The 169,466-nt window shown below is 68.0% G+C and carries 155 protein-coding genes, 2 rRNA genes and 1 pseudogene (2 of these 158 cut by a window edge); 61 read left to right on the plus strand and 97 right to left on the minus strand.

Annotated features, from left to right (window positions below):
* Positions 1-195, plus strand: the final stretch of a protein-coding gene (locus CJ177_RS19485) for an enoyl-CoA hydratase (protein ID WP_005248805.1). 615 nt of this gene lie to the left of the window's left edge; only the last 195 of its 810 coding nucleotides appear in the window; its start codon lies off the left edge, out of view; the stop codon is at positions 193-195.
* Positions 196-209: 14 nt separating this feature from the next.
* Here the strand turns inward: CJ177_RS19485 and CJ177_RS19490 are convergent, their stop codons facing one another.
* The 9 genes from CJ177_RS19490 to CJ177_RS19530 form a co-directional block, all read right to left on the minus strand.
* Positions 210-1,658 carry a rhamnulokinase family protein gene (locus CJ177_RS19490; RefSeq protein WP_095868395.1) on the minus strand — a complete coding sequence of 483 codons (1,449 nt, stop codon included), beginning with the start codon at positions 1,656-1,658 and terminating at the stop codon, positions 210-212.
* Positions 1,658-3,697: a bifunctional aldolase/short-chain dehydrogenase gene (locus tag CJ177_RS19495; protein ID WP_095868396.1), complete on the minus strand. Its 2,040-nt coding sequence runs from the start codon at positions 3,695-3,697 to the stop codon at positions 1,658-1,660. Before CJ177_RS19495 ends, CJ177_RS19490 begins: the two co-directional genes overlap by 1 nt.
* A gap of 29 nt (positions 3,698-3,726) precedes the next feature.
* On the minus strand, positions 3,727-5,172 hold the full coding sequence (locus tag CJ177_RS19500) for an L-fucose/L-arabinose isomerase family protein (protein ID WP_095868397.1): 1,446 nt from the start codon (positions 5,170-5,172) through the stop codon (positions 3,727-3,729).
* The gene (gene rhaI / locus CJ177_RS19505) at positions 5,172-6,353 is read right to left on the minus strand and encodes an L-rhamnose isomerase (RefSeq protein WP_095868398.1); all 1,182 of its coding nucleotides are present in this window, start codon (positions 6,351-6,353) and stop codon (positions 5,172-5,174) included. The genes CJ177_RS19500 and rhaI overlap by 1 nt, the downstream gene beginning before the upstream one ends.
* Positions 6,354-6,359: 6 nt before the next feature.
* Positions 6,360-6,722: an L-rhamnose mutarotase gene (locus CJ177_RS19510; protein ID WP_095868399.1), complete on the minus strand. Its 363-nt coding sequence runs from the start codon at positions 6,720-6,722 to the stop codon at positions 6,360-6,362.
* Positions 6,723-6,730: 8 nt separating this feature from the next.
* Positions 6,731-7,807: a rhamnose ABC transporter substrate-binding protein gene (rhaS, locus tag CJ177_RS19515; RefSeq protein WP_025431662.1), complete on the minus strand. Its 1,077-nt coding sequence runs from the start codon at positions 7,805-7,807 to the stop codon at positions 6,731-6,733.
* 70 nt (positions 7,808-7,877) lie between these two features.
* A complete protein-coding gene (locus CJ177_RS19520; RefSeq protein ID WP_095868400.1) occupies positions 7,878-8,927 on the minus strand; it encodes an ABC transporter permease in 1,050 nt (349 codons plus the stop codon).
* Complete coding sequence (locus tag CJ177_RS19525) at positions 8,917-9,972, minus strand: ABC transporter permease (RefSeq protein ID WP_061041686.1); 1,056 nt, start codon at positions 9,970-9,972, stop codon at positions 8,917-8,919. Before CJ177_RS19525 ends, CJ177_RS19520 begins: the two co-directional genes overlap by 11 nt.
* Positions 9,969-11,480, minus strand: a complete 1,512-nt coding sequence (locus CJ177_RS19530; RefSeq protein ID WP_061699993.1) for a sugar ABC transporter ATP-binding protein — start codon at positions 11,478-11,480, stop codon at positions 9,969-9,971. Before CJ177_RS19530 ends, CJ177_RS19525 begins: the two co-directional genes overlap by 4 nt.
* 292 nt (positions 11,481-11,772) lie before the next feature.
* Here CJ177_RS19530 and CJ177_RS19535 point away from each other — a divergent pair, with 292 nt between their 5' ends.
* Genes CJ177_RS19535 through CJ177_RS19545 form a run of 3 tightly spaced genes read left to right on the plus strand, consistent with a single transcriptional unit; the run spans position 11,773 to position 14,364 of the window.
* Positions 11,773-12,792 (plus strand): LacI family DNA-binding transcriptional regulator, encoded by a 1,020-nt coding sequence (locus tag CJ177_RS19535; protein ID WP_005248815.1) that lies wholly within the window; start codon positions 11,773-11,775, stop codon positions 12,790-12,792.
* 60 nt (positions 12,793-12,852) lie between these two features.
* Entirely contained in the window at positions 12,853-13,260 is a 408-nt protein-coding gene (locus CJ177_RS19540; protein ID WP_005248816.1) for a PPOX class F420-dependent oxidoreductase, read from the plus strand.
* 27 nt (positions 13,261-13,287) lie between these two features.
* Complete coding sequence (locus CJ177_RS19545) at positions 13,288-14,364, plus strand: S1C family serine protease (protein ID WP_061699995.1); 1,077 nt, start codon at positions 13,288-13,290, stop codon at positions 14,362-14,364.
* Here CJ177_RS19545 and CJ177_RS19550 read toward each other — a convergent pair whose 3' ends face one another.
* The 3 genes from CJ177_RS19550 to CJ177_RS19560 form a co-directional block, all read right to left on the minus strand.
* A complete protein-coding gene (locus CJ177_RS19550) occupies positions 14,365-15,402 on the minus strand; it encodes an alpha/beta hydrolase (protein WP_061041690.1) in 1,038 nt (345 codons plus the stop codon).
* 170 nt (positions 15,403-15,572) lie between these two features.
* On the minus strand, positions 15,573-16,484 hold the full coding sequence (locus CJ177_RS19555; RefSeq protein WP_005248819.1) for a PIN domain-containing protein: 912 nt from the start codon (positions 16,482-16,484) through the stop codon (positions 15,573-15,575).
* Positions 16,485-16,606: 122 nt separating this feature from the next.
* Positions 16,607-17,083 carry a GtrA family protein gene (locus tag CJ177_RS19560; protein ID WP_005248820.1) on the minus strand — a complete coding sequence of 159 codons (477 nt, stop codon included), beginning with the start codon at positions 17,081-17,083 and terminating at the stop codon, positions 16,607-16,609.
* A gap of 98 nt (positions 17,084-17,181) precedes the next feature.
* On the opposite strand from CJ177_RS19560, the gene CJ177_RS19565 reads away from it, so the two are divergent.
* The 4 genes from CJ177_RS19565 (at position 17,182) to CJ177_RS19580 (ending at position 21,668) form a co-directional block, all read left to right on the plus strand.
* Positions 17,182-18,615, plus strand: a complete 1,434-nt coding sequence (locus CJ177_RS19565) for an FAD-binding oxidoreductase (RefSeq protein ID WP_005248821.1) — start codon at positions 17,182-17,184, stop codon at positions 18,613-18,615.
* Entirely contained in the window at positions 18,615-19,376 is a 762-nt protein-coding gene (locus CJ177_RS19570) for a decaprenylphospho-beta-D-erythro-pentofuranosid-2-ulose 2-reductase (RefSeq protein WP_005248822.1), read from the plus strand. The genes CJ177_RS19565 and CJ177_RS19570 overlap by 1 nt, the downstream gene beginning before the upstream one ends.
* A gap of 11 nt (positions 19,377-19,387) precedes the next feature.
* Complete coding sequence (locus tag CJ177_RS19575) at positions 19,388-21,280, plus strand: galactan 5-O-arabinofuranosyltransferase (protein ID WP_005248823.1); 1,893 nt, start codon at positions 19,388-19,390, stop codon at positions 21,278-21,280.
* Between the two features lie 112 nt (positions 21,281-21,392).
* Entirely contained in the window at positions 21,393-21,668 is a 276-nt protein-coding gene (locus tag CJ177_RS19580; protein ID WP_061700001.1) for a hypothetical protein, read from the plus strand.
* Here CJ177_RS19580 and CJ177_RS19585 read toward each other — a convergent pair.
* A complete protein-coding gene (locus CJ177_RS19585; protein ID WP_061041694.1) occupies positions 21,665-22,372 on the minus strand; it encodes an MspA family porin in 708 nt (235 codons plus the stop codon). The two genes, CJ177_RS19580 and CJ177_RS19585, sit on opposite strands and share 4 nt — an antisense overlap.
* 214 nt (positions 22,373-22,586) lie before the next feature.
* Here CJ177_RS19585 and CJ177_RS19590 point away from each other — a divergent pair, with 214 nt between their 5' ends.
* Positions 22,587-24,377, plus strand: a complete 1,791-nt coding sequence (locus CJ177_RS19590; RefSeq protein ID WP_061041695.1) for a hypothetical protein — start codon at positions 22,587-22,589, stop codon at positions 24,375-24,377.
* A 7-nt stretch (positions 24,378-24,384) separates the two neighbouring features.
* Here CJ177_RS19590 and map read toward each other — a convergent pair whose 3' ends face one another.
* A complete protein-coding gene (gene map, locus CJ177_RS19595; protein WP_095868807.1) occupies positions 24,385-25,149 on the minus strand; it encodes a type I methionyl aminopeptidase in 765 nt (254 codons plus the stop codon).
* A gap of 52 nt (positions 25,150-25,201) precedes the next feature.
* Here map and CJ177_RS19600 point away from each other — a divergent pair, with 52 nt between their 5' ends.
* From CJ177_RS19600 to CJ177_RS19615, 4 genes are all read left to right on the plus strand, one after another.
* Positions 25,202-25,462, plus strand: a complete 261-nt coding sequence (locus CJ177_RS19600) for a helix-turn-helix domain-containing protein (protein WP_005248828.1) — start codon at positions 25,202-25,204, stop codon at positions 25,460-25,462.
* 59 nt (positions 25,463-25,521) lie between these two features.
* Positions 25,522-28,758: an arabinosyltransferase domain-containing protein gene (locus CJ177_RS19605; protein ID WP_095868401.1), complete on the plus strand. Its 3,237-nt coding sequence runs from the start codon at positions 25,522-25,524 to the stop codon at positions 28,756-28,758.
* Between the two features lie 66 nt (positions 28,759-28,824).
* The gene (locus tag CJ177_RS19610; RefSeq protein ID WP_095868402.1) at positions 28,825-32,148 is read left to right on the plus strand and encodes an arabinosyltransferase domain-containing protein; all 3,324 of its coding nucleotides are present in this window, start codon (positions 28,825-28,827) and stop codon (positions 32,146-32,148) included.
* A 257-nt stretch (positions 32,149-32,405) separates the two neighbouring features.
* A complete protein-coding gene (locus CJ177_RS19615; RefSeq protein WP_095868403.1) occupies positions 32,406-33,380 on the plus strand; it encodes a hypothetical protein in 975 nt (324 codons plus the stop codon).
* 20 nt (positions 33,381-33,400) lie between these two features.
* On the opposite strand, the gene CJ177_RS19620 is transcribed toward CJ177_RS19615, so the two are convergent.
* From CJ177_RS19620 to glf, 14 genes are all read right to left on the minus strand, one after another.
* Positions 33,401-34,945, minus strand: a complete 1,545-nt coding sequence (locus CJ177_RS19620) for an acyl-CoA carboxylase subunit beta (protein ID WP_005248832.1) — start codon at positions 34,943-34,945, stop codon at positions 33,401-33,403.
* Entirely contained in the window at positions 34,942-39,951 is a 5,010-nt protein-coding gene (pks13, locus tag CJ177_RS19625) for a polyketide synthase Pks13 (protein ID WP_095868404.1), read from the minus strand. The genes CJ177_RS19620 and pks13 overlap by 4 nt, the downstream gene beginning before the upstream one ends.
* 31 nt (positions 39,952-39,982) lie before the next feature.
* Positions 39,983-41,878 carry a long-chain-fatty-acid--AMP ligase FadD32 gene (gene fadD32, locus CJ177_RS19630; protein ID WP_025431657.1) on the minus strand — a complete coding sequence of 632 codons (1,896 nt, stop codon included), beginning with the start codon at positions 41,876-41,878 and terminating at the stop codon, positions 39,983-39,985.
* Positions 41,879-42,065: 187 nt separating this feature from the next.
* On the minus strand, positions 42,066-43,055 hold the full coding sequence (locus CJ177_RS19635; RefSeq protein ID WP_005248835.1) for an LLM class F420-dependent oxidoreductase: 990 nt from the start codon (positions 43,053-43,055) through the stop codon (positions 42,066-42,068).
* A gap of 194 nt (positions 43,056-43,249) precedes the next feature.
* On the minus strand, positions 43,250-44,230 hold the full coding sequence (locus tag CJ177_RS19640; RefSeq protein ID WP_005248836.1) for a cutinase family protein: 981 nt from the start codon (positions 44,228-44,230) through the stop codon (positions 43,250-43,252).
* A 6-nt stretch (positions 44,231-44,236) separates the two neighbouring features.
* Positions 44,237-44,812, minus strand: coding sequence for a DUF732 domain-containing protein (locus CJ177_RS19645; RefSeq protein ID WP_025431654.1), 576 nt, complete (start codon positions 44,810-44,812; stop codon positions 44,237-44,239).
* Positions 44,813-44,938: 126 nt separating this feature from the next.
* Positions 44,939-46,843, minus strand: coding sequence for an alpha/beta hydrolase-fold protein (locus tag CJ177_RS19650; RefSeq protein WP_005248838.1), 1,905 nt, complete (start codon positions 46,841-46,843; stop codon positions 44,939-44,941).
* Between the two features lie 130 nt (positions 46,844-46,973).
* A complete protein-coding gene (locus tag CJ177_RS19655) occupies positions 46,974-47,969 on the minus strand; it encodes an alpha/beta hydrolase family protein (RefSeq protein WP_005248839.1) in 996 nt (331 codons plus the stop codon).
* A 286-nt stretch (positions 47,970-48,255) separates the two neighbouring features.
* On the minus strand, positions 48,256-49,266 hold the full coding sequence (locus CJ177_RS19660) for an alpha/beta hydrolase family protein (protein ID WP_005248840.1): 1,011 nt from the start codon (positions 49,264-49,266) through the stop codon (positions 48,256-48,258).
* A gap of 336 nt (positions 49,267-49,602) precedes the next feature.
* Positions 49,603-51,522 carry a flagellar motor control protein ZomB gene (gene zomB / locus CJ177_RS19665; protein WP_095868405.1) on the minus strand — a complete coding sequence of 640 codons (1,920 nt, stop codon included), beginning with the start codon at positions 51,520-51,522 and terminating at the stop codon, positions 49,603-49,605.
* 1 nt (position 51,523) lies between these two features.
* Entirely contained in the window at positions 51,524-52,429 is a 906-nt protein-coding gene (locus CJ177_RS19670) for a decaprenyl-phosphate phosphoribosyltransferase (protein ID WP_005248842.1), read from the minus strand.
* Positions 52,426-52,944, minus strand: a complete 519-nt coding sequence (locus tag CJ177_RS19675; protein ID WP_005248843.1) for a phosphatase PAP2 family protein — start codon at positions 52,942-52,944, stop codon at positions 52,426-52,428. The genes CJ177_RS19670 and CJ177_RS19675 overlap by 4 nt, the downstream gene beginning before the upstream one ends.
* Positions 52,925-54,841: a glycosyltransferase gene (locus CJ177_RS19680; RefSeq protein WP_005248844.1), complete on the minus strand. Its 1,917-nt coding sequence runs from the start codon at positions 54,839-54,841 to the stop codon at positions 52,925-52,927. The genes CJ177_RS19675 and CJ177_RS19680 overlap by 20 nt, the downstream gene beginning before the upstream one ends.
* The gene (gene glf, locus CJ177_RS19685; RefSeq protein ID WP_005248845.1) at positions 54,838-56,055 is read right to left on the minus strand and encodes a UDP-galactopyranose mutase; all 1,218 of its coding nucleotides are present in this window, start codon (positions 56,053-56,055) and stop codon (positions 54,838-54,840) included. Before glf ends, CJ177_RS19680 begins: the two co-directional genes overlap by 4 nt.
* A gap of 147 nt (positions 56,056-56,202) precedes the next feature.
* Here glf and CJ177_RS19690 point away from each other — a divergent pair, with 147 nt between their 5' ends.
* Positions 56,203-57,327: a glycosyltransferase gene (locus CJ177_RS19690; protein ID WP_005248846.1), complete on the plus strand. Its 1,125-nt coding sequence runs from the start codon at positions 56,203-56,205 to the stop codon at positions 57,325-57,327.
* Here CJ177_RS19690 and CJ177_RS19695 read toward each other — a convergent pair.
* Complete coding sequence (locus CJ177_RS19695) at positions 57,324-58,898, minus strand: SpoIID/LytB domain-containing protein (protein ID WP_005248847.1); 1,575 nt, start codon at positions 58,896-58,898, stop codon at positions 57,324-57,326. The genes CJ177_RS19690 and CJ177_RS19695 overlap by 4 nt on opposite strands.
* A 236-nt stretch (positions 58,899-59,134) precedes the next feature.
* On the opposite strand from CJ177_RS19695, the gene CJ177_RS19700 reads away from it, so the two are divergent.
* The gene (locus CJ177_RS19700) at positions 59,135-61,273 is read left to right on the plus strand and encodes a peptidoglycan recognition protein (RefSeq protein ID WP_095868406.1); all 2,139 of its coding nucleotides are present in this window, start codon (positions 59,135-59,137) and stop codon (positions 61,271-61,273) included.
* 30 nt (positions 61,274-61,303) lie between these two features.
* Here the strand turns inward: CJ177_RS19700 and CJ177_RS19705 are convergent, their stop codons facing one another.
* Genes CJ177_RS19705 through CJ177_RS19715 form a run of 3 tightly spaced genes read right to left on the minus strand, consistent with a single transcriptional unit; the run spans position 61,304 to position 63,666 of the window.
* Positions 61,304-62,125: a Cof-type HAD-IIB family hydrolase gene (locus CJ177_RS19705; RefSeq protein ID WP_005248850.1), complete on the minus strand. Its 822-nt coding sequence runs from the start codon at positions 62,123-62,125 to the stop codon at positions 61,304-61,306.
* Positions 62,126-62,169: 44 nt separating this feature from the next.
* Positions 62,170-62,901 (minus strand): 1-acyl-sn-glycerol-3-phosphate acyltransferase, encoded by a 732-nt coding sequence (locus CJ177_RS19710; protein ID WP_095868407.1) that lies wholly within the window; start codon positions 62,899-62,901, stop codon positions 62,170-62,172.
* Between the two features lie 9 nt (positions 62,902-62,910).
* Positions 62,911-63,666 (minus strand): 1-acyl-sn-glycerol-3-phosphate acyltransferase, encoded by a 756-nt coding sequence (locus CJ177_RS19715; protein WP_005248852.1) that lies wholly within the window; start codon positions 63,664-63,666, stop codon positions 62,911-62,913.
* Positions 63,667-63,755: 89 nt separating this feature from the next.
* On the opposite strand from CJ177_RS19715, the gene CJ177_RS19720 reads away from it, so the two are divergent.
* Both CJ177_RS19720 and CJ177_RS19725 read left to right on the plus strand, forming a co-directional pair.
* Entirely contained in the window at positions 63,756-64,583 is an 828-nt protein-coding gene (locus CJ177_RS19720; RefSeq protein WP_095868408.1) for a hypothetical protein, read from the plus strand.
* 99 nt (positions 64,584-64,682) lie between these two features.
* Complete coding sequence (locus tag CJ177_RS19725; RefSeq protein WP_005248854.1) at positions 64,683-66,230, plus strand: MBL fold metallo-hydrolase; 1,548 nt, start codon at positions 64,683-64,685, stop codon at positions 66,228-66,230.
* Between the two features lie 52 nt (positions 66,231-66,282).
* Here the strand turns inward: CJ177_RS19725 and CJ177_RS19730 are convergent, their stop codons facing one another.
* From CJ177_RS19730 to CJ177_RS19750, 5 genes are all read right to left on the minus strand, one after another.
* Entirely contained in the window at positions 66,283-67,470 is a 1,188-nt protein-coding gene (locus CJ177_RS19730) for an MFS transporter (RefSeq protein WP_095868409.1), read from the minus strand.
* A 104-nt stretch (positions 67,471-67,574) separates the two neighbouring features.
* On the minus strand, positions 67,575-68,060 hold the full coding sequence (gene bfr, locus CJ177_RS19735) for a bacterioferritin (RefSeq protein ID WP_005248856.1): 486 nt from the start codon (positions 68,058-68,060) through the stop codon (positions 67,575-67,577).
* A gap of 91 nt (positions 68,061-68,151) precedes the next feature.
* On the minus strand, positions 68,152-68,331 hold the full coding sequence (locus tag CJ177_RS19740) for a bacterioferritin-associated ferredoxin (protein WP_005248857.1): 180 nt from the start codon (positions 68,329-68,331) through the stop codon (positions 68,152-68,154).
* 89 nt (positions 68,332-68,420) lie between these two features.
* Positions 68,421-69,677 (minus strand): serine--tRNA ligase, encoded by a 1,257-nt coding sequence (gene serS, locus CJ177_RS19745; protein WP_005248858.1) that lies wholly within the window; start codon positions 69,675-69,677, stop codon positions 68,421-68,423.
* Positions 69,678-69,710: 33 nt separating this feature from the next.
* The gene (locus tag CJ177_RS19750; protein ID WP_005248859.1) at positions 69,711-70,130 is read right to left on the minus strand and encodes an ankyrin repeat domain-containing protein; all 420 of its coding nucleotides are present in this window, start codon (positions 70,128-70,130) and stop codon (positions 69,711-69,713) included.
* 81 nt (positions 70,131-70,211) lie between these two features.
* Between CJ177_RS19750 and CJ177_RS19755 the strand changes: the two genes are divergently transcribed.
* The 5 genes from CJ177_RS19755 to CJ177_RS19775 all read left to right on the plus strand — a co-directional run bounded on the left by CJ177_RS19755 (position 70,212) and on the right by CJ177_RS19775 (position 74,153).
* Positions 70,212-71,318, plus strand: a complete 1,107-nt coding sequence (locus tag CJ177_RS19755; protein ID WP_095868410.1) for a septum formation family protein — start codon at positions 70,212-70,214, stop codon at positions 71,316-71,318.
* Position 71,319: 1 nt separating this feature from the next.
* The gene (locus tag CJ177_RS19760) at positions 71,320-71,670 is read left to right on the plus strand and encodes a metallopeptidase family protein (protein ID WP_087561196.1); all 351 of its coding nucleotides are present in this window, start codon (positions 71,320-71,322) and stop codon (positions 71,668-71,670) included.
* Positions 71,671-71,819: 149 nt separating this feature from the next.
* A complete protein-coding gene (locus tag CJ177_RS19765) occupies positions 71,820-72,125 on the plus strand; it encodes a PE family protein (protein WP_005260458.1) in 306 nt (101 codons plus the stop codon).
* 34 nt (positions 72,126-72,159) lie between these two features.
* Entirely contained in the window at positions 72,160-73,362 is a 1,203-nt protein-coding gene (locus tag CJ177_RS19770; protein WP_095868411.1) for a PPE family protein, read from the plus strand.
* Positions 73,359-74,153 (plus strand): ESX secretion-associated protein EspG, encoded by a 795-nt coding sequence (locus CJ177_RS19775; protein WP_061041707.1) that lies wholly within the window; start codon positions 73,359-73,361, stop codon positions 74,151-74,153. Before CJ177_RS19770 ends, CJ177_RS19775 begins: the two co-directional genes overlap by 4 nt.
* Position 74,154: 1 nt before the next feature.
* Here CJ177_RS19775 and CJ177_RS19780 read toward each other — a convergent pair whose 3' ends face one another.
* The 4 genes from CJ177_RS19780 to CJ177_RS19795 are packed head-to-tail and all read right to left on the minus strand — an operon-like array spanning position 74,155 to position 77,964.
* Positions 74,155-75,558 carry a lipase maturation factor family protein gene (locus tag CJ177_RS19780; protein ID WP_025431649.1) on the minus strand — a complete coding sequence of 468 codons (1,404 nt, stop codon included), beginning with the start codon at positions 75,556-75,558 and terminating at the stop codon, positions 74,155-74,157.
* A gap of 55 nt (positions 75,559-75,613) precedes the next feature.
* Positions 75,614-76,285, minus strand: coding sequence for a histidine phosphatase family protein (locus CJ177_RS19785; RefSeq protein ID WP_025431648.1), 672 nt, complete (start codon positions 76,283-76,285; stop codon positions 75,614-75,616).
* Positions 76,282-77,217 carry a prephenate dehydratase gene (gene pheA / locus CJ177_RS19790; RefSeq protein WP_231914264.1) on the minus strand — a complete coding sequence of 312 codons (936 nt, stop codon included), beginning with the start codon at positions 77,215-77,217 and terminating at the stop codon, positions 76,282-76,284. The genes CJ177_RS19785 and pheA overlap by 4 nt, the downstream gene beginning before the upstream one ends.
* A 36-nt stretch (positions 77,218-77,253) precedes the next feature.
* Entirely contained in the window at positions 77,254-77,964 is a 711-nt protein-coding gene (locus tag CJ177_RS19795; RefSeq protein ID WP_005248867.1) for a hypothetical protein, read from the minus strand.
* Positions 77,965-78,080: 116 nt separating this feature from the next.
* On the opposite strand from CJ177_RS19795, the gene CJ177_RS19800 reads away from it, so the two are divergent.
* From CJ177_RS19800 to CJ177_RS19820, 4 genes are all read left to right on the plus strand, one after another.
* A complete protein-coding gene (locus tag CJ177_RS19800) occupies positions 78,081-78,845 on the plus strand; it encodes a DUF2470 domain-containing protein (RefSeq protein WP_095868412.1) in 765 nt (254 codons plus the stop codon).
* A gap of 37 nt (positions 78,846-78,882) precedes the next feature.
* A complete protein-coding gene (locus CJ177_RS19805; RefSeq protein WP_061041738.1) occupies positions 78,883-79,701 on the plus strand; it encodes a CPBP family intramembrane glutamic endopeptidase in 819 nt (272 codons plus the stop codon).
* A gap of 264 nt (positions 79,702-79,965) precedes the next feature.
* Entirely contained in the window at positions 79,966-81,177 is a 1,212-nt protein-coding gene (locus CJ177_RS19815; RefSeq protein WP_257014596.1) for an LCP family protein, read from the plus strand.
* A gap of 23 nt (positions 81,178-81,200) precedes the next feature.
* The gene (locus tag CJ177_RS19820; protein ID WP_037181758.1) at positions 81,201-81,752 is read left to right on the plus strand and encodes a ferritin; all 552 of its coding nucleotides are present in this window, start codon (positions 81,201-81,203) and stop codon (positions 81,750-81,752) included.
* A gap of 11 nt (positions 81,753-81,763) precedes the next feature.
* Here CJ177_RS19820 and CJ177_RS19825 read toward each other — a convergent pair whose 3' ends face one another.
* Entirely contained in the window at positions 81,764-82,954 is a 1,191-nt protein-coding gene (locus CJ177_RS19825; RefSeq protein WP_061700020.1) for a lipase family protein, read from the minus strand.
* Positions 82,955-83,177: 223 nt separating this feature from the next.
* On the opposite strand from CJ177_RS19825, the gene CJ177_RS19830 reads away from it, so the two are divergent.
* Positions 83,178-83,723 carry a ferritin gene (locus CJ177_RS19830; RefSeq protein WP_025431647.1) on the plus strand — a complete coding sequence of 182 codons (546 nt, stop codon included), beginning with the start codon at positions 83,178-83,180 and terminating at the stop codon, positions 83,721-83,723.
* Positions 83,724-83,791: 68 nt separating this feature from the next.
* Here CJ177_RS19830 and CJ177_RS19835 read toward each other — a convergent pair whose 3' ends face one another.
* Genes CJ177_RS19835 through CJ177_RS19845 form a run of 3 tightly spaced genes read right to left on the minus strand, consistent with a single transcriptional unit; the run spans position 83,792 to position 86,484 of the window.
* Positions 83,792-84,706: a DUF5926 family protein gene (locus CJ177_RS19835; protein WP_005248874.1), complete on the minus strand. Its 915-nt coding sequence runs from the start codon at positions 84,704-84,706 to the stop codon at positions 83,792-83,794.
* Positions 84,707-84,739: 33 nt separating this feature from the next.
* Entirely contained in the window at positions 84,740-85,504 is a 765-nt protein-coding gene (locus CJ177_RS19840) for a glycerophosphodiester phosphodiesterase (protein WP_005248875.1), read from the minus strand.
* Complete coding sequence (locus tag CJ177_RS19845) at positions 85,501-86,484, minus strand: DUF4328 domain-containing protein (RefSeq protein WP_061700022.1); 984 nt, start codon at positions 86,482-86,484, stop codon at positions 85,501-85,503. Before CJ177_RS19845 ends, CJ177_RS19840 begins: the two co-directional genes overlap by 4 nt.
* 456 nt (positions 86,485-86,940) lie before the next feature.
* Between CJ177_RS19845 and CJ177_RS19855 the strand changes: the two genes are divergently transcribed.
* On the plus strand, positions 86,941-88,722 hold the full coding sequence (locus CJ177_RS19855; RefSeq protein ID WP_095868413.1) for a hypothetical protein: 1,782 nt from the start codon (positions 86,941-86,943) through the stop codon (positions 88,720-88,722).
* On the opposite strand, the gene CJ177_RS19860 is transcribed toward CJ177_RS19855, so the two are convergent.
* Positions 88,723-89,589, minus strand: a complete 867-nt coding sequence (locus CJ177_RS19860; RefSeq protein WP_005248879.1) for a S49 family peptidase — start codon at positions 89,587-89,589, stop codon at positions 88,723-88,725.
* Positions 89,590-89,630: 41 nt separating this feature from the next.
* Here CJ177_RS19860 and CJ177_RS19865 point away from each other — a divergent pair, with 41 nt between their 5' ends.
* Entirely contained in the window at positions 89,631-90,560 is a 930-nt protein-coding gene (locus CJ177_RS19865) for an LLM class F420-dependent oxidoreductase (RefSeq protein ID WP_095868414.1), read from the plus strand.
* Here the strand turns inward: CJ177_RS19865 and CJ177_RS19870 are convergent.
* Entirely contained in the window at positions 90,557-91,036 is a 480-nt protein-coding gene (locus CJ177_RS19870; protein WP_025431645.1) for a RidA family protein, read from the minus strand. The two genes, CJ177_RS19865 and CJ177_RS19870, sit on opposite strands and share 4 nt — an antisense overlap.
* A 306-nt stretch (positions 91,037-91,342) precedes the next feature.
* Here CJ177_RS19870 and CJ177_RS19880 point away from each other — a divergent pair, with 306 nt between their 5' ends.
* Positions 91,343-91,654 carry a DUF3303 domain-containing protein gene (locus CJ177_RS19880; protein WP_005248883.1) on the plus strand — a complete coding sequence of 104 codons (312 nt, stop codon included), beginning with the start codon at positions 91,343-91,345 and terminating at the stop codon, positions 91,652-91,654.
* A 6-nt stretch (positions 91,655-91,660) separates the two neighbouring features.
* On the opposite strand, the gene CJ177_RS19885 is transcribed toward CJ177_RS19880, so the two are convergent.
* Both CJ177_RS19885 and CJ177_RS19890 read right to left on the minus strand, forming a co-directional pair.
* Positions 91,661-92,254, minus strand: coding sequence for a hypothetical protein (locus CJ177_RS19885; RefSeq protein ID WP_095868416.1), 594 nt, complete (start codon positions 92,252-92,254; stop codon positions 91,661-91,663).
* Between the two features lie 108 nt (positions 92,255-92,362).
* Positions 92,363-93,304, minus strand: coding sequence for an AraC family transcriptional regulator (locus tag CJ177_RS19890; protein ID WP_095868417.1), 942 nt, complete (start codon positions 93,302-93,304; stop codon positions 92,363-92,365).
* An 81-nt stretch (positions 93,305-93,385) separates the two neighbouring features.
* Here CJ177_RS19890 and CJ177_RS19895 point away from each other — a divergent pair, with 81 nt between their 5' ends.
* Both CJ177_RS19895 and CJ177_RS19900 read left to right on the plus strand, forming a co-directional pair.
* Positions 93,386-94,216: an NmrA family transcriptional regulator gene (locus tag CJ177_RS19895; protein ID WP_095868418.1), complete on the plus strand. Its 831-nt coding sequence runs from the start codon at positions 93,386-93,388 to the stop codon at positions 94,214-94,216.
* A gap of 2 nt (positions 94,217-94,218) precedes the next feature.
* Positions 94,219-94,686: a DUF1772 domain-containing protein gene (locus tag CJ177_RS19900; protein ID WP_095868419.1), complete on the plus strand. Its 468-nt coding sequence runs from the start codon at positions 94,219-94,221 to the stop codon at positions 94,684-94,686.
* A gap of 9 nt (positions 94,687-94,695) precedes the next feature.
* Here the strand turns inward: CJ177_RS19900 and msrA are convergent, their stop codons facing one another.
* Positions 94,696-95,406 (minus strand): peptide-methionine (S)-S-oxide reductase MsrA, encoded by a 711-nt coding sequence (msrA, locus tag CJ177_RS19905; RefSeq protein ID WP_095868420.1) that lies wholly within the window; start codon positions 95,404-95,406, stop codon positions 94,696-94,698.
* On the minus strand, positions 95,366-96,559 hold the full coding sequence (locus tag CJ177_RS19910; RefSeq protein ID WP_005248889.1) for an acyltransferase: 1,194 nt from the start codon (positions 96,557-96,559) through the stop codon (positions 95,366-95,368). Before CJ177_RS19910 ends, msrA begins: the two co-directional genes overlap by 41 nt.
* A gap of 258 nt (positions 96,560-96,817) precedes the next feature.
* Here CJ177_RS19910 and CJ177_RS19920 point away from each other — a divergent pair, with 258 nt between their 5' ends.
* A complete protein-coding gene (locus tag CJ177_RS19920; protein WP_005248891.1) occupies positions 96,818-97,441 on the plus strand; it encodes a superoxide dismutase in 624 nt (207 codons plus the stop codon).
* Between the two features lie 115 nt (positions 97,442-97,556).
* Positions 97,557-98,996 carry an amidase gene (locus tag CJ177_RS19925; protein ID WP_061041716.1) on the plus strand — a complete coding sequence of 480 codons (1,440 nt, stop codon included), beginning with the start codon at positions 97,557-97,559 and terminating at the stop codon, positions 98,994-98,996.
* Between the two features lie 3 nt (positions 98,997-98,999).
* On the opposite strand, the gene CJ177_RS19930 is transcribed toward CJ177_RS19925, so the two are convergent.
* From CJ177_RS19930 to CJ177_RS19945, 4 genes are all read right to left on the minus strand, one after another.
* Positions 99,000-100,349, minus strand: a complete 1,350-nt coding sequence (locus CJ177_RS19930) for a hypothetical protein (protein ID WP_095868421.1) — start codon at positions 100,347-100,349, stop codon at positions 99,000-99,002.
* Positions 100,350-100,414: 65 nt separating this feature from the next.
* Positions 100,415-101,890 (minus strand): CotH kinase family protein, encoded by a 1,476-nt coding sequence (locus CJ177_RS19935; protein ID WP_095868422.1) that lies wholly within the window; start codon positions 101,888-101,890, stop codon positions 100,415-100,417.
* Positions 101,890-102,567 carry a DUF4956 domain-containing protein gene (locus tag CJ177_RS19940; protein ID WP_061041719.1) on the minus strand — a complete coding sequence of 226 codons (678 nt, stop codon included), beginning with the start codon at positions 102,565-102,567 and terminating at the stop codon, positions 101,890-101,892. The genes CJ177_RS19935 and CJ177_RS19940 overlap by 1 nt, the downstream gene beginning before the upstream one ends.
* Entirely contained in the window at positions 102,564-103,418 is an 855-nt protein-coding gene (locus CJ177_RS19945) for a polyphosphate polymerase domain-containing protein (RefSeq protein WP_005248896.1), read from the minus strand. The genes CJ177_RS19940 and CJ177_RS19945 overlap by 4 nt, the downstream gene beginning before the upstream one ends.
* Positions 103,419-103,673: 255 nt before the next feature.
* On the opposite strand from CJ177_RS19945, the gene CJ177_RS19950 reads away from it, so the two are divergent.
* From CJ177_RS19950 to CJ177_RS19970, 5 genes are all read left to right on the plus strand, one after another.
* The gene (locus tag CJ177_RS19950; protein WP_005248897.1) at positions 103,674-104,201 is read left to right on the plus strand and encodes a hypothetical protein; all 528 of its coding nucleotides are present in this window, start codon (positions 103,674-103,676) and stop codon (positions 104,199-104,201) included.
* A 276-nt stretch (positions 104,202-104,477) separates the two neighbouring features.
* Positions 104,478-105,188 (plus strand): TMEM165/GDT1 family protein, encoded by a 711-nt coding sequence (locus CJ177_RS19955; protein ID WP_095868423.1) that lies wholly within the window; start codon positions 104,478-104,480, stop codon positions 105,186-105,188.
* 82 nt (positions 105,189-105,270) lie between these two features.
* Positions 105,271-106,947 (plus strand): FAD-dependent oxidoreductase, encoded by a 1,677-nt coding sequence (locus tag CJ177_RS19960; RefSeq protein WP_095868808.1) that lies wholly within the window; start codon positions 105,271-105,273, stop codon positions 106,945-106,947.
* 13 nt (positions 106,948-106,960) lie between these two features.
* Positions 106,961-108,409 (plus strand): ATP-binding protein, encoded by a 1,449-nt coding sequence (locus CJ177_RS19965; protein WP_061700032.1) that lies wholly within the window; start codon positions 106,961-106,963, stop codon positions 108,407-108,409.
* Positions 108,402-108,749 carry a UBP-type zinc finger domain-containing protein gene (locus CJ177_RS19970; RefSeq protein WP_005248901.1) on the plus strand — a complete coding sequence of 116 codons (348 nt, stop codon included), beginning with the start codon at positions 108,402-108,404 and terminating at the stop codon, positions 108,747-108,749. The genes CJ177_RS19965 and CJ177_RS19970 overlap by 8 nt, the downstream gene beginning before the upstream one ends.
* A gap of 9 nt (positions 108,750-108,758) precedes the next feature.
* On the opposite strand, the gene CJ177_RS19975 is transcribed toward CJ177_RS19970, so the two are convergent.
* Positions 108,759-109,106, minus strand: coding sequence for a hypothetical protein (locus CJ177_RS19975; RefSeq protein WP_005248902.1), 348 nt, complete (start codon positions 109,104-109,106; stop codon positions 108,759-108,761).
* Positions 109,107-109,279: 173 nt separating this feature from the next.
* Between CJ177_RS19975 and CJ177_RS19980 the strand changes: the two genes are divergently transcribed.
* Together CJ177_RS19980 and CJ177_RS19985 are read left to right on the plus strand one after the other, a co-directional pair.
* A complete protein-coding gene (locus CJ177_RS19980) occupies positions 109,280-110,047 on the plus strand; it encodes an SDR family NAD(P)-dependent oxidoreductase (RefSeq protein WP_061700034.1) in 768 nt (255 codons plus the stop codon).
* 89 nt (positions 110,048-110,136) lie between these two features.
* Positions 110,137-110,766 carry a class I SAM-dependent methyltransferase gene (locus tag CJ177_RS19985; RefSeq protein ID WP_095868424.1) on the plus strand — a complete coding sequence of 210 codons (630 nt, stop codon included), beginning with the start codon at positions 110,137-110,139 and terminating at the stop codon, positions 110,764-110,766.
* 24 nt (positions 110,767-110,790) lie between these two features.
* Here CJ177_RS19985 and CJ177_RS19990 read toward each other — a convergent pair whose 3' ends face one another.
* Together CJ177_RS19990 and CJ177_RS19995 are read right to left on the minus strand one after the other, a co-directional pair.
* Complete coding sequence (locus CJ177_RS19990; protein ID WP_005248905.1) at positions 110,791-111,465, minus strand: YoaK family protein; 675 nt, start codon at positions 111,463-111,465, stop codon at positions 110,791-110,793.
* A 37-nt stretch (positions 111,466-111,502) separates the two neighbouring features.
* Positions 111,503-113,059, minus strand: a complete 1,557-nt coding sequence (locus CJ177_RS19995; protein ID WP_095868425.1) for a TM0106 family RecB-like putative nuclease — start codon at positions 113,057-113,059, stop codon at positions 111,503-111,505.
* Positions 113,060-113,221: 162 nt separating this feature from the next.
* On the opposite strand from CJ177_RS19995, the gene CJ177_RS20000 reads away from it, so the two are divergent.
* Genes CJ177_RS20000 through CJ177_RS20020 form a run of 5 tightly spaced genes read left to right on the plus strand, consistent with a single transcriptional unit; the run spans position 113,222 to position 116,595 of the window.
* Positions 113,222-113,875 (plus strand): DUF6474 family protein, encoded by a 654-nt coding sequence (locus CJ177_RS20000; protein WP_005248907.1) that lies wholly within the window; start codon positions 113,222-113,224, stop codon positions 113,873-113,875.
* Between the two features lie 17 nt (positions 113,876-113,892).
* Positions 113,893-114,411: a hypothetical protein gene (locus CJ177_RS20005; protein WP_095868426.1), complete on the plus strand. Its 519-nt coding sequence runs from the start codon at positions 113,893-113,895 to the stop codon at positions 114,409-114,411.
* 41 nt (positions 114,412-114,452) lie between these two features.
* The gene (locus tag CJ177_RS20010) at positions 114,453-115,121 is read left to right on the plus strand and encodes a YcnI family protein (protein WP_061041724.1); all 669 of its coding nucleotides are present in this window, start codon (positions 114,453-114,455) and stop codon (positions 115,119-115,121) included.
* Positions 115,118-115,651 carry a copper resistance CopC family protein gene (locus CJ177_RS20015; RefSeq protein ID WP_095868427.1) on the plus strand — a complete coding sequence of 178 codons (534 nt, stop codon included), beginning with the start codon at positions 115,118-115,120 and terminating at the stop codon, positions 115,649-115,651. The genes CJ177_RS20010 and CJ177_RS20015 overlap by 4 nt, the downstream gene beginning before the upstream one ends.
* Before the next feature lie 5 nt (positions 115,652-115,656).
* Positions 115,657-116,595, plus strand: coding sequence for a CopD family protein (locus CJ177_RS20020; RefSeq protein WP_095868428.1), 939 nt, complete (start codon positions 115,657-115,659; stop codon positions 116,593-116,595).
* A 50-nt stretch (positions 116,596-116,645) separates the two neighbouring features.
* On the opposite strand, the gene CJ177_RS20025 is transcribed toward CJ177_RS20020, so the two are convergent.
* Both CJ177_RS20025 and CJ177_RS20030 read right to left on the minus strand, forming a co-directional pair.
* Positions 116,646-117,575, minus strand: coding sequence for an NADP-dependent oxidoreductase (locus CJ177_RS20025; protein WP_037181775.1), 930 nt, complete (start codon positions 117,573-117,575; stop codon positions 116,646-116,648).
* A 52-nt stretch (positions 117,576-117,627) separates the two neighbouring features.
* Entirely contained in the window at positions 117,628-118,278 is a 651-nt protein-coding gene (locus tag CJ177_RS20030; protein WP_095868429.1) for a UdgX family uracil-DNA binding protein, read from the minus strand.
* A gap of 105 nt (positions 118,279-118,383) precedes the next feature.
* On the opposite strand from CJ177_RS20030, the gene CJ177_RS20035 reads away from it, so the two are divergent.
* Positions 118,384-118,749, plus strand: coding sequence for a RidA family protein (locus CJ177_RS20035; RefSeq protein ID WP_005248914.1), 366 nt, complete (start codon positions 118,384-118,386; stop codon positions 118,747-118,749).
* 107 nt (positions 118,750-118,856) lie between these two features.
* A complete protein-coding gene (locus CJ177_RS20040; RefSeq protein WP_005248915.1) occupies positions 118,857-119,417 on the plus strand; it encodes a MarR family winged helix-turn-helix transcriptional regulator in 561 nt (186 codons plus the stop codon).
* Between the two features lie 9 nt (positions 119,418-119,426).
* On the opposite strand, the gene CJ177_RS20045 is transcribed toward CJ177_RS20040, so the two are convergent.
* From CJ177_RS20045 to CJ177_RS20125, 17 genes are all read right to left on the minus strand, one after another.
* Positions 119,427-120,116 (minus strand): TetR/AcrR family transcriptional regulator, encoded by a 690-nt coding sequence (locus CJ177_RS20045; RefSeq protein ID WP_005248916.1) that lies wholly within the window; start codon positions 120,114-120,116, stop codon positions 119,427-119,429.
* Positions 120,117-120,136: 20 nt separating this feature from the next.
* Complete coding sequence (locus CJ177_RS20050) at positions 120,137-121,168, minus strand: aromatic ring-hydroxylating dioxygenase subunit alpha (protein ID WP_095868430.1); 1,032 nt, start codon at positions 121,166-121,168, stop codon at positions 120,137-120,139.
* A gap of 1 nt (position 121,169) precedes the next feature.
* Positions 121,170-121,382 (minus strand): recombinase-like helix-turn-helix domain-containing protein, encoded by a 213-nt coding sequence (locus CJ177_RS20055; RefSeq protein ID WP_005248918.1) that lies wholly within the window; start codon positions 121,380-121,382, stop codon positions 121,170-121,172.
* A gap of 12 nt (positions 121,383-121,394) precedes the next feature.
* Positions 121,395-122,354 (minus strand): PDR/VanB family oxidoreductase, encoded by a 960-nt coding sequence (locus tag CJ177_RS20060; protein WP_025431638.1) that lies wholly within the window; start codon positions 122,352-122,354, stop codon positions 121,395-121,397.
* A gap of 110 nt (positions 122,355-122,464) precedes the next feature.
* The gene (locus CJ177_RS20065; protein ID WP_005254757.1) at positions 122,465-123,199 is read right to left on the minus strand and encodes an MBL fold metallo-hydrolase; all 735 of its coding nucleotides are present in this window, start codon (positions 123,197-123,199) and stop codon (positions 122,465-122,467) included.
* A gap of 88 nt (positions 123,200-123,287) precedes the next feature.
* Positions 123,288-124,436 carry an MBL fold metallo-hydrolase gene (locus CJ177_RS20070; RefSeq protein ID WP_095868431.1) on the minus strand — a complete coding sequence of 383 codons (1,149 nt, stop codon included), beginning with the start codon at positions 124,434-124,436 and terminating at the stop codon, positions 123,288-123,290.
* The gene (locus CJ177_RS20075) at positions 124,437-125,567 is read right to left on the minus strand and encodes an FAD-dependent monooxygenase (protein WP_095868432.1); all 1,131 of its coding nucleotides are present in this window, start codon (positions 125,565-125,567) and stop codon (positions 124,437-124,439) included. It lies immediately after the preceding gene.
* Positions 125,564-127,213: a thiamine pyrophosphate-binding protein gene (locus CJ177_RS20080; protein WP_095868433.1), complete on the minus strand. Its 1,650-nt coding sequence runs from the start codon at positions 127,211-127,213 to the stop codon at positions 125,564-125,566. The genes CJ177_RS20075 and CJ177_RS20080 overlap by 4 nt, the downstream gene beginning before the upstream one ends.
* Positions 127,206-127,988 carry an SDR family oxidoreductase gene (locus CJ177_RS20085; protein ID WP_005248924.1) on the minus strand — a complete coding sequence of 261 codons (783 nt, stop codon included), beginning with the start codon at positions 127,986-127,988 and terminating at the stop codon, positions 127,206-127,208. Before CJ177_RS20085 ends, CJ177_RS20080 begins: the two co-directional genes overlap by 8 nt.
* 16 nt (positions 127,989-128,004) lie before the next feature.
* Complete coding sequence (locus CJ177_RS20090) at positions 128,005-128,754, minus strand: 3-oxoacyl-ACP reductase family protein (RefSeq protein WP_005248925.1); 750 nt, start codon at positions 128,752-128,754, stop codon at positions 128,005-128,007.
* A 2-nt stretch (positions 128,755-128,756) separates the two neighbouring features.
* On the minus strand, positions 128,757-129,263 hold the full coding sequence (locus CJ177_RS20095; RefSeq protein ID WP_005248926.1) for a cupin domain-containing protein: 507 nt from the start codon (positions 129,261-129,263) through the stop codon (positions 128,757-128,759).
* Positions 129,264-129,277: 14 nt separating this feature from the next.
* Positions 129,278-130,060 (minus strand): alpha/beta fold hydrolase, encoded by a 783-nt coding sequence (locus tag CJ177_RS20100; protein WP_095868434.1) that lies wholly within the window; start codon positions 130,058-130,060, stop codon positions 129,278-129,280.
* Positions 130,057-130,986 (minus strand): VOC family protein, encoded by a 930-nt coding sequence (locus tag CJ177_RS20105; protein ID WP_095868435.1) that lies wholly within the window; start codon positions 130,984-130,986, stop codon positions 130,057-130,059. The genes CJ177_RS20100 and CJ177_RS20105 overlap by 4 nt, the downstream gene beginning before the upstream one ends.
* 190 nt (positions 130,987-131,176) lie before the next feature.
* Positions 131,177-132,685 (minus strand): aldehyde dehydrogenase, encoded by a 1,509-nt coding sequence (locus tag CJ177_RS20110; RefSeq protein WP_095868436.1) that lies wholly within the window; start codon positions 132,683-132,685, stop codon positions 131,177-131,179.
* A complete protein-coding gene (locus CJ177_RS20115; RefSeq protein WP_005248931.1) occupies positions 132,682-134,064 on the minus strand; it encodes an MFS transporter in 1,383 nt (460 codons plus the stop codon). Before CJ177_RS20115 ends, CJ177_RS20110 begins: the two co-directional genes overlap by 4 nt.
* 129 nt (positions 134,065-134,193) lie before the next feature.
* Positions 134,194-134,904: an ABC transporter ATP-binding protein gene (locus tag CJ177_RS20120; RefSeq protein WP_061700042.1), complete on the minus strand. Its 711-nt coding sequence runs from the start codon at positions 134,902-134,904 to the stop codon at positions 134,194-134,196.
* Complete coding sequence (locus tag CJ177_RS20125) at positions 134,901-135,941, minus strand: ABC transporter permease (protein WP_095868809.1); 1,041 nt, start codon at positions 135,939-135,941, stop codon at positions 134,901-134,903. Before CJ177_RS20125 ends, CJ177_RS20120 begins: the two co-directional genes overlap by 4 nt.
* Positions 135,942-136,138: 197 nt before the next feature.
* Between CJ177_RS20125 and CJ177_RS20130 the strand changes: the two genes are divergently transcribed.
* The 3 genes from CJ177_RS20130 to CJ177_RS20140 are packed head-to-tail and all read left to right on the plus strand — an operon-like array spanning position 136,139 to position 139,450.
* The gene (locus CJ177_RS20130; RefSeq protein ID WP_179443255.1) at positions 136,139-137,290 is read left to right on the plus strand and encodes a sensor histidine kinase; all 1,152 of its coding nucleotides are present in this window, start codon (positions 136,139-136,141) and stop codon (positions 137,288-137,290) included.
* Positions 137,287-137,910 carry a response regulator transcription factor gene (locus tag CJ177_RS20135; RefSeq protein ID WP_095868438.1) on the plus strand — a complete coding sequence of 208 codons (624 nt, stop codon included), beginning with the start codon at positions 137,287-137,289 and terminating at the stop codon, positions 137,908-137,910. The genes CJ177_RS20130 and CJ177_RS20135 overlap by 4 nt, the downstream gene beginning before the upstream one ends.
* A 55-nt stretch (positions 137,911-137,965) precedes the next feature.
* Positions 137,966-139,450 (plus strand): adenylate/guanylate cyclase domain-containing protein, encoded by a 1,485-nt coding sequence (locus CJ177_RS20140; protein WP_095868439.1) that lies wholly within the window; start codon positions 137,966-137,968, stop codon positions 139,448-139,450.
* Positions 139,451-139,503: 53 nt separating this feature from the next.
* Here CJ177_RS20140 and CJ177_RS20145 read toward each other — a convergent pair whose 3' ends face one another.
* The 4 genes from CJ177_RS20145 to CJ177_RS20160 are packed head-to-tail and all read right to left on the minus strand — an operon-like array spanning position 139,504 to position 144,790.
* Entirely contained in the window at positions 139,504-140,856 is a 1,353-nt protein-coding gene (locus tag CJ177_RS20145) for an MFS transporter (protein WP_061041733.1), read from the minus strand.
* A gap of 13 nt (positions 140,857-140,869) precedes the next feature.
* The gene (locus CJ177_RS20150) at positions 140,870-142,444 is read right to left on the minus strand and encodes an acyl-CoA synthetase (protein WP_095868440.1); all 1,575 of its coding nucleotides are present in this window, start codon (positions 142,442-142,444) and stop codon (positions 140,870-140,872) included.
* A complete protein-coding gene (locus CJ177_RS20155) occupies positions 142,441-143,670 on the minus strand; it encodes an acyl-CoA dehydrogenase family protein (RefSeq protein ID WP_095868441.1) in 1,230 nt (409 codons plus the stop codon). Before CJ177_RS20155 ends, CJ177_RS20150 begins: the two co-directional genes overlap by 4 nt.
* Positions 143,671-143,704: 34 nt before the next feature.
* Entirely contained in the window at positions 143,705-144,790 is a 1,086-nt protein-coding gene (locus tag CJ177_RS20160) for a phosphotransferase family protein (RefSeq protein WP_095868442.1), read from the minus strand.
* A 228-nt stretch (positions 144,791-145,018) separates the two neighbouring features.
* On the opposite strand from CJ177_RS20160, the gene CJ177_RS20165 reads away from it, so the two are divergent.
* The gene (locus CJ177_RS20165) at positions 145,019-146,332 is read left to right on the plus strand and encodes an MFS transporter (protein WP_095868443.1); all 1,314 of its coding nucleotides are present in this window, start codon (positions 145,019-145,021) and stop codon (positions 146,330-146,332) included.
* Between the two features lie 48 nt (positions 146,333-146,380).
* Entirely contained in the window at positions 146,381-147,925 is a 1,545-nt protein-coding gene (locus tag CJ177_RS20170; RefSeq protein ID WP_095868444.1) for an acyl-CoA synthetase, read from the plus strand.
* Between the two features lie 4 nt (positions 147,926-147,929).
* On the opposite strand, the gene CJ177_RS20175 is transcribed toward CJ177_RS20170, so the two are convergent.
* From CJ177_RS20175 to CJ177_RS20190, 4 genes are all read right to left on the minus strand, one after another.
* Positions 147,930-149,180 (minus strand): MFS transporter, encoded by a 1,251-nt coding sequence (locus CJ177_RS20175; protein ID WP_082764473.1) that lies wholly within the window; start codon positions 149,178-149,180, stop codon positions 147,930-147,932.
* A gap of 222 nt (positions 149,181-149,402) precedes the next feature.
* The gene (locus CJ177_RS20180; RefSeq protein ID WP_005254778.1) at positions 149,403-149,765 is read right to left on the minus strand and encodes a PH domain-containing protein; all 363 of its coding nucleotides are present in this window, start codon (positions 149,763-149,765) and stop codon (positions 149,403-149,405) included.
* Positions 149,762-150,763 carry a YihY/virulence factor BrkB family protein gene (locus CJ177_RS20185; protein WP_061700051.1) on the minus strand — a complete coding sequence of 334 codons (1,002 nt, stop codon included), beginning with the start codon at positions 150,761-150,763 and terminating at the stop codon, positions 149,762-149,764. The genes CJ177_RS20180 and CJ177_RS20185 overlap by 4 nt, the downstream gene beginning before the upstream one ends.
* Before the next feature lie 61 nt (positions 150,764-150,824).
* Positions 150,825-151,430, minus strand: coding sequence for a TetR/AcrR family transcriptional regulator (locus CJ177_RS20190; RefSeq protein WP_005248945.1), 606 nt, complete (start codon positions 151,428-151,430; stop codon positions 150,825-150,827).
* A gap of 109 nt (positions 151,431-151,539) precedes the next feature.
* Between CJ177_RS20190 and CJ177_RS20195 the strand changes: the two genes are divergently transcribed.
* From CJ177_RS20195 to CJ177_RS20205, 3 genes are read left to right on the plus strand one after another with little or no spacing between them, the layout of a single operon-like run.
* Entirely contained in the window at positions 151,540-152,397 is an 858-nt protein-coding gene (locus CJ177_RS20195; RefSeq protein WP_061700052.1) for a crotonase/enoyl-CoA hydratase family protein, read from the plus strand.
* Positions 152,394-152,798 carry a nuclear transport factor 2 family protein gene (locus CJ177_RS20200; RefSeq protein ID WP_005248947.1) on the plus strand — a complete coding sequence of 135 codons (405 nt, stop codon included), beginning with the start codon at positions 152,394-152,396 and terminating at the stop codon, positions 152,796-152,798. The genes CJ177_RS20195 and CJ177_RS20200 overlap by 4 nt, the downstream gene beginning before the upstream one ends.
* Positions 152,799-152,839: 41 nt before the next feature.
* Positions 152,840-153,817 (plus strand): nitronate monooxygenase family protein, encoded by a 978-nt coding sequence (locus tag CJ177_RS20205; RefSeq protein ID WP_095868445.1) that lies wholly within the window; start codon positions 152,840-152,842, stop codon positions 153,815-153,817.
* A gap of 68 nt (positions 153,818-153,885) precedes the next feature.
* Here the strand turns inward: CJ177_RS20205 and CJ177_RS20210 are convergent, their stop codons facing one another.
* From CJ177_RS20210 to CJ177_RS20230, 5 genes are all read right to left on the minus strand, one after another.
* Positions 153,886-155,037, minus strand: a complete 1,152-nt coding sequence (locus tag CJ177_RS20210) for an acyl-CoA dehydrogenase family protein (protein WP_061042175.1) — start codon at positions 155,035-155,037, stop codon at positions 153,886-153,888.
* Between the two features lie 55 nt (positions 155,038-155,092).
* Positions 155,093-155,734 carry a TetR/AcrR family transcriptional regulator gene (locus CJ177_RS20215; protein ID WP_005248950.1) on the minus strand — a complete coding sequence of 214 codons (642 nt, stop codon included), beginning with the start codon at positions 155,732-155,734 and terminating at the stop codon, positions 155,093-155,095.
* A gap of 10 nt (positions 155,735-155,744) precedes the next feature.
* Complete coding sequence (locus CJ177_RS20220) at positions 155,745-156,506, minus strand: 3-hydroxyacyl-CoA dehydrogenase (RefSeq protein ID WP_005264856.1); 762 nt, start codon at positions 156,504-156,506, stop codon at positions 155,745-155,747.
* Between the two features lie 38 nt (positions 156,507-156,544).
* Positions 156,545-157,738 carry a thiolase family protein gene (locus CJ177_RS20225; RefSeq protein WP_061042174.1) on the minus strand — a complete coding sequence of 398 codons (1,194 nt, stop codon included), beginning with the start codon at positions 157,736-157,738 and terminating at the stop codon, positions 156,545-156,547.
* A 79-nt stretch (positions 157,739-157,817) separates the two neighbouring features.
* Positions 157,818-158,618, minus strand: coding sequence for a crotonase/enoyl-CoA hydratase family protein (locus CJ177_RS20230; RefSeq protein ID WP_061697799.1), 801 nt, complete (start codon positions 158,616-158,618; stop codon positions 157,818-157,820).
* Positions 158,619-158,766: 148 nt separating this feature from the next.
* On the opposite strand from CJ177_RS20230, the gene CJ177_RS20235 reads away from it, so the two are divergent.
* From CJ177_RS20235 to CJ177_RS20245, 3 genes are read left to right on the plus strand one after another with little or no spacing between them, the layout of a single operon-like run.
* Positions 158,767-159,738: an NADPH:quinone oxidoreductase family protein gene (locus tag CJ177_RS20235; RefSeq protein ID WP_061697800.1), complete on the plus strand. Its 972-nt coding sequence runs from the start codon at positions 158,767-158,769 to the stop codon at positions 159,736-159,738.
* Between the two features lie 11 nt (positions 159,739-159,749).
* Positions 159,750-160,532 (plus strand): enoyl-CoA hydratase, encoded by a 783-nt coding sequence (locus CJ177_RS20240; RefSeq protein WP_095868446.1) that lies wholly within the window; start codon positions 159,750-159,752, stop codon positions 160,530-160,532.
* A gap of 10 nt (positions 160,533-160,542) precedes the next feature.
* A complete protein-coding gene (locus CJ177_RS20245; RefSeq protein WP_095868447.1) occupies positions 160,543-162,102 on the plus strand; it encodes a long-chain-fatty-acid--CoA ligase in 1,560 nt (519 codons plus the stop codon).
* On the opposite strand, the gene CJ177_RS20250 is transcribed toward CJ177_RS20245, so the two are convergent.
* From CJ177_RS20250 to CJ177_RS20270, 5 genes are all read right to left on the minus strand, one after another.
* Positions 162,099-163,037 carry an alpha/beta hydrolase gene (locus tag CJ177_RS20250; RefSeq protein ID WP_095868448.1) on the minus strand — a complete coding sequence of 313 codons (939 nt, stop codon included), beginning with the start codon at positions 163,035-163,037 and terminating at the stop codon, positions 162,099-162,101. The two genes, CJ177_RS20245 and CJ177_RS20250, sit on opposite strands and share 4 nt — an antisense overlap.
* Positions 163,038-163,139: 102 nt before the next feature.
* Positions 163,140-163,583, minus strand: coding sequence for an SRPBCC family protein (locus CJ177_RS20255; RefSeq protein ID WP_095868449.1), 444 nt, complete (start codon positions 163,581-163,583; stop codon positions 163,140-163,142).
* A gap of 2 nt (positions 163,584-163,585) precedes the next feature.
* The gene (locus CJ177_RS20260; RefSeq protein ID WP_095868450.1) at positions 163,586-165,139 is read right to left on the minus strand and encodes a succinic semialdehyde dehydrogenase; all 1,554 of its coding nucleotides are present in this window, start codon (positions 165,137-165,139) and stop codon (positions 163,586-163,588) included.
* Between the two features lie 80 nt (positions 165,140-165,219).
* Positions 165,220-165,615: a low affinity iron permease family protein gene (locus CJ177_RS20265; RefSeq protein WP_061697805.1), complete on the minus strand. Its 396-nt coding sequence runs from the start codon at positions 165,613-165,615 to the stop codon at positions 165,220-165,222.
* Between the two features lie 60 nt (positions 165,616-165,675).
* Complete coding sequence (locus CJ177_RS20270) at positions 165,676-165,813, minus strand: hypothetical protein (protein ID WP_192817855.1); 138 nt, start codon at positions 165,811-165,813, stop codon at positions 165,676-165,678.
* 562 nt (positions 165,814-166,375) lie between these two features.
* Here CJ177_RS20270 and CJ177_RS49410 point away from each other — a divergent pair.
* Positions 166,376-166,696 (plus strand): annotated as a pseudogene (locus CJ177_RS49410) (AAA family ATPase); the annotation flags it as partial.
* Between the two features lie 118 nt (positions 166,697-166,814).
* Positions 166,815-167,207: a hypothetical protein gene (locus tag CJ177_RS48355; RefSeq protein ID WP_061697806.1), complete on the plus strand. Its 393-nt coding sequence runs from the start codon at positions 166,815-166,817 to the stop codon at positions 167,205-167,207.
* A 498-nt stretch (positions 167,208-167,705) separates the two neighbouring features.
* Here the strand turns inward: CJ177_RS48355 and rrf are convergent.
* Together rrf and CJ177_RS20290 are read right to left on the minus strand one after the other, a co-directional pair.
* Positions 167,706-167,822: ribosomal RNA gene (gene rrf, locus CJ177_RS20285) — 5S ribosomal RNA — on the minus strand.
* 131 nt (positions 167,823-167,953) lie between these two features.
* Positions 167,954-169,466: ribosomal RNA gene (locus tag CJ177_RS20290) — 23S ribosomal RNA — on the minus strand (it continues 1,621 nt past the right edge of the window).

Below are 169,466 nucleotides of genomic sequence, written 5' to 3' on the forward strand. Positions count from 1 at the left end.
TCGCGGTTCTCCCGGCCCGGCCTGGAACTGACGAAGCGCACGCTGTGGTCCGGGCTCGATGCCGCCTCACTCGAAGCCCACATCCACCAGGAGGGTCTCGGGCAGCTGCTCGTGCGGCTGCTGACCGACAACTTCGAAGAGGCCACCGCCGCACGCAAGGACAAGCGCGAACCCCGGTTCCGGGACCGGCGCTAGGGCAGAGCCAGGCGTCAGGCCCGGGACAGCGAAGCGGCCGACGGTGCGAACTCGCGCAGGGTGAACGAGTTCGACACGACCGCACGGAGTTCGGCGAGTCCCCCCGACAGCACACCGGCCGCCCGCGCCTGCACCAGGACGTTGCCGAGGGCGGAACCCTCGACGGGTCCGGCGACGACGGGCAGCCCGGTGGCATCCGCCGTCAGCTGGCACAGCAGGGCGTTCTGGGATCCGCCGCCGACGATGTGCACCACGTCGATCGGCGTGCCGGTGAGCTCGACGACCGACTGCACCGACCGCCGGTACGCGTCCGCGAGACTGTCCAGCACACATCGGATCACCTCGGCCGGGCCGTCCGGAACGCGCTGACCCGTCCGCGCGCATTCGGCGGCGATGCGGGCGGGCATGTCGCCCGGCGGCAGGAACATCGGCAGGTCCGGGTCCACGACGGAACCGAGGTCGGTCAGCGCTGCGGCGTCCTCCAGCAGTTCCTGCAGCGACACCTCGAGCCCGTCCGCCTGCCACTGCCGTATCGACTCCTGCACCAGCCACATGCCCATCACGTTCCGCAGCAACCGGGTGGTGCCGTCGACGCCGGCCTCGTTGGTGAACCCTGCCGCCCGCACGTCCTCGGTGCGCACGGGGCCGGGCAGTTCCGTTCCCACCAGCGACCACGTCCCCGACGCGATGTACGCGAACCGCGTGCTCGCCGCGGGCACCGCGACGACGGCGGACGCCGTGTCGTGACTGCCGACGGCCACCACCACCGGCGTGGCCCCGATCTCTTCGGCGACGTCGGGCCGGACCGGTCCGATCGCCGAACCGGGCTCCGCCAACGGTGGCAGCACGCGGTCGTCGAGACCGAGCCGGGCGACCAGCGCACGGTCCCAGTCGCGGCTCACCGGATCGAGCAGACCAGTGGTGGACGCGTTGGTCACCTCGCCGACGCGAATCCCGCTGAGCCAGTATGCCAGAAGGTCGGGGATCATCAGCAGCTGCTCCGCGACGTCGAGCCGCTGCGCGCCGCTCTCCCGTTCGGCCAGCAGCTGGTACACCGTGTTGAACGGCAGTTGCGCGATGCCGTTGCGCTCGAACAACTCCCGATCCGGTATCGACGATCGCACCCCGGCCGCGACGCCCCACGTCCGCTGGTCGCGGTAGTGGTACGGCATCCCGAGGAGGGAGCCGTCGCCGCCGAGCAACCCGTAATCCACCGCCCACGTGTCGATTCCGATCGACACGAGGACGTCACCGCGGGCCTCGGCCTCCGTTGCCGCGGCCCGCAGTCCGTCGACCACACCCCGGTAGAGGCCGGCGAGATCCCAGTGCAGCGACCCGTCCAGCCGCACCGGGCGGTTCGGGAAGCGCGCGACCTCGTCGAGGGTGATCACGCCGTCGGCGACGCGGCCCAGCATCACCCGCCCACTGGACGCGCCCAGGTCGATCGCGGCGAATGCGTCCATCAGCGCAGGAACGCCGCAGCGACACCGGCATCCACGGGGATGTGCAGTCCGGTCGTGTGCGTGAGGTCGCCGCCGGTGAGCGCGAACACCGCGTTCGCGACGTGCTCGGGCAGCACCTCCCGCTTGAGCAGGGTGCGCTGCGCGTAGTACTCGCCCAGCTTCTCCTCCTCGACGCCGTACACGGCGGCCCGCTTGGCGCCCCAGCCGCCCGCGAAGATGCCCGAGCCTCGCACCACACCGTCCGGGTTGATGCCATTGACGCGGATGCCGTACTCGCCCAGCTCCGCCGCGAGCAGCCGCACCTGGTGCGCCTGGTCGGCCTTCGTCGCCGAGTAGGCGATGTTGTTGGGCCCGGCGAACACCGAGTTCTTCGACGAGATGTAGACGATGTCGCCGCCCATCGCCTGGGCGGTCATCACCCGCGCCGCCTCCCTCGACACCAGGAACGAGCCCTTCGCCATCACGTCGTGCTGTAGGTCCCAATCCTTCTCGGTGGTCTCGAGCAGCGGCTTGGAGATCGACAGTCCGGCATTGTTGACGACGAGGTCGACTCCGCCGAACGCCAGGACCGCGGCCTCGAACGCCGCGGCGACCTGGTCGGCGCTGGTCACATCCGCTGCGACGCCCACGGCGACGTCGCTGCCGCCGATCTCGGCGGCGGCCTCTGCGGCCTTCGCCTGGTCGAGGTCGGCGATGACGACGCACGCGCCCTCCGCGGCGAGGCGCTGCGCGATCGCCTTGCCGATTCCCGACGCCGAACCGGTGACCAGGGCGATGCGGGTGGCGAGCGGCGCCGGTCTCGGCATCCGCGCCAGCTTCGCCTCCTCGAGGGCCCAGTACTCGATGCGGAACTTCTCCCGCTCGTCGATCGGCTGGTACGTGGAGATGGCCTCGGCGCCGCGCATCACGTTGATCGCGTTGACGTAGAACTCGCCCGCCACCCGCGCGGTCTGCTTGTTCGCGCCGAACGAGAACATCCCGACGCCGGGGACCAGGACGATGGCCGGGTCGGCGCCGCGCATCGCCGGGCTGTCCGGCTCCGCGTACTCGGCGTAGTACCGGGCGTAGTCCTCGCGGTAGGTCGCGTGCAGGGCACGCAGTCGCGCCGTGACGTCCTCGAGCGACGCGGTCGGCGGCAGGTCGAGGACCATCGGCCGGACCTTGGTGCGGAGGAAATGGTCGGGGCACGACGTGCCCAGCGCGGCGAGACGCGGATGCTCCTGCGCCGCCAGGAAGTTCAGCACCTCGTCACTGTCGGTGAAGTGCCCCACCTGCGGACGATCGGTGGAGGCCAGTCCACGCAGCAGCGGGAACAGTGCGGCGGCGCGGCGGCGGCGCTCCTCTGCGGGCAGTGCACCGTAGCCCGCGATCGCGGGACCGAACGGCTCCTCGCGGCCGTTGTCGGCGATGAACTGCTCGGCGGTGCGGATGATCTCGAGCGAACGCTGCTCGCATTCCTCACTCGTCGACCCCCATGCGGTGATGCCGTGACCTCCCAGGATGCAGCCGATCGCCTGCGGGTTCGCCTCAGCGACGGCCGAGATGTCGAGGCCCAGCTGGAAACCGGGGCGGCGCCACGGAACCCACACCACACGGTCGCCGAAGCACTTGCGGGTCAGCTCCTCACCGTCCGCGGCGGTCGCGAACGCGATGCCGGAATCGGGGTGCAGGTGGTCGACGTGCGGCGCGTTCACCAGACCGTGCATGGCGGTGTCGATGGACGGCGCGGCGCCGCCCTTGCCGTGCAGGCAGTAGTCGAACGCGGCGACCATGTCGTCCTCGGCGTCGAGTCCCGGGTAAACATCGGTCAGGGCGCGGACCCGGTCGAGGCGCAGCGCGGCGAGACCGGCGGGCTTCAGCGTGCCGAGGTCACCGCCGGAACCCTTCACCCAGACGAGTTCCACCTCGGCGCCGGTCACGGGGTCGACGTCGGTGCCCTTGGCGGAGGTGTTGCCGCCGGCGTAGTTGGTGTTCCGAGCGTCGGCGCCCAGTCTGTTGGACCGTGCGATCAGTTCGGCGATGGTGCTCGTGGCGTTCACTTCTTGTTTCTCCCTCGAGGTTCTTGAGTTCAGACCCGGATGAATTCGATGCCGAGCAGCTCTGCTGCGGCCTTGATCGCGCCGGCACGGTGCCCGACGCACAACGCCCAGTGGTGACCGGTCCCGGTGGCACTCCACTCGTCCGTCCACTCCCCCGGATCCCGGCCGAAGTCGACCCGGGACGTGGTGTTGCCGATCGCCAGGAGCGGTCCGGGGACCACTTCGCCCTCGGACGCGATGAACGAGTACGAACCGTCGCGGTTCTGCCCGACCGCGAAGGTCGTGACGGGCCCGTGGGTCACGTCGAACTCGACGCTGACGCCGTACCCCCGCTTGCCGTGATAGACACCGAGACCGCGGAGCAGCGGTTCGGCGGAAGAGATCTGCAGATGCGCCGGTCCGTCGTGACCCATCTCGACGACCCCGTCGCGGAAGTTCAGTGCCTGCAGTTCCGTGAACGATCCACCGGCGCCCATCCGGTCCGCGACCAGCATCGCGACCGCGGTGCGAATGTCGTACTCCCCGGCCAGCGGAATACCGCGGGCGGTGAGCAGGGACGCTCCGAGAATCATTCCGGCGCCGAGCTGTTCGTGCAGTTCACCGTCGAGCCCGCGATGGTAGTACGCCATGGCGTCGAGCGCGAAGTCCGCGACGAGGCGGTCGAGTCCGACGGAGACCCTGGCTCCCCATGCGAGATCGTCCGCGTTCACCGAACTGTCGAGCGCGAAAACCTCTTTCGCGAGTGCGACGCGGTCGGCCGTCTCACGATCGGAGACCGCATCGACCCGCACCCGGAGGTCGTCGAATTCGAGCACCTCCACGTGCGCGCCGAACTGCGACGACAACAGGGTCATGTCGGTCGAGATGTCGAGCATCCCCGGGTACAGGTGACCCATGAGCCCCAGACGGGCGTGCCGCAGGGCGGCTCGTGCCGAGGCGGCACTCACCCAGGCGTCGATGCGCCGCCAGGCGTTCTCGTCGTGCAGGTAACCGGACACCGACCGGAAGTCGATGCCGCTGCGCCGGAACACGTTCGCGACCTCCGGCAGCGGGCACTGCCCGCAGTAGGCCAGCCACGTTCCCGTGTCGGTGTTCGCGTGATCCATCGCCTCGGTCGGCTGCAGATCGATCAGCAGCACCGGTACGTTGGTCCGCTGCGCGATCGGCAGCACCATCGACGACGTCAGGTAGGTGGTCAGGAAGATCACCACCAGGTCGCAGTCGGCCTGCCTCAGCGTCTCGGCCGCGGCCGCGGACTCCTGCGGGTCCGAGACGAAGCCGGCGTCGACGACCTGACAGTCCTGCTCCTCGAATCGGCCCGTCACGTACCGGACGGACTCCTGCAGGACGCCCCGGAGCCCGGGGAACTGCGGCCAGTAGGCGCCGAGCCCACCTGACACCAGCCCCAGCCGGGTCTTCCGGGGACGCACGCGTTCGAGGCGGGCGGGCACGGTGTCTGCCGTCGTCGCGGTCATCACGCGCCCCAGCTCGCCTGGTTTCCGCCGACCCGCTCGCGCTCGATCCGCTCCAGGTATCCGGAGCGCGCGAATGCGCCGACCGGGTCGGCGTCCCTGCCCTGCGATTCGCGCAGTTCGGCCAGCAGCGGCCGGACGTCGGTGTTGTACCCGTCCATCAGCACGGCGTGGGCACCGAGCACGTCACCCGACTGCTGGGCCGCCTCGAGTGCGTCCCCGTCGACGAGCAGTGCCTTGGCGGTGGCTTCCTGGACGTTCATGATCGACCGGATCTGGCCGGGAATCTTCGGCTCGATGTTGTGGCACTGGTCGAGCATGAAGTTCACCCCGGAGTCCGGGAGATGCGCGCCCGCCCGGACGATCTCGTGCATGATCCGGAACAGCTGGAACGGGTCCGCGGATCCGACGATCAGGTCGTCGTCGGCGTAGAAGCGGGAGTTGAAATCGAAGGCCCCGAGCCGTCCCTGCCGGATCAGCTGGGCGACGATGAATTCGATGTTCGTGCCCGGCGCGTGATGACCGGTGTCCAGGACCACCTGTGCCTTCTCGCCCAGTGCCAGGCAGTGCAGCAGCGACGTTCCCCAGTCGGGGATGTCGGTGGTGTAGAAGTACGGCTCGAAGAACTTGTACTCGATCAGCAGGCGGTGATCGTCGTCGAGTTCGGCGTAGATCTTCTGCAGCGAATCGGCGAGCCGATCCTGCCGGGCGCGGATCGAATCCTGGCCGGCGTAGTTGGTGCCGTCGGGCAGCCACAGCTTCAGATCCTTCGAGCCCGTGGCCCGCATGACGTCGATGCACTCGACGTGGTGGGCGACCGCCTTCGCCCGGATCTTCGGGTCGGCGTTGGTGAGCGACCCCAGCTTGTAGTCGTCGTCTTGGAATACGTTGGAGTTGATCGCACCCAGCGACACCCCCTGATCGGCGGCGAATGCGGCGAGTTTGCCGAAGTCGTCGACGTGGTCCCACGGGATGTGCAGCGACACCCTCGGCGCCGCACCGGTCACCCGGTGCACCTGGGCGGCGTCCTCGATCTTCTCGTAGGGGTCGCGTGGGACGCCGGCCGTGGCGAACACCTTGAATCGGGTTCCGGAGTTCCCGTAAGCCCAACTGGGAACTTCGATCCCGAAGTCGGCGAGGGCCGAGATGTCTCGGTCGGTGCGCCGAGTGTCAGTTGCCGTCATGGTGAATCATCCTTCGGTGGAGATCGTGTGGTCGAGATGGGTGTGAAGCTGCGCGTCCAGGTCGAAGATCTCGGTGAGGAGCGTGAATCCCTCGTCGGGCGCCACTCCGTCGAGTTCGAAGAACGGCGCCATGTCGTGTTGCCACCGGCGGTTGACGTCGGTGCGGGCCATGGCCGCCTGCGCCTGTTCGAGATTCTCCGACTCGACGTAGCCGACGATCAGCCCGTCCGGCCGGATGTGCAGCGAATAGTTGTGCCAGCCGCTGGCTTTCAGGGCCTCGAGCATCTCCGGCCAGACGCGGGCGTGACGGCGAACGTACTCGTCGATCCGGTCCGGCCGGAGTTGCAGGGTGAAGCAGTACTTGTTCATCGGAGCGTTCAGAAGTTGTACTGGTCGATGGTGTTCGCGTCGAACACGGTCGGCGGGCCGAGCACGACCTCACCGCCGGCGCCGATCGTGTACTCGCCGAGCTTGCCTGCCGTGAACTTCTGCCCCTCGGCGCCGGTGATCTGACCGGACGCCAGTGCGGCACCGGCGTAGGCGGAGAGGTAGCCGATGTTGGTCGGGTCCCAGAGCGCGAATTCCTTGACGGTGCCGTTCTTCACATATTCCCGCATCTGGTTGGGGGTACCGAGGCCGGTGAGGACGACGTTGCCCTTGTAGCTCGACGACGAGATGTAGCGGGCCGCGGCGGCGATGCCGACCGTCGTGGGCGACACGATCGCCTTCAGGTCGGGGTAGGTCTGCAGGAGGCCCTGCGTTTCCTGGAACGACTTCTGGTCGTCGTCGTTGCCGTACACGGTGGCCACGAGTTCGATGTTCTGGTACTCCGGCTTGCTCGCGAGCTCGGACTTCAGCACCTCGATCCAGGCGTTCTGGTTGGTGGCGTTGGGGGTCGCGGACAGCACGGCGATCTTGCCGGTGCCGCCGATCTGCTCGCTCGTCATCTTCGCGAGCGTCTCACCGACGCCCTGGGTGGTGGCCTGGTTGATGAACAGGTCGCGGCAGTCCTCGGCCGCGTCGGAATCGAACGTCACGACCTTGATGCCGGCGTCGCGGGCCTGGTTCAGCGACGGGCACACGGCGTTCGGATCGTTGGCCGCGATGTTGATCACGTTCTGGCCCTGCTGGATCAGCGTGTTGATGTAGGACACCTGCGAGGACGCGCTCGCATCGTTGGGGCCGACGAGCTTGTACTCGCCGCCGAACTCCTCCACTGCGGTCTTGCCGCCCCCGACCTCGATGTCCGAGTAGGGATTGTTGAGCTGCTTGGGGAGGAACGCGACCTGCAGACCGTCCTGGATCGGCGCGTCGGGGTTCGCGGTACCGGTGGCACGGTCGCCACCGCCCGAGTTCGACGCCGAATCCTGGGTGGTGCCGCCGCAGGCCGTCAGTCCGATCGAGACTGCGACGATCCCCGCCAGGGGAACGAAGGTCCGGCGGAATCGGGTCATGGTGGATCCTTTCCTCGTGTTCGCGTCACTGCGAACGCTGAAGTGAGAAAGAGCTGTGGAGCAGGGGAATTCAGGAGGCGTTCTGCAGCTTTCGACGCTGCGCGGACGTCCGCACGGTCTTCAGCAGATTCGGAAGCAGAACGGCCACGATCAAGAGAACGCCGGTGACGATGGTGAGCGCCTCGTTCGAGATGTCCTCGAGCCGCAGCGCATTCTGCAGCGTGGCGAGCAGCACCACCGCGGCGAGCACGCCGGCCAACCGGCCCTTGCCGCCGAAGATCGACACACCGCCGAGGAGCACCGCGGCGACCACGGCCAGTTCGAGACCGGATCCGTTGTCGGCCCTGGCGCTCGAGTACCGCAGACTCCACAGCACTCCGGCGAGGGCGGCGACCGCCCCGCACACCACGTAGAGCCAGAACTTCAGCCGCGCCCCGTCGATACCGGCGAAGCGCGCGGCCGTGTCGCTCGCGCCGGTGGCGTAGATGTCGCGACCGAGCGGCGTGGCCTGAAGGATCACCGCGAACACGACAGCCACCACGACCAGCGGAATGGCGAGATTGGGAATGGACGTGCCCCCGACCGTTCCCGTCACCCACGACGTGTACGCCCGGGGGAAGTTGGACACCGCCTGGTCACCGAGGAGGACGAACGCGAGCCCGCGGAAGAGGGCAAGGGTGCCGATCGTGACGGCCAGGGACGGCAGGCCCAGCTTGGCGACCAGGTAACCGTTGAGGGCACCGAGGACGCAGCCGAGCAGGATACACATCGGGATGATCATCTCGATGGCGAAGCCGTTGTTCCACATCCAGCCCATCGCGGCGCCGCTCAGCCCCAGGACGCTCGCCACCGACAGGTCGATCTCCCCGGTGATGATGATGAACGTCATCGGCAGCGCGATCAGGAAGATCGGCGCCAGATCGAGGACGAGGAACGTGAAGTTCCGGCTGCTCCCGAAGTCGGGGTTGGTGACCGAGGCGACCACCAGCACGACGACCGTGATGGCGATGATCGCCGAATCCCAGCCGGCGAGCACCTCACGGACGCGGCCGACCGTCGACGTCCGACCTGCGGTGTCCGGCTGTGCGGTCGTCGCCGGCTCGATGGTGTCAGTCGACATGAGCGCTCCTCTTCCGAAGTTGCTGTGCGGCACGCACCGCGAGCAGCCGATCGGCCGCGATGGCGATGAGAATCAGCGCACCGACGATGGCCTGCTGCCAGAACTGGTTGATCTGGAGAACGGGCAGCGAACTGTTGATGGTGGTCAGGAGCAGCGCGCCGAGCGCGGCGCCCCAGACGGTGCCGACGCCACCGACCACGGCCACACCGCCCACGACGGCGGCCGCGATCACGTTGAGTTCGTAGCCGGATCCGGCGGCGGCGTCGACGGTGCCGAAACGCGCCGCGAACATGACCCCAGCGATTCCGGCCATGGCCCCGGAGAACACGAAGGCGAGCAGGATGCGCTTACCGACGGCGATGCCCGCGAGTTCGGCGGCGTGGCCGTTCGACCCGATGGCGTAGAGGTCGCGGCCGCTGCGGTACCGACGGAGATACACCCCGGCGAGGACCACCGCCACGACCGCGACGACGACGAGCACCGGGACACCGAGAAGCGTTGCGGTGCCCAGCTTCAGGAAGTTCGACGGCATCTCGTCGGCGGTGATCTGCTCGCCGCCCGCCCACAGGTAGGCGATGCCCCGGAAGATGTACATCGTGCCGAGCGTGACGACCAGGGCGGGAACTCCGCCGAACCGCACGAGCAGCGCGTTGGCGAGTCCGCAGATCGCGCCGACCACGATACCCGCGAGAATCCCCACCACGATCGGTGCGCCGTCGGCGCCCTTCATGACACTGCCCGCGGCGAACGCCGACAGGCCGAGAACCGAGCCGACCGACAGGTCGATGTTCTTGGTGATCATGACGACGGTCTGCCCGACCACCAGAACTCCGACGATCGATGCCGCCAGCAGGATGTCGCGAATACTCTGGGAGGACAGGAAATTGCTGTTCTGCATCGTGGTGACCACGACCAGCACGATCAGCGCGGCGAGGATGCCGAGCGAACGGACCTGCAACACCTTCTCGATCAGGGACGGCCCCTCGTCCGATTTCACCGACGGCTTCGCGGCGCCCGACGGCGCGACGCGGGTGGGTGCGCTCATGCGGCAGCCTCCGAACCCGTTGCAGCGAACATGATCTTCTCCTCGTCGGCCTCGGACCTGCTCAGTTCCGACACGATTCGTCCTTCCCTCATCACAAGGACGCGATCGGCCATCCCGAGCACCTCCGGCAGTTCGGAGGAGATCATCACGACGGCGACGCCCTCACTGGCGAGCGTCGAGATGATCCGGTGCACTTCGGCTTTGGTGCCGACGTCGATTCCGCGAGTGGGTTCGTCCACGATCAGGACGCTCGGTGCGGTGGCCATCCACTTGGCGAGCACGACCTTCTGCTGATTGCCACCCGACAGCACCCCGACGGGGTCGGTGATGCGCGCGTACTTGGTCTGCAGTTTCTTCGTCCACTCGTATGCCGACCGTCGCTCCCGTCCGCCGACGAGGAAGCCGAACCGCGCGAGGGCGGACGACCGCGTCAACGTGGCGTTGCGCTCGATCGACATGTCCAGGATCAGGCCCTGCTGGCGACGATCTTCCGGGACGAGCGCCATTCCGGCACGCATCGCGGCCTTCGGATTGCCCTTGCGCAGGCTCTTGCCGCGCACCCGGACGTCGCCGCTGTCGCGCGGGTCCACACCGAACGCCGATTGCATGACCTCGGACCGGCCGGCCCCGACGAGCCCGGACAGCGCCACGATCTCACCGGCCCGGACCTGGAAACTGATGTCGGAGAACACCCCTGCACGCGACAGGTTCTCGATCTCGAGGACGACGGCGCCCGGTTCCACGTCGATCTTCGGGAACAGCGCGCCGAGGTCGCGGCCGACCATGCTGCGGACGAGGTCGTCGACCGTCAGTCCCGCCAGCTCCGACGTGGAGATGTGCCGTCCGTCGCGCATCACGGTGACCCGCTGGCACAACGCGAAGATCTCCTCGAAGCGGTGCGAGATGAACATGACCGCCGCGCCGGACGCGCAGAGGGACCGGGCGACCTTGAACAGCCGCTCCACCTCGTTGCCGGACAGCGCCGCGGTCGGCTCGTCCATGACGATGACGTTGGCGTCGGTGGAGAGCGCCTTCGCGATCTCGACGAGCTGCTGGTCGGCGATCGACAGCCCGCTGGCCAGCCGGTCCGGGTCCATCGGGACACCGAGACGGTCGAACAGCGCGCGGGCGGCGGTGTTCATCGCGCCGCGGTCGATCATTCCGAACCGGGCCCGCGGCTGGGTGCCGATGAAGATGTTCTCCGCAATGGTGAGGTCGGGGAACAGCGTCGGCTCCTGGTAGATGACCGCGATACCCCGGGCCTTGGCATCCGAGGGCGACCCGAGCGACACTTCCTCGCCGCCGACGAGGAGCGATCCGGTGTCGGGGCCGTGCACGCCGGCGAGCATCTTCACGATGGTCGACTTGCCTGCACCGTTCTCTCCGACGAGGGCGTGTGCCTCGCCGCCGTAGAGCGGAAACGACACACCCTGAACAGCAGCGACGTTGCCGAAGGACTTGGTGACGTCCCGAACTTCCAGCAACGGCACCGCAGGGGGGACGCTCATTCAGCACCTCCGATTGAAACGGTTCATTTCTCGCTCATGAAGCTAGGAGTGATAGGCGCCACAAGTCAAGAGGTTCGGCATAGCCCGTCACCACCGTGACTCTATCGTTATAAAAGCACGCCAGGTCCTTTACTGACCGCCTCGCATCGTCACGCCTGGCAGTCGGTCTTGATTCCGCCCCCGCGGACGGCGATACTGGGTCTGAAGCGATTCAAAACCGCCGGATTGTTCTCGGGCACCGGCCGACGCGACAATGTGCGTTGTCGAACGAGCCGGCTGAAGGGGGAATCGAATGGCAGCGTCCATGCGCGAGGTCGCCGCACTCGCGGGCGTCTCGATGGGAACGATCAGCAACGTGCTCAACCACCCCGAACTGGTGTCCGAGGCGACCCGTCAGCGAGTGCATGCGGCCATCACCCAGCTCGGCTTCGTCCGCAACGACGCCGCCCGCCAACTCCGCGCCGGCCAATCGCGGATGCTCGCCGTCGTCGTCCTCGACGCGCGCAACCCCTTCTTCGTCGACGTCGCGTCGGGCGCCGAGGAAGTCGCCGAGGCGAACGAGCTGCTGATGGTCATGGTCAGCACCGGCGAATCGGAAGAACGCGAGAACCGGCAGCTCGGTCAGCTCATGGAACAACGCGTCCACGGAATCCTGCTCTGCCCCACCGGCGAGAGCACCCCGATGCTCGCCAACCTCGACCGTCAGGGCACACCGGTGGTCCTGCTCGACCGCGGGTCCCGCACACCCGGCCGATCCTCCGTCGCCGTCGACGACGTCCACGGCGGCCGGATCGCCGCCCGCCACCTCATGGAGCAGGGGCACCGGAACCTCGTGTTCGTCGGCGGGCCCGACACCATCCGGCAGGTCCGCGACCGCCGGGACGGGGCGCTCAGCGCCGTCGCGGAATCGGCGAGCACGCGCATGCGCACCGTCGCCACCCCGTCCCTCAGCATCGAGGCCGGCGCCCAGGCGGCCCGCGAGATCCTCGCGATGGCGGGGGACGAGCGGCCCACGGCGGCGTTCTGCGCCAACGACCTGCTCGCGCTCGGAGTGCTCCAGGAGTTCATCCAGCACGGCAAGCGGGTGCCCGAAGACCTCGCGATCGTCGGGTACGACGACATCGACTACGCGGCCGGTGCGGCCGTGCCGCTGACCTCCGTCGCCCAGCCGCGGAACGAACTGGGACGAGCGGCGGCCGAGCTCCTGCTCGATCAGGTGAACAACCCCGACACCCACCGGCACCAGCAGCTCTCGTTCACCCCGACGCTCGTCGTCCGCGAGTCCACGGCCGCCTGCCCCGTGCGGGGTTGACGAGGGCCTGGACTCGCCAACCACGCACAGGGCCGAAGGCCTCAGGAGTATCTTTCGGACATGTCGAAGCCACCTCTGACACCGAAAGCCGCCGAGATGTTCGCTCGGCCCAATTACGCCACCATCGCCTGCGTCCGACCCGACGGCCAGCCCGTGTCCGTGGCCACCTGGTACCTGTTCGAGGACGGCAAGGTGCTGGTCAACATGGATGCCGAGCGCCGACGCCTGGACTACCTGCGCGGCGACCCCCGCGTCAGCCTCACCGCGATGGACCCCGACGACTGGATCACCCACGTCAGCGTCCAGGGCCGGGTGAAAGAATTCGTCGACGACGGCGAACTGGCCGACATCGACCGCCTCGCCACGCATTACACCGGCAAGCCGTACCCCGTCCGCGACCGGAAACGGGTCAGCGCCTGGATCGAGATCGACACCTGGCACGGCTGGGGGTCGCTGAAACAGTCCTGAACCGACTCCGCGACGACGACAACCGGGATGACGACGCCCCGCGCCGCAACGGTCCTCGCCGTGGCCACGGCGGTGATCGGCAGCCTGCTGCTGAGCGCACCACCGGTCCGCGAACCGGGACCGCCGGCCGCGACGGTCGCCCAGCCCGCCGCGCCTCCTCCGCCGCCGCCCGTGGTCCTGACCCCGGCGGAGGTCGAGGCCACGGTGATCCCGGCGATCGTCACGCTCGTCGCGGATTCGGGTCTCGTCGAAACCGCGGGAACGGGGATCGTGCTCACCCCCGACGGCGTCGTCCTCACCAACCATCACGTGATCGACGGCGCCCTCGACATCAGCGCGGTGAGCCTGGGCAACGGTGTGGAGTACGTCGCGGACGTCCTCGGGTACGACAGTTCGCGCGACGTCGCGGTACTCCGGCTCCAGGGCGCGGGCGACCTCCCGGTGGCGACCCTCGCGAAGGACACCGCCGTCGGCATCGGTGACCCGGTGACCGCGGTGGGTAACGCGGAGGGAGGCGGAGTTCCGGTGGCGGCCCGCGGGTTCGTGACCGACGTCGAGCAGACGATCACCGCCCGCAGTTCCACCGACGGTTCCCGGAACCGGCTGAACGGGCTGATCCAGATCGATGCGGCGGTACGTCCCGGCGACTCCGGCGGGCCCCTCGTCGACGCCACCGCCGCCGTCATCGGCGTCAACACCGCGGGCAACGCCGACTCCGATCCCGCGAAACCCGCTCCCACCCAGCCGAGATCGTATGCGGTGCCCATCGACACCGCGATGACGATCGTCGATCAGGTCCGCGCCGGAACCACGTCCGCCACCGTGCACATCGGCGACACCCCTCTCCTCGGGATCAGCGTCACCGACGACGATCGGGGCGCCGAAGTGCTCTGGGTCAGCATCGGCACTCCCGCCGACGACGCAGGCATCGAGATCGGGGACGTCATCACCGAATTCGACGGAACACCCATCCGGTCCTCGGACGATCTCAGCGAACGCATGATCGCACGGCACCCCGGCGACGAGGTCGCGGTGCGCTGGTTCGACGACACCGGCCGACAGCGATCGACGACGATCGTGCTCGAGAAGGGCCCGCCGCGGTAGTCAGGCGGTCTTGTCCCGGGCGACACCGTCCTCCGGCCGCACACGCGACGCGACGAAACGCGCGATACGCCGAAGCACCGCACGGCTTTCCGGCAGACCGGGCCACAGCGCCGGGAACGCGTGCACCTGGCCGTCCCAGATCTGCAGCGTCGTCGGAACACCCGCAGCGCTCAGCCGATACGCCATCAGCTCCGAATCCGACCGCAGCACCTCGCCTTCCGCAGCGACCAGCAGCACAGGCGGCAGACCCTCGAGAGCGCCGTTCACGGGTGACAGCGCAGGGTCGAGCACGCCGTCCACCTCGCCGCCGAGCTTGCCGATGGTGACGAGCGCCTCCACTGGCGCGAACACGTCGCGGGCGGCATTGGCGTGCACCAGCTTGTCCGCGCAGTCCAGGTCCAGCAGCGGAGACAGTCCGACCAGGCCCGCGGGCAGATCGACGCCCTCCTCGCGGGCCTTCAGCGCGGTCGCGAAGACGAGGAACCCACCCGCCGAGTCACCGGCGAACACTGTCCCGCCCGCGCGGGCTCCGTTCTCCAGCAACCACTTGTACGCCGTCAGGCAGTCGTCGACCGAACCGCTGATGTTCGTGTCGGGCAGTTGCCGGTAGCCGACGTGCATCACCGGCAGCCGGGTCAGCTTCGCGATCGTCGCGACCACCGGCCGATGCGTGTTCAGCCCGCAGCACAGGAACCCGCCGCCGTGCAGATAGAGGACGACGCCGTCACCGAGATCCGGTGACACCCCCGGCGCGCGCACGATCTCCGCGTCGAATCCGGGCAGTCGCACCTTCTGGCGGCGGATACCGGAAGCCGGACGGATCCCCGCCGCCATGTCCAGCAGCGCGGCCCTGCGAATCGCCGACTCGTTGATCGGGGCCATCCGCACCACCGGCCGGAGAAACCACCTGCATGCCTGGTAGAGAACCTGGGATTCGATACTCGGCCCCGCGAGCCTCGCACCCGAACGGTATTGGACGATCGGTGTCCCGTTCCGCTGCTGCGCGGACGGCTTGCGGTCGTTCGGCACAGATTTCATGCCTTCTCCCCTGGTCGCCGATACCCGTCGCCATTGACGGATACGTAACTTCAACCTTGGAGTACCCGCCGCGATCGTGTGTCACTCATGGTGGCTTCGGCCCCAAGTCGTTATCCCCTTTGCCCGAATCGTTATCGCGGGCGTGCCAAGTGGGACATCGGGCGTCCGGCTCAGCCGAAATCGAGGTCGTCGAGCTCCTCCACGACGGTGACCTTTCGCTTGCGTCCGCCCATCACCCTGCCGATGCCGCGGCGTCCGGTGTCCGCGTTGCCCGAGGGCAGGATCCGCTGCGGCGCCACCCGGGGTCGCGCCACGTGCACGGGAGGCACGGCCGCGGCGGCAGCCGGAGGTTCCACGGGTTCGGGAGCCGCGACGGGCGCTCGGGGCGGGAGGGGAGGCCGGGGCGGGAGTGGCGCCTTGACGGCGGCCACGGACGGCGACGTGACGACCGGCTCGAAGACCCGTTCGCGGCGAGGCAGGCCGGTTTCCCGGAGGTCCACGTCGTCCAGGTCGACCACCCACCGCACCCGGTGATCGAGACCACGTTCCTGCAGCTCGGCCCAGATCTCGTCATGCCACGTCGACGGCTCGCCGCTACCGAACGCCCGGGAGTTCGCACTGACCCACACCACGTCCTCGGACGGGCGGCGATCGGCGATGTCCAGGACCGTCAGCCAGTTCACCGTGGCGGTGTAGCCGTGCCGCTTCTTGTCCACATAGGGGCGGCGACGCTGCAACTCGCGACCGGCGATCTCGAGGTGCGACGCGTGCGCCGGCTCGATCACGTCGCAGCCCATCGCCTCGAGCTGCCGGGCCAGCGAGTCGACGTACCCGTCGGCCTTGGCCCGGGCGGCATCCACGAAGACCGACAGATCCTCCCGGAGCCCGAGCCGGTCGTACATGCGCGCCTGGACGGTGAGGGCCTCGATCATCGCGACCGATTCGCGCTGGTACCGGTGCGCGACCTCGACGAGGACCAGGCGCGGCACGAGTACCCGGCTCCCCTGCTCGAGGGCGCCGCGGACGAACGTCTCGAAGCGCACGTCTCGAGTGACGGCCGAGGTATCGAGAACAATCAGCATTGATCGATTCTCACCGAACACACCCGCCACACCAGAGAAGTTGCTGAGTCGTTACCGAAACACCCGGATAGGGGTCATCGCAGCACCCGCCGGGCCATTGCCGCGTGGTTGCCCGGCAGCGCCTAGTGGATCTTGAAGATCACCGCGCGCTGCACGACGAAATTGATGACCGTCGCCGTGCCCTGAGCGATGACGAACGCGAGCGGCAGACGCCACCATTCGTCGGGGAATGCGTGGTACATCACCCAGTTGAGGCCCACCTGCACGGCGAACGTGACCGCGTAGAGGATGACGACGGCCACGAAGCGGGCGCGGCTCGGTTCGGCCTTGAACGTCCACCGGCGGTTGATCAGGTACGCGGTGGTGGTGCCCGCGATGAAGCTGATCGACTTCGCCACGTTCACGGGGAGCCCGACCACTTCCAACAGCAGGAAGTACAGCCCGAAGTCGACGATGGCCGACAATCCACCGGTCAGGACGAAACGGATGATCTGCGTCTTCAGGTCCAGTGCGTCGTCCGCGATGTTCTCGGTGACGGGGATCTCGACGGGGAGCGGAACGTGCGGTTCGTGCTCGTGACTCGGCTGGGTTTCTGACACGACGACGAGGCTAGCGCCCCGTGAGTACTTGTCGACCGCCCGCGGTGGATAAGCACGCACGGGCCCGCGGGGCCGGCCTCCGGGTACCCTCTACCTCGATGTCCACGACAGCAGAAGAGACGCCCACCCAGGCGCTCCCCACACAGACCCGCACCCTCACCGGCTGGGGACGCACCGCGCCCACCACCGCGCAGGTGCTGTCCACTCCCGACGTGGAAGTGATCGCGCGAGCGGTTGCCCAGGTCGCGGAGCAGAACGAGTCGAAGCCCGCTCACCTGCAGCGTGGGGTGATCGCCCGTGGCCTCGGCCGCTCCTACGGCGACCCGGCGCAGAACGCCGGTGGCCTGGTCATCGACATGAACGCGCTGAACCAGATCCACCGCATCGACCGCGACACCCACCTGGTCGAGGTCGACGCCGGCGTCAACCTGGACCAGTTGATGAAGGCGGCCCTGCCGTTCGGTCTGTGGGTTCCGGTGCTGCCCGGCACCCGGCAGGTCACCATCGGCGGCGCCATCGGCTCCGACATCCACGGCAAGAACCATCACAGCGCCGGCAGCTTCGGCAACCACGTGGTGTCCCTGGACCTGCTCACGGCCGACGGCAAGGTGCGGACGCTGACGCCGAAGGGCGGCCGCAACGACCCCAAGGGCGCGCTGTTCTGGGCGACGATCGGCGGCATGGGCCTGACGGGCATCATCCTCAAGGCCACCATCAAGATGACGCCCACCGAGACGGCGTACTTCATCGCCGACGGCGACGTCACCCAGACGCTCGACGAGACCATCGCGCTGCACAGCGACGGCAGCGAATCCAACTACGAGTATTCGAGCGCCTGGTTCGACGCCATCGCGGCGCCGCCGAAGCTGGGTCGCGCCGCGATCTCCCGCGGTTCGCTCGCGAAGCTCGACCAGTTGCCGGCCAAGCTGCAGAAGAACCCCCTCGCGTTCGACGCGCCGCAGCTGCTGACGTTCCCGGACGTCTTCCCGAACGGTCTCGCCAACAAGTTCAACTTCTCGATGATCGGCGAGCTGTGGTTCCGGAAGTCCGGCACGTACCGCGACAAGGTTCAGAACTTGACGCAGTTCTACCACCCGCTCGACATGTTCGGTGAATGGAACCGCGCCTACGGATCCAACGGATTCCTGCAGTACCAGTTCGTGGTGCCGACCACCGCGGTCGAGGAATTCAAGGCCATCATCCGCGACATCCAGAAGTCGGGGCACTACTCGTTCCTCAACGTGTTCAAGCTGTTCGGCGAGGGCAACCAGGCCCCGCTGAGCTTCCCGATCCCGGGCTGGAACATCTGCGTCGACTTCCGCATCAAGCCCGGCCTGAACGAGTTCGTCACCGAACTCGACAAGCGGGTCCTGAAGTTCGGCGGCCGCCTCTACACGGCCAAGGACTCGCGGACCACCGCCGAGACCTTCCACGCCATGTACCCGCGGATCGACGAGTGGATCGCCACCCGCCGCAAGTACGACCCCACCAATGTCTTCGCCTCCGATATGTCCAGAAGGTTGGAACTCTAGTGATCAACGCTGTCGGGAACCCCCAGACTCTCCTGCTGCTCGGTGGCACCTCCGAGATCGGTCTCGCAATCTGCGAGGAGTACCTGAAGAAGGCGCCGATGCGGGTGATCCTCGCCGCGCTGCCGGGTGATCCCGGTCGCGATGCCGCCGTCGCCCAGCTGAAGGCGGCCGGCGCCAACGCCGTCGACGTCATCGACTTCGACGCCGTCGACACCGAGAGCCACCCGAAGGTCATCGACGAGGCGTGGGCCAAGAGCGACGTCGACGTCGCCATCGTCGCGTTCGGCCTGCTCGGCGACGCCGAGGAACTGTGGCAGAACCAGCGCAAGGCCGTCCAGATCGCCGAGGTCAACTACACGGCCGCGGTGTCGGTGGGCGTGCTCGTGGGCGAGAAGATGAAGGCACAGGGCTTCGGCCAGATCATCGCCATGTCGTCCGCCGCAGGCGAGCGCGTGCGGCGCTCCAACTTCGTGTACGGATCCACCAAGGCCGGACTCGACGGCTTCTACCTCGGACTCGGTGAGGCACTGCGTGAGTTCGGTCCGCGCGTCCTCGTCATCCGACCCGGCCAGGTCCGCACCCGCATGTCCGCGGACGTGAAGGAAGCCCCGCTCACCGTGAACAAGGAAGACGTGGCCAAGCTCGCCGTCACGTCGGCGGAGAAGGGCAAGGATCTCGTGTGGGCGCCGGGCGCCTTCCGCTACGTGATGATGATCCTGCGGCACATCCCGCGACCGATCTTCAAGAAGCTGCCCATCTAAGCTTCGCCCTCGTGACGGAAGCAGACGTAGCACCGGCCCGACGGTCCCTGTCGACAGCTCTCGAAATGCTGCTGGGGGCCGTCGTGGCCGCAGTGGTGGCGGCGGTCGGACTGTTCGCGTTCGCGCGGGTGCAGTGGCCGGCGTTCAACTCGTCCAACGTGACTCAGGCCGTCACCACGGTCGGCCAGGTCGTGGCCATCGCGGGAATCGCGGTGTCGGTGCTGCTCGTGCGACTGCACCGGGCTCCGCGGTTCGCCCGGCTGCTGTCGTGGGCGAGCCTGTCCGGGTTCGTGACCGTCACCCTCGGCCTGCCTCTCGCGGCCACCAGGCTCTATCTCCACGGCGTCTCCGTCGACCAGGAGTTCCGCACCGAGTACCTCACGCGGCTGACCGACTCGGCGGCACTGCGCGACATGACGTACGCCGACCTGCCGCCGTACTACCCGGCCGGCTGGTTCTGGGTGGGCGGACGCGTCGCCAACCTCCTCGGCATGGACGGCTGGGAAGCCTTCAAGCCGTACGCCATCGGATCGCTCGCCGTCGCAGCCGTCGTGGCACTGGTGTTGTGGAGCAACCTGATCCGCCACGACCTGGCCATCGTGGTCTCCCTCGCGACCACGGCACTCGTCCTGGCCTACGGGTCACCCGAACCGTACGGCGCCGTCATCACCCTGCTGATCGGTCCCGCACTCGTCCTCGCCTGGGGCGGGCTGCACCGTGTCGACGGTCGCGGCGGCTGGGGCGCCGTGATCGGCACCGGTCTGTTCCTCGGTCTCGCCGCCACGTTCTACACGCTGTATCTCGGACTCGCCGCCTTCGCGATCACCCTGCTCGCACTGCTGGCCGCAACCCTGCGGATTCGCGCCCAGAAGTCGTGGCGGGCGGCGATCGATCCGCTCGTCCGGCTGATCGTGATCGCCGCCGTCTCCGGCCTTCTCGCGCTGACCGTCTGGCTGCCGTATCTGCTGAAGGTCGTGGGAGGTTCGCCCGCGGCGTCGGGAACAGCACTGCACTATCTGCCCGAGGCAGGCGCGCATCTGCCGCTGCCGATGATCCACTTCTCCCTCACCGGGGCACTGTGCCTGCTCGGCACCATCTGGCTCGTCGCCCGCGCGTCGACGTCGCGGCGCGCGCAGGCACTCGGCGTCGGAGTGGTGGCCATCTACCTGTGGTCGCTGCTGTCGATGGCGTTCACCGTGCTCGGCAGCACCCTCCTCTCGTTCCGGCTCGAGCCTGTGCTGATCGTCCTGCTCGGCGCGGCAGGTGTCTTCGGATTCGTCGAATTCGCAGGATGGCTCGTGCTCGCGACCAGCGACAACCCTCGGGTCAAGGGGGCGGTCCTGGTGATCGGGGTGCTGGGCGCGCTGTCGTTCGTCCAGAACATCCCCAAGTTCCTCGACTCCGACATCGCTGTCGCCTACACCGATACCGACGGCAACGGCGAACGCGCCGACCAGCGCCCACCCGGCGCCGCCGCCCACTACACGGCAGTCGACGAGCTGATCCAGGCGCAGGTCCCCCGCGCCCGCGACGACACGGTGGTCCTCACCGCCGACACCAGTTTCCTCAGCTTCTACCCCTACCTCGGGTTCCAGGCGCTGACGTCGCACTACTCGAATCCCCTGGCGGACTTCGCCGGACGCGCCCGGACCATCTCGGAGTGGAGCGAGCTCGAGACGCCCGACCAACTGGTGACCGCACTCGACACGGCGCCGTGGCGCGCCCCCGACGCGTTCGTGTTCCGCCAGGGCCCCGACGGGTACACGCTGCGGCTCGCCGAGGACGTGTATCCCAACGACCCCAACGTGCGCCGCTACACCGTCACGTTCCCGAAGGAACTGTTCGACGACCCTCGATTCACGGTATCGGAGACCGGACCGTTCGTGGTCGTCACAAGAAACTGATCGGTCTGTTCACGTTTACCTCACCCTGCCCGCGGGAACCCCGCACCCAATCAGGGAGGCGGGAATTTTCCGCGCCCCGAGGGGAATTGTCGGGTCGTCGCGAGGAGCGGTCATGCCGGATGCAGTGGAGCCTCGACGTGCCGGTAGCGGTGCCGAGAACTATCTTCTCGGCACCGCCGGCGGTGAGGTGGTCGTGCATGCCGGACTCGTCGTGACGATCGGAGCGATCGTCGGTGTCTACGTCGGGCACTGGGTGCTTTTCGTGATCGCCTTGCTCGGCGCCGCCGTGTGGATCACAGGCGACATCGTCGTCCATGTCAGTCGACAAAGGTCGCCGGACATCAGTCCGGCGACCCCTGTCAGGCACCCTGTCGGGCGGGCTGCCTAGTTGAGCTTCTGCGGCACACCGTAAGTCATCACGGTGTCACCGTTCTCCGTCACGGCCATCGCGTACGGACGGATGGTGACCGGCCCGATAGCACCGGAGATGGAGCCATGAACTCCCTGCATCCTGACCACAGCGGCCGATCCGTCGAACTCCTGACCCTCGAGGAGCGGAACGGTGGTGATTCCACCGGGCTCCAGGTCGATGTCGAGTTCCTGCGACGGAATGATGTCACCGGCGAGTTCCGCGTTGGTCCCCGCGTTGAGATTCAGACTTTCGAACCCCATCGTGCCGAAACCGATGTCGATTCCATTGCTCGACCCGATTGCGAACCCGAGTCCGGGCGAATTGAGAACGATCGTCGCGCCGGCCAATGCGACCGGATAACCGATCTGATAACCGACGGTGAGCTGAGTTCCCTCGAACTCCTCCGCGTTCGGGCCGGTAATGGCGACCCCCGCGTAACCGTTGTGGAAGAACTCCACGCTGGTGGGTACGCCGTCCAGCGGCGGCACCGTCTGATACACCGTGTCGCCCTGCACGACTTCGATGCGATTTCCCCTTGCATCGATCACGGAGCTGGAATTGTCCACGCCGGCCGACGCGGAGCCATTACCCATGACCATGGCGAGCGCGGCGATGCCTGCGACTGCCACCGAGCGTGTAAACCGTTTGTACCCAAATCGAGATGTGCTGATGTCCGTCATGCCGACCCCATTCAGAGTGCACTGCAACCGATACGAAAAAGCATGCTGAGCGTAACCAGTGGGGCAGGAGAATATCCCTGTATTGATCAGAAGTTCACAAATCAACTTGATGTGATACACGCAACAATCACGCGATCGCAACCCAGGAAGCTCTCAGCGACCTCCGGTACCCTCGGTCGATTGACATCGACCCGAGAACCGGAGGCGCAGCTGCGTGACTGAGATACTCACCCAGGTCGAGACCACTCGGCAGGCAGAGAGCACCAGCACCACTGCTCGCCCTCTCCGCTCCCGCCTCCGGCCGCACCCGGCCGACGTCGCGGCGATCGTCTTCTATGTCGGCCTCGCCGCATTCGTGTTGGCCCGCCAGTGGAAACACCTCGGAACCGGCTATCTGGTGCGCAGCGGCCAGGACCAGACGATGTGGGAATGGTTCTTCGCGGTCGCGGCACGCTCACTGGTCCATCTGGAGAATCCGCTGTCCAGCGACCTGCAGAACTATCCGCTGGGCGTCAACCTCATGGGTAACACGGCGATGTTCGGCATCAGCATTCCGCTGGCGCCGGTCACGCTGTTGTTCGGACCCAACGTCACATTCACTCTCGCGCTCACACTTGGCCTGTCGGGCACGGCAATTGCCTGGTATTGGGTGTTTTCGCGGCATGTGGTGTCGTCGCGACTCGCGGCCGCCGTCGGCGGTGGTCTGTGCGGTTTCGCCCCCGCCCTGATCTCGCACACCAACGGGCACCCCAACTTCGTCGCCCTGTTCCTGCTGCCCTTCATCGCGCTGGCCGTGATCAGGCTGGGCAGCGGGGCGCGCCCGGTGCGCGACGGCATCCTTCTGGGCCTGCTGATCGCCTATCAGATATTCCTCGGCGAAGAACCGCTGCTGATCTACGCTCTGGCGTTCGCGGTCTTCGGTGCCGCCTTCGCCGCGTCGCGCCCGCGAGCGGCATTCGCGGCGGCCAAGCGCAGCATCAAGGGATTCGCGATCGCGGGCGGCATCGCGCTGGCCATCGCCGCCGTACCCCTGTGGTGGCAGTTCTTCGGACCCGACAGCTACCGGGCGATCGAACACGGCCCGGTCGGCAACGACACCGAGGCGTTCACCAGCTTTCCGACCTCCTCGCTGGCCGGCGAGCCCGGGTCCGCCGAGTTCAGCATGAACGCCACCGAGGAGAACGCGTATTTCGGCTGGCCCCTGCTGATCCTCCTCGGCCTGTCGGCCCTGTGGCTGTGGCGCATGCCGCTGGCTCGCGCCGCGGCCGCGACCGTCGCCGTGATGGGCGTCCTGTCACTCGGGACATCGCTGACGATCGGCGGCTGGGACACCGGAATTCCCCTGCCGTGGAAGCTGATCTCACACCTGCCGCTCCTCGAGTCCGTTCTCGAATCGCGCTTCGCGATGGGCTGCCTGCCCGCCGCTGCCCTGCTGCTCGCGCTGGGCACCGACCGCGCCCTGGCGTCCGCCCGCGAGGGCCAGCGGACCACCACCCTGCTCTGGGTCGGCTGGCTCGCGGTGGCGCTGCTTCCGCTGACACCCACGCCGCTCGCCGTCGTGCAGCGCGACACCGCACCAAGTTTCTTTGCCGACGGCACGTGGCGGGAGTACGTCACCGAGGGCTCCGTCGTCACGGTGCCGCTCCCCTCCCCGGAGAACGCGCGGATGCTGCGCTGGCAGACCGAGCAGGATCTTGCATTCCCCATCGCCGGAGGGTATTTCGTCGGCCCAGCCGGCAGCGAGGACCAGGGAAAGTACGGGCCCGACGATCGCCCCACCGCACTACTGCTCGCGTCCGCACAGTCGTCGGGCCAGGTGCCTGCCATCGACGAGGCGACGAAAGCCCAGGCACTGACGGACCTAAAATTCTGGAACGCCGACGTCCTGGTCCTGCCGCACACCCAGAACGATCGCGTTCTGCGCGAGACGGTCCAGCAGCTCGTCGGGGCGCCCGCAAAGCCGGTCGACGGCGTGTGGGTGTGGGACGTGCGAGCACTGACGTAGGAAAGACCTACCGCGTCAACACTTCCGGACCGTCCTCACCGATGGCGACGGTGTGCTCGCTGTGCGCGGCACGGGCACCCGTCGCCGTGCGGAGTGTCCAGCCGTCTGCCTCGTGCCGGTAGTCGTCGGTGCCGTCGGCGATGAGCATGGGTTCGATCGCGATCACCATTCCCGGACGCAGCAGCATTCCCTTCCCGACGCGTCCCTCGTTGGGCACGTGCGGATCTTCGTGCATCTGCCTGCCGATGCCGTGCCCGCCGTGGTCGGCGAGCATCCCGTATCCCGCGCCGCGCGCGAACAGTCCGATGGCGGCACCGATGTCTCCCAACCGGTTTCCCGGCCGGGCGGCTGCAATGCCGTGTGCGAGAGCGGCTTCGGTGGCCTCGACGAGTGCGATGTCCGCCGGGTCCGCCGTTCCCACGACGAAACTCACGGCGGCGTCCCCGCACCAGCCGGCGAGCCTGGCGCCGCAGTCGATGCTGACGAGGTCACCGTCGCGGAGTTGATATTCCCCGGGAATGCCGTGCACCACAGCATCGTTCACGCTCGCACAGATGACCCCGGGAAACGGGCTGGGCGCCCAGTTCGGGTGATAGTCGAGGAACACGGGCTCCGCTCCCGCGTCGCGGATCACCGCGGCGGCCACCGCATCGAGGCCCTGGAGCGTCACCCCGATCGCGGCTGCCTCATGCACGGCGGCCAGAGCGTCGGCCACCACCCGGCCCGCGGCGCGCATCGCCTGCACCTCGGCCGCCGTCTTCAACTCGACCACAACACCCTCCACGACTGAATCCAATTTCTATACCGGTATTATCATATGGCACATGGTGCGTGTGCCGTTGACAGCAGAAGAACTCGAACGCGGGCAGAGGCTGGGTGAGCTGCTGCGATCCGCGCGAGGAGACATGAGCATGGTCACGGTCGCACTCGACGCGGGCATCTCCGTCGAAACCCTGCGCAAGATCGAGACCGGACGCATCGCGACACCCGCGTTCTTCACGATCGCCGCGGTCGCCCGGGTTCTCGACCTCTCCCTCGACGACGTCGCCGCGGTCGTGACCTTCGGTCCCGTGAGTACTTATTAACCGCCGCGCGTTAACAAGTACTCACAGGTGGCGGAGCCACCATCGCCTAACATCGTTCTGTGCCGTCCCAACCCCCGCCGCCTGACCTTCGGACCATCCGCACTTCCCGGCTCATCGCGATCGTCACCGGCCTGATCGGGTTCGTGCTCGCGCTGGCCACCCCGTTCCTGCCGGTGAAGCAGGACGCCGCGTCGATCGACTGGCCGCAGGACGGCACCCTGAACAGCGTCGAGGCGCCGCTGGTCTCGTACACACCGCTGGACATGCAGGTGAACGTGCCGTGCTCGGTGTTCACGCAACTCGGACCCGACGGCGGCACCGTCGTCTCCACCCTCCCGAATCGCGCGCCCGACTTCGAGAAGAACGGTCTCGTCGTGAAGGGAGGCGCCGGCGGCACGGTCGACGTCACGATTCGCGGCATCTCCCTGATCTCGGCGGACGCCGCGGACCTCCAGGGCTGCACCGCTCTCACCGTCACATCCGACCATCAGCGGACGTCGGCCGAGATCACCGGAACCGCCGAACCCCTCGCCGGTTCCGTCGAGGGCGACCAGCGCCCGCAGATGGTCGGCCTGTTCACCGACCTGCAGGGCACGGCGCCGGCGGAGTTGAACGTGCACGTCCACCCCGACTCCCGATTCTCGTCCAGCCCCACCCTGCTCAAACTGCTGGCGATGATCGTGTGCGTCCTCGCAACACTGACTTCGCTGTACGCGTTGCACCGTGTGGACGGCATCGACGGTCGTCGCGCCCGCCGCTTCCTGCCCGCGCACTGGTGGAAGTTCACCGGTGTCGACGCGGTCGTGATCGGGACGCTGCTGCTGTGGCACGTGGTCGGTGCCAACACCTCCGACGACGGCTACCTCCTCGGCATGGCCCGGGTGTCGGAGCATTCCGGCTACATGGCCAACTACTTCCGCTGGTTCGGTGTCCCCGAGGCACCGTTCGGATGGTCGTACGAGCTCCTCGCGGCGCTGGCGAAGGTGAGCACCGCGAGCATGTGGATGCGACTGCCGACGCTCCTCGCCGCCCTGCTCTGCTGGATGGTGATCAGCCGAGAGGTCATTCCCCGCCTCGGTGTGGCCGTGCGCCGCAACAGAACTGCCCTCTGGACCGGCGGACTGGTCTTCCTGGCGTTCTGGTTGCCGTACGACAACGGGCTGCGCCCCGAACCCGTCATCGCGCTCGGCGCCCTCCTCACGTGGTGTTCGATCGAGCGCGCCATCGCCACCGGACGACTACTCCCCGGCGCCGTCGCCGTGCTCATCGCCGCGTTCTCCCTCGCGGCCGGACCGTCGGGCCTGATCTGTATCGCCGCCCTGATCGCCGGCGCGCGGCCGATCCTGCAGATCGTGATCGCGCGCGGCCACCGAGTGGGTTTCGCGTCCCAGATCCTGCCGATCCTCGCCGCGGGAACCGTCGTGATGGTGGCCGTCTTCGCGGATCAGACACTCGCGACGGTGCTCGAGTCGACGCGCGTCCGCACCGCCCTCGGGCCCAACGTGGCCTGGTTCGACGAACGGCTGCGCTGGGATTCGCTCATGGGGATCTCGCCGGACGGCTCGCTGGCCCGCCGATTCGGCGTGTTCGTGATGCTGCTGTGCGTCGTGGTCTGCGTGATGCTGATCCTGCGCAAGGGGAAGGTGCCCGGGACCGCGATCGGACCGTCCCGCCGCATTCTCGGCATCGTGTTCGCGTCACTGCTGCTGATGATGTTCACGCCCACCAAGTGGACCCACCACTTCGGTGTGTACGCGGGGCTCGCCGGCTCGGTCGCGGTGCTCGCGGCGGTCGGGGTGGGGGCCGCGAGCATCCGCTCCAAACGGAACCGCACCCTGTTCGCCGCGGGGGTCCTGTTCATCCTCGCGGTCGCGTTCACCAGCTCCAACGGCTGGTGGTACGTGTCCAGCTACGGCGTCCCGTGGTGGGACAAGCCGCCGATGATCGCGGGCAAGGGCTTCTCCACGCTGTTCCTGGGCCTCACGGTGCTCACGCTGCTCCTCGCCGCCTGGTACCACGTCCGCGAACCGTACGAGAACGGCAAGAAACCCAACGGCAAGCGTGCCCGGATGCTCGCGCCGTCGCCGCTGACCGTCGCGGCCGGTGCCGTCGTCCTGTTCGAGGTGCTGTCGCTGCTGAAGGGGGCCGTCGCGCAGTACCCCGGTTACTCCATCGCCAAAGCCAACATCGAGTCGGTGACCGGCAACTCGTGTGCGCTCGCCGACGAGGTCCTCGTCGAGACCGACCCCACCGCCGCCCAGCTGCAGCCGCTCACCCCGGTCACCGACCCGAACGGCGCAGGCGCATTCGGCACGACCGCCGCGGAGGGCTTCACCCCCAACGGCATCGCCGACGACCTCACCGCCGACTCCGAGAAGATCGCCACCGGCGGCGCGAACACCGTCGACACCGAGACCGACGAGACGACGACGGGCACCAGCTCCGGCACCGGTGGCGGCACCGAGGCCACCGCCGGAGTCAACGGCAGCACCGTGACGCTGCCGTTCGGCCTCGACCCTGCCCGGACCCCGGTCCTCGGCAGCTACCAGCCGGGCGGGGAGCAGAAGCCGGCCTCCCTCACCACCGGCTGGTACGGGCTGCCCGACCGCAGCGACGACGCACCGATCCTCACCATCTCGGCCGCCGGACGCATCCGGTCGGTCGACGCGGACGGCGTCGTCACCCCCGGCCAGAGCCTGAAGGTCGAGTACGGGGTCACCGGTCCCGACGGATCCGTCACCGCGCTCGGCACCGTCGACCCGATCGACATCGGACCGTCCCCGTCGTGGCGCAACCTGCGCGTGCCGCTCGACCAGCTGCCCGCCGAGGCGAACACGGTCCGGCTCGTCGCGGACGACCCGGACACCGATCCCGGCCAGTGGCTGGCGGTGACGCCGCCCCGGGTGCCGACGATGCAGACACTGCAGACGGTCGTCGGGTCCAGCGACCCCGTGCTCCTCGACTGGGCCGTCGGGCTCGCGTTTCCCTGCCAGCGGCCCTTCGACCACCGCTACGGCGTCGCCGAGGTCCCGCAGTGGCGTGTCCTCCCCGACCGCATCGGCGCCGAGTCCACCAATGCCTGGCAGGACAAGTTCGGCGGCGGCCCGCTGGGCTGGACCGACCAGCTGCTGTCGGCGAGCACCCTGGCCACCTACCTGTCGAACGACTGGGACCGCGACTGGGGCTCGCTCGAGCGGTACACCCCGCTCGACGAGTCGGCGACGCCCGCGCAGGTCGAATCCGAACAGGTGACCAGGTCGGGCACCTGGTCGGCCGGACCGGTGCGTTACTACTAGAAGTGTCCCTACCCTCTGGTAGGCGGCAATATGCCTACTCAGGTTCCTGACATACCATCGACAACCGTGCCCGATGCTCTGACAACTTCCGTCTCCGATCCCGAATCCACTTCGCCGCCTGCTCGCCAGGACCGGCGGAGTGAGTACCGGACCGCTCGTCTGATCGCCATCGTCACCGGCCTCATCGGGTTCGTGCTGGCAGTGGCCACTCCGTTCATGCCGGTGCAGCAGACCACCGCAGCGGTGAACTGGCCGGAGAACGGCGTCATCGGCGACCTCGAGGCACCGCTGATGTCACAGGTGCCGGTCGACCTGTCGGCGGCGATCCCGTGTTCCGCGGTAGCCGGGCTGCCCCCGCAGGGCGGAATCCTGCTGGCCACGGCCCCCGCGCAGGGCGAGGGTGCGGCACTGAACGCGATGTTCGTACGAGTGTCGGACAAGTCCGTGGACGTGCTCGACCGCAACGTCACCATCGCGACGGCACCGCGCGAACAGGTGCAGTCGGGCGCCTGTACCGAGATCCGCATCACGTCGAACATCGACGCGACGTCCGCCGAGTTCGTTGGTCTGACCACTCCGACCGGTGACCCGATCGCCGGTTCCCTCACCGGCGACCTCCGCCCGCAGGTGGTGGGCGTGTTCAGCGACCTCCGCGACGGGGCGGCACCGGCGGGCCTGTCGTTCACGATGAACGTGGACTCCCGGTTCTCGTCGAGCCCCACACTGATCAAGCTCGTCGCCATGATCGTGGCCCTCCTCGCCACGGCCATTGCCCTGGTCGCCCTCGGGCGCCTCGACGGCACGGACGGGCGCGGGCACCGCAACTTCCTGCCGTCGCACTGGTGGAAGTTCACCGGACTCGACACCATCGTCGTGGGCACGCTGGTGCTGTGGCACTTCATCGGCGCCAACACGTCCGACGACGGCTACCTGCTCACCATGGCCCGGGTCTCCGACCACGCCGGCTACATGGCCAACTACTTCCGCTGGTTCGGTGTCCCCGAGGCACCGTTCGGCTGGTACTACGACGTCCTGGCCGCGATGGCCAAGATCTCGACGGCCAGCCCGTTCATGCGACTGCCCGCCCTCATCGCCGGCATCCTGTGCTGGATGGTGATCAGCCGGGAGGTCGCTCCCCGCCTCGGCCGGTCCGTCCGGCGCAACAAGGTCGCGTTGTGGACCGGCGGCCTCGTCTTCCTCGCGTTCTGGCTGCCCTACAACAACGGCCTGCGGCCCGAACCCATCGTGGCGCTCGGCGCTCTGCTCACCTGGTGCTCCATCGAGCGTTCCATCGCGACCGGACGTCTCCTCCCCGCGGCTGTCGCCGTCCTGATCGGCGCGTTCACGCTCGCGGCCGCCCCGACGGGACTGATGTGTGTGGCCGCCCTGCTCGCCGGCGCCCGTCCGCTCGTCCGGATCGTCGTCAAGCGCCACCGCCAGGTGGGGACGCTGCCGCTGCTGGCTCCGATCGCAGCCGCGGGCACGATCGTCCTGGTCGTGGTGTTCGCCGACCAGACCGTCGCCGCGGTGATGGAAGCCACCCGGGTCCGCACCCTGATCGGCCCGAACCTCGAGTGGTACAAGGACTTCCTGCGCTACTACTACCTCTTCGTCCCGACCGTCGACGGTTCGGTGGCTCGCCGCTTCGCGTTCCTGACGATGATCCTGTGCCTGCTGACGACGCTGTTCATCCTGTTGCGCCGCAAACGGATTCCCGGTGCCGCCACCGGCCCGTCGTGGCGTCTGCTCGGTGTCGTGTTCGGCACGATCTTCTTCATGATGTTCAACCCCACCAAGTGGACCCACCACTTCGGGGCGTACGCGGGCATCGCCGGCTCCCTGGCAGCACTCACCGCCGTCGCGGTCTCGGCGTCCGCGCTGCGGTCGCGCCGCAACCGCACGATCTTCCTCGCCGGACTGCTGCTCATGCTGGCCCTGACGTTCGCGGGCATCAACGGCTACTGGTACGTCTCGAGTTACGGCGTGCCGTGGTTCGACAAGACCGTCTCCATCGGCGGCCGCCAGTCCAACACGTTCTTCCTCGTCCTGTTCGCGCTGGCCGTCGCGCTGGCCGCCTGGCAGTACCTGCGTGAGGGATTCGCCGCGCCACCCGCCCGCGCCAACACCGAGAAGGGCAGGCGGATCCGAAAATTCGCGGCCGCCCCGCTCACCGTCATCGCCGGCATCATGGTGCTGTTCGAAGTCCTCTCGCTCCTCAAGGGCGCCGTCTCCCAGTACCCGGCGTACTCGCTGGCACGTTCGAACTTCGACTCCCTCACCGGGCAGACGTGCGGACTCGCCGAGGACGTCCTCGTCGAAGGCGACACCAACGGCGGAAACCTCACACCCATCAACGATCCCGCGCAGCCGCTGGCGAACCCCGCCGACCCGCTCGGCGGAGCCGATCCCGTCGGTTTCTCCCCCAACGGGGTGCCGTCCGACCTGACCGCCGATTACGTCGAGGTCAAGCAGGGCATGGGCAACACCGACAACCAGAGCGTCGGGCCCAGCTTCGAGACCGGATCGAGCGCCGGAACCAGCGGCGGCACCGGAAACGTCGGCGTCAACGGCAGCACCGCCAAGCTGCCGTTCGGACTCGACCCCGGCACGACACCCGTCATGGGCAGCTACCAGGAAGGCGTGCAGGAACCGGCGACGCTGTCGTCCAGCTGGTATGCACTCCCCGAGCGCAGCGACGACACCCCGCTGATCGTCATGTCCGCCGCGGGCCGCATCTGGTCGGTCGACTCGACCGGTGCCCTCACCTACGGTCAGTCGCTGCTCCTCGAATACGGCAAGCGTCAGCCCGACGGCACCGTCCAGGCCCAGGGCACCTACCTGCCCAAGGACATCGGGCCCGCGCCGTCCTGGCGAAACCTGCGCGTCCCGATGAGCGAACTGTCCCCCGACGCCGACTCCGTGCGGATCGTCGCCAACGACCCCAACCTCACCGGCGACCAGTGGCTGGCCTTCACCCCGCCGCGGGTTCCGAAGCTCGAGACCCTCAACTCGACGATCGGCAGCTCGCAGCCGGTGCTGCTGGACTGGGCCGTCGGACTGCAGTTCCCGTGCCAGCGCCCGTTCGACCACCAGTACGGGGTCGCGGAGATGCCGAACTACCGCATCCTCCCCGACCGCCCGCTGGCCGTCAGCTCCACCGACACCTGGCAGTCCCCGGAGAACGGTGGCCCCCTCGGCTTCACCGAACTACTCGCCAGCGCCACCGCCATCCCCACCTACATGCGGGACGACTGGGGCCGCGACTGGGGCTCCCTCGAGCGCTTCGACCGGTACTACCCTGACGCCACCGCGGCCACGGTCGACACCGAGACCGCCACCCGGTCCGGACTGTGGAAGCCGGGCACCCTGCGGGTGTACAGCAGCCCGTAGCCGGTCCTGCTCGCGCCTGCTCTGCTTGCGCCTTGCTTGCGCCTGCTCTGCTTGCGCCTTGCTTGCGGCGCCCGATGTCACACGCGTTCACTCTGACTGAACGAATGTCACATCGGGCGCCGCGCCGGGTGGTCCGAAACGGCGAAAAAGCTCCGTCGCCCGCGGAGTTGTCCACAACCTTCCGTCCATCCACAGGGCAATTTCCGACGTGGGCTTTCCGGCGACTGTCCCGATTCGCCCAGGGCATGCTCTGACCCATGCGACGAGGAACCTGGGCCGAAGATCTCTCTGCGACAGCCGCCGTCAGCCGCGACGGTGTGGTCCGCGCGGCCACCCTGGAACGGCTGGGTGTCGCGAAGGGCACCATCTCCGCACGCTGCACCGACGGCGGTCCCTGGCAGCGGATCCTCCCCGGCGTCGTCCTGCTCCACAACGGGCCGCCGACGACGTTGCAGCGCAATCTGGCGGCGCTCGAATACGGCGGTCCGGACGCGCTGCTGTCGGGTCACGCCGCGCTCGCCGCGCTCGGCTACCCCTCGTCGGCGTCCCGGAACGACGTGCTGCTGCTCATCCCGTCCACCCGGCATCGCCGGGACTGGGCGTACGTGAAGGTCGAGCGGACGTGGCGCATGCCCGCACCGGTCCATCGCGGGCTCCTGCGGCTCGCTCCCCCGGTGCGCAGCCTCCTGGACGCCGGACGCCGCACGCTTCAGGCGGACAGCTGTCGGGCGCTCCTCGCCTGCGGCGTCCAGCGCGGCGACGTGACGGTCGACGAACTCGTTCGTGAGCTCGCGCAGGGCAGCGACCGCGGAAGCCGCCTGCCCCGGGCGGTCCTACGCGAGCTCAGCGACGACGCGCATTCCGTCGCCGAGGTCCACGCTCAGAAGTTGTATGCGACGAGCGGTCTTCCGCCGATGCGGTACAACGTGGACGTCCTGTCCGCCGCCGGCCTGTGGATCGCCCGTCCCGACGGCTGGCTGGACGACGTCGCCGTCGCCTGGGAGATCGACTCGCTGAAGTACCACTTCTCACCCGAACTCCACGAGGCGACGATGACGCGGCGGGCGCGGATGCAGCGCGAGGGCATCATCGTCGTGACGCACCTGCCGAAGCAGATCCAGGCCGATCCGGCAATGGTGCTCGCGGACCTCCGCGCGGCGCACACGCTGGCGGCGTCACGCCCACGGCCGCCGGTGTTCGTCCACGCCGAGCCGAAGCTGCGGTCGGCATGAGCCCCTGCCGCGGTGGCGACCTACAGGGGCATCAGGTCGTGCTTGCGCGGGTTGCGCTGCACCTTCTTGTCGCGCAGCATCGTCAGCGCCTTACGGATCTCGAGCCGGGTGGTGGCAGGCTCGATGACGGCGTCGATGTAGCCACGCTCCGCCGCGATGTACGGCGTCGCGATGTTCTCGTTGTAGAAGTTGATCAGCTGCCTGCGGACCGCGGGAGCGTTCTCGCCCGCGGCCTCGATCTGCCTGCGCCCGATGAGGTCGACAGCACCCTCCGCGCCCATCACCGCGATGCGGGCGGTCGGCCACGCGAAGTTGATGTCGGCGCCCAGCTGCTTCGAGCCCATGACGGCGTACGCGCCGCCGTACGCCTTGCGGATCACGACCGTCACCTTCGGCACCGTCGCCGTCACGAACGCGAAGATGAACCGGCCACCACGCTTGATGACGCCGATCCGCTCCTGCTCGAGGCCGGGAAGGAACCCGGGCGTGTCGACCGCGAACACCAGCGGGATGTCGAAGGCGTCGCAGATACGGATGAAATGTGCGGCCTTGTCCGAGGCCTGCGCGTCCAGCGCGCCCGCCGCGACCAGCGGCTGGTTCGCGATCACCCCGACCGTGCGCCCGTCCACGCGGGCGAAGCCGGTGATGATGTTCAGCGCCACCTGCCCGCCGATCTCGTGGAACTCACCGTCGTCGAAGATCCGCAGCAGGATGTCGTGCATGTCGTAGCCGGCGTTGTCGGCGTCCGGGATGAACGTGTCGAGGTCGCGGTCGGAGTCCGTGATCTCCGGTTCGAGACCCGGGTTGACCACCGGCGGCTTCTCCATGCAACTCGACGGCAGGAAGCTGAGGTACTTGCGCACCCACTCGAACGCGGCCTTCTCGTCGGCAGCCACATGGTGCAGGTTGCCGTACTGGGCCTGGTTCCGGGCGCCACCGAGTTCCTCGAGGCTGACGTCCTCACCGGTGATCTTCCGGACCACGTCGGGTCCGGTGACGAACATGTACGACTCCTCGGTGGCCACCAGGACGTCGGTGTTGATCGGCGCGTAGACCGCGCCGCCCGCGCACTTGCCGAGGATCATCGAGATCTGCGGGCACATGCCCGACAGCGGTTCCTGCCGACGGCCGAGCTCCGCGTACCAGGCCAGCGACGTCACCGCGTCCTGCACCCGGGCACCGCCCGAGTCGTTGATGCCGACGCAGGGGCAGCCGATCTTGGCGGCGAACTCCATGATCGCGGCGACCTTGCGGCCGAACATCTCGCCGACGGAACCGCCGAACACGGTCTGATCGTGCGAGAACACCGCGACCGGGCGTCCCTCGACGGTCCCGTGGCCCGTGACGACGCCGTCGCTGTACAGGGCATTGGGATCACCGGGCTGGCGCATCAGGCCGCCGACCTCGATGAAACTTCCCGGGTCGAGCAGCATGTCGATGCGTTCGCGCGCGCTCGGAATACCCTTCTTCGCGCGCTTGGCGATAGCCTGTTCGCCCGCGGGTTCCTTTGCCGTTTCGAGCTTTTCGCGCAGTTCGGCAAGCTTCTCTGCGGTCGTGGTGGTCACTGATGCGCTCCGGTTCCGGCGGCCTGGATCGCCGCCAGCTTCTTGGTGAGGTCGGCACCGACCTTCGCGATGTACGGCTCGTCGACGATCTGGATGTGGTCGCCACCCACGTGGATGATCTCCAGGTTCTTCACCGCGTCGCCCCAGCCGCCGTCCGGCTTCCGGGTCTTGAACGCGGGCTCCAGGTTCATCACGTCGTCGTGGTAGCGGTCGGCCATGTACAGGACGACGTCGCCGTCGTACTGCTCCAGCTCGGCGGTCTGGATCGCCCGGTTGTCGAGCCACGACGTGCGCTGGTGCTCGATGATTCCACCCGGAATCTTCGTACCACTCAGCTTGAGCAGTTCCGTCAGGATCTTGATCTGCTCTTCGTCGCTCTCCGCCGCAGCGAGCTTGTCGTACGGCAGCGGGTAGTCCACGTTGTACGTCTTCTTCGCGAACGCGGCGTACCGCTGCCAGCGCTTACGGATCTCGTCGGGGGTGTCCTCGACCTTCTCCCCGGCCATCACCGTGTCGATCAGGCCGACGATCCGAACGTCCGCGCCCGACTCACGCAGCAGCTTCGCCACCGCGTAGGCCAGCACACCGCCGAGCGACCAGCCGTACAGCACGTACGGTCCGTCACCCTGGATCTCACGGATCAGCGGCAGGTACTCGGCCGCCCGGACCTCGATCGGACCCTCGGTGCGCTCGAACCCGTACATCGGCGTGCCCTCGGGCAGACGCTTCAGCAGCGGCTCGTACGCGACCGTCGAACCACCGGCCGGGTGGAACACGAACACGGGGACGGCGTCGGATCCTTCCGGGCGGGGCCGCAGCGCGCGGACCAACCCGTCGATCTTGCCGGAATCCTCGAGGAATCCGCGCACCACGTTGGCCAGTTCCTCGATGGTGGTGGAGTCGAGGACGTCGTCGAACGTGATCTCACCGTTCGCGCGTTCCGACAACCGAGCCGCCAGCTTCTCCGCCGTCTCGTCGTTCAGGATCGGCAGCGTGTTGAAGATTCCCTTCGCGGACTCGCCGGTGACGACGGCCCACGTGGCGAACGTCAGACGCTCGGCGGCGTCGCGCGGCGGAACGTCGGAACCTGTTGCGTCGGCGAACGCTTCCTTGCTGTCCACGGCGGCTGCCTCGGGAGCAGCGGCCGTCTCCGGGACCGGGGTGGCCGCGAGGATCGCCTCGGCCTCGGCTTCCACGGACGTGTCCTCGGCGTCGAGCGGGGAGCCGGAAGCCTCGGATTCACGAGCGGCCTCCGCGTCACGGTCGGCCTCCGCGGCCTCCTCCGCTTCCTTCTCGGCCTTCTGCTTGTCTGCCAGCGCCTGCACCTCTTCGCGGTTCTCGACCGCGTAACGCAGGTACTTGCCGACCTCCATCAGATTCGCGTCCCGGACCGCCTGCAGCTGCAACTGCGGGATATCGAACTCGTACTCGACGCGGTTCTTGATGCGGACCGCCATCAGCGAGTCGAGGCCCAGCTCGATCAGCGGGATCTCGGCGGGCAGGTCTTCCGGGGCGTAGCCCATCGACTCGGCGACGATCAGCGCCAGACGGTCTTCGAGGGTCTGCGACCCGTTCGGGTCCCACTTCTCGCCGATGTCCTCGACGACCTCGGGCAGCTCCTCCACCGGGGAGGTCGACTGCACCGGCGGCGCGACGACGGGTTCGGGCAGCGCCGCACCGGACGTGACGGCGGCATCGAACAGCAGCGTGAAACTCGGGCCGCTCTTCGCGTGCACCTGCAGCGACGCGCCACCCGGATGCGGGTTGAGCGTCGTGGTGAGCGTTCCCTCCGCGGGAGCGTGGGCGTGCAGAACGGACGCGGCGAGCGTCACGTCCGACAACACCTGCGACGCGGCGGCGGTGACCAGTGCCGGCAGGTCGGTGACCGCGCCGGCCTGGACCTCCCACACGTGGCGGCCGTCGGGCAGCGACACGTGCGCACCGGGGACACGGGTGTTGCCGCTGGAATCGATGCGGGTCTCCACCCAGTACGGCTTGCGGATCCACGCAGTGCGCGGAACGGACGCGAAGTCACCCTCGGGGAGCAGCGACGACAGGTCGACGGCGTGCCCGTGCACGTACAGCTGGGCGAGCGCGGCGAGGACACCGAGCGGCTCGTCCTCCTTGCGCTTGAGCGTCTGGATGAGCTGCATGTCGTGCAGGCCGGCGTCGAACGCGGTGGCGGCCACCGACATCAGGGCCACCGGGTTGGGCGCCAACTCCACGAACGTGGTGTGCCCGCTGCCCACGGCGAGGCGGACGGCGTTGGTGAAGTACACACTGTGGCGCAGACCCTTGGTCCAGTACTCCTCGCGGTGGATCGGCTCGTGGCCGGCGCGGTAGTACGTGTCCTGGTCGACCGAGGAGTACACGCCCAGCTTCAGCTTGGTCGGCTCGATGCCCGCCAGTTCCGCGGCCAGCTCGCCCAGAAGCGGATCGACCTGGGAGGTGTGGCTGGCACCCTTCGTCTTGAGGACGCGGGCCATCTTCTCTTCGCCCTCGGCGCGCGCGACGATGGCGTTGACCTCGGGCTCGGGGCCACCGATCACGGTGTGCGTCGGGGCCGCGTACACGCAGACCTCGAGGTGCGGGAAGTCGGTGAGGACGGTCTCGATCTCGGACGCGCTGTACTCGACGAGCGCCATCAGACGGATGTCGTCGCCCTCGAGCGTGGCCTCGGCCTCGCCCATGAGGCGGGACCGGGCGCAGATCACCCGCACCGCGTCCTCGAGCGGCAGACCACCCGAGATGTACGCAGCGGCAGCCTCGCCCATCGAGTGTCCGACCACGGCCTCGGGCTCGGCGCCGTGGTGACGCAGCAGGGCGGCCAGACCGATCTGGATGGTGAAGATGCCGACCTGGGAGGTCTCGACGTCGTAGTCGATCGCGTCGTCGAGGAACTTCTCCTTCATGGAGTAGCCGGCCTCGTCCTCGATCAGCGCGTCGACCTCGTCGATGGCGGCGGCGAACACCGGGTTCTCCAGGTAGAGCTGCTTGGCCATCTTGCGGTGCTGCGAACCGAAGCCCGACAGGACCCAGACGGCGCCCTTCGACGACGGCGAATCCGCCGAGAACACACCCTGCCCGGGCTTTCCGGCGGCGATGGCGCGCAGCCCGGTGACGGCCTCGGAGCGGGTCTTCGCCAGGACGACGGCACGCGAGCGGCCGTGGTTGCGGCGGGCGAGAGCGCGCGCGACGTCGGCGAGCGGAGTGGTGCTGCCCTCTTCGGTCTCCAGCCAGTCGGCCAGATCGGCGGCGGCCCGGCGGCGACGCGACGGCAAAGCGCCGGACACCGCGAGCACGACCGTCGGCTCGACGGCCTCGGACACCGATTCCTCGGTGGAAACAGCGGGCTCGGTGACCTCGGCCGCGTCGTCCGCGGCAGGTCCGGTGTACTCACGCACGACGATGTGCGCGTTGGTGCCACCAAAGCCGAACCCGGACACGCCGGCGACGGCCGTGCCGGTGTAGCGCGGCCACGCCGCACCCTCGGGAATGACCTGCAGATGCGCCTTGTCGAACGCGATGTACGGGTTGGGTCCGGCGAAGTTCAGCGTCGGCGGAAGCGTGTCCTCCCGCATCGACAGCACGACCTTGATCAGACCCGCGGCGCCTGCGGCGGCCTCGAGGTGACCGAAGTTGGTCTTGGCCGAGCCGAGCAGCGCAGGCTTGTCGTCGGCGCGGCCACGACCGACGACGCGTCCGAGCGCATCGGCCTCGATGGGGTCGCCGAGGATGGTGCCGGTGCCGTGCGCCTCGATGTAGTCGACGCCGGCCGGGTTGATGCCCGCGTCCCGGTACGCGTGCCGCAGGACGTCGGCCTGCGCGTCGGGGTTCGGAGCCGCGAGACCGTTGGAGCGGCCGTCCTGGTTGACCGCGCTACCGGCGATGACGGCGAGGATCTCGTCGCCGTCGCGCTCGGCGTCCTCGAGACGCTTGAGGACGACGAGGCCGCCGCCCTCGGCGCGGATCATGCCGTCGGCGTCGGAGGAGAACGCCTTGATGCGGCCGTTGGGGGCCATCACACCCAGCTGGTCGAAGCCCAGCGTGGCGGGCGGCGCGACGAGCATGTTGACGCCACCGGCGAGCGCGAGGTCCGACTCACCGGACCGCAGCGAGCGCACCGCCTGGTGCACCGCGACGAGCGACGACGAGCACGCCGTGTCGAGGGCGATGGACGGTCCGCGGAAGTCGTAGAAGTAGGAAACCCGGTTGGCGACGATGGACGTCGACGTACCGGTCAGCGCATACGGGTGCGCGTGGACGGGGTCGCTGACCGCGAGCAACTGGTAGTCGTTGGCCGAGCTGCCGATGAACACACCGACCTGCTCGCCCTTGAGGTCGCTGGCCGGGATGCGGGCGTGCTCGAGGGCTTCCCACGTCAGTTCCATCGCGAGGCGCTGCTGCGGGTCGACGTTCGCGACCTCCAGCGGGGACATCGCGAAGAACTCCGCATCGAAGGTCTTCACGTCGTCGAGGTAGCCGCCCTGCGTGTTGGCCTTTTCGACGGCCGCCTTGATCTGCGGGTCGGAGGTGAACTCCTCCCATCGACCCGCGGGCAGGTCGGAGATGCCGTCGCGGCCGTCCGCGAGCATCTGCCACATCTCGGCGGGAGTCTTACCCGCACCGGGGAAGCGGGAGGCCAGACCCACGATCGCGATGTCGTGCGCGTCCGACGTCGGCACCGACGCGTAGTACGCGGCGTCCGCCGAGTCGTCGGGCTGCTCAGGTTCGCCCTCGATGATGCGGGTGGCCAGCGACGCGATGGTGGGGTGCTGGTAGGCGACCGTCGCGGTGAGCGTGACGCCGACCAGTTCCTCGATCTCACCGCTGAGCGCGACGGCGTCGCGAGACGACAGACCGAACTCTTCCATCGGACGGTCGTCGGTGATCTGACCGACCGGTTGCCCGGTTGCGTCGGCAATCCAGTTACGCAGCCACTCGCGCAGCTGCGCGACCGTCAGGTCACCTGTGCTGCTGGTCCGGTCATCATCTTTTTCAGCCATCAACTCACCAAGCTACCCGTCAGGAAGTGGACTATTCGGAAACGCTATCGGGGAAGGCCGTCTGCGTGTATCCGCCGCGCAGGGTGCCTTCGATGTAGCTCGCCTTGCACGCGCGGCGGGCGATCTTGCCGCTCGACGTACGAGGAATCGAGCCCGCGGGCACCAGCAGGATGTCGCGCGCGGTGACCCCGTGCCTGCTCGACAACGCCGCCCGCACCGTGTCGGCGATCGGCTGGGGATCGGCCTTGCCCGCACCCGGTGCGCGCTCGGCCACGATCACGAGCTGCTCGGAGGAGTCGCCCGCGTCGTAGTTCAGACCCGAGTGCGTGTTCTCGAACACAACCGCGGGCAGCTGGTTGGCCGGGACCGCGAACGCGGCGACGAAGCCGGGGCGGAGCGCGGTGCTCGCCTCCTGCGCGGAGTACTCGAGGTCCTGCGGGTAATGGTTGCGGCCGTCGACGATCACGAGGTCCTTGACGCGGCCCGTGATGAACAGCTCGCCGTCGATGTAGACGCCGTAGTCGCCGGTCCGCATCCAGTTGGCGTCCTCGGGCGTGCCCTCCGCGTGGCTGCCCTCGGCGAGCCGGTTGGTGAGCTTGTTGTGGAACGTCTCGGCGGTCTCGTCGGTGCGACCCCAGTAGCCGATGCCGATGTTCTCGCCGTGCAGCCAGATCTCTCCGACCCGGTCGTCGGGCTGCTCGATGCGCGACTCCGGGTCGACGATGGCGGCCCACTGGCTGCGCGCGACGTAACCGCAGGACACCTGCGGGATGGCGTTCTCGGCGTCCTGGTCCACCTTCACGACGCGACCGGCGTTGAGCTCGTCGCGATCTACGTAGATGACGCGGGCCTCGTCCGAGTGCCGGGTGGAGGACACGAACAGGGTGGCCTCGGCCATGCCGTACGAGGGCTTGATCGCCGTCTTCGGCAGGCCGTACGGCGCGAATGCCTCGTTGAACTTGCGCATCGACGACGTGGTGACCGGCTCGCTGCCGTTGATGAGACCGATCACGTTGCTCAGATCGAGGCTCTCACCGTTCTTCGGCAGACCGCGGGCGGCCGCGTGCTCGAACGCGAAGTTGGGTGCGGCCGCGAACGTGCCCGCACCGTCGGACACCGCTGCCAGTTCCTTGATCCACCGGTACGGCCGCTGCACGAACGCGCGCGGGCTCATGATGGTGATGTACTTGCCGCCCAGGGCGGGCAGGATGACGGTCAGCAGGCCCATGTCGTGGAACAGCGGCAGCCACGTGACGCCGCGCGAGTTCTCGGTGAGCTCGATGGAGTCGACCATCTGCAGCGCGTTCGTGCCGACGGCGCGGTGCGTGATCTCCACACCGGCGGGCACACGGGTGGAACCGGACGTGTACTGCAGGTACGCGATGTCGTCGAGATCGATCTCGGGGCGCACCCAGGACTCGCCGACGCTGTCGGGGATGGCGTCGACGGCGATGATGCGGGGGCGCTGGGCGGCGGGGAGGGACCGGAAGAACTGTCGAACACCCGCGGCGGAGGAGGTGGCCGTGAGGATGGCGGCAGGCGTGCAGTCACCGAGGACGGCGTGCAGACGGTCGGTGTGGCCGGGTTCGTCGGGGTCGAACAGCGGCACCGAAATCGTTCCGGCGTGGATGGCGGCGAAGAAGGAGATGACGTAGTCGAGACCCTGCGGCGCCAGGACCGCGACACGATCGCCGGGCTTCGTGACCTGCTGGAGGCGCGCCGCGACGGCGCGCAGGCGGTGGCCGAACTGTTCCCAGGTCAGCTCTTGCGCTTCGCCGTCTCGGTCCCGCGAATAGTCGATGTAGCGGTATGCCAGCTCGTCCGAGTTCTCCCGGGTGTGCCGCTGGACGTAGTCGACCAGCGTGCTTCCCGAGTCGAGCCTGATATGGCCCTTCTCGTCGATAAAATCATCGAACTTCGCGTTCATTCCATCTCCTCCGAAGCGATCACACAGGCATGCCACCGGCATGACTGCGCCCCAGACTTCCTTCGCCGAATCGGATCTTTTACAACTCGTGGGGAATGACGTAACACGCCACTCACCCGAATAAGTTCATCGATTCCAAACCATCGATATGTTACAGATTGGCATCGCCGCCCTCGGTACGCTGCGTCTACTCGCCCTTCAGTTGCGAGATGATCGGCGCGAACGCATCCATCTGTGTGGGGAACACACCGACGTAAGACATTGTCGTCTTTTCTCGCACCATGCGTATCTGATCGGCGATCTCCTCGAAGCTTCCGATCGCGAGATACGGCGAGCTCAGGATGTCTTCCACGGACAGCTTGGTGTCGACCTCGATGTTCGGCGGGAAGCCCTGATCGAGTGCGGCGAGCGCCATCTCGGCGGTCTGCTCACGGTCGTCGGTGATGACGATGGTGGTGATCGTCCAGTTCAGTTCGATGTCGTCGAATCGGTCACCGGCAGCTTCCCGGATCCGGTCGACGCGCTCCATCGTCTTCTCGAGCGTGACACCCGAGAGCAGGAGCTTGCCTTCCTTGCTGGTCGGCGTCGCCACGGAGATGATGTCGGCGTACTTGGCCGCGAGCGCCAGCATCTTGGGGCCGCCGCCGCCGACGGCGATCGGGGGACGCGGGCCCTGCCGCGGTCGCGGGCTGCCCGTCAGGCCCTTGATCTGGTAGTACTTGCCGTCGAAGTTGCACTCCTGGCCGCGCAGCAGCACGTCGAGGATCTGCAGGGTCTCCTCGAGCTTGGCGATCCGGATGCCCGGGCGCTCGTAGTCGATGCCGCCCTTGTCGAACTCTTCCTTCATCCAGCCGGCGCCGATGCCGAGTTCGAGGCGGCCACCCGACAGCACGTCGATGGTGGCGGCGTCCTTGGCGAGGATCGCCGGGTGCCGGAATCCGTTGGCCAGGACGGCGGTGCCGAGCCGGATCTTGTCCGTGGCGATCGCGAGTGCACCGAGCGCGGCGATCGGTCCCACCTGGTTACCCAGGTGGTCGGGGATCATGAAGCTGTCGAACCCGAGCTCCTCGGCCTTCTGCGCGAGCTTGACGAACCGACGCGCGCCGCCCTCGTCCGCGTTGCCCTCTCCGCCTGCCGCGAATCGGAACTTACGCAACGAGCTGGCGTCGGAACTCATGAATAGCTTCTCCTGTGGTGAAACGCCCGCGTTTCAGGACGTGAACATCGGTGGGGTCGGGCACCGGTGATGCCGCAACAGTGCAGCACTCTACCGGTGCCGAGAAACGCACACTACCGGCCAGTACGCGTCTCGCCTATCTGTTTGGGACGTTTCACGGCTCACCGACCACGGTGAACCCACCCGCCACAAAATCAACTGTGTGCCGGGGTCGGGGCGGCCTCGATCTTCTCGGCCGCCCATCCGGCGATCCACTGCGTGGCCGTCGTGCCGGAGTCGTCGACGACGTACGAGTTGTACATCGCGTGGACCGGGTTGTTGTTGTACTCGAGCAGACGCAGACCGCTTCCGATCCAGTTGCTCGGTTTCAACGCCTGCGCCGGGGCGTCGCAGATTCCGTCCGACGGGGCGCAGATCTCGACCGCCCGGTCGGTGAGATCACCGAAACCGCCGGGGCGGGGACCGGTCATCGTGATTCCCGGGATCTGCAGACCGGCCAGCGACAGTTCGGCGCCGACACCGGCGACCGGCTGCCCGACATTCGTGGCGGCGGCCGGGTCGCGGCGACCGTCGGCGATGAGCCCGACACCCAGCACGAGATCGGCCGGAACAGGACCGTCACCTGCACCGATGCTCGACGCGACATCACCGGCGATGACCGCGCCCTGGGAGAAGCCGGTGAGCAGGAAGCTGGTCAGCGGGCACTCGGCGTGACGACGGATCAGGATGTCGTTGGTGGCGGCGGTGCCCGCGCCGCGGCTGTTGTTGTACGACTGCTGCCCGTCCGGCGGGAAGGCGACCGGGTTGGAGAACTGCGCGACGTACGGAACCGTGTACACGTCGGCGCGCGACGACTCGAACTGCTCCTGCAACGGCCGCGACACATTGAGCATCAGCGACGCCGGGTTGGCCGACGGGTTGTACGGGTCGTCGGCGGCGCTGGACTCCCACGTGCCCGGGACGACCACCACCTGGACGTCGGGGCAGCTCGCCGGCTGGGCGTTGGGACGCTCGGGACCGGGCGGGGTCGGGATCGGCTTGGGCAGCCGCCCTGCGAGGAGATACCAGAGCGCGATCACTGCGACGAGAATCACCAGCAGGATCACGATCAGCACCGCCAGCTTGCGCAGGAGGCTGCTCTTCTTCTTCCGCGTTCCGCGCCCGGTCAACGACATCGGCGTCTACTTGCAGTAGGTCGCGTGGGCGACATCCATGTAGGTCTGGGCGTTGGCCGTCGCCTGCTCCTGGGTCAGTTCCTGACCCGCAGCCGACGCCTCGGTGCCGACCATCGCTGTGACGAACACCATCGCTTCGGCGTCGCTCTTGCCTTCGGCCTTGGCCTGGCAGATGAAGTCGGCGGTGCTCACGGCCATGGTCCCGTCGGCGGCCGGCTCGATGCCCTTGGCCTTCAGCGCATCGAGGAACTTCTGACCTTCGGCGCTGACCGGGACCTCGCTGGGGCCGGGGAAGTCGCCCGGAACTTCCTCGGGCTGCTCCGGCGGCGCCGTCGCCGCCTCACCCGGGCTCGTCACCGGCGCGGAGGCCGGGGCCGAGGCGCTCGCGCTGGGCGCGGCGGACGCCGAGCTCTCGGCGGAGCTGGACGCCGCAGCGGTCGTCGTGGCGCTGGTGGACGGGTTCGACGTCGCCGTGGAATCGTCGCTGCCGCACCCGACCAACAATCCGCTCGCTGCGACGGCGAGCGCGCTTACGGCGATCGCCCGTCGGAAGGTGGTGCTGATACGTGAGTGCTGCGGCATCTATTTCCGTCCTTGCTTTCCAAGTCGTTGTCTCTCGACAGGGTACAGACGCAGATCGGGCGGAACCCTGGTCCGCCGGACCCGGCCCCGCCCGCTGCGTGTGAGATTTCTACTGCGATCCGGCCGTCAGTGAATCTCGGCCTTGTTGTCGATCACTGTGACGTAACCGGTCTGGAAGTTCTGCTGGACGCCGCCGGGGATGGCGAACTTGTCGCTGATCGGGAAGCCGAGCCGGCCGCCCTCGTAGCCGGCACTCTTCCAGGCGTCGAAGATCGGTCCGTTCTCGACGGCCCACGCACCCGACAGCGGGCTCCAGTAGATGTTGCCGCCCTCGAACTGGTTGAACCGGCCGCCGTCCTTGACCGCGATCTCGCTGGTCTTCGGGAATCCGAGCCACCCGCCCTCGTAACCGAGTTCGGCGTACTTGCCCATGATCATTCCCTGCACGCGGTGTGTTCCGTTCGCGGGACTGAAGTACATGGCGCCGATCTCGAAGCCCTGCACCGCGCCGTCCTTGCCTGGCGTCGGAACTTCCTCGGCCACCGGGTATCCGAGCGGTCCGCCCTCCCAGCCCTGACGTGCCCACTCGTCGCGGATCGCGCCGCGGACGGCGTGCGCCCCGGTCTGCGGCGACCAGTAGACGGACCCGTGCTCGAAGTGGTTGAAGCGGCCGCGACCGTCGGGGGTGGCCAATTCGGGCGTCGTCGGGTAGCCGAGCGGCCCACCCGGACCACCGGTCGCCTGATAGACGCCGCCGATGGCGCCGGCCACCGGCTGCGCACCGGTGTCGGACTTGGCAAAGATCCGGCCGTTGCGGAAGTCCTGCACAGTTCCGCCCGCGAGGCTGTACTCGGGGGTCAGGCAGTCGCCGATCCACGGGTTCGCGCCGGCGACCCCGGCGATGGAACCGCCTGTGGCGCACACCGGCTTGTCGGGTTCGACGTCGACGGCGCCGGCCAGCTGCGGCCACAGCTGGTGGAGCTCGAACTGCCAGTACGGCCACGAGTGTGTACCGGACGGCCGGTAGTTGACCTGGGCGGGGATGCCCAGCTTGTTGAGCTTGGTCGCGAAGGTCTGGGACGTGAGCCGAGAGAGGATCTCGAGCCCCATACCGGCGTAATTGGTGCTGACGCCGGGGATTCCGGACGGCTGGTCGTACGGGCCGGTGGTTCCGCTACCGCTGGAGATGTAGAGGCTGACGCCCTTGAGCTTGTCGGCCAGCAGGTAGGGGTCGTGCTCCTCCCACGCCGAGCTGGTCGGGGGACCCCACATCGCGTCCGCGTCGAATCCACCTGCGTCGCTCATCGCGTACGCGACGGCCTGCGGCATGCCGAGCGCGGTGGTGGTGAGCATGCCGGACAGCGACGCGGCGAACTTGAAGAATCCCTGGTTGCGGGCCGCGAGGAACATCGCGGACGTGCCGCCCATCGAGAGTCCGATGACGCCACGTGTCTGCGTGGTGCGCCAGTCGCTTTCGAGGATCGGGGGCAGTTCCTTCGTGAGGAACGTCTCCCACTGGTAGTTCTGGCCGTTGTCCTGGGCCACCCAGTCGGAGTAGAAGCTGGACTGGCCGCCGACCGGGAGGACGACGTTGATGTTCTTGTCGGCGAAGAACGACTCGGCGTCGGTCTCGAGTGTCCAGCCGTTCTCGTTGTCCTGCGCGCGGAGACCGTCGAGCATGTAGACGGACGGGAACTTCTCCGTCGGCTTCGAGTTCCAGTCGCGCGCAAGCAGCATCTGCACCTGGATGGGCACGCCCATCGACGGAGAGTTGATCCAGATCGCCACGCGACGGTCGGTGAGCCAGTCGACGTGATGGATCGTCGCGCCGCCCGGGGCCTGCGTGGCCACCGGAGCCTGCGCGGCGACGGGCGCCGCATGGGCGACCGGCGCAGCCGAGACGGTGGCGGTCTGGGTGAACCCGACCGCCACCGGCACCACGAGCACAGCGGCAAGCGAGGCCAGCGTCCGCCTTCGAACATTTCCGGCCGACGAACGCTGACGTTCTGCCTTGAACAGGCCTACTCGCATGACGTCACTCTCTCTCTGCGCGTCGAGGCCAACACGGAGCACGGCCTCGCGTTCCGGTTCTTTCTACACGCAAACGACAGACGAGTGGGAGTGCCGCGCTGTTACAGCTGGTGCAATTGTTACTTCCGAGCTACCCGATCGTGTTGCCGAGGTCGCCGGCCAGATCGTGGATCTGCTGCTGCCAGTAACGCCACGTGTGGATGCCGCGGGGCGGGAAGCTGTAGGTGACGTTCTTCGCGCCGAGGGTCGCCATCTTGACCTGGAAGGCACGGGTGTTCGCCAGCGACAGCGCCTCGAGGCTCGCACCGGTGCTCGCGTTGAAGACGTCCATGAATCCGGTCGGCGCGGCTCCGCCGGGGGCGGGGATGCCGTTGGCGGCCGACACCCACAGGCGGGTGTTGTTGTCGCGAAGCTTGTTCGCGAACACGAACGGGTCGTTACGCAGCCACGCCGGGTTCCACGGCGGGCCCCACATCGCGTCGACGTTGTAGCGGCCGGCGTCGAGCATCGCGATGCGGATGGCCTCACGCATGCCGGGAGCCGAGATGTTCAGGTAACCGGACAGCGAGCCCGCGTAGTTGAACTGATCGGGGTGGTAGGCGGCGAGGGTCAGGGCGGCGCTGCCACCCATCGACAGGCCGATGACGCCGTTGCGGGTGGACTGGAACCCGAGGCGGTTCGCCAGTGCGTCGCGAAGTTCCTGCGTGAGGAACGTCTCCCACTTGTACGGGGTCTTCTGGCCGTTGAGGTTCGAGTTCGAGATCCAGTCGGAGTAGAAGCTGGACTGCCCGCCGACCGGCTGGACGACGTTGATGTTCTGCGAGGCGAGGAACGGGCCCGCGTCGGTGTTGACCTCCCAGCCGCTCAGGTCGTCCTGCGCGCGCAGACCGTCGAGCAGGTAGACGACCCGGTTGGTGTTGCCGTCGGCGGCCCGCCAGACGCGGCTCTTGATCGGTCCCATGGCGGAATCGACCCAGAAGTCCTGCGCGGCGGGATCGAAGGCGGCGGATGCGGTTGCGCCGCCGCCCACCATGGTCACGCCCAGCGGCAGTGCGACCGCCAGAGCAATTGCGGCGGCAGTACGCCTGGCCCATCCGCTTGTTCTCGTCGAACCCCCAACACGCATGAACTCGTCTTCCCTCCGCTTGATCCGTCTCGCGCCGCGGCCGCGGCAACCTCTCGATAACTCTCGTGAAAATCTCACGTACAGACGCCACCCGCGCAGCGCTCGCTGCGCGGGTGGCGTCTCGACGGGATCACCTTACTGACAAAACGTTCCGTTGTGCACTCCCGGGGGAAGGGAATCCTGGGTTTTCCCTCACGTCCCCGGGCAAGGCCCGGGCGCCCCGGAGCGCACGAGTGCCGCCCCGCCGGAGAGGCGGGGCGGCAGTCGTCACGACGGTGGTGTCAGATCACCAGGCGCCCAGGGTGTCCAGGATCTGGCCGCGTGCCTTCCACAGCTCGGCACCCCAGTACGGCCACGAGTGCGTGCCGTTGGCGGGGAAGTCGAAGGTGGCCGGGACACCGAGGGTGGCCAGACGCACCTGGAAGGCGCGGGTGTTGGCCAGGGCGAGAGCCTCGAGGCCCATGCCGTTGGCGGTGTTGTAGTAGTCGATCGGAGCGCGCGGGTGGTCGAACTCGCCGGGCAGACCGCTGGCAGCCGAGATGAACATCGACAGGCCGTTCAGACGCGGGGCGAACACGAACGGGTCGTTACGCAGCCACGCCGGGTTCCACGGAGGGCCCCACATCGCGTCGACGTTGTAGCGGCCGGCGTCGATCATCGCGACGCGAATCGCCTCACGCATGCCGGGAGCCGAGATGTTCAGGTACCCGGACAGCGAACCGGCGAACTTGAACTGGTCGCGGTGGTACGCGGCGAGGGTCAGGGCGGCACTACCACCCATCGAAAGGCCGAGGACGGCGTTGTTCGTGCGCGAGACACCGTAGTTGGCCAGGAAGTCGGGCAGTTCCTTCGTCAGGAACGTCTCCCACTTGTACGTGACGGGCTGGCCGTTGAAGTTACTCGCCGAGTACCAGTCGGAGTAGAAGCTGGACTCGCCACCGACGGGCATGACCAGGGTCACGTTGTCGTTGCGGTACTGATCGAACGCGTTGGTCTCGAAACTCCACGCGTTGCGGTCGTTGCGGGCGCGCAGTCCGTCGAGCAGATACAGCGCGGCGCTACCGCCGCGGGCTGCCCACTGGACCTGGACCTTGATCGGTCCCATCGAAGAGGGAACCCACAGTTCCTCGTAGCCACCGGCCGGCGCGGTCTTGACGGGACCCGCGTGCGTCGGTGCTGCTGCGGCGACGGCTCCACCAGCGATTCCTGCGCCCACAGGCAGTACCAGTGCGACGGCACCGATGGCCATCGCACGCTGCTTGAGGCGCTGAGACAACCTCGGTCTGGCAAAACGCATGAATACTGCTCACTCTCTTCGTCTGCGGACTCCGCCACTAGGCGGCTCCGGCGGATTCCGTCGGGGAACAGGCGACCTGCCGGCCCGGGCATGAAGCCGGGTCGGCAGCGGACCTCTTCCAAGTCACACTGCGCTCGGTGGACTGTATGTCACACGAACTTCCCTGACAAACGCTCACGGAACGTTTTCCACGGAACTTCCAGACCACCGTCACGATGACTCATCATCGACGTACATCGTCGCCGACAGTTCCAGCGTTACACAAACGAGATCTGATGTTCCGACATCGAGATCTGCCCGGGACGCCCCGGTGACCCACGCCCCGCCCGGTTCGCCCTATTTGGCCGGTTCCGGGAACGGCGGCTCGAGATTGCACCGCTGAATTTCATATGCGGGCACTCGCTCGAATCGGTAACTCGCGAAATGCAGCGCATCCTTGAAATTCTGCTTGAATCGCGGCCACGTCAGTTCCGACCGATACGACGTCAGCAGGTCCTGCGTCTCGGGGCACGTGAGCGCGACCCGCGCCTCGGTCACCCATTCCTCGTCGAGGAATCCGGGCATCCACGGGTGCTTGTCGATCATTCCCGTGTCCACCACGACCCAGTCGGGGTACAGGTTCTTGTCGTGCCCGATACGGCCGTCGTCCAACCGCTCGGTGTGCGCCGCGAGCGGGTAGGCGAGACCCATCTGGTCCAGCACTCGCACGTCGAGGCCGACGTTCATGCTCGTCATGCCGAGGTTCAGGAAGTAGACGGTGTGGCCTGCGCCGCCGTCCGGGATCGGAAGGGGCGGAGGAACGACGAACCAGTACGTGTAGTCGGCGGACGGGATGAGCAGGCCGCCGTCGGGAGTGTCCGAGATGGTCTGGACCATGGCGCGCATCCGCGGGTAGTCCAGATAATCGTCCGCGCGAATCGGGTGCGCATGACCGGTGTTGAGAACGTAGAAGGCGCGTTCGTCGACAATTCCGGAACGTCCGATAACGACACCTTCCGGCATTCCCGTCGTGTTCGACGCGAAAAATGCCCACACGACGGTGCCGACCCACAGGAAAGCCATTGCGAGGAAAATCGACGATTCCCTATTACGCCCCCACGCCGCCCGATCCGGAATTCGCACCGGAATTACGGCGACGGGAACGATGAAACAGAACAGAACGGGGAGAAGAACGCGGCCGTGCATGAAGTCGCCGCCGACGCGCAACGAGTACAGACCGAGGATCAGCCCGCTCGCGAGAATGAAGACGACGACGGCATTCTGCGTCCGCAACCAACCGCGCAGGCGCGTCAGCCGATTCCCTTCGATGTGATGAACACCATCTTCGATGGACTTGTCCCGGCCGCGCCAGGCGATCACGGCGCCGGCGAACAGAAAGACGAGCGGCAGCCACAGCAGGTACGGGCCGAGCAGATTCCAGAGGTAGGCGAAACCCTGCGACCACTTGGCGCCGCCGGCGTCCTTCGACACCGCGGTGTTGGGGTACGGGAGGGCGTAGTAGCCCATGCGCCAGATCTGGTATCCCACCGGAACTATGCCGGCGACGAACACCATCGCCACGCGCACCACCCAGGTGAGACCGGGGGCGAGGAAGATCATGGCCAGCGACAGCACACCCAGGATCGCCAGCTCGGGGCGCACGAGGGGCCCCATGCCCGCGATGAACGAGAGAACGAGCACCGACGTGGTCGACGGGGTGGTGGCCTGACTCCATCGGACCAGCAGCAGCCACAGCAGCGCGATCCAGAAGATGACGAGGCAGCTTTCGAGACCCGACGTCGCGAAGTCGCGGGCCGGGGGCACCGCGATGTAGACGAGCACACCGGCGGGCATCAGGAACAGCGTGCCGCCGCCGGCGAAGGACCCACCGCGGTACAGGCGCGCGGTGCCGAACATGGCGAGCACGATCGCCGCCGTGGACAGGATCAGCGCGATCGTCAGGACGACGTATTCGAGCCGGGCCTGGGAGAGCCAGGTGAACGCGTAGACGATGTACGTCCACGCGGTACTGGTGTTGGCCTCGACACGCTCGCCCGAGTTGAAGACCGGACCGTTGCCTGCGAGGAGGTTGCGGACCGTGCGCAGCACGATCAGACCGTCGTCGGCAATCCATCGCCGTTCCCAGGCACCCCAGAACATCAGGAGAGCCGAGATGGCCACACCCCCGAGGAAGACCACCCTCGAGAGGATGGCCTTCCGGTGGCGTTCGGTGGTCCGCTCCGCGGCGGCGTCCGAGTCCTCGGCGCCTCCTACCAAGTCAGACGAGGTAGACAGCGACACCCACCACTCCGATCCAGGCAATCGCGAGGAGTTGGAGCACGCGGTCGCCCAGCGCGATCTCCTCGGGCTCCCCCGCCTCGCCGCCGTCGACGTCGACGGCGTAACGCAGGATCGCGATGGTGAACGGCACCATCGAGATGGCGTACCAGTTGGTGGCCTTCAGGTCGTCCTGCTGGAACGCCCACAGTCCGTAGCAGAGCACGACCGCGGTGGCGCTGAGCGTCCAGACGAAACGCAGGTACGTCGTGGTGTAGTTCTCGAGGGACTTGCGGATCTTCGCGCCGGTGCGCTCCGCGAGCTGCAGTTCGGCGTACCGCTTACCGGCCGCCATGAACAGCGAACCGAACGCCATGACCAGCAGGAACCACTGCGACAGCGCGATCTCGGCGGCCACACCGCCTGCGATGGCGCGCAGCAGGAACCCGGACGAGACGATGCAGATGTCGAGGACGGCCTGGTGTTTGAGACCGAAGCAGTAGGCCAGCTGGATGCCGATGTAGACGGCCATCACGACCGCCAGCTGCCAGTTGGCGAGGAACGACAGGGCGATGGACCCGCCGAGCAGCACGACCGCCATGCCGAACGCCAGGTTGACGGGCAGCACACCGGCCGCGATGGGGCGGAATCGCTTGGTGGGGTGCGCGCGGTCCGCCTCGACGTCCATCGCGTCGTTGACGAGGTAGATGCCGGACGCTGCCATGCAGAACACCACGAAGGCGAGTGCGACGGGAAGCAGGACGTCGGATTCCGTCGCCGTGCCCGCGGCGACGGGAGCTGCGAGGACCAGGACGTTCTTGACCCACTGACGCGGGCGGACGGCCTTGACGATGCCTGCCGCCAGGGATGTCGGGGGTCCGGTGACGACGGCCGGTTCCTCGCTCATTTCTCTCCAAACTTCTGCTCGGCCTTCAGCACCGCGACCGCAGAGGCGGCCCCCAGGGCAGATCCGGCGAGCACATCGGTCGGGTAGTGCACTCCCAGAACGAGCCGGGAGAGCAGCATCGGCGGTACCAACAACGCAGGCAAGGGTAGCCCGGTGAGACGGCCGAGCAGCACGGCAGCCGCTGTCGTGGACGTCGCGTGCGACGACGGGAAGCTCAATTTGCTGGGCGTCGACACGTTGACCTGGATCGACGGGTCGTTCGGCCGGGGGCGGCGGACGATGCGTTTGATCACGATCGAGGCCGCGTGGGCGCCGACGGCACCCACCGCGACTCCCGCCCACTGCCGGCGACGAGGCTTGTCGAGTGCCGCGCCGATGCCGGCGACGGCCACCCACCCGAGGGCGTGCTCACCGAAGTGCGACATACCCCGGGCGGTCGAGACGACGCCGGGACGGCTCGCGATCGTCGACTGGACGGTGTGCAGGATCTGGATCTCACTGGATGCCGAAGACACGTTCCCACCTCTCCTTACTGGTCAGGGCAGGAACGGCGTCCTGGTACTCGCGCTTGAGTTCGGGGAACCGCTGGGCCAGTTCACGGCGCAGCCGGATCGCTTCCTTCAGCAGCGCGAGCGCCAGCTTGGGGTTGCGCTTGCGGTAGACGACTCCTCGCCCGTCCGCGGTGGTGACGGTGACGCCGTCCACCTGGGACAGCAGGAACCACCGCGCGTCGATGGTGGGCACGTTGAGCTGGGGACGCTCGTGGTGCTGCTCGTGCGCGGGCTTCACGTTGTGGACCAGGCCCTTGCCGAGACGCACGATCTTCGCGAGCGGGTTCGTCGGCAGGCCGACCGCGCCGACTTCCTCACCGGAGGGCAGCGGCAGGCTCGTCGACGACGGCAGCACGACGGCGTCCGGGTACTCCTTGCGCATCGCGTGGACGTTGCCGAGCGCGGTCGGGAGCAGTTCGAAGATGTGCTCGGGGCCCTGCAGGAAGTCGGCGATGGCCTGGTTCTGGATCGCGACGGTCGAGTACTCGAGGCACAGCAGATGCTTGATCGTGGCCTTGACGGTGTTGATCACGAGTCCGCGGCCGTTGCCCGGCATGTGCAGGGCCGCGACGACGAGCCGGTTACGGAGGTGGAAGTACGCCTGCCAGTCGATGGCGTCGTCCTTGTCGCTCCACGCCATGTGCCAGATCGCGGCACCGGGCATGGTCACGGTCGGGTAGCCGGCATCACGGGCACGCAGGCCGTATTCGGCGTCGTCCCATTTGATGAACAGCGGCAGTGGCTGACCGAGTTCCTCGGCGGCCTGCCGCGGGATCATGCACATCCACCAGCCGTTGTAGTCGACGTCGATCCGGCGGTGCAGCAGCCGGGAGTTCTCGCGGTCACTGAGCGGGTACCGGGAGAAGTCGTGGTCGTACTCGACGTTCGGGGCGGCCGTCCACATGAAGATGGACCGGTCGACGACCTCGCCCATCGAGTGCAGGTGACTGCGCTCCTGGAGGTTCAGCATCTGCCCGCCGACGAGCATCGGCGACTTCGCGAACCGCGACATCGCCAGCGCGCGCAGGATCGAGTCGGGTTCGATCTCGATGTCGTCGTCCATGAACAGGATGTGCTGGCAGTCGGTGGTCTTCAGCGCCTCGTACATGATCCGGCTGTAGCCGCCGGACCCGCCGAGGTTCGCCTGGTCGTGGATGGCCAGCCGGTCGCCGAGCGCTTCGGCGGCCTCCGTGAAGCCGGGCTCGTCCTTGACCTTGCGGGTGCCTTGGTCCGGGATGATGACGGCCTTGACCACGTCCATGACGAGCTCGTCGGACGCCAGCGCCGTCAGCGCCTTGACGCAGTCGGTCGGCCGGTTGAACGTGGGGATGCCGACGGCGACGGTGGCCTCACCGGGGGCGTCGACCGGCGCGTACCAGCCGGCGCTCTCCAGCACGACCTCGGTGTCGGTGGTGATGTCGAACCAGATCCAGCCGCCGTCCTCGAACGGGGCGAGTTCGATCTCGAATTCCAGCGCGGCGTCACCGTCCTGGAACTCGCGGCCCTCGACGTGGATGCGCGACGAGTCGGCCTTCGAGCGGTACACGTCGATGCGGCAGTGCCCCGACAGCTCGAGACGCAGCACCACGGAGTTCAGGGTGCTCCACCGGCGCCAGTAGCTGGCCGGGAACGCGTTGAAGTAGGTGCAGAACGACGCCTCCGCCTCGGCGCCGACCGACAGCGAGGTGCGCGACAGCGAATGCGCGCGACGGCTGTTGGTCTTCGCCTCCTCCAGGTAGAGGGTGCGGACGTCGAGCGGCTCGCCGGCACGCGGCAGGATCACCCGCTGCAGCAGCGACTTGCCGAGTAACGGGGCGTCCTCGGTGACCTTCTCGGATTCGAGCAGATGTCGGGCGCTCATTCGGCATCCCCCACCAGGGCCGCACCGGATTCGAAGTGCGGACGCAGGGAGTTGTCGAACATCGACAGCGCGCTGGCGATCGCCATGTGCATGTCCAGGTACTGGTAGGTGCCGAGACGGCCGCCGAACAGAACCTTGTTCGACGCCATCTCCTCCTTCGCGCGGTCGCGGTAGGCGGCGAGCATCGCGCGGTCGTCGGGGGTGTTGATCGGGTAGTACGGCTCGTCCTTGCTCTCCGCGAACCGCGAGAACTCCCGCATGATGACCGTCTTGTCCTTCGGGTAGTCCCGCTCCGGGTGGAAGTGGCGGAACTCGTGGATCCGGGTGAAGGGCACGTCGGCGTCGTTGTAGTTCATGACCGGGGTTCCCTGGAAGTCGCCGGTCTCGAGCACCTCGGTCTCGAAGTCGAGGGTGCGCCAGCCCAGCTCGCCCTCGGAGTAGTCGAAGTAGCGGTCGAGGGGGCCGGTGTAGACGACGGGGGCGTCGGGGCTCTCGGCACGCAGGTCGTCGCGGACGTCGAACCAGTCGGTCTCGAGCCGGACCTCGATCTTCGGGTCCTTCGCCATGTTCTCGAGCCACGCGGTGTAGCCGTCGACGGGCAGGCCCTCGTACGTGTCGTTGAAGTAGCGGTTGTCGAACGTGTACCGCACCGGCAGGCGGGTGATGTTGCCCGCGGGCAGATTCTTGGGGTCCGTCTGCCACTGCTTGGCGGTGTAGTCGCGCACGAACGCCTCGTACAGCGGCCGCCCGATCAGGGAGATCGCCTTCTCCTCCAAGTTGGACGCAGACGCCGAGTCGATCTCGCTGGACTGTTCGGCAATCAGCTTCCGCGCCTCGTCGGGGGTGAAGTAGCGCCCGAAGAACTGCGACACGAGGCCCAGCCCCATCGGGAACTGGTACGCCTGCCCCTTGTGCAGCGCGAACACGCGGTGCTGGTAGTTCGTGAATTCGGTGAACTGGGTGACGTAGTCCCACACTCTCTTGTTCGAGGTGTGGAACAGGTGCGCTCCGTACTTGTGGATTTCGATGCCGGTCTCGGGTTCGGCCTCCGAATAGGCGTTTCCGCCCAGGTGATGACGACGGTCGAGCACCAGCACACGCTTACCCAGCTGTGTTGCTGCACGCTCGGCGACGGTCAGTCCGAAAAATCCGGAGCCGACGACGATGAGGTCGTACCGGCCAGGGGCGGTTGTCTCTGGGGTTGCAGCGGTCACGATGAACCAGGGTAAGCGACTCCGCCGCCCGTGCGCGGCCAAGGGGGGCAAGGACCCCTTCCGCACGCACGAGGAGTTCTCCCTGTATTCACCGGTTCTGCAGACCTCGTTGTTCCCGCCGACGCGGCGATCGCGCTTCATGAGCGGGTGCGCATCGTCCAGCTGGCGAACTTCTACGGACCGCGGTCGGGTGGGCTTCGCACCGCCCTCCACAACTGGGGTCAGGGGTACGTCGAACGCGGGCACGAGGTGGTCCTCGTCGTCCCAGGTCAGCGCGACTGCGAGGAGCTGCTTCCGAGTGGGGTCCTGCGGATCACGCGGTCTGCTCCCACCATCCCCGCGACCGGCGGTTATCGCGTGGTCAATCCGCGGCGGGTGGCCGACGTCGTCAGCGGTCTGCGACCCGACGTCCTGGAGGTGTCCGACCGGCTCACTCTGCGCGGTTTCGGGGGCTGGGCCCGCACCCGCGGGGTACGCAGTGTGGTCGTGTCACACGAACGCCTCGACCGGCTGCTCGGCCAACTCGCTCCGCGCCGCGTGGCCCGCGGCTGGGCCGACGTCGCGAACCGCCGGATGGCCCGCAACTACGACGCCGTCGTCTGCACGACGGACTTCGCGAGCGAGGAGTTCACCCGGATCGGGGCCCCCAACCTGCACCGGGTCCCGCTCGGTGTCGACCTCACGATGTTCCACCCCGGCAAACACGACCAGGTGATGCGCGACTCCTTCGCCGACCCGGCGCAGCGTTTCCTACTGCACTGCGGCCGGCTGTCGGTGGAGAAACAGGTGGAACGGAGCATCGACGCCGTCCGGCTGCTGCGGCGGCAGGGCCACGACGCCCGGCTGGTCATCGCCGGGGACGGCCCGCGGCGCGAGGCGCTGCAGTACCGGGCCCGTGGGCTCCCCGTGCACTTCACCGGGTTCATCAGCGACAAGGGCCGCCTGGCGTCGCTGTTCGCGTCGGCGGACGTGTCGCTGGCGCCCGGACCGCACGAGACGTTCTGCCTGTCGGCGCTCGAGTCGCTGGCGGCGGGCACCCCGGTGGTCGCGTCACAGTCGTCGGCGCTCGCCGAGATCATCACACCCGGCTGCGGCGCCCTGGCCAGGGACCGGGGTCCCGCGTTCGCCGAAGCGGTGAGCGGCATACTCGCGATCCCCTCACACACGCGCCGAGCCTCGGCCCGGCGGCGGGCCGAGGACTTCGGCTGGGGCGAGTCCGTCGACGGGATGCTCGCCGTGTTCGAGGGAACCGGTCCGCTCTGCTCCGTCTAACTGCCGCCCGTCGGTAACCACTCGCGCAGCACGCTGGCGTCGATCACCTGTGCGCCCAGCTTCTCGGTCCAGATGATGGTTCCGTTGGTGTACATCCGGAATTTCCCCGCCTCCGACGGCAGCATCAACTCGGGGCCGATCGGCGCTCCCAGTGTGCTGTTGACCCCGCCGAGTTCCTTGTACTTCTCGGCGATCGGCGAACCCTCGGTGGTGCCGACGGTGTCCTCGTCCTCACCCGCGGACGCGAGGGTGGACTCGGGTTCGGGGGCGGCCGGCGGTGCGGGGACGCCGAGTCCGTCACCGACCGTGAACCAGTCGGACTTGAGCTTCAGCTTCGACCGCGCCTCGGCGCCCGTCGCCTCGGCGGTGCCCGACGATCCGACCACCTTCACACCGGTGACGCGTCCGCCGTCGACTCCGAAGTTGTTGCGGGTGACCACCTCGAACGATTCGAGGTCTCCGACGTTGAACGCGGACGCGATGTCACCCGCGGTGAGGGTCACGGTCCAGTCGTGGTTCGGCGACACGGTGTCGCCCTGGTCCTCGACGGACGGGAACTCGCCGCCCGCGGTGTATCCGCCTGTGGACGAGGAAAATTCGGCGGCGACGGGCTTGTTGTCCTTGGTCAGGATCATGCCCTTGGTGGAACGGACGGCGTCGGTGGTCCGGGGGTCTTCCTTCGCGGAGCCCCCGTACACCTGGCAGCTCTGGGTGTCGCAGGTCTTCGCCCACTCTTCCCGGTTCTCGGCGGCGGCGTAGGAGCGGGCCGCGACGGCCTGCGCCCGAAGCGCCTCGGCCCCACCGGTGTCGGCCCAGCCGGCTTTCGCCTCGGCGGGCACGACGCCCAGGAGGTAGTCGTCCATGTCGAGGACGTTGACGGTGCGGACGGCGGCGCCGTCGAGCGCGACCCCGAGAGCGCCGCGGTAAGGGGTGTCACCGGCGCACAGCTTCAAGTGCTCGTTCGCGGGACGGTCCGGGGCCAGGTCGACCGGGTCCACCCACGGATGGTCGGTGGCGTCCTGCCACAGGACCTCGCCGGCACATCCGCGGGTCACCACGACGTTGGCGCCGCCGTCGGCGGTCGGCGTGAGGTGGACGGCCTCTCCCGGTCCGACGGGCTTGCCGGCGACGACGGCGCCGGCGTCGGAGTAGACGTCGAGCGGCTGATCGTCACGTGCCTGCAGCCGGACGCTGATCTGTGCGTCGGCGAGGGTGCCGAGGGTGGTGCCGCCGTAGTAGTGACCGAGGATGCGCTCGGCCGCCCACCCCTGATCCTTCGCGTATCCGTAGGCACCCCACTGGCCCATCCCGCGGCCGTGGCCGTTGCCGTGCCCGGAGAGCGTGAACGGCGTGTCGGAGGCGACGGTTTCCCGGACGTCCTGACCGGAGGAGCGCAGATGCACGACGACGCCGGTGACGGCGCCGACGACGAGGACGGGTGCGATGCCGAGCGCCGACGCGCGCAGAAGTGTGGCCGTGAATCCGCGCGGGGCGGGACGGCCCGCGATGTACCGCCTCCTGCGGGTCCAGGCAGGCCTACCTGCACGAACCCCGAATTCGGTCTTCGCCATCACTGCACTCCTCATCGCTGAACAACAAGCGCTGAGACGGGGCGTGCACCTCGTCTCAGCGGGTCCGAGAAATTCGGGATAAAGTCTCAATGTAAGGTTGAGCGTTATGGACCTGTGTGACTAGTGTGGCAAGAGTGGTTGGAGTTAGCAACAACAGTCTCTTCAGTCACACGAGCATCACGAGTTGCAGACACGCGAGGTCGCTCGCAGGAAACTACAACTGAGGAGAGTCCCCCTTGCCGCACCGTCGACCGAAGCCCTCGATCGTCCTCGGGGCTGTCGCCGCTCTGGCTGTCGCAAGTCCCGTCGCGGTCTACGGCATCAGTAGCGCACCCTCCGACGTCAAATCCACGAACGAAACCTCCAACTCGGCAGTGTCCACCGAGATCGCGCAGGTCGTGCTGTCGCAGATCCCCGACATCGTGATTCCGCTGAAGGAACTGACCGGGCTGAACCTGCCCGACGTCAACATCGGCGACCTCCGGAACCTGAAGATCCCGCCGTACCTCCACATCCCCAGCAACGTGCAGCTCCCGGGCGGAATCCAGATCCCGAACCTGCAGATCCCACTGAAGCTCCCCGCCCCGGGCGACGTCTCCGACCCCGCGATCCTGCCCCCGGCCGATCAGCAGCCCGGCACGATCGTCAAGGAACTGTCGCGCGACGCCCCGTTCAGCATGGTGGCGCTCACCTCCGAGACCCTCGCGTCCGCGGAGTCGAAGGTCCGGGCGCTGCAGGCCGATGGAACGTGGGGACAGTGGGTCTCCCCCGACATGATCGACACGCGTCGCACGGACAAGACGGCGTCGGACGGCAAGGTCGCCACTGAACCCGTCTACGTCGGGCTGACGAAGGCGATCCAGATCCTGACCCCCACCTCGCTCCCTGCACCGGCAGGCGCACCCGCGCCCGACGCGGTGCCCGCGCCCGCCCCGGCACCCGCAGCCCCTGCTCCCGCGCCTGCTCCGGCCGCCGACGGGGCCGCACCGCTCGGTTACACCCCTGCCGCCGTCAACACGCCGTTGCGGCAGCAACCGGCACGCGCGGGCGCCGACGACGTCACCGCCGTGCTCATCGAACCTGGCAGTGGTCCCGGCGACGCGACGCTCGGCGACATCGCGAGCCCGCTCGACAGCGGCGGTCCCAAGGTCATCAGCCGCCAGCAGTGGGGTGCCGACGAGTCCATCCGGTGCCAGGACCCCGACTACGACGACTTCATCGGCGGTGCCACCGTGCACCACACCGCGGGAGCCAACGACTACTCGAAGGCCGAATCGGCCGAGATCGTCCGGGCGATCTACGCCTACCACGCGCAGACACTCGGCTGGTGCGACATCGGATACAACGCACTGGTCGACAAGTACGGCCAGATCTTCGAGGGTCGCGCAGGCGGTCTCGACCGTCCGGTCCAGGGCGCGCACGCCGGCGGGTTCAACGAGAACACCACCGGAGTCGCGATGATGGGCGACTTCTCGTCCGAGGATCCGCCGCAGGCCACCCTCGACGCCGTCGGCAAGTTCCTGGGCTGGAAACTCGGCAAGGCCGGACTCGACCCACTCGGCGAGACGACGATGTACTCCGAGGGCACCGAATTCACTCCCTATGCGGAGGGTGAGGCCGTCGATCTCCCGGTGATCTTCGCGCACCGCGACGTCGGCAACACGTCCTGCCCCGGAGACGCGGCGTACTCACACATGGACGAGATCCGGCAGATCGCGGCGGCCAACCTCGGCGGCGGCAACGCCTCGCTGGCCTCGGACGCACCCTCGGGTGAGGCTCCGGCGCCGTCCGGCGGTCCCGGCACGGACGCAAGCTCCAGCCTCGGCGCCGGAATCCCTGCCCTGGTCAACGAACTGCTGCGGCTCACCGACCCGTCGCCGGTCGCCCAGAAGTGGGTGGCGGAAGGCGGCGACACCGGCCGGCTCGGCCAGGCCATCACCGGACTGCTGCAGGCCAAGGCCGGTAACTCGGGCGCACAGTTCGCCAACGGCGCCATCTTCACCTCGCCCAACGGGGGCGTGTGGGCGGTCCTCGGACAGATCTTCAAGACGTGGCAGAACCTCGGAGCCGACAACGGCGAACTGGGCCTGCCGACCAGTGACGAGTACCCGATCCCGGGCGGTCTCCGCACCGACTTCGAGAACGGTTCGCTGATCTTCAACGAGATCACCGGCATCGTCACCAAGGTGTTGAAGACCTACAACGACACCTACGCGGAGGCCTACAGGAACGGTGCCCCGGTCGATGCCGCGGCGCCCGTCGCACCGCCCGCGGACCCGGCACAGGTTCCGCCGGCTCCGGCCGAGCCCGCTCCGGCTCCGGCACCCGAACCGGCTCCCGCTCCCGTCGAGCCGGCACCGGTTCCGGCCGGCTGATCGGGTTTCACCTCTCGGGCGCTGGTGGTCTCAGGACCACCAGCGCTCGAGCACTTTCGCGACCCCGTCGTCCCAGTTGGTGGCCGTCACCTCGTCGGCGGCGGCCTTGGCGTCGGGGTGCGCGTTCTCGACGGCGACACCCCGGCCCGCGAGGTTCAGCATCGGAATGTCGTTGGGCATGTCACCGAAGGCCACGATGTGCGACGCCGTCACGCCGAGTCGTTCCGCCACCAGCGCGAGACCCGACGCCTTCGTGATTCCCGACGCCGACAGTTCGATCAGCCCGTTGTCGGTGGAGAACGTGACGTCCGCACGGCGACCGATGTGCGGCGCCAGCGCGTCCACCATCGCCTGACTGGACATTTCCGGCACCCGGATCAGCAACTTCACCGCGGGGGCCGCGACGACCTCGTTCTCGGACATCTCGGTGTTGTCGGGGTTGAGCCAGGCGTGCTGGTAGCCGGGTGAACTCACGAACTGCGGTGTCGCGGCGTCGTGAGCGCTCACCCCGACACGCTCCGCCGCGAGCCCCGCGCCGGGCAGCACGCGGAGCGCGATCTCCGACAGCCACGTGAGGGTGTCGACGTCGAGGGTCGCGGCGCTGAGCACGCGGTCGCTGTCGCTGTCGTAGATGACGGCGCCGTTGGCACAGACGGCCAGCGGCGCGTAGCCGAGGCCCTCGACCACGGGATGGATCCAGCGCGGGGGCCGGCCGGTGGCCAGCACGAAAGGAGTTCCCGACGCGACCACCGACGCGACGGCGTCGCGGGTGCGAGCACTGATGCGCTCGTCCTCCCCGATCAGGGTGCCGTCGACATCGGACGCTACAAGGCTCGGTCGGTCTGGGCTCACCCAGCCATTCTGCCTGCCGAGTCCGCGGCGCCGCCGGGCGGCCGTTACCGGGCCCGCCGTTCCTCGGCTTCGCGGCGGTCCATCTCGGTGGCCTCCTCGATGGTGGGCGCACTGCCGCCGAGTCGCCGGGGCACCCAGTACGCGCCCGCCGGATGGTCGAATCCGTCCTGCACCCGGCGCAGGATCGCGTCCATCTCCGTGTGCAGAGTTTCGGTGAGGGCCTCCGCCGGTTCCCGCGGCTCGATCGGCCGGCCGACCTCGACGGTCACCGGAAACCGATGCCGCCCAAGTTGTCTCGGCTGCCCCTTCGTGGCGATCCGCTGAGCACCCCACACGATGACGGGCACGATCGGCACCCGGGCGTCGATCGCCATGCGCGCCGCACCCGACTTCAGTTCCTTGATCTCGAAGCTCCGGCTGATGGTCGCCTCCGGGTACACACCCACCAGTTCGCCCTCGCGCAGCCGCTCCACCGCGGCGAGGTAGGCGCCCGCGCCGGCGGTCCGGTCGACCGGGATGACCCCGCACCCGCGCATCAGGAACGCCATCACCTTGTTGTTCGCGAGTTCGGCCTTGGCCATGAGCCGCAGTTTGCGGTCCACCGCACCGACCGCGAGTGCCAGCTGGACGAAGTCCAGGTAGCCGGTGTGATTGACCGCGAGCACCGCCCCACCCTCGGTGGGGATGTTGTCCAGGCCGACTCGCGTCATCCTCAACCCCTGGAACAGGGACAACGCCTTGGCCGTCGACTCGACAGCCGTGTAGACAGGCTCCACCGCCACCTTCTAGCTACCGGTCTCCCGGGCCCGACGGGACTGTGCCTTCGCCTCGGCGTCGGCGGCGTCCATCTTGTTCGCTTCGTCGAGTGTCGGCGCGCTTCCACCGAGGCGCGCGGGCACCCAGTACTCGCCTGCCGGGTGGTCGTAGCCCTGCTGGAGGTCGGCGAGCATCGTCGTCATCGTGGCATGCAGCTTCGCGGTCAGCTCGGCCGCGGGTTCGTATGGCTGGATCGGCTCACCGACGGCGATCGAGATGGGAGTGTTCGTGCGGCCCAGCCGCTTCGGGAACCCCTTGGTCCACACCCGCTGCGCCCCCCAGATGACCACCGGGATGATCGGGACATTCGCCTCGATCGCCATGCGCGCGGCACCCGACTTGAATTCCTTGATCTCGAAGCTCCGGCTGATGGTGGCCTCCGGGTACACACCCACCAGTTCGCCGCGGCGCAGGAAGTCGACGGCCGCCTTGTACGAATCCGCGCCGGCGGCCCGGTCGACCGGAATGTGCTTGAGCGCGCGCATGATCGGGCCCGAGATCTTGTTGTCGAACACTTCCTTCTTCGCCATGAAGCGGACGTACCGCTTCACCCTGCGGGCCGGAAGTCCGGCGTAGGTGAAGTCCATGTAGCCGGTGTGATTGATCGCGATCACCGCCCCACCCGTCGACGGAATGTGCTGATCGCCCTCGACCGTGAACTTCAGCCCCTCGAGGGCGAATACGGTGCGGGCGATGCCGATGACGGTTCGGTAGACGGGTTCCACAATCGGCTAGCGTAGCCGGGTATCCGCGATCTGGCCCGCCGTCGGGGACGGACATTCGGTGGGGAGTCGACAGAAAGGGCGCGCTGGAGATGGCTGGCAGGGGCAGGAGGGCGCTCATCGCGCCGGTCGTCGCGGTGATCCTCGGCGCGGGGGTGGCGTGCGATTCGCAGTCCGGCATCCCGACGGACGAGCCCCCGGCCGACACCGTTTCCGCGCCCACATCCGCCGCCGAGCCCAGGACCACCACGCCGCCTGCCCCGGTGCCGCAGGTGATCGTCGGCGACGTGCCCGGCAACCCCGCAGCGGTCGACGCCGTCCGCGCCTGGGCCACCGACCTGGTCACCCGGCCCGACACCGTCCCCGCGAAATGCTGGACGCTGCCGTCCGCCCAGGCCGCCGACCAGTACGCCGACACGTCCGCGATCCTCGGGGCGCTCGCGCAACCCGGCGTCGACGGACAGTTCGCGGTGTCGTGGACAGGCGGCGGCACCACGGTGTCCGTCAAACGCAGCGAGATCGCGTCCGGCTACGCCTGCCCGCACGTCCACCCCGCCGGGACCGTCGACTTCTACACCCCCGCCGACGCCGAGTACGCCGTCACCCGATTCCTGTCTCGGGAGTCGGGCGCGCCGGTGAACAGGGCGGACACCGAGACCGCCTACCCGCTGATCTGCCCCGGCTTCAGCCCCTGGGACCCGTCCGGCACGGGCACCGGCGGCAGGCCGCCGCTCCAGCTCGACCCCGACGTCCTCGCCGGGACCACGGCGTTCGCCGCCGACGCGATGACCGCCACCCCGGTCCGCGGCGACTACCTGGAAGTGTCCGTTCCCGTCACCGACGTGTCCGGTGTGACGAACACCAGGCAGGTCACGCTGTCCATCGGCCCCGACGGCTACTGCCTGGGCGAAGTGACCTGACCGCACGTGAGTGGCATGGTGTGCTGGAGCGCGCATTGCCACTCACCTGGGGGGAACGCCTACTCTGGAACAGTCGCTCAGCTCCCAGGAGGCATACCAGTGCAGGTCACCAGCGTCGGACACGCCGGATTCCACATCCAGACCGAGGCAGGCTCGATCCTGTGCGACCCCTGGGTGAACCCCGCGTACTTCGGGTCCTGGTTCCCGTTCCCGGACAACACCCAGCTCGACTGGGACACCCTGGGCAACTGCGACTACCTGTACGTGTCGCACCTGCACAAGGACCACTTCGACCCGGAGAACCTGAGCAAGCACGTCAACAAGGACGCAACGGTGCTGCTCCCCGACTACCCGGTGCCGGACCTCAAGCGTGAACTCGAGGCGCTGGGCTTCCACACGTTCTTCGAGACCGAGGATTCGGTCAAGCACAAGGTCACCGGCCCCAAGGGTGACCTCGACGTCATGATCATCGCGCTGCGCGCCCCCGCGGACGGTCCGATCGGCGACTCGGGTCTCGTGGTGTCCGACGGCGAGACCACGTGTTTCAACATGAACGACGCGCGCCCCGTCGACATGGACGTCCTGCACGACGAGTTCGGCAAGATCGACATCCACCTGCTGCAGTACTCGGGCGCCATCTGGTACCCGATGGTCTACGACATCCCCACCAAGACGAAGGCCAACTTCGGCAAGCAGAAGCGTCAGCGCGGCATGGACCGCTGCCGCAGCTACATCGAGCAGGTCGCAGCCACGTGGGTGGTGCCGTCCGCCGGACCGCCGGTGTTCCTCGACGACGCCCTGCGCTACCTGAACGACGACCGGGGTGACGAGGGCAACATCTTCCCCGACCAGATCACGTTCCTCGAGCAGATGCGGATCCACGGCAACGACGGCGGCATCCTGATGATCCCGGGGTCCACCGCGGACCTGAAGGGCGGCGAGCTGACGCTCACGCACCCGATCCCGGACGCCGAGGTCGACAAGATCTTCTCCGACAAGGCCGCGTACATCGAGGACATGGCGAAGCGCATGGCGCCGGTCCTCGCCGCCGAGAAGGCCACGTGGGCCCCCGCCGAGGGTGAGCCGCTGCTGGAGGCGCTCAAGGCGAAGTTCGAGCCGATCATGAAGCAGTCCGACCTGATCTGCGACGGCATCGGCTACCCCGTCGGCCTGGTGATGGGCGACGAGACCGTCGTCCTCGACTTCCCGCAGCGCACCGTCCGTCCGCGCGGCGAGAAGGACGGCAAGTACCGCTACGGCTTCCGCATCGCCCCCGAATTGGTGCGCACGGTGCTGCGCGACGACGAGCCCGACTGGGTGAACACCATCTTCCTGTCCACCCGCTTCGAGGCCTGGCGCGTCGGCGGATACAACGAATTCCTCTACACGTTCTTCAAGTGCCTCACCGACGAGCGCATCGCGTACGCCGACGGCTGGTTCGCCGAGGCCCACGACGACTCCGCGTCGATCGAACTCGGCGGGTACGAGATCCAGCGTCGGTGCCCGCACCTGAAGGCCGACCTGTCGAAATTCGGCGTCGTCGACGGCACCAGCCTCACCTGCAACCTGCACGGCTGGCAGTGGGACCTCGAATCCGGTCGCTGCAAGACGTCCAAGGGACACGAACTGCGGTCCACCAAGCTCTGACCCCGGCGGGCGAATGTATCCTTCGGCGCATCTGAGGCGTCGAAGGGTACGTTCACCCGGCAGCAGCGGCGTCGGCCCGGACCGGCGGCAGCCACCGACGCACCAGGACCGCCGACAGCAGCACGGGAACGGCCAGTGCCGCGACGAGCGTCGTGACCGACAGCCACAGGGACCCGACGGCGACCCCCGCGTAGATCAGCACCGCGGCCACCTCACCGAGCAGTCCGGCCACCGATGTGACGGTGGCGCGTGCGGGACCGGTGATCGCATCCTGTACGCGCGCTTCCGACACGATCATCGCGTTGCCGAGGATGCCGTAGCCGACGCCGAGCGCGAGGAATCCGGGGACACCGCCGAGCAGCGCGCCCCCGCCGAGCAGGATCGCGGCGACGGCGACGGCCCGCCCCATCGTCACGGCACGCATCGACGCCGTGCGTCCGGCGAGGGCTGTGCCGACCACCTGACCGCTCACCGTGATCGCGACGAGCAGCGGTACGGACGCCGTCGATGTTCCGCCGTCGCGCGCGAGCAGCCCGAAGTACTCGTCGAACGCCAGGAACGCGATCAGCACCGCCGACAGCAGCACTCCGCGCCGGACCACCGCCTCCCGCGTCACCTCGCCGAGGCCGGCGCGCAGCATCGCGGCATACCGGGCCGCGAGTCCCCGTCGTGCGTCCGCGGCGGCGAGGGTCTCGTCCGACTCCTCGGCCTCGGGTGCCGCGGGCAGCAGCAGGGCGAAGCCCCCGTGGACCACGGTCGCACCGACGCTCACCCACCCGACCAGCGGATATCCGCCGAGGACGTAGAGCGGCGCCGCCGTCAGGGTCGCGAGAAGGTTGCACACCATGGCGCCGGAGTTGGCGTAGCCGAGCAACCTCGCGAAGTCACCGGCAGCGCCTCGCGCCACGAGTTCGTCGTACAGCAACGCCTCGAACGTGCCCGACTGGATGGCGCCGCTGATGCCCCACAACACGAATCCGGCCGCGAATCCCGCGTACGACGGCATGAGGATCCACACCGTGAATCCGGCCGTGTACAGCACTGATGCGAACACCAGGAGGCCACGTCGAGACACGGTGTCGGCCCACGCGCCGGACGGCACCTCGGCGACGAAGGACACGACCGACCAGATGACGAACAGCGACGAGATCTGACCGACGCTCAGTCCGTGGTCGGCGAACAGCAGGTCGTACAGACCGTAGAGCGGGATGAGGTCGCGCGTGGACACGTAGCCGACCACGCGGACGGCGAGAGAACGCTGCGAACTGGGTCAAGGCTGGGCGGCGGGATATCTCACGCGCCCAGTTTCGCACTCCACGCCGGGGGTGTCACCCCGTTTTCGGCCTATCCGACGGTCGGCGGCTGATCGACGAGCTGGGCCATGTAGAGCTGGTCGCCCATCTTGTCCATCAGTTCGATCTGCGTCTCCAGGTAATCGATGTGATCCTCTTCTTCCTCGAGGATCGTCTCGAGCAGTTTCGCCGACGTGGCATCGCCCTTGTCGCGGCACATCTGGATGCCCGGACGCAGACGCTCGACGACCTCGACTTCGATGGAGAGGTCGGAATGAAATTGCTCGCGCAGGTCCTGCCCGATGCGCAGCGGCAGCAGCTTCTGATAGTTCGGAAGCGCCTCGAGAAACAGGATCCGGTCGGTGAGGATCTCGGCGTGATTCATCTCCTCGATGGACTCCGCCCGAGTCTTGTCCGCCAGTTTGGTGAAGCCCCAATTGGCCTGCATCTTGGAGTGCAGGAAGTACTGGTTGATCGCAGTCAGCTCACTGGTCAACTGTTCGTTGAGAAGAGCAATGACTTCGTCGTCGCCGCGCATGACTTCTCCGTTCGCCCCGGTTGAGGCGAACGTACCACTGGCAGTGTCCGCGATGTAGTCGATCGCGGGATTCAGTTGTGCTGCGGTTTCGTCACGCGGCCACGCTGTCGGCGGCGGACCGCTCCAGAATCTCCTTCAACCGATCGACGCAGGTTCCACATCCCCATCCGGCGCCGCAACGCTCACCGATGGCGTCCGCACTGTCAGCTCCGGCAGCACAGTGCTCGTGCACTTCGTCTTCCGTCACTGCCTTGCAGATGCACACGAACATGTGGAGCTCCTCACCAACTCGATTAGGTAAGGGTTACATCATTTCGGCATTCGCGCAAGGGTAGCCTTCCCAAAATCCTGAGCCTGCGTTCATGGCTTCAGGACATCCGTCCCGACGAACGGCACGAGCGCCTCGGGCACCCGCACGGTGCCGTCGGACTGCTGGTGGTTCTCCAGGATGGCGACGATCCACCGGGTGGTGGCGAGGGTGCCGTTGAGGGTCGCGGCCGTCTGCGGCTTCCCGTTCTCGTCGCGGTACCGGACACCGAGACGACGCGCCTGGAACGTCGTGCAGTTGGACGTCGAGGTGAGCTCGCGGTACGCCTGCTGCGTGGGCACCCAGGCCTCGCAGTCGAACTTGCGGGCCGCCGACGACCCCAGGTCGCCGCCGGCCACGTCGATCACGCGGTAGGGCACGTCGATCGCGGCGAGCATGTCGCGCTCCCACGCGAGCAGGCGCTGGTGCTCCGCGTCGGCGTCCTCGGGCTTGCAGTAGGTGAACATCTCCACCTTGTCGAACTGGTGGACCCGGATGATGCCGCGGGTGTCCTTGCCGTAGCTGCCGGCCTCGCGGCGGAAGCACGTCGACCAGCCGGCGTACCGCTTGGCGCCGTCGGCGAGGTCGAGGATCTCGCCCGAGTGGTACCCGGCCAGCGGGACCTCGGACGTGCCGACGAGGTACAGGTCGTCGTCGGCGAGGTGGTAGATCTCGTCCGCGTGGGCGCCGAGGAACCCGGTTCCCGCCATGATCTCCGGTCGCACCAGTACCGGCGGGATCATCATCTGGAAGCCGTTGGCCATCGCCTTCTGCGCGGCCAGCTGCAGCATTCCCAGCTGCAGCATCGCGCCGAAGCCGGTGAGGAAGTAGAAGCGGGCACCGGAGACCTTCGCACCGCGCTCCATGTCGATCAGCCCCAGCGACTCACCCAGCTCGAGGTGGTCCTTGGGTTCGAAGTCGAACGTGGGAATCTCGCCGACCGTCTCGAGGGTGACGAAGTCGTCCTCGCCGCCCGCGGGGGCGCCCTCCTGGACGACGTTGGAGATCGCCCGGTGCGCGGCGTCGAGCGCGGCCTGCGCCTCGTGCTGCTCGGCCTCGGCCTGCTTGACCTTGGCCGCGAGTTCCTTGGACCCCTCGAGCAGCGCCGGACGCTCCTCCGGGGACGCCTGCCCGACCTTCTTGCCGAACGCCTTCTGCTCGGCACGCAGATTGTCGCCGGCGAGAACCGCGGCGCGCCGGGACGCGTCGGCCTCGAGCAATGCGTCGACCAGGGCGGGATCTTCGCCACGGGTGCGCTGCGACTCGCGGACGGCGTCGGGGTTCTCGCGGAGGAACTTCAGGTCAATCACGGCTTCAAACCCTACCGGGCGCCGCAGAGCGGCTCACTCCGGTTTCGGTTCCAGCAGGCTCAGAAGGTCCTCGCGGCCGAACATGCGAGCGGCGTCGACGGCAGTCGGGTGGCCGGCCGTGGCGTCGGCACCACCGGCGACGAGGGTCCGCACAACGGCGTCCTCACCCTTGAACAGCGCCCCTGCCAGCGGGGACTGCCCCTTGTCGTTGAGCCGGTCGACATCGGCGCCGCGGTCGATCAGGACTTGAACGGCCACGGCGTGACCGTGGTATGCGGCCAGCATCACCAGAGTGTCGCCGTTCTGATTTGCCAGGTTCACCGGGACGCCCGCGTCGAGGTACGTGGCCAAGGACACGGCGTCGCCGGATCGTGCCGTGTCGAACACACGCCCGGCGAGCTCTTGCAGTTCAGGATCCACCGGCTCGGCGGAGTGCTGAGGATCGTCACTCATGGTCGTCGAAGTTACGCCAGGTTCGAGCCGATTGCGGGAGTTGTTCTGCTTCCACGATCGGAACAGGCATTATGGAAATCGATGTCCTCAGATCAGTCGAACGGCGCCGACCCCCAGCCGAAGAATGCCGGGCAACCGGAGAAGGCTCCCCGCAGCATGTCCGCGACCACGACGCGTCGCGCGCTCGCGGCCGTCGCGGCAGGTGCCGTGGTGGCGGCGATCGCCACGTTCGCGATCGCCGGCGGTTTCAACCGCAGCGAGAACCTCCCCGCGCACTCCCCCGGTTCCGGACCGCAGGCGACGGGTTCGGTGGACGGCGACGCGTTCGCTTCGGCGGCGGCAGGCGACTGCCTCGACTGGACGCCGTCGAACGATCCGCAGGAAGACCGGAAGGACGTCGCGAAGGTCGACTGCTCGGAGGAACACCGGTTCGAGGTGGCGGCGCCGCTGGACCTCAGCGTGTATCCGGGCGCCGAGTTCGGTCCGGGTTCGCGTTACCCGGGTGCGCTGCGGTTCGCCGCGCTGCGCGACGAACACTGTGTGCCCGCCGTCGACAGTTACCTCGGCGCGAAGTTCGATCCGTACGGCAAGTTCAGCGTGGGTCTCATGTTCCCCAGCGAGTCCGGTTGGGCGGCGGGCGAGCGCACTCTGCGGTGCGGCCTCCAATTCTCCAGCACCGCAGGGACGTTGCTGCCGTTCGCCGGCAAGGTGGCCGAGCAGGACCAATCCAACATCTGGGATCCGGGCACCTGCATCGGAATCAACCAGAACGTGCCCACCGACCCCGTCGACTGCGCGCAACCCCACGCCTTCGAAGTGATCTCCGTCGTCGACCTGGCCACCCAGTTCCCTTCCTCGATGCCGGCCGTCGAAGACCAGGACAAGTATCTCGAAGGCGTGTGCACGCAGGCCGCCAACGAGTACCTCGGTTCCGCCGACGCGTTGCGCAACAAGACACTCACGCTGTTCTGGGACAACCTGGAACTCGACAGCTGGCTCGCGGGCAGCAGGCGGGTGAACTGCTCGGTGGGCAAGGAGACCGACGCCGGCGGCTTCTCGACCATCACCGGTTCGGCGAAGGGCGAGATCCTCATCGACGGTGCGGCGCCCGTACCGCCGCCGCCGGTCCCGGAGGGTAGGTCGATTCCGACGCCGCTTCCCGGCGCAGTGCCGGTCCCCGGGAACTGATGTGGCGGTGAGCATGACGCCCGACCGATTCGAGGAATTGGTGGGCGACGCACTCGATCTGATCCCACCCCGGCTCGCGGCCGCGATCGACAACGTCGTCGTCCTCGTCGACGACCGCAACGACGAGGACCCGTATCTTCTGGGCCTCTACCACGGGATCGCGCTGACGGAACGGGACAGCCATTACGGCGGATCGCTGCCCGATACGATTACCGTCTACCGCGACGCCATCCTCGAAATCTGCAGTTCGGAGGAGGAAGTCGTCCACGAGGTGGCCGTCACCGTGATACACGAGGTTGCGCACTACTTCGGGATAGAAGAAGATCGCTTGCACGAGCTCGGCTGGGGATGAACGGTTTTCCCGAGAAGAATTTCTCGGGATCGGGGGGAACCGAAGAGCGCGTTGCAGCGTCCAAGTGTGTAGGGACAGCTGCACATGCAGTTCGTTTGCCGGGGGGCAACTGCCTTCCGCCTGCCTAGGTCAAGAAGGAGTTCGACGCCATGCCAGCTCTGCACGTCGCACCTGAAGCTCTTGTCGCCGCCGCCGTGGAACTCGACGCGCTCGCCGCGCGTCTCGAGACCGCGGTCGCTCTCAACTCCGCGGCCATCCGGGTGCTTCCCTCCGGGAGCGAGGAGGTCTCGCTGCACGCGGCTGGTTACTTCGACACCGTCGCCAACACGTTCACTCCTGCTGTCGCCCAGGGCATTCTCGAGATGCGCGAGACCGCGAACACGCTCCGCACCCAGGCCGCGCTGTATGTCGCCGAGGACCTCGCGCTCGGCGCGTCCCTCGCTGCGGGCATGTGACGGCCGGCGCCTCGAGACCACCAGGAGATCAGACATGACCATGGGACTGACAGGTGTCATCTGGTTGCCCCGAGGGGCAACCGTCAACTCGACCACCCTCGCCGCCGGCGCGGGTCCGGTGCCGCTCAGCGTGGCGAGCGCAGCATGGACGGCGCTGTCCACGAGCTTCGTCGACGCCAACCTCACACTGGTCCGCGTGATGGCCGAACTCGCGGCCGGCTGGCAGGGTGTGTCCGCGGTCGCGGCGCTCGCGAAGATCACGCCGTTCACGGTGTGGACAGCCGAATGTGCCGAACTCGCCGCGGACACCGCAGCGAAGGCCGGGCTCGAAGCGGGCGCCTACACCACCGCCGCGCTCATCATGCCCAGCATCCCCGAGATCGTCGCGGTGAAGACCGCGAAGGCCACCGCGTATTCGACGGGTGGGGCGCTCAACGGCACCGCCGCGGCCGCCGAAGCCGCGGACCGCGCGATGGACATTCGCGCCGGGCTCGTGATGGAGGGATACGAGGCCGCGTCGAACATCCTGGCACTCAAACGCACGTACCGGCAGCCCCCTCGTATCGTCACGAAGGCCGATTCGAAGGAGGTCGGGACCTTCGACGAAATCCCGTCCGACGGTGAATTCGATCCGACGCGTGCCGCCGCTGCCGCACTGATGGCCGCCGGCCAGAACCCGGCCGTCGCCACCGCCGCATCGCAGGTCGGCAGCATCGCGGGCACCACCGTCTCGACCGCCACGTCGGCGGCGAGCAACATCGGTGGCGCGGCATTGTCCGCGGTCACCGGTGGCGGCGTCACCCCGATGGTGGGCGGTGCGCCGATGATGTCCGGCGGCGCGTACGGCGGCGGCTCCGCCTCGACCAGCGCTGCGGCAGCCCGCACCTCGGTCGGTGCGATCGGTGCGGGCACCGCAGGCGGGGCGACCCTGCCCGAGGGCTGGGGCAAGACGGACGGCGGCCAGGGCGCACGGCCCGGCGCACCGGCAACCGCACCCGGCGGGGTGATCGGAGACGTTCGCGCCGACGTGAACCCGGCCGCGGCGGCGCGCGGCGCCACCGGTAGCGGACCGATGACGGTCGGGCGCGGAACGGGCGCGGGCGGAGCGGGTTCGCAGGACGAGGACGAACGGGAGACCCCCGACTACCTGAAGAACTTCGAGCACTTCTCCGACGGGCGCACCGTCATTCCGTCGGTGATCGGCGCGAACCCCGACCACCGGGAGTCCGGACGGTGATCGATCTGGGCACCCAGCCGGGCGTACCGACCCTCCCGGCTGTGACCCTGAGCCTCGACGAAATGGATTATCTCGTCGACACGCTCGCGCTCGACGTGCTGCCGGTGGTGCTCGACGCCACCCCGCGGTACGACACGTACGACGCCAGGGACGCAGCGTTCCGCGGCGCAGTCGACACCCTCGCCGCCCGGGACCTGCTCCCGGGCGGCGGGGTTAACCCCGAACTCGCCGACCGCCTGCGGGTTCTCGCCCGACCGCTGTGGGAGATCGCCCTGCGCTGGTACGTCGACGGCAGCATCTCGAGACTGTGCATCTCCCAGGGCGATGCCCGCTCGGTGCTGGCCCTGCGCGCCGGCGACACGTACGTCGTCCAGGATGCGGGCGTCGACATCTTCGCCCCCGTGATCGGAGCGCTGGGGGCCGCAGAGCCGATGAGCGTCGGCGTCGTCAACGCACCCACGGTCCAACTCGGCGAAGCCTTCGATCAGGGCGGGGACGGCAAGTCGCTCGCCGCCGCCCTCACCGCACTCGGGGTGACGGCGGTCGACGCGACCGTCCTCGGCAACGCGATGGCCGGCTGCACCACCTACGCCGAGATCGTCGGAATCGTCTACGGCGACGGACGATACGACCCCGTGGGCGGGCCTGTCACAGTCTTCGACACGTCGGCGGGACGGATCGTCGGCACGTCCAGTGTCTCCGCGCACGGGGTGGCGTGGTCGTCGCTCAGCCCCGGCACCCCGCAGCGCCTACGGCAGGCGCTGGAGTCGCTGGCCGACCGGCTCCGCTGACCTACACCGGTTGCCGCTTCCACCAGGCGCCGGTCTCGCGGCGCTCCTTCCAGGTGGTGAATTCGTACCGGTACATCCGCGCACGCACGTGTTTCGGCGGCTCCTCCGGGAACGGGTTGTACTGCAACAGCTTCAGCGTGTCGCGATCGTTGCGCAGCAGCCTCTCGACGAAACCCCGGAACCACGGTTCGGCGTAGCCGGGCGAGATCGCCGTGAACCAGAACAACCAATCGAGCCGCAGGTGATACGGCGCGAACTGGCGCGGTCGCCGGTTGACGTCACCCGGTTTCCCCTTGAAGCCGTACTCCTTCCACACGGAGTGCACACTGGAGTGCGCGTCCGACGTGCCCTCCACGATCACCTCGTAACGCACCCGGGTGATGCTGCCGAACGCGCCGTATGTGTTGACGAAATGCCACTTGTTGAACGACGCATTCATGCGCTGCCCGTGGGAGATCATGTTGCGAATCGGCCAGTAGCTCAACACGACGACGAGCGCCGTCACCGCGATCACCAGCACGACGAAGGGCATCGGCGCCGAGTCACCGGCGGCCGGGACGTCGAACGGCAGCACCTTCTCGTACACGCCGTCCGGGATGACGGACAGCCCCAGCACGATGGTCGTCCAGTTCAGCCACGAGAAGTTACCGCTCGCCACCAGCCACAGTTGGGTGACGATCATGATCGTCGCGGCGACGGCGGCGACCGGTTGCGGCGCGAACAGCCCGAACGGCACCACCAGCTGAGCGAAGTGGTTGCCGAGCACCTCCACCTTGTGCAGCGGCTTCGGCAGCCGGTGGAAGTACCAGCTGAACGGTCCGGGCATCGGCTGGGTTTCGTGGTGGTAGTACAGGCAGGTGAGGTCCTTCCAGCATCGGTCGCCGCGCATCTTGATCAGCCCGGCCCCGAACTCGAGGCGGAACAGCAACCACCTCAGCACGAGCAGCACGAGTATCGGCGGACCGACCGACGCGTTGCCCAGGAAGATCGCGAGGAAACCCGCCTCGAGCAGCAACGACTCCCAGCCGAAGCTGTACCAGATCTGGGAGACGTTGACGATCGAGAGGTACAGCACCCACAGGGCGAACCACACGAGCATGCACGCCGCGAGCGGGATGATCTGTGTCAGACCGAGCAGCGCGGCGAGAGACAGTACGGCGCCGGTCCAGCAGACCGCCTCGAAGAATCGGTCCGAGTAGTGGAAATGGAAGATGCTCGGTGAACGTCCGAACGTGACGGCGCGGAGAAAGTTCGGGACGGGCAGCATCCCGTTGCTGCCGACGAGCGGCCTGAACTGGTTTCTCGCGGCCACGAACGCGACGAGATAGATCGCGGCGAGCCCCTCGGTGACGAGCAGCCGACCGAGCGAATAGTCATCGCCAACGAACCAATCCACCGCCGTCACTCCTCGAGGACGGTTTCCTCCATCGTCGCGCAACCCCACAGTGCGCGCAACGACGTCACCCCATCGGGTCGTCCGCGCCGGGGATCACCCGGTGCTCGAACGGTGGCTCGACGGTTCCCCAGCGCACGCACTCCCAGCCGCCGCCCGCGAGCGGTGTCAGCTCCACCGATTGCGTGTTGGCCAGATGATTGTTGGCGGCGAACAGCCCGGGCACCCCGGCGAGTTGCGCTGCCACGAGCCGGATGGCGGCGCCGTGGCTGACCAGCACGACGTCTCCCGATTCCGCCGGGTCGTCGAGGTATTGCTCACGCAGGGCGTCCACGACCGGCACATACCGTTCGAGGATGTCGTGGGCGGATTCCCCGCCGGGAACCCGGGCGTCCAACTCGCCGGTGTGCCACAGGTGGAACGTCTTCATGAACAGCTTGTGCGACTCCTCGTCGCTGCGGTCCTCGAGTTCACCCGCCTGGGCCTCGTGCAGGCCCTCCCGCACCTGGACGGCGATGCCCGACGCGAGTTCGACGAAGCGCGCCGTCTGCCGGGCACGCAGTGCCTGCGAGGACACGAGGGCGGCCGTCATCGCCTTCGCGGCGAGGTCGGTGCCCAGCCGTTCGGCCTGGGAGAGCCCTTCGGGTGTCAGCCGGGCACCGGGCAGCCGGGTGTCGAGCCTGCGCTCGACGTTGGCCTCGGTCTGCCCGTGCCGGACCAGGATCAGCTTGCCGCTCACGATTCCCTCTCTCCCTGACGGATTCGTTCGATCCAGTCCGCTGCGTCTCCGTCGGACGGCGGCGGCGGGCCGCTGGGGTTCGCCGCGGGCCAGGACCCGAGGAACCGCACGTGCGACTTGCGGTGCAGCGCACGGAACGCCTCGGCGACGAGCGGGTCGTCGATGTGCCCGATGCAGTCGACGAAGAAGCGGTACAAGCCGGGGGTGGTGCGCACCGGGCGCGATTCGATCCGGATGAGATCGATTCCGCGGGTCGCGAACTCGGAGAGCACACCGACGAGGGAGCCGGGGGTGTTGTGGGGTTCGAGCACGGCCGAGGTGCGGTCGCCGCCGGTGCGTGCGGGCACCCGGGTCGGCGCGGTGACGAGAACGAACCTGGTGCGGGCGCTCTTCTCGTCCGCCACCCCGTCGGCCAGGCTGCGCAGCCCGAGCCGTTCGCCCGCGAGCGCGGTGGACACGGCCGCGTCGGCGAGGCCGTTCGCCACGTCCTCGGCGGCGCCTGCGTTGGAGGACGCCGTCTGGAGTTCGGCGCCGGGGCAGTTCTCCTCCAGCCAGATTCGCACCTGACCGGCAGCCACCGGGTACGCCCGCACGGTGCGCACCTGATCGAGCCGCTCGATGCCTGCTCCGCCGAGGATCGTGAACGCCACGTCGAGCTCGGTCTCGGCCACGATCTGCAGGCGGTCGCCCAGCGCGAGCGAGTCGAGTGTGGGCACCACGGCCCCCTCGACGGAGCTCTCGATGGGAACGACGGCACCGTCGACGACGCCGTCGCGCACCTTGGCCAGGCCGGCGGGCGGACTCGTCGCGGCTACCCGCTCGACCGGGCCGTCGAAGGCACCCGCGGCCTCGAGCTGGGCGAGCGCCATCTCCGTGAAGGTTCCCGAGGGTCCGAAATACGCGATCTTTGGCACGCCTACGAGATTACGCACCGAGCGTTGACGGACCGGCGCATTGACGGTGAATGTTTACCGCAGACCCGCGTCCGCCAGCTCACGGGCGACGAGCGCCGGGTCGCGCACCTCGACCCCCAGCAGGACCTCGCGGACGGCCTCCGCGGCCTCGGGAATCAGCGAGGCGAGCCTCGTGGAATCGGGTGCCGCGAGCGCCGCCCGCACGTCGTCGCCACGAAGGGACGCGACAGTCCCGGACAGCAGCGCGAGCACCTCGGCCGTGTCGCGGGCTCTCGCCACGTATCCGACGTCTGCGTGCGCGAGGACGGCCAGGAAGTCGGCGACCTCGCCGATGGTGTGTCCGCTCGCGAGGCCCGGGATGCGGCCGGCGTCCGCGAGTTGCTGCGCCGTCTCGGCGAGACCGGGGTCGTCGCTGCCGTCGACCGTGACGAACACCGCGAGCGGAGACGGCAGCCGGAGCGCCACCGCGTCGCCGAGCTGACCCGCGGGGCAGTCGACGTGGAAGCGGACCGCCTCGTAGGAGGCCTGCTCGCTGGTGCGGAGAACGGCGGGGTCGACGTCGAGACCCACGATGACGCGGCCGGCGTCGGTCCCGACGGCGTCGAGCAGTGCGGACGCCGGGACCACCCGCGGTCCGAGTGCGCCGCCTGCGGCCGGGCTCGAGTCCTGGGATCCGCTGAGAAGTTCGGATCCGCTGAGAAGTTCCGCGAGCAACGACTGCGGTCCGCGCGATCGCGGGACACCGAGGGAGAGAGGTATAGCCACCTCCCCACCGTAATGCCCACCTCGTGGACCGGAATCGTGTCGGGGTCTTGCCATCGCCGACTCGGCCACATTAGGTTAGGGTTACCTCAGTATCGCGGAACCCTGAAGGAGGCTCCATGCCCGTCACGACCACCGGTCCGTCCACCGCCGAGCGTGTGCGTAGCTCGTGCGCACGGACCCAGGACGCGGTACTCGCCGTCGAAGGCAGCGCACCGACCGTCACGTCGGTACACCACCTGCGGTCCAGCGGCGACGTCGTCGTCGCGGTGCCCACCGAATCGGCCGCCGCCACGTTGTCCTGGCTCGCCGGTGGCGGCGGGATCCCCGCCGTGCTGGAGCTCACCGACAACTCACCGCTCGCGCTGCGTGAGCCCGTGCGGTCGCTCGTCTGGCTGCGCGGCAACCTCCACGCCCTCTGCGAGGCACACACCCGGACGCTGGCCGACGAGGTGGCGTCCGAATACCCGCACCCCGGACTTCTCGACGTCGGGCACGATGCGACGCTGCTGCAGCTCCGCCTCGAATCGGCGGTGGTCGCCGATTCGAGTGGCGCCGAACCCGTCGCCCTCGACGACCTGCTCGCCGCCCGGCCCGACCCGTTCTGGGAAATGGAGACCGCCTGGCTCCAGCATCTCGACGAGGACCACCGCGACCTCATCGACATGCTGTCCCGCAAACTGCCGCCGCACATGCGACACGGACGTGTCCGCCCCCTGGGCATCGACCGGTACGGGCTGCGACTGCGCGTCGAGAACGATCACGGCGATCGCGACATCTGGATGCCGTTCTCGGCCCCGGTCGACGACACCGTCGCGCTGAGCAGGGCGATCCGACTGCTGGTGGGATGCCCGTTCGTGAACGGACTCCGCGCGCGCGGCTGATCGGTATTCCGGTTCGGCGCACGCTAGCGTGTGGCGCGTGATCTCGCGTGCAACGCTCGCCTCCTGGATACGGCCTGCCCCACCCGAACCGGCGGCTCCGCCGGCCACCGGGAGCGAGCGGCGGGCCCTGTGGATCGAGATCACGATCGTCCTGCTCGTCACGTTCGGGACGAGCGGACTGTCGGGACTGCTGTCACTGTCCGAATCGCTCCTGACCCCCGGAAACCTCGCCGATCAGGCCGTCGCCCTCAACGTCTCCCGCGCGGAGAACCAGATCATCGACATCGCCCGGCAATTGCTCGGCGTCGTGAAACTCCTCGCGTGGGCTGCGCTGGGCCTGTACCTCCTGTGGCGCAGCGGCCTCGGCCCGCGCGCCGTCGGGCTCGGCCGGCCCCGGTGGCGCCCCGACGCGACGCAGGGTGTCGGGCTCGCCGCGCTGATCGGTCTGCCCGGGCTCGGCTTCTACCTGTTGGCCCGCGCGATCGGCGCCAATCTCACCGTCGTCCCGAGCACCATCGGGGATCACTGGTGGCGGCTGCCGGCCCTGATCCTGTGGGCGATCGCGAACTCCGGCGCGGAGGAAGTGCTCGTCGTCGCGTATCTGATCACCCGGCTGCGGCAACTCGGGTGGAGCGAGAATTCGTCGCTGCTCGCGTCCGCGGTGCTCCGGGGGACGTACCACCTCTACCAGGGTTTCGGTGGCGGGCTGGGCAACGTCGCCATGGGTCTGGTGTTCGGCCGGTACTGGCAGAAGACTGGACGGTTGTGGCCTCTCGTGATCGCCCACGCCACCATCGATTCGGTCGCGTTCGTCGGCTACGCCGCACTGCGCGGGCACGTCGGCTGGATTCCGTAATCCGGCCGGACCAGTAAAGTCGTGCGGGTGACCGGCGACGCCCCCTACCCTCCGCTGCCGCCCCGTCCGCCCCGGCGGACGCAGGGCGGGCAGCAGGTGCCGTCGCCCCCGAACCGCCGAATGCCACCACCTGACCAGCGGGTTCCTCCGCAGACGCGGCGGGTGCCACCGCAGGGTCCCCCGCAACAGGGACCTCCTGCGCCCCGCCCGCGACACCCCGCTCCCCGGCAGGGTCCCCCGGCGCCTCCGCCGGAGGGCACCCAGGTGATCCGCCGCGACGGACGCGGATCCCCGCCGCCGCCCCAGCAGGCGTGGTCGCAGGCCCCCGAACCGCAGTTGTCCCGGTCGGCACCGCCGCAGGGACCGCGCGGCTATGCGCCCACCCAGACGCCGCAGCCCTACCGTGACGCGCCGCCACCGCCGCCTCGGGTGCCCGATCGGCGTCCCCCTCGCACGCCACCACCACCCCCGCCGCTCGCACCGCCGCGGTCCCCGGAGCCCCCGGGGCAGCGACGCCCCAAGCGTAAGCGGAACTGGGGCCGTCGCATCGGCATCCTGTTCCTGGTGCTGGTCCTGGCGCTCGCGGGCATGACGTACTACCTCGACAGTTCGCTGAACCGGATCGACGCGCTGGCCGACTACCCCGGCCGGATCGACGACACCCCCGGCACGAACTGGCTGCTCGTCGGTTCGGACAGCCGGACCGGGCTGACCCCCGAGCAGGAACAGCAGCTGTCGACCGGCGGCAACAGCGGCCCCGACCGCACCGACACCATCATCGTGGTGCACGTCCCCAGCGGGGGCGGCCCGGCGACGATGGTGAGCATCCCGCGCGACTCGTACGTGTCGATCCCCGGCTACGGCGAGGACAAGATCAACGCGTCGTTCGCGTTCGGCGGTCCGCAACTGCTGACCCAGACGGTCGAGGAGGCCTCCGGTCTGCACATCGACCACTACGCCGAGATCGGGTTCGGTGGTTTCGCAGGCATCGTCGACGCGATCGGCGGCGTCGACATGTGCCTGGACACCGCCATCGACGATCCGCTCGCGGGGATCAACCTCGCGCCCGGCTGCCAGGAACTGACGGGGGCGCAGGCCCTCGGCTTCGTCCGCAGCCGTGCGACCGCGCTCGCCGACATCGACCGCATGAACCATCAGCGGATGTTCATGGCCGCGTTGATGTCGAAGGCCACCAGTCCCGCGACGTGGCTCAACCCGTTCCGCGTCTGGCCGCTCGTCACCGATACCGCCGCATCACTGCGTGTCGACGAGAGCGACCACATCTGGCACCTCGCCGCACTCGCCTGGGCGGTACGCGGCGACATGATCACCACGACCGTTCCCGTGGGCGGTTTCGAGGACGTCGACGGTGCCGGGAACGTGCTGCTCTGGGATCACGACCGGGCGTCGCAGTTCTTCGACGCGCTGGCGAACGACCGTCAGGTCCCGGCCGAACTGGTCACCACCGGACCGTGACGCACGGCCGTAAACTGACACCCATGTCTCAATCGGCGACGAAGACCCCCAGCGAGTTCCATGCCCTCCTGCTGCAGCAGATCCGCAACGAGTTCACCGCATCCCAGCAGTACATCGCGGTGGCCGTCTATTTCGACTCGCACGATCTCCCGCAACTGGCTCGCCGGTTCTATTCGCAGGCCGCCGAGGAGCGTGGCCACGCGCTGATGATGATCCAGTACCTCATCGACAACAATCTCCGAGTGACAGTCCCCGGCGTCGACGACGTGGTCACCGATTTCGATTCGGTGCGCGCCCCCGTCGCCCTGGCCGTGGAACGGGAACGCGTCGTCACGGAACAGATCACCAAGCTCGCCCGGACGGCCCGCGACACCGGTGACTACCTCGGCGAGCGGTTCATCCAGTGGTTCCTCGAAGAACAGGTCGAGGAGGTCGCGAGCATGCACACCCTGCTGACGATCGTCGAACGCGCCGGCGACAACCTGTTCGACATCGAGGATTTCATCGCCCGCGAGATGAGCGGGAACTCGCCGATCCGGCCGGGTGCGCCGAAGAGGGCGGGCGGCGGCGTCTGACCCTTTTCGGGTCAACAGCGGGTGGGCGCCGGTTCGCCGCGGAACCGCGCGGCCACGTATTCGTACGCGTCGGGAAAGCCCACCACTGCCGTCGTCATGTGCTCGGAGATCTCGTACGGGACGAACGTCAGTCTGGCTCCTGCGGCGCAGTAGCGGTGCGCGGTCTCGGCAACCGAATCGAACGGTGTCAACCCGTCGAGGGTGCCGTGCCACAGGTAGAGGGGCGCGGTCGGGACACCCTCGAAGTACCGCAGACTGTTGTCGCGCAACACCTGGTGCGCGCCCGAACTCGCCATGAGGCTGGTCGACGCGGCCAGCTGTCCGGCGCTGCGGAAGGCGCCGTGAAACAGCAGGAACCGGCGGCATTCGTTCGACATCCACTCGCGCAGCCACAGTCCGGTCGCGTTGAGCTGCGACGAAATCGGTAACTGTTCCGGGTATTCGCGTTCCAAGCCGATCGCGGCAGCGAACGCGAGCCCGAACCCCGGGTGCGGATTGAATCCGAGGCCCTGGGCCATCTGTTCGAGGTCCGCGGGAATCCCGCCCGCCACCACCGCGTCGAGTTTCAGCTCCGGCGCATAACTCGGGGCCAGCGCCGCCGCCCACGCGCTGGCCATTCCCCCACCCGAATACCCGGCCAGCGCCACGGGGCTGTGCGACAACCCCAGTTCGGCCACCCGCTGCACCGCCCGGACGCTGTCGAGGGTGATCATGCCGCCGAGTTTCGCGGCACCGTAGGCGCCGGTCGGGCCGAGATGGTCGGGCACCGAGACCGCCCAGCCGCGTTGCAGACCCAGATACAGGCCCGGCGACTCCTGCAGTTCCAGGTTGAACAACGACCGCGACGGGGCACATTTGGTTCCGAGCGAATTCACGATGGCCTGATACGACACCAGCGGAGGATTCGCGACACCGCGGGGAAGCAGAACCGTGGTGACGGCCAGGATCGGATGTCCCGTCGAGTTCGTCGACCGGAACGCGATCTGCCACCCGTCCGAGTTCGCGTACATCCAGGTGTCGATCCGGCGCGTCCGGACGACGTCGCCGGGACGCAGGACCCCGAGGTCGGGCGGAGCGAGATAGAAGGGGTCGGGATCCGGCCACGGATACAACGGTTCGGCCTGCGCCGGGGCGGGAATAGTCGCCCCCAGAAAAAGGGCACCGAGGATCAACGCTAGCCACGTACCGGATCGTCTCAACATGTGCCTGCCCCTCCGCACCGTCGGAACGCTGTGAATTTTATACACGGGCGAGGCCCCGCCGACGCCGATTGCCCCGTTCCCGTCGGAGATCCGTCGCCAGTTCAGGTTAGGAAAATGACATCAAAATGGTCCCGAAATTAGGTTGACTTTAGTTTGGGCAAGCTTCCCAAAATTAGGTTCAACTTGGATGACACCCGCTCTGACCAGCGATATTATCCATTTCATGACTTCGACTGACGCGCACAAGACGAAATTCCACGCTCTGCTCCACGACCAGATTCGCAACGAATTCAACGCGTCACACCAGTACATCGCGACTGCCATCTATTTCGACAATGCGGACCTGCCGCAGTTGGCCAAGCACTTCTACAAGCAGGCCGTCGAAGAGCGCAACCACGCCATGATGATCGTCCAGTACTTCCTCGACCGCGACATCTCCGTGGAACTGTCGGGTGTCGACGCGGCGAAGGGCCAGTTCGACAACGCTCGCGAGCCGATCGCCCTCGCCCTGACGCAGGAGCAGACGGTCACCGAGCAGATCGTGCAGTTGGCGAGCACCGCCCGCGAGGAGGGCGACTACCTCGGCGAGCAGTTCATGCAGTGGTTCCTCAAGGAGCAGGTCGAGGAGGTCGCCAGCATGACGACGCTGCTGACCATCGCCGACCGCGCGGGCAGCAACCTGTTCGACCTCGAGGAGTTCGTCGCACGTGAGATGAGCGGCCCCGCAGACACGTCCGGGGCACCGCACGCAGCCGGCGGTTCCATCTAGGCGGCTCCGCCACCCGTGAGTGGTTGACGAGTCTCTGTACTCCTCAACCACTCACGAGCCCGAAGGGCCTATCGCAACGTGACCTGACGGCCACGCAGTCCGTCGCGGGCGCGTCGCTCCTCGGTGGTGAGCGGCGCGTCGACGGCGAGTGCTTCGGCCAGGCGCTGACCGAGTTCGACGGTGGCGGCGGCCCACTCGTTCGCATGCTTTTCGCGGTCCAGGTCGAACACCGGGACCAGCAATCCGTGCGTCCGGAACGACCCGGCGTAGCGCGAACCCTCACCGAGGTGCAGGCCGCCGGTCGCGTGCACGCGCGCCAGGGCCAGCATCAGATCATCCTCGTTCTCCGGGCGCACCCAGCGGATGTGCGCCTTCTCGCCCGCATCGACCCACCACGCCGCGACGACGCCTTCGGCCTCGACTCGCGCGGACGGCATGATCGCCGCATTCGCGTGCTGCACGGTGGTCGCGACCTCGGGGGCCGGCTCCACACCTTCGGGGATCCACCAGTTGAAGTCCTGGTGCACCGTGATGTCGAGGGGTGCGTCCGCGTCGATCACGTCGGCCAGTGCCGGCGTCTCGGATCCGGGGTTGGCGGAGGCCAGCGATTCGCCGGCTGCGGCGTCACGGACCCAGGCGACGGACGCGGCCAGATCGGCGCCGAGATCCGCGGAATGCGCCTGGACCTGCACACCGACGAACCCGGTGGCACTGTCACCCTCGTCGCGCACCAGCGCCGCGACGGCACCCGGCAGCACGGTCGCGAGCGTCACCGGACGGGACGAATCCTTGACGGGCAGCGGGGCGGTCGCCGACGGGACGAACTCGCGCAGCGCCACCAGATCGCATTCGGCGGCGAGGCCTTCGAACGGCCGGGTCACGGCCGCTGCGGCGCTCTCCCGTTCCGCCTGCCGCTGCGCGAGCTTCTCGGCGCGGGCACTACCGGGCTTCGGACCACTGTTTCTCTTGCTCTTCTTTGCCACGACGCCAAAACCTACACGCCGACGCCGGTCCGGTCAGGACGCCAGCCACTTCTTGGTGCGGCCGGGGTGGTTGGTGGCCACCCAGCTGACCCCGAGTTCGCGGCACAGTTCGACGTCGCTGCGGTTGTCGACGGTCCAGCAGTACGTCGCGCGCCCCGCGGCCGCGGCCTTGTCGACCATGTCCGGGTGTTCGTGCAGCGTCTTCACCGACGGACCGACCGCGGTGGCGCCGACGGTGGTCGCGGCTCCCCCGCCGAGGTACCGGGCGGATTCTCCGAGCAGCACGGTCGGGAGCATCGGCGCCGACCGGCGGATCCGCCACACCGCTCCGGCGGAGAACGACATCACGACCGCGCGGGAGTGGTCGGCGGACGGAGGTGCGGCGATGCCGAAGCGTTGCAGTTCGGCGAGCACCTTGCTCTCGACCAGGCCACCGAAACGCACGGGATGCTTGGTTTCGATGAAGAGCTTCACCGGGCGCGCCGACCAGTCCAGGGTGAGCGCGATCAGCGCGCTCAGTTCGAGGAGTTCGGCGGGTTCGTCTTCCGTGCCGTAGTTGAACTCCGCCAGCTCCTCGAGGGTCATCTCGCTGACGACGCCGGTTCCGGTGGACGTCCGGTCGACGGTGCGGTCGTGCACGCACACGAGGTGGCCGTCGCGGGTGAGCCGCACGTCGCATTCGAGCCCGTCCGCGCCCTCTTCCAGCGCCAGCTCGTACGCGGCGAGCGTGTGTTCCGGCATGGCCGCGGATGCGCCGCGGTGCGCCACCACCAGGGGGCCGCGCCGGTCGGGGCTCACGACGCGACGGCTTCCCGGTCGCTGGCCTCGGATGTCTTCTCCGCGGATTTCTCCGCGTCCGTCTGCGGCGGCGGACCGGTGGCGATCACCCAGCGGGTGACGGGTTCCTTCGCCCCCTTCAGCGTCCGGCCCTCGAGCCGTCGGAGCACCATCAGTGCGAGTACGGCGGTCGCGGAGGCGACCAGCGCCGTGAAGGCGGCCAGCAGGACACCGTCCGCCATGGCCTGCAGTCCCGGCCTGGACCGCCAGAACCAATTGAAGACGACGAGCACCGCGCCGAAGACCCACAGGCTCCACCAGGCACGGACCAGCAGGACCGCGCGGGGGTCGCGGCGGATCACCTCGAGCAGGTACACACCCGGCATCACCAGGTTCAGGCCCGGCACCGCGCACCCGACGATCACCTCGGTGGGGGTCCGCGGGTCGGACGTCTTGGCCCGGGCGAACGTGCGGCGACGCATCCGCAGCAGCCAGCACACTCCGCCGATGCCCGACAGCAGTGCGAGGAGCATCCCGCCGGCCTGGCCGAGGAACACCGCGATGTCGGACACGGCGAGCAGGGTGGGATCGATCAGCCGGGTCCGGTTGCGGAGGAGGACGGCGTACCGGCCAAGTTCGGCGATGACGGCGAACGCGTACAAACCGGCGGTGAGGGTGAGGAAGGTGGCCGCCTTGCCGGCGAGCAGTTCCGGCCAGTCGCGCCGCGAGGAGGGGGCCTCGACGTGATCGTGAAGTCCCCAGCGGGGGATCTCGGTGTAGTGCGGAGTGGGGCCGGCCGTCGGCGCCTCGGCCGCGAGACCACTCCTCCGCAGCGGGGATCGCGCGATCCAGCGGAACCCCCGGCTCGCGGGTGGCTGGTGCTGGTCGGTGCGGACGGGGGCGAGCAGCACACCGTGGCAACGCGGGCACCACTGCGCCGGGGAGCCGAGGACCGGCCACCGAGCCGCGCATCGCGCACACACCTGAACGACGACGCTCATGCCCTCCGCACCCACTTCACATTGCCGATTCTGTCACGACCCGCGAATGCGGGCAGCCCACGACCGAATCGTCCTTTTTGGGGAGAATGTGTGAGCTGCACCACGCGAAATGCCGAGTTATCCACAGTTTCCACAGGTTCATACACAGTTATGGACAGTGTGAGTAGTGCTCATACACAGGTCAGAGCGCATGCGAATCCGCGATTGTTGACAGCTTCGGATGAACGGTCCACAACGGTGGATGAACTTGACATCGCAGCTCGGTGAACAATCGGACTCGGTGACCGACGGCTCGGCCCGGAATTACCCCTCCAGTTCGGATCGCCCGCGAAGCGACCCGAGAACTCCGGACCGGCCGTCGTCTCCCCCACCTGTGCCGGGCGAAAATGTCCCGACACTTGATCTGACGCAGCCCGGCGCGGTTTGGTTCCACCCGATCTGTAATCTCGGAAAACGATGACGGACGACGTCGGATCGCGGTGGCACCTCGGGCCCGCCCGTGTCCTCCGGGTGGCCGCCGCCCTCGTCGTGGTGCAACTTCTCGTGCGGACGTGGGTGGCCGCCCACAGCGACTTCTACTGGGACGATCTGATCCTCGCCGGACGCGGCGGAAGCCTCCCGCTACTCTCCGCCGACCTCCTGCTCTACGACCACGACGGTCATCTCATGCCCGGGGCCTTCCTGGTGGCGGGTATCGCGACGCGGGTGGCGCCGTATCAGTGGATCCTGCCGATGCTGACGATGATCGCGTTGCAGGCGGTCGCGTCGTATGCGGTCTTCCGCTTACTTCGCACGATCCTCGGTCTACGACCCGTCCTGCTGGTTCCGCTGGCGATCTATCTGTTCTCTCCGCTGACCGTGCCGGCGTTCGCCTGGTGGGCGGCGGCGCTCAACGCACTGCCCCTGCAGATCGCGCTGGCCTGGGTGGCGCGCGACGCCCTCGAACTGTGCCGAACCGGGCGGCGGCGGTACGCGGTCTCGGGCACTCTCGTGTTGATCGCGTCGCTGCTGTTCTTCGAGAAGTCCGTCGTGGTCCCGTTCGCCGCGTTCGCGACCGTGGCCCTGCTCGCACACGTCGGCGAGCGGGAGCGGCCGGTGCGGTCGACGCTGCGGCGAGGCGCGGCCCTCTGGATCCCGTCGGCGGCGGTGCTCGCGGTGTGGGCGGTGTTCTACTTCTCCACTGTCGCGTCGCAGTGGGAATGGGCGGGTGCGTCGCGCGCGTTCGAACTGTTCCACCACGGCACGTCGCTCGGGCTGCTGCCCACGCTCGTGGGGGGGCCGTGGACCTGGGATCGGTGGATTCCGAGTCCGCCGTGGGCCTCCCCGTCGACGGCGCTGGAGGTGGTCGGCTGGGTGGTCCTCCTCGCGGCGGTCGTCGCGACGATCCGGCTGAAGCGCCGCATCGGCTGGGTGTGGATCCTCACGGCCGCGTACTTCCTGCTGTCGGTGACCGCGATGGTCGTCACCCGCTGGGGCGCGGACACCACCTACGAACTCGCGCAGACGCTGCGCTACTACACGGACACCGCGGTGATCCTCGCGATCGCCGTCGCGGTGATCGCCCGTGCGCCCCGCCGACGAGCCGACCCCGTCCGGGTGCGGCCGCTGGTGGCCGTCGCAGCCGTGGCCGCGTTCGTCGCGAGCAGCCTGTGGTCGACGTACACGTTCACCCGCAGTTGGGAGGAGAACCCGACCACCGCGTACCTCGCGACCGCGCGTGCGTCGCTCGCCGAACGGGATGACGCGCCGATCCTCCAGCAGCCCGCGTCCATCTGGGTGCTGTTGCCGGTGGCGTACCCGAACAACCTGGTGAGCCGGGTCTTCGCCCCGCTGCGCGACCGCCCCGAGTTCTCCGACAGCACCCCCGACCTCCGGATGATCGACGACACGGGTTCGGTGGTCGACGCCCAGGTCACGTGGGTGCGCGCGATCGATCCCGGACCGGTTCCGGACTGCGGGCACCTGGTCGACCAGCGCAGTTTCGTCCCGCTTCCCCTGGACGGGCCGCTGACCGGCTGGGAGTGGACTGCGCAGCTGAACTACATGGCCACCGCGGACGGTGAGATCGCCGTCGCCATGGAGGTAGGCAGCCCGGTGCGGGTGCCGGTGCACCGCGGTCCGAATTCGGTGTTCGTGCGACTCACCGGCGGCGGTCAGAGCGTGCGGGTGAGCACCCTGACCCCGGACCTGTCGCTGTGTATCGGCGCGGGCCCGGTCGGGGTCGTCGTGCCGAAGTAGTTACCGCCCGTACCGCGACCAGGCGACGCGGGCACCGGCCGCGCCGACGATCGCGGCGGCCACGTCGTCCCAGCTCGCAGCGGGCAGCCCGAGCTTCGCGAAGAGGGAGCGGCGCGGCCCGGTCATCTCGAGGGTGGCGTCGGGGAACCGCTTCTCCACCACCTCGCGCAGGGTGCCGATCCCGTCGACGATGCCGAGTTCGACGGCGCGGCGTCCCAGCCAGACGTCGCCGTTGAACAGCTCGGCCCCGTCCGCCTTCAGCTTGTCCCCACGGCGGCCGACCACCCAGTCGCGGAACTCGTCGTGGATGCCTTCCTGGATCTGTTCGAGCCACTGCACGTCCTCGGACTTCTCCGCGAAGAACGGGTCGAGGCGGGCCTTCGCCTCGCCGGCCGAGTGCAGCCGCCGTTCGATGCCCAGCCGGTCGATCAGTTCGGAGAACCCGAAGCCCGCCGAGATCACACCGACGGAGCCGACCACCGACGTGGCCGTCGCGTAGATCTCGTCGGCCGCGCAGGCCAGCCAGTAGCCGCCGGACGCGACGACGTCCTCGCAGAACGCGAGCACGGGCAGTTCGTGTTCGGTGGCGAGCTGACGGATGCGGGCGGCGATGTATTCGCTCTGCGTCGGCGACCCGCCGGGGCTGTTGATCAGCAGCGCCACCGCTTTTGCACCGTGCGTGGTGAACGCGCGTCGCAACGGTTCCTCGACGGATTCCGCGCTCAGCGCACGCCCGAAACCCGCTCCGCCGGACGCGATCATCCCCTGCAGTCGCACCACCGGCACCACGCCGGCGCCGGAGCCTCCGAACGCGTCGGGCAGCTTGTCGGCCAGCGGTTTCGGCAGGTTCAGTGGGATCTTGGCCATGAAATCAGCGTACCGATCACGGATCGGGCAGAGTGGTTCACATGGAGTTGCGAATCTTTACCGAACCCCAGCAGGGTGCCACGTACGACGATCTTCTGGCGGTGGCGCAGGCCGCCGAGCGTTTCGGATACGGCGCGTTCTTCCGGTCGGATCACTACCTCGCCATGAACACCGAGGGCCTTCCCGGACCGACCGATGCGTGGATCACGCTGGCGGGTCTCGCCCGCGAGACGTCGACGATCCGTCTCGGCACCCTCGTCACGTCCGCGACGTTCCGGCATCCCGGACCGCTGGCGGTCTCGGTGGCGCAGGTCGATCAGATGAGCGGCGGCCGCGTCGACCTCGGCATCGGCGCCGGCTGGTACGAGGAGGAGCACCAGGCGTACGGCATCCCGTTCCCGCCGCTGAAGGAGCGGTTCGAGCGGCTCGAGGAGTCCCTCGCCGTGATCACGGGGCTGTGGCGCACTCCGCTCGGCGAGACGTTCTCCTACGACGGGACGCACGTGACGGTCAAGGATTCGCCCGCGCTCCCGAAGCCGCGGCAGCCGCAGGGTCCGCCCGTCCTGATCGGCGGCACCGGCAAGAAGAAGACGCCAGCGCTGGCCGCGAAGTACGCGGACGAGTTCAACGTCCCGTTCCAGGCCGTCGACGAGACGCGGGACGTGTTCGAACGGGTCCGGCTCGCGTGCAAGGCGATCGATCGCGACCCCACCGAGTTGGTGTATTCCAACGCGCTCGTCCTGTGCTGCGGGCGCACCGAGGAGGAGATCGCGAAACGCGCCACGAGCATCGGACGCGAGGTGAGCGAGCTGCGGGCGAACGGACTCGCCGGGTCGCCCGCCGAGCTCGTCGACAAGATCGGCCGCTACGCCGAGGCCGGGTCGCAGCGGATCTACCTGCAGACCCTCGATCTCGGCGACCTCGACCACCTGGAATTGGTCGCCAGTGAGGTCGTTCCGCAACTGGGCTAGGCGAGCTCGAGTTCGGCGGCCACGACGACCGGAAGATCGAGGGGCAGCGCGGCCACCCCGATCGCCGTCCGCGCGTGGTCGCCGATGTCCGGGCCGAACACGTCGAGCACCACCTCGGAGAACCCGTTGAGCACCGCGGTCGTCTGCTCGTAGCCCGGCTCGGCGTTGACGAATCCCGTGACAGTGAGCCACGCACCGATGCGGTCGAGATCGCCCACCGCACGACGGACCCCCGCCAGGACCGCGAGGGCGGTGAGCCGGGCGGAGTGCGTGGCGTCGGCGGCCGACACGTCGGTGGGAACGGACCCGAACGGTCCGGCGGGTGTGCCGTCTTCGGCGAGCGGCCCGTGACCGGACACGAGCACCCTGCGGCCGTGCACGCGTACCCAGCTGAACGGCAACTCCACCCCCGGGGGCAGCTGGACGGCGCGGGGCAGTACCAGCCCCAGATCACGTAGTCGGGACTCCGCGCCCATCACTCCTCCGCTCGACGAGGACCCCGGTCATTCGGCGTGCTCAGCAGCATTCCATTCCCTTTCCACCGGTGGAATGCTCGAAGTACGACCGGAACGGCCGTGACTCGAGTGCGCCGGAGGTTGTCACGGGTTTTGCGGAAGAAGTGGTAGTGGGTCGATTCTGCGAGGAGATGGACGCGATCTCGATCCATCGGCCGGCCGACCGCAAGATCGTCGAGACCTGGCAGGTGTGGGACACGCTCGATTCCTTCAGCAGCTCGGCGCGGTCCCCGCGAGCTGATCCCGGCACGCCCTCGGGAGGGTGCGATGAAGTACGTGATTACCTGGACGCTGCGTAATGGTGGGTCCGCCGCCGAGAACGAGGAAGCTGCGCGGCGGAGCCTGGAAGTGTTCGCGAGATGGACGCCGGCGGAAGGGGCGACCTTCCATCATTTCCTCGGTCGCCTGGACGGAACCGGGGGATTCGCCTTCGTCGAGGCGGATGACCCGAACGACGTCTTGGACGGCCCGACGAAATTCGGACCTTTCTTCGAGTTCCACGTCTATCCTGTCGCGGACATCGCCGTCACCACGCAGGCTGCGCAGCAGGCGGTCGAGTTCAGGGGCTCGATCAGCTGAGCGGGCTCAGTGCCGGGTGGTCGAATCCAGGAACTGGCGGAGGTCGCGATCCCACTGCGCGTCGCGGGCGCGGTTCAGGGAGGCGCGGCAGATGAGGAAGCCGGACAGCGCGATCATCATCACCGCGAACCAGGTGAACATCCCGGCGATCACGCCGGCCACTCGTGCCGCCGACGGCGACATCGGTTCGGTGGTGAGGTTGCCGTCGGCGTTGACCCAGATGTCTTCCTGCGTTCCCGAAGGCGTGGCGGGGTCGACGGTGATGTCGGCGTGGCGGGTTTCGTTGCCCCACGTCCATTTGGCGGGGGCGGTGTCGACGCCCGACGGTGCGACATCGGAGGTGACGGACACGCCGGTGGAGTCGGCGAGCGTGGTGGCGGAGACGGTGCGGTAGTCCGCGACCTGCTTCTCCGCCAGCGTCAGTTGACTGTCGATGGTCCGGGCGCCCACGAGGATGGCCAGGGGAAGCATCGCGAACGCGAGCACAACGACCGCGAGGGTGAGCATGTTCTCGATCCGGTCCGAGCGCCGGAGTAGCGGGTTGTGCCGCTGACGGGCCGACCGCTTACGCAGCCCCCGTGCTTGAGAGTTGTTCCACATTCCGGATCCGGTCCTCTCGCCGACAATTCCCTACCATCCAGGGTCGTACGCAAGGCAAACAAGATCAAGTCAATCCGGTGTGTCTTTGGGCACTGTGCCGTAATACACTCATCTGCTCCCCGCCATCTCACGATGCTCCTTGGGGCTCACTCCGCGCACGCGTTTGAACGCTGCACTCAGCGCGAATGCGCTGCCGTACCCCACCCGCTGCGCCACCGTCGCCACCGTCGCGTCCGGTTCGCGGAGCAGATCCGCGGCCAGGGACAGCCGCCAGCCGGCGAGGAAAGTCATGGGCGGTTCGCCGACGAGGTCCGTGAACCGTCGCGCGAGGGCAGCCCGCGACATGCCGGTTTCCGCGGCGAGCGACTCCACGGTCCACTGGCGGGAGGGGTTGTTCTGCAGGATGCGCATCGCCTTGCCGACCACCGGGTCGCTCTGCGCCCGCACCCACGACGGCGCCTCGGCCGCCGGCCGCGCGAACCAGGCGCGTAGCACCGCGATCAGCAGCAGGTCGAGCAGACGGTCGAGCACCGCTTCCTGTCCGGGTTCGTCCCGCACCACTTCGTCGTGCATGAGGGTGACCAGCCGCGAGTCCCAGTCGGCGCGGCGCTGCACGACGAGTTCCGGGAGCGCGGTCAGCAGTCGCATGCTGATCTCGCCCGGGGTCTGGTACGTCCCGGTCAGCATAACCGTGCGGCCGTCCGCACTGTTTCCCCAGGTACGCACCCCGAGGTCCATCGCCTCGGCGAGCGGTTCCCCGCGGAGCGTCGTGCAACTCTGGTCGGGGTTGATGATCACGTGCGGCGGGGTGTCCGGATGGTCGGCGACGACGTAGCGCTCGGGTCCGCGAACGATCGCGACGTCACCCTCGGTGAGCTGCACCGCGTCGCCGGTGTGCGGAAGGATCCACGCCTCTCCCCGGCCCATCGCGACGAGGCTGAGCGGCGCGTGGTCGTCGATCTGCAGCGACCACGGCGGTTCCATGATCGAGCGGAGCACGAACGCGCCTGCGGCACGGGGACCACTGATGAGACCGGCGAGGGGATCCACACATCCAGCGTAGACGCTCGCGTATGGATCAGCGCGTTTCAACCATGGAAAGTCTCGGCATCGCCGTCTTGACTGAAAGACATGACAACGACACCGCACACACTCGTCCTCACCGGCACCGGCAAGGTCGGCAGCCGCGTCCTCGCCCGGCTCGCCGCCGCAGAAGTATCCGCTCGGAGCGGCTCCCGCTCCGGCCGTCCCCCGTTCGACTGGGAGAACAGGGACACGTGGCGGCCCGCACTGGACGGAATCACCTCGGTGTACATCGCCTACTACCCGGATCTCGCGATGCCGGGAGCGGCGGAGGTCGTCGAGGAGTTCGCGGGCCTGGCCGTCGCGAACGGCGCCCGGCGACTCGTCCTGCTCTCCGGTCGCGGCGAAACCGAGGCGGAGCGCAGCGAACTGGCGATCCGCAAGGCGGGAGCCGAGTGGACGATCCTCCGGTCCAGTTGGTTCAGCCAGAATTTCAGCGAGAGCTTCATGCTCGACTCCCTGCTCGCCGGCGACCTCGCACTGCCCGTCGACGGGCGCGTGCTCGAACCCTTCGTCGACGCCGACGATCTCGCCGAGATCGCCGTCGCCGCACTGACCGGGGACCGCCACGCCGGCGAACTCTACGAACTGACCGGACCGCGGTTGTTGTCGTTCGGTGACGCCGTCGCCGAGATCTCGGAGGCAACGGGTCGCGAAATCCGATACACCCCAGTCACTTCGGAAGAGTATTCGACGGCCCTGGCCGGGCAGGGGGTACCGTCCGACGCGATCGGCCTGCTCACCTACCTGTTCGGCGAAGTGCTGGACGGGCGCAACGCATCACTCACCGACGGGGTGGAACGCGCTCTGGGGCGCGCGCCCCGCGACTTCACCGACTACGTCCGCGCCGCAGCAGCGGCCGGTGTCTGGAGGGTCTGACCATGGAGCGTTATCTGACGGTCGTCACGGCGGTGGGCGCCGGCGTGGTGGGCGGCGTGATGTTCGCGTTCTCCACGTTCATCATGACCGGGCTCGGTCGCCTGGAGCCGGCTCAGGGCATCGCGGCGATGCAGGCGATCAACCGGGAGGCGCCGAACTTCTGGTTCATGACGGCGTTGTTCGGCACCGCACTGACGTCGATCGTGCTCGCGGTCGTCAGTGTGGTGCGGCACGACGGTTCGGCCGTCTACGCGGTAATCGCCTGCGCGCTGTATCTCGTGGGGATCGTGCTGACCATCGTCTATCACGTGCCGCACAACAACGCGCTGGACGCGATCGATCCCACGGCGGCCGACTCGGCGGCGTACTGGCGCGACTACGTGTCGGGATGGACCGGGTGGAACCACGTGCGCACCGTCAGCGCCATCGCGGCGTCCGCGGTGCTCACGTGGTCCGCGGCCCGCGGTTGAAACCGGGGGCTACGAGGGCGGCAGGATGTCGGTCTGCGCCGGCACCTCGTCCTGCTTCAGCAGCCCGACCGGGCAGCTGACGCCGGTGGCGTGCACGGGGCAGTAACCGCCGGGGTTCTTCGCGAGGTACTGCTGGTGGTAGTCCTCGGCGTAGTAGAACTGCGTGAGCGGGGCGATCTCCGTGGTGATCGCTCCGTACCCGGCTTCGGCGAGCCTCTTCTCGAACGCCTCACCGGTGGCCTCGGCGATCTCCACCTGCTGTTCGTCGATCGTGTAGATGGCCGAACGGTACTGCGTTCCCTGGTCGTTGCCCTGCCGCATGCCCTGTGTGGGGTCGTGGTTCTCCCAGAACTCCTTGAGGATCTCGGCGTACGAGATGACCTTCGGGTCGAAGACCACGAGCACGACCTCGGTGTGACCGGTGCGACCGGAGCAGGTCTCCTCGTAGGTGGGGTTGGGCGTGTAGCCGCCGGCGTATCCCACCGCGGTGGTGTAGACGCCGTCGAGTTGCCAGAACTCCTTCTCGGCGCCCCAGAAACATCCCATGCCCAGCACGGCGGTCTGCATGCCCTCCGGGAACGGGGGTTGCAAGGGGTGACCGTTGACGAAGTGCATCGCCGGAACGGGAATCGGCTGACTGCGACCGGGGAGGGCGTCCTCGGCGGTGACCATCACGGACTTAGCGGCTGCTCGACCCAGAAGCTCGTCGTACCAAGACATGATTCGATGCTACGCGCGGTGCCGGAGTGGTCTCCTGGGCGAGCGCCGACTGTCTGCGCATCCGCTCGACGCGAGCGGTCACCCACCCCGTCGCGGGGACCTCCACCCACCGGTACATCGCCTCCGACACCAGTGCCGTCACCACGAGGAATGCGATCACCGCCCCGGTCTCGCCGAACGAGCCGACCGTGTGCTCGTACACGCGGTAGAGGATCAGCGTGTGGACCAGGTAGATCGCGTAACTGCGCGTCGCGGTCCAGCGCACGACGGCCCAGTGCGCCGCGGGACCGTCGTATCGGCCCACCAGCACGACGCACGCGGTGACGACGGCGAACGTCCAGAGGTAGTGATCGCCGGCCCAGTAGACCCGGAAGTCGGTGGCGAGGCGGATGACCTCGACCTGGGCGAGCCCGGCGACGACGATCCACCGGCAGTCCGCGAGCCGCGCCCAGCCGAGGTAGATGATCTGCCCGAGGAACACGGCAGGCAGCGTCGCGGCGATCTTGGACAGCATCGGGACCGTGTACGGCTGCGGCGCGTACAGGTTGTAGAGCAGGATCAGCGCGCAGAGCGCGGCACCGGCCATCGGCATCGCGATGGGCAGGGTGCGCAGAACGGGGCGCGCGGCCACGCAGGCGAGGTAGAAGAAGATCTGCACGGCGAGGGTCCAGGTGACCCCGAGAACCGCCACCTCGGGTTTGAGGAAGAAACCGCCGAGCACGAAACTCAGGGCCGCATCGACATTCGACACCCCGTCCTGGCCGCTGAACATGCCGTTGATGCCGAGGCGGACCAGCACGATCGCGGCGAGAACGGCCACCCAGAATGCGGGCAGGATTCGTCCGAGCCGGTTGACCAGAAATTGCCCGGGCTCGTGACGAATGGCCGAACGGGTGATCAACACCCCGGTCAGCATCATGAAGACGGCGACCCCGAGAAAGGACAGATGCTGGTTGAGACCGCCCCGCTCGATGAAGATTTGATAGACGACGTCGATGAACCACCATCCGGTTCCGAGGTCGTCGATCAGATAGAACGAAATGTGCGAGTAGATCACGGCCAGAACTGCGAAAAAGCGGAGCAGGTTCGCGCCCGTGAGCTCCACACGCGGCGCGGCCGCATGCGAATCTGCAACAGGTATCAGCGAAGGCATCGCGTCAGCTTAAGGTTCCGTTCACCGCTCGGACGAATTCTCACGACATCCAGTGTCACCGCGACAGCCTTTTTTCGGGTGCCCGAACTTTCCTTTGCGGGAATCGCTCCGTGACCCCAACTGTTGCGCAGGGTGTACCAATGAGATTGGGTATATACCCGAGAACGATTCGCCAAAGGCGGGTGTCAGACGCGTGCCCACGTGTCGTCGACACCCGGAAACACAAGGGCTCACACGCCCATAGATGAAGGGACCCTCGTGTCTGTTTACACGCTGCCGGAACTCCCGTACGACTACGCAGCTCTCGAGCCGCACATTTCCGGCAAGATCATGGAACTGCACCACGACAAGCATCACGCCGCGTACGTGACCGGTGCCAACACGGCCCTCGACAAGCTGGCCGAGCTCCGCGAGTCGGACACCCTGCCCGCCGTGGTCAACCTGCACGAGAAGAACCTCGCCTTCCACTTGGGCGGCCACACCAACCACTCCGTCTTCTGGAACAACCTCTCGCCCGACGGTGGCGACAAGCCGACCGGTGAGCTCGCAGCCGCGATCGACGACCAGTTCGGCGGCTTCGACGCGTTCCGCAACCACTTCTCGGCCAACGCCAACGCCATCCAGGGCTCCGGCTGGTCCATCCTGGCCTGGGACTCCATCGGACAGCGCCTGCTCATCGTCCAGCTGTACGACCAGCAGGGCAACATCCCGATCGGCCTCACGCCGCTGCTGCTCCTCGACATGTGGGAGCACGCCTTCTACCTCGACTACCAGAACGTCAAGGGCGACTACGTCAAGGCATTCTGGAACATCGTGAACTGGGCCGACGTCGCCGCTCGTTTCGAGAAGGCACGCACGCAGACCGCGGGCCTGATCGTCTAGTTTCCTCTTCGCAGCCACGGGCGCACGGACCACTTTCGGGTGTGTCCGTGCGCCCGTGCTCGTTTCGGGTCCGGAATTCCTTCCGAGCAGGCCGAGCGTCCAATAGGCTTCGGAAGTGACCGAGTTCAGCAATCCCGCCCGAGACGACACCGTCGTCCACGCCTTCCGCGACGACGCGCTCGGCGACCTCGACGCCACCGGCCTCGCGGCACGGATCGCCGCCGGGGAGGTGTCGGTCCGCGAGGTGACGGAGGCAGCGATCGCGCGAGCCGAGTCGGTCGGACCCACCCTGAACGCCCTGGCGTTCGCCGACTTCGACCGTGCGCTGACGGAGGCGGACCGCCCGCACGAGGGTGTCTTCGCGGGAGTGCCGACCGTCGTCAAGGACAACGTCGACGTCGCCGGCCTGCCCACGCAGCACGGCAGCGTCGCCTTCGCCGCGCAGCCCGCCCGGGTCGACAGCGACTTCGTCACGCAGTACCTGTCCACAGGTGTTCTCTCGCTGGGGAAGAGTCGGCTCCCCGAGTTCGGGTTCAGCGCGTCCACCGAGTTCATGGACGCCGAGGCCGTGCACAATCCGTGGAATCTCGCGTTCTCGCCGGGAGCGTCCTCGGGTGGTTCGGCCGCACTCGTCGCTTCGGGTGTCGTGCCGATCGCGCACGCCAACGACGGTGGCGGATCCATCCGCATACCGGCGGCCGCGTGTGGGCTCGTCGGCCTGAAACCGTCCCGCGGGCGGACGGTCCCCGACGCCATGGACAAGACGCTGCCGATCCGGATCATCGCGCAGGGCGCCGTCACCCGCTCGGTGCGGGACACTGCACGGTGGATGGCGGCCGCCGAACGCCACTACCGCAATCCGGCACTGCCACCCATCCGGTTGGTCGAGGGGCCGAGCAGCACCCGGCTGAAGGTCGGGGTGGTGGTCGACTCGGTCACCGTGTCCCGCACGGACGACGAGACCCGCAAGTCGGTCCACGCGACCGCCGATCTGCTGGCGGACCTCGGGCACCACGTCGAGGAGTGCCCGATGCCGGTGAACTCCTCGTTCGTCGAGGACTTCTGCATCTACTGGGGGTTCCTGTCGTTCGTCATCTCCAGCAACGGCAAGCGGATGCTCGGACCGGACTTCGACCGCGACGCCACCGACAATCTGACGCGCGGACTCGCCGCGATGTACCGCAAGAACATCGCGAAGACTCCACGGGTGCTCTACCGGTTGCGGCGCACGTACCGTGAGTACGCGCAGATCTTCCAGAAATACGACGTGATCCTGTCTCCCACCCTGGCCCACACGACGCCGGAGCTCGGATATCTTTCGCCGACACAGAGTTTCGAGGAGTTGTTCGACAAGCTGATCGCCTACACGGCGTTCACGCCGTTGAACAACGCGTCGGGCGGACCGGCCATCTCGCTGCCGATGCACGAGACGTCCCGCGGCCTGCCGCTGGCGTCGCACTTCTCCGCCGACCACGGCGACGAGCGGACGCTGCTCGAGCTGGCGTTCGAGCTCGAGCAGGCCACGCCGTGGCGTCGTATCCAGGACGCCCGCTGACGGTCAGGTCCTGCGCCGCACACCCATCCACACCACCGCACCCGCCAGCAGCACCGTCGTGATCCCGAAGCCGACGGCGAGGTGCTCGGCGGTGAGGATCGGCGACGGCGCGGACAGTGTGCGGGTGACCGCGACCGGTTCGGCGAGCACCGTCGCCAACTGGTTCTGCTGAGCGGCCGTGCGCACCGGCATCGCCGCGACACCGTTGTTGAGGTCGGTCGACAGCTGCCCGGACAACGTCTTCAGCTTCGCGAACCCGTCGACGATCTGCGAGGTGGCGCCTTCGAGCATCTCCGGTGCCTGATCGGCGATCGGGACGATGCCGTCGTTCAGTTGCTGCGCCCCGCTGCTCAGCTGATTGCTGGCGTCGGTGAGCTGACCCATCGCGACGCGGACGAGTTCGCCCAGATCCGTGTCGGGGCCGACTCCTCCGCCCAGCAGACCGGGCACCGAGCCCAGCTGCGCGGAGAACAGATCGAGGTCGGCACTGACCTGTCGGAGCGACGGGACCACGTCCGATGCAACGGGAGTGGCGTCGAGAACGCGGATCGCCTCGTCGATTCTGGTACGCATCCGGGTCGCGCTGTCGTTCGCCTCGCCCAGCGTCAGCCCCAACGCGCTCAACCGGTCCGCGAGGTCGTTGGCCGTCCCCGACGTCTGGTCGACCACGCCCGCCACCTGGTCGGCGACGCCCAGCAGTTGCACCGAGCCGGAACGCGCCGTCTCGAGATACGGGAGCAGAGTGTCGGCGCCCTCCGTGAGCTGTTGCGCCGCATCGTCCGCCGCGGCCGTCCCGGCTGCGAGGAATCCGGCCGTCATTCCCGCCTGCTGGAACCGGGTCCGCGACGAGGACATGTCCGCCAGCAGATCCGTGATGCCGTCCGCGCCGATCTGGGAGGACACCACTCCGGAGAGTTCCTCGGACGCACCGGTGTCGGAACCTGCGACGTCGAGGTCGAGGGTCGCCTGCCGCGGCTTTGCACCCCACACCGAGGACACCGCCTCGCTGAAGTCCTCGGGCACGGTCACCGTGGCGAACCAGTCGCCGCCCGCCGCCGCGTCCGCGTCGACCACCTGCCAGTCGAAGGCCTCGTTCGCCTCGAGCTTCTCGATCAGGGTGTCGCTCGCACGCACCGGTTTTCCGTCCACGGTCGCGCCGGCGTCGGTGTTGACGATCGCCACGGTCCGGCTGTCTGCCCCGCTGTCACCGAGGAACAGGTAACCGAGTCCCCCCGCGGACGCCAGCACCAACCCGGCCAGGGCGGCCGCGGCGACGCGCCGCGAAGTGAGGACCTTTCGCGTCGGCTCGGTTCGGGCGTGATTCGCGGAATTCCGTGCGCGCTCAGAGGTCATTCCGGTGAGGATAGGTGGCTTTCGTCGCGGCAGATTGTGACGATTCTGAGGATTCTCTGAGACCTCTACCCGGCGACGATCACCTCGTTCGCGGCCAGCGCGTCCGCGCGGGCCTGCAACCGCGCACGCAGGGTCTCGACTTCCGATGTGAGTTTCTCGGCGCCGAGCCCGTCGGATAGCGGTACGGCCCGCGCGATCTCGTCGAGGATCTCGACTGCCCGGCCACTGCCGAACAGTTGCTGGTACAGATCGCGGTACGCGTCCTCGTAGACGCTCGTGAAAGCCTCCGAGGCCAGGAACCGCTCCTTCAGCGCGTTCCCGCCACCTCCGCCGGGCATGCCACCACCGGGCCCCGCGCCGCCTGGATCTGCACCGCCCGGCCCGGCTCCGCCGCCCATCCTGATCGAGTCGTGCGGGCCCGCATCGCTGTTGCCGCTCAGCGCGAGGTTGAGATCCCAGGACACGACGGAGATTTTCTTCGTCCCAAGGTCGTACCAGAGGTAGTAGTTCTTGCCCGGGCCCGCCATGTCGTCGCTGTTGACCAGCAGATTCTGGGTAGCGACATACCGGGCGAAGGATTCGACGTCCACCCGGTCGGCGAGTTCGGCGTCGAACTGCTCGTCGGACGCACCGTCCAGCCATTCGAGTAACGAGATGATCGGCTGCAGATCCTGCGAGCCTTCCGCGTTGATCTGGTCGAACTGCTCCGCGTAGGTGGTCTGGTCGTCGCCCTGATACGTGAAACGCGAGTTGGCGTCGGCCTTGTAGAGGACGCCGTCGCTGTCGAACAACGAGTTCGCATACCCGTCGTCCGGGTGCTCGAGAACGAGCCGGGTCTGCGTCGGCGACCCGTTCACGGAGTACGTGGTGTAGGCGTACCGCTGGGTGGCCTGGCCGGATTCGGCGGTCGACGACAGTGACACCGCCTCGTTCAGCACGGGCGAACCCGGCCGGACCGACAGCTGTGTCATCCCCTGGTACGCCCGCCCCGCCACGTACTTGTCGAAGTTGATCAACAGCGGCAGCGACGCCGGGTCCTCGGCCGACAGCGTGACCATGCCGCCCGGTCCGCCTTCGCCCCGGCCCTCCGGCATCGCCGTTCCCACGGGAGGTTCCATCCCTTCCGGGATACCGCGTTTCCCGCCGCCGGGACCGCCGGTGCCGCGGAGCCCCATCAGGGTCGAGTTGCCCTTCAGCCGCACTCCCACGTCCGTGACGAGGGTGCCGTCGATCGTGATGTCGGCGGTGATCCACGTCTTCTCGCCCTCGTCCCGGTATGCGGCGATCATGTCGTCGTAGTCGGACTGCGAGAACTCGATGCTCACGTCGTGTGCCGTCCCCGCGTCGAAGAAATCGACCGACCCGGCAACGTTCTCGGTGATGCGGGAGGCGATCACCGTCGCGTCGCCGGTGATGTACGGACGCACCCGCGCCTGACCGAACACGCCGACCGTCACCGCCACGAACGCGAGGAAGGCAGCGAGGATCTTCCAGTTCCGGCGGACCGGGATCGGCAGCCGGTGAACGAGTCTGCGGCGCATCAGATGTCGGTTTGGTCGTAACCGGTGAGAACGGTGACGCGCTGGCCGGTGTTGACCCCACTGAGCGCCGAGATGAGCTCCGCCGGTTTACGGCCCGGCTTCAGCTGCGCCGTGTAGTACAGCTCGGTGAGCGCACCCGACCGCACCGACTCCGTGCTCACCAACTCGAACTCCTTCGTGTAGTCGATCAGCACGTCCTCCACGAGGGCGGTGTAGCCCGACTCGGGCGGAACCTGCACCTTCACCACCTGCCGCTGCACGTCCAGCTTGAACATGTCGAACCGGCTCATCAGCACGAGCACGAGGCAGATCGCGACGGTGGCGGCGATGGCCAGCACATAGAACCGGGTGCCCGTGGTCATGCCGATGGCCATCACCAGGAAGATGAACCCGACGTCGCGAGTTTCCTTGATCGCGTTGCGGAATCGCACCACCGACAGCGCGCCCACGAGCGCGAACGCGCGGGCGATGTTGGAACCCACCACCAGCATGATCAGGGTGATCACCATGCCGACCATCACGAGGGTCTGGACGTAGGACTGGCTGTAGGAGACGTTCTTGTGCGTCAGGCGATAGACGTATCCGATGATCGCCGACAACACGAACGACAAAGCGAGCGACACGACGATGTCGAACGTCGAGAACGTTCCACTGAGATCCTGGAGATCGAAATTCATGACAGGGTTCCTGTTTTCGCGAGGGTGCGGCCACGGTCGGCCGGGGCCGGGAAGAGCTCGTCGGGGATGTGCATGCGGGATCGGGGCGCAAGCCCGAAGGCCTCCACGCTCTGGCAGTACTTCGAAACCCGGACCACCGACATGTCCAGTCGCGCGGTGAGATCGGTGACCCAGTAGGGCACCCGCTCGTTGGCCTTGATCTCGACGATGCACAGGTGCGGCGGAATGATGAAGCGGTTCTCGGCCGGCGCCGCGAAGTGGAAGTCTCGGTCGCGACCGTGCACCCGATGGTCGATCGTGACGCGCAGGCCCAGATCGGCCTCCGTACCGACGAACGCTTCACGCAGGTACCCGGTGGTGACGGTCGGGCACAGGTCGAGGTTGCCGAGGAGCGTCGTCACCTCGTTCACGAACGGCCCGGCCGAGACGTCGTGGTCGATCGGCTGTCGTGCGTCGCACAACCGCATCGCATGCGAGTACGGCAGTTGGATCCGGCGTTTCTGGGTGACCCGATTGACGCGCTGCTTGATCTCCACGTAGACGGGGGTCGCCCCGGTGGCCTCCGCGGGAGGCCCGTACAGCCGCACTCGCAGTTTGCGGCGGAACTTCAGGCCCTCGATCTTCTCCCAGTAGAAGCGCAGATTCTGGGTGTCGTAGTACAGGCTGCTCACAGGGTATCCGCCCACCGGCGAGAATTCGTCGGACGCCATGTGCCCCGCGAGCGCGTCGCGAAGGCGTGGAACGTCCGACTCGTGGGCGAGGTACTTGATCTCGTATCTGTTGAACGCGTGCAGCGCGCTGGCGGTCTTCAGGTATCCGGACGCTTCCGGTTCGGGCGCGGACGATCCCATACTTTCAGCCTTTCGTCGGTGGGCTCTCCCACCTCAGCCGCCGCGCCTGGAGTAAACCTGCAGTAAAGCTGGCAGTTTTCTGTACGGCGGACCGTCAGATGCCGTTCATCCGCACCTACACCTGTGTTCACCTGCGGCAGTTAGCACTCCCCTGCTCTTGTGTGCCAGGCACTGTCGGGCGCATTCTTCAAGTACCCAACGAGGTGTGCAGAACCAGTCGTGTTCGCAGCGTGTCATCACACCGAGGAGGCAGAGATGAACAGGGACGGCTACATCGGCATCTCGCCCTTCCAGGCCGCGGGTACCTTGCGGGGATTCGTCATTTCCGGGCGCTGGCCCGACACCACCAAGGAATGGGCCCAGTTGCTCGCACTCGCCGTGCGGGTGGCGTGCGTTCCGGGGCTGCTCCACACCACGACCGTCTTCGGCGCCCACGAGGACCTGCCCGAGGAGCCCGAGCCCGAGACCGTCGGCCTCGTGGTGGCCGAGGGCACAGTTCTCGGGGAGTTCGCGCTCGCTCCCGGTCGCTTCGCGGATCATCAGCCGCCGGCGCTGATGATGTTGCACCCACCGTCCGAGACGACCCCGTCGCTCCCGGAGTGCGCGGGCGCCGCTTCGGGCTGTGTTCTGCTCCCCGGCCTCCCCCACCTGGGGTTGGAACACCGGGCGGCGTGGGTGGAAGCAGAGGCGGACGGGACGGTGACGTCCATGGTCAGCCGGGTGGGCATCGACCCGATCAGCGATCCCGACACTGCCGTTTTGGCCATGCTACTGGCCTCGTGAGGGTACCCGAAGTTTCCGCGGTCGGTGTCCCAAACTTATTGCCGCCTTTGCCTTTTCGGGTAAGTCACGCTAACGTTACGGACATCGAAGGGGAGTAGCCCCCAATCGCCTGTGTCGACATACTGGCTCGTTGCTTCACCGCACCGGACCCGGCCTGGCGAACCGCCGCCGGATCACCCGGCGCCGGTGGGCGAGACCTTCGGCCGGACAGACGCACCCGCGTCTGCCAGGCCGGAGGAATCCACCCGTCATCCTCCGACCGACCACTGGAGGAGGATGCCCGTGCTGACCGCCGCACTACTGAGCTTCGGCGTGATCTTCGTCGCCGAACTGGGAGACAAATCCCAGCTGATGGCGATGACGTTTGCGCTGCGCTACCGCTGGTGGGTCGTGATCGCCGGCATCACCGTCGCGACCACGGTGGTCCACCTGGTGTCCGTCGCCGTCGGCCACTACCTCGGTGTCGCACTCCCGCACGCGGCGATCAGCATCGTCGGCGGTGCCGCCTTCCTGATCTTCGGTGCGTGGACGCTGCGCGGCGACGACCTCAGCGAGGACGAGCAGCTCAAGGCGGGCCGGGCCACCCGCTCCGCGTTCCTGGCCGTCACGTCCGCCTTCTTCCTCGCCGAACTCGGCGACAAGACCATGCTCGCCACCATCACTCTCGCCACCGACCACGACACGGTCGGCGTGTGGATCGGCTCGACCGTCGGCATGGTCGCGGCCGACGCCCTGGCCATCGTCGTCGGCGCCGTGCTGGGTAAGCATCTCCCCGAGAGTGTCATCCGCATCGGCGCGGCCGTTCTGTTCTTCGCGTTCGGCATCTGGTTGCTGCTCGAGGGTCTGCTCCCCGGCAACGTGGCGGGCCCGATCGCCGGCGCCGCAGTCGTCGTTCTGGCGCTGGCCGGTGCGGCCGGTCGCGCAGTGTGGTCACGGCGCCGCCGCGGTGCCGCGGCAGAGCCCGAACAGATGCAGCACCAGGACTGAACCCGGTCGACAAAGACGCGCCCTCGGGCAATACTCGAAAGCCTTGGAGTACCTCGCAGTTCTCACGGACGAGAGGGCGTGTGTGAACCATCCCGTAGCGAGCGGCAAGCCTGCGATTCTCACCGTCGACGACGATCCCGGGGTGTCGCGCGCCGTCGCCCGCGATCTGCGGCGCCGATACGGCGAGAAGTACCGGATCATCCGCGCCGAATCCGGCGAGTCCGCACTCGACGCGATGAAGCAGATGAAACTGCGCGGGGATCCCGTCGCGGCGATCCTGGCGGACTACCGGATGCCGTCGATGAGCGGGATCGAGTTCCTCGAGAAGGCCATGGACCTGTATCCGGTCGCGCGGCGGGTACTGCTCACGGCCTACGCCGACACGGACGCGGCCATCGAGGCGATCAACGTCATCGACCTCGACCACTACCTGCTCAAGCCGTGGGACCCGCCGGAGGAAAAGCTGTACCCGGTGGTCGACGCCCTGCTCGAGGCGTGGGCGTCGTCGGATCATCACCCCGCCGAGGAGACGAAGGTCGTGGGTCATCGCTGGGCGCCGCGGTCCTCGGAGGTGCGCGAGTTCCTGGCCCGCAACCAGCTGTCGTACCGCTGGTACATGTCGGACGAACCGGAGGGCGGTCGGCTGCTCGACGCCGCCGGCGAGGACGGCCGGCGACTGCCCGTGGTGATCTGTTCCGACGGCGAATGTCTGGTGGAGCCGTCGGACACCGAACTGGGACGGCATCTCGGACTCCGGACCGACCCGTCGGAGAACTTCTACGACCTGGTCGTCGTCGGCGGCGGACCGGCCGGTCTGGGCGCCGCCGTCTACGGCGCCTCGGAGGGTCTGCGCACCGCCCTGATCGAACGGACCGCGACCGGCGGGCAGGCGGGTCAGAGTTCACGCATCGAGAACTACCTCGGTTTCCCCGACGGCGTGTCCGGCGCGCAGCTCGCCGAACGGGCCCGCAGGCAGGCCACCCGGTTCGGGGCCGAACTGATCACCACCCGCGACGTCGTCGCGCTCGAGGTCAACGGATCGGCGCGGACCGTCCGGTTCGCGGACGGCGACACCATCGACGCGCACACGGTGATCCTGGCGACCGGCGTCTCCTACCGGCGTCATCCTGCGCCCGGAGTCGACGACCTCACCGGTCGCGGCGTCTACTACGGTTCCGCCGTCACCGAGGCCGCCCGCTGCACCGACCAGGACGTCTACATCGTCGGCGGCGCCAACTCCGCCGGACAGGCGGCGGTCTACCTGTCGCGGGGTGCCCGGTCGGTCACCATCGTCGTCCGGGCGCAGTCGCTCGAGGATTCGATGTCGTACTACCTCGTCCAGCAGATCGAACGGAACCCGCGCATCCGCGTGCGGCCGTGCACGGAGGTGATCGGCGTCGAGGGCGAGGGTCACCTCGAGAAGGTCCGGCTGCGCAACAACGCGACCGGCGACGAGGAGACCGTCGACGCCGGGTTCCTGTTCCTGTTCATCGGCGCCGCCCCGCGGACCGAGTGGCTCGAGGGCGTCGTCGCGCGGGACGAGAACGGGTTCGTCGTGTCCGGACCCGACCTCGTCGTCGACGGGAAACCGCCGAGCGGCTGGCCCCTCGACCGTCTACCCCACCACCTCGAGACGAGCGTCCCGGGGATTTTCGCGGCGGGTGACGTGCGCTCCGAATCGGCGAAGCGGGTGGCGTCGGCGGTCGGGGAAGGCGCCATGGCCGTGATGCTCGTCCACCGCTACATCGGCCAACCGTGACCATGGGCAGACCATGACCCAACTCCCGTGCAATCCCCCCGAGCTGAGGACGTTGTTTCTCTTCGAGAAGCTCACCGATCACCAGCTCGAGCAGCTGTGCGAGAAGGGGCACGTCGAGCTGATCGAACCCGGCCCCGTGTTCGCGGAGGGTGAGGTCGCGACGTGCTTCTACGTGCTGATCGAAGGCGAGCTCGTGCTGAGCAAGCTGTCGGGCGGCGAGGAGATCGAGTTCAGCCGGACGTCCCAGCGCGGCGTGTACTCCGGAGCCTGGCAGTCGTACCTCGGTGACCGCGCTCCCCAGACGTACACCGCGTCGATGCGCGTCACCGCCCCGTCGAGGTTCTTCGTCCTCGACGCCGACCGTTTCGGGCAGCTGATGCGCGAGTGGTTCCCGATGGCCGTGCACCTGCTGGAGGGGCTGTTCTTCGGCAACCAGAACGCGAAGCAGGTCGTCGATCAGCGGGAACGCCTCCTCGCGCTGGGGTCGCTGTCGGCGGGGCTCACGCACGAACTCAACAACCCGGCGGCCGCCGCGGTCCGGGCGACGGCGTCGCTGCGCGACCGGGTGTCGCACATGCGGCAGAAACTGAGCGTGATCGCCTCCGGCGTGTACGACCGGCAGGCGCTGGCCACGTTGATCCGGTTGCAGGAGGAGACCGCCGAACTGGTCGCGAAGGCGCCGACGCTGACCCCGCTCGAAGCCTCCGACCGCGAGGACGAACTCGGCGACTGGTTCGACGACCACGGCGTCTCCGGGGGCTGGGACCTGGCGCCCACGTTCGTGCAGGCGGGTCTCGACGTGCCGTGGCTCGAGCGGATCGTCGCCAGCGTCGACGACGAATCGATGGTCGAGAGCGCGATCCGCTGGCTCAACTACACCATCGAGACCGAACTGCTGATGAACGAGATCGCCGACTCGACCGCCCGGGTGTCCACCCTGGTGAACGCAGCGAAGCAGTACTCGCAGATGGACCGTGCCCCCTACCAGCGCGTCGATCTGCGGGAACTGCTCGACAGCTCGCTGGTGATGCTCGGCCGCAAGATCGGCGACTCCGTCACGGTGGTGAAGGAGTACGACCCGACCTTGCCGCAGATCCCGGCGTACGCCGCGGAACTCAACCAGGTGTGGACGAACCTCATCGACAACGCCGTCGCCGCCATGGACGGCCACGGCACCCTCACCGTCCGCACCCGGCGCGACGGCGACATGGCCCTCATCGAGATCGGCGACACCGGACCGGGTGTGCCCGAAGAGATCCGGTCGCGCATCTTCGAACCATTCTTCACGACGAAACCCGTGGGCGAGGGAACCGGACTCGGCCTCGACATCTCGTGGCGGATCGTCGTGAAGAAGCACCGCGGCGACCTGCGTGTGGAGTCCGAGCCGGGCGACACCCGATTCCAGGTCCGTATTCCGATCGAACCCGAAGTCGCAGCAGCAGAAGGAGCCTCAGATGGGTGAGCTGGAGGGAATCGACCCGAACGTGCCGCCGAGCGGAGAGGGGTGCGCCGAATGCGACAGCGCCGGCGGGTGGTGGGTGCACCTGCGCCGCTGCGCGCAGTGCGGCCACATCGGTTGCTGCGACTCCTCCCCGGAACAGCACGCCACCAAGCACGCCGCCGACACCGGACACCCCGTCGTGCGGAGCTTCGAACCGGGCGAGAACTGGTTCTGGAACTACGCCACCGAGATTGCCTTCGAAGGCCCCGACCTCGCCCCGCCGCAACATCATCCGATCGACCAGACCGTCCCCGGTCCCGGCTCCCGGGTTCCGCCGAACTGGCAGGCCTACATTCACTGACTCGAGCAGTCAGAGTTGCTCGAGGCGGTGTGCCGTCGCCGCGTCCTGCTCGTCGTACCGGGCCAGCGCCGCTTCGAACGTCGCCTTCAGGTCCAGCGCGTAACGCTCGTGCGCCGCGAACGTCCCGACCGCCGAGTTCTCGACGGGGACGCCCGGGCCGCCGATCGCCGTCGCCCGGAACCGCGCAGCCAGTTCCGCCGCCGACCGCAGATGAGTTTCGCCGAGACCGAAACTCTCGGGCGCCAGTTCACGGCGCGCTCGCTCTCGCAGGTCCTGCATGTCGGCCGCCAACACCTCGCACGCGGCGATGCACCGCACCAACGCGTCGCGGTCCACTTCGAGCCGGTCCTCGGTCATCCGTCCCCCTACGGTCGCCCTCCGCGCGTCCCCTGATCCGCGCGAGAAGACAAACTACCCGCTCCCCCGCCCGTGACGTTTCCCTCACCTCTGCCGTCACACCGAGCGGGCGTTATGGTGCAGGTCACCAGGGTCGGCCAACGGAGGTCGCCGGGAAAGTAAGGATGCGAACTGTGGAAATTCAGGGAACCGCCGCACTGGTCACCGGAGCGGCCTCGGGCCTCGGCGCCGCCACCGCCAAGCGTCTCGCCGACGCCGGAGCCACCGTGTTCGGACTCGACCTGCAGCAGTCCATCGAGCGCGCCGGCGACAACGTCCCCGACGGCGTGACCCTCCTCGCCACCGACGTCACCAGCGGCGACGAGGTCCAGGCCGCAATCGAGAAGATCGTCGAGTCGGGTCTGCCGCTGCGCATCGTCGTCAACTGCGCCGGCGTCGGCTGGGCCGGCCGCATCCTGTCGAAGAAGGGCCCGCACGACCTCGAACTGTTCCGCACCGTCATCACCGTCAACCTGCTCGGCACGTTCAACGTGATGCGCCTCGCCGCCGACGCCATCGCCAAGACCGACACCGTCGACGAGTCCGGGCAGCGCGGCGCCATCATCAACACCGCGTCCGTCGCCGCGTTCGAGGGCCAGATCGGCCAAATCGCCTACTCCGCATCCAAAGGCGGCGTGCACGGCATGACCGTCCCGGCCGCCCGCGACCTCGCGCAGTTCGGCATCCGCGTCAACACCATCGCCCCCGGCATCATCGACACCCCGATGCTCGCCGGCGTCACCGACGAATACCGCAAGGGCCTCGAAGCCGGCGTCCCGTTCCCCTCGCGCCTCGGTCAGCCCGCCGAATACGCCCAGCTCGCTCAGATGATCGTCGAACACGACTACCTCAACGGTGAGACCATTCGTATGGACGGCGCTCTGCGCATGGCGCCGCGGTAGGCGGCTCCGCCGCCCGTGGGTGGTTAACGAGTCTCTGGACTCTTCAACCGCGCACGGGGCGCGAAGCGCCCTTCGCTGGGGAGGTGGGCATGGGTTTCTACACGAACCGGATCGTTCCGCGACTCGTCGACTTCAGTTGCGGGATGAAGTTCACGGAGCCGACGCGACGACGCGTCTGCGCCGGTCTGCACGGGCGTGTGGTGGAAATCGGATTCGGCTCGGGTCTCAACGTCCCGTTCTACCCGGCCGCCGTCGACTCGGTGAGCGCCGTCGAACCCGCCGACCTCGGCTGGAAGCTGGCGCGCAAGCGGCTGGCGGCGTCGACGACACCGGTCGAGCGGTCCGGTCTGGACGGCCAGTCACTCCCCTTCCCGGACAACAGTTTCGACACCGCGCTGTCCACGTGGACGATGTGCACCATCCCGGATGTCGACGCCGCACTCCAGGAGGTCCGGCGCGTCCTCAAACCGGGCGGCACACTGCATTTCGTCGAGCACGGCCTGGCCCCGGACGCCAAAGTGCAGCGGTGGCAGCGCAGGCTCGAACCGATCCAGAAGGCCGTCGCCGGTGGTTGCCACCTCACCCGCGACATTCCCACCCTGGTGACGAACGCCGGATTCGACGTCCAGGACCTCGACCGGTTCTACGAGACGTCCGCGCCGAAGATCGTCGGCGCCTATTCCCTCGGAGTCGCGGCTTCGCCGCCCGTGCGTGCCTGACGAGTCCAGGGACTCGTCAGCCGCTCACAGGCGGCGCCGCCGCCTGTCGTCGATGTAGAACAGCACGAGGGCTCCGCACAGGAGGGCGGCGGGGATCCAGGCGGCGGATCCGCCGAAGTAGCGGGTGGCGAATGCCCCGACGACGGCCCCACCGGCGAAGCTGCTGACGATGGCGGCGTACACCCGGGTGTGCTGGCGCGATTCGGGGACCTTCTCGATGAATCCGGCGTACGCCGATTCGGTGAAACGCATGAGGTTGCCGGTGGTGGCGACGGCGATGTACGACAGCGACCCGATGGTGCGGAACAGTCCGAACTGCATAGCGGCGACGAACGCGATCGGAACGGTGACCAGTGCGTTGGGCACGTTTGCGGGAACGAACGCGACCGCGACGAGGACGACGATCTGCGCGACCATCGCGATCCGGATCGGGTGGTCGAAGACGCTGTGGGCGAGTTCGCCCTTGAGCAGGTGCGCGAACGCGACACCGACGATGAACGCGAGGATCGGCCACAGGTGGGCCCGTGCGGCGTGGAAGTGACGCTCCGACAGGTCGATGGCCATGAGGATGACGTTGCCGGTCTGGGCGTTCGCGAAGACGCCGCCGCGACTGATGTAGGTGTAGGCGTCGAGGAAGCCGCCCGCAGCGGTGAGGAGCAGAGCGAACCGCAGCGTCGTGGATGTCTTCGGCACCTCCACCTGACCACCCCTACCGAATCGGGCCCTGCCTTGCAGCCTAGAGGTCGGACGCGAGCGGGATCTCCTTCTCGGCCCGATCCGACATCCATTCGCGCAGCACTTTCGTCGCGATGACGTCGTCCTCGTTGTATTGCAGCAGTCGTTCGCGCTGGGTGAGGTCGGGTTCGCCGTCGTAGCCGACGGCTTCGCGGTACCAGCTCATCGACGCTTCACCGCTGGCGTCGGCGTCGCGCCACCGGAATCCGGCGACCGGGGCGATCTTCTTGAGGCCCTTGCCGCCCGGGCAGATGAACTGGTCGCTGATCGCCTGGTAGATGTCGACCCATTGCGGGCTGTCGATGAATTCCCGGATCTCGGCCTCGGTGGGGATGCCGGGTGCCCCGGCGAACCGGCGGGCGGAGTCCAGCAACCACTTGTCCTCCGCGGACCGCGAATAGCAGTACGCGGCGAAGGTTCTGCCGCTCAGCGCCGCCGCTTCCCGCTCGGCCATCAGCCACGTCCAGAATTCGGCGAACGACCGCGCCTCGTCCTGCGTCGGCACCGGGTCCCAGCTGACGAACGGCCGGTACGCCGACACCCCGTCCACGTTGAGCAGCGTGCCCCACAGGTAGGCGCCGTGTTCCTGGTAGCTCTCCATGTCGACGTCGACCTCGACGTCCGCGCGCGTCACCCGGATCTCGGGGAACCGTCGCACCAGCGGCGCTCCCGCGAGCCACGCCTTGGCGGTGACGACGGCGTCCTCGAACGCGCCGTGCGGCCAGTCCTCGAGCGGCTCGCGATCCCACGCCGCGAGGTCGTCGATGGTGTGGCAGCCCGCGTCGCGCAGCATGTCGGCGCGCGAACCGGTGGCCACCAGGCTCACGTCGTGTGTCTGGGTCAGCTGCTCCTCGCACCCGGGCCACCACGGGCAGGAACGGCATTCACCGATCCTGGACGGCACGGTCGCCGATTCCCCGCGGGCGACGGCGAGCCGGTCGGCGAATCGTTCGTCGTAGTCGTCGAGGATCGTGGTGAGGTCGTGCACGAAGATGACGTCGGAGCCGTAGCCGATCGCGCCCGCCACCAGGGCCGGACTCGCGAGCCCGTGCCGCTCGAGCATCCGGTACACCTGCGCGACGCGCATCTGGTCGCGGACCTGACCGCGCGGCTTCCGCGTGGCGTCCTCCCGCGGTTGCCAGTCGAACATGTCCGACGTCGTCGCGCCGCGGCCGGGATCGGTCACCTTGTGATTGACGACGATCACGGGGATGTACCCGCCGTGGTCCTCGTCACGAATGAGGATCTCGCAGCGCGCCCTCCGGCCGGCGTCCCGGTCGAGCGGGAGCACGGCTCCCCAGATGCGGTCCGCGCCTGCCTCGCACGCGGCCACAGTGTCCTCGGCTCGTCGGCGCAGGCTCTGCTCGGTGTCGATCTGCACCCACCGTTGCGGTGCATGCTCGGTGAGAATCCGCCGGACGTCTTCACGCTTTGCGGCGGCGGCGTCCTGACGCTGGCGGACGCCCGGGTCCTCGGGCGCGGCCGCGAGTTGTTCGGGGAACGCCGCATCGAGGTGCACCCGGTGGCGGCACCGCGTCAGTGCGCTGGCATCGATCACCGTCCCCGACGCCTTTCCGGGAGAGGCGTCGGGTTCTGATTGCTGACCGATATGGGAACACACGATGACGAAGATTATGTGCTCCCCTAGGCTGATCCCGAAGCACCGGATGCAGTTGGTAGCGTGGGCTGCGCTGAAACACCAGGAAAAGGGGTCTTTTCGATGGGGTTGTTGAAGAAACGTAAGTCCCGAGCCACCCGCAAGGCGGAAGCCAAGGCACTCAAGCACAAGGCTGGAGTGGAGGCAAAGCTGAGCGCGAAGAACGAACGGAAGCGCGACAAGCAGGCCGCCAGTGCCGGCCGCAAGCTCGAGGCTGCCGAACTGAAGTCGCTGAAGAAGGTCGAGAAGGCTCAGATCGCTGCGTTGAAGGCCGAGGAGAAGGCCGCGGCCCAGAGGGGTTTCACGGTCGCCGCCGTCCGCAAGTACCTCGGCGTCGCTCGCCTGCTGACGCCGGTGCTGCTGCCGATCGCCTACCGCGCCGCCACGGTCGTGCGCGGGCAGATCGATGCCCGGCGTGCCGACCGGATGGGCGTCGACATCGACCAGCTCGCCAACTTCACCGGGCACGGCGCCAAGCTCAGCGCCCGCATCGCCGGCGCCGAAAGCTCCACCACGGAGATCCTCGGCCAGAAGCCGGACGACGCGGAGACGCAGCAGTTCGCCGCCGCCATCCGCGACCGCCTCGGTGATCTCAGCACCGCCGTCCGCGCGGCCGAGCAGATGCCGCAGGCTCGCCGCAAGGCCGCCCATCACGCCATCTCGTCCGAACTCGACGGAGTCGAAGCCGATCTCCTCGCCCGCCTCGGCGTGCGCTGAACGACCCGCCCACCGCAATGTCCCCTGCCCGCCCCGCCACGACCGCCACCCTTCGGGGCTCGGCGGTCGGTGCGCTCGTGGCCGCTCTCGCGGTCGCCGCGCACGGCATCGGCGGGGGCGGCCTTCCCGAATCCGCGGCTCTGACCCTGCTGCTCGTCACGTGCAGCGGTGTCGGCGCGGTCACCGCGCAACTGCCCGCCCGCGTCCACGGACCGCTAACGCTGGTGGGTGCTCTCGGTGTCGGCCAGGTGGCCGGACACTTCGCGCTCACGCTCACCTCGCATGTGCACTCGGCGGTCCCGGCCGTGCCGATGCTGGCCGCGCACTTGGCCGCCACCGTGGTCTGCGCCCTGCTGATCGCGAATGCCGAGCGTCTGTACGGCCCCCTCGTCCACGTCTGGCGGGTGGTGCTCCGCGGCGAACCGCAGCTCGTCTCGGCGGTGCCGACGGCGCACGTCCCCGCGCGTCCCGCGAATCCCGTGGACGCCCTGCTGCGCGCGAGCATTTCACGTCGCGGTCCCCCGGTCCCGGTCTGACTCCCACCTCTTCTCCCTTCAGACCCTCACAAGGACCTTCGATGAATTCCCTCGTTTCCCGTGCCCTTTTCACGGCCGGTGCGGCCGGCGGCGCCATGCTGCTCGCGGCCGGTGTCGCCGCCGCCCACGTCAGCGTCGTCGCCCCCGGCGCCGAGCAGGGCGGCTACTCCGTCCTGACGTTCCGCGTTCCGACCGAGTCCGAGACGGCGTCCACCACCAAGCTGACCGTCACGCTCCCCGACCTGAAGTCGGCGCGAACCACCCCGCTGCCGGGGTGGACGTCCGTCGTCGAGAAGGACCCGACGTCCAAGCTCGCGAAGTCCGTGACGTGGACCGCCGACCCCGGTGTCGGTGTCGCACCCGGCCAGTTCCAGCAGTTCGAGCTGTCCGCCGGACCGCTGCCGGAGCAGGACGAGGTGTCGTTCCCGGCCGCCCAGACGTACAGCGACGGCGAGGTCGTCAACTGGGATCAGGCGGTCGGGGCCGACGGCGCGGAGCCCGACAAGCCGGCACCGACCCTCACGCTGGCCGCGGCGAGCGGTGAAGACCACAGCCACGACGCCGGCGGCGCCACGACGTCCGACGAGACCGAGACGACGGCGTCCGGCACCGACGACACCGCCCGCTGGCTGGGCGGCATCGGCCTGATCCTGGGCGCACTCGGTGCGGCCCTCGGCCTCGGCGCCATGGTCCGGAGCCGTCGCTCATGAGAAGACGCACCACCTTCACGTCGGTGAAGGTGATCGCGGTCGGACTGCTGACCATGCTCGCGAGCATGCTCGGGGCAGGCACCGCGCTCGCCCATTCCGTCGTGATCAGCTCCACCCCCGAGAACGGCGCGGAGATCGCGGCCGGCCCGGAACGGGTGAGCGTCACGTTCAACGAGGCGCTGCAGGAATCGTTCGCGTCGCTCACCGTGGTGGGGCCCGACGGCAACCTGTGGACCAAGGGTGACCCGGCCGTCGAGGGGCCCACGGTCAGCGCCGAACTCGGCGAGCTGGGACCGGCCGGTGTGTACACCGTCGCGTTTCGCGTCACGTCCGCCGACGGGCATCCGGTGAGCGGAACCCGCACGTTCACCCTCACCCAGGAGGGGTCGGGCACGCCCGGCGCCGCGGCCGACAGCTCGGGTGACTCCGGCAGCGGCGGAGTTCCGCTGTGGCCGTTCATCGTCGCCGGTGTGGTCGTGTTCGGCGGCGGGCTGTGGTTCGCGCTCCGCAAGCCCCGCGGCGAGAACTGAGCAGGGTGGGTACGGCGCGACAGTCCTGGCTGCTGTTCGCCGTACCCACATCGCTCGTCGGGGTCGCGTGCGGTTGGGCGTTGGCGCAACCGGAAGACCCCTCACCGTCGAGCGCCGTCCGGGCGCTGTGCCTGGTGCTCGGTTCGGCGGTGCTCGGACTCGCCGCGCTGGGCTGGTGGAGTCGCGCGGACAGCCGTCCCCTCGTGCGGGACCAACGGCTGTGGCGGTTGTCGACCGCGGTCGCCGGTGCGTGGCTGCTCGCCGAGGCAGTGCTGCTGTCGATGACGGCGGCGGAGGCCGACGCCCTGGCGTTGTCCGAGCTGTCGGTCGGACGGTTCGGCGCGTACGTGACCGAGATCAGCGCGGGACGCGTCGACCTCGCCGTTCTCGTGTGCACGGCCGCGGCCACCGCGTGGTCGGCGGTCGCGTTCCGCCGCACCGACGCCCGGCTCCCCGTGCCCGTTCTGGTACTCGCGGCGCTCGCCCTGGTGGCCCGGCCGATCACCGGCCACATGTCGCAGCAGGTTCTCGGCTCGGTCCTCGACGTCGTCCACGCACTGGCCGCCGCGGTGTGGTTCGGGCTCCTCGCCGCACTCGGCCTGATGCTCCGGTCGCGCGGGGACTGGTCGTCGTGGCTGCCGCGGTATTCCGTCGTCGCGTGGCGGTGCGTGTGGCTGCTGACCGCGACAGGGATCGTCGACGCCGCGGTCCGACTGGGCGGGGTGGCACCGCTGTTCGACACCGGTTACGGCCGCATCGTGCTCGCGAAGGCGGTGGCGCTGGCGGCGCTCCTCGGGCTCGGCTGGTGGTGGCGGCGAACGTGGGTCGGGCAGGCCGCCGCACACCGGATCAGCGCCGAAGGGTCCCTGCGGCGCGCGATCGTGGAGGTGGTGGTGATGGCCGTTCCGTTCGGTCTCGCCGCCGCCCTCGCTACCACCGCCTGACCCGTGAGTACTTGTTAACGTGCGGCGGTTGATAAGTACTCACGGGCGCGTCAGCGCAAGAGGATCTTCCCGCGGCTGCCGCCCTTTTCGCCGGCGCGCTGAGCGTCGGCGGCATCGGTCAGGGGGAATGTGCGGGCCGGCGGGAGGGCCAGCTTCCCGTCCGCGGCGAGGGCGCCCAGCCGGCGCAGCGTCTCCGCGCTCCGGTCGCCGGCGTTGCCGGACGAGAAGGTGATTCCCAGCCCGAACGCGGCACCGTCCGACAGCGTCACGATCCGGTCGGTGCCCCCGCGCAGGTCCATCGCCGCTTCGAGTCCGCCGAAGCCGACGTCGAGGACGGCATCGACACCGTTCGGGGCCAGTTCGCGGACCCGGTCCGCCAGCCCCTCACCGTACGTCGTGGGGGTCACGCCCAGCTCCCGCAGCGCGTCGTGGTGTTTCTCGCTCGCGGTGCCGATCACGGTGACACCCGAATCCAGCGCCAGTTGCGCCGCAATGGTTCCCACCGCACCCGACGCGCCGTTCACCAGTAACGTCTCTCCGGACTTCGGCTTCAGGAGCCGCAGTCCACGCGTCGCGGCCTCGCCGGCGACCGGAATGCTGGCGGCGTCCGTCCAGCTCAACCCTTTCGGCTTCGGCACGACGATCGAGGCGAGCGCGTATTCGGCGTAGCCGCCGGTGTCGGACCAGCCGAACACCTCGTCGCCGACCACCGCACCGGTCGCCTCCGGACCGACCGCGTCGACTACGCCGGCCACTTCGCTGCCCGGGATCTTCGGGAACTGCACCGACATCACCTCGGCCATCGACCCCGATCGCAGTTTCCAGTCGATCGGGTTCACGCCGGCCGCCCGGATCACGAGGCGCACCTGGTTGCCGGTGGGCTCGGGCACCGGCACGTCGTGGGTCTCGAGCACCTCGGGACCACCGTAGGACGAGTAGGAGACTGCCTTCATGGTCTGCTTCGCGTTGGAATTCGTCATGCAAACAATCTCGTCCTCGGCGGTCCGTCGCGCCAGACATTCGGCTGGTTGATCACAGGGCGGCGGCGGCCTTCTTCAGATCGGCGACGAGGGCGTCGAACGCGTCGTCCCGATCCTCCTTCGGTCCGCGGAGCACGGCGGACGGGTGGATCGTCGCGAAAACGTCCGGCTCCACGTCGACGTCCACCTCGCCGTCGAGATGCAGTAACTCTCCGCGGTGTTCGGTGAGGCGGAACGACGGGCCGAGCAACGCCTGCGCGGCGGTGGCCCCGAGGCACACGAGGACGTCGGGTTGCACGGCCGCCAGTTCGGCGATCAGCCATGGCCGGCACGCGACGATCTCGGTGCGGTTCGGCTTCTTGTGGATTCGGCGCTTGCCGCGTTCGGCGGGGACGAACTTGAAGTGTTTGACGGCGTTGGTGACGTACGTGACGTTCCGGTCGATGCCCGCCGCGTCGAGCGCCTTGTTCAGGAGCTTTCCCGCCGGACCGACGAACGGCTCACCGGCGCGGTCTTCCTGATCGCCCGGCTGTTCGCCGACGAGCATCATCCGCGCGGATCGCTTGCCCGCGCCGAACACGGTCTGCTCGGCGTCGCGGTACAGATCGCAGCCGTGGCATCCGTCCGCGGCGTGGGACAACGCGTCGAGGTCGACGGTGTCCGGCACGAACGGTGCGGCCGAGGGCTTCGTGGCTCGTGACATGCGCGTCGAGTACCCGTCGGGCGGAGCTCCATTCGCGCAACCCTGTCAATTAGTTTAGCGCTAAGATATAATCATCGGAGAAGCCCCCCGAGAAAGCGAGCCTCCATGTCCCTCACCGAAGTCACCGCCCACCACCCCTACAGCCCGGCCGTGGTCGCGGGCGGACTCGCGTTCGTCTCCGGCGCACTGTCCGTCGATGCCGAGGGCACCGCAGTCCCCGGCCGCACCGAGGCGCTCGACGCCGCCGTCGACCGCATGGTCGATCGCCTCGCCACCGTCGGCGGACAGCTGAAGGACGTCGTCAAGCTCACCTACTACGTCACCGACCTGTCGTTGCGCGAGGAGGCGAACCGCCAGTTCGAGCGCATCTTCGACGAGCCGCGCCCCGCGCGCACGTTCCTCGAGGTCAGCAGCCTCCCCTACGGCGCCATCGCCGAGATCGACGCCGTGGCGGCGGTCGGGGGACGCTGACAGCGCACCTGTCCGGCAGCGCCGCGGGTCCCCGTTCCGAGGAATCGACGGGGACCCGCGGCGCGTCGCCGTCACTTATGCTCGTTCGATATCTTGGTACTAAACAGATGAGACCCTCGAGGATTCAGGAGGTGCGCCCGGTGACGCAACGCCCCGTTCCAGATCGCGATGCCGTCGACGACATCGTCGACCAGTGGGCCCACCAGTGGCCCGACCTGGATGTGAGTCCGCTGAAAGTGCTGGGCCGCCTGCACCGTTCGTATCTGCGCTACCAGTCGTCCCTCGCCGCAGTGTTCGAAGAGCACGGCATCAACATGGCATCGTTCGACGTCCTGGCCGCCCTCCGACGCTCGGGTCCGCCGTACCGGATGACGTCCGGACAGCTGGCGGAATCCGCCCTCGTCACCACGGGCGGTGTCACGCTGCGCGTCGACCGGCTCGAGAAGGCGGGGCTCGTGCAGCGCGAGCGCGACGCCGAGGACCGCCGCATCGTGCACGCGCAACTCACCGACGAGGGACTGCGGGTGATCGAGAAGGTCGCGGAGGCCCACTTCGCCAACGAGTCGCAGATCCTCAGTGGAATGTCGAAGGACGATCAGGCGGCGCTGGCCGAATTGCTCCGCAAGCTCGAGCACTCGATCGTCGAGAACCAGGCCCCCACCGCCTGAGCGGAAAAATCAGCTGGCCGCACGGGAGGTCAGATCGGCGACCTCACCGAATCCGATGAACCGTTCGGATGCCGCCGTCATCTCCACGATGAAGCGTCGCTGCTCGTCCTGCGACGCACCGATCAGGCGCGCCGCACCCGTCCACTGCGCCTCGGACAGCTTGCGGGCGAGTTGGGCGGGTTCGGCGCACGGCGTCGCGATCCCGGCCTGGTTGAGCCGTTCGATGAACCGGATGTACCGGCCGAGGATCCGATTGTGTGCCGCCTCGAGCTGTTCCCGGATCACGGGGTCGACGGCGGCGCGGTCCTCGATCATCGTGAATAGGCGTCCGCTGCTGTAGACGGTCTCGATGAACGCCGCGGTGGCCGCCCGCAGGACGGTGCGCGGGTCCGCGTCCGGCGGGACCGGGATGCGCTGAGCCTCGACGAACGTGTCGAACACCGCGGCGGCGACGGCACGGAACGCGTCGTCCCGGGACGCGAACCGGGCGGAGAATTCGGCCTGCGACACCCCGGCGGCAGCGGCGATGACCGCCTCGGAGGTGCGCTCGTATCCCAGCTCGGCGAAGCACCGCCCCGCCGCTTCGACCAACGCGAGCCGACCTCGATCGTCACCGTTCGTAAGCACCGCTCGCGCCTCCTCGTACCCCGGCCGGCGCCCGACGTGTCGGCCGTCACACATTCTTAGTTGACATTTCATTCACGTCAACCCGCGCGACCTTACGCCTGCTGAAGTGCCTTCGCCTGGGCCTCGGCCTGCGCCCGGTAGAGCCGGCGGAGCCGGATGACGCCGAGGTCGTGCTGGTACAGGTTCTCCGCCTGGTCCGCGTCGAATGCCATCGCCTCGAGCATGGTGCGGTCCTGCTCGAGCACCACCCAGTGCCGCTCCTCGAGCTTGGTGCGGTACAGGAACCGCCAGACGTCGCGTTCCCAGCCCTCGACGCGGCGGTACCGCCAGAAGAACACCGCGGTGGTCTCGGCGTCGATCGGCGTTCCCATGCCGACGATGCCGAACGAGCCACCCGGGCCCGCGGTCGGCGGGTACGGGATCTCGAGGTCCACCCAGTCGATGCCGGTCCGGCAGAATTCGACCCAGTCGAAGTTCACACCCCGCTGGTCGGTCTTCTCGAAGAAGAACCCGCGATCGGTTTCGCGGATCCGGAACTTCGCGGAGGTCTCGCCGCCGAACATCGAATGAGATTCGCGGTGCAGGAATGCTCCGTGCATCGGGTCGAGCAGGTTCTCCAGCGTGAACCGCCACGGCGCCTTCCACTCCGCGTAGCAGAGGAAGTGCGAGATACCGTCGTCGGTGAGGCGCTCGGGCAGTTCGAGTGGTGTGGGTTCGGCGTCGGGGTCGGTGCCGAACCAAGCGAGTACGGCGCCGGCGACCTCCCGCACCGGGAGGCTGGTCACGAGCCGCTTGCCCTCGAGGTTGCAGCCGGGCATTCCGGGGACGGAGACGACGGTGCCGCCGCCGTCGACCTGCACGCCGTGGTACTGGCAGGCGACGCGATCACCGAGGTGCTGGCCCTGCGACAGCGGGGCGCCGCGGTGCGGGCAGCGGTCGGCGAGCATGCGGAGGGTGCCGTCGGACTGACGGAACAGCAGCCAGTCCTCGCCGAGGCGCCGCACCTTCTTCATGTCGCCACGCGCGACGAAGTCGGACGGGCACACCGCGTGCCACTGGTCGCGCATCCCGGTCGCGAAGATCTCGTCGCCGGTCAGTGCCGCCTTGTGCAGTCGGTTCACCATGTCAGGCCCCCATCCGTCGGATCTCGTCCGTGAAAGTGTCGGTGGTCCAGGCGTCGCCGCCGGGACTGTGGATGCCGAGGGCGTTCAAACCCTTCACCAGGCCTTCGAGGTGGTGCACACCGGTGCCGAAGACCTCTTCGATCGCGCCGGCCAGCTTCCGTTCGTACGGGGTGGGTGCCGTGCCGGACTGGCGTGGTTGCAGATACAGGCTCATGGTTCTTCCCTTCTAGAGATCCAGCACGAGCTCGTCGGAGCGGGCGCGGGAAACGCAGATCATGATGGTGGTGCCGGACTCCTGCTCGGAGCTGGAGAGCAGGGAGTCGCGGTGGTCGGGGGTCCCGGCGAGGACGCGGGTTTCGCACGTCCCGCAGATGCCTTCGCGGCAGGAGTTGGGGACGTCGACGCCGGATTCCTCGAGGGTGTCGAGGATGGTCCGGTCCGGGGCGACGGTGGCCGAGATGCCGGATCGTTCGCAGATCACGCGGACGGGGCGGTCACCGGCGAGGGTGTCGGCGGGGATCTCCTTCGCCTTGAACCGCTCGAGCCGGATCGTGCCGTCCGGCCAGGAGCCGGCGAACCCTTCGACCGCGCCGAGCAGACCCTCGGGGCCGCAGGCGTAGACGAACGTCTCCTCGCGGGCGGTGCCGAGGATGTCGGCCAAATCGAGGATGCCCTCGGTTTCCTCGGTGACGACGTGCACGCGGTCGCCGTATGCGGACAGTTCGTCGAGGAACGCCATCGACGCGCGGGCGCGGCCGCCGTAGTGCAGTTCCCACTCGGCGCCCATGCGTTCGGCTTCACCGATCATCGCGAGGATCGGCGTGATGCCGATGCCGCCGGCGATGAACACGTAGCGCGGCGACGGCAGGAGTTCGAAGTTGTTGCGAGGTGCGCTCACCGACAGGCTGTCGCCGGGCCGCAGCGTCTCGTGGACGTGCCGGGAACCGCCTCGGCCGGTCACCTCGTGGAGGATCGCGACGCGGTACCCGGTCTTGTCGTCGGGGTCTCCGCAGAGGGAGTACTGGCGGACGGTCCCGCGGTTCAGGTGCAGGTCCAGGTGGGCGCCCGGCGTCCACTGGTCGACCGCGCCGCCGTCCTGTCGTTCGAGGCGAAGCGAGACCACGCCCGCGGACTCGACCCGCATCTGACGCACCATCATGGGGACGGTGTCTGCGTCTGTTGTCATCGCTCACTCCCAGGCTCAACCGAAGGCGTAGTTCCTTAGTGCTCAATAATTTAGCACTAAGATGTATCGTGCGCCACAGTTGAGGGGAAATCCGTCGAACACGGGCCGAGCTACTCCGCTTCGCGGTACCGCACGGTCTCGGCCGCGAGCCGCTCCTCGTACGCCTGTGCGAGGTCGTGCAGACTCTGCACGCAGTCACCGGTGAACACCGGCGCATGCATCGGTGCCAGCAGCAGGGGTTCCAGATCGGCGAGTCCCCGGATCGTGGGCCCGAGCGCCGGTGACAGGCACGTCGCGTTCCCCATGTCCTCGGCCGCGATGGCCGGGCCGACGATCTCCTCCTCCGTGGCAGGCGGATGATGCCCGAATGCGGTGAACAGGTCGCCGCAGAACAGCGTCTGCGTCGTCTCCTCGAAAACCAGCCCGGCATCCCACCCGTGCGGAACATGCGGAGTGTCGAGGTGACGGACCCGCCTGGTGCCCGTCTCCATCACGTCGCCGTACTGCAGGGGACGCGGCATGCGATCGGCGAGGTCGTTGACCTGAACGAAGCAACCCATCGCCCCGTGCGCGACCTCGGCGTTCGGCGCGGCCGCCAGCCACGAGTTCATCGCACCGCACTCGTCGGCCTCCACGTGCCCGAACGTGATCCACCGCAGCCTGTCGAGAGGAATCAGCCGGCCGACCGCCGCGGACACGGACGGGAACAACGCACGCTGACCGGTGTGGAACAGCAGCGGTTCCTCACCGTCGACGAGGAACTGGTTCATGATCAGGTTGGGCTCGTCCAGATACGTGGACAGCCGGTAGATGTCGGGAGCGATCTCGGTAATCGTGGTGTCCATCCCTGGCTCCGATCACGTCACGGTGTCGTGAGGACAAGCCTTCTCGGGACAGCGGCGGCGCGCAAGATCCTGCCGGTCCGCGATGGCGCTACCGTCGTTGCCCGACGCCGATCCGGACGAGATCGTGCCCGACGGTCACGGTGCCGGCGAACGTGGACTTCACGCCTCGTTCCCACTGGTCGTCGGTGACCTGCCGGGGGTCGCCCGGACCGATGTGGGAGAGCACCACCTGACGGACATCCGCGTCCGTGGCGACGCGTCCGACGTCCTGCGCGGTCGTGTGCGCGTGAATCATGTGCTCGACCAGTGCGGGACCCGAAGTCTGAGCGTAGAAGTCGACGTCGATCACCTCGTGGACGAGGATGTCGGATCCTTGCGCGAGCCGGACTACATTCGGCGATTTCGCGGTGTCGCCGGAGAACGTGACCGCACCGTCCTCCGTGTCGAACCGGTACGCCAGCGACGGATAGACCGGACCGTGCGGAACCAGTGTCGCGGTGACCCGGATCCGGTCGTCTTCGAACACCGGGAACGGCTCCATGTCCGGTGCCGTGTTGTCGGGGGACGCACCCGCCGACTCCGGTGGCAGTACATCGTGCAGCGACAGCCGTTGTCCGTAGTCGGACTGGGCGCCCTTTTCGACGTTGCGGATGTTGATGTCGTAGGCGAATGCGTCGAGTACGCCCGCGAACAGATCGGTGAGTCCGGGCGCCGGCGATGCCGGACTCTGGATCGGAATACTCTGGCCGCCACGCGGTGCCGACAGTCTGCCCGCCGAGCCCGGGCCGTACACCGGCACCACGTTGCGGAATGTGTAGGACGGTGTCCCGCCCGGCAGCCAGAAGACGTTGAACAGATCGGCGATGTGATCGCTGTGCATGTGCGTGACGAAGACGCCGCCGAGCGAATCCGCGGCGATACCGGCCTGGATCAGCTTTCGGCTCGACCAGGGACCCGCGTCGATCAGATACGGTCGGTCGCCGACGACGAGCACACTGGACGTGCCGCTCCGCCCCGGCACGGCGATGGGTCCGGCCGCCGTGCCGAGCAGAATCAGCGTGGTTGCGTAGCCGTCGACGTCACCGGACAACTCGTAGGCGTCCGGTGGCGTCGCACCACTCGGCTGCGCGTCCGAGGTGTGGGACGCGCAGCTCGTCGCGGCGACGGCAGTGGCGGCGGAACCCAGCAGGGCCAGCGCACGCCGCCTCGACAATGCGTGTCGGCCGACAGGTTCCATTCAGGCGTCCGTTCGGGCCGCGGCCAACTCCAGCGGCACGTGCCAGGCGTCGTATTCGTAGACCCAGTCGCCGTTGCCTGCGACCTTCAGCCACTCGTTGGACCGGGAGCCGCGCTGGATGCGCGAGGTCCGCTGCAGTCGCGTCTCCTGGTAGGTCTGCAGCGCGACGGCAGGGTCGTCGAACAGACTCAGGCAGCGGGACAGGACGACGGCGTCTTCGATGGCCATGCCGGCGCCCTGCGCCATGAACGGCATCATCGGATGTGCCGCGTCGCCGAGGAGCACGGCGCGCCCGTCGGTCCACGATGCCAGCGGGTCGCGAACGTAGAGAGCTGATTTCAGGACGTCGTCGCAGGCGTCGAGCAGGGCTCGTGCCTCGGGGTGGAAGTCGCGGTACAGCTCACGCAGTTCGGTGACGGAGCCGGGTGTGGTCCACGATTCCTCGGTCCACTCCTCCTGGCCGCAGGTGGCGAAGACGAAGATGTCCTTGCCCTGGTTGAGGGGGAACGTCACGATCTGAGTCGACGGATTCGGCCCCCACCACTTGGTGAAGCAGTCGAGGTTCGGCAACTCGCCGACGCGTTCGGTGGGGACGACGGCGCGGAACGCCACAACCCCGGTGAACGTCGGCTGTTCCCGCCCGAGGAGGGCGGTCCGGACCGCGGAGTGGATGCCGTCGGCGCCGACGATCACGTCTGCGGAAGCCCTACTGCCGTCGGTGAACTCGATGCGGCCGTCGGCGACGCCGCTGACCCGGCGACCCATTTCGACGACACCCGACGGCAGCCGGTTCTCGAGCGCGGTCATGAGGTCGCCCCGGTGCATGGTCAACTGCGGTGCACCGTACTGCTGTTCCGCGCTGTCCCCCATCGGCAGCCGGGACGTTTCGGCTCCCGTGTCCCACGTGCGGCTGATCCGGAACTGCGGCCGGGCGGCCGATTCGCGGATCGCCGGGCCGATGCCGAGTCCGTCGAGAGCCCGGACCGCGTTGGGGGTGAGGTTGATGTCGGCGCCGACGCGGGCGAACTGCCTCGTCTGCTCGTAGACCGTGACGTCGAGACCGAACTTGCGGAGGGCGATCGCCGTGGCGAGTCCGCCGATGCCGCCGCCGCAGACGGCGACCGTGGTCACTGTGCAGCCTTTCCGGGCACCGTGACGGGCGGCGTGAACGGTGCCGGCATGTCGCCGTAGGCGGCGAGATCGACCTCGACGATTACCGGCGCCTGCCGTGACACCGCGTCGGCGAGCACCTCGTGGGCCTCGGCGGCGCCACCGATCCGCAGGTACGGCACGCCGATGGACTGCGCCAGCAGCGGGAAGTCGGGGGTGACGAGGTCGACGGCGTAGGTGTCTTCGCCGCCGCCCTTCTGCATGTTGCGCAGCACACCGTAGCCGCCGTCGTTGAACACGAGCAGCACCAGCCACGGCTTCTCCTGCGCCATGGTCAGGATCTCGCCGAAGTGGACGGCCAGGCCGCCGTCGCCGACGAGGGCCAGGGTGGGACGGGTCTCGTCGGCCAGTGCGGAACCGATGGCCATGCCCAGGCCCTGCCCGATGCCGCCGCCGCGGGGGAAGACGTTGGACTTGGGGTCGAACATCGGCAGCAGCCGGTTGCCCCAGGAACTCGACGCGATGGTGACGTCGCGGGCGATGACGGAATCCTGCGGGAACGCGGCACGCACGGCGTCGCACAGCACGGCGTGATCGCCGAGTCCGGCGCGCTGCTTGCTGCGGACGAGTTCGCGGGTGGCGCGGGCACGTTCGGTCCAGGCGGCGTCGACGGGCGCGGGCCCGGACAGCTGCCGGAGGAACGTGGCGATGTCGGCGGTGACCCCGGCCTGCGCCGGGTACACACGTCCGAGCGCGGCCGCGTCGATGTCCACCTGCACGTGCACGGCGGGGACGGGCATGGAATAGTCGCCTGTTTCGTTGGACCGGAAGTGGGTGCCCAGCGACAGCAGCAGGTCGGCGTCCCGGAGGAGCTCGCGTCCCGCGGGGGTGTTGCCGTAGTTGCCGATGCACAGCGGATGGTCCTCGGGTACGGCGCCGCGCCCGGAGTTGCTGGTGAGCAACGGGACTCCCCACTGCTCCACCAGTTCGGTCAGCTCGGCACCGGCCGTGGCGACACCGCCGCCCGCCCAGATCACCGGGCGTTCCGCCGACCGCAGCAGGGCGAAGGCGACGGCCAACTCGTCGGCGTCCGGCGTGCGCGGCGACTCCGACACCGGCTCGACGACCTCGATGACGTGCTCCGCGTACTGGAGGTCGATCGGCCATTCGATGCTCGACGGGCCGCCGGGCGCGGCGAGGGCGGCAGCGACGCCTTCCCGCAACACCTTTCCGGCGCTGTCGGTGTCGAGGATGGTGGCGGCGTGCTTCGACGTCGCCGTCAGCATCCCCAGCTGATCCTTGGTCTCGTGGATGAACCCGCGACCCGAGCCGAGGTACCGGCTCTCGACGTTGCCCGTCACGTGCAGCACCGACGTTCCGGCACTGAGCGATTCGATCAGCGACCCGGCCGCGTTGCCGGCACCGGTGCCGGTACTCGTGAGAGCGCAGCCGAGTCCGCCGGTGGCCCGGGCGTACCCGTCGGCGGCACTGACCGCGGTGGCCTCGTGCCGGACCGGCACGAACCGCAGGTGCTTGCTGACCGCCTGCACCAGGGGCTGGTTGTGGACGCTCACGATGCCGAAGACGGTGTCGACACCGGCCTCGCGCAGCACCTGGACGAGCAGGTCGCCCCCATTACCCACAGACATGGTGTTCCTCTCAGACATAGCGCGCGACGCCTCCGCAGACGTCGAGGCTGGTGCCCGTCACGTAGGACGAGCGGGGGGACAGCAGGGTCACGATCATGGTGGCCACCTCGTCGGCGCGGCCGAACCGGCCGAGGCCGATGCCGCGGTCCTGGGCGATCTCCGCCTCCCATTCGGCGAATGTGGCGTCGGTGCCGGATTCCTCGTAGCGGCGCCGCCACTGGCCGGTGTCGACCAGTCCGAGCGACACCGAGTTGACGCGGATGCCGTCGGCGGCGAGTTCGAGCGACAGCGACTTGCTGAGGTTCAGCAGCCCGGCCCGGGCGGCGCTGGTGGTGACCAGCCGCGGCTCGGGCTGACGTGCGAGCACCGCCGAGATGTTGACGATGGACGCGGCGTCGGACTTGCGCAGCAGCGGCAGGGCGGCCTCGACGGTGTTGAGGACGCTGGAGAACTTGAGGTCGAGTTCGTCGCGCCAGTCGTCGAGGGTCGCCTCGCCGCGCGGGACCATGCGGGACTTGCCTGCGTTGTTGACCAGACCGTCGAGGCCGCCGAATCGGGCGACACCGGCGTCGACCAACGCGGCGACCGCGGCCGGGTCCCGGACGTCGCAGGACGCGGTGAGGACGCGGTCGCTGCCGGGCAGCGGCGCGATCACGGAGTCGAGCCGGTCGCGGTCGCGCGCGCAGGTGACGACGTTGGCACCCTCCTCGAGCAGCATCGCGACGGTGGCGAGCCCGACTCCCGAGCTTCCGCCGGTCACCAGGTGGGTGCGGTCTTTCAGTTGCAGGTCCACGACGTGGTCCCCTTCTCTAGTGCAGGACGAATCCGCCGTTGACGACGAGTTGCTGGCCGGTGATGTACGAGGCCTCGGGTCCCATCAGGAACGCGACGGCGCCGACGAGATCCGACGGCTGCTGCGGCCGCTCCAGCGCGCGATTGAGGCGGTACAGCTCGTGCCGGTGCTCCGGAACCTTCTGCGCCGATTCGCTTTCGGTCAGACCGGGCGAGACGGTGTTGACGGTGATGCCGTACGGGCCGAGGTCACGGGACATGGCGCGGGTCAGCGCGGCCACCCCGCCCTTGGAGGCGATGTAGTGCGCGAGACGCGGCGAACCGTACAGGGCGGCGTCGGAGCCGATGGTGACGACTCGTCCGCCTCCGTTCCCGATGATGGAGGGAACGATCGCCCTGCTCACGAGGAACGTGCCGCGCAGGTTGACGCCCAGCACCCGGTCCCACTCGTCGATGTCGAGTTCGTGAATCGGTTTGCCGCCCACGCCGTCCGCGAGGGCCGCGTTGTTGACGAGGCCGTACAGCGGGCCGCCGGCGGTGACGGTGGCCGCCATCGCGTCGACGGACTCCGCGTCGCGGAGATCGACCCGGACGAACTGTGCCTTGACCCCGTCGGCGCGCAGGCTTGCCGCCGCGTCCTCGCCCCAGTCCTCGCGGATGTCGGCGAGCCACAGGGTGGCGCCGTCCTCGCCGAGCCGGCGGGCCAGGGCGAGGCCGAGACCCCGCCCCGCCCCGGTGACGAGAATGCTGCGGCCGTCGAGACTCATGGTCAGTCCCGCGTCACGCCGTGCATGGCCGACGTCTCGGGGTACGTCGGGATCTGTGGCTTCTGCGCGCCGATGATGACGCAGAACAGAGCGTCCTTGTCGCCGTTGTTCTTCAGGCTGCGCGGCACTCCGGCCGGGACGACGATCATGTCGCGGTAACCGAGGGTGCGCTTCTCCACCTGGCCGTCGCGGTGGACGCCGACCTCCACCTCGCCCTCGAGGACGAAGAAGGCTTCCTCGGCGTCGTGGTGGGTGTGCTCCGGGCCCTCGGCGCCGGGGGGAAGCAGCATGTTGGAGAACGTGAATCCGCGCGAGACGATGGTGCGGTTGTCGTTCTCGTGGTTACCCGTCGCGCCGGAGCCGACGTAGCGGATCTGCGCGCGCTTGAACTGGTCGCCGGCCTTGGCCTGGAAGCCCAGGGTATCCCAGTCCTCGTGGCGGGAGCCACGGGTGAGGATCAGCGAGTCGGTGAATTCCTTCAGATCGGCGGTGCCGTATTCGAGTGTCATGTCGTGCTCCTTCTCTAGAGGTGGTTGCGTAGGCGTTCGGTGATGTGGATGAAGGATTCGACCCAGGCGTTGAAGGCCTCCGGCCGCTCCTGGTTCGCGAGGTGTCCGGCACCCCGGATGGTGACGAACACGGCGCCCGGAATTCCCCCGGCGAGAACCTGACTCGCGGGAACCCCGGTCACCCTGTCCTCGTCTCCACCGAGGACGAGCGTGGGGATGTCGATCTTCGGCAGATCGGCCGTGTGATCGGTGGCCGCCATCGACTCGGCGGCGTACCCGTAGCCGGGCAGCCGGATCGACGACGCCATGATCGCCGTGGCCTTCGCGGTCACTTCGTCGCCGGCGGTCCCGGACAGTAACCGCGGGGCCCGTTCGGCGGCAAAGGCTTCCGCCCCTTCCTGCTCGAGCGTCGCGGCCCGGGCGCGCATCCGGCCGGCGGCGTCGCCGTCCGCTCCCGAGCCGACGGTGGAACTGCCGAGCAGCAGACTCCGCACGAGCCCGGGGTGGCGCAGCGCCAGCCGGGTGGCGATCACGCCGCCCCACGACATTCCCAGGACGTGCGCTCCCGCGTCACCGCAACGGTCGCGGATCACGTCGGCGGCGGCGTCGGCGTAGTCGTCGAGGTCGAACGGACGGCCCGGGTCTTCGCTGCGGCCGTAGCCGGGAGCGTCCCAGGCCAGCAGTCGCAGCGACGACGACAGTTCGTCGAACTGCGGCACGAAACTGTCTGCGCCGCCACCGATCCCGTGCAGCAGGAGCAGCGCGGGGCCGGAACCTGATTCGACGACGTGCGTCACGACACCCGCCCGAGGTCGAACCGCTCGAACGCTCCGGGGTCGGGGATGCCGGCCATGTGGTCGCGGACCTGCTTGGACGGCGGGCCCGCGGTGCCCCACAGGTCGGAGAGTTCGGGAACCCGGCGCCAGACCTTGCACAGCCACCGATCCTCGTCGACCTGTGCGATGCCGGACGTGTACTCGCACACCAGCCCTGCCGGGTCGGCGAAGTAGGAGAACGTGTTGTCGCCGGGGCCGTGCTTGCCCGGACCCCACAGCGGCACGGTGCCGTGGTGACGCAACCGGCCGATGCCGCGCATGAAGTGGTCCACGGTGTGCATCTCGTAGGCGACGTGATTCACCGACGTCCACTCGGCCTGGTTGAACGCGATGCTGTGATGATCGGTGTTGCAGCGCAGGAACGCCATCTGGTGCTCGGACCAGTCGGAGACCCGCATGCCCAGGACGTCGCAGTAGAACGTCACCGCGGCGTCGATGTCGACGGTGTTGAGGACGACGTGCGTGACGCCCACCGGGACGGCGTCCTCGCGGCCGAGCTTCGGGACCGCCAGTGCGTCGGCGAGCAGTTCGACGACGCGGCCCTCGGGGTCGACCAGGCTCACGCCGTAGCCGCCGCCGAGATCGTCGACCGGCCCCGGGCCGCTGACGATCGGGACGCCGCGGAGTTCGAGTCGGCGGGCGGCCTCGTCGACCTCGGCCGGCGTGGCGACGGCGAACGTGATGCGGCCGAGGCCGTTCCGCTCGGCCTGGGTGAGTTGCAGCGCGTGGTGGTGCTCACCGGTTCCCCGCAGCCAGGCACCGTCCGTGCCCTGCTCGACCACGCGCAGTCCCCACACCTCCGAGTAGAAGTCGGTGGATTCGATGCTGGCCTGTGTGCGCAGTTCGACGGAGCGCAGGCACCGCAGCCGGGCTATGGGTTGGTTCATCACATGCCTCCAGTTGCTTAGGTCTCAATATCTTAGCGCTAAAGTAATAGGTCGTACAGAGCTGACGAGAATTTCTTTCCGGACGACCTACTACTTCAGCTTCCCGTGGGCCGATGTGACAGCGGTTCAGTCAGGCGGAACCCGTGTGACATTCGGCGAGCAAGCTTCAGTCAGCCCACGAGCGGGTCGCTCAGTCAGCCCAGGGGTTGGGTTCCTCGTCGAGGCCCCAGTAGATGCTCTTCTGCCGCGAGTAGGCGGCGATACCGCTGCGCCCCTTCTCCACCCCGAGCCCGCTCTCCTTGACGCCACCGAACGGCGTCGAGATGCTGAACTGCTTGTAGGTGTTGATCCACACGGTGCCGGCCTGGAGTCGGCGGGCGAGTTTCCAGGCGCGGCGGTAGTCGCCCGTCCAGATTCCCGACGCCAGCCCGAATACCGAATCATTGGCCTGTGCAATGAGATCCGCTTCGCCGTCGAACGGCAGGACCACGAGGACGGGTCCGAAGATCTCCTCCTGGCAGGTGCGCGAATTGTTGGGGAGCCCGTCGATGATCGTCGGCAGGTAGTACGCGCCGTCGCGGAGCCGTTCGTCGTCGGGGATCGCCCCGCCACACAGCACTCGTCCGCCCTCTTCGCGAGCGAGGTCGACGTATGCGGCGACGCTGTCGCGGTGCTTGCGGTGGACCATCGGCCCGACCTGGGTGTCGGGGTCGCGGCCGGGCCCGAGTCGCAGTCGCTGCGTCTTGGCCACCAGCTTCTCGAGGAATTCGTCGTAGATGCGGCGGTCGACGAACAGCCGGGATCCGGCGATGCAGCTCTGCCCGGTGGACGAGAAGATCCCGTACATGACGCCGTTCACGGCGGCGTCGAGGTCGGCGTCGTCCAGCACGATCGTCGGCGACTTGCCACCGAGTTCGAGCGACACGGGCATCAGCTTGTCGGCCGCCGCGTGGGCGATGGACCGTCCGGTGTTGGTGCCGCCGGTGAACGTCACCTTCCCGACGTCGGGGTGGGTGACGATGGCGTCGCCGACCACCGAGCCCTTGCCCGGCAGCACCGACAGCAGACCCTTCGGCAATCCGGTCTGGTCGATGAGCCGCGCCAGTTCCAGCGACACCAGCGGCGTCCACTCGGCGGGCTTGAGGACGACGGCGTTGCCTGCCGCCAGGGCGGGGGCGATCTTCTGCGCGTCGCTGGCCACCGGCGAGTTCCACGGTGCGATGGCGCCGACCACGCCGATGGGCTCGAGAACGCTCATCGTGAGGAAGTTGCCGCGCGGGGTGGTGAGGTCGTCGTCCGCGGTTTCGAGGACGGCGGCGAAGTAGCGGAACGTGCCCGCCGCGCTGCCGACGAGTGCCGTGGTCTCGGCGACCGTCTTGCCGGTGTTGTAGCTCTGCAGCAGCGCGAGCCGGGACGTGTTCGCCTCGATGGCGTCGGCGATGCGGTGCAGGTACTTCGCCCGCTGGTGTGGGAGCAGCGCGCGCCACGCCGGGTCGGCGGCGGCGGCGCGGCCCTTGCGGACCGCCTCGTCGGCGTCGTCGGCGGTGGCCTGGTGGATCACCTGCAGGGTCTCGCCGTTCGACGGGTCCGTGACCGCGAAGGCGGGTCCGTCCGCCTGCCGCCACTGTCCGGCGACGAGGATCCGGTCGGCGACCGGGACGAACGGCAGTGTCTGTGGTGCGGTGTCGAGGATGGTCACTGGGAGATCTCCTCGAGGGTCTTTTCGCGGGTTTCGACGGCGAAGAAGCCGACCACGAGGGCACCGATCATTGCGACCGCGGCAAACATTCCGAAGACGACGGTGAGCGTGCCGCCCCCGTCGAGGATGGCGCCGACGGCGAGGGGGCCGACGATGATGCCGAGGCGTCCGCTCGCTCCGCCGATCGCGCAGCCGATGGCCCGCATCCGGGTCGGGTACAGCTCCGCGGTGTAAACGTAGAGCGCCATGTTGACCGCGAAGACGAACAGGGCGGATCCGGCCGACCAGAACAGGACCTTCGTCGCGGTGTCGGCGCCGGAGGCGGCGAGCAGGAACAGCAGCGACGAGCACAGGACCATCGACGCGGTGATGCAGATGCGGCGACCGAGGTTGTCGATGAGGAACGCGACGAGGATGCAGCCGATCAGGCCGGCGACGCTGGTGACGATGCTGTAGTGCAGGGCGGTGTCGACGCTGACGTCGAATGCGGATCGGTACAGCGTCGGCAGCCACGACGCGATGCCGTAGTTGACGAAGTAGGCGCAGCCCCAGATGGCCGCGAGCATGAGTGTGCGACGCAGGTAGATGCCCCGGAAGGCCTCCGCGAACGTTCCGCGGCGGGTGTCGACGGCGACGGCGGGCAGCGGCTGCGGAGCCGGCAGCGTCTTGCCGTACTTCTCGGTGATCTCGTTCTCGATGCGGGTCATGGCATTGTGCGCGTCTTCGTAGCGGCCGCGGGACGCGAGCCAGCGCGGAGACTCGGGCAGCTTCCACAGCAGCGGCAGGAGCACGACGGGCAGCGCACCGAGCGCGAACAGGATCTTGTAGCCGTAGTTCGGGACCACCCACGCCGACACGATCGCCGACATTACGAGCCCGATCGGGAAGATCACCTCGTAGAGCAGCACGAATCGTCCGCGCTTGTGGGCTTTGGTGATCTCGCCGATGTAGCTCGCCGCGACCGGGACCTCGGCGCCGAGGCCGATACCCTGCACGAATCGGAAGACGAGGAAGAGCATCAGGCTGTCGGTGAACGCCATGCCGAGGCTCATCACGGCGTAGAGCGCGAGCGAGAAAATGATGACGTTGAGCCGGCCGACGCGGTCGGCGAACCAGCCGCCGGCGAGGGCGCCGACGAGCATGCCGATGCCGCCGATGGCGATCACCCAGGCGATGTCGCCGGGGGTCAGGCCCCACTTGGGGATGAGGACGGGGAGGGAGTACGCGATCATCAGCTGGTCGAAGCCGTCGAAGAACGTGACGGCGCCGACGATGACGCGGGCCTTGATGTGCCACCTGCTCATCGGCAGGCGTTCGAGTCGGGCGCTGATCATCTCAGCTGTGGCAGCCATGGCGGGCGATACCGTCGTCATGAGCATCCTCAGGGTCGGGTCGAGGCATTTACTTAAGCCCTCAAAGGCTTACCACTAAGATGTAATCTCACGCACATGAGAAACGTCAACCCTTGACTTTGGAAGAAACATGTTATTCACACCTGTGCGTACTTATTAACCTTCCGCGGTTAACAAGTGCTCACGGGTGAGAGAGCCGTCGACTACGCGGTGGACTGCATCCATTCTGCACAGATGCGTGTGGTCGTGTGTCACCAGCAGCGTCGCGACCTCGCGCTCTCGCACGACACCGAGGAGCAGATCCATGATCGCGGCGCCCCGTTCCTGGTCGAGCGCGCTGGTCGGCTCGTCGACGACCAGCAGCGACGGATCGTTCATCAGCGCCCGGGCCAGGTTGACCCGCTGCCGCTGCCCACCCGACAACTGCGCGGGCCTCTTCCCGGCGTGGTCTGCGAGGCCGACGGCGTCGAGCAGGTCGCGAGCCTTCGCGCGCCCTGCCCGCCGCGGTACGAACATCCGCTGCCCGAGATGCGCCATCACCTCCAGTTGTTCGAGGGCCGTCAACGACGACACCAGATTGGACTGCTGGAACACGATGCCGATCCGGTCGCGGCGCAGCGTGGACGCCTCCCGCCGGCTCAGCGCGGTGAGTTCGGTGGCGCCCAGCCGGACGGAGCCCGAGTCGGGCCGGATCAGTGTCGACGCCACCGCGAGGAGCGTCGACTTTCCGGAACCGGACGGACCGGTGATCGCGGCGATCTCACCCCGGCCGAGGGTCAGCGACACCGAGTCGAGGGCGGTGACGCGTCCCGCGCCGTCGGGGTAGGTGAGGGTGACGTCGTCGAGGGTGAGGGCGGGGGTGGTCATCGTGTGCTCCCGAGGGCGGTGAGGGGGTCGGTGGTGAACAGGAAGCGGAGCGCGAACGCGGCGCCGAGGAGGCCCAGCCCGACGAGGGCGGTGGCGGGCAGGAAGGTGGTGGAGATGTCGAGCACGAACGGCACGGCGTCGCCGATCATCGACCCGGCCACCGCCGCCGTCCCGACACCAACACCCACGCCGGCGAGCAGGACGACGAGCGCCTGCCCGAGCGCGTCCCGCACGAGCGACCCGGTGGACGCGCCGAGCGCCTTCAACGTCGCGACATCGGGGGTGCGCTGCAGGGTCCACACCGTGAAGAACGCGCCGATCACCAGTGCGGAGATCGCGAACAGCATCACCGTCATCAACGTCAGCGACCCGTTCTCGGAGGTATAGGAGCCGATGGCGGAGAAGGAGTCGGCCACACTTCGGGAGGTCGTCCCCGCGGCGGCGTTCGTGGCGTCGTCCCCGCCGGACACCGCGAGCACCGTCGCCGCACCCCCGCGCGGGTTCGCGTGCTGCCAGTCGGCGAGCGTCATCCACACGGCCGGGCTGTGGCCGTACCAGTCGTCGCCGCGGACCGCGGTCACGGCGAACGTGGAATCGCCGACGGTGAGACGGTCGCCGGCGCCGACCCCGAGGGTTCGTGCCGCGCCGGCCCCGAGGATCACGGTTCCCGGCGCGGACGGTGCACGGTCGCCCACACCGCCGTCCGCGCCGACCAGTGCCACCCCCTTCGCCGCACCTCCTACTGCCGACGCCGAGCCTCGTCCGACGCCGATCGGCCGCACCGAGTCGGCGCTCCGCCGCCAGACGGCCACCTGCTCGGACGTCAGCACGGACTCGTCGAACGACGGACCGTCGTCGGAGGCGGCGAAGACCACCGACTCCGCGTCGATGCGTTCCACGACGGACACGTTCTGATGACGCAGTCCGGCCGTGAGACCGCTGAGAAACGTGACGAGCAGCGCAATCAGCACCACGACGACGGATATCAGCGCGAAGCGACCACGCGCGGCACGCAGGTCTCTCGATGCGACGAACACAGGGGTCCTCTCCAGATCACGACCGGCGCCGCAGTCGGTGCGGGGCGGGGCGGCGCTCACGGCCTCCGAACTCACCGTGCCCCGGACACGACACGGTTCCATCGCACGTGGGGTGGAATTCTCGGTGGTCGAAGGTCGGGTGCGCGTTCCGACTTTCGATGGATGCCGGGTGCGCTCGCGTCGATAAGCTGGGCGGAGTGCACCGCTCCCCTCTCACGCCCGTGTTCGCGGGACTCCAACTGGGACTGCATGCGCTGATCGCGGCGCTCACTGCAGTCGTGATCTTGCGCGCCGTCCTTCCGGACGCACCACAGGCACCGGCGATCGTGGTGCTGTCGGTGGCGTTTCTCGCGGTGTACGCGGCGGGAGCGACGCGTCGTCTGCGCGGGACGTGGTGGCTCGCAGCGCTGACGGCTCTGTGGGTGGCGCTGATGGTCCTCGCCCCCGACGCCGCCTATCTCGCGTTCGGGCTGTTCTTCCTGTACCTGCATCTGCTGCCGCGACGCTGGGGAGTCCTGGCGGTCGCAGCCGCGACCGTCGTGGCGGTCGCGGGAACGGGAATGCACCGCGGCTGGAGCGTCGCGGGTGTCGTCGGTCCGGTGATCGGTGCGTGCGTCGCGGTGGCGATCGGCCTCGGCTACCGGGCGTTGTACCGGGAGGCTGTCGAGCGCGATCGCCTCATCGACGAATTGACCCGAACCCGAGCCGAACTCGCCGAGCAGGAACGTGCCGCCGGCTCCCTGGCCGAACGTGAGCGGCTCGCACGCGAGATCCACGACACCGTCGCGCAGGATCTGTCGAGCATTCAGATGCTGCTCCACGCCGTCGAACGCGCCGCCCCCGACCACCCCGCCCGGGACCGCATCCGGTTGGCGCGGGAGACGGCCGCCGACAGCCTCGCCGAAACCCGTCAGCTCATCGGCGATCTCACACCCGCCGTCCTCGACGGGCAGTCACTCGTGGACGCACTCGCGCGGATCTGCACGCAGGCGAGGAGCGACACGTTCGACACCATCGCCGTGGTCGAGGGGGAGCCGGTGCGATTGCCGATGCCCGTCGAGGCGGCGTTGGTGCGGATTGCGCAGGGCTCGGTGTCCAACGTGGTCCGGCACGCACACGCATCCCGGATGGCGGTCACTCTCACCTACTACGAGGACGCAGTCCGGTTGGACGTCGTCGACGACGGCGTCGGCTTCGATGTCGAACTCCTCGACCGTGAACCGTCGAAAGCGTTCGGGCTGAATTCGATTCGCCGACGCGTCGAGCTGCTCGACGGGTCGATGTCGGTGGAGTCGGAACCAGGACTGACCGCGGTCGCGGTGTCGTTCCCGCTCGGGGTCCGCGCATGATCCGACTGCTGCTCGCCGACGACCACGCGATCGTTCGCGCGGGCCTGCGCGCCCTCCTCGAGCACGAGCACGACATCGAGGTGGTCGGCGAGGCTGCCACCGCCGACGCCGCCGTGGCGTTGTGCGCGACGACTCCGGTCGACCTGGTGCTCATGGACCTCCGGTTCGGCGCCGGCGCCTCGGGCGTGGACGCCACCCGGAACCTGCGGTCCCTGCCGAACCCACCGCACGTGCTGGTCGTCACCAACTACGACACGGACGCCGACATCCTCGACGCGGTCGCGGCCGGCGCCGCCGGGTATCTCCTGAAGGACACTCCCCCGCCCGAACTCCTCGCCGCCGTCCGCGCGGCGTCGGCCGGCGACAGCGTCCTCTCCCCGGCCGTGGCGTCGAAACTGATGACGCGCGTACGCCGACCTGCCACCAGCCTCAGCCCACGGGAGATCCAGGTGCTGACGTTGGTGGCTGCCGGGCGGTCCAATCGGGAGATCGGTAAGGAACTCTTTCTCTCCGAGACCACCGTGAAGTCCCATCTCGTCCACATTTTCGGCAAACTCGGCGTCAAGTCCCGGACCTCCGCAATCGCGCGGGCCCGCGAGCTGGGCACCATCCCCAGGTGAGTGGCAATGTGTGCGGACGCACCCTTTGCCACTCACATGCGTTTACGCTGGGGAAATGGACCCACCGGCCGTCCGCTACGTGCAGCGGGACGGACATGCGCTGGCATACCAGGTGGTGGGCGCGGGTGAACGCGACGTGGTGTGGCTGTTCGAGATCAACATGCACCTCGACCTCATGTGGACGGACCCACAGATCCACTACCTGATGGAACGGGGCAGCACCTTCGCCCGCACGGTGTACTTCCAGCAGCGGGGGCTGGGGCTGTCCGACCCGGTCGACCACCTGCCGACACTCGAGCAGCAGGCCGACGACATCGTCGCGATCATGGACGAGGTCGGGATGCGGCAGGCCGTGCTGGTCGGGGTGGCCAGCGGGAGCGGTGCCGTCGCACTCGTCGCCGCCCGCTCACCGGAACGGGTCACCGGCGTCGTCCTGATCCAGCCGTTCGCGGAACGCCTCCTGGGCGGTGACCACGTCCCCTCCGGCTGGAGCGACGCCGAACGCGACGACTTCGTCGACGAGTGGCGAAAAGCCGCCCAGAACTGGGGGTCGGGCAGCACGGTACCCCTCTGGGATCCCCAGGAGGACTCGGCGTTCAACCGTCGGCTGATGGCGATGCTCGAGCGCAGTTCCGCGACACCTGCGGTCGCACAGGCCCACCTCGAGTGGATCTTTCGGCTCGACTACTCCGACACGTTGCCGTCCATTCAATGCCCGGCGCGGGCGCTGCTGGTCCCCGGCAGTCCGGTGCCGGTGGCCGCCTCGCAGTACGTCGCCGACCGCATCCCGGGCGGCAGCTTCCACCTGTTGCCGCCGTCGCCGCCCGGCGCGTCGCTCGGGGAGGCGTGGAAGCCGATCATCGACCACGTCGAGCAGTTGGCCACCGGTGGGCACCCGGCATCCGACGCCGGCCGGTACCTGGCATCCGTACTGTTCACGGACGTCGTCGGGTCCACCGAGGTGCTTGCGCGGATCGGCGACGCCGCCTACCGCGACCTCCGGGCCGCGCACGAGTGGCAGGTCCGCGACGACGTCGAGAAGGCAGGCGGTCGGCTCCTCAACGTCGCCGGCGACGGCACCTTCAGCATCTTCGACGGCCCCGCGTCCGCGGTCCGTTGCGCGCAGGCGGTCGTCGACGGGTCCGCCGAACTCGGGCTCGAGGTGCGGGCCGGCGTCCACACGGGGCAGGTCGAGCGCAACGGTCCCGACGTCAGCGGGATGACCGTCCACATCGGCGCACGCATCGGAGCGACGGCCCGCGCCGGCGAAGTGCTGGTGTCACGTACCGTGCGCGATCTCGTGGTGGGTTCGGGACTGCGGTTCGCCGACGCCGGGGAACACGACCTCAAGGGCGTTCCCGACCGCTGGCCCCTCTACTCCCTCACCGACGCGGACCACGCGCCCCGGACCGTTCCGCGACTCGCGCCGAAGCTGGGCATGATCGACCAGGCCATCCTGCGCACCGCGAAGCGGGCACCGCAGGCACTGCGCGCGCTCGTGGGCGCCGCCAACGCGAGGCAGCGCCGACTGTCCCGCTGACCCCCAGGTGAGTGGCAAAGCGTGCGCCAGCACACTTTGCCACTCACCTCACCTCACACCGCCACGGTGGACCGGCGAGCAGTCGCCTGCTGGACGTCGGGCGACGAGTATTTCCGGACGATCGCGACGAGGCAGAGCAGCCCGATCGCTCCTGCGCCGGCGAGGAAGGCGCCGACTCGCCAGGCGTTGGACGCGTCGCCGTTGATGAGCAGCACCATGACCATCGGCGAGAAGCCACCGATGATGGCGGAGATCTGGTAGCCGAGGGAGGCACCGGAGAATCGGATCTCGGGCGGGAACAGTTCCGCGAACAGCGTTCCCTGCGTTCCGGTCTGGAACGACATGACGATCACGGCGCCGAAGACGGCGAGCGCGAACGGCCACAGCGTGCCCTGGCTCGACTGTCCGATCATGAGCCACATGGGAATTCCCCAGAGCAGCATTCCGGCGGTGCCGATTCCGAAGATCAGCTTCCGGCCGTAGATGTCGGAGAGGTATCCGGCCAGCGGGACGAGCGGAATCATCAGAACGCAGGCGGCGAGGATGAAGCCGAGCACGGTCGAGCGTTCGATCCCGAGGTACGTGGTGGCGAACTGCACGGACCCCGTGATCATCGTGTAGAAGAAGATGACGCCGATGGCGTTCGCGCCGGCCGCGGTGAGCACGGTGCCGGGATTGTTGCGCAGCACCTGCAGGATCGGCGACTTCCGCGCCACCGGAGCCTCGGCGAGCTTCTTCGACAGTTCCCGGAACTCGGGTGTCTCCTCCAGGTAGCGGTGGATGACGAAGGCGACCGGGAGCATCACGAGGCTGATCCAGAACGGGATGCGCCACGCCCACGCGAGGAACGACTCGGAGTCGAATACCGCTGTGATGACCAGGAACACGACGTTTCCGAGCACGACGCCGATGGGCACGCCGAGCTGCGCGAAGCTGCCGTAGAACCCGCGGCGTCCGGCGGGCGCGTTCTCGGTGGCGAGGAGGACGGCACCGCCCCATTGCGCTCCGACCGCGAGGCCCTGGCAGATCCGCAGGGTCACGAGAATCGTGGGTGCCAGCCAGACGAGCTGAGTGTTGGGGACGAGGCCGATCAGCGACGTCGCGACGGCCATCATCACGATGGCCGCGACGAGTACCGGTTTGCGCCCCACCTTGTCGCCGAAGTGGCCGGCGAGGACGCCGCCGATGGGCCGGGCGATGAAGCCGACCGCCACCGTCGCGAACGAGTTGAGGGCGGCGACGACCTGACTGTCGGTCGCGAAGAACGTGGTGTTGAAGACGAGTGCGGCTGCGGTCGCGTAGATGAAGAAGTCGTACCACTCGAGTGAGGTCGAGATGGCGGCCGCGAACGAGGCGCGTGCGGCCCGGGGCTTGCCCGCGCGCCGGGTGTCGGAATCGGTGGGCATGGTGGTCTCCTGCTCAGTCTTGGGCAATGGAACCGAATGTGTCTCGGAGAACTCGTTTGAGGATCTTGCCGCTCGGGTTCTTCGGGAGGGAGTCGGCGACGATCACGTACTTGGGCACCTTGTATCCGGCGAGTCGTCCGCGGCAGTGCTCCACGACGTCCTTCTCGTCGAGTTCGACGCCGGCGGCGGGGACCACGACTGCCGCGACCGCCTCGATCCACCGCGGGTGCGGCACCGCGAACACGGCGGCCTCACCCACACCGTCGAGTTCGTAGAGCGTTTCCTCGACCTCCCGGGTCGCGACGTTCTCCCCGCCGGTCTTGATCATGTCCTTCTTGCGGTCGACCACCCACAGGTATCCGTCCTCGTCGAGGTAGCCGAGGTCGCCGGAGTGGAACCACCCGCCCGCGAACGCTTCCGCGGTCTTCTCCGGCTGTCCGAGATAGCCGACGGTGGCGTGCGGGCTGCGGTGCACGATCTCGCCGACCTCGCCCGCCGGAAGCGGCAGGTCCCGGTCGTCCACGATGCGTGTCTCCACGTTGAGGGCGGGTTTGCCCGCCGAACCACCGTGCGTCTCTTGATCCTCCGGCCCGAGGGCCGTCGCGAGTGACGCCATTTCCGTCTGCCCGTAGAAGTTCCACAGCCTGATACCCGGCAACCGGCGGTTCATTTCGCGTAGGACCTCCACCGGCAGCGGCGATGCCCCGTAGTAGCCCTTGCGCAGCGAACTCAGGTCGGTGCTCTCGAATTCCTGCGACTGCAGCAGCGAGATCCACACCGTCGGCGGGCAGAACAGGTTGGTCACCTGCTCGGCTTCGATGGTGCGGAGCAGCACCTGCGGGTCGGGTCCGTCGACGATGATGCTCGTCGCGCCGAGATAGATGTCGGTGCTGAGGAAGTTGTCGAGCTGAGCGCAGTGGTACAGCGGCAGCGCATGCACCTCCACGTCGTCGCTGCTCATGCCGCCGGTGACGATGCAGCTGATGTACTGCCACATCAGCGACCGGCTGGTGAGCATCGCACCCTTGGGGCGTGATTCGGTGCCCGACGTGTACATGATGCGGACCACGTCGTCGTCCGCCACGAACACCTCGGGCGGCGAACCGAAGTCGCCGTCCGCAAAGTCCGCCATAGAACGCCAGCCGTCCGGTGTGGCCGCATCGCCGAGCGGGATCGTCGCCCGCACCCGGACGCTTCCCTTCGATTCCGCGAGTGCCTTCTCGGCAACGGGCACCAGGGCGTCCTCGACGACGAACGCGTCGGCTGCGCAGTCGTCGAGAATGTATCCGATCTCCCCGCCGGTCAGCATGAAGTTGACCGGCACGAGGACCACACCGAGCCGGGCGGTCGCGAAGTTCAGCACGGGGTACTGCCAGCAGTTGTGCGACAACAGTGCGAGCCGGTCGCCCCGCGTCAGCCCCTCGGAGTGCAGCGCAGCCGCGACCCTGGCAATCAGGGTGTCGAATTCGGCGAACGTGAGCCGGACGTCGCGGTGCACGACTGCGAGCTTGTCCGGGTAACGCGCCGCGGAACGCCGTGGAATGTCGCCGATGCTCTGCTGCCGGGCGCGCGTGCTGTCGTCGTTCACCCGCGGACTTCTTTCAGTACCGGGGTGGCGGCGAACTCGGCGCGGGCGAGGGAGCGGCGGTGCACCTGGTCGGGGCCGTCGGCGATCTGCAGGAACCGGGCCTGCGCGTACAGCACCGGCAGGATCGTGTCCTGCGACAGGCCGGCGCCGCCGAAGACTTGCATCGCGTCGTCGACGATCTGCTTGACCGTCAGCGGGACCATCACCTTGGCGGCGGCGATGTCGTGGCGGGCCGCCTTCGTGCCCTCGACGTCCATCCGCCAGGCGGCCCGCAGCACCAGCAGCCGGGCGGCGTCGAGGTGGATCCGCGCGTCCGCGACGGTCGCCTGCACGACCCCCTCGTCGGCGAGGGGCCTGCCGAACGCCACACGGGTGCGGGCGCGTTCGGTCATCAGCGCAATCGCCCGCTCGGCCATGCCGATCAACCGCATGCAGTGGTGGATGCGCCCCGGACCGAGGCGGGCCTGCGCGACCGCGAAGCCCTTGCCGCGCGGTCCGAGGAGGTTCGCCTTGGGGACGCGGACCTTGTCGAAGACGACCTCGCCGTGCCCGCCCTCGTGGCGGTCGGTGAAGCCGAGCACCGTGGTGGACCGGACGACGGTCAGACCGCGGGTGTCCATGGGAACGAGGACGATGCTGTGCCGGTTGCCGACCGGGGCGCCTGGGTCGGTGACGCCCATGACCATCGCCACCCGGCAGTCGTCGCGCAGGGCCGCGGTGGACCACCACTTGCGGCCGGTCAGCACCCAGTCGTCGCCGTCCTCGGCGATCTCGAACCGGACGTTGTTGGCGTCCGAGCTCGCGACGTCGGGTTCGGTCATCGAGAAGCACGACCGGAACTCGCCCGCGAGCAGGGGTTCGAGCCATTCCCGCTTCTGCTCGTCGGTGCCGTACAGGTGCAGCAATTCCATGTTGCCGGTGTCCGGGGGGTTGCAGTTGAACGCCTCGGGCGCGATCAGCGGGCTCCAGCCGGTGAGTTCCGCCAGGGGCGCGTATTCGAGGTTCGTCAGGCCCGCACCCTCGCGCGCGGGCAGGAAGAGATTCCACAGGCCCTCGCGCTTCGCGGCCGCCTTCAGGTCGGCCACGATCGGCGGCGCACCCCAGTGGTCCGGCTTGGAGGCCAGTTGCTCCTCGGCGATCGCCTCGGCAGGCAGCACCCGCTCCTGCATGAACTTCGTCAGCTTCGCTTGCAGTTCCAGCACTTTCGGGCTGTAGTCGAAATCCACTTCCGTGGCTCCAATCTGTTCGGTGGTGCCGCGGTCAGCGGCGGAGTTCGGACACAGGCGACGCGGCGGCGAGGTCGAGCGCGCGCTGCAACAGCGGGCCGACCATGTCGCCGACGTCGTCGAAACCCCCACCGACGGTGTCGCCCTGTGCGTGCCGGGCGTTGATGCCCTCGAGGATGACGGCGATCTTGAAATCGGCGAACACCGTGTACCAGTCGATGTCGGGGATCTCGATGCCGCGCTGCGTGGCGTAGCGGTCGAGAAGTTCGGCACGGGTGGGGAATCCGTCGAGCCGGGCGAGCCCCTTGGTCACCGGGTTGTCGACTGCGCCGGGCTGGTCCCAGAAGCTCAGCATGATCCCGACGTCGGCGAGGGTGTCGCCGAGCGTGGCCATTTCCCAGTCGAGAACGGCGACGATCTTCCCGGCGTCGGCGCGGGAGGCGAGCACGTTGTCGAGTTTGACGTCGCCGTGGACTATGCCCGGGAAGTGCGAGGTGGGAAGAGCGCGGCGCAGCTTGTCGAGCAGCAGCGACACCTCCGGGCGGTCGGTGGTGCGCGAGGCCTCCCACTGCCGGGCCCAGCGGTCGAGTTGACGTTCGAGGTATCCGTCGGGGCGGCCGAACGAGCCGAGCCCGACCGCGTCGGGGTCGACGCCGTGCAGTGCGGCCAGGGTGTCGGCGAGGTCGAGTCCGAGCCGGCGACGGTCGTCCGGGGTGAGTGCCGACGCCTGTTCGACGGTTCCGACGGGCGTTCCGTCCACCAGTTCCATGAGGTAGAACGACGCGCCGAGCACGCCCTTGTCCTCGCACAGCAGCACCGCGTCGGGCACCGGGACGGCCGTTTCCGCCAGTCCCCTGATCACGGTGAACTCGCGCTTCATGTCGTGCGCGCTGGGCAGGACGTGCCCGTACGGGGGCCGCCGCAGAACCCACGTCCGGTCGGCGTCGGCGACGCGGTAGGTGGGGTTCGATCGGCCGCCGCTGATCAGCGAGACGGCGAGGTCGCCGCGCACCCCGCCGTCGAGTGCGTCGTCGAGGTAGTGGGCGAGAGCGGTGAGATCGACGCCGGCCGAATCCTCCCGGTCCTCGTGGGTGTCCGCTTCGGCGTGGGACGTCGTCATCCGCTGCGTCCTTTCGAGTACTTCGATTTCAGCCAAACGCTCGTTCGGCCGGTTCTCATCATCAACTGAGCGAGCGCCGGAAGTCAATATCCTCGTATGCAGCAGTTAGGTACGAACAATTACCGAGAACGGCCCGCCAGCCGAACGCCTTGCCAATCGATCGTTCGCTTGGCATGATCCACGAGAAGTGATGCACGTCTCATCCGCCTCCGAAAGATCAGGACACCTATGACGGACCAGTTGACCGGGTCTGCTGCCACCACCGAATGGGGGACCGAAGACCGCGTCCGAGCGCGCCGCGCCGCGATCGCGGGCGGGGTGGGCACCCTGATCGAGTACTACGACTTCAGCCTGTACGGCTACCTCGCGATCGTGATGGCCCCGCTCTTCTTCCCCAGCAGCGACCCGGCCACCGCGCTGCTGTCCGCTCTCGCCGTGTTCGGCACCGCCTACCTCATGCGTCCGCTCGGGGGCATCGTGTTCGGACACATCGGCGACCGGTTCGGGCGGAAGAAGGCCCTCCTCGCGACGCTCGTCTGCATGGGCCTGGGCAGCATGGCGATGGGATTCCTGCCCACTCACGCGCAAGCGGGGATCTGGGCCACCGTGCTGCTCGTCGTCGTGCGGATGGTCCAGGGATTCTCGGCAGGCGGCGAGGTCGGCGGCTCGGCCACGTTCATCTCCGAATCCGCGCCGCGACATCTCAAGGCCACCTACGGGGCGTTCACCCCGCTCGGATCCACGATGGGATTCGCGATGGCCGCAGCGGTCGCGGGCACGGTGTCGGCGCTGACCACCGACGCGCAACTCGAGAGCTGGGGATGGCGGGTCCCGTTCCTGCTCGCGTTGCCGCTGACGCTGCTCTGCCTGTGGGCCCGCACCCGGGTCGAGGAGACGCACGTCGAGGACGCTGATTCCGGACCGGTCCAGGCGCCCGTCGTCGCCGTCTTCCGGCGGCAGCCGCTCGCCCTCCTGCAGTCGGTCGGAATCAGTCTGGCGTGCAACGGAACCGCGTACATCGGCCTCACCTACATGAGCATCCATCTCATGAAGAGCCTCGGCTACGAACGCACCCCGGTCTATTGGATCGCGACCGGCGTCATCGGTGTCGTCGCGCTGGCGATGCCGCTCGGGGGCATGCTCGCCGACCGCATCGGACGGTTGCGGTTCACCGTGATCAGCCTCGCCGGTTTCGCGATCATCACCTACCCCGCCATGGCCGTCATGCACCACAGCCTGTGGATCGCCGCGATCGCCTACCTGCTGATCATGGTCAACACCGTCGGAACCCAGGTCGGCTCGTACACGCTGATGCCGCTGCTGTTCGACAAGGACGTCCGCTTCACCGGTGTCGCCATGGGCTGGAACCTCGGCGTCGTCATCGCCGGTGGCACCGCCCCCTTCGTCGCCGTCTGGCTGGTGGAGAAGACCGGAAACGTCCTCTCCCCTGCCGTTTTCGTGATCGTGGCTGCAGTCGTCGGACTGATCTCGGTGGCCGGTGTGGCCCGCCGCTCCAAGGTCGCGCAGGAGCAACTCGGCTGACGGCCGGACAGTGTCACCCCTCGAGATCCAACACGAACTGGAGTATTCATGTATCCCGGCGCTCATGCTGCCACCACCCCCGACAAGCCGGCCGTGATCATGGCAGGAACCGGGCAGACGGTCACCTTCGCCGAACTCGAGTCCCGCTCGATCCGGATCGCCCGCCACCTGCACGCACTCGGTCTGCGCCGCGGAGATCACGTCGCGGTACTGGCTACGAACACTCCCGCGATCTTCGACATCTATTGGGCGGCCATGCGTTCCGGTCTCTACCTCACGATGGCGAACTGGCACCTCACGCCGCCCGAGGTCGCCTACATCGTCGAGGATTGCGGTGCCAGAGCATTGATCGTCGACGCCGCACTCGACGCGGTTGCGCGTGAACTCCCCGCCCTCACCCCGGCCACCGAGCACCGGCTCGCGTTCGGGGGAACGATCCCCGGCTACGACTCCCTCGACACCGCCGCGGCCGCGGAGCCGGACGTCCCGCTCCCCGACCAGCCCCGCGGGGCGGACATGCTGTATTCCTCCGGCACGACCGGTCGCCCGAAGGGCATCAAACCGGAACTGCCCGCACGGCAGATCCAGGAACCCGGCGACACCATGACCGGCATGAACGCGACGGTATGGGGTGTCACGCCGGACACCGTCTACCTCTCACCCGCCCCGCTGTATCACGCCGCACCGCTCCGCACCTGCGCGTCGGTGCAGGCCCTCGGCGGCACCGTCGTCGTGATGGACCGCTTCGACGCCGAGCAGGCGCTCGCGTATGTCGAGCAGTACCGCGTCACCTACAGCCAGTGGGTACCGACGATGTTCGTCCGCATGCTGAAGCTGCCCGCCGAGACCCGGCAGAAGTACGACGTCTCCAGCCTGCGCGTCGCCGTGCACGCTGCAGCCCCGTGCCCGGTGGAGGTGAAGCGGCAGATGATCGAGTGGTGGGGTCCGATCCTGTCGGAGTACTACTCGTCCACCGAACTCAACGGCATGACCCTCGTGAATTCGGACGAATGGCTCCGCAAGCCCGGCACCGTCGGCCGCGCCGCGCTCGGCGTCGCACACATCTGCGGCGACGACGGTGCCGACCTCGCACCGGGCGAGATCGGCACCCTCTATTTCGAGCGGGACACCCTGCCGTTCGAATATCACAACGCCCCCGCGAAGACCCGCGGCGCCCAGCACCCGCAACACCCGACGTGGACCACCACCGGCGACGTCGGCTACCTCGACGAGGACGGATATCTCTTCCTCACCGACCGGAAGTCGTTCATGATCATCTCCGGCGGCGTCAACATCTATCCGCAGGAGATCGAGAACACCCTCACCGAACACCCCGCCGTCCTCGACGTGGCGGTGATCGGGATCCCCGACGAGGAGATGGGTGAATCGGTGCTGGCCGTGGTCCAGACCGTTCCGGGGGTGACCGGGGACGACGCGCTGGCCGGCGAACTCCTCGACCACGTGCGGTGCCGGCTCGCCCGGTTCAAGGTCCCGCGGAACGTCGTCTTCAGCGACGACCTCCCCCGCACCCCCACCGGGAAACTCGTCAAGGGCACGCTACGAGAGCGCTACTCAGCCGGGGTTCACGCCTGAACCGTCAGCCGTCGGCGGCCGGTTCGTCCCGGCGCCGGCGGTCGAGGAATACCGCGATCGTGAGGACGATCAGTCCGGCGACGCCGAGGAGGGCGCCGACGGCGGCCGGGGCGGTGTAGCCGTATCCGGCCGCGATCACGACACCACCGATCCACGCACCACCCGCGTTGGCGAGGTTGAACGCGCCGTGGATCAGCGTCGACGCGAGCGTCTTCGCGTCACCCGCCGCGTCCATCAGCCGCGACTGGACGGCAGGGAAGATCGCCGTCACCGCCATCCCGATGAAGAACAGCACGATCAGCGCCGTCACCGGGTTGTGGGCGGCGACGATGAACAGCGCGAGGACGCAGATCAGGGCGATCATGCACCCGAACAGCCCGGGCACCACCGCGTTGTCGGCGATGCGGCCACCCACGACGTTGCCGAGGATCATTCCCGAACCGAACAGCATCAACGCCACCGGAACCATCGCGTGCGGCAACCCGGACACGTCGGTGAGCGTCGAACTGATGTACGTGTACACCGCGAACGAGCCGCCGAACCCGACCGTCGCGAAGATCAGCGTCATCCACACCTGCACCCGGCTCAGCGCCCCGAGTTCGGCCACCGGGTTGCTCACGTGCACCCCGGCCAGCGGCGGGACGAGGCGGGCCAACGCCACCAGCGTCACGATTCCGATGATCACCACGAGCACGAACGCGGACCGCCAGCCCAGGATCTGACCGAAGAACGCCGTCGCAGGCACCCCGACCACGTTCGCGACCGACAGACCCATCATCACGGTTGCGACCGCCTTGGCACGCTTGCCCGGTTCCGCAAGGTGCGCGGCGACCAGCGCTGCGACCCCGAAGTAGGCACCGTGGGGCAGCCCGGCGAGGAACCGGGCCGCCAGCAGCGACTCGTACCCGGGGGCGAGCGCGGTCGCGAGATTGCCGACGACGAACGTGGCCATCAACGCGATGAGCAGGGTGCGCCGCTCGACGCGCGCGGCCAGCGCTGCGATCGTGGGCGCCCCGACGACGACGCCGAGCGCGTACGCGGAGACGAAGTGCCCGGCAACCGGCTCCGACACCCCGGTCCCCGCGGCCATCGCCGGCAACAGGCCCATGGACGCGAATTCCGTTGTGCCGATACCGAACCCGCCGAGGGCAAGCGCCAGCATCGCGCCCCGCCGACTCGGTGACGGAATCCGCGGACGCAGAGACGGACGAGCGGTGACCGCAGGTTCGGTGAGGTGAACTGCAGGCGGCGTCATGGCAGCAAGACTCCCGTCGGGCTGATCGTAGGATCGGCGAGCACGTCCAATGGACTCGCCTGAGGATGAACCGGGCCGAGATAGTGGCACACCGGCTCGTACCAGTATGGGCGAGGCCGCAACCGAATTGACAATTCACGCGGGGGTGATTCCACTCACCGGCGCGGTGTGTGGGTGCGTCGCCGTGACCTGGGGCGACGCACCGGAGCAGAGCGACCTACGTCACGTGATGTGTTCGAGGATCACCGTGTGCACGTGGTGGGCCTTGTCCATGCCGCGGAAGTCGGCCTCGTACGTGGTGTCGGCGACGTCGAGGGCGATGCTGCTGGAGGAGAAGAACTGGCCGGCCCACGACTTGTTGCTGAGGAACGAGACCGAGCGGATGTTCTTGTACGGGATGGACGTGATCGCGGTGCGCTTGCCGACGAAGCTCTTGTCCTGGATCACGACGCGGAGGTTCGTGATCCCGAGGAAGCCGGTGCCCGCGCCGATGCAGTCGTACACGGCGATGATCGACTCGCCGGGGAGGATGCCCTGCTGGACCTGCTTCAACTGTTCCGACTTGTCGAAGATCGGGTCGGTCATGGTTCCTCCTTCGACGGCGGTCCAGGCCTGTCCATCTTCGCAGAAACTTCGTCGAACGTGACGTGGATGCCCTCGTGCGGTACCGCGCGTTGCGCCTTCGCCTGGTCGGTGAACGTCCGTCTGTCCCCCTCCACGAGGTCGGCCTTGTCCGTGAACGGCCCGAGCAACGCCCGCGGGTGCAGCCTGTCGACGCGGACGACGTTGATCTCCACGCACACCACGATCGCCGCGGCGGCCAGGAACAGGAACGCCAGCAACCCCAGCACGACGGCGAACACCCCGTTCGTCACGGACGCCGTGCTCACCACCTTGCTCACGTAGTACGCACCGAACGATTGGAGCACCTGCCACACCACGGCTGCTGCGACTGCGCCGGGCGCGACGTCGGCGACGGACAGCGGCCGGGCAGTGGCGAGCCGGAAGGCGAGGATGAAGATCGCGGAGTTGATCGTGATCGCGGCGAGCATGAGAAGCACGGTGAACGATCCGGACAGGTGCGTCGCGGCGCCGACCGCCGCCACCGCGGCCGTGCCGAGGACGGCGAGTCCGATCGTGCCGAGCAACAGCAGACCCCGCAACCGGCCTCGGATCGGGTCGGGCCGCATGTTGCGGGGCACCGACCACGCCGTGTTCATCGCGTTCTGGCTGGCCAGTGCGACCCCGAGTCCGCCGTAGAGGGCGCCGACGAGTCCGATCACCAGACCCGTCACGCCGCCGCCGATCCGGTGCGGGTCGGCCAGGTCGGCTCCGATGACCGGGAACTGGCTCAGCGCCGAGTCGATGATGTCCTGCTGCAGTTCGGGATGTCCCGACAGCACGAACCCGAGCACCGTCGACAGCAGAAGCAGGAGGGGAAACAGCGAGATGAACCCGTAGTAGGCGATCAACGCCGCGAGGTACACACCCTGGTCGTCGAGAAATTTGTACGTGACGGCGATCGGGAAACCCATCGCCGGGTATTTCTGCTGGAGAGCGTCGAGCCGTCTGGCGAACTTCATCTCACGCTCCGTTTCCGCGGCGACCGCTGCCCCGATTCTGCCCGGGACGCGGCGGCGGCGATCAGACGGTCGGTTTCACCATCGCGAGGGCGAGGTCGGCGTAGCGCTCGGCGAGTTCCTCGGGCTTCAGCGGACCGTCGGCGTGCCACCAGGTGCACACCGACTGGCCCATGTTGATGATGCCGCGGACGGCGTCCCGCGGGAATTCGGTCGCGAAGTCGCCCTCCTCGACACCACGCTCGACGACGTCGCGGAAGAGGTGTTCCTGTTCGTCGCGGAGGGCCACGACGAGCCGGCGGCCGGCGTCGTCGAGGCTGCGTATCTCGGTGGCGCCGACCATCGCGTCCAGCTGGCGGGTGGTGTGGAACATGACCCACGCCCGCATCAGCGCCTGCAACTGGTCGGCGGGGGCGCCACCCGAGCGCAGCAGCGCACCGCGCGTCATGGCGATGGCGTCGTGAAGTGCGCGCACCATGATGTCCTGCAGGATCTCCTGCTTCGACGCGAAGTGGTGGTAGATCGAGGCGACGGTGATGTCGGCGCCGCGGGCGATGTCCCGCATGGACGTGCCGTGATAGCCGCGTTCGTTCATGTTGGCCACCGCGGAGTCGAGGATCACCTGCCGCCCGGTACCCGTGCTCACGGCGGCCACCTTTGCAGCGCACATCCCTCGGTCTCCGTCCCCGCTCCGATCGTCACACGACCACTCCAGGGTAGTGGGTCCCGTCACAGAACCCGCTCTAGCGATCGTTCGGTAACAATGTCATGCTGGTGCGGTGGATCACATCGGACTCGCCGTCGCGGACGGTATCGCGACGATCACCCTGAACCGGCCCGACCAGCTCAACGCGTTCACCACCACCATGGAGAACGAACTGATCGCCGCCTACGACCAGCTCGACGCGGACGACTCCGTCCGGGCGATCGTGCTCACCGGAGCCGGACGAGCGTTCTGCGCGGGCGCAGACCTGTCGGCCGGTGCCGCCACGTTCGATCACTGGCAGGACGAGGACGAGGACGCCGACGCCCGCCGCGACGGTGGCGGCCGCGTGGTGCTCCGGATGTTCGAATCCCGCAAACCGATCATCGCCGCGATCAACGGACCGGCCGTGGGAGTGGGCATCACGATGACCCTCGCCGCAGACTTCCGCCTCGCCGCCGACGACGCCCGCATCGGATTCGTCTTCAACCGCCGCGGCATCGTCCCCGAGTCCTGCTCGACCTGGTTCCTGCCGCGCCTCGTCCCCCTGCAGACGGCCCTCGACTGGGTGTACTCCGGCCGGGTGTTCCCCGCCACGGAGGCCTTCGACGCCGGCCTCGTGTACAAGCTGTACCCGCGTGAATCCCTGCTCGACGAGGCGTACGCGCTGGCCCGGAGCCTGACCGAGCACTCCGCCCCGGTGTCGGTGGCGCTGTCGCGCCAGATGATGTGGCGGGCACTCGGCGCCGAGCACCCGATGATCGCGCACCGCGTCGAGACACGCGGGATCAACATCCGCGGCATCGGGCCGGACGCGCGCGAAGGCATCTCCGCGTTCCTCGAGAAACGGCCCGCCGTGTTCCCCGACAGCGTCCGCGACGACCTGCCGGACGTGTTCGGCGAAGACCTTCCGACCCCGGCGTTCCGCGGATGACCGCCGCACTGCCTGCCCGCCCCGGCGTCGTCGACCGCTGGCACCACGTCGTCGAACACCGCGACCTCGCCGCCCTCGACGCCCTGATCGCCGACGACGCCGTGTTCTCCTCCCCCGCGGTGTTCACTCCGCAGGAAGGGAAGGCGAAGGTCCTGGCGTATCTCGGCGCCGCCCTGACCGTGTTCGACGGCACCGGTTTCCACTACGTCGAGGAGTGGTACGGCGACCGTTCGGCGGTCCTGGAATTCGCCACCGAACTCGACGGCATCCACGTCAACGGCATCGACCTCTTCCACTGGAACGACCGCGACCAGATCACGTCGTTCAAGGTGATGGTCCGCCCCGTGAAAGGCCTGCAGGCGCTCATCCCCCTGATGGCCGCCCAGCTCTCCCAGTCGTAAACCACTGCATCGTCGTACACCACTGCATCAAGGAGAAATTCATGAGCCTGCCCCCCATCCTGCAAGACCGGCTTCGCCTGCCCGTGGTCGCGTCGCCGATGTTCATCGTCTCGGGTCCCGACCTGGTGATCGCCCAGTCGACGTCGGGAATCGTCGGATCCTTCCCCTCCCTGAACGCCCGCCCGCAGCCGGTGTTGCGCGAATGGCTCACCCGCATCACCGAAGCCCTCGCCAAGCACGACGCCAACAACCCCGAGACCCCGTCCGCGCCGTACGCGGTCAACCTCATCGTCCACAAGAGCAACGACCGTCTCGACGAGGACCTCGCCACCATCGTCGAATTCCAGGTCCCGATCGTCATCACATCCCTCGGCGCCCGCGCCGATGTCAACGAGGCCATCCACAGCTACGGCGGCATCGTCCTCCACGACGTCATCAACAACAAGTTCGCGAAGAAGGCGGTGGAGAAGGGCGCCGACGGCCTCATCGCCGTCGCGGCCGGCGCCGGCGGACACGCGGGCACCCTGTCGCCGTTCGCGTTGATCCAGGAGATCCGCGAATGGTTCGACGGACCGGTCCTGCTGTCGGGCTCCATCGCTCACGGCCGCTCGGTCCTCGCCGCGCGGGCCGCCGGCGCCGACCTCGCCTACATCGGCTCCGCGTTCATCGCCACCGAAGAGGCCAACGCGGATCAGGGCTACAAGCAGATGATCGTCGACTCCACCGCGTCCGACATCGTCTACTCCAACCTGTTCACCGGCGTGCACGGCAACTACCTGCGCGGCAGCATCGAGGCCGCCGGACTCGACCCGAACAACCTCGCCGTGTCGGACCCGTCCGCCATGAACTTCGGTGTCGGCGAGGACGCGGACAAGAGCACGAAGTCGGAAGCCAAGCCCTGGCGCGACATCTGGGGCGCCGGACAGGGCATCGGCGCAGTCGACGCCGTCGTCCCGGCGGCGGAGATCGTCGAACGCCTCACCCGCGAGTACGCGGACGCGCGGGCTCGCCTGCTCTAGGCGCTTCGCGCCCGTGCGTGGTTAAGGAGTCCAGAGACTCGTCAACCACGCACGGGCGGCGGAGCCGCCTATCCTGCCGCGATGTCGCGGCCGATGATTTCCTTCATGATCTCGGTGGTTCCGCCGTAGATCGTCTGGATCCGGCTGTCGACGTACGCGCGGCCGATGGGGTACTCCATCATGTAGCCGTAGCCGCCGTGCAACTGGACGCAGCGGTCGACGACACGCTTCTGCAGCTCACTGGCCCACCACTTGCCCTTCGACGCGTCGACGGCGGTGAGTTCGTCTGCGTTCGAGGCGAGTACGCACCGGTCGATGTGCGATTCGGTCACCTCGATCTCGGTGAGCATCTCCGCCAGCGCGAACCGGGTGTTCTGCAGGTCGCCGATCGGCTTCCCGAACGCCTTGCGCTCGAACACGTAGTCCCTCGTCCACTGGTAGGCGGCCTTCGCGGCGGCAATCGCGTTGACCGCGATCGAAATGCGTTCGAGTGGCAGGTTTTCCATGAGGTGAACGAAGCCGCGACCCTCGGTGCCGAGCAGATTGGTGGCGGGCACCCGCACGTCCTCGAACACGAGCTCGGCCGTGTCCTGACCGGCCAGGCCGACCTTGTGCAGCTTGCGGCCCCGGCTGAAACCGGGCATGCCCCGCTCCACGACGAGGAGCGAGAACCCCTTGGAACCGGCGCCCGGGTCGGTACGGGCGACGACGATGACCAGGTCCGAGTGAATGCCGTTGGTGATGAACGTCTTCTGCCCGTTGATCACCCACTCGTCGCCGTCGCGCACCGCGGTGGTCTTCACGCCCTGCAGGTCGCTGCCGGCGCCGGGCTCGGTCATCGCGATGGCGCCGATCAGCTCGCCCGCGGCCATGCCGGGCAGCCACCGCTGCTTCTGCTCGTCCGTGCCGAGGTTCACGATGTACGGGATGGCGATGTCGTCCTGGAGGGACAGTCCCGAACCGAACGACGTCGTCGCGGTGCGGGCGATCTCCTCGGCGACGACGTACCGGAAGCGGTAGTCGGTGACGCCCGAACCGCCGAACTCCTCGGGCACGCCGAGTCCGACGATCCCGGACTTGCCGGCCGCCAGCCACGCCGAGCGGTCGATGAGCCGGTCCGACTCCCACCGTTCGTAATTCGGCTCGATCTCGCGGGCGAGGAACTCGCGCACGGTCTCCCGGTACGCTTCGTGATCCTTCTCGAAAAGGGTGCGCTGCATGGCCTCTCCTTGTCGCCGGGACGAGCTCGTCCGGCTCGGTGGACCCGGCGCGATGTCAGTGGGCGGGTAGATACCCGACGGTGTGTAGGGCGATGTCGACGTAGCGGCCGGCGACCTGCTCGGGGGTCAGTGCTCCACCGAGCTGGAACCAGCGTGGAATGGACTGGCACATCCCGAGGAGGGCGCGCACGGTCTCGGGGACGTCCCCGCTGTGGAACACGTCGCGGGCGACGCCGTCGGCGACGAGGTCGATCATCATCAGTTCGAGCCGCTTGCGGGTCGCGGCGTAGCGGCTGCGGCTGTCGGCCGAGACGTGCCGCAACTCGGTGTCGAGGGAGACGTGCCGCACCCGGTACGTCATGTACAGGACGATCGCCTCGACGACGTTGGAGAATTGGGCCACCACGTCGTCGCCGGCCTCGCGGGCGGCTGCCTCGGCGCGGTCGTTCAGTTCGCGCATCTGCATTTCGAACAGGGCCACGAGAACGGCTTCCTTGCTCTCGTGGTGGTAGTACAGGGCCGGAACGGTCACCCCGACACGACGGGCGATCTGCCGCACCGTCGTGCCGTGGTAACCGTTCTCGTTGAACAGATCCAATGCCTGCTCGAGGATGGGCGTCAGCGGCAGGGCCTCGAACGTCCGCCAGTCGGCGTACACCGGCTCCGTCACGGTCGGCCCGTCCTCGCGCAGAGTCACAGGTCGCCGATCAGCGCGGTGCCATGCGGATGGCGCCGTCGAGACGGATGGTCTCGCCGTTGAGCATCGGGTTGCTGACGATGTGCGCGGCGAGCGCGCCGTACTCGGACGGGTCGCCGAGACGCGACGGGTGCGGAACCTGACCGCCGAGCGACTGCTGCGCGGCCTCCGGCAGGGATCCGAGCAGCGGCGTCTTGAACAGGCCGGGAGCGATCGTGTTGACGCGGATCAGCAGCGACGCGAGGTCGCGGGCGATCGGCAGGGTCATACCGACGACGCCACCCTTGGACGCGGAGTACGCGGCCTGACCGATCTGGCCCTCGTATGCGGCGACGGAGGCGGTGTTGATGATGACGCCGCGCTCGCCGTCGATCGGCTCGTTCTTCGAGATGCGCTCGGCGGCAAGGCGGATCACGTTGAACGTGCCGATGAGGTTGACGGTGACGATCTTGGTGAAGTCGGCCAGCGGGAACGCGCCGTTCTTGCTCACGGTCTTGATGGCGTTGCCGATGCCGGCGCAGTTCACGGCGACACGCAGCGGTCCGAGCGACTCCGCGACATCGAGTGCGGCGGACACGTCGGCCTCGCTGGTGACGTCGCCGGCGGCGAAGCGCACGCGGTCGCCGAGTTCCTTGGCGACGGTCTCACCGTTGGACGAGGGCAGGTCGATGATGACGACGCTGGCGCCGTCGGCGAGCAGGGCCTTGGTGGTGGCCAGGCCGAGGCCGGAGGCACCGCCGGTGACGAGTGCGACGCTGTCGTTGACGATCATGTCTATACCTTTCGGAAGCAGGGTTTTCGGGAGGTAGGTCAGATGCGTTCGATGATGGTGGCGTTGGCCATGCCCGCGCCCTCGCACATGGTCTGCAGGCCGTAGCGTCCGCCGGTGGCCTCGAGGTTGTTGACCAGGGTGCTCAGCAGGCGGGTGCCCGACGAGCCGAGTGCGTGCCCGAGCGCGATGGCGCCGCCCCACGGGTTGAGCTTGGCCGGGTCGGCCCCGAATTCGTGCGCCCACGCCAGCGGCACCGGCGCGAACGCCTCGTTGACCTCGTAGGCGTCGATGTCGTCGATGCTCAGCCCCGACTTCGCGAGGATCTTCTTGGTCGCCGGGATCGGCGCGGTGAGCATGAAGACCGGGTCGTCACCGGCAACGGCGAACGAATGGAACCGGGCCCGCGGGGTCAGCCCCAGCTTCGACGCCATCTCCTCGCTCATGATCAGCGCCGCGGACGCGCCGTCGGTCAGCGGCGACGAGTTGCCCGGGGTGATGTGCCACTGCGCCTCGGGGAACCGGGCCGCGTACTTCTCGGAGTAGAACGACGACTTCAGCCCGGACAGTCCCTCGGCGGTGGTGGAGGCGCGCACGGTCTCGTCAGCGGTGTGCGTCACCGTCTCACCGGCGGCGTTGGTGACCGAGATCGGGACGATCTCCTTGTCGAACAAGCCCTTCGACAACGCGTCGGCGGCCCGCTGATGCGACTGCGCGGAGAACGCGTCGAGGGTGTCCCGGTCGAACTTCCACTTGGCGGCGATCAGTTCGGCGGAGATGCCCTGGTTGACCAGTCCCTCGGGGTAGCGGGCGGCGATGCCCGGGCCGGACGCGTCCTGACCGATGGTCGTCGTGCCCATCGGAACGCGGGACATCGACTCCACACCGCAGGCGATCACGATGTCGTAGGCGCCGGCGATCACGCCCTGCGCGGCGAAGTGCGCCGCCTGCTGGCTCGAGCCGCACTGGCGGTCGACGGTGGTGGCCGGAACCGAATCCGGGAATCCGGCCGACAGCACCGCCGTCCTGGAGATGTTGAGGGCCTGCTCGCCGGCCTGTCCGACGCAGCCGCCGATGACATCGTCGACCTGTGCGGGGTCGATGCCGTTGCGTTCGACGATGCTGCGGAGCACGTGCGCCAGCAGTTCGACCGGGTGCGTGCCGGACAGCGCACCGCCCGGCTTGCCCTTACCGGAGGCGAGGCGGACGACGTCCACGATGACAGCGTTGGTCATGATGTTCCCTTTCGATGGTGTGCGGCTGCGCCACCCGTGAGTACTTATTAACCGCGGGGCGTTAACAAGTACTCACGGGTCAGCGGCCCTGCCAGACCGGCTGGCGCTTCTCGGCGAAGGCCGTGGGGCCTTCCTTGGCGTCGGCGCTGGTGAAGATGGTGGCGATGGCGGCGTTGTTCGCCTCCCATGCCCGGTCGCCCCAGTCGGGTTCGGTTGCGGTGCGGTGGATCATGGCCTTCGATTCGCGCACCGACAGCGGAGCGTTCGCGGCGATCTGCTCGGCGAGTTCGAGCGCGACGTCGAGGGCGGTGCCTGCCGGGGCCACGCGGTTGACCAGGCCCAGCTCCTTGCCCTGCGCCGCGCTGATCGGTTCGCCGGTGAGCGCGATCTCCAGCGCGACCTTCTTCGGGATCTGCTGCTGCAGGCGGATCACACCGCCCGCGGCGGCGAACAGTCCGCGCTTGACCTCGGGAAGCCCGAGCTTCGCCTCCTCATCGACGACCGCGAGGTCACTGGCGAGCACCAGTTCGGTGCCGCCGCCCAGGGCGAAGCCGTTGACCGCGGCGATGGTCGGCTTGCTGATCCAGTGCTGTGCGTATCCGGCGAATCCCCACTCAGGATGCCCGTCCGCGGCCGTGCTCTCGCCGGACGCCAGGGCCTTGAGGTCGGCGCCCGCGCAGAACGCGCGGCCGGTCCCGGTCACGACGACCACTCGTACCTCGGGGTCGTTCTCGGCCTGCTCGAGCAGACTGCCCACTGCGGTCGACAACGCACCGTTCACCGCATTGAGCGCCTTGGGGCGGTTCAGCGTGATGATGCCGATGCCTCCGCGCCGCTCCCACAGTGCGGCTGCCTCCGTCGTCTCCGTCTGTTCTGGCACGTCTCATCCTCCGCCTCGGCCTGATTACTGATCGCTCGTTAAAGTTAGTACCACGGCGTCACCGGCACGGTCAATGATCGAATTTATCTAGCGCCCGTTCAGTTGCGTCTGGTATGGATATTCAGGGACCGACGGAGGAGATCACCACGTGTATGCCCAGCAATTGACCACCGCTTCCGGCCCCGCCGGAGTCCAGCTCACCGAGATCGACGAACCCGACGGAACCGGCCTCGTCGTCGTGGATCTGCACGCCGCCGGAGTGTCGTTCCCCGACCTGCTGCAGACCACCGGCAGCTACCAGATCGTCCGCGAACTGCCGTTCGTACTCGGCGTCGAGGGCGCGGGCGTGGTCCGTAGCGCACCCGAGGACAGCGGCATCCGGGCCGGGCAGCGGGTGGCCGTCCTCGCGTCGGACGGAGCGTGGCAGCAGACCGTCGCGGTGGAGCCGGACTCGGTGTTCCCGCTGCCCGATTCGGTGTCGTTGACTGCCGGGGCAGGTTTCCTGATGAACTACCTCACCGTGCACTTCGCCCTCGACGAGCGCGCCCGCTACCGCGCCGGTGAGACCGTGCTGGTGCACGGCGCCGCCGGCGGTGTCGGGGTCGCCGCACTGCAGGTCGCGGCCGCGCTGGGACTCGAGACGATCGCCGTGGTCAGCACCGAGGAGAAAGCCGGCATCGCAAAGGCCAACCGCGCCGATCACGTCGTCCTCGTGGACGGCTGGAAGGACCGGGTCCGCGACCTCACCGCAGGCCGCGGAGTCGACATCATCCTCGACCCGGTCGGCGGCGACCGTTTCACCGACAGCCTGCGCAGCCTCGCGCCCAACGGGCGGCTGGTGGTCCTCGGCTTCACCGGCGGCGAGATCCCCACCGTCAAGGTCAATCGCCTTCTCCTGCGGAACATCTCCGTTCTCGGGGCCGGCTGGGGCGAGTACGTGCGCACCAACCCCGGCTACACGACCAGGCAGTGGGCGGGCCTGGGCCCGCTCCTCGAATCGGGGGCGCTGCAGATCGCCGAGCCGACCACCTACTCGTTCGAACACGCCTGTGACGCGCTGCGGACGCTCGAAACCCGGTCCGCCACCGGCAAGATCGCCCTCTCCGTCCGCCCTTCCTGACAAGGATCCCCATGAGCTCCGACATTCCCGGCGTGGACACGACCGTCGACGACGGCGTCCTCCGCGTCACCCTCGACCGCCCCGCCCGCATGAACGCCGTCACCACTGAAACCCTCGACGCCGTCGCCGACGCATTCGACAAGCATGCGGGCGACGCGGAGGTGCGGGCCGCCGTCCTCACCGGCACCGGTCGTGCGTTCTGCACGGGTGCGGACCTGGGTGGCGAGAACGTCTCCGGCCCGCCGTCGTCCGCGACGATCGACGCCGCGAACCGCACGGCGGCCGCGATTCGCGCGTTCCCCCGGCCCGTGATCGGCGCGGTCAACGGGCCAGCCGCCGGCGTCGGGGTCTCGCTCGCCCTGGCCTGCGACCTCACGATCGCCACCGAGTCGAGCTATTTCCTGCTCGCGTTCACGAAGGTCGGCCTGATGCCGGACGGTGGTGCCACCGCACTGGTCGCCGCCTCGGTCGGTCGCGCTCGCGCACTGAAGATGGCGCTTCTGGCGGAACGACTGCCCGCACATGAGGCTCTCGCGGCCGGTTTGATCGCCGACGTGGTCCCCGACGACGAGTTCGCCGCGACCGTCGCCGCCCTCGCGAGACGTCTCGCCGACGGACCGTCGGAGGCGTTCCACTTCACCAAGGACGCGGTCAACGACGCCACCCTCGTCGAACTCGACAACGCGTTCGCCCGCGAGCGCACGGGTCAGCTCGACCTCCTCGCCGCCCCCGATTTCCGGGAAGGTGTCGCGGCGTTCCTGGACAAGCGTCCCGCCGTGTTCGGCCGCGGCTGAGGACCTCACGATGAGTACGACGTCGAACGCTCAGCCCTTCGCCTCCCGGCGCACCCACTGGGCCAATCATGTTGCCCGGCACGCCTTCGCGAAACCCGATGCCGTGGCACTCAGGTTTCGGTGCACGTCGACCACCTGGCGGGAACTCGAGGACCGCAGCGCGAGGACGGCAGCCGTCCTCGCCGCCCACGGTGTCGGCCGCGGCGACCGGGTCGTGCTGCTGCTGACCAACCGCCCCGAGTTCCTCGAGGTGATGCTGGCCGCGACTCGCCTGGGTGCGATCGCGGTGCCGGTGAACTTCCGGCTCAGCCCGGGCGAAGTGCGGTTCATCGTCGCCGACAGCGACGCCACCGTCGTGGTCGTCGAGGATTCACTCACCGCTCTCGCCGCGGAGGTCGACGACGGCGTGCCGGTTCTCATGGTCGGCGACACGCCCGACGACACCTCGCTCGAGACGCAGTTGCGCGCAGCCGATCCCGACGTCCCCATCGCGGACGTGGCGGAAGACTCCCCCGCCGCCATCATGTACACGTCCGGCACCACCGGTCGTCCGAAGGGCGCGGTGCTGTCGCACCTCAATCTGCAGGCGCAGGCACTGACCCTCATCCGGGGATGGCGACTGTTCGACACCGAGTCCGAGGTCAACCTGGTCTCGTCCCCGCTGTTCCACATCGCCGCCCTCGGCAGCGTCGGGCCGTTCCTGCTGATCGGCGCCACCATCGTGATCCACCCGACCGGTGCGTTCGATGCGACCGAACTACTCGACGCGCTCGAGCGTGAGCGGGTGACCAGCGTGTTCATGGTGCCCACCCAGTGGCAGGCCATCCTCGACGACGCCGGCCCCGAGGGTCGGGACCTCGCCCTGCGGGTACTGGGCTGGGGAGCCGCGCCGGCCACACCGACCCTCCTCGACCGCTTGTACGCCGCCTTCCCGGACGCCGCGATCGTCGCGTTCTTCGGGCAGACCGAGATGTCCCCGGTGACGTGCGTGCTCGACGGCAAGGACGCCGTGCGGAAGATCGGGTCGGTCGGGAGGCCGATCGACACCGTGGCGATGCGTGTCGTCGACGAGGCGATGAACGACGTGGCGCAGGGCGAGATCGGTGAGATCGTCTACCGCGGACCGGGACTCATGGAGGGGTACTGGCGGAACCCCGAGGCCACCGCGGACGCGTTCGACGGCGGCTGGTTCCACTCCGGCGATCTCGTGCGGGTGGACTCGGATGGGTTCGTGTACGTGGTGGACCGCAAGAAGGACATGATCATCTCGGGTGGGGAGAACATCTACTGCGCCGAGGTCGAGAATGCCCTTGCCGCGCACCCGGACATCCTGGATGTCGCCGTGATCGGGCGGGCCGACGAGCGCTGGGGTGAGGTTCCCGTCGCGGTCGTCGTCCCGCGGGCCGGGGCGGCACTCGAAGTCGACGTCCTCGCGGACTGGCTCGACGGCCGGGTCGCCCGCTACAAGCGGCCCAAATTCGTCGAGATCCTTCCCCAACTGCCTCGCAACGCCAGCGGCAAGGTCGTCAAAGGCGTTCTGCGCGAACAGTTCGGCACGGTGAGTAGCTAGGCACGGAGGTGGCGGACGAGGAAGTCGGTCTCGTCCGCGACCACCCGCTCGAAGAGCTCACCGAAGTAGGGGTCGAAATGACCGCCCGGGTACACGTGCACCTCGGCGTCGGGGGTCTTGGCCGCGGCCTTCTGCGCGCTGCGGGTGAACGTGACGACGTCGTGGTCGGCGATGGCGAAGAAGACGGGGCAGGCGATCTTCCCGACCGTCGTCGTCGGCCGGTACAGCGCTGCCTGTAACGCCACCCGCCCCGGAGTCTCGTTGCGCCACGTCGAACCGGGCGGATCCATCCGGTGATATCCCGCCTCCGCGTCGGGTGTGGTCATGGCCGCGAACGAGCCCGGTGGCCCGACGACGGGAAACATGTACGGCGGCCTGCGTCGCAGCTGGGCGTACCGGTCCCGCAGGTAGGCGACCGCCATGCGGCCGAGCCCGGCCACGCCGAGTCGCGGAAGGTTCGTCAGACCGTCGACGTACGGAACCTGCGACACGACCGCGGCCACGCGCCGGTCCCGCGCGGCCGCCGTCAGGACGAGTCCGCCGGACAGTGACGTTCCCCAGAGCGCGACCCGGCTGGGGTCGATGTCCGGGCGGCTGCGCACGAACGCGACGGCACAGTCCCAGTCGTCGAGTTGACTGTCGATGTCGAGCAGTTGGCGGGGTTCGCCGTCGCTGGCACCGAAGTAGCGGTAGTCGAACACCAGCGCGGCGACTCCCGCGGCCGCGAACCGTTCCGCGAACGCGTCGAGTCTCTGCTCGCGCACCCCGCTCCAGCCGTGCGCGAGCACCACACAGGGTGCTGCCGTGGCAGTTTCGGATCGGCGCCGGTACAGCCAGGCCGCGCAGCGCTGTCCCCGCGAGGAGAACCACACGTCCTCACGGCGGACGTCAGGGCACGACCGACCAGCTTCGACGGGTGTCGGCCGAGGATTCATGGGAGGCGCCTCCGAGAGGTGTGAACAGCGTCCAGTCTCAGGCCCTGCGGACAGCGCCGCCAGCCACCCTAGGGTGAAGAATCGGCACCCCAGGGTGGAAAATCAGCTCTCGAGGGCGACTTTCATGCGCTCGAGGGTCTGCCTCATCCCGTCCCGCATCAATTGGTCGCGGTTGCTGCCCAGCACCTTCGACTTCTGCACCAGCCGCACCCACCAGACGGGCGTCGCGTAGATCTCCCGGGTCTCGGTGACGAGCGTGCCGGCGCCGGAGGGTTCGAGGTGATACGTCCAGCGTGCCTTCGGCTCGCCCGCCTCGAACGAGAACCTCTGGCCCGGAACGACATCCACGACGGTGCAGTGGGTCTTCCACCGCACCGCCCCGTGCCGGTTGGCGCCGACGAACTGCGCCCCCACGGTCACCCGAGTGCCGGACGTCCAGCGCGCCCCGGTGTTCTCGGGGCTGAACCGGCCCATGCCCTCCACGTCGGTCACCACGTCCCACACCTCGCCGGGCGCGACGTCGATCAGGATGCTCGCGCTGTCCACGTCTAGCGGCCCGGAATCCACTGCAGCGCCTTCACGAAAGGCGGCATGATCTTGGCCCACACCTTCGGCGACAGTCCACGCGGACCGCCGAGGTTGAGGATGCGGGTGGTGGCGATGGTCTGCGGTTCGGTGTACTTGAGGAGCCCGTCGTCGCCGTGTCGGCGACCGACACCGGACACCCCCATGCCGCCCATCGGCGCACCGGTGCTGCCCCACGCCGGGGCGTAACCCTCGTCGACGTTGACGGTTCCGGCGTGGATCCGGGCGGCGATGGACTCGCCCTCCGCCTTGGTTCCCGCCCACACGCTGGCGTTCAGGCCGTACTCGGTGTCGTTGGCGCGTTCGATCGCCTCGTCCACGTCGGCGACGGGGTAGATCGAGACCAGCGGCCCGAACGTCTCGTCGCGGTAGCACTCGGCGTCCTCGGGAACACCGGTCAGGACGGTCGGCTCGTAGAACAGGGGGCCGAGGTCGGGGCGCGCCTTGCCGCCGGCGACCACGGTGGCGCCCTTGACGACCGCGTCGTCGACGTGGCTGGACACGGCCTTGACCTGGGCCTCGGACACGAGGCTGCCCATTTCGATGCCGAAGTCGTAGCCGGCGCCGAGCTTCATGTTGCGGACGCGTTCCCCGAACATCCGGGTGAACTCGGGTGCGATGGACTCCTCGACGTAGATCCGCTCGATCGAGATGCACAGCTGCCCGGAGTTGGAGTAGCAGGCGCGGACTGCGGCGTCGGTGACCTCACGGAGGTTCGCGCCGGCGGTGACGATCATCGGGTTCTTGCCGCCGAGTTCGGCGGAGAAGCCGATGAGACGGCGACCGGCCTGCTCGGCGAGGAGCTGACCCGTGGCCGAGGACCCGGTGAACATCAGGTACTCGGTGTTCTCGACGAGGGCGGTGCCGACCACCGAGCCCGGTCCGGGGACGACGGCGAACAGGTCGCGCGGCAGGCCCGCCTGGTACAGCAGGTCGACGCAGGCCAGGGCGCAGTACGGGGTCTGGCTGTCGGGCTTGAGGACGACGGCGTTGCCGGCGAGGAGCGCGGCGACGGCGTCGGACACCGCGAGGGTCATGGGGTAGTTCCACGGCGAGATGACGCCGACGACGCCCTTCGGCTGGTACCGCACGACCGTCTTGGTGAGGCCGGGCAGCATGCCGGAGATGCGGCGGGGCCGCAGCAGCTTGGGGGCGACGCGCGCGTAGTGGCGGGCGGTCATCGAGATGTCGAGGACCTCCTCCTGCGCGGCGGCGCGGGACTTGCCCGTCTCGGCCTGAGCCATGTCCATCAGGGCGTCGCGGTTCTCGAGCACCAGGTCGCGGTAGCGGTGGAAGATCGCGGCGCGTTCCGTGACGGGACGCGTGGCCCATTCCTTCTGCGCCACCCGGGCACGTGCGATCGCGTCCTGGGCGTCCTGAGCGGTACCGACCGGGACGGTGGCCAGTTCCTTACCCGTGAACGCCTCGACGACGGATCGCGTCGGGCGATCCGCCGTATCCGGGATGGCGATGAGGTCGGCGAGCCGCGCGAACGTGGCGGCGGACGGAACAGGCATTTCGTACCCCTACTGGTTAGTAGTTTTTGCGGTTACACATAACTTACCTGCTTGGTGTGCCAAGTCACAGGGGCGGATGGCTAGTGCCGGTCTTCGAGCCCGACAGCCTCCCGCAACTTCTCCTCCGCCTTCTTCAGCTCGGGATTGTCCCGGGCGGAGGAATCGAGCAGGGCGGCGAGCGCCTCGGCGATGACGTTCAGTTTCTCCTGCAGAGCCTCGGTGGCCCGGCGGCTGGCATTCTCGAGCAGGACCACGAGAAGCAACGTGAAGACGGCACCGGCGGTGTGGATGGCGATCTGCCACTCGTGGAGATCCTTCCAGAGCGGAATGCTGACGACCCACAGCGCGACCACTCCGGCGCAGATCCCGAAGAAAGGCGCCTGACTGACCCGGAGTTCGATCTGCTCGACGAACCTGTCGAACGCCGAACGCTGATCGGTGGGCTGCTGACGTGCAGCCTTCGCGTTGCGCACCATCTTCGGAGTCTAGGCGCAGCCACCACTCCGGATATGCCCGTTTCAGCTGATATGCCCGTTTCAGGGCATGGCGACGTTCAGCGCAAGACCGCCGACCGGGTAGTACATCCGGTCCCGTGCGGCCGCACGTATCCCTGTCTTGGGCTTGCGTAGCGACTCGTTGGTGACCTTCGACGGAATACCCGTGGTGAACAACATGAACTCGTGATTCATACGCTGGGAAGTCGACCGCGCCGACGACGCCATCGACATCCTTTGGGACCTTTTCGAGGCCGAATTTGCGTACGCCGAATCCCGGAGCGAGGCCAACCTAGAACGGCTGATCACCGCATTCGATGCGGCCGCCACAGGTCAGACACGCATGCTGACGATGGCGCGTACTGGGTCAGGCCAGAAACCTATACCACCTTCGATGGCGTCAACGTAAATCTTCTCGCGAACAAGTACGGCGACGTTGCCGCGCAGCTCAACCTCGAGGGCAAGATCTCCGGTGAGGACTTCCTGGCCAACACCGAGACCATCAGCGCCTGGCTCTCGTCCCCGGATTCTCCGTTCGACACGCCACCGGAGCTTTCGCCGCGTGGCATTTCCAAGCGATCAGCGACGCGCCACAGGCGCCCGCCGACGACATCACAGCCGCCGCGGACGTCGAGTCAGCGGACTCGGTACCGAGGCGACAGCGCGGGAAGTCGCATCGGAGTACGTCGTCGCCGACATCATTGCCGATGGCTCTTTCCTCGACATTCAACTCCTGGAATCGATGATTGAGGCCGTGAAGTCGAAGAAGAACATCATCTGGCAAGGGCCACCCGGAACCGGCAAGACGTGGCTCGCCCGACGCCTTGGCTGGGTGCTGTGCAACAAGCGTCAATCCGACCGGATAACCCTCCTGCAGTTTCACCCGTCGATGTCCTACGAAGACTTCATCCGCGGGTTCCGGCCCGGCTCCGACGGCAAACTCACCCTGATCGACGGCCCTCTGCTCACCGCCTCCCAGAACGCCCGCCAAGACTCCGAACACGACTACGTCGTGGTCATCGAGGAGATCAACCGCGGCAACCCCGCACAGATCTTCCGCGAGATGCTCACCCTGCTCGACCACGACAAGCGCGACCCCGAGAACGCGCTGAACCTCGCCTACCCCCGGGGGCGGGGAAGGACCGTTTCATCTGCCCTCGAACCTGCACGCCATCGGCACGATGAACGTCGCGGACCGGTCCCTGGCCCCGGTAGCCCACTCCCTCGCCTCGTCGGCGCGCGACAGTCCGCCGAGTGTGTGCACGTCGGCCTCACGCAAAGTCGACATAGCGCTACGGCGGCGATTCGCCTTCTTCGACCTGGAGCCGGAGTACAACGATGCCTGGCGCGAGTTCGTCATCGAACGCGGCTACGACGAATCGGTCGTTGACCGCATCGCGGTGCGGATGACCAAGCTGAACGAGGTGATCGCGGCCGACCCGAACCTCGGCAAGGACTACTGCATCGGTCATTCGTACTTCACTCCGGGATCCGTCGCCGCGTCGGGCGAGAACTTCTCGGAGCGCTGGTACCTCCTGGTGATCCAACTGGTTCGACAAGCCGCAGGTCGCTAAGGATCGCGGTGAAACTCGATCACGCGCAATTGGATATGCCAGCGGCGGCTGTCACCAGGGCGGTGGAGTATCTGGTTCCCGCGAACCCTCTGTACGACATGCTGTGTACGCATCTCCACCACTTGGCCCGGACGGCCGCAGCGGCTCCGCTGCTTCTCGACCATCTCGAGGGCGCGACGGTCCGGCTCGCTCGCGTACTCGTCGCGAGCGCCGCCGACGACGACGCACGACATCGGGAGTCATTCGAGCACAGCCTGCCGGCGCGACTTCGCCTCTACATCGAGTCGAACCTCACAGATCCTCGCTGTCACCAGCCGGCGCCTCGACTGTGGTCTCCGAACGCATTTCACGCGTCGATTCCGCGACGCGTCGGCATGACTTCACGCGAGGGGCGGTGGTTGCCGGAATCGACCGACCGACAGTGTGTGCGGCTTGGGTGTTCGTGCCTGGGAATGCCGAAAGCCCCCCAACGTGGTTGGGGGGCTTTCGGTAACGGATGTTCGGCGGTGTCCTACTCTCCCACACCCTGTCGGGTGCAGTACCATCGGCGCTGGAGGGCTTAGCTTCCGGGTTCGGAATGGGACCGGGCGTTTCCCCTCCGCTATGGCCGCCGTAACTCTATGAAACTGTCACACGGAACATCAGCGAAGACACACAACAACCATTGTTGTTGGTGGTGTTCTTCTTCTTCAGTTCTGAAACGTGTGTGTTGTTTCAGATACTGCACAGTGGACGCGTAGCTTCTTTGTGGTAAGTCCTCGGCCTATTAGTACCAGTCACCTGCATCCGTTACCGGACTTCCAGTTCTGGCCTATCAACCCGGTGGTCTGCCGGGGGCCTTACCCCCTCGAGGGGGTGAGAAACCTCATCTTGGAACAGGCTTCCCGCTTAGATGCTTTCAGCGGTTATCCCTTCCGAACGTAGCTAACCAGCGGTGCTCCTGGTGGAACAACTGGCACACCAGAGGTTCGTCCGTCCCGGTCCTCTCGTACTAGGGACAGCCTTCCTCAAGTTTCTTACGCGCGCGGCGGATAGAGACCGAACTGTCTCACGACGTTCTAAACCCAGCTCGCGTGCCGCTTTAATGGGCGAACAGCCCAACCCTTGGGACCTACTCCAGCCCCAGGATGCGACGAGCCGACATCGAGGTGCCAAACCATCCCGTCGATATGGACTCTTGGGGAAGATCAGCCTGTTATCCCCGGGGTACCTTTTATCCGTTGAGCGACACCGCTTCCACTTGCCGGTGCCGGATCACTAGTCCCGACTTTCGTCCCTGCTCGACCTGTCAGTCTCACAGTCAAGCTCCCTTGTGCACTTGCACTCGACACCTGATTGCCAACCAGGCTGAGGGAACCTTTGGGCGCCTCCGTTACATTTTGGGAGGCAACCGCCCCAGTTAAACTACCCACCAGGCACTGTCCCTGAACCAGATCATGGTCCGAGGTTAGAGGTCCAATACGATCAGAGTGGTATTTCAACAACGACTCCACACTCACTGGCGTGAGCGCTTCACAGTCTCCCACCTATCCTACACAAACCGAACCGAACACCAATACCAAGCTGTAGTGAAGGTCCCGGGGTCTTTTCGTCCTGCCGCGCGTAACGAGCATCTTTACTCGTAATGCAATTTCGCCGAGTCTATGGTTGAGACAGCTGAGAAGTCGTTACGCCATTCGTGCAGGTCGGAACTTACCCGACAAGGAATTTCGCTACCTTAGGATGGTTATAGTTACCACCGCCGTTTACTGGGGCTTAAATTCTCAGCTTCGCCATTGCTGGCTAACCGGTCCTCTTAACCTTCCAGCACCGGGCAGGCGTCAGTCCGTATACATCGTCTTACGACTTCGCACGGACCTGTGTTTTTAGTAAACAGTCGCTTCTCACTGGTCTCTGCGGCCCCACCCAGCTCACACTGCAAGAGTGATCACCGGACGAGGCCCCCCTTCTCCCGAAGTTACGGGGGCATTTTGCCGAGTTCCTTAACCATAGTTATCTCGATCGCCTTAGTATTCTCTACCTGACCACCTGTGTCGGTTTGGGGTACGGGCCGTGTGAAAGCTCGCTAGAGGCTTTTCTCGGCAGCATAGGATCACTGAATTCGCCTCATTCGGCTATGCGTCACCTCTCAGGCTTGATGAACGGCGGATTTGCCTACCGTTCGCCCTACAGGCTTACACCAGTATTACCACTGACTGGCTCAGCTACCTTCCTGCGTCACCCCATCGCTTGGCTACTACCAGATCAGGTCCCATGCAT

Origin of the sequence: Rhodococcus sp. ACPA1 (genome assembly GCF_002300195.1) — a bacterium.
In the GTDB taxonomy this organism is placed as follows: domain Bacteria; phylum Actinomycetota; class Actinomycetes; order Mycobacteriales; family Mycobacteriaceae; genus Rhodococcus_F; species Rhodococcus_F opacus.

Bases quoted from the DNA above. Each gene is read 5' to 3' on its own strand.
- CJ177_RS19945 (WP_005248896.1), bottom strand. From the start codon at position 103,418: ATGGGATCGTCCGCGCCCGAACCGGAAGCGTCCGGATACCTGAAGACC.
- CJ177_RS19900 (WP_095868419.1), top strand. From the start codon at position 94,219: ATGGAGCGTTATCTGACGGTCGTCACGGCGGTGGGCGCCGGCGTGGTG.
- CJ177_RS19845 (WP_061700022.1), bottom strand. From the start codon at position 86,484: ATGAGCGTCGTCGTTCAGGTGTGTGCGCGATGCGCGGCTCGGTGGCCG.
- CJ177_RS20035 (WP_005248914.1), top strand. From the start codon at position 118,384: ATGTCCCTCACCGAAGTCACCGCCCACCACCCCTACAGCCCGGCCGTG.
- pks13 (WP_095868404.1), bottom strand. From the start codon at position 39,951: ATGGCTGAAAAAGATGATGACCGGACCAGCAGCACAGGTGACCTGACG.
- fadD32 (WP_025431657.1), bottom strand. From the start codon at position 41,878: ATGAACGCGAAGTTCGATGATTTTATCGACGAGAAGGGCCATATCAGG.
- CJ177_RS20165 (WP_095868443.1), top strand. From the start codon at position 145,019: ATGACGGACCAGTTGACCGGGTCTGCTGCCACCACCGAATGGGGGACC.
- CJ177_RS19870 (WP_025431645.1), bottom strand. From the start codon at position 91,036: ATGGGCGCGGAGTCCCGACTACGTGATCTGGGGCTGGTACTGCCCCGC.
- CJ177_RS20140 (WP_095868439.1), top strand. From the start codon at position 137,966: ATGGACCCACCGGCCGTCCGCTACGTGCAGCGGGACGGACATGCGCTG.
- CJ177_RS19680 (WP_005248844.1), bottom strand. From the start codon at position 54,841: ATGAGCGCCCGACATCTGCTCGAATCCGAGAAGGTCACCGAGGACGCC.
- rhaS (WP_025431662.1), bottom strand. From the start codon at position 7,807: ATGACCCGATTCCGCCGGACCTTCGTTCCCCTGGCGGGGATCGTCGCA.
- CJ177_RS19880 (WP_005248883.1), top strand. From the start codon at position 91,343: ATGAAGTACGTGATTACCTGGACGCTGCGTAATGGTGGGTCCGCCGCC.
- CJ177_RS20260 (WP_095868450.1), bottom strand. From the start codon at position 165,139: ATGCCTGTTCCGTCCGCCGCCACGTTCGCGCGGCTCGCCGACCTCATC.
- CJ177_RS20005 (WP_095868426.1), top strand. From the start codon at position 113,893: ATGTCCCCTGCCCGCCCCGCCACGACCGCCACCCTTCGGGGCTCGGCG.
- CJ177_RS20000 (WP_005248907.1), top strand. From the start codon at position 113,222: ATGGGGTTGTTGAAGAAACGTAAGTCCCGAGCCACCCGCAAGGCGGAA.
- CJ177_RS20070 (WP_095868431.1), bottom strand. From the start codon at position 124,436: ATGGAACCTGTCGGCCGACACGCATTGTCGAGGCGGCGTGCGCTGGCC.
- CJ177_RS20095 (WP_005248926.1), bottom strand. From the start codon at position 129,263: ATGACACTCGAATACGGCACCGCCGATCTGAAGGAATTCACCGACTCG.
- CJ177_RS19525 (WP_061041686.1), bottom strand. From the start codon at position 9,972: ATGAGCGCACCCACCCGCGTCGCGCCGTCGGGCGCCGCGAAGCCGTCG.
- CJ177_RS20175 (WP_082764473.1), bottom strand. From the start codon at position 149,180: ATGACGCCGCCTGCAGTTCACCTCACCGAACCTGCGGTCACCGCTCGT.
- CJ177_RS20065 (WP_005254757.1), bottom strand. From the start codon at position 123,199: ATGGACACCACGATTACCGAGATCGCTCCCGACATCTACCGGCTGTCC.
- CJ177_RS20120 (WP_061700042.1), bottom strand. From the start codon at position 134,904: ATGACCACCCCCGCCCTCACCCTCGACGACGTCACCCTCACCTACCCC.
- CJ177_RS19600 (WP_005248828.1), top strand. From the start codon at position 25,202: ATGGTGCGTGTGCCGTTGACAGCAGAAGAACTCGAACGCGGGCAGAGG.
- CJ177_RS20090 (WP_005248925.1), bottom strand. From the start codon at position 128,754: ATGAGTCTCGACGGCCGCAGCATTCTCGTCACCGGGGCGGGGCGGGGT.
- CJ177_RS19615 (WP_095868403.1), top strand. From the start codon at position 32,406: ATGCGACGAGGAACCTGGGCCGAAGATCTCTCTGCGACAGCCGCCGTC.
- CJ177_RS19885 (WP_095868416.1), bottom strand. From the start codon at position 92,254: ATGTGGAACAACTCTCAAGCACGGGGGCTGCGTAAGCGGTCGGCCCGT.
- CJ177_RS20210 (WP_061042175.1), bottom strand. From the start codon at position 155,037: ATGCAGCGCACCCTTTTCGAGAAGGATCACGAAGCGTACCGGGAGACC.
- CJ177_RS20265 (WP_061697805.1), bottom strand. From the start codon at position 165,615: ATGGTGCGCAACGCGAAGGCTGCACGTCAGCAGCCCACCGATCAGCGT.
- CJ177_RS20200 (WP_005248947.1), top strand. From the start codon at position 152,394: ATGACCGCCGCACTGCCTGCCCGCCCCGGCGTCGTCGACCGCTGGCAC.
- CJ177_RS19930 (WP_095868421.1), bottom strand. From the start codon at position 100,349: ATGACCTCTGAGCGCGCACGGAATTCCGCGAATCACGCCCGAACCGAG.
- msrA (WP_095868420.1), bottom strand. From the start codon at position 95,406: ATGTCTTGGTACGACGAGCTTCTGGGTCGAGCAGCCGCTAAGTCCGTG.
- CJ177_RS20135 (WP_095868438.1), top strand. From the start codon at position 137,287: ATGATCCGACTGCTGCTCGCCGACGACCACGCGATCGTTCGCGCGGGC.
- CJ177_RS19695 (WP_005248847.1), bottom strand. From the start codon at position 58,898: ATGGCGAAGACCGAATTCGGGGTTCGTGCAGGTAGGCCTGCCTGGACC.
- CJ177_RS48355 (WP_061697806.1), top strand. From the start codon at position 166,815: ATGAACGTCGCGGACCGGTCCCTGGCCCCGGTAGCCCACTCCCTCGCC.
- CJ177_RS19865 (WP_095868414.1), top strand. From the start codon at position 89,631: ATGGAGTTGCGAATCTTTACCGAACCCCAGCAGGGTGCCACGTACGAC.
- CJ177_RS20145 (WP_061041733.1), bottom strand. From the start codon at position 140,856: ATGCCCACCGATTCCGACACCCGGCGCGCGGGCAAGCCCCGGGCCGCA.
- CJ177_RS20180 (WP_005254778.1), bottom strand. From the start codon at position 149,765: ATGACCGACCCGATCTTCGACAAGTCGGAACAGTTGAAGCAGGTCCAG.
- CJ177_RS19765 (WP_005260458.1), top strand. From the start codon at position 71,820: ATGCCAGCTCTGCACGTCGCACCTGAAGCTCTTGTCGCCGCCGCCGTG.
- CJ177_RS20170 (WP_095868444.1), top strand. From the start codon at position 146,381: ATGTATCCCGGCGCTCATGCTGCCACCACCCCCGACAAGCCGGCCGTG.
- CJ177_RS20225 (WP_061042174.1), bottom strand. From the start codon at position 157,738: ATGACCAACGCTGTCATCGTGGACGTCGTCCGCCTCGCCTCCGGTAAG.
- CJ177_RS19985 (WP_095868424.1), top strand. From the start codon at position 110,137: ATGGGTTTCTACACGAACCGGATCGTTCCGCGACTCGTCGACTTCAGT.
- CJ177_RS20010 (WP_061041724.1), top strand. From the start codon at position 114,453: ATGAATTCCCTCGTTTCCCGTGCCCTTTTCACGGCCGGTGCGGCCGGC.
- CJ177_RS20220 (WP_005264856.1), bottom strand. From the start codon at position 156,506: ATGATCGTCAACGACAGCGTCGCACTCGTCACCGGCGGTGCCTCCGGC.
- CJ177_RS19975 (WP_005248902.1), bottom strand. From the start codon at position 109,106: ATGACCGAGGACCGGCTCGAAGTGGACCGCGACGCGTTGGTGCGGTGC.
- CJ177_RS19500 (WP_095868397.1), bottom strand. From the start codon at position 5,172: ATGACCGCGACGACGGCAGACACCGTGCCCGCCCGCCTCGAACGCGTG.
- CJ177_RS19965 (WP_061700032.1), top strand. From the start codon at position 106,961: ATGACCCAACTCCCGTGCAATCCCCCCGAGCTGAGGACGTTGTTTCTC.
- CJ177_RS19750 (WP_005248859.1), bottom strand. From the start codon at position 70,130: ATGAGTGACGATCCTCAGCACTCCGCCGAGCCGGTGGATCCTGAACTG.
- CJ177_RS19520 (WP_095868400.1), bottom strand. From the start codon at position 8,927: ATGTCGACTGACACCATCGAGCCGGCGACGACCGCACAGCCGGACACC.
- CJ177_RS20250 (WP_095868448.1), bottom strand. From the start codon at position 163,037: ATGAATCCTCGGCCGACACCCGTCGAAGCTGGTCGGTCGTGCCCTGAC.
- rhaI (WP_095868398.1), bottom strand. From the start codon at position 6,353: ATGACGGCAACTGACACTCGGCGCACCGACCGAGACATCTCGGCCCTC.
- CJ177_RS19660 (WP_005248840.1), bottom strand. From the start codon at position 49,266: ATGCGTTTTGCCAGACCGAGGTTGTCTCAGCGCCTCAAGCAGCGTGCG.
- CJ177_RS19770 (WP_095868411.1), top strand. From the start codon at position 72,160: ATGACCATGGGACTGACAGGTGTCATCTGGTTGCCCCGAGGGGCAACC.
- CJ177_RS20115 (WP_005248931.1), bottom strand. From the start codon at position 134,064: ATGCTCATGACGACGGTATCGCCCGCCATGGCTGCCACAGCTGAGATG.
- CJ177_RS19895 (WP_095868418.1), top strand. From the start codon at position 93,386: ATGACAACGACACCGCACACACTCGTCCTCACCGGCACCGGCAAGGTC.
- bfr (WP_005248856.1), bottom strand. From the start codon at position 68,060: ATGCGCGGCGACGACGAAGTCATTGCTCTTCTCAACGAACAGTTGACC.
- CJ177_RS19670 (WP_005248842.1), bottom strand. From the start codon at position 52,429: ATGAGCGAGGAACCGGCCGTCGTCACCGGACCCCCGACATCCCTGGCG.
- CJ177_RS19650 (WP_005248838.1), bottom strand. From the start codon at position 46,843: ATGCGAGTAGGCCTGTTCAAGGCAGAACGTCAGCGTTCGTCGGCCGGA.
- CJ177_RS20030 (WP_095868429.1), bottom strand. From the start codon at position 118,278: ATGTCACGAGCCACGAAGCCCTCGGCCGCACCGTTCGTGCCGGACACC.
- CJ177_RS19510 (WP_095868399.1), bottom strand. From the start codon at position 6,722: ATGAACAAGTACTGCTTCACCCTGCAACTCCGGCCGGACCGGATCGAC.
- CJ177_RS19950 (WP_005248897.1), top strand. From the start codon at position 103,674: ATGAACAGGGACGGCTACATCGGCATCTCGCCCTTCCAGGCCGCGGGT.
- CJ177_RS19970 (WP_005248901.1), top strand. From the start codon at position 108,402: ATGGGTGAGCTGGAGGGAATCGACCCGAACGTGCCGCCGAGCGGAGAG.
- CJ177_RS19540 (WP_005248816.1), top strand. From the start codon at position 12,853: ATGTCGAAGCCACCTCTGACACCGAAAGCCGCCGAGATGTTCGCTCGG.
- CJ177_RS19555 (WP_005248819.1), bottom strand. From the start codon at position 16,484: ATGCTGATTGTTCTCGATACCTCGGCCGTCACTCGAGACGTGCGCTTC.
- CJ177_RS19640 (WP_005248836.1), bottom strand. From the start codon at position 44,230: ATGTCGTTGACCGGGCGCGGAACGCGGAAGAAGAAGAGCAGCCTCCTG.
- CJ177_RS20080 (WP_095868433.1), bottom strand. From the start codon at position 127,213: ATGTCTGAGAGGAACACCATGTCTGTGGGTAATGGGGGCGACCTGCTC.
- CJ177_RS19720 (WP_095868408.1), top strand. From the start codon at position 63,756: ATGGCTGGCAGGGGCAGGAGGGCGCTCATCGCGCCGGTCGTCGCGGTG.
- CJ177_RS19955 (WP_095868423.1), top strand. From the start codon at position 104,478: ATGCCCGTGCTGACCGCCGCACTACTGAGCTTCGGCGTGATCTTCGTC.
- CJ177_RS20185 (WP_061700051.1), bottom strand. From the start codon at position 150,763: ATGAAGTTCGCCAGACGGCTCGACGCTCTCCAGCAGAAATACCCGGCG.
- CJ177_RS20060 (WP_025431638.1), bottom strand. From the start codon at position 122,354: ATGACAACAGACGCAGACACCGTCCCCATGATGGTGCGTCAGATGCGG.
- CJ177_RS19940 (WP_061041719.1), bottom strand. From the start codon at position 102,567: ATGAATTTCGATCTCCAGGATCTCAGTGGAACGTTCTCGACGTTCGAC.
- CJ177_RS20050 (WP_095868430.1), bottom strand. From the start codon at position 121,168: ATGGTGAACCGACTGCACAAGGCGGCACTGACCGGCGACGAGATCTTC.
- CJ177_RS19490 (WP_095868395.1), bottom strand. From the start codon at position 1,658: ATGGACGCATTCGCCGCGATCGACCTGGGCGCGTCCAGTGGGCGGGTG.
- CJ177_RS19825 (WP_061700020.1), bottom strand. From the start codon at position 82,954: ATGTTGAGACGATCCGGTACGTGGCTAGCGTTGATCCTCGGTGCCCTT.
- CJ177_RS19635 (WP_005248835.1), bottom strand. From the start codon at position 43,055: ATGAGTTCCGACGCCAGCTCGTTGCGTAAGTTCCGATTCGCGGCAGGC.
- CJ177_RS19645 (WP_025431654.1), bottom strand. From the start codon at position 44,812: ATGCCGCAGCACTCACGTATCAGCACCACCTTCCGACGGGCGATCGCC.
- CJ177_RS19860 (WP_005248879.1), bottom strand. From the start codon at position 89,589: ATGGCCAAGATCCCACTGAACCTGCCGAAACCGCTGGCCGACAAGCTG.
- CJ177_RS19855 (WP_095868413.1), top strand. From the start codon at position 86,941: ATGACGGACGACGTCGGATCGCGGTGGCACCTCGGGCCCGCCCGTGTC.
- CJ177_RS19910 (WP_005248889.1), bottom strand. From the start codon at position 96,559: ATGCCTTCGCTGATACCTGTTGCAGATTCGCATGCGGCCGCGCCGCGT.
- CJ177_RS19935 (WP_095868422.1), bottom strand. From the start codon at position 101,890: ATGCGCCGCAGACTCGTTCACCGGCTGCCGATCCCGGTCCGCCGGAAC.
- CJ177_RS20160 (WP_095868442.1), bottom strand. From the start codon at position 144,790: ATGACGACGTCCCACGCCGAAGCGGACACCCACGAGGACCGGGAGGAT.
- CJ177_RS20190 (WP_005248945.1), bottom strand. From the start codon at position 151,430: ATGTGCGCTGCAAAGGTGGCCGCCGTGAGCACGGGTACCGGGCGGCAG.
- CJ177_RS19545 (WP_061699995.1), top strand. From the start codon at position 13,288: ATGACGACGCCCCGCGCCGCAACGGTCCTCGCCGTGGCCACGGCGGTG.
- CJ177_RS19565 (WP_005248821.1), top strand. From the start codon at position 17,182: ATGTCCACGACAGCAGAAGAGACGCCCACCCAGGCGCTCCCCACACAG.
- CJ177_RS19550 (WP_061041690.1), bottom strand. From the start codon at position 15,402: ATGAAATCTGTGCCGAACGACCGCAAGCCGTCCGCGCAGCAGCGGAAC.
- CJ177_RS20025 (WP_037181775.1), bottom strand. From the start codon at position 117,575: ATGACGAATTCCAACGCGAAGCAGACCATGAAGGCAGTCTCCTACTCG.
- CJ177_RS20105 (WP_095868435.1), bottom strand. From the start codon at position 130,986: ATGAACCAACCCATAGCCCGGCTGCGGTGCCTGCGCTCCGTCGAACTG.
- CJ177_RS20015 (WP_095868427.1), top strand. From the start codon at position 115,118: ATGAGAAGACGCACCACCTTCACGTCGGTGAAGGTGATCGCGGTCGGA.
- CJ177_RS20270 (WP_192817855.1), bottom strand. From the start codon at position 165,813: ATGTTGTTCACCACGGGTATTCCGTCGAAGGTCACCAACGAGTCGCTA.
- CJ177_RS19800 (WP_095868412.1), top strand. From the start codon at position 78,081: ATGCCCGTCACGACCACCGGTCCGTCCACCGCCGAGCGTGTGCGTAGC.
- CJ177_RS19655 (WP_005248839.1), bottom strand. From the start codon at position 47,969: ATGCGTGTTGGGGGTTCGACGAGAACAAGCGGATGGGCCAGGCGTACT.
- CJ177_RS19820 (WP_037181758.1), top strand. From the start codon at position 81,201: ATGTCTCAATCGGCGACGAAGACCCCCAGCGAGTTCCATGCCCTCCTG.
- CJ177_RS20205 (WP_095868445.1), top strand. From the start codon at position 152,840: ATGAGCCTGCCCCCCATCCTGCAAGACCGGCTTCGCCTGCCCGTGGTC.
- CJ177_RS20055 (WP_005248918.1), bottom strand. From the start codon at position 121,382: ATGAGCCTGTATCTGCAACCACGCCAGTCCGGCACGGCACCCACCCCG.
- CJ177_RS20245 (WP_095868447.1), top strand. From the start codon at position 160,543: ATGAGTACGACGTCGAACGCTCAGCCCTTCGCCTCCCGGCGCACCCAC.
- CJ177_RS19830 (WP_025431647.1), top strand. From the start codon at position 83,178: ATGACTTCGACTGACGCGCACAAGACGAAATTCCACGCTCTGCTCCAC.
- CJ177_RS19755 (WP_095868410.1), top strand. From the start codon at position 70,212: ATGTCCTCAGATCAGTCGAACGGCGCCGACCCCCAGCCGAAGAATGCC.
- CJ177_RS19580 (WP_061700001.1), top strand. From the start codon at position 21,393: ATGCCGGATGCAGTGGAGCCTCGACGTGCCGGTAGCGGTGCCGAGAAC.
- CJ177_RS19740 (WP_005248857.1), bottom strand. From the start codon at position 68,331: ATGTTCGTGTGCATCTGCAAGGCAGTGACGGAAGACGAAGTGCACGAG.
- CJ177_RS19530 (WP_061699993.1), bottom strand. From the start codon at position 11,480: ATGAGCGTCCCCCCTGCGGTGCCGTTGCTGGAAGTTCGGGACGTCACC.
- CJ177_RS20240 (WP_095868446.1), top strand. From the start codon at position 159,750: ATGAGCTCCGACATTCCCGGCGTGGACACGACCGTCGACGACGGCGTC.
- CJ177_RS20045 (WP_005248916.1), bottom strand. From the start codon at position 120,116: ATGAAATGTCAACTAAGAATGTGTGACGGCCGACACGTCGGGCGCCGG.
- CJ177_RS19535 (WP_005248815.1), top strand. From the start codon at position 11,773: ATGGCAGCGTCCATGCGCGAGGTCGCCGCACTCGCGGGCGTCTCGATG.
- CJ177_RS20040 (WP_005248915.1), top strand. From the start codon at position 118,857: ATGAGACCCTCGAGGATTCAGGAGGTGCGCCCGGTGACGCAACGCCCC.
- CJ177_RS19585 (WP_061041694.1), bottom strand. From the start codon at position 22,372: ATGACGGACATCAGCACATCTCGATTTGGGTACAAACGGTTTACACGC.